General features: G+C 70.0%; 195 protein-coding genes, 4 tRNA genes and 10 pseudogenes (2 of these 209 cut by a window edge). 110 read left to right on the top strand and 99 right to left on the bottom strand.

Annotated elements, in window-relative coordinates:
* Positions 1-667, top strand: the 3' portion of a protein-coding gene (locus G5T42_RS04955) for a LuxR C-terminal-related transcriptional regulator (protein ID WP_165126263.1). The gene continues 1,769 nt to the left of window position 1, outside the view; 667 of the gene's 2,436 nt are visible here — the last part of the coding sequence; its start codon lies beyond the left edge, outside the window; its stop codon occupies positions 665-667.
* A gap of 25 nt (positions 668-692) precedes the next feature.
* Here G5T42_RS04955 and G5T42_RS04950 read toward each other — a convergent pair whose 3' ends face one another.
* Complete coding sequence (locus G5T42_RS04950) at positions 693-1,895, bottom strand: AI-2E family transporter (RefSeq protein ID WP_165126260.1); 1,203 nt, start codon at positions 1,893-1,895, stop codon at positions 693-695.
* Positions 1,896-1,954: 59 nt separating this feature from the next.
* Between G5T42_RS04950 and G5T42_RS04945 the strand changes: the two genes are divergently transcribed.
* From G5T42_RS04945 to G5T42_RS04935, 3 genes are read left to right on the top strand one after another with little or no spacing between them, the layout of a single operon-like run.
* On the top strand, positions 1,955-2,251 hold the full coding sequence (locus G5T42_RS04945) for a chorismate mutase (RefSeq protein ID WP_165126257.1): 297 nt from the start codon (positions 1,955-1,957) through the stop codon (positions 2,249-2,251).
* Between the two features lie 4 nt (positions 2,252-2,255).
* Complete coding sequence (locus G5T42_RS04940) at positions 2,256-3,191, top strand: patatin-like phospholipase family protein (RefSeq protein ID WP_165126254.1); 936 nt, start codon at positions 2,256-2,258, stop codon at positions 3,189-3,191.
* Positions 3,188-4,279, top strand: a complete 1,092-nt coding sequence (locus tag G5T42_RS04935; protein WP_165126251.1) for a 1-acyl-sn-glycerol-3-phosphate acyltransferase — start codon at positions 3,188-3,190, stop codon at positions 4,277-4,279. The genes G5T42_RS04940 and G5T42_RS04935 overlap by 4 nt, the downstream gene beginning before the upstream one ends.
* A gap of 4 nt (positions 4,280-4,283) precedes the next feature.
* Here the strand turns inward: G5T42_RS04935 and G5T42_RS04930 are convergent, their stop codons facing one another.
* From G5T42_RS04930 to purL, 4 genes are all read right to left on the bottom strand, one after another.
* Positions 4,284-5,345, bottom strand: a complete 1,062-nt coding sequence (locus tag G5T42_RS04930; RefSeq protein WP_165126248.1) for a hypothetical protein — start codon at positions 5,343-5,345, stop codon at positions 4,284-4,286.
* 52 nt (positions 5,346-5,397) lie between these two features.
* Positions 5,398-6,381: a hypothetical protein gene (locus tag G5T42_RS04925; protein ID WP_165126245.1), complete on the bottom strand. Its 984-nt coding sequence runs from the start codon at positions 6,379-6,381 to the stop codon at positions 5,398-5,400.
* Between the two features lie 90 nt (positions 6,382-6,471).
* Positions 6,472-6,606: a hypothetical protein gene (locus G5T42_RS17870; protein ID WP_277601768.1), complete on the bottom strand. Its 135-nt coding sequence runs from the start codon at positions 6,604-6,606 to the stop codon at positions 6,472-6,474.
* Between the two features lie 9 nt (positions 6,607-6,615).
* A complete protein-coding gene (gene purL, locus G5T42_RS04920) occupies positions 6,616-8,988 on the bottom strand; it encodes a phosphoribosylformylglycinamidine synthase subunit PurL (protein WP_165126242.1) in 2,373 nt (790 codons plus the stop codon).
* Between the two features lie 91 nt (positions 8,989-9,079).
* Here purL and G5T42_RS04915 point away from each other — a divergent pair, with 91 nt between their 5' ends.
* From G5T42_RS04915 to G5T42_RS04905, 3 genes are all read left to right on the top strand, one after another.
* Positions 9,080-9,460: a helix-turn-helix domain-containing protein gene (locus G5T42_RS04915; protein WP_165126239.1), complete on the top strand. Its 381-nt coding sequence runs from the start codon at positions 9,080-9,082 to the stop codon at positions 9,458-9,460.
* Position 9,461: 1 nt separating this feature from the next.
* Positions 9,462-10,445, top strand: a complete 984-nt coding sequence (locus tag G5T42_RS04910) for an SRPBCC family protein (protein ID WP_165126236.1) — start codon at positions 9,462-9,464, stop codon at positions 10,443-10,445.
* 62 nt (positions 10,446-10,507) lie between these two features.
* Entirely contained in the window at positions 10,508-11,401 is an 894-nt protein-coding gene (locus G5T42_RS04905; protein ID WP_165126233.1) for a TerC family protein, read from the top strand.
* A 124-nt stretch (positions 11,402-11,525) separates the two neighbouring features.
* On the opposite strand, the gene G5T42_RS04900 is transcribed toward G5T42_RS04905, so the two are convergent.
* From G5T42_RS04900 to G5T42_RS04845, 12 genes and pseudogenes are all read right to left on the bottom strand, one after another.
* Positions 11,526-12,218: a response regulator gene (locus G5T42_RS04900; RefSeq protein WP_165126230.1), complete on the bottom strand. Its 693-nt coding sequence runs from the start codon at positions 12,216-12,218 to the stop codon at positions 11,526-11,528.
* A pseudogene (locus G5T42_RS04895) lies at positions 12,215-14,738 on the bottom strand (DUF4118 domain-containing protein). The gene G5T42_RS04900 and the pseudogene G5T42_RS04895 overlap by 4 nt, the downstream one beginning before the upstream one ends.
* A gap of 203 nt (positions 14,739-14,941) precedes the next feature.
* On the bottom strand, positions 14,942-15,547 hold the full coding sequence (gene kdpC, locus G5T42_RS04890) for a potassium-transporting ATPase subunit KdpC (protein ID WP_165126227.1): 606 nt from the start codon (positions 15,545-15,547) through the stop codon (positions 14,942-14,944).
* Positions 15,548-15,569: 22 nt separating this feature from the next.
* Positions 15,570-17,855, bottom strand: coding sequence for an HAD-IC family P-type ATPase (locus tag G5T42_RS04885; RefSeq protein ID WP_165126224.1), 2,286 nt, complete (start codon positions 17,853-17,855; stop codon positions 15,570-15,572).
* Between the two features lies 1 nt (position 17,856).
* Entirely contained in the window at positions 17,857-19,539 is a 1,683-nt protein-coding gene (gene kdpA / locus G5T42_RS04880) for a potassium-transporting ATPase subunit KdpA (protein WP_165126221.1), read from the bottom strand.
* The gene (locus G5T42_RS04875) at positions 19,539-19,628 is read right to left on the bottom strand and encodes a potassium-transporting ATPase subunit F (protein WP_165126218.1); all 90 of its coding nucleotides are present in this window, start codon (positions 19,626-19,628) and stop codon (positions 19,539-19,541) included. The genes kdpA and G5T42_RS04875 overlap by 1 nt, the downstream gene beginning before the upstream one ends.
* A gap of 220 nt (positions 19,629-19,848) precedes the next feature.
* A complete protein-coding gene (sufU, locus tag G5T42_RS04870) occupies positions 19,849-20,295 on the bottom strand; it encodes a Fe-S cluster assembly sulfur transfer protein SufU (RefSeq protein WP_165126215.1) in 447 nt (148 codons plus the stop codon).
* Complete coding sequence (locus G5T42_RS04865; protein ID WP_165126212.1) at positions 20,292-21,581, bottom strand: SufS family cysteine desulfurase; 1,290 nt, start codon at positions 21,579-21,581, stop codon at positions 20,292-20,294. Before G5T42_RS04865 ends, sufU begins: the two co-directional genes overlap by 4 nt.
* Before the next feature lie 58 nt (positions 21,582-21,639).
* Positions 21,640-23,616, bottom strand: coding sequence for an APC family permease (locus tag G5T42_RS04860; protein ID WP_241246045.1), 1,977 nt, complete (start codon positions 23,614-23,616; stop codon positions 21,640-21,642).
* 190 nt (positions 23,617-23,806) lie between these two features.
* A complete protein-coding gene (locus G5T42_RS04855; RefSeq protein ID WP_165126206.1) occupies positions 23,807-25,036 on the bottom strand; it encodes an amidohydrolase in 1,230 nt (409 codons plus the stop codon).
* 85 nt (positions 25,037-25,121) lie between these two features.
* The gene (locus G5T42_RS04850; RefSeq protein WP_165126203.1) at positions 25,122-26,135 is read right to left on the bottom strand and encodes a LacI family DNA-binding transcriptional regulator; all 1,014 of its coding nucleotides are present in this window, start codon (positions 26,133-26,135) and stop codon (positions 25,122-25,124) included.
* Positions 26,136-26,238: 103 nt separating this feature from the next.
* Positions 26,239-27,919 (bottom strand): annotated as a pseudogene (locus tag G5T42_RS04845) (glycoside hydrolase family 13 protein).
* A gap of 74 nt (positions 27,920-27,993) precedes the next feature.
* On the opposite strand from G5T42_RS04845, the gene G5T42_RS04840 reads away from it, so the two are divergent.
* Positions 27,994-28,515: an adenine phosphoribosyltransferase gene (locus G5T42_RS04840; protein ID WP_165126201.1), complete on the top strand. Its 522-nt coding sequence runs from the start codon at positions 27,994-27,996 to the stop codon at positions 28,513-28,515.
* Positions 28,516-28,615: 100 nt separating this feature from the next.
* Here G5T42_RS04840 and G5T42_RS04835 read toward each other — a convergent pair whose 3' ends face one another.
* Entirely contained in the window at positions 28,616-29,545 is a 930-nt protein-coding gene (locus G5T42_RS04835; RefSeq protein WP_241245965.1) for a 2-hydroxyacid dehydrogenase, read from the bottom strand.
* A gap of 97 nt (positions 29,546-29,642) precedes the next feature.
* Here G5T42_RS04835 and G5T42_RS04830 point away from each other — a divergent pair, with 97 nt between their 5' ends.
* Positions 29,643-30,074 (top strand): DUF1761 domain-containing protein, encoded by a 432-nt coding sequence (locus G5T42_RS04830; protein WP_165126199.1) that lies wholly within the window; start codon positions 29,643-29,645, stop codon positions 30,072-30,074.
* A gap of 149 nt (positions 30,075-30,223) precedes the next feature.
* On the opposite strand, the gene purQ is transcribed toward G5T42_RS04830, so the two are convergent.
* Together purQ and purS are read right to left on the bottom strand one after the other, a co-directional pair.
* Complete coding sequence (gene purQ / locus G5T42_RS04825) at positions 30,224-30,931, bottom strand: phosphoribosylformylglycinamidine synthase subunit PurQ (protein WP_165126197.1); 708 nt, start codon at positions 30,929-30,931, stop codon at positions 30,224-30,226.
* Positions 30,928-31,176, bottom strand: coding sequence for a phosphoribosylformylglycinamidine synthase subunit PurS (gene purS, locus G5T42_RS04820; protein ID WP_165126195.1), 249 nt, complete (start codon positions 31,174-31,176; stop codon positions 30,928-30,930). Before purS ends, purQ begins: the two co-directional genes overlap by 4 nt.
* A 227-nt stretch (positions 31,177-31,403) precedes the next feature.
* Here purS and G5T42_RS04815 point away from each other — a divergent pair, with 227 nt between their 5' ends.
* The 5 genes and pseudogenes from G5T42_RS04815 (at position 31,404) to G5T42_RS04795 (ending at position 37,325) form a co-directional block, all read left to right on the top strand.
* Positions 31,404-32,681, top strand: a complete 1,278-nt coding sequence (locus tag G5T42_RS04815) for an ABC transporter substrate-binding protein (RefSeq protein ID WP_165126193.1) — start codon at positions 31,404-31,406, stop codon at positions 32,679-32,681.
* Positions 32,682-32,821: 140 nt separating this feature from the next.
* Positions 32,822-33,874 (top strand): sugar ABC transporter permease, encoded by a 1,053-nt coding sequence (locus tag G5T42_RS04810; RefSeq protein ID WP_241246044.1) that lies wholly within the window; start codon positions 32,822-32,824, stop codon positions 33,872-33,874.
* Positions 33,871-34,791 (top strand): carbohydrate ABC transporter permease, encoded by a 921-nt coding sequence (locus G5T42_RS04805; protein ID WP_165126189.1) that lies wholly within the window; start codon positions 33,871-33,873, stop codon positions 34,789-34,791. Before G5T42_RS04810 ends, G5T42_RS04805 begins: the two co-directional genes overlap by 4 nt.
* 32 nt (positions 34,792-34,823) lie before the next feature.
* Positions 34,824-36,291, top strand: a pseudogene (locus G5T42_RS04800) (GH1 family beta-glucosidase).
* A 20-nt stretch (positions 36,292-36,311) separates the two neighbouring features.
* A complete protein-coding gene (locus G5T42_RS04795; RefSeq protein ID WP_165126187.1) occupies positions 36,312-37,325 on the top strand; it encodes a LacI family DNA-binding transcriptional regulator in 1,014 nt (337 codons plus the stop codon).
* A gap of 291 nt (positions 37,326-37,616) precedes the next feature.
* Here G5T42_RS04795 and G5T42_RS04790 read toward each other — a convergent pair whose 3' ends face one another.
* From G5T42_RS04790 to G5T42_RS04775, 4 genes are all read right to left on the bottom strand, one after another.
* Positions 37,617-38,489: a VOC family protein gene (locus G5T42_RS04790; protein ID WP_165130085.1), complete on the bottom strand. Its 873-nt coding sequence runs from the start codon at positions 38,487-38,489 to the stop codon at positions 37,617-37,619.
* Positions 38,490-38,553: 64 nt separating this feature from the next.
* Positions 38,554-39,888 carry a solute carrier family 23 protein gene (locus G5T42_RS04785; protein WP_165126185.1) on the bottom strand — a complete coding sequence of 445 codons (1,335 nt, stop codon included), beginning with the start codon at positions 39,886-39,888 and terminating at the stop codon, positions 38,554-38,556.
* Between the two features lie 102 nt (positions 39,889-39,990).
* Positions 39,991-40,944 (bottom strand): phosphoribosylaminoimidazolesuccinocarboxamide synthase, encoded by a 954-nt coding sequence (locus G5T42_RS04780; protein WP_165126183.1) that lies wholly within the window; start codon positions 40,942-40,944, stop codon positions 39,991-39,993.
* A gap of 230 nt (positions 40,945-41,174) precedes the next feature.
* On the bottom strand, positions 41,175-41,513 hold the full coding sequence (locus tag G5T42_RS04775) for a TfoX/Sxy family protein (RefSeq protein ID WP_165126181.1): 339 nt from the start codon (positions 41,511-41,513) through the stop codon (positions 41,175-41,177).
* A 92-nt stretch (positions 41,514-41,605) separates the two neighbouring features.
* On the opposite strand from G5T42_RS04775, the gene G5T42_RS04770 reads away from it, so the two are divergent.
* On the top strand, positions 41,606-42,226 hold the full coding sequence (locus tag G5T42_RS04770) for a PadR family transcriptional regulator (RefSeq protein WP_165126178.1): 621 nt from the start codon (positions 41,606-41,608) through the stop codon (positions 42,224-42,226).
* Complete coding sequence (locus G5T42_RS04765; protein WP_165126175.1) at positions 42,223-43,761, top strand: MFS transporter; 1,539 nt, start codon at positions 42,223-42,225, stop codon at positions 43,759-43,761. Before G5T42_RS04770 ends, G5T42_RS04765 begins: the two co-directional genes overlap by 4 nt.
* Positions 43,762-43,878: 117 nt before the next feature.
* On the opposite strand, the gene G5T42_RS04760 is transcribed toward G5T42_RS04765, so the two are convergent.
* Complete coding sequence (locus tag G5T42_RS04760; protein WP_165126171.1) at positions 43,879-44,778, bottom strand: siderophore-interacting protein; 900 nt, start codon at positions 44,776-44,778, stop codon at positions 43,879-43,881.
* A gap of 310 nt (positions 44,779-45,088) precedes the next feature.
* Between G5T42_RS04760 and G5T42_RS04755 the strand changes: the two genes are divergently transcribed.
* The 4 genes from G5T42_RS04755 (at position 45,089) to G5T42_RS04740 (ending at position 51,893) form a co-directional block, all read left to right on the top strand.
* The gene (locus tag G5T42_RS04755; RefSeq protein WP_165126168.1) at positions 45,089-46,807 is read left to right on the top strand and encodes a solute carrier family 23 protein; all 1,719 of its coding nucleotides are present in this window, start codon (positions 45,089-45,091) and stop codon (positions 46,805-46,807) included.
* Between the two features lie 138 nt (positions 46,808-46,945).
* The gene (locus G5T42_RS04750) at positions 46,946-49,285 is read left to right on the top strand and encodes an arylsulfatase (protein ID WP_165126165.1); all 2,340 of its coding nucleotides are present in this window, start codon (positions 46,946-46,948) and stop codon (positions 49,283-49,285) included.
* A 4-nt stretch (positions 49,286-49,289) separates the two neighbouring features.
* Positions 49,290-50,954 (top strand): SulP family inorganic anion transporter, encoded by a 1,665-nt coding sequence (locus G5T42_RS04745; RefSeq protein ID WP_241245964.1) that lies wholly within the window; start codon positions 49,290-49,292, stop codon positions 50,952-50,954.
* Between the two features lie 42 nt (positions 50,955-50,996).
* Entirely contained in the window at positions 50,997-51,893 is an 897-nt protein-coding gene (locus G5T42_RS04740; protein ID WP_165130084.1) for a formylglycine-generating enzyme family protein, read from the top strand.
* Positions 51,894-52,070: 177 nt separating this feature from the next.
* Here G5T42_RS04740 and purD read toward each other — a convergent pair.
* Positions 52,071-53,373 (bottom strand): annotated as a pseudogene (purD, locus tag G5T42_RS04735) (phosphoribosylamine--glycine ligase).
* A gap of 248 nt (positions 53,374-53,621) precedes the next feature.
* On the opposite strand from purD, the gene G5T42_RS04730 reads away from it, so the two are divergent.
* The gene (locus tag G5T42_RS04730; protein ID WP_165126162.1) at positions 53,622-53,771 is read left to right on the top strand and encodes a hypothetical protein; all 150 of its coding nucleotides are present in this window, start codon (positions 53,622-53,624) and stop codon (positions 53,769-53,771) included.
* On the opposite strand, the gene G5T42_RS04725 is transcribed toward G5T42_RS04730, so the two are convergent.
* Entirely contained in the window at positions 53,765-54,349 is a 585-nt protein-coding gene (locus G5T42_RS04725) for a dienelactone hydrolase family protein (RefSeq protein WP_165126159.1), read from the bottom strand. The genes G5T42_RS04730 and G5T42_RS04725 overlap by 7 nt on opposite strands.
* A gap of 203 nt (positions 54,350-54,552) precedes the next feature.
* Positions 54,553-54,954: a DUF6855 family protein gene (locus G5T42_RS04720; RefSeq protein ID WP_165126156.1), complete on the bottom strand. Its 402-nt coding sequence runs from the start codon at positions 54,952-54,954 to the stop codon at positions 54,553-54,555.
* Between the two features lie 181 nt (positions 54,955-55,135).
* Here G5T42_RS04720 and G5T42_RS04715 point away from each other — a divergent pair, with 181 nt between their 5' ends.
* Together G5T42_RS04715 and G5T42_RS04710 are read left to right on the top strand one after the other, a co-directional pair.
* Positions 55,136-55,546: a VOC family protein gene (locus tag G5T42_RS04715; protein ID WP_165126153.1), complete on the top strand. Its 411-nt coding sequence runs from the start codon at positions 55,136-55,138 to the stop codon at positions 55,544-55,546.
* A 630-nt stretch (positions 55,547-56,176) separates the two neighbouring features.
* Positions 56,177-56,377 (top strand): hypothetical protein, encoded by a 201-nt coding sequence (locus G5T42_RS04710; protein ID WP_165126150.1) that lies wholly within the window; start codon positions 56,177-56,179, stop codon positions 56,375-56,377.
* Between the two features lie 179 nt (positions 56,378-56,556).
* Here the strand turns inward: G5T42_RS04710 and G5T42_RS04705 are convergent, their stop codons facing one another.
* Positions 56,557-57,207: a VOC family protein gene (locus tag G5T42_RS04705; RefSeq protein ID WP_165126147.1), complete on the bottom strand. Its 651-nt coding sequence runs from the start codon at positions 57,205-57,207 to the stop codon at positions 56,557-56,559.
* 124 nt (positions 57,208-57,331) lie between these two features.
* Between G5T42_RS04705 and G5T42_RS04700 the strand changes: the two are divergent.
* The 3 genes and pseudogenes from G5T42_RS04700 to G5T42_RS04685 all read left to right on the top strand — a co-directional run.
* Positions 57,332-57,617 (top strand): annotated as a pseudogene (locus G5T42_RS04700) (recombinase family protein); the annotation flags it as partial.
* 663 nt (positions 57,618-58,280) lie between these two features.
* A complete protein-coding gene (locus tag G5T42_RS04695; protein ID WP_241245963.1) occupies positions 58,281-58,640 on the top strand; it encodes a nitroreductase family deazaflavin-dependent oxidoreductase in 360 nt (119 codons plus the stop codon).
* Positions 58,641-59,037: 397 nt separating this feature from the next.
* A complete protein-coding gene (locus G5T42_RS04685; RefSeq protein WP_165126138.1) occupies positions 59,038-59,409 on the top strand; it encodes a VOC family protein in 372 nt (123 codons plus the stop codon).
* 102 nt (positions 59,410-59,511) lie between these two features.
* Here G5T42_RS04685 and G5T42_RS04680 read toward each other — a convergent pair whose 3' ends face one another.
* The 3 genes from G5T42_RS04680 to G5T42_RS04670 all read right to left on the bottom strand — a co-directional run bounded on the left by G5T42_RS04680 (position 59,512) and on the right by G5T42_RS04670 (position 62,052).
* On the bottom strand, positions 59,512-60,876 hold the full coding sequence (locus G5T42_RS04680; RefSeq protein WP_165126135.1) for a prolyl oligopeptidase family serine peptidase: 1,365 nt from the start codon (positions 60,874-60,876) through the stop codon (positions 59,512-59,514).
* Positions 60,877-60,961: 85 nt separating this feature from the next.
* Positions 60,962-61,354: a MarR family transcriptional regulator gene (locus tag G5T42_RS04675; protein ID WP_241245962.1), complete on the bottom strand. Its 393-nt coding sequence runs from the start codon at positions 61,352-61,354 to the stop codon at positions 60,962-60,964.
* Positions 61,355-61,530: 176 nt separating this feature from the next.
* The gene (locus G5T42_RS04670; RefSeq protein WP_165126129.1) at positions 61,531-62,052 is read right to left on the bottom strand and encodes a VOC family protein; all 522 of its coding nucleotides are present in this window, start codon (positions 62,050-62,052) and stop codon (positions 61,531-61,533) included.
* A 174-nt stretch (positions 62,053-62,226) separates the two neighbouring features.
* Here G5T42_RS04670 and G5T42_RS04665 point away from each other — a divergent pair, with 174 nt between their 5' ends.
* On the top strand, positions 62,227-62,931 hold the full coding sequence (locus G5T42_RS04665; RefSeq protein WP_165126126.1) for a hypothetical protein: 705 nt from the start codon (positions 62,227-62,229) through the stop codon (positions 62,929-62,931).
* Between the two features lie 127 nt (positions 62,932-63,058).
* Here G5T42_RS04665 and G5T42_RS04660 read toward each other — a convergent pair whose 3' ends face one another.
* Entirely contained in the window at positions 63,059-63,976 is a 918-nt protein-coding gene (locus G5T42_RS04660; RefSeq protein WP_165126123.1) for an NADP-dependent oxidoreductase, read from the bottom strand.
* A 133-nt stretch (positions 63,977-64,109) separates the two neighbouring features.
* Between G5T42_RS04660 and G5T42_RS04655 the strand changes: the two genes are divergently transcribed.
* The 4 genes from G5T42_RS04655 to G5T42_RS04640 all read left to right on the top strand — a co-directional run bounded on the left by G5T42_RS04655 (position 64,110) and on the right by G5T42_RS04640 (position 66,918).
* Positions 64,110-64,487: a nuclear transport factor 2 family protein gene (locus G5T42_RS04655; RefSeq protein WP_165126120.1), complete on the top strand. Its 378-nt coding sequence runs from the start codon at positions 64,110-64,112 to the stop codon at positions 64,485-64,487.
* Positions 64,488-64,634: 147 nt separating this feature from the next.
* Positions 64,635-65,375 carry a hypothetical protein gene (locus tag G5T42_RS04650; protein WP_165126117.1) on the top strand — a complete coding sequence of 247 codons (741 nt, stop codon included), beginning with the start codon at positions 64,635-64,637 and terminating at the stop codon, positions 65,373-65,375.
* Between the two features lie 386 nt (positions 65,376-65,761).
* Positions 65,762-66,112 carry a nuclear transport factor 2 family protein gene (locus tag G5T42_RS04645; protein ID WP_165126114.1) on the top strand — a complete coding sequence of 117 codons (351 nt, stop codon included), beginning with the start codon at positions 65,762-65,764 and terminating at the stop codon, positions 66,110-66,112.
* Between the two features lie 104 nt (positions 66,113-66,216).
* Positions 66,217-66,918, top strand: a complete 702-nt coding sequence (locus tag G5T42_RS04640) for a DUF664 domain-containing protein (protein WP_165126111.1) — start codon at positions 66,217-66,219, stop codon at positions 66,916-66,918.
* A 40-nt stretch (positions 66,919-66,958) separates the two neighbouring features.
* On the opposite strand, the gene G5T42_RS04635 is transcribed toward G5T42_RS04640, so the two are convergent.
* The 3 genes from G5T42_RS04635 to G5T42_RS04625 form a co-directional block, all read right to left on the bottom strand.
* The gene (locus tag G5T42_RS04635; RefSeq protein WP_165126108.1) at positions 66,959-68,200 is read right to left on the bottom strand and encodes a sigma-70 family RNA polymerase sigma factor; all 1,242 of its coding nucleotides are present in this window, start codon (positions 68,198-68,200) and stop codon (positions 66,959-66,961) included.
* Positions 68,197-68,595, bottom strand: a complete 399-nt coding sequence (locus tag G5T42_RS04630; RefSeq protein WP_165126105.1) for a YciI family protein — start codon at positions 68,593-68,595, stop codon at positions 68,197-68,199. Before G5T42_RS04630 ends, G5T42_RS04635 begins: the two co-directional genes overlap by 4 nt.
* 162 nt (positions 68,596-68,757) lie before the next feature.
* Positions 68,758-69,264: a DUF4188 domain-containing protein gene (locus G5T42_RS04625; RefSeq protein WP_165126102.1), complete on the bottom strand. Its 507-nt coding sequence runs from the start codon at positions 69,262-69,264 to the stop codon at positions 68,758-68,760.
* 68 nt (positions 69,265-69,332) lie between these two features.
* Between G5T42_RS04625 and G5T42_RS04620 the strand changes: the two genes are divergently transcribed.
* The 4 genes from G5T42_RS04620 (at position 69,333) to G5T42_RS04605 (ending at position 71,334) form a co-directional block, all read left to right on the top strand.
* Positions 69,333-69,956 carry a MerR family transcriptional regulator gene (locus tag G5T42_RS04620; RefSeq protein ID WP_165126099.1) on the top strand — a complete coding sequence of 208 codons (624 nt, stop codon included), beginning with the start codon at positions 69,333-69,335 and terminating at the stop codon, positions 69,954-69,956.
* Between the two features lie 36 nt (positions 69,957-69,992).
* Positions 69,993-70,361 carry a sterol carrier family protein gene (locus G5T42_RS04615; RefSeq protein WP_165126096.1) on the top strand — a complete coding sequence of 123 codons (369 nt, stop codon included), beginning with the start codon at positions 69,993-69,995 and terminating at the stop codon, positions 70,359-70,361.
* 153 nt (positions 70,362-70,514) lie between these two features.
* The gene (locus G5T42_RS04610; RefSeq protein WP_165126093.1) at positions 70,515-70,976 is read left to right on the top strand and encodes a hypothetical protein; all 462 of its coding nucleotides are present in this window, start codon (positions 70,515-70,517) and stop codon (positions 70,974-70,976) included.
* A gap of 7 nt (positions 70,977-70,983) precedes the next feature.
* A complete protein-coding gene (locus tag G5T42_RS04605; RefSeq protein WP_241245961.1) occupies positions 70,984-71,334 on the top strand; it encodes a potassium transporter Trk in 351 nt (116 codons plus the stop codon).
* Positions 71,335-71,340: 6 nt separating this feature from the next.
* Here G5T42_RS04605 and G5T42_RS04600 read toward each other — a convergent pair whose 3' ends face one another.
* The gene (locus G5T42_RS04600; RefSeq protein ID WP_165126090.1) at positions 71,341-71,952 is read right to left on the bottom strand and encodes a zinc-binding alcohol dehydrogenase; all 612 of its coding nucleotides are present in this window, start codon (positions 71,950-71,952) and stop codon (positions 71,341-71,343) included.
* Positions 71,953-72,093: 141 nt separating this feature from the next.
* Between G5T42_RS04600 and purM the strand changes: the two genes are divergently transcribed.
* From purM to G5T42_RS04585, 3 genes are read left to right on the top strand one after another with little or no spacing between them, the layout of a single operon-like run.
* Positions 72,094-73,227: a phosphoribosylformylglycinamidine cyclo-ligase gene (gene purM, locus G5T42_RS04595; RefSeq protein WP_165130082.1), complete on the top strand. Its 1,134-nt coding sequence runs from the start codon at positions 72,094-72,096 to the stop codon at positions 73,225-73,227.
* A gap of 5 nt (positions 73,228-73,232) precedes the next feature.
* Positions 73,233-74,693, top strand: coding sequence for an amidophosphoribosyltransferase (gene purF, locus G5T42_RS04590; protein WP_165126087.1), 1,461 nt, complete (start codon positions 73,233-73,235; stop codon positions 74,691-74,693).
* A gap of 52 nt (positions 74,694-74,745) precedes the next feature.
* Positions 74,746-75,981: an MFS transporter gene (locus G5T42_RS04585; RefSeq protein WP_165126084.1), complete on the top strand. Its 1,236-nt coding sequence runs from the start codon at positions 74,746-74,748 to the stop codon at positions 75,979-75,981.
* Between the two features lie 80 nt (positions 75,982-76,061).
* Here the strand turns inward: G5T42_RS04585 and G5T42_RS04580 are convergent, their stop codons facing one another.
* Positions 76,062-76,238: a DUF3073 domain-containing protein gene (locus tag G5T42_RS04580; RefSeq protein WP_165126081.1), complete on the bottom strand. Its 177-nt coding sequence runs from the start codon at positions 76,236-76,238 to the stop codon at positions 76,062-76,064.
* Positions 76,239-76,406: 168 nt separating this feature from the next.
* On the opposite strand from G5T42_RS04580, the gene G5T42_RS04575 reads away from it, so the two are divergent.
* On the top strand, positions 76,407-76,946 hold the full coding sequence (locus tag G5T42_RS04575) for a universal stress protein (RefSeq protein ID WP_165126078.1): 540 nt from the start codon (positions 76,407-76,409) through the stop codon (positions 76,944-76,946).
* A gap of 126 nt (positions 76,947-77,072) precedes the next feature.
* Here the strand turns inward: G5T42_RS04575 and G5T42_RS04570 are convergent, their stop codons facing one another.
* Complete coding sequence (locus tag G5T42_RS04570; RefSeq protein WP_165130081.1) at positions 77,073-77,693, bottom strand: PadR family transcriptional regulator; 621 nt, start codon at positions 77,691-77,693, stop codon at positions 77,073-77,075.
* A gap of 222 nt (positions 77,694-77,915) precedes the next feature.
* Positions 77,916-78,722, bottom strand: a pseudogene (locus G5T42_RS04565) (DUF4097 family beta strand repeat-containing protein); the annotation flags it as partial.
* 159 nt (positions 78,723-78,881) lie between these two features.
* Here G5T42_RS04565 and G5T42_RS04560 point away from each other — a divergent pair.
* On the top strand, positions 78,882-79,640 hold the full coding sequence (locus tag G5T42_RS04560) for a MerR family transcriptional regulator (RefSeq protein WP_165126075.1): 759 nt from the start codon (positions 78,882-78,884) through the stop codon (positions 79,638-79,640).
* A 184-nt stretch (positions 79,641-79,824) separates the two neighbouring features.
* Here G5T42_RS04560 and G5T42_RS04555 read toward each other — a convergent pair whose 3' ends face one another.
* A complete protein-coding gene (locus tag G5T42_RS04555; protein ID WP_165126072.1) occupies positions 79,825-79,992 on the bottom strand; it encodes a hypothetical protein in 168 nt (55 codons plus the stop codon).
* 250 nt (positions 79,993-80,242) lie between these two features.
* Between G5T42_RS04555 and G5T42_RS04550 the strand changes: the two genes are divergently transcribed.
* From G5T42_RS04550 to G5T42_RS04530, 6 genes and pseudogenes are all read left to right on the top strand, one after another.
* A complete protein-coding gene (locus G5T42_RS04550) occupies positions 80,243-80,512 on the top strand; it encodes a Rho termination factor N-terminal domain-containing protein (protein WP_165126068.1) in 270 nt (89 codons plus the stop codon).
* An 11-nt stretch (positions 80,513-80,523) separates the two neighbouring features.
* Positions 80,524-81,168, top strand: coding sequence for a hypothetical protein (locus tag G5T42_RS04545; protein WP_347104243.1), 645 nt, complete (start codon positions 80,524-80,526; stop codon positions 81,166-81,168).
* A gap of 17 nt (positions 81,169-81,185) precedes the next feature.
* On the top strand, positions 81,186-81,488 hold the full coding sequence (locus G5T42_RS17960) for a hypothetical protein (RefSeq protein WP_347104242.1): 303 nt from the start codon (positions 81,186-81,188) through the stop codon (positions 81,486-81,488).
* Between the two features lie 51 nt (positions 81,489-81,539).
* Entirely contained in the window at positions 81,540-81,971 is a 432-nt protein-coding gene (locus tag G5T42_RS04540; protein ID WP_165126065.1) for a CrcB family protein, read from the top strand.
* Positions 81,968-82,360, top strand: coding sequence for a fluoride efflux transporter CrcB (crcB, locus tag G5T42_RS04535; RefSeq protein ID WP_241245960.1), 393 nt, complete (start codon positions 81,968-81,970; stop codon positions 82,358-82,360). The genes G5T42_RS04540 and crcB overlap by 4 nt, the downstream gene beginning before the upstream one ends.
* A 155-nt stretch (positions 82,361-82,515) precedes the next feature.
* A pseudogene (locus tag G5T42_RS04530) lies at positions 82,516-85,594 on the top strand (efflux RND transporter permease subunit); the annotation flags it as partial.
* Here G5T42_RS04530 and G5T42_RS17570 read toward each other — a convergent pair.
* From G5T42_RS17570 to G5T42_RS04515, 4 genes are all read right to left on the bottom strand, one after another.
* Positions 85,485-86,522: a DUF998 domain-containing protein gene (locus G5T42_RS17570; RefSeq protein ID WP_241246041.1), complete on the bottom strand. Its 1,038-nt coding sequence runs from the start codon at positions 86,520-86,522 to the stop codon at positions 85,485-85,487. The pseudogene G5T42_RS04530 and the gene G5T42_RS17570 overlap by 110 nt on opposite strands.
* 257 nt (positions 86,523-86,779) lie before the next feature.
* Complete coding sequence (locus G5T42_RS04525) at positions 86,780-87,886, bottom strand: DUF998 domain-containing protein (protein ID WP_165126062.1); 1,107 nt, start codon at positions 87,884-87,886, stop codon at positions 86,780-86,782.
* 71 nt (positions 87,887-87,957) lie between these two features.
* On the bottom strand, positions 87,958-88,887 hold the full coding sequence (locus G5T42_RS04520) for an aldose 1-epimerase family protein (RefSeq protein ID WP_165126059.1): 930 nt from the start codon (positions 88,885-88,887) through the stop codon (positions 87,958-87,960).
* A 1-nt stretch (position 88,888) separates the two neighbouring features.
* Positions 88,889-89,506 (bottom strand): antibiotic biosynthesis monooxygenase, encoded by a 618-nt coding sequence (locus G5T42_RS04515; protein WP_165126056.1) that lies wholly within the window; start codon positions 89,504-89,506, stop codon positions 88,889-88,891.
* 301 nt (positions 89,507-89,807) lie between these two features.
* Here G5T42_RS04515 and G5T42_RS04510 point away from each other — a divergent pair.
* Positions 89,808-91,965, top strand: a pseudogene (locus tag G5T42_RS04510) (DEAD/DEAH box helicase).
* 125 nt (positions 91,966-92,090) lie between these two features.
* Here the strand turns inward: G5T42_RS04510 and G5T42_RS04505 are convergent.
* Complete coding sequence (locus tag G5T42_RS04505; RefSeq protein ID WP_165126053.1) at positions 92,091-93,170, bottom strand: Rv2578c family radical SAM protein; 1,080 nt, start codon at positions 93,168-93,170, stop codon at positions 92,091-92,093.
* Between the two features lie 121 nt (positions 93,171-93,291).
* Here G5T42_RS04505 and G5T42_RS04500 point away from each other — a divergent pair, with 121 nt between their 5' ends.
* The gene (locus G5T42_RS04500; RefSeq protein WP_165126050.1) at positions 93,292-94,314 is read left to right on the top strand and encodes a M15 family metallopeptidase; all 1,023 of its coding nucleotides are present in this window, start codon (positions 93,292-93,294) and stop codon (positions 94,312-94,314) included.
* A 208-nt stretch (positions 94,315-94,522) separates the two neighbouring features.
* Positions 94,523-95,686: an acyl-CoA dehydrogenase family protein gene (locus tag G5T42_RS04495; RefSeq protein WP_165126047.1), complete on the top strand. Its 1,164-nt coding sequence runs from the start codon at positions 94,523-94,525 to the stop codon at positions 95,684-95,686.
* Between the two features lie 108 nt (positions 95,687-95,794).
* Here the strand turns inward: G5T42_RS04495 and G5T42_RS04490 are convergent, their stop codons facing one another.
* From G5T42_RS04490 to G5T42_RS04475, 4 genes are all read right to left on the bottom strand, one after another.
* On the bottom strand, positions 95,795-97,048 hold the full coding sequence (locus tag G5T42_RS04490; protein WP_165126043.1) for an LCP family protein: 1,254 nt from the start codon (positions 97,046-97,048) through the stop codon (positions 95,795-95,797).
* An 82-nt stretch (positions 97,049-97,130) separates the two neighbouring features.
* Positions 97,131-97,955, bottom strand: a complete 825-nt coding sequence (locus G5T42_RS04485) for an energy-coupling factor transporter transmembrane component T (protein ID WP_165126040.1) — start codon at positions 97,953-97,955, stop codon at positions 97,131-97,133.
* Positions 97,952-99,805: an ABC transporter ATP-binding protein gene (locus G5T42_RS04480; RefSeq protein ID WP_165126037.1), complete on the bottom strand. Its 1,854-nt coding sequence runs from the start codon at positions 99,803-99,805 to the stop codon at positions 97,952-97,954. The genes G5T42_RS04485 and G5T42_RS04480 overlap by 4 nt, the downstream gene beginning before the upstream one ends.
* A 126-nt stretch (positions 99,806-99,931) precedes the next feature.
* Complete coding sequence (locus G5T42_RS04475) at positions 99,932-100,483, bottom strand: ECF transporter S component (RefSeq protein WP_165126034.1); 552 nt, start codon at positions 100,481-100,483, stop codon at positions 99,932-99,934.
* Positions 100,484-100,629: 146 nt separating this feature from the next.
* Between G5T42_RS04475 and G5T42_RS04470 the strand changes: the two genes are divergently transcribed.
* Positions 100,630-103,641, top strand: coding sequence for a S8 family serine peptidase (locus G5T42_RS04470; protein WP_165126031.1), 3,012 nt, complete (start codon positions 100,630-100,632; stop codon positions 103,639-103,641).
* A 72-nt stretch (positions 103,642-103,713) separates the two neighbouring features.
* Here G5T42_RS04470 and G5T42_RS04465 read toward each other — a convergent pair whose 3' ends face one another.
* Both G5T42_RS04465 and G5T42_RS17565 read right to left on the bottom strand, forming a co-directional pair.
* Positions 103,714-104,721: a pirin family protein gene (locus G5T42_RS04465; protein WP_165126028.1), complete on the bottom strand. Its 1,008-nt coding sequence runs from the start codon at positions 104,719-104,721 to the stop codon at positions 103,714-103,716.
* 10 nt (positions 104,722-104,731) lie between these two features.
* Positions 104,732-105,052, bottom strand: coding sequence for a GNAT family N-acetyltransferase (locus G5T42_RS17565; RefSeq protein WP_241245959.1), 321 nt, complete (start codon positions 105,050-105,052; stop codon positions 104,732-104,734).
* A gap of 42 nt (positions 105,053-105,094) precedes the next feature.
* Here G5T42_RS17565 and G5T42_RS17560 point away from each other — a divergent pair, with 42 nt between their 5' ends.
* From G5T42_RS17560 to G5T42_RS04440, 5 genes are all read left to right on the top strand, one after another.
* On the top strand, positions 105,095-105,445 hold the full coding sequence (locus G5T42_RS17560) for a hypothetical protein (protein ID WP_241245958.1): 351 nt from the start codon (positions 105,095-105,097) through the stop codon (positions 105,443-105,445).
* Positions 105,446-105,507: 62 nt separating this feature from the next.
* Positions 105,508-108,066 (top strand): DEAD/DEAH box helicase, encoded by a 2,559-nt coding sequence (locus tag G5T42_RS04455; RefSeq protein WP_165126022.1) that lies wholly within the window; start codon positions 105,508-105,510, stop codon positions 108,064-108,066.
* Between the two features lie 93 nt (positions 108,067-108,159).
* Positions 108,160-110,163: a DNA helicase RecQ gene (gene recQ / locus G5T42_RS04450; protein WP_165126019.1), complete on the top strand. Its 2,004-nt coding sequence runs from the start codon at positions 108,160-108,162 to the stop codon at positions 110,161-110,163.
* Between the two features lie 218 nt (positions 110,164-110,381).
* Positions 110,382-112,055 carry a formate--tetrahydrofolate ligase gene (locus tag G5T42_RS04445; protein ID WP_165126016.1) on the top strand — a complete coding sequence of 558 codons (1,674 nt, stop codon included), beginning with the start codon at positions 110,382-110,384 and terminating at the stop codon, positions 112,053-112,055.
* A 77-nt stretch (positions 112,056-112,132) separates the two neighbouring features.
* Positions 112,133-112,618 (top strand): glutathione peroxidase, encoded by a 486-nt coding sequence (locus G5T42_RS04440; RefSeq protein ID WP_165126013.1) that lies wholly within the window; start codon positions 112,133-112,135, stop codon positions 112,616-112,618.
* Positions 112,619-112,633: 15 nt separating this feature from the next.
* Here the strand turns inward: G5T42_RS04440 and G5T42_RS04435 are convergent, their stop codons facing one another.
* Positions 112,634-113,899 carry a GNAT family N-acetyltransferase gene (locus G5T42_RS04435; RefSeq protein WP_165126010.1) on the bottom strand — a complete coding sequence of 422 codons (1,266 nt, stop codon included), beginning with the start codon at positions 113,897-113,899 and terminating at the stop codon, positions 112,634-112,636.
* A gap of 2 nt (positions 113,900-113,901) precedes the next feature.
* Entirely contained in the window at positions 113,902-114,420 is a 519-nt protein-coding gene (locus G5T42_RS04430) for a GNAT family N-acetyltransferase (RefSeq protein ID WP_165126007.1), read from the bottom strand.
* Between the two features lie 198 nt (positions 114,421-114,618).
* Between G5T42_RS04430 and G5T42_RS04425 the strand changes: the two genes are divergently transcribed.
* From G5T42_RS04425 to G5T42_RS04405, 5 genes are all read left to right on the top strand, one after another.
* Positions 114,619-116,721: an acyl-CoA dehydrogenase gene (locus tag G5T42_RS04425; RefSeq protein WP_165126004.1), complete on the top strand. Its 2,103-nt coding sequence runs from the start codon at positions 114,619-114,621 to the stop codon at positions 116,719-116,721.
* Between the two features lie 152 nt (positions 116,722-116,873).
* On the top strand, positions 116,874-117,449 hold the full coding sequence (locus tag G5T42_RS04420; protein WP_165126001.1) for a DNA-3-methyladenine glycosylase I: 576 nt from the start codon (positions 116,874-116,876) through the stop codon (positions 117,447-117,449).
* A gap of 201 nt (positions 117,450-117,650) precedes the next feature.
* The gene (locus G5T42_RS04415; RefSeq protein WP_165125998.1) at positions 117,651-118,373 is read left to right on the top strand and encodes a hypothetical protein; all 723 of its coding nucleotides are present in this window, start codon (positions 117,651-117,653) and stop codon (positions 118,371-118,373) included.
* The gene (locus tag G5T42_RS04410; protein ID WP_165125995.1) at positions 118,370-119,032 is read left to right on the top strand and encodes a class F sortase; all 663 of its coding nucleotides are present in this window, start codon (positions 118,370-118,372) and stop codon (positions 119,030-119,032) included. Before G5T42_RS04415 ends, G5T42_RS04410 begins: the two co-directional genes overlap by 4 nt.
* 62 nt (positions 119,033-119,094) lie before the next feature.
* Positions 119,095-121,458: an excinuclease ABC subunit UvrA gene (locus tag G5T42_RS04405; protein ID WP_165125992.1), complete on the top strand. Its 2,364-nt coding sequence runs from the start codon at positions 119,095-119,097 to the stop codon at positions 121,456-121,458.
* Between the two features lie 131 nt (positions 121,459-121,589).
* On the opposite strand, the gene G5T42_RS04400 is transcribed toward G5T42_RS04405, so the two are convergent.
* From G5T42_RS04400 to G5T42_RS04390, 3 genes are read right to left on the bottom strand one after another with little or no spacing between them, the layout of a single operon-like run.
* Complete coding sequence (locus G5T42_RS04400; RefSeq protein ID WP_165125988.1) at positions 121,590-122,051, bottom strand: recombinase family protein; 462 nt, start codon at positions 122,049-122,051, stop codon at positions 121,590-121,592.
* 59 nt (positions 122,052-122,110) lie between these two features.
* The gene (locus G5T42_RS04395) at positions 122,111-123,880 is read right to left on the bottom strand and encodes a sodium:proton antiporter (RefSeq protein ID WP_165125985.1); all 1,770 of its coding nucleotides are present in this window, start codon (positions 123,878-123,880) and stop codon (positions 122,111-122,113) included.
* A 3-nt stretch (positions 123,881-123,883) separates the two neighbouring features.
* Positions 123,884-124,888 carry a malate dehydrogenase gene (locus G5T42_RS04390; protein ID WP_165125982.1) on the bottom strand — a complete coding sequence of 335 codons (1,005 nt, stop codon included), beginning with the start codon at positions 124,886-124,888 and terminating at the stop codon, positions 123,884-123,886.
* A gap of 82 nt (positions 124,889-124,970) precedes the next feature.
* Here G5T42_RS04390 and G5T42_RS04385 point away from each other — a divergent pair, with 82 nt between their 5' ends.
* Together G5T42_RS04385 and pip are read left to right on the top strand one after the other, a co-directional pair.
* Entirely contained in the window at positions 124,971-125,843 is an 873-nt protein-coding gene (locus G5T42_RS04385) for a neutral zinc metallopeptidase (RefSeq protein ID WP_165125979.1), read from the top strand.
* Positions 125,840-126,817 (top strand): prolyl aminopeptidase, encoded by a 978-nt coding sequence (pip, locus tag G5T42_RS04380; protein ID WP_165125976.1) that lies wholly within the window; start codon positions 125,840-125,842, stop codon positions 126,815-126,817. Before G5T42_RS04385 ends, pip begins: the two co-directional genes overlap by 4 nt.
* 53 nt (positions 126,818-126,870) lie before the next feature.
* On the opposite strand, the gene G5T42_RS04375 is transcribed toward pip, so the two are convergent.
* Entirely contained in the window at positions 126,871-127,461 is a 591-nt protein-coding gene (locus G5T42_RS04375) for a TetR/AcrR family transcriptional regulator (protein WP_165125973.1), read from the bottom strand.
* Between the two features lie 99 nt (positions 127,462-127,560).
* On the opposite strand from G5T42_RS04375, the gene G5T42_RS04370 reads away from it, so the two are divergent.
* The gene (locus G5T42_RS04370; RefSeq protein WP_165125970.1) at positions 127,561-128,805 is read left to right on the top strand and encodes an FAD-dependent monooxygenase; all 1,245 of its coding nucleotides are present in this window, start codon (positions 127,561-127,563) and stop codon (positions 128,803-128,805) included.
* Between the two features lie 8 nt (positions 128,806-128,813).
* On the opposite strand, the gene G5T42_RS04365 is transcribed toward G5T42_RS04370, so the two are convergent.
* From G5T42_RS04365 to G5T42_RS04335, 7 genes and pseudogenes are all read right to left on the bottom strand, one after another.
* The gene (locus tag G5T42_RS04365; RefSeq protein ID WP_165125967.1) at positions 128,814-130,448 is read right to left on the bottom strand and encodes a GMC family oxidoreductase N-terminal domain-containing protein; all 1,635 of its coding nucleotides are present in this window, start codon (positions 130,446-130,448) and stop codon (positions 128,814-128,816) included.
* Entirely contained in the window at positions 130,445-132,232 is a 1,788-nt protein-coding gene (locus G5T42_RS04360) for an aldehyde dehydrogenase family protein (protein ID WP_165125964.1), read from the bottom strand. The genes G5T42_RS04365 and G5T42_RS04360 overlap by 4 nt, the downstream gene beginning before the upstream one ends.
* 81 nt (positions 132,233-132,313) lie before the next feature.
* Positions 132,314-133,645, bottom strand: a pseudogene (locus G5T42_RS04355) (MFS transporter); the annotation flags it as partial.
* Positions 133,646-133,787: 142 nt separating this feature from the next.
* Positions 133,788-135,055 (bottom strand): annotated as a pseudogene (locus tag G5T42_RS04350) (aminotransferase class V-fold PLP-dependent enzyme).
* Entirely contained in the window at positions 135,045-136,025 is a 981-nt protein-coding gene (locus tag G5T42_RS04345) for a hypothetical protein (protein WP_165125958.1), read from the bottom strand. The pseudogene G5T42_RS04350 and the gene G5T42_RS04345 overlap by 11 nt, the downstream one beginning before the upstream one ends.
* Positions 136,022-136,879: a tryptophan 2,3-dioxygenase gene (gene kynA, locus G5T42_RS04340; RefSeq protein WP_165125955.1), complete on the bottom strand. Its 858-nt coding sequence runs from the start codon at positions 136,877-136,879 to the stop codon at positions 136,022-136,024. The genes G5T42_RS04345 and kynA overlap by 4 nt, the downstream gene beginning before the upstream one ends.
* Before the next feature lie 42 nt (positions 136,880-136,921).
* Complete coding sequence (locus G5T42_RS04335) at positions 136,922-137,179, bottom strand: glutaredoxin domain-containing protein (RefSeq protein WP_165125952.1); 258 nt, start codon at positions 137,177-137,179, stop codon at positions 136,922-136,924.
* A gap of 109 nt (positions 137,180-137,288) precedes the next feature.
* Here G5T42_RS04335 and G5T42_RS04330 point away from each other — a divergent pair, with 109 nt between their 5' ends.
* Entirely contained in the window at positions 137,289-138,434 is a 1,146-nt protein-coding gene (locus G5T42_RS04330) for a glycosyltransferase family 2 protein (RefSeq protein WP_165125949.1), read from the top strand.
* Between the two features lie 95 nt (positions 138,435-138,529).
* Here G5T42_RS04330 and G5T42_RS04325 read toward each other — a convergent pair whose 3' ends face one another.
* On the bottom strand, positions 138,530-139,000 hold the full coding sequence (locus G5T42_RS04325; RefSeq protein WP_165125946.1) for an adenylyltransferase/cytidyltransferase family protein: 471 nt from the start codon (positions 138,998-139,000) through the stop codon (positions 138,530-138,532).
* Between the two features lie 94 nt (positions 139,001-139,094).
* The gene (locus G5T42_RS04320; RefSeq protein WP_165125943.1) at positions 139,095-142,250 is read right to left on the bottom strand and encodes a PKD domain-containing protein; all 3,156 of its coding nucleotides are present in this window, start codon (positions 142,248-142,250) and stop codon (positions 139,095-139,097) included.
* A gap of 125 nt (positions 142,251-142,375) precedes the next feature.
* Between G5T42_RS04320 and G5T42_RS04315 the strand changes: the two genes are divergently transcribed.
* From G5T42_RS04315 to G5T42_RS04290, 6 genes are all read left to right on the top strand, one after another.
* Positions 142,376-143,608: a hypothetical protein gene (locus tag G5T42_RS04315; RefSeq protein WP_165125940.1), complete on the top strand. Its 1,233-nt coding sequence runs from the start codon at positions 142,376-142,378 to the stop codon at positions 143,606-143,608.
* A gap of 43 nt (positions 143,609-143,651) precedes the next feature.
* A complete protein-coding gene (locus G5T42_RS04310; RefSeq protein ID WP_165125937.1) occupies positions 143,652-145,139 on the top strand; it encodes a hypothetical protein in 1,488 nt (495 codons plus the stop codon).
* Positions 145,126-146,394, top strand: a complete 1,269-nt coding sequence (locus tag G5T42_RS04305; protein WP_165125934.1) for an O-antigen ligase family protein — start codon at positions 145,126-145,128, stop codon at positions 146,392-146,394. Before G5T42_RS04310 ends, G5T42_RS04305 begins: the two co-directional genes overlap by 14 nt.
* Positions 146,395-146,453: 59 nt before the next feature.
* Complete coding sequence (locus G5T42_RS04300; protein WP_165125931.1) at positions 146,454-151,907, top strand: PKD domain-containing protein; 5,454 nt, start codon at positions 146,454-146,456, stop codon at positions 151,905-151,907.
* The gene (locus tag G5T42_RS04295; protein ID WP_165130079.1) at positions 151,904-152,620 is read left to right on the top strand and encodes a CDP-alcohol phosphatidyltransferase family protein; all 717 of its coding nucleotides are present in this window, start codon (positions 151,904-151,906) and stop codon (positions 152,618-152,620) included. Before G5T42_RS04300 ends, G5T42_RS04295 begins: the two co-directional genes overlap by 4 nt.
* A gap of 317 nt (positions 152,621-152,937) precedes the next feature.
* Positions 152,938-155,397 (top strand): right-handed parallel beta-helix repeat-containing protein, encoded by a 2,460-nt coding sequence (locus G5T42_RS04290; RefSeq protein WP_165125928.1) that lies wholly within the window; start codon positions 152,938-152,940, stop codon positions 155,395-155,397.
* Between the two features lie 148 nt (positions 155,398-155,545).
* Here G5T42_RS04290 and G5T42_RS04285 read toward each other — a convergent pair whose 3' ends face one another.
* The 12 genes from G5T42_RS04285 to G5T42_RS17550 form a co-directional block, all read right to left on the bottom strand.
* Complete coding sequence (locus G5T42_RS04285) at positions 155,546-160,270, bottom strand: PKD domain-containing protein (RefSeq protein WP_165125925.1); 4,725 nt, start codon at positions 160,268-160,270, stop codon at positions 155,546-155,548.
* A gap of 58 nt (positions 160,271-160,328) precedes the next feature.
* Positions 160,329-160,766 (bottom strand): DUF4352 domain-containing protein, encoded by a 438-nt coding sequence (locus tag G5T42_RS04280; protein WP_165125922.1) that lies wholly within the window; start codon positions 160,764-160,766, stop codon positions 160,329-160,331.
* 384 nt (positions 160,767-161,150) lie between these two features.
* Positions 161,151-162,365, bottom strand: a complete 1,215-nt coding sequence (locus G5T42_RS04275) for a glycosyltransferase (RefSeq protein WP_165125919.1) — start codon at positions 162,363-162,365, stop codon at positions 161,151-161,153.
* A gap of 1 nt (position 162,366) precedes the next feature.
* Positions 162,367-163,257 (bottom strand): hypothetical protein, encoded by an 891-nt coding sequence (locus G5T42_RS04270; protein WP_206535709.1) that lies wholly within the window; start codon positions 163,255-163,257, stop codon positions 162,367-162,369.
* 2 nt (positions 163,258-163,259) lie between these two features.
* On the bottom strand, positions 163,260-164,372 hold the full coding sequence (locus G5T42_RS04265) for a Gfo/Idh/MocA family oxidoreductase (protein ID WP_165125916.1): 1,113 nt from the start codon (positions 164,370-164,372) through the stop codon (positions 163,260-163,262).
* The gene (locus G5T42_RS04260) at positions 164,369-165,517 is read right to left on the bottom strand and encodes a DUF1972 domain-containing protein (RefSeq protein ID WP_241245957.1); all 1,149 of its coding nucleotides are present in this window, start codon (positions 165,515-165,517) and stop codon (positions 164,369-164,371) included. The genes G5T42_RS04265 and G5T42_RS04260 overlap by 4 nt, the downstream gene beginning before the upstream one ends.
* 339 nt (positions 165,518-165,856) lie before the next feature.
* Entirely contained in the window at positions 165,857-167,371 is a 1,515-nt protein-coding gene (locus tag G5T42_RS04255) for a sugar transferase (protein WP_165125910.1), read from the bottom strand.
* Between the two features lie 303 nt (positions 167,372-167,674).
* Positions 167,675-168,835, bottom strand: a complete 1,161-nt coding sequence (locus G5T42_RS04250; RefSeq protein WP_165125907.1) for a polysaccharide deacetylase family protein — start codon at positions 168,833-168,835, stop codon at positions 167,675-167,677.
* 193 nt (positions 168,836-169,028) lie between these two features.
* On the bottom strand, positions 169,029-169,529 hold the full coding sequence (locus tag G5T42_RS04245) for an SDR family oxidoreductase (protein ID WP_165125904.1): 501 nt from the start codon (positions 169,527-169,529) through the stop codon (positions 169,029-169,031).
* Positions 169,530-169,607: 78 nt separating this feature from the next.
* Positions 169,608-170,030: a hypothetical protein gene (locus tag G5T42_RS04240; protein WP_165125901.1), complete on the bottom strand. Its 423-nt coding sequence runs from the start codon at positions 170,028-170,030 to the stop codon at positions 169,608-169,610.
* Positions 170,027-170,305, bottom strand: coding sequence for a hypothetical protein (locus G5T42_RS17555; RefSeq protein ID WP_347104232.1), 279 nt, complete (start codon positions 170,303-170,305; stop codon positions 170,027-170,029). The genes G5T42_RS04240 and G5T42_RS17555 overlap by 4 nt, the downstream gene beginning before the upstream one ends.
* A complete protein-coding gene (locus G5T42_RS17550) occupies positions 170,302-170,667 on the bottom strand; it encodes a sigma factor (RefSeq protein WP_241245955.1) in 366 nt (121 codons plus the stop codon). The genes G5T42_RS17555 and G5T42_RS17550 overlap by 4 nt, the downstream gene beginning before the upstream one ends.
* 198 nt (positions 170,668-170,865) lie before the next feature.
* Here G5T42_RS17550 and G5T42_RS04230 point away from each other — a divergent pair, with 198 nt between their 5' ends.
* From G5T42_RS04230 to G5T42_RS04220, 3 genes are all read left to right on the top strand, one after another.
* Positions 170,866-172,014 (top strand): AAA family ATPase, encoded by a 1,149-nt coding sequence (locus tag G5T42_RS04230; RefSeq protein ID WP_165125898.1) that lies wholly within the window; start codon positions 170,866-170,868, stop codon positions 172,012-172,014.
* A 114-nt stretch (positions 172,015-172,128) separates the two neighbouring features.
* Positions 172,129-172,434 carry a hypothetical protein gene (locus G5T42_RS04225; protein WP_165125895.1) on the top strand — a complete coding sequence of 102 codons (306 nt, stop codon included), beginning with the start codon at positions 172,129-172,131 and terminating at the stop codon, positions 172,432-172,434.
* A 57-nt stretch (positions 172,435-172,491) separates the two neighbouring features.
* Positions 172,492-173,310 carry a helix-turn-helix transcriptional regulator gene (locus tag G5T42_RS04220; RefSeq protein WP_165125892.1) on the top strand — a complete coding sequence of 273 codons (819 nt, stop codon included), beginning with the start codon at positions 172,492-172,494 and terminating at the stop codon, positions 173,308-173,310.
* On the opposite strand, the gene G5T42_RS04215 is transcribed toward G5T42_RS04220, so the two are convergent.
* The 3 genes from G5T42_RS04215 to G5T42_RS04205 are packed head-to-tail and all read right to left on the bottom strand — an operon-like array spanning position 173,300 to position 176,470.
* Complete coding sequence (locus G5T42_RS04215; RefSeq protein WP_165125889.1) at positions 173,300-174,193, bottom strand: carbohydrate ABC transporter permease; 894 nt, start codon at positions 174,191-174,193, stop codon at positions 173,300-173,302. The genes G5T42_RS04220 and G5T42_RS04215 overlap by 11 nt on opposite strands.
* Positions 174,190-175,173 (bottom strand): sugar ABC transporter permease, encoded by a 984-nt coding sequence (locus G5T42_RS04210; protein ID WP_241245954.1) that lies wholly within the window; start codon positions 175,171-175,173, stop codon positions 174,190-174,192. Before G5T42_RS04210 ends, G5T42_RS04215 begins: the two co-directional genes overlap by 4 nt.
* Positions 175,166-176,470: an ABC transporter substrate-binding protein gene (locus G5T42_RS04205; protein WP_165125886.1), complete on the bottom strand. Its 1,305-nt coding sequence runs from the start codon at positions 176,468-176,470 to the stop codon at positions 175,166-175,168. Before G5T42_RS04205 ends, G5T42_RS04210 begins: the two co-directional genes overlap by 8 nt.
* A gap of 160 nt (positions 176,471-176,630) precedes the next feature.
* Between G5T42_RS04205 and G5T42_RS04200 the strand changes: the two genes are divergently transcribed.
* The 4 genes from G5T42_RS04200 to G5T42_RS04185 are packed head-to-tail and all read left to right on the top strand — an operon-like array spanning position 176,631 to position 180,901.
* Entirely contained in the window at positions 176,631-177,641 is a 1,011-nt protein-coding gene (locus G5T42_RS04200) for a LacI family DNA-binding transcriptional regulator (RefSeq protein WP_165125883.1), read from the top strand.
* Positions 177,642-177,668: 27 nt separating this feature from the next.
* Positions 177,669-179,477, top strand: a complete 1,809-nt coding sequence (locus tag G5T42_RS04195; protein ID WP_347104229.1) for a glycoside hydrolase family 2 TIM barrel-domain containing protein — start codon at positions 177,669-177,671, stop codon at positions 179,475-179,477.
* Between the two features lie 28 nt (positions 179,478-179,505).
* Positions 179,506-180,408 carry a phytanoyl-CoA dioxygenase family protein gene (locus G5T42_RS04190; protein WP_165125880.1) on the top strand — a complete coding sequence of 301 codons (903 nt, stop codon included), beginning with the start codon at positions 179,506-179,508 and terminating at the stop codon, positions 180,406-180,408.
* A gap of 22 nt (positions 180,409-180,430) precedes the next feature.
* Positions 180,431-180,901 (top strand): GrpB family protein, encoded by a 471-nt coding sequence (locus tag G5T42_RS04185; protein WP_165125877.1) that lies wholly within the window; start codon positions 180,431-180,433, stop codon positions 180,899-180,901.
* 50 nt (positions 180,902-180,951) lie between these two features.
* Here the strand turns inward: G5T42_RS04185 and G5T42_RS04180 are convergent, their stop codons facing one another.
* The 5 genes from G5T42_RS04180 to G5T42_RS04160 all read right to left on the bottom strand — a co-directional run bounded on the left by G5T42_RS04180 (position 180,952) and on the right by G5T42_RS04160 (position 183,494).
* Complete coding sequence (locus tag G5T42_RS04180) at positions 180,952-181,848, bottom strand: hypothetical protein (RefSeq protein WP_165125875.1); 897 nt, start codon at positions 181,846-181,848, stop codon at positions 180,952-180,954.
* A gap of 160 nt (positions 181,849-182,008) precedes the next feature.
* Positions 182,009-182,974 carry an SDR family oxidoreductase gene (locus G5T42_RS04175; RefSeq protein WP_165125872.1) on the bottom strand — a complete coding sequence of 322 codons (966 nt, stop codon included), beginning with the start codon at positions 182,972-182,974 and terminating at the stop codon, positions 182,009-182,011.
* Positions 182,975-183,172: 198 nt separating this feature from the next.
* Positions 183,173-183,245 (bottom strand) — tRNA-Phe (locus tag G5T42_RS04170).
* A 74-nt stretch (positions 183,246-183,319) separates the two neighbouring features.
* Positions 183,320-183,393, bottom strand: a tRNA-Asp gene (locus tag G5T42_RS04165).
* 28 nt (positions 183,394-183,421) lie between these two features.
* Positions 183,422-183,494, bottom strand: a tRNA-Glu gene (locus G5T42_RS04160).
* A gap of 233 nt (positions 183,495-183,727) precedes the next feature.
* Here G5T42_RS04160 and G5T42_RS04155 point away from each other — a divergent pair.
* Positions 183,728-185,074: a M23 family metallopeptidase gene (locus G5T42_RS04155; RefSeq protein ID WP_347104228.1), complete on the top strand. Its 1,347-nt coding sequence runs from the start codon at positions 183,728-183,730 to the stop codon at positions 185,072-185,074.
* 78 nt (positions 185,075-185,152) lie between these two features.
* Here the strand turns inward: G5T42_RS04155 and ppa are convergent, their stop codons facing one another.
* The gene (gene ppa, locus G5T42_RS04150) at positions 185,153-185,686 is read right to left on the bottom strand and encodes an inorganic diphosphatase (protein WP_165125866.1); all 534 of its coding nucleotides are present in this window, start codon (positions 185,684-185,686) and stop codon (positions 185,153-185,155) included.
* Positions 185,687-185,843: 157 nt separating this feature from the next.
* Between ppa and tilS the strand changes: the two genes are divergently transcribed.
* The 12 genes from tilS to lysS all read left to right on the top strand — a co-directional run bounded on the left by tilS (position 185,844) and on the right by lysS (position 196,945).
* The gene (gene tilS / locus G5T42_RS04145; protein ID WP_241245953.1) at positions 185,844-186,839 is read left to right on the top strand and encodes a tRNA lysidine(34) synthetase TilS; all 996 of its coding nucleotides are present in this window, start codon (positions 185,844-185,846) and stop codon (positions 186,837-186,839) included.
* A gap of 30 nt (positions 186,840-186,869) precedes the next feature.
* Positions 186,870-187,421 carry a hypoxanthine phosphoribosyltransferase gene (gene hpt, locus G5T42_RS04140; RefSeq protein WP_165125860.1) on the top strand — a complete coding sequence of 184 codons (552 nt, stop codon included), beginning with the start codon at positions 186,870-186,872 and terminating at the stop codon, positions 187,419-187,421.
* A gap of 145 nt (positions 187,422-187,566) precedes the next feature.
* Positions 187,567-189,570: an ATP-dependent zinc metalloprotease FtsH gene (ftsH, locus tag G5T42_RS04135; protein ID WP_165130075.1), complete on the top strand. Its 2,004-nt coding sequence runs from the start codon at positions 187,567-187,569 to the stop codon at positions 189,568-189,570.
* 9 nt (positions 189,571-189,579) lie between these two features.
* Positions 189,580-190,170, top strand: coding sequence for a GTP cyclohydrolase I (gene folE, locus G5T42_RS04130; protein WP_165125857.1), 591 nt, complete (start codon positions 189,580-189,582; stop codon positions 190,168-190,170).
* Positions 190,171-190,184: 14 nt separating this feature from the next.
* Positions 190,185-191,006 carry a dihydropteroate synthase gene (folP, locus tag G5T42_RS04125; RefSeq protein ID WP_165125854.1) on the top strand — a complete coding sequence of 274 codons (822 nt, stop codon included), beginning with the start codon at positions 190,185-190,187 and terminating at the stop codon, positions 191,004-191,006.
* Complete coding sequence (gene folB, locus G5T42_RS17445) at positions 190,994-191,368, top strand: dihydroneopterin aldolase (protein ID WP_206535708.1); 375 nt, start codon at positions 190,994-190,996, stop codon at positions 191,366-191,368. Before folP ends, folB begins: the two co-directional genes overlap by 13 nt.
* A 56-nt stretch (positions 191,369-191,424) precedes the next feature.
* A complete protein-coding gene (folK, locus tag G5T42_RS17440) occupies positions 191,425-191,898 on the top strand; it encodes a 2-amino-4-hydroxy-6-hydroxymethyldihydropteridine diphosphokinase (RefSeq protein WP_241246035.1) in 474 nt (157 codons plus the stop codon).
* A complete protein-coding gene (locus G5T42_RS04115) occupies positions 191,895-192,386 on the top strand; it encodes a DUF3180 domain-containing protein (protein ID WP_165125848.1) in 492 nt (163 codons plus the stop codon). The genes folK and G5T42_RS04115 overlap by 4 nt, the downstream gene beginning before the upstream one ends.
* Positions 192,334-192,960 carry a PH domain-containing protein gene (locus G5T42_RS04110; protein WP_165125845.1) on the top strand — a complete coding sequence of 209 codons (627 nt, stop codon included), beginning with the start codon at positions 192,334-192,336 and terminating at the stop codon, positions 192,958-192,960. The genes G5T42_RS04115 and G5T42_RS04110 overlap by 53 nt, the downstream gene beginning before the upstream one ends.
* Positions 192,957-194,606 carry a PH domain-containing protein gene (locus tag G5T42_RS04105; protein WP_241245952.1) on the top strand — a complete coding sequence of 550 codons (1,650 nt, stop codon included), beginning with the start codon at positions 192,957-192,959 and terminating at the stop codon, positions 194,604-194,606. Before G5T42_RS04110 ends, G5T42_RS04105 begins: the two co-directional genes overlap by 4 nt.
* A complete protein-coding gene (locus G5T42_RS04100; RefSeq protein WP_165125824.1) occupies positions 194,603-195,316 on the top strand; it encodes a Rossmann-like and DUF2520 domain-containing protein in 714 nt (237 codons plus the stop codon). The genes G5T42_RS04105 and G5T42_RS04100 overlap by 4 nt, the downstream gene beginning before the upstream one ends.
* Before the next feature lie 90 nt (positions 195,317-195,406).
* Positions 195,407-196,945, top strand: a complete 1,539-nt coding sequence (gene lysS / locus G5T42_RS04095) for a lysine--tRNA ligase (RefSeq protein ID WP_165125821.1) — start codon at positions 195,407-195,409, stop codon at positions 196,943-196,945.
* Positions 196,946-196,965: 20 nt separating this feature from the next.
* Here lysS and G5T42_RS04090 read toward each other — a convergent pair whose 3' ends face one another.
* Positions 196,966-198,090 (bottom strand): DUF4192 family protein, encoded by a 1,125-nt coding sequence (locus G5T42_RS04090; RefSeq protein ID WP_165125818.1) that lies wholly within the window; start codon positions 198,088-198,090, stop codon positions 196,966-196,968.
* Positions 198,091-198,234: 144 nt separating this feature from the next.
* On the opposite strand from G5T42_RS04090, the gene G5T42_RS04085 reads away from it, so the two are divergent.
* From G5T42_RS04085 to G5T42_RS04070, 4 genes are all read left to right on the top strand, one after another.
* A complete protein-coding gene (locus G5T42_RS04085; RefSeq protein ID WP_165125815.1) occupies positions 198,235-198,429 on the top strand; it encodes a hypothetical protein in 195 nt (64 codons plus the stop codon).
* 66 nt (positions 198,430-198,495) lie between these two features.
* Complete coding sequence (gene cls / locus G5T42_RS04080) at positions 198,496-199,962, top strand: cardiolipin synthase (RefSeq protein ID WP_165125812.1); 1,467 nt, start codon at positions 198,496-198,498, stop codon at positions 199,960-199,962.
* Between the two features lie 132 nt (positions 199,963-200,094).
* A complete protein-coding gene (locus G5T42_RS04075) occupies positions 200,095-200,832 on the top strand; it encodes a hypothetical protein (protein ID WP_165125809.1) in 738 nt (245 codons plus the stop codon).
* A 738-nt stretch (positions 200,833-201,570) separates the two neighbouring features.
* Entirely contained in the window at positions 201,571-202,245 is a 675-nt protein-coding gene (locus G5T42_RS04070) for a hypothetical protein (RefSeq protein ID WP_241245951.1), read from the top strand.
* 218 nt (positions 202,246-202,463) lie between these two features.
* Here the strand turns inward: G5T42_RS04070 and G5T42_RS04065 are convergent, their stop codons facing one another.
* Together G5T42_RS04065 and G5T42_RS04060 are read right to left on the bottom strand one after the other, a co-directional pair.
* Positions 202,464-202,694 (bottom strand): helix-turn-helix domain-containing protein, encoded by a 231-nt coding sequence (locus G5T42_RS04065; protein WP_165125806.1) that lies wholly within the window; start codon positions 202,692-202,694, stop codon positions 202,464-202,466.
* A complete protein-coding gene (locus G5T42_RS04060; RefSeq protein ID WP_165125803.1) occupies positions 202,691-203,434 on the bottom strand; it encodes a hypothetical protein in 744 nt (247 codons plus the stop codon). The genes G5T42_RS04065 and G5T42_RS04060 overlap by 4 nt, the downstream gene beginning before the upstream one ends.
* A gap of 183 nt (positions 203,435-203,617) precedes the next feature.
* Here G5T42_RS04060 and G5T42_RS04055 point away from each other — a divergent pair, with 183 nt between their 5' ends.
* From G5T42_RS04055 to G5T42_RS04045, 3 genes are all read left to right on the top strand, one after another.
* The gene (locus tag G5T42_RS04055; RefSeq protein ID WP_165125800.1) at positions 203,618-206,143 is read left to right on the top strand and encodes an ATP-dependent Clp protease ATP-binding subunit; all 2,526 of its coding nucleotides are present in this window, start codon (positions 203,618-203,620) and stop codon (positions 206,141-206,143) included.
* Between the two features lie 94 nt (positions 206,144-206,237).
* Positions 206,238-206,741, top strand: a complete 504-nt coding sequence (locus G5T42_RS04050; protein ID WP_165125797.1) for an amino-acid N-acetyltransferase — start codon at positions 206,238-206,240, stop codon at positions 206,739-206,741.
* A 130-nt stretch (positions 206,742-206,871) separates the two neighbouring features.
* Positions 206,872-207,579, top strand: coding sequence for a hypothetical protein (locus G5T42_RS04045; protein WP_206535706.1), 708 nt, complete (start codon positions 206,872-206,874; stop codon positions 207,577-207,579).
* Between the two features lie 52 nt (positions 207,580-207,631).
* Here G5T42_RS04045 and G5T42_RS04040 read toward each other — a convergent pair whose 3' ends face one another.
* A complete protein-coding gene (locus G5T42_RS04040) occupies positions 207,632-207,979 on the bottom strand; it encodes an ATP-dependent DNA ligase (RefSeq protein ID WP_165125794.1) in 348 nt (115 codons plus the stop codon).
* 241 nt (positions 207,980-208,220) lie between these two features.
* A complete protein-coding gene (locus G5T42_RS04035; RefSeq protein ID WP_165125791.1) occupies positions 208,221-209,765 on the bottom strand; it encodes an amino acid permease in 1,545 nt (514 codons plus the stop codon).
* 152 nt (positions 209,766-209,917) lie between these two features.
* Here G5T42_RS04035 and G5T42_RS04030 point away from each other — a divergent pair, with 152 nt between their 5' ends.
* The 9 genes from G5T42_RS04030 to xdhC all read left to right on the top strand — a co-directional run bounded on the left by G5T42_RS04030 (position 209,918) and on the right by xdhC (position 220,414).
* Positions 209,918-211,273 carry a glutamine synthetase family protein gene (locus G5T42_RS04030; RefSeq protein ID WP_165125788.1) on the top strand — a complete coding sequence of 452 codons (1,356 nt, stop codon included), beginning with the start codon at positions 209,918-209,920 and terminating at the stop codon, positions 211,271-211,273.
* Entirely contained in the window at positions 211,254-212,081 is an 828-nt protein-coding gene (locus G5T42_RS04025; protein ID WP_165125785.1) for a gamma-glutamyl-gamma-aminobutyrate hydrolase family protein, read from the top strand. Before G5T42_RS04030 ends, G5T42_RS04025 begins: the two co-directional genes overlap by 20 nt.
* Positions 212,078-213,439: an aldehyde dehydrogenase family protein gene (locus G5T42_RS04020; RefSeq protein ID WP_165125782.1), complete on the top strand. Its 1,362-nt coding sequence runs from the start codon at positions 212,078-212,080 to the stop codon at positions 213,437-213,439. Before G5T42_RS04025 ends, G5T42_RS04020 begins: the two co-directional genes overlap by 4 nt.
* 111 nt (positions 213,440-213,550) lie before the next feature.
* Positions 213,551-214,324, top strand: a complete 774-nt coding sequence (locus tag G5T42_RS04015) for a 3-oxoacyl-ACP reductase (protein WP_165125779.1) — start codon at positions 213,551-213,553, stop codon at positions 214,322-214,324.
* A 114-nt stretch (positions 214,325-214,438) separates the two neighbouring features.
* Positions 214,439-215,155, top strand: a complete 717-nt coding sequence (locus G5T42_RS04010) for a GntR family transcriptional regulator (RefSeq protein WP_165125776.1) — start codon at positions 214,439-214,441, stop codon at positions 215,153-215,155.
* Between the two features lie 33 nt (positions 215,156-215,188).
* Positions 215,189-215,596: a dehydrogenase gene (locus G5T42_RS04005; protein ID WP_165125773.1), complete on the top strand. Its 408-nt coding sequence runs from the start codon at positions 215,189-215,191 to the stop codon at positions 215,594-215,596.
* A 129-nt stretch (positions 215,597-215,725) separates the two neighbouring features.
* Positions 215,726-217,174, top strand: coding sequence for an FAD binding domain-containing protein (locus G5T42_RS04000; RefSeq protein WP_165125770.1), 1,449 nt, complete (start codon positions 215,726-215,728; stop codon positions 217,172-217,174).
* A complete protein-coding gene (gene xdhB, locus G5T42_RS03995) occupies positions 217,171-219,561 on the top strand; it encodes a xanthine dehydrogenase molybdopterin binding subunit (protein WP_165125767.1) in 2,391 nt (796 codons plus the stop codon). The genes G5T42_RS04000 and xdhB overlap by 4 nt, the downstream gene beginning before the upstream one ends.
* Before the next feature lie 13 nt (positions 219,562-219,574).
* Positions 219,575-220,414, top strand: a complete 840-nt coding sequence (xdhC, locus tag G5T42_RS03990; RefSeq protein WP_165125763.1) for a xanthine dehydrogenase accessory protein XdhC — start codon at positions 219,575-219,577, stop codon at positions 220,412-220,414.
* A 59-nt stretch (positions 220,415-220,473) separates the two neighbouring features.
* On the opposite strand, the gene G5T42_RS03985 is transcribed toward xdhC, so the two are convergent.
* Both G5T42_RS03985 and G5T42_RS03980 read right to left on the bottom strand, forming a co-directional pair.
* Positions 220,474-221,010: a nucleoside deaminase gene (locus tag G5T42_RS03985; protein ID WP_165125759.1), complete on the bottom strand. Its 537-nt coding sequence runs from the start codon at positions 221,008-221,010 to the stop codon at positions 220,474-220,476.
* 85 nt (positions 221,011-221,095) lie between these two features.
* The gene (locus tag G5T42_RS03980) at positions 221,096-222,274 is read right to left on the bottom strand and encodes a polysaccharide pyruvyl transferase family protein (protein WP_165125756.1); all 1,179 of its coding nucleotides are present in this window, start codon (positions 222,272-222,274) and stop codon (positions 221,096-221,098) included.
* Between the two features lie 115 nt (positions 222,275-222,389).
* Here G5T42_RS03980 and G5T42_RS03975 point away from each other — a divergent pair, with 115 nt between their 5' ends.
* Entirely contained in the window at positions 222,390-224,543 is a 2,154-nt protein-coding gene (locus tag G5T42_RS03975) for a glycosyltransferase (RefSeq protein WP_165125753.1), read from the top strand.
* The gene (locus tag G5T42_RS03970; RefSeq protein WP_165125750.1) at positions 224,540-225,847 is read left to right on the top strand and encodes a glycosyltransferase; all 1,308 of its coding nucleotides are present in this window, start codon (positions 224,540-224,542) and stop codon (positions 225,845-225,847) included. The genes G5T42_RS03975 and G5T42_RS03970 overlap by 4 nt, the downstream gene beginning before the upstream one ends.
* Here G5T42_RS03970 and G5T42_RS03965 read toward each other — a convergent pair.
* Positions 225,808-226,440, bottom strand: a complete 633-nt coding sequence (locus tag G5T42_RS03965; protein ID WP_165125747.1) for a hypothetical protein — start codon at positions 226,438-226,440, stop codon at positions 225,808-225,810. The two genes, G5T42_RS03970 and G5T42_RS03965, sit on opposite strands and share 40 nt — an antisense overlap.
* A 113-nt stretch (positions 226,441-226,553) precedes the next feature.
* Positions 226,554-227,918 (bottom strand): DNA repair protein RadA, encoded by a 1,365-nt coding sequence (radA, locus tag G5T42_RS03960; RefSeq protein WP_165125744.1) that lies wholly within the window; start codon positions 227,916-227,918, stop codon positions 226,554-226,556.
* 58 nt (positions 227,919-227,976) lie between these two features.
* On the opposite strand from radA, the gene G5T42_RS03955 reads away from it, so the two are divergent.
* Complete coding sequence (locus G5T42_RS03955; RefSeq protein WP_165125741.1) at positions 227,977-228,426, top strand: SRPBCC domain-containing protein; 450 nt, start codon at positions 227,977-227,979, stop codon at positions 228,424-228,426.
* A 20-nt stretch (positions 228,427-228,446) separates the two neighbouring features.
* Here the strand turns inward: G5T42_RS03955 and G5T42_RS03950 are convergent, their stop codons facing one another.
* Positions 228,447-229,400, bottom strand: coding sequence for an L-lactate dehydrogenase (locus tag G5T42_RS03950; RefSeq protein ID WP_165125738.1), 954 nt, complete (start codon positions 229,398-229,400; stop codon positions 228,447-228,449).
* 182 nt (positions 229,401-229,582) lie between these two features.
* On the opposite strand from G5T42_RS03950, the gene G5T42_RS03945 reads away from it, so the two are divergent.
* A tRNA-Ser gene (locus G5T42_RS03945) sits at positions 229,583-229,673 on the top strand.
* A 67-nt stretch (positions 229,674-229,740) separates the two neighbouring features.
* Here G5T42_RS03945 and G5T42_RS03940 read toward each other — a convergent pair.
* On the bottom strand, positions 229,741-230,686 hold the 3' portion of the coding sequence (locus G5T42_RS03940; RefSeq protein WP_165125735.1) for a LacI family DNA-binding transcriptional regulator. 47 nt of this gene lie beyond the right edge of the window; the window shows 946 of its 993 coding nt (coding positions 48-993); its start codon lies off the right edge, out of view — the gene reads right to left on this strand; it ends in the stop codon at positions 229,741-229,743.

Below are 230,686 nucleotides of genomic sequence, written 5' to 3'. Positions count from 1 at the left end.
GCTGCAGTTCCTGCCCCGCGCCGAGGTGCAGGGGGTCGAGTGGGCGAAGTTCCGCCAGCTCGCCGTGGCGATCCTGGAAGACGCGATCGGCCACCGGGAGCGGGCCCTCGAGCTGGTGCGCGGTCTGGGCGAGAGCCTGCCGATGCCCGTGGTGGCCGTGCACGCGGCCGGGATCCTCCGCCGGGCGGGCTTGTACTCCGAGGCCCTCCAGGTGCTGCGCAACCTCAAGGGATTCGGCGGGGTCTCGTATGTCCGCGTCGCGACCTATGCGACCAACGCGCTCGCACACTGGGCGAACGGGCAGCTCGAAGCCGCCCACGAGCTGTGCGAGCACGCCCTCGATGTCGCCGAGGCCGAGCTCATCCGGTTCCCCTTCTGCGAGGACGACCCCGACATGCGGGAGCTGCTCGGCGCACATGTCGCGTGGGGCACGAACCACGAGGAGTTCCTCCTCTCCTGCCTGCGTCCGACCTCGGCGAGCTCGGCGCTCGCCTTGCTGTCGGAGCGCGAGCGTGATGTCTTCGAGCAGCTGCGGACGACGCTCACGACCGTCGAGATCGCCGAGCGCCTCGGTGTCTCGGTCAACACCGTCAAGACCCACCAGCGCTCGATCTACCGCAAGCTCGGTGTGACGTCGCGCCGGGAGGCGCTGCGCCGCTACACCTGAGCGGCGCGAGGCATCCATCGCCCGATCAGGTCTTGACCTTGCGGTCCTGACGCGGGATGAAGATCTGCTTGATGATGAGCAGGATCGAAGCCGTGACCGGGATCGCGACAAGGGCGCCAAGGAGGCCCAGGAGCGTGCCGCCGACGAGAGCGCCGATCACGACGAGGGCTCCCGGCACCGACACCGTCTTGTTCATGACCCGCGGGGTGAGGACATATGCCTCGACCTGAATGTAGATCAGGTAGACGATCGCGAAGATCAGCGCGGCGACCGGATCCGAGAAGAGGGCGACGACGGTCGCGAACACCCAGTAGCAGACCGACCCGATGAGCGGGATCAGCGTGATGCAGAACGCGGCCACGGCCATGAGGAACGGGAACGGCAGACCGAGCACGAGGTGCAGGATGAGGCCGACGACCGAGTTGAAGAACGCGAGTATCACCATGCCGGTGAGGTAGCCGCCGATGGAGTCCGTGATCTGGTTGGTGAGGCTCGTGACCGTCGGGCGGCTGTGTGCCGGGGTGAGCTGAGCGAACGCGACCTTCATCGCCGGCAGCCCCGCGAGGAAGTACAGGCTCAGCACGAGGATGATGAGCAGCCCCGAGATCGCGAGGCCGATGTTGACGCCGACCTTGACGATCCCGCCGCCGATCGCCGCGAGGTTCGACGGATTGGTGAAGAACGCCTGAACCTGCTTCAGCATCGTCCCGGCCTGGCTGCCGAACGTGTCCTGCAGCCACTTGTAGAAGTCCGACTTCTGGAACTCCGCGACGAGCGACGGGATGTTCTTGATCAGCTCCTGACCCTGCGAGAACAACGCCGGGATGAGGAACCAGAGCACCAGCACGAGAAGGATCCCGAACGTGCCGTAGACGATGACGATGCCCCACGGACGCGACACGTTGCGGCGCTCGAGCCGCTTGACGACAGGGTCGAGCGCGAGGGCGACGAACAGGGCCATCACGATGTAGATCACGATCGTCGAGAGGTTGACGAAGGCGACTCCCAGCGCGATGGCCGCAAGTGCGCCGATCGTGAGGACGAGCCCGGTCGCGAACGGGTGGCCGACGTTCGTCCACACCTCGCGCTGCGGCCTGTCGACGATGACGGCGGGAATGAGCTCGTTCACGCTCGCATCGGCGGCGTCCGTGCCGGCCGCCGGAGCGGCGTCCGTGCCGGCCGCCGGGTCGGCGGAGAGTGGGCGGGCACCCTCGATGGCTTCGGTCATGGCCACACTCTAGGCCTTACCCCCTCGCGATAGGGTCGAGGAACGAGGAGGAACCACCCATGACAGGCGAGGACCCGACGCTGACTCTCCAGCGTCTGCGAGGAAGCATCGACAACATCGACGCGGCGCTCGTCTTCATGCTGGCCGAGCGCTTCCGCTGCACCAAGCAGGTCGGCGAGCTCAAGGCCGAGCACGGGATGCCGGCTTCCGATCCGGCCCGCGAGGAGCAGCAGATCGCGCGCCTCCGCTCGCTCTCGCACGAGGCCGAACTCGATCCCGAGTTCGCCGAGAAGTGGTTCAACTTCGTCGTCGCCGAGGTCATCCGGCACCACACCGCGGCCGCCGACGGCCGCTGACCCGATGGAAGGTCCGATCGCCTTCGTCCTGGGTGGGGGAGGCGTGCGGGGCGCGGTGGAGATCGGGATGATCCGCGGGCTCTTCGAGTCGGGCGTGCACCCGGACCTCGTTGTCGGGACGTCGATCGGCGCGATCAACGGCGCACTCGTGGCGAAGGATCCGACGCTGGGCGTCATCGACACGCTCCTGCACGCGTGGACGTCGCCCGAGGCGAGCGCCGTCTACGGCGACTCGCTCATGAGCCAGCTGGGCCGGCTCGTGAAGACCAAGACGCACCTCAACTCCCCGCTTCCGCTCCGCGTGCTCCTCGAGCACAGCCTCGGCGCCTCGACGCGGTTCGAAGACCTCGCGGTCCCGCTGCAGGTGGTCGCGGCGAGCATCGAGCGGGCCGCCGAGCACGTCTTCGACTCGGGCCCGCTCATCGACGCGATCCTCGCCTCGGCATCCGTCCCGGGCCTGCTCCCACCCACGGCGATCGACGGCGAGCACTACATGGACGGCGGGATCGTCAACTCGATCCCGATCGAGCAGGCCGTAGCGGCCGGTGCGCGGACGATCTTCGTGCTGCAGGTCGGCCGCGTCGAGACGCCGCTCGTCGTGCCGCGTTCGGCGGTCGACACGGCGCGGGTCGCCTTCGAGATCGCGCGCCGTCACCGCTTCGCGCGAGACCTCGCAACGCTTCCCGAGGGCGTCGACCTCTTCGTGCTGCCGAGTGGCGGACCCATCGAGGGCGACGACTCGCTGCGTGCGTACCGCCGTCTCGACACCCTCGAGCAGCGGATCGAGCGCGCGTACGAGGCGACGAGGGACTTTCTCTTCGCACGCGGGATGCCTCCGCTCGGCGCGGACGGCAGCGCCCAGCCACGCGGAGCCGACGAGGCGGGGGAAGCGCAGGGCGGCGGAGCCGAGGCATCCGTCGACGGAAGGGCGCCCGAATGAGGCTGCCTCCCAAGTGGGTGCGCCGCGTGATCCTCGCCCCTCTCGTCATCGTCGTGGCGCTGCTGCTCGTCGTCACGATCCCGCTCTGGCTGCTCGGCGCGATCGGCCTGACGTCGCTCGTCCCCGGCCGCTTCCGGCTGCCGCGCGTGCTCTGGCTCGTGACGGTGTACCTGCTGTGGGACTCGGCGCTCCTCGTTGTGATGTTCGCCCTCTGGATCGCGTCCGGGTTCGGCTGGAAGCTCGACACCCCCGCCTTTCGCGCAGCGCACTACCGCATCGGCGCCCGCGGGCTCGAGATCCTCTTCGACGTGTTCGGGTCGGTGCTGCGGCTCGCGATCGTCACGTCCGGCAGCGATGCGGAAGAGACGGATGCCGCGACCGCCGCCTTCGATGCGCTCTTCGCCCCCGGCACTCCGCTCGTCGTGGCGAGCAGGCATGCGGGGCCGGGCGACTCGTTCATCCTCATCCACACGCTGCTCAACGAGGTCGACCGGCGTCCGCGCATCGTGCTCAAGTACACGATGCAGTGGGACCCCGCGATCGACGTGCTCCTCAACCGCATCCCCACCCGGTTCATCGTCCCGTCAGGCTTCGGAGGGAAGACGCACGGCGGCGGGCACAGTGTAGAAGAGAGTCTCCGCGACCTCGCGACGGACCTCGGGCCGGACGACGCCTTCGTGATCTTCCCGGAGGGTGGCAACATGACGTCGACCCGCCGGCGCAGCCGCATCGACCGGCTCCGCGACGCCGGGCGCACAGCTCTCGCCGACCGCGCCGAGGCCATGACCCACGTCATGCCTCCCCAGCCGGGCGGCATGTACGCGGCGCTCGAGGCATCCGTCGACGCCGACGTCGTGTTCATCGCACACACGGGTCTTGACCGCCTCGTGACGATGGCGGACATCTGGCGCGATCTGCCGATGGACAAGCGCATCACGATGCGCGCCTGGCGCGTGCCCCGGGCCGAGATCCCGGCGGAGCGCGACGCCCAGGCCGAGTGGCTCTTCGCGTGGTTCGAGCGCATCGACGGCTGGATCGCCGCGCAGACACCTATCGACGAGAAGGCCGGACCCCCGCCTCTCGCGTGACCCGTCAGGGACGGGGCTTGGGGCGGACGATCCGCCCCGGCGCGGTGTCGGTCGTGCGCGACGGCACGGGCCATGTCTGACCGGGGCGCGATGCGCCGGGTGCCGGAGCGCGCATGGGCTGAGGAGCTCCGGATGCCTCGGCTCCGCCAGCCCCGGGAGCCGCGGTGGGCTGGGGAGCCGGAGGTGTGGCGGGAGCCGCGCCGGCGGCGGAGCCTGCGCCGGCCGACCCCACGGCGGGCGAGCGAACCGGGACCGGCTCGGCGGGCGGGGACGCGGCATCCGTCGTCCGAGCGGAGGACGATGCGGCCGAGGGGCCGGCCGTCAGCTCGTGGCCGACCTGCTTCTCGAGCACGACGATGGCCTCGTCTGAGAGCGAGATGAGCCCGTCGAGCTCTTCGCGGACGCGCTTGTAGGCGAGTTGCCGCTCTGCCGGCGTCGCCGCCTGGTCGATCGCGACGGTGAGGAGCTGCTTCGCGGTGTCGAGCCGCTTGCGCTCGACGTCGGTGAAACCGGAGTCCTTGATGCGCCGCGCGTCGCGCTCAGCGACGTCGAACGCCACCTCGTAGTCGGTGACGGCGTCCCGGTACTCCGTGAACTGGGCCTTGGTCAGCCGCGTCTTCGCGGTCGGGGGGCGTAGCCCGTCGGCGACCTTCTTGGCGCGGAGGAACGCCGCCGTGAGGGGCTGCCGTCCGTCGCTCATCGCCGGGAAGGCGATGAGCTTCGAGACGTCCAGCTCGTACTCGAGCCAACGGGCGGTCACGGCGTCATGAGCGGCGAACAGGCGCTCGAGCTGGCTCGCCGCCGCCGACGCGTGGCCGTGCGCGGTGGGCGCCGGTTGCGCGTCGGGCAGCTGCTGCGCCACCGAGCCGGTGACGGGGTAGGCGATGCGGCCGCGAGCCGCCGCCTGCGCGGCCTTCAGCTCGGCCTTCGCGTGCAGCACTTCGAGCCGCCGCCGATGCCGGCGGCGCGCACCACGTTCCCAGGCGCTTCCGAGAGAGGCCAACACGCCGAAAAGCGGGAAGATCAGCCACCAGAAGCCGCCGATGAACTGGAAGATCGGCTCCACCCTGTCATGCTAACGGCGCAGCGGCGTCCGCGTCCGGAGAGTCAGACGACGGTCAGGAAGCGGAGCGCTGGGAACCCCGAGCGGGCACCGGCCAGACCGGCTGACGGGAGTCTCGCGCCGGTGGCGGTGGGGTGCGCTGCGGCGGGGGCGGGGCATCCGTCCTCTGCGAGGAGGCAGCCGAAGGCGCCTTGGCCGTTCGCGGGGCAGTCATGTCGTTGAGGCGCTGCGCCATCGCCACGATCGACGGGGCGTTGTCGCTCGCCCACGCGATCGCTGCGCTCGAGCGGTCGATGAACTGCTGGGCGGCCGCCGCCCAGACGACGGCCGGTTCCGGCCGAGGCTCGGGCGCGACCATCCCGGCGGCTCGCGCCTCCTGCCACGCCAGGCGCTCGGCGGCCTCGAAGGTGCGCGCGAGCTCGTCGACGGCATTGCGGTAGGCGACGTACTGCACCGGGGTCATCCGCGTCTGCGATGACGGCGGCCGGAGGCGCTGCGCCTCAGCGCGGGCCGTCAGGTAGGCGGCGGTCGCAGGCACACGGCCGTCGCTCATGCCAGGGAACACGATCCGGCGGGCGGGGTCGGTCTCGTACGCGAGCCAGCGCTGCGTGATGTCGTCGTGCGCCGCCATCACGCGGGCGAGAGGCCGGTGCTCGGGGTCGGTCGTCGCGGCGAGCCCCGCGCGGGCGGCGCTGACGCGCACCCGCCGCATCCGAACTTCGGTCGCGGCCGCCCGCACTTCTCGCTGCGCGACGGCGAGGCGCCGACGCGCGGCTGCGACGTCCGAGCCTGAGGCTCGCGCCGCGGCCCGCTCCGCCTGCACGTGCTCGAGTTCTGCGCGGGCGAGCTTCAGCGCGCCGCGTGTCGACCACGCGTGCGCGCGAGCGTCGTGCAGTTCGAGTCGCGCGGCGTCGTACTCCAGCCGACGCGCGTCGATGGTGCGCTGATGGCGCATTCCGAGCATCGCAATCACCCCCGCCCCGGTCGTGACCGGCACGATCCACCACAGCTCGGCGATCATCGCCCACAGCGGATCCACGCCGCCATGCTAGCCCGGGCACGGCCCCGACGGCTGGGGATCAGCCGAATCCCTTGGGCGGGAGGCATCGCCTCCGCGGGGGGTTCGCGCTCAGCCGAAGAGCAGAGCGAGGACCGTCGCGCCGCCGCCGACGATGATGAGACTCACGATGACGATCCACGCCGTCACCTTGACGCGGCGCTGTCGCGCGCCGTTGAAGTCGGCGTACTCGTCGTCGTGGGACATGCGTTCAGTTTAGGCGTGGGACCCGCGCGTGCCGGCAGGCTCGGCGACCGTCGGCCCGAAGAACGCCGGAAGCGTCGCACTCGACAGGTCGCGCAGCTCGGCGAGCGGCAGCGTGAAGAGGCCCTGCACCTCGAGGACCGCGCCCTCGGCGGCGGGCGCGTCGGTCACGCCGATGCGGAGCACCGGGTAGCCGCGTCCTTCGCAGAGCCCGCGGAACTTCACGTCGTCCTCGCGCGGCACGCTGACGATGACACGGCCGGTCGACTCCGAGAAGAGGGCGGTCGCGGCATCCACCCCGTCGCGCTCCATGATCTCGGTGAGCCACACGCGTGCGCCGACACCGAAGCGCATGACGCCCTCGGCGAGGGCCTGCGCCAGACCGCCGGAGGAGAGGTCGTGCGCGCTCGAGACGAGGGACTGCAGGGATGCCGCGTGCAGCAGCTCTGCGAGCCGCTTCTCGTGACCGAGGTCGACCGCGGGCGGCCGTCCGCCGAGGTGGCCGTGCACCGTGCCGGCCCACGCCGATCCGCTGAGCTCGGTGGCGGTGACGCCGAGGAGGTAGATGTTCTCCCCTTCGTCCTGCCACCCCGAGGGGATGCGACGGGCGACGTCGTCGATGATGCCGAGCACGCCCACGACCGGAGTCGGGAAGATCGGCACGTCGCCGGTCTGGTTGTAGAAGCTGACGTTGCCGCCCGTGACGGGGATGCCGAGCTCGAGGCATCCGTCGGCGAGGCCGTCGACCGCCTGCGAGAACTGCCACATGACCTCGGGGTTCTCGGGCGAGCCGAAGTTGAGGCAGTCGGTGACGGCGGTCGGGATGGCGCCGGTGACGGCGACGTTGCGGTACGCCTCGGCGAGGGCGAGCTTGGCCCCCTGGTAGGGGTCGAGCTGGCAGAAGCGGCCGTTGCAGTCGGTGGCGATCGCGAAGCCGAGGCCGGAGTGCTCGTCGACGCGCACCATGCCGGCGTCGTCCGGGAACGACAGGGCGGTGTTGCCCATGACGTAGCGGTCGTACTGGTTCGTGACCCAGTCGGTGTCGGCGAGGTTCGGGCTCGCCACGAGCTGCGCGAACTGCGAGCGGAGTGTCTCGGGGTCGTTCGACCGGGGCAGGGCGGATGCGGAGTCGTCGCGGAGGGCGTCGATCCACGCCGGATAGGCGACGGGCCGCTCGTACACGGGGCCGTCCACAGCGACCGTCGAGGGGTCGACGTCGACGATCTGCTCGCCGTGCCAGAAGATCTGCAGGCGTCCGTCGCCCGTGACCTCGCCGAGCACGGAGGTCTCGACATCCCACTTCTTCGTCACGGCGAGGAAGGCGTCGAGCTTCTCGGGCGCCACGATCGCCATCATGCGCTCCTGGCTCTCGCTCATGAGGATCTCCTCGGGCGTGAGCGACGGGTCGCGCAGCAGCACCTTCTCGAGGTCGACGCGCATGCCCGAGCCGCCGTTGGCCGCGAGCTCGCTCGTCGCGCACGAGATGCCGGCGGCGCCGAGATCCTGGATCGCCTCGACGAGCTCGCCCTTGTAGAGCTCGAGGCAGCACTCGATGAGCACCTTCTCGGCGAAGGGGTCGCCGACCTGCACGGCCGGCCGCTTGGTCGGACCGCCCTCCGAGAACGTGTCGGACGCGAGGATGGATGCCCCGCCGATGCCGTCGCCGCCGGTGCGGGCTCCGAAGAGCACGACCTGGTTGCCAGCGCCCGACGCGTTGGCGAGCTTGAGGTCTTCGTGGCGAAGGACGCCGACGGCGAGCGCGTTGACGAGAGGGTTGCCCTGGTAGACCGAGTCGAAGACGGTCTCGCCGCCGATGTTGGGCAGGCCGAGACAGTTGCCGTAGAACGAGATGCCGCTGACGACGCCGTGGACGACGCGCGCAGTGTCGGGGTCGTCGATCGCGCCGAAGCGCAGCTGGTCCATGACGGCGACGGGGCGGGCACCCATCGAGATGATGTCGCGCACGATTCCGCCGACGCCGGTCGCGGCGCCCTGGAACGGCTCGATGTAGCTCGGGTGGTTGTGGCTCTCGACCTTGAAGGTGACGGCCCAGCCCTCGCCGATGTCGACGACGCCGGCGTTCTGGCCCATGCCGACCATGAGCCGGGTCTTCATCTCGTCCGAGACCTTCTCGCCGAACTTGCGGAGGTAGATCTTCGACGACTTGTAGGAGCAGTGCTCCGACCACATGACCGAGTACATCGCCAGCTCGCCCGACGTGGGACGGCGGCCGAGGATGCTCTTGATCTGCTGGTACTCGTCGTCCTTCAGCCCCAGAGCGCCGTACGGCTGCTCCTTCTCGGGCGTCGCCTCGGCGTTCGAGACGGTGTCGGCGACAGGACGGACGGATGCCTCGGCCGATGCCGAAGAAGCGGGGGTGGTCACGCGGCTGAACTCCTGGATCGAGGGTGCCGGACGGCATCCATCCTACTTGGGGTCTTGACCCCGCCGATCGGCGGCGCTAACGTACAACCAAATGGTTGTACATATGGAGCTCGAAGACGATGAGATCGACCGGATCTTCCACGCGCTCGCCGCGGCGACGCGCCGCGACATCCTTCGCCGCACGATCGAGCGCGAGCAGTCGGTGTCGATGCTCGCGCGCGACTACGACATGTCGTTCGCCGCGGTGCAGAAGCACGTCGCGGTGCTCGAAGCGGCCGGTCTCATCGTCAAGCGCGCCGAGGGTCGCGAGCGGCTCGTGCGGGCGGACCCGGCCGTGATCGCCCGCGCCCGCCAGCTGCTCGACCGCTTCGAGACCATGTGGCGCGCCCGCGTCGATCGCCTCGACGCCCTGCTGGCCGAAGACGAATCCCCAGAGAACACCTCGAACAACACCTCGAATGAAGGAGAGTGACATGCCCGTCACCGACGTCACCACCGATGCCGAAGCCCTCACCATGACGCTCACGGCCGAGTTCGCCGCTCCGGTCGAGCGGCTCTGGGAGGCCTTCACCGAGCCGCGTCAGCTCGAGCGGTTCTGGGGCCCTCCCGGCTACCCCGCCACCTTCACCGAGTTCGACCTCTCCGCCGGAGGCCGCGCGAGGTATCACATGACGGGCCCGAAGGGCGAGCAGTTCGACGGGGTGTGGGAGTTCCTCGAGATCGACGGGCCTCGCACGTTCACCGCACTCGACTCGTTCGCGAATGAGGACGGCGAGGTCGTGGCCGACATGCCCACCTCGCGCATGGTGTTCACGTTCGCGCCGACCGCCACCGGATCGCGGCTGGTCAACACGACGCACTTCGACTCGGCAGAGGCCCTGGAGAAGGTCGTCGAGATGGGCGCCGTCGAAGGCTCGACGCTGGCGATGAACCAGCTCGACCGCGTGCTCGAGGGCCTGCGCGCCTACGCCGCCGGCAAGGGGACGCAGACCGAGATCCTCGACGACACGCACGTGCGGATCACGCGGCTCGTCGAAGGTCCGCGCGACCTGGTGTGGCGCGCGCACCAGGAGCCGGAGCTCATGAAGCAATGGCTGCTCGGCCCGGACGGCTGGCGCATGTCGGTGTGCGAGATCGACCCCTCGGTCGGCGGCCGGTACCGCTACGCGTGGGAGCCGGTCGACGGTGGGCCCGGCGAGGCGTTCGGGTTCGACGGCGAGACGCTCCTGTCCGAGGCGCCGCGCCGCGCCGTCACGACGGAGCACATGACCGGCACCGACTACCCCTCGACGCTCAACGACCTGAGCCTCGAGGAGGAGGACGGCGCGACGCTCATCACGCTCGTCATCGAGTATCCCGACCGCCAGACGCGCGACATGGTGCTCGCGACCGGCATGACCGAGGGCATGGAGGCGAGCTACGGCCGCCTCGAGGGGGTTCTCGAGCGCGTCGGCTGACGCACCGCGGAGGGGAGGGGATGCCTCGGGGTCGAGGCATCCCCTCCCCTTAGGCTGACCGCATGGACTTCTCGCTCGAGCTCACGCCCGACCTGATCGCCGTCTTCTTCACTCTCTTCGTCCTCGAGATCGTCCTGGGCGTCGACAACGTCATCTTCATCTCGATCCTCGCCTCGAAGCTGCCCAAGGAGCAGCAGGCCCGGGCGCGCAACCTCGGCCTCACGCTCGCGATGCTCATCCGGGTGCTGCTCGTGTTCGCGGCGGGGTGGATCATCACCCTGACCGAGCCCGTCGTCACTCTGTGGGGCATCGACTTCTCGTGGAAGGACTTCATCCTCATCGCGGGCGGTCTCTTCCTCGTCTACAAGGCCGTCACCGAGATCCACCACAAGCTCGAGGGGGCCGCGGAGGAGCACGGAGCCTCAGGCGGCAGAAGCGTCACCTTCGGCGCGGTGATCGCGCAGATCCTCCTCCTCGACATCGTGTTCTCGCTCGACTCCGTCATCACGGCGGTGGGCATGACGTCGAACATGATCGTGATCATCACGGTCGTCGTGCTCTCGTTCGGCATCATGCTCTTCGCGTCGCGCTTCATCTTCGCGTTCGTGAACAAGCATCCGACGGTCAAGATGCTCGCACTGTCGTTCCTGCTGCTGATCGGCGTCTTCCTGATCGCCGAGGGCTTCCACTTAAAGATCGACAAGGCCTTCATCTACGGGCCGATGGTGTTTGCAATCTTCGTCGAGGCCCTCAACCTCACCTACTCCGCGCGCAAGGCCAAGCGCGAGCAGCGCACGCGCACGCCCGTGCAGCTGCGCCCGCAGTACCCCGACGTCGACGAGTCCGTCGCGGTCACCGCGGCCCTGTCCGCCGAGCCGGGCGCGGGCGCGGTCGGCCTCTCGCGCAAGCCCGTCCAGGGCGACGGCTCGACCCTCGAGCGCGGCGGCCTGGGCTGACGCGTCGCCTTCGACCGACCCGTCCCGGCGCGCTCGGCGCCACGAGTCGCCGCTCTCATCGACAGGTCGACCACCTGTCGACCGGGTGCGGGAACGGATGCCCGGCGCCGGGGCCGCCCGGAGGTCAGGCCGGGGCCGGAGCGTGGGTGAGGACGAGGCGGTAGCCCATGCCGGACTCGGTCAGCAGGTGGGCCGGGCGCGCGGGGTCGGGCTCGAGCTTCTTGCGCAGCTGCGACATGTAGAGCCGAAGGTACCCGGTGTCGGCGACCTGGTCGGTGCCCCAGATGTCCTTGAGCAGCGTCTGCCGGGTCACGAGCGAGCCGGCGTTGCGGGCGAGGAACTCGAGCATCCGCCACTCGGTCGGCGTGAGGTGCACGCGCGAGCCGGCGCGGGTGACGGTCTTGGCCGCGAGGTCGATCGTGACGTCGGCGAACGACACGACGGGCTCGCCGCCCGCCGCACCGGCACGACGGGACAGGGCACGCAGGCGCGCGAGGAGCTCGTCGATCTGGAACGGCTTCGTGACGTAGTCGTCGGCTCCGGCATCCAGCGCCTCGACCTTGTCGGCGGAGCCCGTGCGGCCCGAGACCACGATGATCGGCACGCTCGTCCAGCCGCGCAGGCCCTGGATGACGGCGACCCCGTCGAGGCGCGGCATCCCGAGGTCCAGCAGCACGATGTCTGGATGCGCCTGGGCCGCGAGGGCGATCGCGGCGGCCCCGTCGGGCGCCGCGACGACCTCGTAGCCGTGCGCACCGAGCGTGATGCGCAGAGCCCGGACGAGCTGCGGGTCGTCGTCGGCGATGAGGATCTTCACTGCGCGGCCTCTCGAACGGGGACGGATGCCTCGGCAACGGGCAGCTCGACGACCATCGTCAGTCCGCCGCCCGGGGTGTCCTCCGGCGTCAGCGTGCCGCCCATCCCCTCGGCGAACCCGCGCGAGAGAGCGAGGCCGAGCCCCAGGCCGGTCGTGTTGTCGGTGTCGCCGAGGCGTTGGAAGGGAGAGAAGATGTCGTCCTGCCGTTCTGGTGCGACCCCCGCGCCGTGGTCGACGACGCGGATCTGGGCGCGCGAGCCCAGGCGGCTCGTCGCGACCCGCACCCGCGTACCCGGCGCGGTGTACCGCACGGCGTTGGCGAGGACGTTGACGACGACGCGCTGCAGCAGCACAGGATCGGCGCGCAGCGCGGGCAGGTCCGGGTCGAGTGAGAGCTCGACGGCGTCCGGCCCGAGGCCGAGCTCGTCGACGGCGGCGAGGATCGTGCCCGCCGAGTCGACGGCCGAGACCGACACGGCGAGCACCCCGGCCTGCACGCGGCTCACATCGAGCAGATCGGTGACGAGCGCCGAGAGGGTCGCGAGGCTCTCGTCAGCCGTCGCCAGGAGCTCTTGCCGGTCTTCTGCACTGAGGCTCGGTCCCGCGGCGCGCAGGCCGCCGATCGCCGCGACGGCGGCGGCGAGGGGCCGACGGAGATCGTGGCTCACGGCCGACAGGAGCGCCGAGCGCACCTGGTCGGTCTCGGCGAGGAGGCCGACCTCGCGGGCCGTCTCGGTCAGCGCGGAGTGCTCGAGCGCCGCGCCGAGCTGCGCGATGGTGACGTCGAGGAGCCGGCGGGCCGAGGCATCCATCTCCCCCTCCGTGCAGTTCGAGGAACGCACTCGGCTCCGCGGGGTCGCCCACGGGGAGCCGCGTCATGCGCTCGTCGGGTACGGGTTCGCCGTCGGTGGCGAGCACTCGGCCGTCTGCCGCTACGAGCCGCACGCCGGTCATGCCGAACGCCTCCCGCGTACGGCTCACCAGGGCGGGGATCGCGCTCTCGCCGCGCAGGACGCTGCCGGCGACGGTGGCGAGGAGCTCCGACTCGGCGGCCGCTCGCTGCGCCACCCGCGTGCGGCGTGCGGCCTGGTCGACGACCCAGCTGACGAGGATCGCGATGACGACGTAGAGCACGAGCGACAGCGCATGGTCCGGGTCGGCGATCGTGACGGTGAAGAGCGGTGCGATGAAGAGGAAGTCGAGCGTCAATCCCGACAGGACCGCGGCGAACAGGGCCGGCCAGATGCCGCCGACGAGCGCCACGACCACGACGAGCAGCTGGTAGGCCAGCACATCGGCCGTGATGGAGTCGTTGCTCGAGGTGGCGTAGAGCAGCCACGACAGCAGCGGTCCGCCGACGAGCGCGAGGGCGAAGCCGAGGCTGCGGCGCTTGACGCTCAGCGCGCCGCCGGTCACGCGCGGGAGGTGCACGCCGCGCGCGGCAGCGGCATGCGTCACGATGTGCACGTCGATGTCGCCGGATTCCCGAACGACGGTCGCGCCGATGCCGGCGCCGGTGAGGAGCGTCGCGAGGCGCCCGCGTCGGCTCGCGCCGATGACGAGCTGTGTCGCGTTGACCGAGCGGGCGAAGTCGACGAGCGCGCGCGGGACGTCGTCGCCGACCACCTGGTGATAGGTGCCGCCGAGAGACTCGACCAGAGCCCGCTGCTGCGCGAGCGCGCCGGGTGTCGCGGCGCGCAGACCGTCCTGGCTGGACACGTGAACGGCGAGCAGCTCTCCCCCCGCCGATCGCGCGGCGATGCGGGCGCCGCGGCGGATCAGCGTCTCGCCCTCCGACCCGCCCGTCAGTGCGACGACGACGCGCTCGCGCGCCTGCCACGTGCCCTCGATGCCGTGCTCGGCGCGGTAGAGCTTGAGCGCGCTGTCGACCTCATCGGCGAGCCACAGGAGCGCGAGTTCGCGGAGAGCCGTGAGGTTGCCCAGGCGGAAGTAGTTCGACAGGGCGGCGTCGATCCGCTCCGCGGGGTAGACGAGCCCGGCCGAGAGTCGGTCGCGCAGCGACTGGGGGGCGAGGTCGACGACCTCGACCTGATCGGCACCTCGGACCACGGCATCCGGAACCGTCTCGCGCTGTGCGACGCCCGTGATCTGCTCGACGACGTCGCCCAGCGACTCGATGTGCTGCACGTTGACGGTCGTGATGACGTCGATTCCGTCGTCGAGCAGCTCTTGGACGTCCTGCCAGCGCTTCTCGTGGCGCGAGCCGGGCGCGTTGGTGTGCGCGAGCTCGTCGACGAGGGCGATATCCGGATGCCGCTCCTTGACCGCCTCGACATCGAGCTCGCTCAGCTCGACGTCGCGGTGGCGCACGGTGCGACGGGGAACGATCGGCAACCCCTCCGTCAGCGAGGCCGTCGCGGAGCGCCCGTGCGTCTCGACGAGGCCGATCACGACATCCCGTCCGTCGGCACGCAGCCGCCGTCCCTCTTCGAGCATCTCGTACGTCTTGCCCACGCCGGGCGCGGCGCCCAGGAGCACCCGCAGCCGTCCTCGTTTCATCGGCGGAGCCTCCTTCCCGACCTGCTCGTATCGATGGTGTCACTCACCCGCGGCATTGTGTCGGTGCGCTGTGGGGCGACCCGCCGGATGCCGCGGCCGAGCGGGGCGGTGGGCTGCTCGCCCGCGGAGGTTGGCGGCTGGGTGGGCACGGGACCCGCCGGATGCCGCGGGTGAGCGAGGGTGGACGGAGCGGCGCCGTCGGCTCAGCGGTGCGCATCGAGTGCCAGGTTGAGCTCGAGGACGTTGACGCGGGGCTCGCCCAGGTATCCGAGGTCGCGCTGCTGGATGTGCGCCTCGACGAGGGCGCGCACCTCGTCCTCCGCGAGCCCGCGGGCGGAGGCGACCCGCGACACTTGGAGCAGCGCGTATGCCGGGCTGATGTGCGGGTCGAGGCCGGACGCGGAGGCCGTGACGGCGTCGGCCGGGATATCGGCGACGTCGACGCCGTCCAGGGCTGAGATGGAGGCCTGCCGCTCCTCGATCGCGTTCACGAGGTGGTCGTTCTCGGAGCCGTAGTTCGAACCGCTCGACGCCGCGCCGTCGTACCCGTCACCCGCGGCGGAGGGACGGGACTGGAAATACTGCCGCAGCGGTGAGCCATCGGCATCGGTCCATGACTGCCCGATGAGCGCGCTGCCGACGGTCTCACCCCGGGCGTTGTCGACCAGGGAGCCGTTCGCCTGCCACGGCAGGACCAGCTGTCCGACGCCGGTGATGAGCAGCGTGTAGCCGAGGCCGAGCACGACCGTGAAAACGAGCATGGCGCGGACAGCGACGCCCGTCGTGCGGAGGGTGGTTCGCGTGGACATGGGTTTCCTTACGAGAGCCGGGTCAGAATCCGGGGACGAGGCTCACGACGATGTCGATGAGCTTGATGCCGATGAACGGCGCGATGATCCCGCCGAGTCCGTAGACGAGGAGGTTGCGGCTGAGGATCGACGACGCGCTCGCCGGACGATAGGCGACGCCCCGGAGGGCGAGCGGGATGAGCAGCACGATGATGATCGCGTTGAAGATGATCGCGCTGGTCACCGCGGACGCCGGCGAGCTGAGCTGCATGACGTTGAGCGCCGCGAGGCCGGGGAACACCCCCATGAACATCGCCGGGATGATGGCGAAGTACTTCGCGATGTCGTTCGCGAGCGAGAACGTCGTCAGCGCGCCGCGCGTGATGAGCAGCTGCTTGCCGATCCGCACGATGTCGATCAGCTTCGTCGGGTCGCTGTCGAGGTCGACCATGTTGCCGGCCTCCTTGGCCGCCGCCGTGCCGGTGTTCATGGCAACGCCGACGTCGGCCTGTGCGAGCGCGGGCGCGTCGTTGGTGCCGTCGCCCGTCATCGCGACGAGGTTGCCTCCCTGCTGCTCGCGCTTGATGAGGGCCAGCTTGTCCTCGGGCGTCGCCTCGGCGAGATAGTCGTCGACGCCCGCCTCCTTGGCGATCGCGCGGGCCGTGAGCGGGTTGTCGCCCGTGATCATGACGGTGCGGATGCCCATCGAGCGGAGCTCCGCGAAGCGATCGCGCAAGCCGTCCTTCACGACGTCCTTGAGGTGGATCACGCCGAGGACACGCCCTGCTCCCGTCCCGGAGGCCCCCGCGGTCCCTGAGCCCCCAGCGGTCCCGAAGCGCCCAGCGGTCCCGAAGCCCCCCGCGGTCCCCGAGCTCGTCGAGGGGTCGAGAACCGCTACGACGAGCGGCGTCCCGCCCGATGCGGCGATATCGTCGGTCACGCTCCTGAGCCGGTCGCGCACCTCTGACGAGAGAGGCGATCCGGATACCTCGAGCCACGCGGTGACGGCAGACCCGGCGCCCTTGCGCACCTGCGTGCCGTCGGCGAGGTCGACCCCGCTCATCCGCGTCTGCGCCGTGAAGGGAACGATGACGGCATCCGTCGGGAGGGAGACATGGATGCCGCGCACCGCGGCCAGCTCGACGACCGACGTGCCCTCGGGTGTGGGGTCGGCGAGGGATGAGAGAGCGGCGGCGTGGGCGAGTTCGCCGGCGTTCGACCCTTCGACGGGCTCAGGGAGCGCGGCGAGCAGGATGAAGTCCGTCGCACGACGATTGCCGTACGTGATCGTTCCGGTCTTGTCGAGGAGCAGCGTCGTGACGTCGCCCGCTGCCTCCACGGCACGGCCCGACATCGCGAGCACGTTCCGCTGCACGAGCCGGTCCATCCCGGCGATGCCGATCGCCGAGAGGAGCGCCCCGATCGTCGTGGGGATGAGGCACACGAGGAGTGCGACGAGCACCGCGATGCTCACCGGCGACGCCGCATAGGACGCGATGGGGTTGAGCGTCAGCACGACGACGACGAAGACGATCGACAGGCTCGCGAGAAGGATCCCGAGCGCGATCTCGTTCGGCGTCTTCTGCCGGCTCGCACCCTCGACGAGCGCGATCATGCGGTCGACGAACGTCTCGCCGGGCTTCGACGTGATGCGCACGACGATCCGGTCCGACAGCACGCGTGTTCCGCCGGTCACGGCGCTCCGGTCGCCGCCCGACTCCCGGATCACGGGCGCGGACTCGCCCGTGATCGCCGACTCGTCCACGGTCGCGATGCCGGAGACGATGTCGCCGTCGCCCGGGATGAGCTCGCCGGCCGTCACGACGACGACGTCCCCGAGGGTGAGTTCGGACGAGGCCACCTGCACGAGCTCGGCGCCGCGGGCCGTGGCATCCGTCGTCTCGTCGTAGGCGGTGACGCGATGGGCCATCGTCGAGGTGCGGGTCTTTCGGAGCGTCGCCGCCTGAGCCTTGCCGCGACCCTCCGCGACGGCCTCGGCGAGGTTCGCGAAGAGGACGGTGAGCCAGAGCCAGATCGCGATGCTCCACGTGAAGCCGAACGGAACCGGGGTGCCGCCGGACACCTCCGAGCCGAGGAGGGGCTCGGCGATCGCGAGCACTGTCGTGAAGGCGGCTCCGACCCAGACGAGGAACATGACCGGGTTGCGCCACAGCGCGGCGGGGTGGAGCTTGCGAAGTGCGGCCGGAAGCGCGTTGACGAGCTGCGCCCAGGTGAAGGCGCGACCGCGCGGCGGCTTCGGGGTGATCGAACCGCCGATCGGCCCTTCAGAGGGTTCAGGAGCCGACGAGGTGGTGAGAATCGAGGCCATTTCAGACGAGCCCTTCCGCCAGCGGACCCAGCGTGAGAACAGGGAAGTAGGTGAGTGCCGTGATGACGACCGCGACGACGGCGAGGAGGCCGACGAACTGCGGACGGTAGGTGGGCAGCGTTCCGGTCGTCGACGGGATGCGCTCCTGGGCGGCGAGGGAGCCGGCGAGCGCGAGCACGAGCACGATGGGTACGAAACGTCCAAAGAGCATCGCGACGCCGAGCGCTGTGTTGAGCCATGGCGTGTCGGCTGTCAGCCCCGCGAATGCCGAGCCGTTGTTGTTGGCCGCTGAGGTGAATGCGTAGAGCACTTCGCTCAGACCGTGCACGCCCGGGTTCGAGATCGAGACGTTCTCAACCTCTTGCCGCACGAGCGGGATGGCGAAGCTCAGCGCGCTGCCTGTGAGCACGAGGATCGGCGTCACGAGGATGTAGAGGCTTGCGAGCTTGATCTCACGCGGGCCGATCTTCTTGCCGAGGTACTCCGGGGTGCGGCCGACGAGCAGCCCTCCGACGAAGACCGCGATGACGGCGAGGACGAGCATTCCGTAGAGGCCGGAGCCGACACCGCCGGGCGCGACTTCGCCGAGCATCATGTCGACCATCGGCACCATGCCTCCGAGGGCGGTGTACGAGTCGTGCATCGAGTTGACGGCGCCCGTCGATGTGAGGGTCGTCGCGCCGGCGAAGAACGCCGAACCGAGGATGCCGAACCGCTGCTCCTTGCCCTCCATGGCGGCTCCCGCGAGCTGCGGCGCCGTCCCGAGCCCGAGGGACTCGAGCCAGCTGACGGCGGCGATCGACACGACCGCGAGCGAGGCCATGACGGCGACGATGGCGTAGCCCTGGCGGTCATCGCCGACCATCCGGCCGAATGCGCGAGGCATCGCGAACGGGATCGCGAGGATGAGCAGGATCTGCAGGAGGCTGGTCCACGGCGTCGGATTCTCGAACGGGTGCGCCGAGTTCGCGTTGAAGAACCCGCCGCCGTTCGTCCCGAGCTCCTTGATGGCCTCCTGGCTCGCGACGGGGCCGCCGGGCAGCACCTGCGTGCCGCCCGAGAGGGTCCCGACATCGGTGAAGCCGTGGAAGTTCTGGACGACGCCGGCGGCGAGCAGCGCGATCGCCGCGATGATCGCGAGGGGGAGCAGAAGCCTCGTGATCCCGCGCACCAGGTCGACCCAGAAGTTGCCGATCGTCGTGGATCCGCGGCGCGCGAAGCCGCGTACGAGGGCGATCGCGACGGCGATGCCGACGGCCGCCGAGACGAAGTTCTGCACGGCGAGGCCCGCGAGCTGAACGGTGTACCCCATCGTCAGCTCGGGCGAGTAGGACTGCCAGTTCGTGTTGGTGACGAACGAGATCGCCGTGTTGAACGAGAGGCCCTCGGGCACAGGGGGGAGCCCGAGCGAGTACGGCAGTACCGCCTGAAGGCGCTGGAGCCCGTAGACAAGCAGCACGCCGACCAGCGAAAAGGCGAGGACACCGCGCACATAGGCCTGCCAGGTCTGCTCCGAAGCAGGGTCGACGCCGACGAGACGATAGACGCCGCGCTCGACGCGCCAGTCCTTCGCGCTTGTGTAGACGCGGGCGATCCAGTCTCCGAGAGGTCGGTAGAGCAGGACGAGGATCAGGACGACCGTCGCGATCTGGAGGATGCCGCTCCACAGGGTTGCGGCATCCATCAGAAGTCCTCCGGCTTCACGAGGGCGAAGACGAGATAGACGACAGCGGCGACACCGAGCGCGGCGGCGAGAAGCGAGAAGACGATCACAACTTCTCGACCCCGCGCGCGAGAAGAGCGACGACCGCGAAGAGAGCGACGACCGCTAGGACGTAGAGAACATCGAGCACGGGATCCGATGCAACCGGACGACGGATGCCGCGGTGCCGGTCCTCACGGTTCGCATACGGCGCTGGGGCCGACCCTCACGGTTTTCGCCGCGCCGAGTCCGGCCTCCGGTCGTCGGGCGAGCGGAGCGAGGCGAAACGGGTCAGGCGCGGGCGAGGGCGTCCTCGAAGGCGACCCACGCGAGCATCGCGCACTTGACGCGGGCGGTGTACTTCGAGACGCCGCTCAGTGCCGCGGCATCCGAGTACACCTCCTCGTCGAGGTCGACGGTGCCCCGCGAGCGCAGCGCTTCGCGGAATCCGTCGACGAGGGCGGATGCCTCGGCCCGGGGCATCCCTCCGTCCTCCGCGACGAGCGAGGCGAGCATCGACGCCGACGACTGCGAGATCGCGCAGCCGGCGCCCTCCCACGTGACGTCCCGGACGGTGTCGCCGTCGACGCGGACGCGAAGCGTGATGTCGTCACCGCAGATCGGATTGTGCTGGTGGGAGGTCGCTGTCGACCCCTCCTCCTCCGCCAGGCCGAATCCGACGCGACGCTTGGAGTGGTCGAGGATGAGCTCCTGGTACAGGGCGTCGAGGCCGCTCATCGGCCGACTCCGAAGTAGCCGCGGACGCCCGAGACGGCGTCGAGGAACTCGTCGATCTCGGCATCGGTCGTATAGAGCGCCGCCGAGGCCCGCACCGAGGCGGTCAGGCCGAAGCGGCGATGCAGCGGCTGGGCGCAGTGGTGCCCGACGCGCACGGCGATGCCGCGTGCGTCGAGGAACTGCCCGACGTCGTGAGCGTGCACGCCGTCGACGTCGAAGGCGGCGAGGGCGACGCGCTCGGCGTCGGCATCGCCGAGCAGACGGATGCCGGGGATCGAGCGGAGCCCGTCTCGCAGGCGCCTCTCGAGCGCGGTCTCGTGCGCGTGCACGGCGTCCATCCCGACCGCGTCGAGGTAGCGCACGGCGGCCGCGAGGCCGATGGCCTGCGACACGGGCTGTGTGCCCGCTTCGAACCGCTGCGGAGGCGGAAGGTACTCCGCCCCGTCGAGGGTCACCGTCGTGATCATCGAGCCGCCCGTGAGGAAGGGCGGCAGCGCCTCGAGCACGTCGGCCCGGCCGTAGAGTCCGCCGATCGCGTTCGGACCGAGCATCTTGTGGCCCGAGAACACCGCGAGGTCGACGTCGAGCGCCGGGAGGTCGAGGGGAAGGTGCGGCGCCGACTGGCACGCGTCGAGCACCGTGATCGCCCCGGCCGCTCGGGCCAGCGCCACGAGCTCGGCGACAGGGTTCACGATGCCGAGGACGTTCGACACGTGCGGGAACGCGACGACGCGAGTGCGTGCGCCGATGACGGATGCTGCGGCCTCCAGGTCGATCGTCCCGTCGTCGCGGACCGGGATGTGGCGCAGGACAGCGCCCGTGCGGGCGGCGAGCTCCTGCCAGGGGATGAGGTTGGCGTGGTGCTCGGCCTCGGTCACGACCAGTCCGTCGCCCGGTGCGAGCGCGAAACGGCGCGCGGGCTCACCGCCCCGGCCGAGGGTCGCGTTGCCGATCGCGTAGGCGATGAGGTTGATGCCGGCCGTCGCACCGCTCGTCCACACGAGCTGCTCGGGTGCCGCGTGCACGAAGCCTGCGACGGCTGCCCGGGCGTCTTCGAAGAGCTCGGTCGCCTCGGCGGCGAGGGTGTGCGCACCGCGGTGGACGGCGGAGTTTGCACTCGTGAGGAACGAGACCTCGGCGTCGATGACGGCTCGGGGTTTCTGGCTCGTCGCGGCGGAGTCGAGGTAGACGAGCGGGCTGTCGCCGATGCGCGTCTCGAGGATCGCGAAGTCTCCGCGGAGCGCCTCGGGATCGAGCGTCGTGGGGCGAGGGGGTGCCGTTGTCACCCTTCCAGGCTACGCGGGGTGCCGCTCGCGCGGGCGGGGTCCCGGGCCGCGGCATCGGTCACAACCCGTCGGGCCGCTCCAGGCTCGACCGCTCGACGATCGGCACGTTCTCGGGCTCCGGCTCGAACGGCCGGCCGGCGCGCTCCTGACCCGGGACGGGCCGCGAGCGGCGGCCGTAGATGAGCTCAGAGGAGTCGAGCAGCCACGGCACGAGGGTGATCGTCACGCCGTGCACGAGCATGAGCTGCTGCCCGATGCGGCTCGCGCGGCGGTTGTGCAGGAGCGACTCCCACCAGTGCCCCACGATGTACTGCGGGAGGTAGACCGTCATGACGGTCGGGCCGTTCTTCGCCCGGTACTGCTTGATGAACTCCGCGATCGGCCCGGCGTAGGTGCGGAACGGCGACTCGATGATGACGAGCGGGATGGGCATCCGATGCCGCTCCCATTCCTCCTGGAGCGACTTCGCCTCCTCCTTCGTCACGGCGACGTGGATCGCGAGCGTCTTGTCGTGCCGCGCCGCGAGCGCGTAGTCGATCGCCTTCGCGACGGGCTTCTGCAGGCGGTTGACGAGGATGAGGGCCACATCGCCGGACGAGCCGAAGTGGACGTCATCGGTCATCTCGATCTCATGCTCGACATCGCGGTAGTAGCGGTTCACGCCGATCATGAGCGTCGCGAGGATCGGGATGGCGAGGAAGACGAGGTATGCGCCGTGCGTGAACTTCGTGATCGTCACGATGACGAGAACGAAGACGGTCAGCGTGGCCCCGAACGAGTTGATGATGAGGCCCTTGGTGGCACTCGCGCGCTCGGCGGCGGCGCGCGGATCGCGTCTCGCCTCGATGCGGGTCGTCTCGCGCAGCATCCGTCTCCAGTGCCTCACCATGCCGATCTGGCCGAGCGAGAACGAGACGAAGACGCCGATGATGTAGAGCTGGATCAGCGTCGTGAGGTTCGCCTGGTACACCACGATGACGCCGATCGCCGCGATGCCCAGGATGATCATGCCGTTCGAGAAGACGAGCCGATCACCGCGCGTGTTGAGCGCCTTGGGCGCGTAGCCGTCGCGGGCGAGCACCGAGCCGAGCAGCGGGAAGCCGTTGAACGCGGTATTGGCCGCGAGGAGCAGGACGAGCGCCGTCGCCGCCTGGATGACGTAGAAGGGGATCGACCCCATTCCGAACGTCGCCGCCGCGACCTGCGCCATGAGGCTCGGCTGGACGGCGGTCTCGCAGTCGAAGCCGATGAGGCTGCAGGGGTTCTCGGCGTAGTGGACGCCCGAGATGAGCGCGAGCGCCGTGAGGCCCGAGAAGAGGAGGATCGCGATCGTCCCCATGAGGGCGAGCGTCGTCTGAGCGTTGCGGACCTTGGGCTTGCGGAAGGCCGGCACGCCGTTCGCGACGGCCTCGACACCGGTCAGGGCGGAACAGCCGCTCGAGAACGCGCGGAGCACGAGCAGGATGACGGCGGCCTGCGTGAGGTCTTCGGCCTGCACGGCGTAATCGGCGCTCGAGGCGACGGGCGGATTCCCGGTGACGGTCTCGAACAGGCCGACGGCGATCATGACCCCTACCGACCCGATGAACACGTAGGTCGGGATCGCGAAGACGAGCGACGCCTCGCGGACGCCGCGGAGATTCACGATGACGATGAGGATGACGAAAGCGACGGCCAGCTCGACGCGGAGATTCGCGAGGACCGGCAGCGCCGAGATGATGTTGTCGACGCCCGACGAGACCGACACCGCGACCGTCAGGACGTAGTCGACGAGCAGGGCCGACGCCACGACCACGCCGGGCACTTCGCCGAGGTTCTTGCGCGCGACCTCGTAGTCGCCGCCGCCGGACGGGTATGCCTTGATGAGCTGGCGGTAGCTCACGACGACGACGACCAGGAGCACGACGACGGCCAGCGCGATCCACGGGCTGAACGCGAGGAACGCGAGTCCTCCGGTCAGCAGGATCATCAGCAGCTCCTGCGGCGCATAGGCCACCGAAGACAGCGCGTCCGACGCGAAGATCGGCAGGGCCATCTTCTTCGGCAGGAGGTGCTCGTCGGCCGCCTCGGTCGACAGCGGGTCGCCGATCAGGATGCGTTTCGCGATGGGCGACTCTGCCGAGCCGGGCTCGCGACTATCGTTCGTCACGGCGGGCGATGTTACTCGTAAGGAAACCGTGAGGACGCATCGGGAGGGGCATCCTTACGCTTTCCTCACGCCCGGATCAGTCGCTTCCGGGGGCCTCGAGGAACTCCTGCGCCGCCACGACGAGCGCGTCGACGCCGCGCTCGATGGTGGGGTGCAGAACCGGCGCGAAGAAGGGCGAGTGGTTGGTCGGGATGTCGCGCTCGAGCGTGCCGGCAGCGGATGCCTCGGCGTATGCCTGCGGGTCCACTCCGCCCCAGAACCAGTACACGAGGGGCACGCCGGACTCGCGCGCGAACCACGAGACGTCCTCCGAGCCCGTGAACATGCCCGGGTCGACGACGGTGCCCTGGCCGAAGGCTGCGTCGAACGCTTGGGTGAGCCGGTCGGTCGCGGCGACGTCGTTGATCGTGGGCGGGAGCGTGTGGTCCGTCGTGATGACGGGCTCCTCTTCGGCTCCGGATGCCGCGGCCTCGGCGCGCACGATGCGCTCGACCTTCTCGAGCACGCGCTCGCGCGCCTCGTCGTCGGGGTAGCGCAGGCTGAGCTCGAGCTTCGCCTCGGCCGGGATGATGTTGTTCTTGAGGCCCGCGTGGATCGATCCGACCGTCACGACGGCGACGTCGCGCGGGTCGACCTCGCGCGACACGATCGTCTGCAGCCGCATGACGGTCGCGGCGGCCATGACGACGGGGTCGATCGTCGAGTGCGGCCGCGAGCCGTGGCCGCCCCGCCCGTGCAGCACGACCGTGAGGCCGTCCGAGGCCGCCATCTGCGTGCCCGAGCGCACGCCGATCGTGCCGGCCGGGAGCGGCGTGAGGTGCTGGCCGAGCACGATGTCGGGCTTGGGGAAGCGGTCGAGCACACCGTCGGCGATCATCGCCTGGGCGCCCGCGCCGTACTCCTCGGCGGGCTGGAAGACGGCGACGACGGTTCCCGACCACTCGTCCTTCGTCTCGAGGAGGCGCTCGAGGGCTCCCAGCAGGCAGGTCACGTGCATGTCGTGGCCGCACGCGTGCATCACAGGCACGTCCGTGCCGGCCGGGTCGACGCCGCGGGCCGTCGAGGCATATGCGAGGCCCGTGCGCTCCTCGACGGGGAGGCCGTCCATGTCGGCGCGGAGCCACACGACGGGCCCCTCGCCGTTCTCGATGCTCGTCGCGACACCGGTCTTGCCGAGGCCCTCCTCGAACTCGAGGCCGAGCTCGGTGAGGCGCTGCGTGACGATCCCCGCCGTGCGGGTCTCTTGGAACGAGAGCTCGGGATGCCGGTGCAGGTCGATGTACAGGGCCTCGAGGTCGATCGTCATGCGGACGAGCCTATCCCGGGCCGGGGGCACCCTTCCGAGGCCGGGGCGCGGGGCCCACGAGGACCCCCCGGCCCCGACCGGGTCGTCAGGCGGGGAGCCGGCTCGTCGAACCGCGCACGATGAGCTCGAACGGGAGGTCCGAGCGGGCGCCGCGCTCGCCCTGGGGCATCTCGAGCTCGGCGAGGATCGCATCGGCGGCGCGCTCGCCCTGACCGAGGGGGAACTGGTCGACCGTCGTCAGGCGGAAGAACTCGCCCAGCTCGTGACCGTCGATACCGATCACCGAGAGGTCCTCCGGCACGCGGTAGCCCAGCTCGCGGGCCGCCAGCAGCGCGCCGATCGCCATCTCGTCGGATGCCGCGAAGATCGCCGTCGGATTGGCGCCGGGCCGCCCGAGTATCTGCTTCGCGGCGCGGAATCCGCCCTCGATCGTGAAGTCGGCGGGCTCGTAGAGTTCCGGACGCGCCGGGAGACCGGCATCCGCCAGCGCCTGCTCGAAGCCCTGCCGGCGCTGCGTCGGGATGTGGAAGTCGATGTCGAACTCGGGGCTCGCGCCGATGTGCGCGATCGCGTGGTGCCCGAGCGCGATGAGGTGCTCGGTCGCCAGGCGCGCGACCGTCGCATCCTCGACCGTGAGGGTCGTGAGCTTGGCGTTCGGACCGCCGATCGCGATGACCGGGAGATTCAGCTCGAGGAGCAGATCGGTCTCCTCCTCGCCGAGCTCGATCGAGATCGCGATCACGCCGTCGATGCGCTGCCGACGCAGGAACGTGTCGAAGATCTCGCGTCGCTGGGACCGGTCGGCGGTGAGCGTGTAGAGCGTGATGTCGTAGCCGCGGCGCTGGAGCGCTGTTGCGATGCCGCTCAGGACCGTGCTGAAGAACCACCGGTCGAGGAACGGGACGAGCACGCCGATGTTGCGCGTGCGCCCCGAGGCGAGGCTCGATGCCGACGCCGAGACGACGTAGCCGAGGCTCTTCGCGGCGGCTTCCACCCGGGCGCGAGTCGGGTCCGACACGTGGCCGCGCCCGCTGAGCGCGCGTGACACCGTCGCCGTCGAGACGCCCGCTGCGCGAGCCACCTCATCGATGCTGACCACGTCGTCACCTCCTCTCGCCGTGCGATCTTCCGCCGGCCCACGCCGGATGCGTCTTCACCCCGGCTGTCGGCGTGAGGCGGCGGACCGCCTCACGCTCCCGCCATCAGTCGTCGGCGAGCCACACCGCCGTGTCGGCCGGGATCGTGGCCTTTCCGAGCGGGCCGCTCGACGCGATCACGATACCGTCCGGCAGCGCGACCGGCGTGTCGCCCGTGTTCGCGACGACCGTCACATTCCCGTTGCGGAATGCCAGGACCTGCGGGTCGAATCCGTCGAGCCATTCGAGCGCACCCGAGCCGAGGTGACGTGCCCGACGGGCCGCGAGCAGCGAACGGTAGAGCGAGAGTGTGGATGCCTCGTCCTCGAGCTGCGCGTCGCGCGCGAGCGTCGCCCACTCGGCCGGCTGCGGCAGCCACGACTCTCCCGTCGGGCTGAAGCCGTAGGCGGGGGCATGCGACGACCACGGGATGGGCACGCGGCATCCGTCCCGTCCGTAGCGCTCGCCGCCGGTGCGGAACCACGTCGGGTCCTGGCGGGAGTCGTCGTCGAGGTCGATGACCTCGGGCAGGCCGAGCTCCTCGCCCTGGAACAGGTAGGCGGAGCCGGGGAGGCTGAGCATCACCGTCGTGGCGGCGCGGGCGCGGCGGGAGTCCCACATCGGCGATGGGCTTGCCGACGGACTTCGGTCCGATGCCGTGGCCCTGCGGGTTCTCGGCAGTAAGCGCGAGGCGCGACGCGTGGCGCACGACGTCGTGGTTCGAGAGCACCCAGGTGCTCGGGGCGCCGACCCCGCCGTAGGCACGGAGCGAGTCGGTGATGACCTCGCGGAGGGCCGAGGCATCCCATCCCGTCTCGAGGTACGCGAAGTTGAACGCCTGGTGCATCTCGTCGGGGCGCACCCACAGAGCCGTCTGCTCGGGCGTGGGCAGCCAGGCTTCGGCGCAGAGGGCGCGGTCGCCGTCGTAGTCGGCGAGCACCTCGTGCCAGTCGCGGTAGATCTCGTGGACGCCGTCCTGACCCCAGTACGGGACGTCCGCCTCGTCGCCGCCCATCGAGCCACCCTCGGGGTCGGGCGTGTAGTCGGGCAGGCCGGGGGCCTTGATGAGGCCGTGCGCGACGTCGACCCGGAAGCCGTCGACCCCGCGGTCGAGCCAGAACCGCAGGATGCGGCGGAACTCGGCGCGGACCTCCTCGTTCGACCAGTCGAAGTCGGGCTGCGACGAGTCGAAGAGGTGCAGGTACCACTGGCCGAGCGTGCCGTCGGGCTCGATGATGCGGGTCCACGCCGGACCGCCGAACACCGACTCCCAGTTGTTCGGCGGCACGTCTCCGTCGAGGCCCTTCCCGTCCCGGAAGAGGTAGCGCGCGCGCTCAGGGCTGCCGGGCGCCGCGGCCAGTGCTTCCTGGAACCAGGCGTGCTGGTCAGACGAGTGGTTCGGCACCAGGTCGACGATGATGCGGATGCCGCGGGCGTGCGCTGCGGCGAGCATGTCGTCGAAGTCGCCCAGCGTGCCGAAGAGCGGGTCGACATCGCAGTAGTCGGCGACGTCGTAGCCGGCATCCTTCTGCGGCGAACGCTGGAAGGGGCTGAGCCAGAGGGCGTCGACGCCGAGCGACTTCAGGTCATCGAGGCGCGAAGTGATGCCGGGGAGGTCGCCGACGCCGTCGCCGGAGCTGTCGGAGAACGAGCGCGGATAGATCTGGTAGATGACCGCGGTGCGCCACCATTCGGCGCCGGGGACATCCGTGCGCTCGTCGGCGAGGTCGAGTTCGGGCGAAGTCATGCAGACAAGGGTACTGCAAGCGCTTACATTGTTTCCTCGGCGGCCTCTATGAGTGCGCCGAGTAGGGTGGCGCGGTGACCACTTCCCTTCGGCTCGCCCACGCCGAATCGCTCATCCGGACGATTCCCGACTATCCCGAGCCGGGCGTCCTGTTCCGCGACATCACGCCTCTGCTGGCGGATGCCGCGGCCCTCCGCGCGTGCATCGACGCCATGATCGAGCCCTTCGCCGGCGAGTTCGAGGTCGTCGCCGGCATCGAGGCCCGTGGGTTCATCCTCGCGGGCGCCGTCGCGATCGCGGCCGACGTGGGCCTCGTTCCCATCCGCAAGGCGGGCAAGCTGCCCCGGCCCGCGGCATCCGTCTCATACGCGCTCGAATACGGCGAGGCGACCATCGAGGCGCACGACGACATCACCGACGGGATGCGTGTGCTGCTCGTCGACGACGTGCTCGCCACCGGCGGCACGATCGAGGCCGCACACTCGCTGGTCGCGGCCCTCGGCGGCACGGTGGTCGGCACGAGCGTGCTCATGGAGCTCGACGCACTCGGCGGACGCGAGGTCGTCGGCGACGTCCACTCCCTCTTCCACGCCTGACACAGGCCGCCGGCCCGCTCAGCATCCGATCGTTGAGCGGAGGCGCGCAGCGCCGCAGACGAAACGCGCCGACCCTCCACGCGACGGAGCGCCCGCGCTCTCAGCCGATGACGACGTTCTCCGGCTCCTCGCCGCGCAGCAGGTGCTCGACCTGCCGCTTCACGAGACGGGCGATGCGGGGCCGCATGGCGGTCGACGCGCCGCCGACGTGCGGCGAGATCAGCACGCCGGGGAGCCCCCACAGCGGGTGGTCCGCCGGGAGCGGCTCGGGGTCGGTCACGTCCAGCGCCGCCCGGATCCGCCCGCGCTTCACGTGCTCCACGAGCGCGTCGGTGGCGATGAGGGGTCCTCGACCGACGTTGACGACGAGGGCTCCGTCCGGCAGGGCCGCGAGGAACGCGTCGTCGATGAGGTGCCGCGTCGCGTCGCCGCCGGGGAGCGACGCGATGACGATCTCGGCCTGGGGCAGCAAGTCGGGGAGCTCGTCGACGCCGTGCACCGGCATCCCGTCCTCGTCCCTCGCCCGGCTCGCGACCGCCGTCAGCTCGACCTCGAAAGGAAGGAGGCGCGCGGCGACGGCCTTGCCGATGCCGCCGAAGCCGAGCAGGAGCACGCGTCGGTCCGCGAGGCTTTCGGCGAAGACGGGGGCCCACACGCCCTTCGCGGTGTTGACGGCGAAGAGGTCGAGCTGCCGCTGCGACGCGAGGGTCAGGGCGACGGCCAGTTCAGCGGTCGATGTCTCGTGGACGGTCGTCGCATTCGCGAAGCGGAGGTGCGGCGGGAGGACGTCAGCGACGCCCTCGTAGCCGATCGACTGGCCCTGCACGAGACCGACGTCCACGCCCTCCAGGCGGTCGAGGACCTTCGCCATCTTCATGTACGGCGGCACGACGATGTCGAACGCCTCGCGCGGGGCGGGACCGTCCATCGACCACACGACGACCTCGACGCCCTCGGGGAGGGGGCCGAGATCCTGCGCGAGCTCTTCGGTGGGCACGGAGACGACGATCGACCGGATGCTGGTGCTCACCCGCTCCACGCTACCGGCGCGGTGCGCGGGCGGCGCCGCAGGGCGGCGATAACCTCGCGCCAGCGGATGCCGTGCGCGGCGAGACGAGGAGGCGACGATGGTCCCCGAGATCAACTACTGGGCGGTGCTGCTCGCGACGGCCTCGAGCATGGTGGTCGGCACGATCTGGTACACCCCGAAGGTGTTCGGCACGCGATGGGCGCGGCTCGCCAAGGTCGACATGAACCGCCCCGGCGCCACGGCCGTCGTGCCGATCCTCGTGACGGTGCTGGTCAGCTTCGTGACGGCGTGGGTTCTCGCCGGTTCGATCGCGATCGCCTGGCACTTCTACGGCGGCAGCTGGCTGTGGGGCGCAATCGTCACGGCGGTCGCCCTGTGGGCCGGCTTCACGGCGGCGCGGTTCATCACGCACGACGCGTTCGAGGGTCGTCCGACCTCGCTCACGGTGCTCAACATCGCGCACGAGCTCGTGACCGTGCTCGTGATGGCGATCATCCTCGGCGTCTGGCCGCCCGCCGGCACCGTCTGACCCGCCCGCCGTCGGACCCGGCCGACCCGCACCGAATTCGGAGATCCGCGCCGGATTAGGACGAAACCGCGGTATCGGTCCGAGGTTGACGCGAATCTCCGAACTTCAAAGATGGGGAAGGATGCCGCCGCGCCGCAGCGATGCAGGTGCTACGCCGCGGCGCCGACGACCGCCGCGAGGGCCGACGTGAAGAAGGACAGGCCGTCGACGCCCGAGCGCATGGCGGCGGAGGTGTCGGGACCGAAGCCCGGCTCGACGGCGTGCTCGGGGTGGGGCATGAGTCCCACGACGTTGCCGCGCTCGTTGGTGAGGCCGGCGATGTCGTCGACGGAGCCGTTGGGGTTCACCCCGACGTACCGGAAGGCGACGAGGCCTTCGCCCTCGATGCGGGCGCGGGTCTCGGCATCCGCGATGTAGCCGCCGTCACCGTTCTTGAGGGGGATGACGATCTCCTGGCCCTCGGTGAAGTCGCTCGTCCAGGCGGTCGAGGTGTTCTCGACGCGCAGGCGCTGGTCGCGGCAGATGAACTGCTGGTGCGCGTTGCGGATGAGGCCGCCCGGCAGGAGATGGGCCTCGACCAGCATCTGGAAGCCGTTGCAGATGCCCAGGATCGGCATGCCCTTGGCCGCGGCATCCTTCACCTCGGCCATGATCGGCGCGAGCGCCGCGATGGCCCCTGCGCGCAGGTAGTCGCCGTAGCTGAAGCCGCCCGGCAGCACGAGCGCGTCGACGCCCTTGAGGTCGTGGTCGCCGTGCCAGAGGGCGACCGGCTCACCGCCGGCGATCCGGACAGCGCGCTGCGCGTCGCGGTCGTCGAGCGAGCCGGGGAAGGTGATGACGCCGACGCGGGCGGTCATTCGACCACCTCGATGCCGACGACGTCTTCGATCACCGAGTTCGACAGGACGTCGTCGGCGACCTTGCGCACCGTCTCGAGGAGCGCCTCGTCGACCTCGCCTTCAACGGCGAGCTCGAAGCGCTTGCCGATCCGGACACCGGTGAAGCCGGCAACGCCGATCCGGTCGAGGGCGCCGGCGACCGCCTTCCCCTGCGGGTCCAGCAGCTCGGCCTTGGGCATGACGTCGACGACGATGGTGGGCATACGAAAGCTCCGGATGTCGGGAGGATGATCGCGTCCAGTCTACGGCCCGCGGAAAGCCGGCCCTCCCGCCGGCCGTGACCGAACTGTGACCGTTCCGTGGGAGCGCTCCCTTGACATCCGTGGGAGCGATCCCATAGCGTCTCCTCCGTCCGGTGAGAGCGCTCCCACAGCAGAAGTCCCGTGTCGGGGAGCGTCCCTCGAACTTGTCCACCACAAAGGAGTGACACGTGAAATCACGCGCACTGCGTCACGTCGCGATCGCGACGGTCGCCGTATCCACCTCCGCCATCGTCCTCGCGGGTTGCGCGGGCAGCAGCGGTTCCCCCTCGGAGTCCGATGGCCCCGTCACGCTGACGGTCGCGACCTTCAACGACTTCGGCTACACCGATGAGCTGCTCGCCGCCTACCAGGACGAGCACCCCGAGGTGAAGATCGTTCACAACAAGGCGGCCACGTCGAACGACGCCCGCGCAAACTACTTCCAGAAGCTCGGCAAGAAGGGCCTCGCCGACATCGAGGCCATCGAGGTCGACTGGCTGCCCGAGGTCATGAAGTACTCCGACCTCCTCGCGCCGGTCCCGAACGACCTGAAGGACCGCTGGCTCGACTGGAAGACCGAGGCCGCGACCGACGCCGACGGCAACCTCATCGGCTACGGCACCGACATCGGGCCCGAGGCCATCTGCTACCGCTCCGACCTGTTCGAGGCGGCTGGCCTGCCCACCGACCCGGCCGAGGTCGCGACCCTCCTCGAGGGCGACTGGGCCAAGTACTTCGAGGTCGGCGCCCAGTACTCCACGGCGACCGGCAAGGCGTTCTTCGACTCGGCCGGCGGTACGTACCAGGGCATGATCAACCAGGTCAAGGCCGCGTACGAGGACCCCAAGACGGGCGACATCATCGCGACCGAGAACCCCGAGGTCAAGGACATCTACGACCAGGTCACCGCGGCCAGCGCAGCGCAGTCGGCGCACCTCGGCCAGTGGTCGGACGACTGGTTCGCCGGCCTGTCCAACGGCGCCTTCGCCACGATGCTCTGCCCGGGCTGGATGCTCGGCGTCATCTCGGGCAACGCGCAGGACGTCACGACGTGGAACGTCGCCAACGTCTTCCCGAACGGCGGCGGCAACTGGGGCGGCTCGTACCTGACCGTCCCCGCCAACGGCCCGCACGTCAAGGAGGCGCAGGCGCTCGCCGACTGGCTGACCTCGCCCGAGACGCAGATCAAGGCGTTCGAGAACGCCGGCACCTTCCCGAGCCAGGTCAAGGCCCTCGAGGACCAGACGCTGCTCACGAACACGAACGAGTACTTCAACAACGCCCCGGTCGGCCAGATCTTCACCGACCGCGCCAACGCCGTGACGGTCGCGCCGTTCAAGGGCGAGAAGTACTTCCAGATCAATGACGCCATGCAGCAGGCGCTCACCCGCGTCGACGTCGACAAGTCGCAGTCGGCCGCCGAGTCGTGGGACCAGTGGGTGTCTGAAGTCGACGCCCTGAAGTAATCGGAACGAAGGTTGCGGGCCCGGGGCCCTGCCCCGGGCCCGCAACCGCTCTGCCTAGCGAAGGATCTGTCGTGACCAGCACCCTGACGCCGCCCGCGGCGACGACTCCCGAAGAGAAGCCCGAGCGCTCCGCGCGCCGCATCGGCTTCGGGCAGCGCCTGAGCCGCTGGGACCTCAAGCTCTCGCCGTACCTCTACATCTCGCCGTTCTTCCTGCTGTTCTTCGTGGTCGGGCTCTTCCCGATCGCGTACACCGCCGTGATCTCGTTCATGGACTGGGATCTCGTGCGCAACAGCGGCGAGTTCATCGGCCTCGACCAGTACGTCTGGGTTCTCTCCAACCCCAAGTTCTGGATCGCCCTGCGCAACACCTTCAGCATCTTCCTGCTGTCGAGCATCCCCCAGCTGATCGCCGCGATTTTCATCGCCGCGATGCTCGACCAGAACATCCGTGCCAAGACCTTCTGGCGCATGGGGGTCCTCATCCCCTACGTCATGGCCCCCGTCGCGGTCGCGCTCATCTTCAACGCGATGTTCGCCGACCAGTACGGCCTCGTGAACAACGTCCTGCACGCCCTCGGGCTGCCCGGTGTGCCGTGGCACTCGAACGCCTTCGCGAGCCACATCGCGATCGCGACCATGGTCAACTTCCGCTGGACGGGCTACAACACCCTCATCCTCCTCGCCGCGATGCAGGCCATCCCGCGGGACTACTACGAGGCGGCGACGGTCGACGGCGCGGGCAAGGCCCGCCAGTTCTTCTCGATCACCGTTCCGAGCCTGCGTCCGACGCTCATCTTCGTCATCATCACGGCCACGATCGGCGGCCTGCAGATCTTCGACGAGCCGCGCATGTACGACCAGTACGGCACCGGCGGCGCCAACTCGCAGTGGCTCACGATCACGCTCTGGCTCTACAACATCGGCTGGGGCGAGTGGAACTTCGGCCGCGCAGCGGCCCTCGCGTGGATCCTCTTCCTCATCATCCTCGTGATCGGCATCGTGAACCTCCTCGTGACCCGCAGCGTCGTGCGCGACGAGGGCACCCGAAACCCGCTGTCACGGAGCGATCGACGAGCGGCCGCCCGAAGGGCGCGCGAGCGCGTCGCGGCTCAGTCACGGGCGACGGATGCCGCGGCATCCGTCCCCGCTCCCACCGGCCCCTCGGCATCCAGCAAGGAGGACGCGCGATGACCGCCGTCAGCCCCATCCCCCTCGCCCCGCACGAGAAGCAGACACCGGAGGAGGAGGTCGGCCGCCCGCGCCGCCGCCGCCGGCGGGTCATCCGCGGCTCGCGCCCCGGCTGGATCGTCTACGGCGTTCTCGGGGTGTTCCTGCTCGGGTCGGTCTTCCCGTACTACTGGTCGTTCCTCATCGGGTCGGGCGACTCGTCGACGATCCGCGACCCCAACATGTCGTGGCTTCCGGGAGGCAACTTCCTCGCCAACGCCGCCTCGGTCGTCAACGACCCGGCCGTCAACTTCTGGCTCGCGCTCTGGAACTCCATCTGGAGCTCGGCGGTGATCGCCCTCTCGGTCGTCTTCTTCTCGACGCTCGCGGGCTGGGCCTTCGCGAAGCTGCGGTTCCCGGGCAGCCGGTGGCTCCTCGTCTTCGTCATCGCGACGATGGCGGTGCCGACGCAGCTCGGCGTCGTGCCGCTCTACATCCTCTTCGCCGACCTCGGCTGGACGGGCCAGATCGGTGCGATCATCGTGCCCGCCCTCGTGACGGCGTTCGGCGTGTTCTGGATGACCCAGTACCTGCAGCAGGCGGTGCCCGACGAGCTCCTCGAGGCCGCGCGCGTCGACGGCGCGAGCTCGTTCCGCACCTTCTGGACCGTCGGCATGCCCGCCGCGCGGCCCGCGGCGGCGATGCTGGGCCTCTTCACCTTCGTGACGGCGTGGAACAACTTCTTCTGGCCGTTCATCGTGCTGGACCGGCAGAACCCGACGCTCCCCGTCGCGCTGTCGCTCCTGCAGTCGAACTACTTCATCGACTATTCCGTCGTGCTCGCGGGCGTCATCCTCGCGACCATCCCGCTGCTCCTGCTGTTCGTCTTCGCCGGCCGGCAGCTCGTCAGTGGGATCATGGCTGGGGCAGTGAAGGGCTGATCATGACGTTTCTGAGAGAGGACACCTCGCACATGACCGCGACCGGGGCGCGCCCGTTCCCGACCGACTTCCTCTTCGGTGCGGCCACGGCCGCCTTCCAAATCGAGGGCGCCGCGTTCGAGGACGGACGCAAGGCCTCGATCTGGGACGCCTTCTGCCGCGTGCCAGGCGCCGTCATCAACGGCGACAACGGCGATGTCGCCTGCGACCACTACCACCGCTACGGTGACGACGTCGCGCTCATGAAGAGCATGGGCCTGCAGACGTACCGGTTCTCGACGTCGTGGTCGCGCGTGCGTCCGGACGGCGGGCCGCTCAACCCGCAAGGCGTCGACTTCTACAGCCGCCTCGTCGACGAGCTGCTCGGCGCCGGCATCCTGCCCTGGCTCACCCTGTATCACTGGGATCTGCCCCAGGCGCTGCAGGAGAAGGGCGGCTGGGCCGACCGCGACACCGCCGACCGCTTCACCGAGTACGCGCTCGACATGCACGACGCCCTCGGAGATCGCGTGAAGGTCTGGACGACCCTCAACGAGCCCTGGTGCTCGTCGTTCCTCAGCTACACGGCCGGCCTCCATGCGCCCGGCCGCTACAGCGTGACCGAGGGGCTCCTCGCCGCGCACCACCTGCTCCTCGGTCACGGCCAGACGGTGCGGGCGCTGCGCGAGCGCGACGAGTCGCTCGAGCTCGGCATCACCCTGAACCTGACCGTCGCGGATCCCGCCGACCCGTCCAAGCCCGAGGATGTCAACGCCGCGCGGCTCATCGACGGTCAGTTCAACCGCTGGTTCCTCGACCCGGTGTTCCTCGGCTCGTACCCCGCCGACATCGTCGAGGACATCCGGGAAGTGGATGCCGAGGCCATCGACGCGCTGGAAGCCGCCGTGCGTCCGGGAGACCTCGAGACGATCGCGACGCCGATCGACGCGCTCGGGGTGAACTACTACCACGGCGAGCTCGTCGGCGGCACGCCGTCGCCGAACCCGCCCGAGGGTGGGGATGCCCCGACCGATCGCCTCGGGCACTCGCCGTTCCCGGCATCCGCCGACGTGCACTGGTACGATCGCGGGCTTCCGCGCACCTCGATGCACTGGGAGGTGCAGCCCGAGGGCCTGACCCGGCTGCTGCAGCGGGTCTCGGAGGAGTACGCCGCCCCCGCCGGAACCGTCCTCTACGTCACCGAGAACGGTGCCGCCTACGACGACGAGCCGGTGGTCGTCGACGGCGAGGTGCGCGTCCACGACGCCGAGCGCAGCGATTTCCTGCGCGGGCATCTGGGTGCGATCCTCGACGCGATCGAGAGCGGCGTCGACGTGCGCGGCTACTTCTACTGGTCGATGCTCGACAACTTCGAGTGGGCCTGGGGGGTACGAGAAGCGGTTCGGCATCGTGCGCGTGGACTACGACACCCAGGAGCGTTCGGTCAAGGACAGCGGACGGGAATACGCTCGGATCATCGCCGAGCGAGCGCTCGACCCGGAGTCCGGCGCCGGCGCCTAGCCCCGGGGGGAGCTGTCTCCATGAGCACCGACACGTCACGTCTCGCCGTGACGATCGAAGAGGTCGCCGCCGCGGCGGGGGTCTCCCGATCGACAGTCTCGCGGGTCGTCAACGGCTCCACGGCCGTGAGTCCGACGGCCCTCGAAGCCGTGCAGCGAGCGATCGCCGACCTCAACTACGTGCCGAACCGCGCAGCCCGCTCGCTCGCGAGCCGCCAGACGCAGGCCATCGGGCTGATCGTGCCCGAAGACACGACGCGCTTCTTCGGCGACCCGTTCTTCGCCTCGATCGTCTCGGGCATCAACGCGCGGCTCAATCGCTCCGACTACGTCCTCAACCTCTTCATCGCCAGCGACGACCCCGGCGACAAGACGACGAGCTATGTCCGCAGCGGGGCCGTGGACGGGGCGATCATCGTCTCGCACCACACCAGCGACACGTTCATCGATCGCATAGCCGCCGCGGTGCCGGTCGTCTACGGCGGCCGCCCCGTGCGGGAGCGCGAGCGCGACTACTACGTCGACGTCGACAACGTGCGCGGGGGACGGGATGCCACGGCCCACCTGATCGAGCGCGGTCGTCGCCGGATCGGCACGATCACCGGGCCGCTGACGATGCCCGCGGGCGTCGACCGCCTGCAGGGCTTCCGTGAAGCGCTCGCCGCCGCGGGGCTCGAGGCCGGACCGGTCGAGGACGGCGGCTTCACCGCGGACGGCGGAGCCGACGCGATGCGCCGCATCCTCGACCGCGGCGATGCGCCCGACGCGCTGTTCGTCGCGAGCGACCTGATGGCGCGCGGCGCGCTGTCGGTCATCGCGGCGGCAGGGCTTCGGGTGCCCGACGACATCGCGATCATCGGCTTCGACGATTCGCCCGTCGCGACCTCGGTCTCCCCGCAGCTCACGACGATGCGTCAGCCTTCGTTCGACCAGGGCGAGCACATGGCGAGCATCCTCCTCGACCTGCTGGCCGGCAAGGACCCCCGGCACGTGACGATCCTCGACACGGAGCTCGTCGTCCGCGACTCGGTGTAGCCGCGCCCCGCCCCCGGCCCGGTCCCTGAGCTTGTCGAAGGGTCGAACGCCGGCGCGGCGCGTTTCGTCTCCGGCGCTTCGCGCCTCCGCTCAACGACCGGGGCTCCCCGCTCCGCCTCGCCCCGCCCCCGGCCCGGTCCCTGAGCTTGTCGAAGGGTCGAACGCCGGCGCGGCGCGTTTCGTCTCCGGCGCTTCGCGCCTCCGCTCAACGACCGGGCCTCCCCGCTCCGCCTCGCCCCCGGTCGTTGAGCGAGCGGAGCGAGACGAAACGCGCCGAGCCGACGAACGACCTCAGCCCGCCGTCGCGAGGATCGCGTTGTCCCACGGGTCGTCGAACGCCAGGGTCCGGCCGTCGTCGCGCACGGCGAAGCCGTGGTGCCGCAGGCGCTCCTCGAGCGCGCCGAGCGAGTCGGCGTCCGGCAGCGCCAGGTCGACGCGGCCGAGGCCGAGCGCCGGCATCCGCGGTCCTGCTCCGCGCGAGTTCCACACGTTCATCGCCATGTGGTGGTGATAGCCGCCGGCGCTGACGAACAGGGCCGTGCTCCCCAGCGACGCCGTCGTGTCGAAGCCGAGGGCGTCGACGTAGAAGGCGCGGGCTGTCGCGACATCCCCCACCGAGAGATGCACGTGACCGACGGATGCCGCGTCCCGCGCCGTCGAGCCGCTCAGCGCCTGTTCGGTCAGGTGCTCCTGGAGGTAGGCGTTGGGATCGAGGTACAGCGTCGCCATCTCGACCTGCCCGTGCGTCCACGACCACTCGGTGCGGGCGCGGTCCCAATAGAGCTCGACGCCGTTGCCCTCGGGATCGGTGAAGTAGAAGGCCTGGCTCACGAGGTGGTCGGCGCTGCCCGTGAAGGTCCCCGGCGCGTGGGTCGCGACGGAGTACAGCGCGGCGGCGAGGGCCTCCTGCGTCTCGAACAGGATCGCCGTATGGAAAAGGCCGGCCGAGCGCGGGGCCGCGTGCCGCAGCGCCGGTTCGTGCCGCAGCACGACGATGGCCCGGCCGGCGCGGCCGAGCGTCACGGAGTCGCCCTCCGCCGACAGGATCTCGAGGGTGACGGCGTCGCGGTAGTACCGCGTCATGAGGTCGAGGTCGGCCACGAGCAGGGTCACGGCGCCCATGGCCGTGTCGGCTGCGAGCCGATCGCCGGATGCCGCGGACATTTCATTCATATGAATTGAAACGCCGCGGCATCCGCCGTTCTTCCCGCCAGGCGCGGGAAGCGTCTCAGCGCACCTCGATGCCCTGCGGGTCGCCGCCGATGGGGCCGACCGCCGGAATGGGGCCGCCGTCGTCGGCGCCGGTCTTGCGCCAGCGCGCGATCGCGTTGCCGAGATGGTAGATGAGGAGCGCCGCAGCGGCGCCGAGGACGATGGCGCCGAGCTGGAAGTCGCCCCACTGCATCGTGAACCCGGCGATCGCGATGACGAGCGCGACGGCGGCCGTGTACTGGTTCACGGGACGCGAGAAGTCGACGCGGTTGTCGACCCAGATCTTGATGCCGATGATGCCGATGAGGCCGTAGAGGGCCGTCGTCACCCCGCCCAGCACGCCCGGGGGCACCGAGTTGAAGAGCGCGCCGATCTTGGGCGAGAGGCTCAGGAGGATCGCGACGGCGCCGGCGACCCAGTACGCCGCGGTCGAGTAGACGCGCGTCGCGGCCATGACGCCGATGTTCTCGCCGTACGTCGTCGTGCCCGAGCCGCCGAAGAGACCCGCGAGGGTCGTGGCCGCGCCGTCGGCGATGAGCGCGCGGCCGGTGTACTTGTTGACCGAGGCATCCGTCATCGTCGCGACGCCGCGCACGTGACCGACGTTCTCGGCGATCAGCACGAGCACGACGGGGAGGAACATCGCGATGACCGACCACGTGCCGGGCGAGGCGAAGTCGGCGACGTGGAACTCGGGAAGACCCACCCATGCCGCCTTCTCGACGGCGCTGTAGTCGATCTGCCCCGCGATCGCGGCGACGATGTAGCCGACGACGACGCCGAGCACGATCGAGATGCGGCCGAGGAAGCCCCGGAACAGCACGCTGAAGAGCACGACCGCGACCAGCGTGATCGTGCCGATGAGCGGCTGCTGCTGGAAGTTCGTCCACGCGACGGGCGCCAGGTTGAATCCGATGAGCGCCACGATCGCGCCGGCGACGACCGGCGGCATGAGCTTGTCGATCCAGCCGATGCCGGCGAACTGCACGATGAACCCGATCGCCGCGAGCAGGATGCCCACCGCGACGATCCCCGCGAGCGCCGACCCCATGCCCTGCGACGCCGTCGCCGCCGTGACGGGAGCGATGAAGGCGAACGACGAGCCCAGGTAGCTGGGGAGCCGGTTGCGCGTGATGAGGAGGAAGAGGAGCGTGCCGACGCCCGAGAAGAGCAGCGTCGTCGACACCGGGAATCCGGTGAGGACAGGCACCAGGAACGTGGCGCCGAACATCGCGATGACGTGCTGCACGCCGATGGCGACGGTGGCGCCCCAGTTGAGTCGCTCGTCGGGCTTCACCACCCTGCCGGGTTCGACGGTGCGGCCGTTTCCGTGCAGTGACCAGACGGGCATGGGGGCTCCTCAGGAGTTCAGCGGGGTAGTGCTGAGGTCACGATACCTGGGAGTTCGCTGGGAGCGGACACGTCAACGCCCGCCGCGCCGTCAGACGCCGATTCAGGCCGTGGTGAGGCGTTCGAGCAGTTCGCGGTAGCGCGCGGCCGTCTGCGCCACGATGTCGTCCGGGAGCTCGGGGGGAGTCCCGGTCTTGTCCCAGTTCGCGGCAAGCCAGTTGCGGACGATCTGCTTGTCGAAGCTGGCCATGCGCTCGGCGGGGGTGGTGCCGCCGTGCCAGGCCGCGGCATCCCAGTAGCGCGATGAGTCGCTCGTGAGCACCTCGTCGGCGAGCGTCAGCACGCCCGCGGGGTCGACGCCGAACTCGAACTTCGTATCCGCGAGGATGAGGTGGCGCGCCTCGGCCGTGGCGGCCGCGCGCGTGTAGATCTCGAGCGAGAGGTCGCGCAGCTGCGCGGCGCGCTCGGCTCCGACGAGCTCGACGGTCTGCTCGAACGAGATGTTCTCGTCGTGCTCGCCCATCGGTGCCTTGTAAGCCGGGGTGAAGAGCGGTTCCGGCAGCCGGTCGCCATCGTTCAGTCCGTCGGGGAGCGGGATGCCGCACACGGTGCCCTGCGCCTGGTACTCCGCCCAGCCCGAGCCGGTGAGGTAGCCGCGGACGACGCACTCGATCGGGAGCATCTCGAGGTTGCGCACGACCATCGCGCGCCCGGCGACCTCGGCCGGGATCAGCGAGTGCAGATCGTCGGCGGTGTTCGGCTCGCCGTCCGGGCCGTCGGTCAGCACCGCGCTCGCCGCGAGATGGTTCGGGATGCCGCGGCCCCCGTCACCGCCCGCGAGGCGGTCGAACCACCAGAGGCTGAGCGTCGTGAGGAGTACGCCCTTGTCGGGGATGCCGGGCTCGAGCACGTGGTCGAAGGCGCTGACGCGGTCACTCGCGACCACGAGCATTCGGTCAGCGGCGCCGTGGGGCACGGACTCGTCAGGGACATAGAGGTCACGGACCTTGCCCGAGTAGACGTGCCGCCAGCCGGGGAGCTCGAGGGGGGATGTCACCCGCCCATTATCGCGGCCGCTTCGGCCGGCCGTGCCCCTCGGTCGTTGAGCGAGCGGAGCGAGACGAAACGCCCCCGGACCTATGGAGAAGGCAGTTCCCTCCGGTCGTTGAGCGAGCGGAGCGAGACGAAACGCCCCCGGACCTGCGGGGTCGGCCGTGCCCGGAGGGTCGGCGCGTTTCGTCTGCAGCGCTGCGCGCCTCCGCTCAACGACCGGGGGCTCGGCCGCAGCTAGGGGGTGATCTCGTCGACGAAGGCGAACGCCTCGGCCATGAGCGGCGCCCAGGCCTCGGGCGATGAGGTCGGCACGACGACCCACTCCTTCGCGGGGCGCCCCCGCATCTCCATGCGGTGGCCGGTGCCGGCGGCTTCGACCTCGTCGGCGCGGGTGGCCGGGATCTTGACGACGAGCCCGCCCGCGAAGCCGACGAACGCGAACACCTTGCCGCGGATGCGCAGCCCCTCGCTCCCGAACATCGCGCCGATGTCGACACCGTCGCGCGTGAGGTACTCCTCGGCGATGGGGTCGAAGATCGCGTGCGCGCGCTCGCGCTCGGCATCGTCCTTCATGAGCCACACGGTAGTCGCGGGCTGGGACATCCGGTATAGTCCAGGTGGACTAATCAACACGGATCAATCGATCCCGACCAACCTGAGCCGCCATGAAAGACGCCGTAGACCGCCTCACGCCTCTGGGCCTCATGATCCTCGCCCTGCTGGGCGAGGGGGACATGCACCCGTACGAGATGATCCGGCTCATGCGCCAGCGGCGCGACGACCGACTGGTGACGATCACGAACGGCACGCTGTACCACACGGTCGGCCGCCTCCAACGGACGGGACTCGTCGCCGAGGTCGGGATCGACCGCGAGGGCAACCGGCCCGAGCGCACGACCTACGCACAGACCGAGGCCGGCCGGCAGGCGGTCGGCGAATGGGTGCGGCGAGAGCTCTCGCGCATCGACCGCCCCGCCGAGTTCCGCATCGCGCTCGCCGAGGCGCACAACCTCGATCGCGACGAGGTGACCGAACTGCTCGGCATCCGTCGATCGGCGCTCGCCGCCGTGCGGGACGAGCTGTCCGGCGGACTCGCCAAGGCCCGCGAACGCGAAGTGCCCGAGCAGTACCTCCTCGAGCTCGAGCGCGAGATCGTCCTTCTCGGTCACGACATCGACTGGCTCGACGGGCTCATCACGCGCCTCGAGCTCCACGACCTCACCTGGGGCAGTCCCGAAACGCCCTCCGCACGCTATCTCGAAGACCGAAAGGCCGCACGCCGATGACTCAGCCCTCGACAACACAGGGGACCGCGGGGACGGATGCCGCGGCATCCCTCCGTCCCAGAACTCCCGAACGCAGCCCGTGGCCCGCCCTGTGGGCGCTCGTCATCGGGTTCTTCATGATCCTGGTCGACACGACCATCGTCTCGGTGGCGAACCCCGCCATCAAGGCGGCGCTCGACCCCGACACGAACAACCTCGACAACGTCGTGTGGGTCACCTCGGCCTACCTGCTGACCTACGCCGTGCCCCTCCTCATCACGGGCCGCCTCGGCGACCGGTTCGGGCCGAAGAACATCTACCTCATCGGCCTCGCGGTCTTCACCCTCGCATCGCTCGGCTGCGGTCTCTCGCCGACGCTCGGCGCGCTCATCGCGTTCCGCGCCGTGCAGGGCCTCGGCGCCGCGCTCATGACGCCGCAGACGATGGCCGTCATCACGCGCACCTTCCCGCCGAACCGCCGCGGCGCGGCGATGGGCCTCTGGGGCGCCACCGCTGGTGTCGCGACCCTCGTCGGTCCGCTCGTCGGCGGCCTCCTCGTCGACGGCTTCGGGTGGGAGTGGATCTTCTTCATCAACATCCCCGTCGGCATCGTCGGCTTCGTCCTCGCGTGGGTGCTCGTGCCCAAGCTCGAGACGCACCCGCACCGGTTCGACATCGCGGGCGTGTTCCTCAGCGCCCTCGGCCTCTTCCTCATCGTCTTCGGGCTGCAGGAGGGCGAGAAGTTCGACTGGGCGCCGTGGGTGTGGGGCATGATCGTCGCCGGCGTGCTCGTCATGGCGTTCTTCGTCTGGACGCAGGCCCGCACCAAGAGCGAGCCCCTCGTGCCCCTCGAGCTGTTCCGCGACCGCAACTTCTCGGTCGCCAACATCTCGATCGCCGCTGTCGGCTTCACGGTCACGAGCATGTCGCTCCCGCTGATGTTCTTCATCCAGCTCGCGCGCGGGCTCACCCCGACCCAGTCGGCGCTCCTGCTGATCCCGATGGCCGTGCTCTCGGGCGTGCTCGCACCGTTCGCCGGGCGGCTCCTCGACCGCACCGACCCGCGGTTCCTGCTGGTTCCGGGCCTCGCCCTCGTCGGGATCTCGCTGCTCTGGTACTCGTCGCTGATGAACGTCGACACGCCGATCTGGATGTTCCTGCTGCCCTCGGCCCTCATGGGCATCGGCAACGCGGGCATGTGGGGTCCGCTCGCCACGACCGCCACGCGCAACCTGCCGCCGCGTCAGGCCGGCGCCGGCGCGGGCATCTACAACACGACCCGCACGATCGGCTCCGTCATCGGCTCGGCCTCGATCGCGGCCTTCATGCAGGCGAGGCTGGAGGCGAACCTCCCCGGCGCGAGCGACGCCCAGGGCGGGTTCAGCGGAGGTCAGCTGCCCCCGTTCGTCGTCGACGGCTTCTCGACCGCCATGGCTCAGTCGATCCTGCTGCCCGCGGCCGTCATGCTCATCGGCCTCGTCGCCGTGTGCTTCATGCGCCGGCCCGTGCTCACCGTGACCGACGAGTGGCAGGCGGCGCACCGCGCCGACGGCTGAGTCTGGCCTCCTGAGGTTCGGAGGATTGCACGAAGTTCGGAGGAATCCGCGGGATTCCTCCGGACTTCGCGCATTTCTCCGAACTTGGCGCGCGCCGGGCCGGCAGCGAGCCGCCGGTCAGTCCGGGTCGGACGGGTCGATCGGCTCGTGGTGGTCGAATCCCACGACCCCGCGCCGCCAGTAGCCGCTGAGCGCGTACTGCTCACGCGGCAGCGCGAGCTCGTAGCGCAGGTGCCTCCGCAGGGGGATGAGCCGGGATGCCTCGCCCGCGCCGAACACGAAGGTCTCGGCATCCGTCCCGACCATCTCGAGCGAGTCGGCCAGGCTGCCGCTCGCCTGCATCACGTCTACGTCGTCGCGACCCGACTCCTCGCGCAGGTACGTCTCGACCCATTCGATGTCGCCCGGCACGTCGGCGATGACCTCGACGACGGTGGTCGAGGGGAGCTCGGCGAGCCAGCGCGTCGCCGAGGGCAGCGCCGTCGGGTCGACGACGAGCACGACCCTCGCGGCGTTCTGCGGCGCGTTCTTCGAGCCGCGCGGTCCCACGATCACGAGCCGATCGCCGACCTTCGCCTGCTCGCCCCAGGCCGCGGCGGGTCCGGGATCGACGTGGCGCAGGATGTCGAGGGCCAGCGTCCGCTGCCCCGTCGCCTCGTCGAACCGCACAGCGAGCGGAGTGAAGTCGCGGGCGAACATCGGCGCCTCGGGCCGGACGATCCCCTCCTCGCCGGGGCCGACGGCGCGCGGGGCGACGAGCTCGCCCGTGATCGGGTGGGGGAAGAAGACGCGCACGTGGTCGGTGGGGCCCGTGCTCACGAAGTCGTCGAAGTCGGGTCCCGACAGCGTGACCCGGACGAACTGGTCCACCGGCCGGGCGACGGCGGTCACGACAGCCTCGCGGGCCGTGAAGCGGTGGCGACTGTTCGCACGGAAGAAGGGTGCCGAAGGGTCTTCGACCGGGCGGGGGGAACCGGTCGCACCGGTCGTCGGCGGCGGGGTCGCGGCATCCGTCATGGCATTCCTCCTCCGGTCGCGTGCGAAGGCGACCTGCTCCAGCAAAGCACGCGGGACCGGGCGTCGGGCGCGATCAGAGGCTCGCGAGGCCGCAGAAGGGTCGCCAGCACGGCGATGACCGGCACGGGACTCACCGCGATGCCGAGGGCGAGCGAAAGCGTCGCGCCGTTCATCGGCCGAATCACACCCCCCAGAGTGACGTTCTGGGGCACAAGGGCCGAGAACCGAGTCTCGCCCATGAAGGGTGATCGGCGCCTCATTTGTGAACGCGCGTTGCCGTCCTGCCCGACGGCGGCCCTACCGTGACACCGTGACCGACACGACACCGCCTCGCCGCCGACGTCGGACGGGAGGGCTCGGACGGCCCACCGGTCGCGACGTCGTCTCCGGATTCGTCACGGGCCTCTTCTCGATCCCCGAGGGGATGGCCTACGCGAGCATCGGCAACTTCGCCGCCCCTCTCGGCCTCTGGTCGGGCATCGTGCCGACGATCATCGGCTCGATGTTCACCCGCACCGTGCTCATGGTGACGACGCTCACGAGCGCGATCGCCCTCACGTCGCAGAGCGTGCTGACGGCCGCGGGTCTCGACCCGGGCGACCTCGGGGCGATCGCAACGCTCACCGTCATGGTCGGCGTCGTCATGCTCGTCATGGGTGTCCTCAAGCTCGGATCGGTCATGTCGTACGTCTCGACCGCCGTCATGACGGGGTTCACGACGGGCATCGCGCTGCAGATCGTCGCGGGCGTCATCCACGATGCGACGGGCTACTCGCCGGTGAGCTCGAACACCGTCGGCAAGATCCTCAACGCCCTCGCCAACATCGACCAGTGGCAGCTCGCGTCGGTGCTCGTCTCGACCGCCACGGTCGCCGTCTGGGTCGTGGTCCGCTTCATCAAGCCGCTCAGGTCGCTTGCCACCCTCGTCGCGCTCATCGTCGTGACGGTGCCCGTCGCCCTGCTCGGTCTCGACGTCGAATACGTGTCCGACATCGCGACGATCCCGCGCTCGCTGCCGCCACTCAGCCTCCCCGATCTGGCGGCGATCCCCGGCCTCGCGACGGGAGCCGTCGCGGTCGCGCTCGTGGCGCTCGCGCAGGCGGCCGGCATCAGCGCCGCGGTGAGCAACCCCGACGGCTCGCGGTCGGATGCCTCGAAGGACTTCACGGCGCAGGGGCTCGCCAACATCGCGGGCGGGTTCTTCTCGGCGCTCCCCACGGGAGGATCCATGTCGCGCACGGGGGTCGCGATGAGCGCGGGCGCGCAGACGCGCTGGTCGGGGATCTTCGCGGGTCTGTGGCTCGCGCTCATCGTGCTCCTCGTCGGACCGTTCGCCGGCTACATCCCCATGCCGGTCATCGGCGGGCTCATGATCGTGATCGGCGGCGAGCTCGTCGTCGGGCGGTGGCCCGACATCGTCCTCGTGTTCCGCACGTCGGCGCTGTCGGCCGCGGCACTCCTGGTGACCTTCGTCGCCACGACCGCCCTGCCCCTCCAGCAGGCGATCTTCATCGGCGCCGGGCTCTCGATCATCCTCAGCGTCGTCGCGCTCTCGCGGACCGGCCGCATGCTCGAGGTCGTCCGGGACGGCGACGGCTGGGTCGTCGAGAACCCGCCGGAGCACCTGCCGAGCCATCGGACGACGGTGCTGCACTACACCGGCGGCAGCATCTTCGCCGAGGTCAACCGGCTGCAGGAGGACTGGCCGCGGGTGGACGGGACGACGGATGCCGCGATCGTCCTGTCGATGCGCGGGTCACCCATGGTCCCGTCGGCCACCTTCCTCAAGGCGCTCGACCAGATCGTCGTCGACCTGCGCAAGGAGGGCATCTCGCTCGTCCTGTGCGGTGTGCCGCCGAAGTTCGCCGAGCTCCTGACACGCACGGGCCGGCTGACGCACCTCGGACCGGAGAACGTCGTCGTCGAGACACCGCGGCTCGCCGAGTCGCTGGAAACGGCGTACGAACGGGCCGAAACCCTGCGCGCGCAGGCGCGGAACGAGGCATCCCGGAACCCGAAGGGGTCGTGACCGCCCTCTCACTCGCAACGGGTGAGACCGCCGGATCGCCCGGCCCGCAGAGGCGGCGATGTCGGTAGACAGAGAGACAGCTTGAGCACCCGGGGGGGCGTGGCGTCACGCTCTGCCTCCGCGATCCGAGGAGAGATGATGACGGACGAATCAGTGATCGGCGCGCCCCTTCCGCCGGCGAGGACGCTTCCCTTCCCGCCCAAGCCTTCGGGCAGCTACGCGGGGCGAACCCTTGCCGAGTCGACGTACTCGCCGCTGCCGCCGGAGCGTCACCTCGCCGAGGATGCGCCGAACGTGCTGGTCGTGCTCATCGACGACGCGGGCCCGGCCCTTCCCGCTCCCCTGGGCGGCAAGGTCGCGACGCCGACGCTCGAGCGGATCCGTGAGGGCGGCATCGGGTACAACCGCTTCCACACGACGGCGATGTGCTCGCCGACGCGCGCGTCGCTCCTCACGGGCCGCAACCACCACCGCGTGGGCGCCGGGCAGATCGCCGAGCTCGCCGCCGACTGGGACGGCTACTCCGGGCACATCCCCAAGAGCAGCGCGACCATGGCCGAGGTGCTGCGCAACTACGGCTACTCGACGGCCGCCTGGGGCAAGTGGCACAACACCCCGGCCGAGGAGACGACGAAGGCCGGTCCGTACGACAACTGGCCCACCGGCAACGGCTTCGAGTACTTCTACGGCTTCCTCGCCGGCGAGGCGTCGCAGTACGAGCCGAACCTCGTGCGCAACACGACGAGCGTCCTCCCGCCGAAGTCCCCGGAGGAGGGGTACCACCTGAGCGAGGACATCGCCGACGACGCGATCGCGTGGCTGCGCGACCACAAGGCCCTCGCTCCCGACAAGCCCTTCTTCATGTACTGGGCGACCGGAGCGATCCACGGGCCCCACCACATCATGAAGGAGTGGGCCGACAAGTACGCCGGCGTCTTCGACGACGGCTGGGACGCCTACCGGGAGGACGCCCACGCCGGGGCGAAGGCGGCCGGCTGGATCCCGGAGGATGCCGAGCTGACGCCCCGCCCGGAGTCGCTGCAGGGGTGGGACGAGATCCCCGACCACCAGAAGGCGTTCCAGGCGCGGCTCATGGAGGTGTGCGCGGGCTTCGGCGAGCACGCCGACGTGCAGGCGGGCCGTCTCGTCGACGAGCTCGAGCGCCTCGGCTACCTCGACAACACGATCGTCATATACATCTGGGGCGACAACGGCTCGTCGGGCGAAGGCCAGAACGGCACGATCAGCGAGCTGCTCGCGCAGAACATGATCCCCACGACGGTCGACCAGCACATCGCAGCGCTCGAAGAGCTCGGCGGGCTCGACGCGCTCGGCACTCCGGCGACCGACAACCAGTACCACGCCGCATGGGCGTGGGCCGGCTCGACGCCGTACCAGGGCATGAAGCTCATGGCGTCGCACCTCGGCGGCACGCGCAACCCGCTGTTCATCCAGTGGCCCGGGCGCATCGAACCCGACCGGGTGCCGCGCACGCAGTTCCACCATGTCATCGACGTCGCGCCGACGATCTACGAGATCCTCGGCATCTCGCACCCCGAGACCGTCAACGGCGTCCACCAGGACCCGATCGACGGCACGAGCTTCGCGTACTCGATCGACGACAAGGATGCCGAGGGCCGGCACCGCGTGCAGTACTTCGAGATCATGGCGAGCCGATCCATCTACGAGGACGGCTGGATGGCGTCGACGACGGGTCCGCGCCTGCCGTGGGTGCCGGGTGCGCCTCCCGGGATCAGGACGTGGACCCCCGACGAGGACAAGTGGGAGCTCTACAACCTCGACGAGGACTGGAGCCAGGCGCGCGATGTCGCCGACCAGCATCCGGAGAAGCTCGCGGCTCTCAAGGAGCTCTTCGCGATCGAGGCCGCCAAGAACAAAGTGCTCCCCGTCGGCGGCGGGCTGTGGATCGTGCCGTTCCACCCCGAGTTGCGCCTCACTCCGCCGTACACCGAGTGGGACATGGCGGGCGACACGACGCGTGTTCCGGAGTTCTGCGCTCCCGCCCTCGGTAACAAGCCGAACACCGTGACCATCACGGCGGACCTCGGCGAGAAGGCGAACGGCGTGCTCTACAAGCTCGGCGGCGCGGGCGGCGGCCTCACGGCCTTCGTCGTCGACGGCATCCTGACCTATGAGTACAACCTGTTCCTCGTGCAGCGGACGACGATCGCGGCATCCGATCCCCTCCCGGCAGGGGATGTCACGATCGAGATCGAGACGACCTACGTCGAGCAGAAGCCTGGGGGACCGCTCAGCGTGACCCTGCGCGTGAACGGCGACGAGGTCGCGCAGGGCGTCGTGCCGGTGAGCGCCCCGCTCCTCTTCTCAGCGAACGACTGTCTCGACATCGGTCGCGCGTACGGCGGTGCCGTCTCGCGCGCGTACGCCGAGCGGATGCCGTTCGCCTTCGACGGCCGGATCGACCGCGTGCACATCGCCTACGCCGTGCCCGCATGATCCGGTGACCCGGACGACCCCCGCACCGAAGCGCCGAACCCTCGCCCGGGACGTCGGCGCGGGGGTCGTGCTCGGGGTGGAGAGCGTGCCCGACGGGCTCGCCATGGGGCTCCTCGCGGGCGTCAACCCGCTCGCCGGGCTCTACGCCTACCTCTTCGGCATGGTCGGCGCGGCGCTGTTCACGAGCAGCTCGTTCATGGTCGTGCAGGCGACGGGGGCCATCGCGCTCGTCGTCTCGGACGCGGGCCTCGCGACACGGCCCGACCCCGACCGGGCGCTCTTCACCCTGTCGATGCTGACGGGCGCCATCCTCGTCGTTGCGGGTCTCGCACAGGCCGGCCGCCTCGTGCGGTTCGTGCCCACGGCGGTCATGACGGGGTTCCTCACGGCCGTCGGCATCAACATCGTGCTCGGCCAGCTCGCCAACCTCACGGGGTACGCGTCGCCGTACGACAACCGCATCGCGAAGCTCATCGACACGGCGCTGCACCCCGGCGAGTGGAGCATCGGCTCTATCTTCGTCGGCGTCGTGACGATCGCCATCATCGTCGCGTTGCAGCAGACGCGCATCGGCGGCATCGGCCTCGTCATCGCGATCGTCGCCGGCAGCGCGCTCGCCGCAGCCCTCGACGCGTGGGCCGGGGCATCCGTCGCCTTCATCGGCGATCTCGTGACGGTGCCCGACGGCCTGCCGCTGCCGGTGCTGCCGACGTGGGACGACCTTGCCTTCGTGACCATCCCGGCGAGCTCGATCGCCCTCATCTGCATCGTGCAGGGCGCCGGCGTGTCGACCGGCCTCGCGACGCCCGACGGGCGGCGCCCGAACATCTCGCGCGACATCGTGGCGCAGGGCGCGGGCAATCTTCTCGCCGGCGTGTTCCAGGGAATGCCCGTCGGCGGCTCGATGGGCTCGTCGTCGATCGTCGTGGCGGCGGGGGCCAAGACCCGCGCGGCGATCTTCGTCGCGGGCGCGTGCATGGTCGTCGTCATCCTCTTCGCCGCCGACACCGTCGCGTTCGTCGCGATGCCCGCGCTCGCGGGCCTCCTCATCGTGATCGGCGCGGGCGCCGTCAAGCCCGCGCGGGTCGTGTCGGTGCTCAACACCGGTCCGCTGCAGACGGTGATCATGGCGGTGACCTTCGTGCTCACCCTCCTCATTCCGCTGCAGTTCGCGGTGCTCGTCGGCGTGGGGCTCGGCATGGTGCTGTTCGTCGTGCAGCAGTCCAACCGGGTGCGCGTGCGGGAGCTGCGCCTGACGGATGACGGCGGCATGCGCGAGGTCGACCCCGTGGCCGTGATCGCGCCCGGCTCGGTCACCGTGCTCCAGCCGTACGGCAGCCTCTTCTTCGCGAGCGCGCCGACTCTCGAGCGCCAGCTTCCGGCGGTGTCGCGGACGTCGACGGATGCCGTGGTCATCCTGCGCCTGCGCGGAGTCGACCAGATCGGGCTCACGACGATCGACGTGCTGCGGCGGTATGCGGCCGCGCTGGATGCCGCGGGGTCGACGCTCAAGCTCGTGGTGAGCGACAAGGACGTCCTGACGCAGATCCGGTCGAGCGGCCTCGCCGGGACGATCGGCCCGCGCAACCTCTACGAGGGGAGCGAGTGGATCGGCGCGGCCGTGCGCCGCGCGTACGCCGACGCGCGAGAAGAGGTCGCTCATGCGTAGCGCGGCTGAGAGGGTAAGAGGGTGACCTCCGCCCGCGACGACATGGTGCTCCTCCCGGCCGGGGTCTTCACGATGGGGAGTGACGACTTCTACCCCGACGAGCGGCCCGTGCACGAGCGCACGGTCGAGGCGTTCTGGATCGACCGCCACCAGGTGACGAACGCCGAGTTCGCGCGGTTCGTGGCCGAGACGGGGTACGTCACCGTCGCGGAGCGGCCGCTCGAGGCATCCGACTATCCCGACCTGCCCGCTGAAGACCTGGTGCCCGGCTCGCTCGTCTTCACGCCGACGACTGTCGCCGTCGACCTGCGTGACTGGCGGCAGTGGTGGCGCTGGGAGCCCGGTGCCCAGTGGCGGCACCCCGAAGGACTCGGATCATCGATCGACGAGCGGATGTCGCACCCCGTCGTGCAGGTCGCGTTCGAGGATGCCGAGGCCTACGCCCGCTGGGCGGGCAAGCGACTGCCGACGGAGGCCGAGGCGGAGTACGCGGCACGCGGCGGCCGTGAAGGGACCCCGTTCGCGTGGGGAGATGCCGCGTTCCCCGACGACGTGGCGCAGGCCAACACGTGGATCGGCCGCTTCCCCTACGACAATCGCGGCCGGTTCGGCGCGTCGACGGCTCCGGTCGGGTCGTACCCCGCCAACGGCTACGGCCTCTTCGACACGATCGGGAACGTCTGGGAGTGGACGAGCGACTACTACTCGCCGCGCCATGTCGTGCCCGGGTCGGTGCCGGTCGACCGCGGCGCCCGCTCGGACCTGATGGCGTCGGCGAGTGCCGAGGTCGGCTCGAGCGTCCCGCGCCGGGTGCTCAAGGGAGGGTCGTACCTCTGCTCGCCGGACTACTGCCTGCGCTTCCGCCCCGCCGCGCGCTCGCCGCAGGCCGACGACTCCTCGACGACGCACATCGGCTTCCGCTGCGCGCGCGACGCGTGACCTGGGTTTCTTGCGGTTCGGTGACCGGCGGTGGCACCGCCGCGCCGCGCGCTGGCTGCGACCGCTACAGAAACCTGCGACCGCTACGTCTGCCGACGCCTCCCTCGCAGGTTTCTGTGGCGCTCGAGTGAGTGGCGGCTGGCTGGCGCCCTGACCCGCCGGGCGGGTGTGGTGGAGTTAGTTCTCGACGACGCGGGCGGCGATGTCGGTGCGGTACTGGCCGCCCTCCAGGCCGATCTCGGCGATGCCGCGGTAGGCACGGTCCCGCGCTTCGGTGAAGGTCGTGCCGAGGCCGACGACGTTGAGCACGCGGCCACCCGTCGCGACGAGACCCTCGGGCGACGCGGCCGTCGCCGCATGGGCGAGGTGGACGCCCTCGACGGCGGCCGCGGCATCCAGTCCCGAAAGCGGACGCCCTGTGATCGGCGCCTCGGGGTAGCCCTCCGACGCGAGCACGACCGTGACCGCCACGGCGTCCGCGAACGCAGGCCGACGGTGATCCTCGAGGTGGCCCGACGCAGCCGAGAGCAGCAGCTGCGACAGCGGATCGACGAGGCGCGGCAGCACGACCTGGGTCTCGGGGTCGCCGAAGCGCGCGTTGAACTCGATGACCTTCACGCCCTGCTCGGTGAGGATGAGGCCCGCGTAGAGGAGTCCGATGAAGGGTGTGCCCTCGGCATCCAGCTGGTGGATGACCGGCTCGGCGATCTCGCGCGTGACGAGGTCGACGAAGGCCTGTTCGGGATCGGATGCCTCGCCCTCGATGGCCCAGCCGCCGAAGCGCTCGCCCAGCCACGGCAGCGGGGAGTAGGCGCCCATGCCGCCGGTGTTCGGGCCCTCGTCGCCGTCGCGCAGGCGCTTGAAGTCCTGGGCGGGGCTGAGGGGGGAGGACGTGGTCGCCGTCGCTCAGGAAGAAGAGCGAAACCTCGGGTCCGGCGAGGAACTCCTCGACGAGCACGGGTCCGCTCGGCAGGTACGAGTCGGCGTGGGCGAGGGCGGCGTCGCGGTCGTCGGTGACGATGACGCCTTTCCCGGCGGCGAGCCCGTCGGCCTTCACGACGTGCGGGGCGCCGAGTTCATCGAGCGCCGCCTCGACCTCGGCGCGCGTGTGCGCCCGGACCGCGCGACCGGTCGGGACTCCCGCAGCCTCCATGACCCGCTTCGCGAAGGCCTTCGAGCCCTCGAGTTGCGCCGCGGCCTTGCCGGGTCCGAAGACGGGGATGCCGCGCTCGCGCAGCGCATCGGCGACGCCCGCGACGAGCGGCGCCTCGGGACCGATGACGACGAGGTCGATCGAGTGCGTGTTCGCGAAGTCCGTGACGGCGGCTGGGTCGTTCGGGTCGAGGGCGAGGATCGTCGCGTCGCGCGCGATGCCGGCGTTGCCGGGCGCCGCGAAGACCTCGTGTGCGACCTCCTCCGACCGCAGGGCGAGGATGATGGCGTGCTCGCGAGCACCGGAGCCGAGGACCAGGATTCGCACCCGGCAAGCCTACCGAGGGGTGCGGGGACCGCCCTGCCGGATGACGAGGGGCGGGGAATCACCGCGCGCCATTCTCACGCGTAGCTCGAGCCTCTCGGCCGGCCCAAGTTTTCGACAGATGGCAACGGGTCGCGCCGTGAGGAGGTCTGCCGTGCGGGTGCGGTGTTCAGCCGGGGGCCTGCGCGCAGGGCGTGAATACGGCGCCAGCGAGTTCGTCCGGACCGTCGAGGTGCCGCTTCACGAGTTCGATGTACGCCACGCTCGACGGCCACCTCTGGCAACGTCTCATCCTCGAACAGGGATGGACAGACGAACGTCACGCCGCGTGGCTCGCCACCCATTGGCGCCAACAATTCCTCAACGCGACCCCTGCCGACGCCGTGAGCCTGCGTCAGTGATCCACCCGGTCGAGGAACGCGAGCACGCGGCTCACCAGCAGGTCCGTCGCCTCGGCGTCGTAGCTCGGTAGCGAACTGTCCTCGAACAGGTGCTGTTCGCCTGGGTAGGTGAACAACTCGCCGTCGTCGACTGCCGCGACGATCTCGCGCGCTGCGTCGATATCGCCTTCGCCCGCGAAGAACTCGTCGGCGTCCTTACCGTGGATCTGCACGGGCACGTTATCGGGCCACCGCCCGAACGCCCACTCGCCGGACACCGGGATCGCCGACTCGAGCAGCACCGCCCCCGCGGCGCCCGGGCGCTGCTGAGCGAGCCGCTGCGCGCGCATCACCCCCGACGAGACACCGAGGTATACCAGCCGCTCCGGGAGGTCAGCGGCTGCGGCATCCGCCCGCCCATCCACGTCAACCGCTCCACTCTGCACGAAGGCGAACGCATCTTCCATAGAGTCGAAGATGCGCCCGTCGTACAGGTCGGGTGCGTGCACCGTATGACCGCCGGCGCGTAACCGGTCGGCGAAATCACGCATGCCGGCCGTCAATCCGAGGACGTGGTGGAACATCAATACGTCAGCCATGTGCCCTGTCTACCCCGGGCGACCGACATCGTCGCACGGGTCGCGGACCACCGGCCGATGTACCGTGCCCACGGAGAGATTACGGCCGCCACGCTGTGGCCTCTTCTCCGCGCCGTGCCCTCGGGGATCGTGTCCGGATAGCACAGCGATCGCCGCGCCACTGGCGTTGGTGAAATCGCCGGCCGGCTCGCCCTCAGCAGCAGTCAACTGGTGGAGATGCCTCGCATGCGATTGTTGCGCGGGTTGTGCTCGAGCTCAGCGAGCCCGAGCGTCTCGAGCAGCGGGGGCATGTATATCCCAAACCGACCACGGTAGCCCTTCCGCGTGCCGTACCATCCGCCGACCGGGTTCGACTCGGAGCGACCCCAGGCCTCGACGGTGCCTCCGGCCGCCTGCTTCTGTTCGTCTGCCGCCCCCAGCGGGACCCAGTCGCCTCGCTCCAGCAGCCAGGCATGCAGGTCCTCGATCGCCCGCGCCTGATAACTGAGCCTTGTGGACCCGACCTGGCAGACCAGCAGGTCGCCGTCGCGATACATCGTGTACTGCGAGGTGCCCGGAGCCGTTGTGAGGACCCACGGGTCGCTCTCAGTGCCGCTTCCTGTCATCGTCCCTCCGTGTCCCATCAGAGCCGCGGTCAGCGGGCGCTCCTAGTGTCGTGCCCCGCGATGCGCCAGACAAGGGAAGAGCACGCGAGGATCCCGCCTGCGCGCAATCGGATCCCAAGCGATACACACGATCGATGCCGGTTGGCTCCCTCGAGCGGGATGAGCCCTCTAGCATCGGCCCATGACCACTCGACTGAACCCCTACCTCAGTTTCGCGGGTGATGCCTCGGCCGCCCTCGCGTTCTACCGGGACGTTTTCGGCGGCGATCTCACGATCAATCACTTCGGCGACTTCGGCACCGACGACCACGGCATCGGCGACCAGGTCATGCACGGCCAGCTGGAAACAGCGTCTGGCCTCACGCTGATGGCCGCCGACATGCTGCCGGGCGAGACGTTGCGGCCCGGGAACAACCTCGCGGTCAGCCTCGGCGGGGACGACGCCGAGGAACTGCGCGGCTACTGGCAGGCACTGTCGGACGGAGGGACCGTGATGGTCGAGCTGGCCACCCAGCCGTGGGGCGACGAGTTCGGGATGTGCGTCGACCGGTTCGGGACCTCGTGGCTGGTCAACATCGCCGGGGGCGGCTGACCTACCCGATCCGCGCTGCACCCGGTGGGCGATGCCGCGGCCGGCGGCAGTCCCCTTGCGCTCGAACCTCGTCACCGGCCGCTCGGCCCAGCGATCGACCACGCCACCTCGAAGGCCGGGCTCGGCATCGAGCACTCGCACCACCTGCTCGGCGTAATCGGCCCAGTCGGTGGCCAGCCGCCACACGCCCCCGGGCGGAGGCGACTCGCCGCGAGGGCCGCCAAGGGTGGGGTGACCAGCCGGCCCTCCGATCGAGCGGATCGCCGCCGACGTACGTCGGATCCACCACCAGCTGCTCAGCCGCCCCCCGGGGGTGCCGGCGGCCCGGCTGCGGGGCCGGCGCGCGGCCTACGACGACGTGCCCGAGACAGGCGGCTTCAGACCGCACCCACACCCTCGATCGGGATGAGCCCGCAAACGTCCATTCAGCGTTCGCCGGCCGGATATGGATCGCGGATGGCGCCGCGAGTGTGGTCTTCATCGCGCGTGTCACGCTACGCGGGATTTACGATGTCGCGGTGACGTCCGGGCTTGATCCGGCTCGTACCCGGTCGCGACGAAAGGAACGGCAGGACGGTTGCGGGCCGGCCTGTACGGAGTCACCCCAATTGAAGAGAGGGGGTGAGCCACGTGACAGAAACCCTCTTGAGTTCCGGCGACGAGATCGCCGTCACCATCACGGCCGTGAAGCCGTTCGGCATGTTCGTCGAGACGGCCGCTGGAGTCCCGGGCCTCGTCCGCGGATCGGGCGCTGATATCGGCGATGTCGTGCGTGTAGGTGTCGTCGAGTTCGACCCGGCCGCACGCCGATTCAGCGCGACTCTAGCCTGACCGACTCATAACAAGCGAGATACGCTCACTGCCCCTCCTGACCCGCACGGATCGCGAGGGGCACTGACTCATCCCGTTGCGAGCGACCGAGGCATCCGATCGGCCCGCTTATGGGCACAGCCCGCAAGAGGATCGTCACGAACCTTGCGGTGGGAGGCGCCGCTTCAATCGGTGAGCGATCAGGTCCCGTGGTCGACGTCCCCCCATGCGGCGATGTCGACACCGTGATTGTCGGGCGATGCGAGCGTCCACCAGTCGGGTGCGTGCGAGTCATCCGCCAGTCGTCCTCCGGCTTCGATCACTGCCGCGACACGCTCCTCGGCACGATCGTTCGGCAGTGCGATGTCGATATGGGTGCGGCCACGTCCCGGGGCGGCGATCTCGTCGAACCACATCCGCGGTCCCCGGCGTAGCGGGTCAACGACCAGTCCGCCGAGCGACTGGTAACCGAGCGCCGCGACCCAGAAGTCCCGTGTGCTCACTCCCTCTGCCTCCGCGATGGCGATCTGAATCGTGTGCAACTGAGATGGGTCGGGCACGAGCCCGAGTTCGGCGGCGATGGCGGAGACATGCCGCACCAGTTCGACGTCGGCAGTGTCCAGTCTCCCGCGCAGCGTTGAGGCGGTACGAACTACCACGGCCTCCGGCCTGAGGTCGATGTCTGGTTCTCGACCCACCGCTTGCGTCACGAGTGCGATGCGCCGGATGAACTCCACGCCCGCGGCGAATGAGGGCGTCCGAAACACGGTTTGCGCGCCCCCGTACAGCACGTGCCACCCACCTGTTCCCTCCTCCTCATGGAACTGTTTGGCGCTGATCGGTTCGGCCATTGAGGTCTCCTCTTCCCTGAACGGTCGTAACGCGACAGACGCTAGCGAGCCGATGCGACATTCGACCTCAGCCGCTCGCATCGACCCTCATGCTCGCAAATGCCCGCAAGTCGATCCGAACCGGGTGCGGCTCGTGAGCACGGGTGGGACCGCGCGACGCGATGCACTGCTGCGGTTCGGAGTTCTCGATGCGAACATCTACGTCGATCACGGACTGACCGGAACCAACCGCTCCCGCCCCGGGCTGCGGGAGGCGCTGGCCGCCGTGCGGAAAGGCGACACACTCGTCGTCACCAAGCTCGACCGGCTCGCCCGGTCGGTGCGGGATGCCTGCGACATCGCTGACGAAGTCACCGAAGGGCGTCGCGCTCAGTCTCGGCGGAAGCCGCTATGAGCCCACCGACCCTGTTCAAGGTGTCTTCTTTGCGCGACGCCACGAAACTTGCCGTGGCTGTTTCCGAGCTGGAAGGGCTCGGGCAGCGGACGCTGCTGACCGCGATGAGAGCTATGCCGGCTCGGTCGTGCGGATCAATCCGCAGTTGACGCAAGACCAAGCGACCAGGAACTTCTCGTCGTCGAGGATCTCGAATTTCAGAGGGTCGCCGCAGGTCGGGCACACCCACGGCTCTGGCTCACGATCCTTCACACCCTTCAGGCTAGGCATCCCGATGCGCCACCGCGGGATCCGCAGGCGGGCAGCGCGTCGTAGAGTGAGGCCGTGTCGGCAAGGACGGTCGCGAGGACCATCGTGGGGGCTGCGCTCGTGGTCAACGCCGTTCCGCACGGAGTAAACGGTGTGCAGGGGGAGACCGTTCCCCAGTCCGTTCTCCGATCCGCCCGGCGTGGGTATGTCGTCCCCCGTGGTGAATGTCGCGTGGAGTGCGGCGAACGCGACAACAGGCGCGCTGCTTCTGCGCCGCGGCATCCGGACGCGCGGAGAAGCGGTCGGAGCCGCGATCGGTGCGATAGCGATGGCCACGGTGCTTGCGGTTCACTTCGGTAGCGTGCTGTCTGGCGGCCGGGGTCTGCGGGGAGCACGGGGCGGCCGTTCGGGACGCCCGCCGCTCGCCCTGGTGAAGGCGACACAGCCGATCGCGACGGCGCTCGCAGGTCGCCGCGGCTTTCCGCTGTGGGCCGTCGTGCACCATCGCGGACGCAAGAGCGGCACGGACTACGCCACTCCGGTGGCCATCGTGCCCACGATGTCGCCGACTGATGTGCTGATCGGTCTGCCGTGGGGACGGGACACCAATTGGGCGCGCAACGTCGTGGCGGCGACCTCGGCCGACGTCACCTGGAAGGGCGCCACTCATTCGACGGTCTCCCCACGCATCATCGGTCCGACGGAGGCTGCGGCCCTGGCAAGACCGTTCGTCCGCTTCATCGTCAAGCGCATGCCTGCCGCGATCGTTCTACATCTACCCCAGAACTGAGGGTCGGCCGCGGGTGCGCGCAGCCACTCCAAATCCCGTCGAGCGCCCGGACGGATGGCATGCGGGCGGAGTCCGCTTGCGGATCGCGTGAGAGCAGATAGCGTCCGGGCGTTCGGCTCCTTGCCCGGGCACGGAGAGCTGCGGAGGCTCGCGGACCTCAGACATTTCGCTTACTTCTCGAGCAGTTCAGCTCGAGACGACTATTTGCCGCATCCGGCGCATGCACCCGTTGCACACCTGATCTCTCACTTGGCAGAACAGGTGGTCGTCTTCGATGTCGATGCATGATGACCCGCTCAGATGGGAGCGCTCGGCGAGCCATGCATGTGCGCGGTCGATGCGTTCTGTCTGAGGCCGGCCGTACTCTGGGGCGGCAACCCCGACGGAGAGGATGACCATGGATTGGAAGATCGAGCTGATCTTCGTGCCCGTGTCGGATGTGGACCGCGCCAAGGACTTCTATACCGGCATCGGTTTCCATGCGGATCACGACGCGGAACCGTACGAAGGCCTGCGATTCGTGCAACTGACGCCTCCCGGCTCCGCGTGCTCTATCGCGATCGGCACGGGACTGGGCAGCAGGATGGAGCCTGGCGGCCTGGACAATATCCAGGTTGTCGTCTCAGACGCGGACGCCGCTCTCGCTCAGCTGCGCGACGCGGGCGTCGAGGCAAGCGGTGTCGACGAGCAGGATTGGGGGCGCTTCGTGACCTTCAACGATCCAGACGGCAACAGGTGGACGCTTCAGCAGTTGCCGGCTCGAGGCTGATAGGCCACACCTGCGATTGATTCTCGCCGGGCGAGGGTCAACAGCGCGGGGGCGCGGCATCCACCTCGAATGGATGCCGCGCCCCGGGTGAAGCGGATGCCGTCAGTGGCGCCCCTCGCGGTCGCCGAGGAACTCGCCGGGCTGGGTCGATACGAATGCCGAACCACTGTCGTCGAGCGACGCGGCGAGCCGGTTCATGACCGTCGCCGAGCTGGCCGACCAGTGCCCGGATTCCACCCGCTGCTGGAGCACCTCGATCCCTGCCGCGATCTCGGCCGGCGTGAAGTTGCAGTGTCCGACGTGATCGACGAAGAACTGCCGCAGCAGGTTGGTGTCGTGCGCCGCCCGAACGTCCTCGGCGTACTCCTGCTCGACCTGCACGGGTGCCAGCACATCGTCGAGGGTGTGCATGCTGACCACGGGCATCTGCAGGTCGCCGGTGAGAGTGGACGACGCGCGGAGGGTCTCGACGGATCCCGGGTCGGCCGCGATGTCGGCGGTCTGCGTCAGTGTCGCCAGGTCGGCCTTGAGGTCGAGCCCGGCCTCACGGTAGAGCTCGGCGACGAGGGCGCGATCCTCTGAATGCGCGAACAGCTTGCCGTAGTCCACCCCGACGTTCCATGTCGCGTTTCCGCCGGCCGTCGCTTCGATGTCGAAGCGACCGGGGGTGACGAATCCGATGGTTCCGAGCAGCTGGTTGTACAGCGATTCCTGCTGCACAGCGGTGTCCTTCGTCGCCTCCGCGATGGGCACGCCGTCGGAGAGGTGGAACAGCGCCGCGGCGAGCGCTACGCGGGCGCGGCCTTCGGGCGTCTTCTGCCCCTCCTGCACCGCAGCGCTCAGAGCAGCCGACGTTGCGAACGCCTCGTTCAGCGACGCGTAGCCCTCGATCTTCAGATCCTGGCCGGCGAGCAGTTGCTCGATCGCGTGCGACCCGTCGAGCTGGTAGTTGTTCAGGTCGACGGCACCTTCCATCAGCCCGCAGGTGGGCATGGCACCCTCGATGACATCACTGGCCGACTCGGCGATGCGCCCGGTGACCAGACCGCCCATCGACGTGCCGTAGGCCAGGACGTGGTCGGGCTCGAGCCCGGTCTGATCGAGCATCGCGTCGAGCGACTGCAGCTGGTCGTCGACCGCCGTCGGAACCGCCCAGCCGCTCGCCGCGTACGACGAGCCCACGAGGGCGTAGCCGCGTTCGAGCAGCAGCGCCTTCGTGGCATCGTTCGGCGCGACCGACGCCGGGTTGCCCGGTACGAATGACGGGCGGTAGCCGTGGCTGTAGAGCATCACGGTGCCGTTCCAGTCCGAAGGCACTGAGGCAAGCCAGGTCGTGCCGTTGGGGAGGGAGCCGGAGTAGTCGGCGCCGGCGTCGGCCATCGCCGGCGGAGCCACCAGGGCGACCGAGAGGGCGGTGCCCGCAACAGCGGCGACCGCCAGCGAACGGATGCGAACGCGTGGAGACATGGGGATGGTCCTTCCATTGTCATCGTCGACAGATGGCGCCGTCTGCCTCGACAGCACTGGGACCAATTATCAACTTTCCTGATAGTTAGTCAATGGATGCCGGGGCCTCCAGCGCGTGCCGGGCGTCTTGCAGCCAGCGGCCGAGTGTGACGCGCTCGACTGCGGTGAGGCCGGCGAACGCCTCGGCCTCGATTCGGTCGACGTCGGCGCGGCACGCTGCCAGGAGCGCGACCCCGGCCGGTGTCAGGGAGATCGTCATGCGGCGACGGTTGTCGTCGTCGCGAACGCGGTCGATGAGCCCCGCCTCATGAAGGGCGCGCACGATCCCCTCCATCGCCTGCGCCGAGACGAATGAATGCCGCGCGAGCTGGGCACTACTCATGCCCGGATGCTGCTCGAGCACCGTCAGAGCGGTGTACTGGGCGACCGTTATCCCGTGCGGACGGACGACCGCATCCAGCCGCCCCCGGACTGCCATTTCAACCTGCTTCACCTGATAGAGGATGCGCGGCGGGTGCTCGGCGGTCATACGGGCGTCGGGTCCGTCATGCGATGAAGCATACGGCCTCTGTCCTGCGGGCTCCGCGACCATTCCTTGCCCCTGTCGCTGCTCGTCGGAAAGGCCCGCTCGAAGTGGGCCCGCCTGGTCTTCTGTCAGCGCATGGGGGTGCTGCTGCGCCCCTCGGCCCGGCCGCTCAACTCGGCGTCGAGGGTCTCTTGCGCGATCCGCATCTGCTGGGCGTACTCGGGTTGCTGCAGTCGCTGCCACATCACATCCTCCACAACCTGCTCGCTCTGGCTGACCACCCACCAGATGTTGCCGAACGGGTCTTTGATCCGCCCGCCGCGCTGACCGAAGGCGCTGTCTGCGAGCTCAGTCACGACTGTGGCGCCCGCGGCGGTGGCCTTCGCGAAGGTGGTGTCGGGGTCGTCGACCCACACCCTCAGGACGCTCGGCATGACGGGCCAGTCGGGTCGCCGGTCGAAGGCAAGCAGCACCGTGTCGCCGACCCGGATCTCGCCGTGGCCGATCGCGCCGTCTTCGGTGCTGACGCGGGCGAGTTCCTCACCGCCGAGCACGTCCGTGATGAAGTCGAGCAGCGCGCCGGTGTCATCGGTGACGATCCAGGGCGCGACGCTCGTGTAGCCCGCCGGCTTGTAGGTCTCGCTGTCCATGCTTCTCTGCATCCTTTCGAGCGGTGTTGCCGTGCTGTTGGGAACGCTAGACGGCATCTAGGACGCATCTTGTCCTGACTCGAAGAAGCCCCGCACGTTTCCGGGAAGCGAACCCGTTGCCGACATCGTGGACGACGGCCGCGTCCTCGCCTTTCCGCGGACGAGACTGGGCACATGACGCCTGTCGATTCCCGGCTTGCCGCCGCGGTCGCCGCGAGTCGGAGTTGGTACGACGACGTGATGGCGCTGCACGGCGTGCCGGTCACCGTGACCGACGCGCTCTGGGTGGCCGATGGCCCGGTGCCGCCGTTTCACTCGACCGTGCTCGCACTCCGGCCCGACATCGATGCGGATGCCGCGGCAGAGGCAGTCAGAACCCGTCAGCGAGCCGGACTCCCGGGCGGTGGCATCGCGGACTGCTTCGCCGACCTCGACCTCGCGGGACACGGGTTCGACCAGCTCTTCGAGGCGCGGTGGATCCACCGCGCAGCCCCGGAACCGGGTCTCGCCGACGGGTGGAGCGAACTCTCCGATCCACGCGACCTGCACGGCTGGAGCGAACGGCACGACTACGTCGGGGTTCTGCCCGACACCGTGCTGCGGCATCCCCGCTTCCGAGTCCTCGCGAGGCGCGCGGGCGGGGGTCTCATCGGCGGCGCCGTGACGCATGAGCTCGGAAGTGGCGACGTCGTGGGGCTCTCGAACGTGTGGGAGTCTCCTGGCACCGACTCGGACTGGCTCGGATTGCTCGCCGCGGTCGGCCGACTCCACCCGAGGCGCCCAGTCGTGGGATACGAGCGGGGCCCCGACCTGGAGCGTGCGCTCGTCGCCGGCTTCGACGTCGTAGGGACCCACCGCGTGTGGGTGCCCGCCTCTTGAGTGCCGAAACGCGATCCTGCGAGTGGGTTGAATCCTGTACGAAGGTCAGGAAGCTCACACCCTTGCGATCCACCGTCTGTCAGGCGTAGCCGCGCTTGAGGAGCAGGCTCCGGTGAGAACCTCGTCGTCAGTTGCGTACCTGTATGACGGTCTTGCCTGTGCGCCGCGCGGTCGGGTGGAGGGCGGCGACGGCGTCATCAAGAGAAGCGACCGTGCCGATGTGGGGGCGAAGACGTCCATCGCGCACCCGCTGAACGATCTCGGAGAGCTGCGCCGGTACGGACTCGACCACGAAGTCGACGGCGAGACCGTCGACGGGCCGAGCTTCCACGGGTCCGACGACCGACACCAGAGTGCCGCCCGGCCGGATGATGCGAGCGGATCGCCGTTGCACATCGCCGCCGAGGACGTCGAAGACGAGGTCGACGCCGCCGACGTCCTCGATGCTGTCGCTCTCGAGATCGAGGAATTCATTTGCACCGAAGTCGAGTGCGGCTTGCCGCGCGCCCGCCCGGCCCGTGCCGATCACATACCCGCCGAACTCGCGGGCGAGCTGCGTGACGACGGATCCGACCGCGCCCGCCGCGCCGTGGGCGAGCACGGTCTGGCCGGACCGAAGGCGACCGTGCTGCAGCAGACCTTGCCACGCCGTCAAGCCGGAGATGGGCAAGCTCGCACCAACGGTGAAGTCGACATCCCCGGGCAGCGGTGCGAGGTTCCGGGCTTCCACTGCCGTGTACTCGGCGAGGGTTCCATCGCGGTGCCAGTCGGTGATGCCGAACACCCGCTGGCCCAATGTCAGGCCCGTCGTCCCGTAGCCGAGCGCGCTGACCACTCCGGCGAATTCGTGCCCGATCACCGGCTCCGACCGGTGACGACCCGCACGATCGCTCCACGTCGACGGCCATTCCCATTCCGCAGGAACGAACCCGGACGCGTGGACCTCGACGACCACGTCGTTGATCGCCGGGGACGGCTCGGGCAACTCCGACAGCGTCAGTCCACCTACATCGGAGCTTCGATCAGCCGCCACGATCGCCTTCATCGGACACCTCTCCATCCGTGCACCGCAACCGTTGTCGGAACAGCCAACAAATCTACTCACTGGCGCACCGCTCCATTGCGAGCGCCGATACCCACGCAGTCTGCTCCGATGAAGAACCTGCGATAGTGGCCAGATGCGCGGTCGGGGCACACAGTTCTTCGTCGATCTGGAGTCGCGGGTCTGGGACGCGCTGGTGGGCGGTGACGCGGAGGCCGATCGCGCGCTGCTCTCGGATGACTTCGTCGGTGTCTTCCCGACCGGCTTCGCGAACCGGACGGACCACACCGACGAGCTGGCGGATGGCCCCAGCATCGCCTCGTACGCGATCGCGGACGCGAGATTGATCGACATCTCCGCGGATGCCGCATTGCTCTGCTATCGCGCCGAGTACCGTCGACCGGGCAACGCCAACGTGGAGGTGATGTTCATCAGTTCGCTGTGGGTCGAGCGCGAGGGTCGCTGGTGGAACACCTTCAGTCAGGACACCCCAGCGGAGCCCGCCTCGGCGTAGTTGCTCCCATCGGCCGCTATCGCTGGGGTAAGCGAGACCCTGGGCGCGGAGCGAACGTGCACCGCCGCAGACACCCCCTTGTCGACATCCACAAACGGTCTTGAAACAGGGCCACGACAGGCGCACAGTGAGACCCGAGGAGGTCCCATGCGCAACTCAATCGCCTATCCGGACGTCGTGCCGATCCTCTCGCCAGGACGGCACCGTTCCCCACGGCGCGGGGCCTGCTTCATGGAGTTCGCGTCGTATCTAGCTGGGGAGCGGTGGAGCGACCATCCCGCGTGTACGAACGGCACCCTCGCGCACCTCGCGCGGATGGTCAACGATCGCACGAGCGCAGCCGGCCGCGCCCGGCTCACGCCGCTCATCCCGACAGTGGTCGGCCTGACCAGCGACGATCCGATGCTCGACGTCATGCTCGCGCTGCGAGCTGCCAGCGCCGCTCTGCCGATCGCCGCTGAGGGACGCCAGCGGTCTCAGGCCGTGGCGGTGCACGTCGCCCTCCGAGCCCTGGCGGAACGCGACGACGAGCTGGCCGCGGACCTGCGGGAATCGGCGGAGGCCGCCCTGCGGGCAGCGCCCGGCGCGGATGCCTGGGCGATTCAGTTCATCGAGAGGGTCGGTCCGGGCCGGGCGAGGATGACCGCGCGGCAGAGCCGGGATATCGTGACCGGTGCCGTGGATGGCATCGCGGGAGCATGCGGCGGCGACCCGGATGAAGGACTCGTCGCTCTGCTCCACGCCGCCGTGTCGGATGCGGCGCGCTTCGTGAGTGCAACGCGCGTGGGAACGGATTCAGGCGTCGACGTGGCAGACGGCTCGATGGCCGCCCACGGAGCAGAACGGGCAGTGCGATCCGCTGCGGAGGTCACGCCTTCGCCGCGATGACGGTCATGCGCGTCACTGTCCCCTCCTGGTTTGCGAGCGTCCGCGCGCAAGCGACGGGCGGAGAGCTAGTCGGCGTGAGCCGGCTCGGCTGACGGCGCGTCACCCGCCGGGGTCATGAACCACTCGACGAACCGACGCGCACGGCCGTCCGGCGCGAAGTGGACCTCCCACAGGTTGAGGTAGGAGGAGTGCCCGCTGCCGACAAGAGAACCGCCCTCGGTCGCGCTTGGTCGCGACCGAGGGCGCTGCGTGTCGCGGTAAGAAACGTCGCTGCACGCGGGGGCAGAGGAATGAAGCCCCTCAAAGAGACGCGAACTGGCCACATTCATGACGCGGGTTCCGCCGAAATCTGTACCTGGCGGCGGCTTCACGCCCAGACTGGGTGAATGGAGCCCTCGGAGCTTGTCGAGCAGTACCTCGCGAGCGTGTCGAATGAACCGGATGCCGAGGCCAGAGGAGAAGCTATCGAGCGGCTGTTCACCGAGGACATCCGGTATGTGGATCAGGACGGCGTCGTCGAGGGCCGCGAGGACTTCATCCGGAGGATCGATGCGCTCGCGGCGATGATGGGGCCGACATCCCGGTTCTCCCTCACAAAGCCGGTGCAGCAGGCCGATGACGCGGTGCTGTTCCACTGGCAGCTCGGGACTCCCGGCGAGGCGCCCGCGCTGACCGGAGCCGACATCGCCCTGGTGAAAGACGACCGCATCTTTCGGCTCTACGCCGTCGTGGACTGACCGCCACGTTGCGCATTCCCAAGAGTGCAGACCCGTCTTCCGGCAGCCTGACCCCATAACGCCTGGTCTGGTGGAGACGCGCCGCGCGTTCGAGAATGGCGCCCATGACGTCTCCTCCACACGAACGCCCTGGACCGCTCGTGCTGGTCTCCCGCCTCGCGGCCATGCTGCCGACTCTGTCGAAGGACGAACTGGACGAGTTGGCCGATGCGGTCGAAGCCCTCACCGACGCGATCGGTCTGCAGCGCGACTGGCCGGCCGACTCAGCCGACGATGTCGTCGGCGGCGAGGTCGAGGCATCCATTCCCCTTCTCGACGATCTGGACCTGACGCGGTGGAGTGAGCCGGACGACACCGGTGACGAACGCGCGGACCTCGTCGCATGGCTGAACTATCAACGCCACGAGTTCATCCGCAAGCTGCGCGACCTCTCGACGGAGCAGGCGGTGGAATGGTCGGTTCCTCCCGTGGAGCTCTCGGTGATCGGCCTCGTGCGCCACATGCGCCAGATGGAGGCGAGCTACCTCGGCACGGGCCTGAGCGGTGAGGGCGACCGCGACACCTACGGCGACGACGACTTCGCGGGAGGCTCGCCGGACACCGTCGACGACGACCTCCGCGGATGGATGGCGGAGGTGGAGCGTTCGGACGCCGCGATCGCGGCCGTCCCGTCGCTCGACACCCGCGGGCTCGGACACGGCCGGTCGCTGCGCTGGTCGCTCCTCAAGATGGTGCACGAGTACACGCTTCACGCCGGAGAGGCGCACATGATCCGCTTCGCGGCGCTCGGTGCGATGGAGCGCTAGCGGGCGACCAGCCGGGCTTGCCCCTCATGCGGGCGCCGCGTCACACCGCGAGCTGGTCGCGGCGGCGGATGAGATAGGTCCGCTCGGCGGGGTTTCCCGCGAGCTGGATGGCGCGGTCGTACGCATCCCGTGAGTCATCGCTCCGCCCGAGCCGACGCAGGAGGTCGGCACGCGCCGCGTGGTACGCGTGATAGCCCTCGAGGGCCGCGGCGATCCGGTCGATCTCGGCCAGCGCTAGGTCGGGACCGTCCACCTCGGCCACGGCGATCGCGCGATTGAGCCGCACGATCGGCGAGGGATCGAGCCTGACCAGGCGGTCGTAGAGCGCGACGATCTGCGACCAATCGGTGTCGCGCGGGGACGAGGCATCCGTGTGCACCGCATTGATCGCGGCGAGCAGCTGGTACCGCCCCGGGGGCTCGGCGACGGAGGCGACGGCGGCGATGCGCTCGCGGACGAGAGCCTGCCCCTCGCGGATCATGGCCCGGTTCCACGCGCCGCGGTCCTGCTCATCGAGGGTGACGAGCTCTCCTGAGCGGGAGACACGTGCCGCGCGGCGCGCGTCGGCGAGCAGCATCAGCGCAAGGAGACCGGTCACCTCGCCCTCCTCGGGAAGGAGCTCATGCAGGAGGCGGCCGAGGCGGATCGCCTCGTCGGTCAGGTCCACGCGCAGGGGATCATCGCCGGCGGTGGCCAGATAGCCCTCGTTGAAGATCAGGTAGATGACGGCGAGCACCCCGGCGAGCCGTTCCCGGATGTCCGTCGGCGACGGCACCCGGTACGGGATACGGGATGCCTTGATCTTCGCCTTGGCGCGGGTGATGCGCTTTGCCATCGTCGTCTCCGGCACGAAGAACGCGTGGGCGATCTCTGCGACGGTCAGCCCGCCGAGGAGGCGCAAGGTCAGGGCGACCCGTGCCTCCACCGCCAGCGCCGGATGGCAGCAGGTGAAGACCAGCCGGAGCCGGTCGTCCTCGATGGGCCCCGTTGGGTCCGGGGGAGAGTCGTCGCGCAGCATCTGTGCCGCCTGGTGCTTGACGTCGCGATGGGACTCGCGACGAAGTCGATCGATCGCCTTGCGGGTCGCCGTCGTGGTCAGCCACGCTCCAGGATTGGGCGGGACTCCGTCGCGCGGCCACCGCTCCACCGCGGCGACGAAGGCTTCGGATGCCGCGTCCTCGGCGAGGTCGAGATCACCGAACCGGCGGGTGAGAACGGCGACCAGCCGCGCCCACTCGTCTTGGTGAGCGCGGGCGATCGCCTCCTCGACGCCTTGGGTCACGACCCCATTTCACTCGCTTCAGCCGCGTGGTGCTCGATGATCTCGGAGAGCCCGGAGGGGAACCGGTGAACCTCCTGGGGCCAGTCCAGGGCCACGGCCAGTCGCCCGGCCCAGTGCCGCGCAGCCTCGTCATCGGCCACCTCGATGACGGCGAAGCCGCCGAGGTGCTCCTTGGTCTCGACGAACGGCCCGTCGGTGAAGACGGGTTTCCCGTCCTGGCTGACGACGCTGAACACGGCGGTGGAGGCATCCAGTCCGCCGTCTCCGAAGAGGTAGACGCCAGCCGCTTCCATGTCTTCGATCACGGCGCGCGACGCTTCGCTCTTGCTGCGCAGTTCGTCCGCGGTGTGCAGGGGGACCCACTCGTCGTTGAATGCGATCAGATACTTGGGCACTTTCGTCTCCTCTTCTCGGGACAGGGCCATCTCGTGGCTCCTCGGTCGCGGCGACCCGGAAGGAGTCGCACACCTCATCCACGAACGGCGACGCTCGGATAAGACACTAGGCCCGAGGAAAGTCAGGATGCCTCAAACCTGCGGGTCGTCCACCCGGTGGTCTCACACGGTTGCGGGGCTCTCCTCGACCCGGGTCTCTCCGTCGGCGAATCGAGCGCGCGCCCGGTCGTGCTTGCGGGCGATGGGCACGAGCGCGGTCGCCTTCGGCAGACCCATGGGCTTCGTCGAGACGAACACGCTCTCGGCGCGCTCGACGAGGAAGGTCTCGTGCCAGACGCCGACGGCGCCAGGCGCCCGCCGGGCGGCCTGGTTGAACGCGGCCCACGCGGGCCGATGCTGCTGCGCGGGGTCAGAGGCGTACGCGTACAGCTTCTCGATCGACGACCAGTACTGGACGAGATACGGACCGCCCGAACCGAGCAGCAGCTGATAGCCGAGCAGCCCTGAGTCGGGGTCGACACTGAGCTCCTTCAGCATTCGGGGCATCGCGACGAATGCCGGCCACCACAGGTCGGGGCGCCACCACCGGTTGATCTGCATGCCGATATGGAAGACGACGAGCTCGCCGTCGTAGCGGTGGGTCATGCGGCCCTGGATCACTCTGCTCACGGCGTCCTCCACTGGATAGTCCCGCTATCCATAGTGGATAGCACTACTATCGATGTCAAGGGGTGATGATGCGAATCTCGGAGCTCTCCGCGCGCACGGGCGTCCCCGTGGCGACGATCAAGTACTACTTGCGCGAAGGCCTCCTTCCCGGAGGCGAGCGCACAGCGCCGACGCAGTCGACCTATGAGGATCGCCACGTTCGGCGGCTCCAGGTCATCCGCGCACTCATCGCGTCCGGCGTGAGCATCGCAGAGGTGCGGAAGGTGCTCGACGCTCTCGACGATCCCCCGGCCAGCCCGCACGATCTGCTGGGCGCGGCCCACGCGGCGGTGACCCCGACGGCCGAAGGCGACATCGACACCACCGCCGCCGAGTCGCTCGTGGAGCGGCTCGGCTGGCAGCCCGGGTTGTGCGACGACTCCCTGGTGGCCGGGATCGCCCGCGCGCTCAACACCATCAGTCAGGCGGACTTCGAGATTCCGGATGCCGTCATGTCGGCCTACCTGGAATCCTCACGCCGCATCGCGCAGGCCGAGATCGCGAACGTTCCCACCGACTCACCCGAAGCGGCGGTGAGGTACGTCGTCCTCGGCTCGGTGCTCATCGAGCCGCTCCTCCTCGCCCTGCGCAGGGTCGCGGAACAGGTCGCGTCCGCCGAACGATTCGGACCGGGAGCGCCGCCGACCAACTGAGCCGCGGCCGTCGTACGCCGGGCGTAGCGTGGAGGCGTGGCGAAGAAGATCTGCGTCGACGAGGGCCGCGCGGCCCTCGACGCCGTGCGCGCGGCGGCCGCGGCATCCACTCGCCCTTCCCGCACCGATCAGGCGACCGCCGTCCGCTACCTCCTGCAGCTCCTCGTCGAGAAGGCGCCGGGCAACTCGGTCGAGATGCGCGTGCCGCCCTTCGGCGCGGTGCAGGTGATCGAGGGCCCTCGCCACACCCGCGGCACGCCTCCGAACGTCGTCGAGACCGACGCCGAGACGTGGATCGCCCTCGCCACGGGCGCTGAGCACTGGACGGATGCCGCGACCGCCGGCCGCATCCACGCTTCGGGCACCCGCTCCAACCTGTCGGACCTGCTGCCCCTCCGTCCCTGAGCCCGAGCCCCCGGAGAGGCGGTTGAAGCCGAGGTTCGGGGCGTGTTTCGGGCGCGCCGCGCCAGGCCTGCCGGCGTGTCGGTGATGGCATCCGCCCCAAACCCGGGAACGCAAGCCAGGGCCGACGGGTCGGCGCGGTGGGACAATGGACGCATGGGACGTGAGCCCGCCGGCGGTCCCGGCGAGGACGACCGTGCCGACGAGCACGTGGTCGACGAGGAGTGGGAGGCCGGCGCGCTGCGCCGGTCGCCGCGGTACGGCCGCATCCTGCTCTCCAGCGTCTTCGCGGGCCTCGCGGTCGCCGGGATCCACACCGCGCTGTCGAGCGCCGGCGCCGGACCGGGCGATCCGCTCGCGTCCCAGGCATCCGGGATCATGTGGACCTACTGCGTGCTCGCCGTCATCTGGGTGGCGTTCGGGCTGCTCGTCGCGGCGACCGTCGTCATCGCGCTCGACCGCTCCGTCGGCCGGCACTCGCGCCCCGTCATCACGGAGCATTCGACCATCATCACCGACGATCTGCGGTCACCCATGACCGACGAGGCGCCGTGGTGGCTGCGCGAGCCGGGCGACGAGGGCGACGACGAACCGGTACCCCGGCGGCCTGAGAGATGATGGACGTATGCCCGATTCGCCCACCCCTCCGATGACACCCGGCGCTTCACGGCGCTCGGAGACGGTCCGCGTGCGGCGCGCCCCGAAGTTCTCGGTCTTCCTGCTGCTCGGCGCGGGCCTCGGCCTGCTGACGGCGCTCATCCTCACCTACGCGTTCAACGGCACCCTGACCCAGAGCCAGAACACCGGTCTCGTCTACTCGCCGGGGCAGGTCTTCGGGTTCCTCGCCCTCATCTGCGTGACGGTCGGCGTCGCGGTGTTCGCGATCATCGCGCTCATCCTCGACCGCGTGAGCCGCAAGCGCACGCGCGAGGTCACGGTCGACCGCGAGACCGTCCAGGGGTCCGACGCCGGCTGATGCCCGTCAGGCCAGCTCGGCGATGATCGGGTGGATGGCGGCGTCGAAGGCCGCGACATCCCCCCGCAGCCCGTCGGTCACGGCGATCGTGAGCGAGCCGATCCACCACACGCCGCGCTGAGTGAGCGGCAGCACCTGCACGTTGAGCTCGAACGAGTGCGCTCGCCGCCCGACCTGGCGCTCGTGCTCGGCGATCGCGCTCGCATAGGCGCGGTAGGAAACGCCGGGCTTCGCCGCGGCCTCTTTGCGATAGCGCTCCTTGGCGGACTGCGAGTACGCGACGGCCTCGGCCGCACAGGGCGCCATGGCAGCGCGCAGGTCGTCGGAGCCCTCCAGCGGCAGGGCGACGAGCGTGTCGAAGCCGTCGACGAGGTCGAGCGGCACGGGCGACGGATGCGCCTGCGGCTCGACGGTCATCGCCCAGTACTCGCGCCACTGACGCTCGAGCCGGGCCTGCTCGTCGTCGTCGCGGGAGTGGGCGCGGGGCGGGATGCCTCGCAGGTGCGGGAGCTCGTCAGGCGAGCGGATGCCGAGCACCTGGCGCAGGTAGAGGGCGAGCAGCACAGGCTGACTCGCGTCCTCGCGAATCACCCACTCCGGAGCTCCGGCGCTGCCCATGCCGCCCATTCTAAATCGGGCCCCCGACTTCGGCGCGGGACGATGGGCCGACGCAGGGCGGCGCCGGCCCGTCATCGGGCATCCGCGCGTGTGCGCCGCCGGTAGGCTGGAAGCGTGGCATCTCCCACCGACGATGCGCCCGTGACGGGCGCCCCCGCCGACTCCGCATCCCCCTCCTCCAACCCCTACGCCGCCGCGGGGGTCGACACCGCCGCGGGTGATCTCGCGGTCGAGCTCATGAAGTCGGCCGTGCGCCGCACGCAGGGCCCCGAGGTGCTCGGCGGCGTGGGCGGCTTCGCCGGTCTCTACGACGCGTCGTTCCTGCACGACTACCGCCGGCCCCTCCTCGCGACGAGCACCGACGGCGTCGGGACGAAGGTCGCCATCGCGCAGGCGATCGACAAGCACGACACGATCGGCCGCGACCTGGTCGGCATGGTCGTCGACGACATCGTCGTCGTGGGCGCGAAGCCCCTCTTCATGACCGACTACATCGCGACCGGCAAGGTCTTCCCCGAGCGCATCGCCGACATCGTGCGGGGCATCGCCGACGGCTGCTCCGAGACGGGCACGGCCCTCGTCGGCGGCGAGACGGCCGAGCACCCGGGCCTCCTCGGTCCCAACGACTACGACGTCGCGGGAGCGGCGACGGGCGTCGTCGAGGCCGACGGCATCCTCGGCGCCGACCGCGTCCGCGCGGGCGATGTGGTGCTCGCGCTCGCGTCGAGCGGCCTCCACTCCAACGGCTACTCGCTCGTGCGGCACATCGTCGCGGGGGCCGGCATCCAGTACGGCGACAACGCGGCCGACTTCGGCGCCACGTGGGGCGAGACGCTCCTCGAGCCGACGCGCCTCTACACGACCCCGCTCCTGCAGCTCATCGAGGCGACGGGCGACGGCGTGCACGCCCTCAGCCACGTCACCGGCGGGGGGATCGCCGCGAACCTCGCCCGCGTGCTGCCGCAGCAGACGTGGGTCGAGCTCGACCGCTCGACGTGGTCGCCGGACCCGGTGTTCCGCGTCCTCGCGGACCTCGGAGACCTCACCCTCGAGCAGACCGAGGGCACGTGGAACCTCGGCATCGGCTTCCTCGCCGTCGTGTCGCCCGACAAGGCGGAGGCCGCGGCATCCGTCCTCTCGCAGGCGGGCATCGCGACGTGGCAGGCGGGTGTCGTCAAGGACGGACCGCGCCCCGACGGCGCATTCGAGCAGGGCGCCAAGGGCGTCGACGGCGGGGCCGTGCGCCTCGTCGGCACCTACAACGGAGCGAAGTAACACCCATGTGCGGAATCGTCGGGATGGTGGGCCAGGGGTCCGTCAACCAGGAGATCTACGACGCCCTCCTACTGCTGCAGCATCGCGGCCAGGACTCGACGGGCATCGCGACGGCGGAGCGCAACGGCGTCTTCCACATGACCAAGCAGCGCGGCCAGGTGCGCGAGGCCTTCCGCACGCGCGACATGCGGTCGCTCCTCGGCGACATCGGGCTCGGTCACGTCCGCTACGCGACGAAGGGCACCGCTTCGAGCGAGGAGGAGGCGCAGCCCTTCTACGTCAACGCGCCGTACGGCATCGTCCTCGTGCACAACGGCAACCTCACCAACACGCGGGAGCTCACCGACGAGCTGTTCCACAAGGATCGCCGCCACCTCAACACGAGTTCCGACACCGAGCTGCTCGTCAACGTCCTGGCCAACGAGCTGCAGTCGTCGATCTCGGGCCTGCAGCTCGACCCGGCGCAGGTGTTCGACGCCGTCTCGCGCGTCCACGAGCGCGTCGAGGGCTCGTACGCCGCCATCGCGCTGCTCGCCGGCTACGGTCTGCTCGCCTTCCGCGACCCCTTCGGCATACGCCCTCTCATCATCGGCACCCGCCCGGCGGACCAGGGCGGCTACGAGTGGATCGTGGCATCGGAGTCCCTGGTGCTCGAGAACGGCGGCTTCGAGGTCGTGCGCGACGTCGACCCCGGCGAGGCCGTGTTCATCGACCTCGAGGGCCACCTGCACACCAAGCAGTGCGCACCTGCCGCGACGCTTGCGCCGTGCTCGTTCGAGTACGTCTACCTCGCCCGCCCCGACTCGATCATGAACGGCATCTCGGTCTACGAGGCGCGGCTGCGCATGGGCGAGCGCCTCGCCGACACGATCGCGAAGTACACGCCCAAGGGCGCCATCGACGTCGTCATGCCGATCCCCGACTCGTCGCGGCCGGCCGCGATGCAGGTTGCGCGCAAGCTCGGCATCGAGTACCGCGAGGGCTTCTACAAGAACCGCTACATCGGTCGGACGTTCATCATGCCCGGGCAGGCGGTGCGCAAGAAGAGCGTGCGGCAGAAGCTCAACGCGATGTCGACCGAGTTCAAGGGCAAGAACGTCCTTCTCATCGACGACTCGATCGTGCGAGGCACGACGTCGAAGGAGATCATCCAGATGGCTCGGGATGCCGGGGCCAAGAGCGTGACGTTCGCCTCAGCCGCTCCGCCCGTCCGGTACCCGCACGTCTACGGCATCAACATGCCGTCGCGCCACGAGCTCGTGGCACACGGCCGCACGATCCCCGAGATCGCGGAGGAGCTCGGCGCCGACTACATCGTGTACCAGGAGGTCGAAGACCTGAAGGCCGCGATCCTGGAGGGCTCCGACATCGAGGATCTCGACATGAGCTGCTTCGACGGCCGCTACGTCACGGGCACGGTCTCCGAGGAGTACCTCGCCTGGGTCGAGGGCTCTCAGGAGTCGTGACGCCCCCTCCCCGTCGGTCCGGCCGGCGGGCGCAGGCGCCTAGGCTCGTCTGATGAGTTCTTCCCCGCCCGCGCGTCCGCTGTGGCACGGAAGGGCTCTCGCCCTCGTCGGCATCGTCCTCTTCGCCTTCTCGCTGCGCTCCGCCGTGGCATCCCTCTCCCCGCTGCTCGACCACGTCGACCGGGAGTTCCCCGTTCCGGCCGTCGTCGTCGGTCTCATCGGCACGGCGCCTCCGGTCTGCTACGCCATCACCGGCCTGCTGACGCCGGCCCTGGAGCGACGGTTCGGTCTGGAGAGGCTCGTCGTCGCCGCGATGGCCGTCGCGGTCATCGGACTCGTCGCGCGCAGCCTCGCGGTCGACTCGCTCACGCTCCTCGGCTCGACGGCGATCATCTTCGCCGCCGTGGGGACGGGCAATGTGCTGCTGCCGCCCTTGGTGAAGAAGCACTTCCCCGACCGCATCGGCCTCGTGACGACGATCTACTCGACGACCATGGCCATGTCGACGTTCCTTCCGCCCCTCGTCGCCGTTCCGGTGGCGGATGCCGCGGGCTGGCGCGTCTCGCTGGGACTCTGGGCCGTCTTCGCCGCCCTCGCGACGATCCCGTGGATCGCCCTCCTCGCGCGGGAGCGCGGCCGCGCGGGGGACGGCGACCTGGAGGCGGCGAATCCCCGGGTGTTCGGCCGCATGTGGCGCATCCCGCTCGCGTGGGCGCTGACGGTGATCTTCGTGGTCTCGGGAACCCTCGCCTACACGTGCTTCGCGTGGCTGCCCACGCTCCTCGTGCAGACTGCGGGCGTCACGAACGCCGAGGCGGGCACGCTGCTCTCGCTCTTCGCCTTCATGGGCCTGCCGGCCTCGCTCGCGGTGCCCGTGCTGGTCGCGCGCTACAACGCGATCGCGCCGCTCTTCGCGGTCGCCGTCACGAGCGGGCTCGCGGGCATCGCCGGCCTTCTCTTCGCACCCGAGGCCGCGACGTGGCTGTGGATCGCGCTTCTCGGCATCGCGCCCCTTTTCTTCCCGCTGACCCTCGTGCTGCTCGGCCTGCGATCGCGCACGCACGAGGCATCCGTCGCACTCAGCGGATTCGTCCAGAGCATCGGCTATGCGATCGTCGCGGTGTTCCCCGTCAGCATCGGGCTGCTCCACGACGCCACCGGCGGGTGGACGGCGCCCCTCTGGGTGCTCGCCGTCGTCGTTGCGGCGGCGATCCCGGCCGGGTTCGTCATCGCGCGTCCGCACACCGTCGAAGACGAGTGGGACCGCCGGCACGGCGCCTGGTCGTAGGCGGCGGGGTCGCCGGATGCGCGCCGAGCGATCTGCGGCGGCGGCCGCGGCTCAGCGCAGGACGGGCGACCTCGAAGTGGTCAGGCCTTCTCGTCCTCGTATTCGTCGGCGTACTCGTCGGCCCACTTGTCGACGTACTGCTCGTCGTCGGGATGTCCGAGTTCGCGCTCGAGCGCAGCGTAGTTGACGCTCGGGCTGTACGACTTCAGTTCGCGAGCGATCTTGGTGTGCTTCGCCTTCTGACGGCCACGCCCCATGCGAGACCCCCTCATTTCTGAGTTGCGGGCAGTGCGCGGGTGGTCCGCTCGCTCTCGCCCGCTCAATCACGATCCGGCTGGGGAGCCGGTAAGAGTAGCATTCAGAATAACACGGAGGATCGGGGCACCGGCGGCCCCACACCTGCATGCGGAAGGGGCGATGGACCAATGGCGGACGAGGCATCCGAGGTCGCGAATACAGCGGGAGCAGCGGATGCCGTGCGAGGCGCCGTCGTCGTCGGTCTCGTGCCCGGTGAGCCATCGCGTGTGGTCAAAGAGGCGGCGCGCTACGCGAAGGTGCTCGGTGCCCACCTCCTGGTCGTCCACGTCGATGTCACGCGATTCGTGACCTACGAGGACCCGGACGGCTACGTGCACTCGGCGCCGATCGACATGAACATCGGCGGGGGCGAAGCCGACCTGGAGAGGGTCCGGACCGAGGCCGACGCGGTGCTCGCGGCATCCGGCGTGCAATGGTCGATCCGGCAGCTCGTGGGCGATCCGGCCCTCGCCATCAAGCACCTGGCCGAGGACGTGGATGCCCGACTCATCGTCGTCGGCACGCGCAAGCGGGGGATCGGCGAGTCGATCCGCGAGTTCTTCACGGGGTCGGTCGCCGCGCGGCTCGCGCATCGCCAGCACCGGCCGATCCTCGTGGTGCCGCTCGGCGAGCCCGTGCCGGACGACGAGGAGATCTGGCCGGCGTAGCCAGCGCCCGCGGCCCGGCTTTCCCCGCGCGCTGCGTCCCCGCCGCCGCGCGCCCAAGCGTCGAGAATGCACGAACGACGGGTGCGGGGGGACGACACCCGTCGTTCGTGCGATCTCGGCGAGGGGTCAGCCGCGCAGCGCGCGGGTGACGGTGCGGGCGGCGTCGTCGAGGGCCGACTCGAGGTCGTCCACGATCGACGAGGCGAGCATGCCGCCGCGTGCGATGTGCGTGCGCAGGTCGCTGCGCACGCGGGCCCGGAACTCGGCGACGGCGGCCTCGGCCCGGTGGAGCTGCTCGCGGCTCGCGACGCGCGGATCGTCGTCGGGGGACGAGGCATCCGTCATCGTCCGCGTGCCGGCGCGCTCATCCTGAGCGGCGGCCGCGAGGTCGGCGCGGAGGCTCTTCATCGCCTCGCGCACGCTCCCGCGCACCTCGTCGGCGATGAGCCGGACCGAGTCGGCGAGGCCGGCCTCGATGCCCTGCAGGTCGCCCGCGCGCGCCTCGACCTCGGCGTGGCCCGCCGGAGTGATCTGGTAGACCGTCTTGCGACCGTCGACGGTCTTGGTGACCAGGCCCTCCTCCTCGAGCTTCGCGAGGCGCGGGTAGATCGTCCCGGCGCTCGGGGTGTAGGTGCCGCCCGTGCGGTCGGAGAGCGCCTGCATGATGTCGTAGCCGTGCCGCGGTCCCTCGTCGAGGAGGTTCAGCAGGTACAGGCGCAGGTCGCCGTGGGAGAAGACGGGGGGCATCACCAGCCCCCCCTCGCGCGGAGCCTCGAAGCCGCCGTCACCGGCGGCGCTGCTCTCGCTCTCGGGCAGGCGGGCGGGCTCACCCTGAGGTGCGCCGGCGGACTGACCCTGCGGGACGCCCGCGGTCTCGCCCTGGCGCATGCCGGCGGTCTCACCCTGAGGCAGGCCGGCGGTCTCGTGCTGAGGCAGCCGAACGGTCTCGTGGGCCGCTCCGACCGCTGCGCGGCGCAGGACCGTGACGTCGCCCGAGACGGTGTTGGCGCGGACGTCGGCGAACGTTCCGCTCAGCTCGCCCGCGGATCCGGCGTAATTGGTCGTGAATCCGCCCTTGCCGGAGCGCACGACGCCGTCGACCTGGACGCGGCCGCTGACGCTGCGGATCGCGTAGTTGGCGGGGAGGCCGTCGTCGAGGCGCACCGTGACGCCGCCCGCGACCGTGTTGAGGTTGACCGAGTGGACCTCGCCGGTCGAGTCGACCATGACGGCGCCCGACACGGTGTCGATCGTGGCCTTGCGGAGCGAGCCGGTCGCCGCGACGGCGCCCGAGACGCTGTTGGCGCTCAGCGAGCCGGTGAGCTCGCGGATCTGCACGTCGCCCGAGACGGCGTTGACCGAGGCGTCGCCCGTGATGCCGTCGGCGATGATGTCGCCGGACACGGTGTTCAGCCTGACGTCGCTGCGGATGCCCGACACGAGCGCGCTCGCCGTGACCACACCGAGGTTGAGCGCGACGTCGCGCGGGACGGCGACGCTGATCTCGGCCTTCGGGCCGCTCGACCCGAAGTTGCGGAACACCTCGAGGAAGTTGTCCCAGCGCAGCTGCGGGTGGTCGATCTCGACGACGTCGCCCGTCGCCTCGATGCGGAGGTCTTTGATGGTGACGGCGTGCACTTCGATCCGGACGCCGGGCTCATCGTGGGCGACGACGTCGATCTGACCGCCGACGAGGCCGACCTTGAGCTTGCGGACGTCCTCGATGTCGATGACACGCGTCTCGCCGGGGTGGATGATCCACTTCTCGAGAGTCATGGGGATTCTCCTTGCTGGGGGACTTGAGTCGCGATATATCGCGTGAATGGAGAGTAACACGATATATCGCGAGCCCGTCAACCAATTCAGCGAATTCTCTGCTTGACCTTGACGCAACGTCAACCTCTAGCGTCGGAGACGAAAGGAAGGAGGAACGGCATGGAATGGTCCATCCAGCAGATCGCGAAGCTCGCCGGCACGACGAGCCGCACCCTGCGCCACTACGACGACATCGGCCTGCTGCCCCCGTCGAGCATCGGCCACAACGGCTACCGGTACTACGACGAGACGGCGCTCCTGCGCCTGCAGCGGATCCTGCTGCTGCGCGAGCTGGGGCTCGCACTGCCTCAGATCGCCGAGGTGCTCACCCGGCCGACCTCCGAAGAGACCGCCCTGGAGGGCCACCTCGCGTGGCTGCGTCAGGAGCAGGAACGGCTCGCCCGGCAGATCGTGTCGGTCGAGTCCACCATCGATGCATTGAGAGGAGGTGAACGACTGATGGCAGAGAACATGTTCGACGGGTTCGACCACACGCAGTACAAGGACGAGGTCGAGGACCGCTGGGGCAAGGACGCGTACACGCGCTCCGACGCCTGGTGGCGCGGCATGAGCGCAGACGAGAAGTCGGCGTGGCAGGCACGCACCACGTCCCTCGGTCGCGACTGGATCGCGGCCGCAGAGTCCGGTATCGCACCGGACAGCGACGAGGCGCAGACCCTCGCGCGGCGCCACGTCGAGTGGCTGACAGGCATTCCGGGGACGCCCGCCGAGACGCCGGGCGGTGACGTGAAGGGATACGTCATCGGCCTCGGTGAGATGTACGTGGGCGACCCGCGGTTCGCGAAGAACTACGGCGGCACGAAGGGCGCCGAATTCGTCCGTGACGCGCTGCGCGCGTATGCGGAGGCGAACCTCTAGTCGGTCGCAAAGGAGAAGAGCGGATGCCCGAAGCCGGGGCATCCGCTCTTCTGTGCGTCCTGCCGGGGGGCTTGACGCGATCCCATGCGACGCCGACCGGCTGGCGCCCCCCTGGGCCGCCGGCCGGCGTCAGCATGGCAGTGGGCCCCGCGCGCCCGAGCGCGGGGCCCACCAGGGGGATGACTTATACGCGGTTGCGACCGCCGCTGATGAGTCGGAACAGGAAGACGATCAGCGCGATGATGCCGACGATGATCGCCACCCATAGCAGCCAGTTGAGGGCGGAGTTCAGTCCGCCGACGATCGCCAGAATGATTGCGATGACGATGATGATGATCAGGGCGAGGTTCATGCGGGACGCTCCTTCTCCTGTGGGGGGCCGCTCGGTGAAGCGGATGCCTGGGCTGGCATGGAACCAACCGTGGCATCGCCGAGCGTTCGCCGGGAGGCCCTTGACGACACCGGATCGCCGGTGCTAACCGCACAAGCGACCCGGATCCGACCCGTCGAGGGCTAATCGCCGCGGCATCCACTGTCAATCCCCCCGTGCCCGCGCGCGACGGTGCATACCGTTCTAGCCAGGGATCGAGAAGGAGGTCGCCATGCCCCAGGGACGCGGCTCGAACAGTCTGAAGGACCCCGACCTCTACGAGGAGCTCCGCGAGGACGGCGCTTCGAAGGAGAAGGCGGCGCGGATCTCGAACGCCGCCGCCCGAGACGGTCGCAAGCAGGTCGGCAGCAAGGGCGGCAAGTCCGGCGACTACGACGACTGGACCGTGGAACGGCTGCGCAAGCGCGCCAAGGAGCTCGGCATCTCGGGCTACTCCGGCAAGCGCAAGGCCGAGCTCATCGACATGCTGCGGAACCACTGAGCGCCCGGGCCATGGCACGGCTGACACGAGTGCGGCCGGGCCAGGACCCCGGCATCCGGCGGGTCCGCGCGGGATCCGGCTTCCGGTACATCGCGCCCGATGGCACCGCCGCGAGCGACGACGACCGCGAGCGCATCCACGAGCTCGTCATCCCGCCTGCGTGGGAGGACGTGTGGATCTCCGCAGATCCGCTCGGCCACATCCAGGCGGTGGGGACGGATGACGCGGGCCGGCGCCAGTACCTCTACCACCCGCGGTGGCGCGAGCGGCGCGACCGCGGCAAGTACGCGCGGGCTCTCGATCTCGCGCAGGCCCTGCCTTCCGCTCGGCGCCGGGTCACCACGGCCCTCCGCTCGGAAGGCCTCAGCCGCCAGAAGGTGCTCGCCGTCTCGTTCCGCCTGCTGGACGAGGGCGCTCCGCGGATCGGGTCGGCGCGGTATCTCGAGCGCCACGGCAGCCGGGGGGCTCACGACGCTGCTGAGACGGGATGCCTCGGTCGAGGCATCCGTCGTCACCCTGTCGTTCCCCGCCAAGAGCGGGCAGCGTGCCTACATCGAGATCGACGACGCCGAGCTCGCGCCCGTCATCGACGAGCTGCGTGTGGGCAAGCCGGGAGCCCACCTGCTCTGGTACCCCCCGCGGCCGTCGTCGCCTGACGCTCACGCCGAGCGAGGTGAACGACCACATCCGCACGCTCACCGGGGCGCGGTTCACCGCGAAGGACTTCCGGACACTCCGCGGCACGATCCTCGCCGCTGACGCGCTGGCCCGCATCGGGACCGTCGACACGGCGCGTGATCGCAAGCGCGCCGAGCTGCTCGCCGTGCGGGCGACGTCGGAGGCGCTCGGGAACACGCCGTCGGTCGCCCGGGCGAGCTACATCGATCCACGCGTCTTCGCGGCGTACGACAAGGGCCGGCTGCTCGACCTCGACGTGTCGCCGGAGTCGGCGATCCGCAAGCTCCTGAAGCCCTGACCTCCGGCGCGCGTCCCCGTCGGCGCGCGGAGCCGCTCCTACAGTGAGGCCATGGCCCGCACGCGCGCGTTCACGCCGGCCGCGTTCGTCGCGGTGGTGGCGGGCGGTGCGATCGGCGTCGCGCTGCGCGCGCTCTTCGTCGTCCCGCTCGGCAGCGTCGACGACGCCGTGCTCGTCCCCGCGGTGACGCTCGTCATCAATCTCGTCGGGTCGTTCCTCCTCGGGCTCGTCGTGGGGTGGCTGGACGACCGCAGACCCCTCACCCGGGCGTTCTTCGGCACCGGCCTGCTCGGCGGCTTCACCACGTACAGCGCCTTCGCGGTGCAGGTCGTGGAGCTCGGCGGCACGGCGCCCGTCCTCAGCCTCGTGATCGCCGCCGTGTCGCTCTTCGGCGGCGTGCTCTTCGCCGCGCTCGGGCTGCGGGTGGGGCACGCCGTCGTCGGAGCGGGCGACCGGGTCGAGCCTCCGGAGGTGGCGGAGTGACGGGCTGGATGCTCTTCCTCGTCGTCGCGGTGGCGGGCGGCCTCGGCGCCGGCCTGCGCTACGCCGTCGACGCGATCGTGATGCGGGGGCGCCGCGGCGCCTTCCCCCTCGGCATCCTCCTCGTCAACATCACCGGATCCCTCGCGCTCGGCCTCGTGACGGGTCTCGGCTCGGCGATCGACGCCTCCTGGGCCACGGCCATCGGCGTGGGTCTTCTGGGCGGCTACACGACCTTCAGCACGGTGTCGGTCGAGACGGTGCTGCTCGGCCGCGCAGGCCGCCGCGACTGGGCGTGGCTCAACCTGCTCGGCACGCTCGTGGCATCGCTCGCCGCCGCCGCGATCGGCATCGGGCTCGGGCGGCTCATCGCGGGCTGGATCCCCGGCTGAGCGGTCGCCGGGAGCGCACCGCCTCCCGCAGGACCGGGCGTCATCGCATGCGATACTGAGGCTCGATACATCCGCGTATCGGCCGCGTCACTCGGCATCCCGGGTGCCGCGGGGCCGAGTTCCCGGCATTCCCCACAGCACCAGCGAAGGCACCCGTGTCGAACCTCGCCGTCCTGAGCCTCAAGAACCGCGCGCTGATCGCGCTCGTGACGATCGTCGTCGCCATCTTCGGCGGCCTCGCGCTCGTGAACCTCAAGCAGGAGCTCATCCCCTCGATCGAGTTCCCGCAGCTCTCGATCCTCACGACCTACCCGGGCGCCTCCCCCGAGGTGGTCAACAACGACGTCTCCACCCCGATCGAGACGGCGATCCAGGGGATCCCCGGACTCGAGTCCACAACCGCGACGAGCACGACGAACGCGTCCATCATCCAGGCGTCCTTCACCTACGGCACCGACCTCGCCACGGCCGAGCAGAAGATCACGCAGGCGATCAACCGCATCAAGAGCGACCTTCCCGCCGACGTCGAGCCCAACGTCGTGTCGTTCTCGATCGACGACCTCCCCGTCATCCAGCTCGCCGTCACGGGGTACGACGACGAGGCGACCATCCAGTCGCAGCTCGAGGCATCCGTCATCCCGGACCTCGAGGACATCGACGGAGTCAGCTCCGCGCAGATCGTCGGCGGTCGCGGGGAGCGCGTGACGATCACGCCGGATGCCGCGGCCCTCGCCGCTGCCGGGTACTCGCAGCAGGCAATCAGCGACGCGCTCGAGCAGAACGGCGTGCTCTTCCCGGGCGGCACGGTGACCGAGGGCGACCAGACGCTCACCGTGCAGACGGGGGCCAAGCTGTCGTCCGCGGACGAGATCGCGGCCCTGCCCCTCGTGCCGTCGACGCCCGAGCAGGCGCGAGCGGGCGCGGTGACGATCGCGGATGTCGCGACCGTCGCGCAGGAGCAGGACCCGATCACCTCGATCTCGCGCGTGAACGGCGAGCCCGCGCTCACGATCGCGGTCACGAAGCTGCCCTCGGCGAACACCGTCGAGGTGTCGAAGGCCGTCACGGCGGCGATCCCCGACCTGCAGGATGCGATCGGCGACGACGCCGAGTTCACGGTCGTCTTCGACCAGGCGCCCTACATCCAGCAGTCCATCGACTCGCTCGCGCAGGAGGGGCTGCTCGGACTCTTCTTCGCCGTGATCGTCATCCTGATCTTCCTGCTGTCGGTGCGCGCGACCCTCGTGACGGCGATCTCGATCCCGACCAGCGTGCTCATCACCTTCATCGGCATCCAGGCGTTCGGCTACTCGCTCAACATCCTGACCCTCGGCGCCCTCACGATCGCCATCGGACGCGTCGTCGACGACGCGATCGTCGTCATCGAGAACATCAAACGGCACTACGTCGGCGAAGCCGAGAAGCTCCCGTCGATCATCCGCGCCGTTCGGGAGGTCGCGTCGGCCATCACGGCCTCGACGATCACGACGGTCGCCGTGTTCCTCCCCATCGCCTTCGTCGGCGACGTCACGGGCGAGCTCTTCCGGCCCTTCGCACTCACCGTGACGATCGCGATGTCTGCCTCGCTCCTCGTCGCGCTCACGATCGTGCCCGTGCTCGCCTACTGGTTCCTCAAGCCCGGCAAGCCGGTGCTCGACGCGGCGGGCCGCGAGGTCGACCCCGAGGCTCCGGACGCACCCCCGACGCGCCTGCAGAAGTCTTATCTCCCGGTACTCGGCTGGACCCTGCGCCACTCCTGGATCACGCTCGGGCTCGCCGTCCTGGTGCTCGTCGGGACGATCGCCCTCGCGCCGCTGATGAAGACCAACTTCCTCGGCGACTCCGGCCAGAACACGTTCACCGTGACGCAGGAGGTCGGTCCCGCCGCGAGCCTGGATGCCGAGGATGCCGCGGCCAAGAAGGTCGAAGACGCGATCCTCTCGGTCGACGGCGTCGACACCGTGCAGACGTCGATCGGGTCGAGCGGCTCGGCGCTGCGCGACGCCTTCCGGGGCGGCGGCGGGGGGATCACCTACTCGGTGACCACCGATCCCGACGCCGACCAGGTGCAGGTGCGCGAAGACGTGCAGGACGCGATCGCCGATCTCGACGACGTCGGCACCGTGACGGTCGCGTCGGGCGGCGGGGGGATTCGGCTCGAGCGACATCGACATCGACGTGTCGGCCCCCGACCAGGACACGCTGCAGAAGGCGACGGACGCCGTCGTCTCGGGCGTGGAGGGCGCCGACGGCGTGGGTCAGGTAACGAGCAACCTCTCGGCATCCCTCCCGTACGTCGCCGTCACGGTCGACCGCGAAGCCGCCGCCCAGCTCGGCCTCTCGGAGGTCGCCGTCGGGGCGCTCGTCTCGAACACGATGCAGCCCCGCTCGATCGGCTCGGTCGAGATCGACGACACCGCGCTGACGGTGTACCTCTCGGTCCCCGAGCCCCCCGCCACGATCGAAGAGCTGCAGCAGCTGCAGATCCCGAGCGCGACGGGCCCCATCCCCCTCGAGCAGGTCGCGACCGTCGAGCAGTCGCAGGGTCCCACCTCGATCACGACGCAGCGCGCCCAGCGCACCGCGACGGTGACGGTGACGCCGTCGACCGACGACCTGAACACGGCATCCGCCTCGGTGAACCAGGCGCTCGCCGATGTCGATCTGCCGACCGGGGCGAAGGCCGAGATCGGCGGCGTCGTGACGCAGCAGCAGGACGCCTTCTCGCAGCTCGGGCTCGCGCTCCTCGCGGCGATCCTGATCGTCTACATCGTCATGGTGGCGACCTTCAAGTCGCTGCGCCAGCCCCTTCTGCTGCTCGTCTCGGTGCCCTTCGCGGCGACGGGCGCGATCCTGCTGCAGATCATCACCGGCGTGCCCCTCGGCGTCGCTTCGCTCATCGGCGTGCTGATGCTCATCGGCATCGTCGTCACGAACGCGATCGTGCTCGTCGACCTCGTGAACCAGTACCGCGAGAAGGGGCTGTCGGCGCACGACGCGACCATCGCGGGCGGCTCGCGACGCCTCCGCCCGATCCTCATGACGGCGCTCGCGACGATCTTCGCCCTGACGCCGATGGCCCTCGGGATCACCGGCCACGGCGGCTTCATCTCGCAGCCGCTGGCTATCGTCGTGATCGGAGGACTGATCTCGTCGACGATCCTGACGCTGCTCGTCCTCCCGACGCTCTACAACCTCGTGGAAGGGGCCCGCGAGAGGCGAGCGGCACGGAGGACGGGCGGGACGGATGCCTCGGCACCGCGCGGAGGACAGGACGACGCGCCGCCGTCACCGGTGCAGGGCGCTGCAGCAGCAGCTGAGCCTGCGACCGTGGCCGCAGCGCCGGCGCCCGCGTCGGGATCTGCCGGGCTGACCGCTTCGGGGCTGACACCCGCCGCGCCGGTGCAGCAGACGCGCCGGAAGCGCCGCGACCCCGAGCCGGGCTGACCCGCCGGCGAGCGCGAGCAGCCGCGCGCGCAGGCGCCGGACGAGCCTGGGCGCGGGCGGCGGCCTTCGGTGAGGCGGCATTGCGCAGAGCGGTGCTGAACGTCACGAGCCACACGAAGATGAGGCCGAATCCGATGATCTCGAGGGTCGCCAGCGTGACGAGCCCGAGCACGAAGACGACGATCGCGGGCACGAGCACGACGGCGATCGCCGCCGAGATCCACCGCAGCCGACGCGGCGTCCACGGGCTCGCGAGCATGATCAGGAGGATCCCGAGGAACGACAGCATCGTCCCCGACGCCCCGCGCTCGTGCAGTGCCGTGTCGACGTTGAGCGGGACGAGACCCACGAGCGCCAGATGACAGCCGAACGAGGCGATGAGCGCGACCAGCACGCGTGCGAGATGGGTCTGGGCGTGGACCGCGACCTCGAGGCGGCGGAGGATCGTGGCGAGCTCCTGCCGCACGCGGGCGGCGAAGACGACGAGCAGCCCGCCGGCCGACATCGAGCCGATGTTGAAAGCCATGCCGGAGAGGTCGCGGTGCGTTCCGAGCTCGCTGAAGTGCAGCGTCCACCATTGCGAGTCCGAGGTCGTCGCGGCCGCGATCGCGGTGCCGAGCACCAGGATCACGACGGACGTGATCGCCAGCTGCCGCGAATCGACCCGCGATCCGCGGAAGATGTCGGCAGAGTCGAGGAACGCGGGGGCCCACATCGGGCGCCGCGTCACGGCCTGGATGGTCGAAGACATCGGCTCACCACATACAAGTCAGGGCGACCGGCGTGCCGGCAAGTTCCCCGGTCGGGCGTTCACTGCGAGCGCGTCGGGCAGCTCATTTCCCCTGGACGACGGCACACCGTCCGCCAATACCGTATCGTGCCCGCTCCTGTCCACTGAATCCGGGCGTGTCCCGGCAGTCCGTTCAGAGGAATCTCGTCGGCGCGCGAAGACCCGCGCCGACGAGGCATCCATCACACGGACGGCTGCTGTGCGGCGACACCGAGGAAGCGGATGAAGACGGCGATCCATGCGAACACGAGCGAGAACACGATGATTTCGAACGCGGTCAGTCCGAAGTATCCGACGACGAACAGGGCGACGGAGATGACGAGCGCCGCGAGGAAGCCCCATGTCGTGAGGAAGAAGGTGCGGGGCATCCCGCGAAGCACTCGTGGTGCCGCGATGAGAAGGCCGAGGAAGACGACTGCCATGCCGGTCGCAGACAGATTGTGGATGACGAGGTTCACGTCGACGGGCACGATTCCCACGAACGCCAGCATGATGCCCATCACCACGAACACCGTGGACACGATGCGCGGGCTGCGGCGGTTCGTCAGGATGCCTCGGTCGACGAGCGCGTGGAGATCGTTGGCGACGTAGACGGCGAAGGTCGTGACGAGCAGTCCTCCCGCGATGAGCGTGCCGTTGAAGATCCAGCTCGAGATGGTGTGGAAGGTTCCCAGCTGGCTGAAGTGGTAGGTCCACCAGTCCGCTTCCGGCGCCGTGATCGTCGCGGTCAGTGCGCCGATGCCGATGAACGAGACCAGGAGTGTGGACATGCGCTGGGTCGTCATGCGCGACGAGGAGACATAGCTCAAGTGCGCCGCGAGGAAGAGGTTGATGGCCATGAGCACCGCGGCCCAGAAGGGCTCCATCGTGAGCCCGATGAACCCCTGGCTCAGGACGTAGTACAGCGCGACGGTCCCGAGGAGGCCGAGGATCGTGTGGACGACCACGACCGAGACGGCATTGACGGCGAATCTCCACGGCTTGAGAGCGAGACGCCACTCCTGTCCGGGTGAGTGGCGCGACCGCCAGTAGGCCGTGCCGCTCGAGGCGCCGGCGACGACGCCCGCTGCGATGGCCGAGATGTCGCCGAACGATTCGCCGCCCGAGAGCGGGAGGCCGGGCCGGATCGCGCTGACGACGAGACCCAGGACGACGCCGACGACCGCTGCTGCGAGGCCCGCGGCGAGACCCTCGTTGACGACGCGCAGGCTCGGCGCAGGAGCGTCGGCCGCGGTCGAGGAGGTGGTCGCCCCGTCGGGAGCCGAGGCAGGCGCGAGGGGCTCGGGCATGCGCACAGTGTATTGGCGCCCGGGAGCCCCGGCATCATCCCCGGCGGGTGGTTCTCGGCATCACGCGGCGGTCAGGCCCTCCGCGTGGGGTCGAATGCGATGCCCCAGTGCAGCTCCCATGTCTCGCCGGGCGCGAGCCAGCGCAGACTCCGGCCCGAGTTCAGGGCGTCGGCGGGCGCCGTCATGGGCTCGACGGCGAGGGCGAGCGGATGACCCGGATACCGGTCGGTCGTGAAGACCTGGACGTAGTCGAACCCCTCGCCCTGCCAGAGCGTGAGCGATCGCCCGTCGGGGGCGCTGAGGGTCGTGCGGACACGGCCGTCGGCGTCGCGCACGAGGTCCGAGAACGCCGTGTCGAGGCTCAGCTCGCCGACGCGGCGCCCGGAGCGGAGGTCGGTCGCGGCATCCACCGGCTCCTCGCCCGTCGGCACCTTCTTGTCGTCGAGGACGAACCGCACCGACCCGGAGGAGCGCAGCACGAGATCGGCCGTGTCGACATCGCCGATGCAGACGTAGGGGTGCGTGCCGAGCGCGACGGGAGCGTCTTCGGAACCGAGGTTCGTGATGGCGTGCCGCACCACGATGCCGGTGCCCTCGAGCGCGTAGGTCACGCTCGTCCCGAGGTGGAAGGGGTAGCCCGTCTGCGGGACGACGGGCGCCGCGAGGGTGACGGATGCCTCGTCCCGGGCCGCGACCGTGTACGAGGCGAACCGCAGCAGCCCGTGCGAGGCGTTGCCGGTCGCCGGCTCGGTGATCGCGAGCTGCCGCGTCTCGCCGCGCTGGGTCCACTTGCCGTCACGGACGCGGTTGGGCCAGGGGACGAGCACGATGCCGGAGCCCGCGGGCGTGGGGGCATCGAGCGGATACCTCGGCACGAGGTCGACGCCGTCGACCGCGAACGCGCGGAGGGATGCTCCGACCTCTGTGATCTCGGCGGTCGCGCGGCCGTCGGCCGAGCGCAGGAGGTACTGCTCACCGGTGGGGCGATGGATGTCGGTCATGTCAGCCTTTCTGGAGCCACGGGCGCAGCGCGCGGGTGACCCACGGGAGCACGAAGTAGGTCATGACGGGGGTGAGGAGGACAGTCGCGAGCAGCACCCGCGCGTACAGGGGCCACTCGGTGAAGCCGGGCACGAAGCCGAGCAGCCACGAGGCGAGGAGGTTCGTCGGGAAGAAGCCGAGCCAGATCGTGACGGCCTGCTTCCAGCGGGGCGGCGCGGCGGGGATGGGCTGCTGGATCGGTCCGGTCGGCGACGCGGGGCCCTCATCGAACTGCCGCGTCTCGATGTGGGTCGCGAACGGCGCATCGAACCAGCCCTCGATGCCGGTCCGTCGCTCGACGCGCACCTCCTTCGCGAACGCGCGTCCCGAGTCGAGCCACCAGGAGCGCTGCGGCGACTCCTCCCACGCCTCGAGCGTCGCCATGTCGCGGAAGCGGTAGAGCATGTACCAGAGGTCGGACCCCTCGCCGGCGCGCACCCAGCCCGACCCGAGGAAGCCGGCGAAGCCCGTCGCGAGGTCGGTGCCCGCCTGCATCCAGCTCGTCGCCTCCACGGTGCGGTCGGGGTCGATGCGTCGCTCGATCGCGACGGTGATCGGGTGGGAATCGGGCTCGGCCATGCCTCCATTCTCCGGTGGCGCGGGCGGCGCTCGCATCGCGGGGCGGGTTCGGCGCCAGGCATCCTCTCAGGGGCGTCCGATAGTCTGTCTCGGTCGGCTCTGGACCCCGCGCCGTGCGCGCGGATGGGTTTGTGAGTCCAAGGGGCCGATGGTGGGAGCGAATCCGCTCCGACGACCATCACTGTGAATGGCCCCCGGCCGACGCAAGTCCGGGTTACTCCACGCCGCCGCTGAGCGGCCGCGCCTGTGCGCGCACTGAGGAGTGCTGTTCTCGTGCGAGAGAACCCAGAAGGACACACCCATGCCCAAGAACAAGAAGCCTGCCGGCGGCCGACCCGCCAAGAACTTCGAGCCGCGCTACGGCGCCAAGACGAGCTTCCAGGACCGCAAGCGGCGGACGGATGCCCCGGCATCCGAGCGCTCGTACGGTTCGAAGCCCGGCAGCAAGAGCCCGAACCACCGCGGCTACCGCGCCGAGTCGGCTGAGACCGCGCCGGCGAAGCGCCGCTGGACGGCGCAGGAGAAGGCCGGACGCGAGCAGGCGCACGGCATCCGCAACCAGGCGAGCGGCGCTTCGGGCCGCGGCCACGGCGACCGCCCCCGGTACGACCGCGACGACCGCCCCGCGCGCTCGTTCGACGACCGCCCGCGCCGGGAGTACGGCGACCGCCCCGCGCGCTCATTCGACGACCGCCCCCGTCGCGACGACCGTCCCGCGCGTTCGTACGACGACCGTCCGGCTCGTTCGTACGGCGATCGTCCGGCCCGCTCGCACGACGACCGCGGACGCGGCGATCGCGCGCAGCGCCTCGACCGGGTCGACCGCGACGACCGCCGCTCCTTCGGCGACGCACGTCCCTCGTACCGCTCGGACGACCGCCCGCGTCGCGACGACCGCCCGGCCCGTTCGTACGGCGACCGTCCCCCCCCGTTCGGCAGGCGACCGCCCGACGCGTTCGTATGACGACCGCCCGGCGCGCTCCTACGATGACCGTCCCCGTCGGGACGACCGTCCCGCTCGCTCTTACGACGACCGTCCCCGTCGAGACGACCGTCCGGCGCGTTCGAACGACGACCGCCCGCGTCGCGAATACGGCGACCGTCCGGCCCGCTCGTTCGACGACCGCCCGCGTCGGGACGACCGTCCGCGCCGCAACGACGGCCCGGGCCGCTCGGACTGGAGCTCCGCCCCCGCCCGTGACAAGGCCCACGAGGACCGCGTCGACGTCGTCCACGAGCGCCTGCAGGCCGAGGCCGTGCAGGCCGAGGACGTCGCCGGCACCTCGTTCGGCGACCTCGGTCTCGGCGAGAACATCGTCCGAGTGCTCGCCGATCTCGGCGCCGCTGCGCCGTTCCCGATCCAGGCGTCGACGATCCCCGCGATCCTGGAGGGCAAGGACGTGCTCGCGCGCGGCCGCACCGGCTCCGGCAAGACGATCGCCTTCGGCGCTCCTCTCGTCGAGTCGATCCTGCGTTCGCAGGCCGGGCAGCGCCGTGAGTTCGGCCGCTCGCCCAAGGCGCTCATCCTCGCGCCGACGCGTGAGCTCGCCCTGCAGATCGACCGCACGATCCAGCCGATCGCACGCTCGGTGGGCCTCTTCACGACCCAGATCTACGGCGGCGTGCCGCAGGCCCGCCAGGTCGGTGCGCTCAAGAAGGGCGTCGACATCATCATCGGCACGCCCGGTCGCATCGAGGACCTCGTGGAGCAGGGCAAGCTCGACCTCTCCGAGATCCGGATCGCGGTTCTCGACGAGGCCGACCACATGTGCGAGCTCGGGTTCTTCGAGCCCGTGCAGCGGATCCTGCGCCTGACCGCCGAGGGCTCGCAGAAGCTCCTCTTCTCGGCCACGCTCGACCGCGAGGTCGCCGGCCTCGTCGAGGAGTTCCTCGTCGAGCCCGCCGTCTACGAGGTCGCCGGCGAGGACCAGGACTCCGGCACGATCGACCACCGCGTCCTCGTGATCGACCACCGCGACAAGGCGGAGATCCTCGGATCCCTCGTCGACCGCGAGGGCAAGACCCTCGTCTTCGCCCGCACCCGCGCCTACGCCGAGATGCTCGCCGAGCAGTTCGACGACGCCGGCATCAACGCGGTCGCCCTCCACGGCGACCTCAACCAGGCCAAGCGCACGCGCAACCTCGAGCGCCTCACGTCGGGTCGCGTCAGCGTTCTGGTGGCGACGGATGTCGCGGCACGAGGCATCCACGTCGACGACATCGATCTCGTGATCCAGGCGGACGCGCCGGACGAGTACAAGACGTACCTCCACCGCTCGGGCCGCACGGGCCGCGCGGGTCGTTCGGGCACCGTCGTCACGCTCGTGACGCGTCAGCGCCGCCGTCGTATGACCGAGATGCTCGACCGGGCCGAGATCTCGGCGCCGTTCGATGAGGTGCGCCTCGGCGACGACCTCATCGAGGAGCTCGCCGGCCGTCAGGTCGACCCCGTCGCCTGACCCGCTGCGAGCCTGCAGCCGGCCGCACGGCTCGCAGCCGTAGGAATTCGCCCGAGGGTAGGAGAATCTCGCTGAGGTTCTCCTACCCTCGGTCGGTCTCCGACCCTTGTGGCGCCCGCGTCGGATCAGAAGAGCATCGCCGGGCCGGACTGGCGGGCGGCGGCGGCCGCCCGGCCGCGCGAGGTCGTGACGAGCTGGGTGCGGGCGGCGAGCCCCGGCACCGGCCCGCGGCGCGGGGAGTCGTCTTCGGCCTGGCCGCCGAGCCCGTGCACGCGCAGCAGCGGCTGCACGCGTTTCGCGAGCCAGGACCGGTACGGCTTCGGCGCGTAGGTCGAGGCGCCGGGATACAGCCCCAGGTACGACGACACGAGCTCGGGGTGCTCGCGCTGGAGCCACTGCATGAACCACGGCTTGACGCCGGGTCGCAGGTGGAGCGCGCCGTACACGACCCGCGAGGCGCCCGCCTCTCTGATGCGTCGCAGCGCGTCGTCGAGGGCGGCCACCGAATCGGTGAGGTGGGGCATGATCGGCATGAGGAAGACGGTCACGCGGAAGCCGGTGTCCGTCGCCGCTCGCACCGTCTCGAGCCGCGCGGCCGTCGTCGGCGTGCCGGGTTCGACGAGCTTCTGCAGCGTCTCGTCGAAGACCGCGATCGACATGGCGATCGTGACGGGGACGGATGCCGCGGCATCCTGAAGCAGCGGAAGGTCGCGCCGCAGCAGCGAGCCCTTCGTGAGGATCGAGAACGGCGTTCCGGAGTCGGCCAGCGCCGAGACGATGCCCGGCATGAGCCGATAGCGCCCCTCGGCGCGCTGGTAAGGATCGGTGTTGGTGCCGAGCGCGACGGGCTCATGCGCCCACGTCCCGCGCGCGAGCTCTTTGCGAAGGACCTCGGCGACATTGATCTTCACGACGATCTGCGAGTCGAAGTCGTGGCCTGCGTCGAACTCCAGGTACTCGTGCGTGCCACGCGCGAAGCAGTACACGCAGGCATGGGAGCACCCGCGGTAGGGATTGACCGTCCAGTCGAACGGCATCGCCGAAGCGCCCGGAACGTGGTTGAGGGCGCTCTTCGCCATCACCTCGTGGAACGTCACCCCCGAGAACTCGGGGGTGGTCACGGACCGCACCAGGCCGTTCAGATGCTCGAGGCCGGGCAGGGCCGCGGCATCCGGAACACCCAGCTCCTGTCCCTGCCACCGCATGCCTTCAGTCGAACAGATATACGAAGAACTGTCAAGGCGGATAGAACAAAGAAGCGATGCACCGAGATGAGAATCATGCCACGAGGCGGGGCCTCCCAGGTCGACAGGGCACAATGGCGGGGTGACGACACCGGTCACACGCCGCGAAGCCCGCGCGGCCCAGCTGCTCACGGCCGTATCGGCGCCCGTGCGCCATGCCCGCGCGCGCCGGGCCGCCCGGATCCGAGGCGTCTTCGCCGCCGTCGCCGGGATCGCCCTCGTGGTCGGCGGTGCCGCCGCCGTGACGTCGGCGCTGACGGCATCCGGTCTCACGCCCGAGGCCCGGCTGCAGGCCGATCCGACGCCCTCCGCCACTCCCGTGCCGCTGCCCCAGCCGGTCGAGGCGCTTCCCGCTCCCTCGGTGGCGGCTGCTCCCGCGGTCGTCGATGTGTGCGGCATCCCGGCGTTCACCGCCGCCATCGCCGCGGGCGATGATGCAGCCGCGATCGCCGCCGCCGGCGGCGCGGACGCCTTCCGCACGGCCGTCGCCTCGGGGGCGGCGCCGTGCGTCTCGCTCTCCGATCCCGCGCGCGTCTGGGCGGTCGTGAACAAGACGCGTCCGTTCGACCCGGTCGACTACCGGCCCGCGTCGCTCACGGGCCCCGGCGTGCGCGAGATCTCGACGGGTGACCTGCGGGCGGATGCCGCGGCATCCCTGTCCGAGATGTTCGCCGCCGCAGCCGCGGCCGGTGCCGGCGAGCTGGCACTCGACAGCGGCTACCGCTCCTACCGGACGCAGCGCACCACGTATCAGCGCCTCGTCTCGGCGAAGGGGATCGGCGGCGCCGACATGGTGAGCGCGCGTCCCGGTTTCAGCGAGCACCAGTCGGGCCTCGCCGCCGACGTGACGGCGTGCGCGTCCGGATGCGTCGGCCTCGAGTCGTTCGCAGGCACACCGCAGCAGCAGTGGATCGCCGCGCACGCGTGGGAGTACGGATGGATCGTGCGGTACGAGGACGAGTGCACGGCCGTCACGGGCTATTCGCCGGAGCCGTGGCACCTGCGCTACATCGGCCGCGAGCTCGCGAGCGCCTACCACTCCGGCGGCTGGCGCACCCTCGAGGAGTTCCTGGGGCTTCCGCCCGCCCCCGACTACGCCGGCTGAGACGCGACGGACCCTCGCTCGGCGACGCGTGTGAGGCATCCCACAATCGCGGCACCGAGTCCCGCGGAACGTGAGATGCAATGTCACAGAGCGGGCCGCGATGTCGTCGTCGTGAAATAGAATCGGCCCGGCGACGCGGCCGCGTGTTCCCTGCTCGATCGAGCAGCTCGGCCGGCGCCCATCGGTGTGCGAAGGAAGGGGCGGGCTCATGGAGCGCGACATCTACGACGAGGACCACGAGGCGTTCCGCGACGTCGTCAAGGAGTTCTGCAAGCGCTACGTCACGAACGAGGCGCGCGAGCGGTGGGATGCCGAGGGCGAGGTCGACCGCGGAACGATCCGTGCGGCCGGCGAGGCCGGGATCATCGGACTCTCTGTTCCCGAGGAGTTCGGCGGGGCCGGGATGCTGCAGGACTACCGCTTCCGCGCGATCGTCAACGAAGAGGTGATCAAGGCCGGAGCCGGCTCGCTCGCGGGCGCCTTCGGCATCCAGGACGACCTCGCGGTGCCGTACCTCGTGCACATGGGCACGCAGGAGCAGAAGGAGAAGTGGCTCCCCGGCATGGCGACGGGTGAGATCGTCGGCGCGCTCGCGATGACCGAGCCCGGTGCGGGCAGCGACCTGCGCGGCATCAAGACGGCGGCCAAGCGCGCCGAAGGCGGCTACATCGTCAACGGCGCCAAGACCTTCATCTCGAGCGGCAAGACGGCCGACGTCCTCGTGACGTTCGTCAAGACGGGCGAGGGCAACCGTCCCGACGCCTTCAGCCTGCTGCTCATCGAGAACGGCATGGAGGGCTTCGACCACGGTAAGAAGCTCCACAAGATGGGCTTCCAGGGCCACGACACCGCAGAGCTCTCGTTCACCGACGTGTTCGTGCCGGAGGAGAACCTGATCAGCGGCAAAGAGGGGATGGGCTTCGTGCAGCTCATGATGAACCTCCCGCTCGAGCGTCTCTCGATCGCGGTCGCGGCGGCCGCCGCCGCACAGGCCGCCCTCGACTGGACCCTCGACTACACCAAGAGCCGCGAGGCGTTCGGCGAGCGGATCATCGACTTCCAGAACACACGCTTCAAGCTCGCGGATGTCGCCACCACCGTCGACGCCCTGTGGGCATACATCGATCGCGCGCTGCTGGCGTACAAGGACGGCAGACTGTCGGCCGAAGAGGCGGCGAAGATCAAGTTCTGGGCGACTGAGCGCGAGTGGGACGTCCTCGACACGTGCGTTCAGCTGCACGGCGGCTACGGCTACATCACGGAGTACCCGATCGCTCGGGCGTTCCTCGACGCGCGCGTCCACCGCATCTACGGCGGCACGAACGAGATCATGCGCGAGATCGTCGGCCGCCAGCTCGCCGGCAAGCGCTAGGACGGCGCGCCCGCGGGCGCTGGGTCGACCCGCAAGTGCTGGCTCGGCCCAGCCCGCAGGTGCTGAGCCGGCCCGGCGCGCCGGCGCGATGTCGGCGGCCGCGAAGCCTCAGCCCCGGACGTTACCGCCGCTGCAGGTCTGCTGAGCCGCCGTCGATCCGGTGATGGTCGGCGGGAGAGCCACCGCGTCGACGGGCGGCGCCGGCGTCTCGACGGGGGTCGCGCCGGGTGTCGGCTCAGCGGCCGGCGGGGTCGCGGCACCCGTCGGCGTCACGTCGACGACGCCCCCGCGCGCACCGACGTCGCCGGTGATGTCGAGGGGCTGATTGTCGCGCAGCGCGTTCCACAGGACTTCGGCCGACGAGTAGTCCGGACGAAGGCGGTTCTCGTCCGAGGGATCGGTGAAGGTCGGGTACTGCACGAACACGATCTCGTCGAACGGCACGTCCTTCACCGCGAGCGCGATCTGCACGAGGGTCAGCGGGTTGGCGAGCGATCGCGTCGGAGTGACGTTGTCGAGGGCGACCGCCGCGAGCTTGTAGAGCTGTGCGGGGTTGGAGAGCACGTCGTCGCTCACAAGCTTGTTGGCGAGCCGCGACATGTACTGCTGCTGGTTCGAGATGCGACCGAGATCGCTTCCGTCGCCCACGCCGTACCGCGTGCGCAGGAACTGCAGCGCGGTCACGCCCGAGACGGTGTGGGTGCCGGCGCTGAGATCCAGTCCCGTGTTCCGGTCGCGGATGCCGCGGGCCAGGCACACGTCGACGCCTCCCAGCGCGTCGGTCACCTTGATGACTCCGCCGAACGTCACGACGGCGCCGAACGGAATGTTGATGTCGCTCAGGTCGGAGATCGTCTTCATGACGCAGCCGAGGCCGCCGTACTGATACGTCGTGTTCAGCTGGTCGGTGCCGCCGCCGAACGTAGACCCGTCCTCGCGCGTGCATGACGGGATCGGCACGATGAGATCGCGCGGGAACGAGACGACGGTCACTCGGCGCGGGCTGTCGCCGATGTGCACGAGCAGATTGACGTCGTTGAGCCGGGTCGTGCTGTCGGGACCCTTGCAGCGGTCGCCGAACAGATACTTGAACTCCTCTTCGCACTCGTCGATGCCGGTGAGGAGCACGCTGACCCCGCCCTCGATGGCACCGATGTCAGGCGGAACGGCTTCCTGGTCCGGGATGTCGACGACATCGTCGGCGAAGCTCGCGGCCAGGTCGTACGTCGCATAGGCGGCGACGCCGCCGAGGCTCACGACCAGCACGGCGAGGCACACCCCGACGATCGCGAAGAACTGACCGAGCGGGCGCGGGGACGGCAGCCGCGCGTGTCGCGCGACCGTCCGTCGTCGTCTTGCCATCCCGCGCGTCCCCCGTGCCGTCAGGTTGCCGCGATTCTAGTGCGCCGCCGAGCCGGACCGCGGGATGCGGGGACGGCAGAGGTCACAGACCCCAGGGGTAGAGCAGCGCGAAGATCATCGCCGAGACGATGAGGAAGGCCGCGACGAAGACCGTGTCGCGCCGGCGCCACGGCACGAGATACCGCTCCGTGCGGTCCGGGTAGGCGCCGAAGGCGCGCGCATCCATCGCCAAGGCCACGCGCTCGGCGTGCCGTATGGCGCCCGCGAGGAGGGGGACGAGGTAGCCCCACCAGCGCGCGATCGCCGCGAACGGTCCCCGCCCGCCGTGTGCGCCGCGCACCCGGTGCGCCTGGCGGATGACGTCGAGCTCGTAGGCGAACCGCGGCACGAACCGGAACGCCGCGAGCGCCGTGTAGCCGATGCGATAAGGCACGCGCAGCTGCTGCACGAAAGAGCGCACGAGGTCGGGGCCGGTCGTGCTGAGGCCGACGACGAGCGACAGCGCCACGATGGCCCCGAGCCGGAGGGCCGTGGCGAAGCCGACCTCGAGCATGCCCCTGTAGAGGGTCCAGCCGCCGACCTCCAGGACGGGGGCGCTCGCGTCGATGCGGGTCGGGTCGGTCCAGAGCGAGAACCCGACGCCGAGGATCAGGATCGCGGCGGGTATGCCGACGAAGAGCGCGAGCGCGAGGCGTCGGGTGAGCCGGACTCCGATGAGGAGGACCGCGTACGCGAGCGCGAGGAAGGCGGCGGGCGTCGCGGCATCCCGGACGAAGACGAGCAGCAGCATCGCGGGGGCCGGAGCCGCGAGTTTGGCGAGCGGGTTGAGACGGTAGAGGAACCGGACCGGCGACGCCGAGGGGGCTTCGGCGTACGGGTCGACGGATGCCTCGGCCGTGGTGCTCATGCCGCACCGCCGGGAAGATCCGCCAGCCGTGCGATGCGCGCGAGCGCGGGATGCCTCGTGAGCCCCTGCAACGCCCGGCGCAGCGGGGGCTGCCCCAGACCCGCTCTCTCGATGAGCGCCTCGTCGGCGAAGACGTCGGACGTTGCGCCGTGGGCGATGATCCGCCCGTCGGCGAGGACCAGGGTGCGGTCGGCGTGCTCGGTCACGAGCTGCATGTCGTGCGTCACGACGATGATCGTGGTGCCGTCGCGGTGAAGGTCGGTCAGGAGGCGGAGGAGCTCGTCGGCGCGCGCCCGGTCCTGCCCGTAGGTCGGCTCGTCGAGCGCGAGCACGGGCGCACCCGCGACGAGCGCCGTTCCGACCGACAGGCGCCGCTTCTGACCGCCCGAGAGGAGGAACGGGTGGATGCGCGCCTTGTCGGCGAGGCCGAAGCGCTCGAGCACATCCTCCGTGCGCGCACGCACCTCGTCCTCCGGCAGATGCTGCAGGCGCAGGCCGTGGGCGAGCTCGTCGAACACGGTGTGCGCGATGAACTGATGCTCCGGGTTCTGGAAGACGAACCCGATGCGCTTCGCGAGCGTCCGCGCATCGGTGTGCGTGACGTCGAGGCGGTGCCCGGAGCCTGTCGACGGATCGCCCACCAGGACGGTTCCCGGGGGCGGCGGCACGACGCCGGCGATCGCCTGGATGAGACTCGTCTTCCCGGCGCCGTTCGCGCCGACGACGGCGATGAACTCCCCGCGCTGCACCTCGAGATCGATGCCGTGCAGCACTCGCGTCCCGCCGCGCGTCAGTGTCAGGTCGCGGACGCTGATCAGTGGCTCGGAGCGGGCGGCGCCCTCCGTCGGGGTAGTGGCGCTCCCTCGCTCGGCGACCGAACGGGCCGCATCATCGTTCGGTGACAGCGCGTCGCGGGACGAGGCATCCCCCAGCAGCCCGGCACCCGGCGCGTCGGCGGCCTCGAGAGCATCGTGCAGCTCGGCGGGGGTCAGCGGAAGCGGGTCGAGCCGATACCCCGCTTCGCGCAGGCGCAGTGCGGCGAGCGTCGAGGTGGGGAGCCACACGCCGATCTCGTGCAGCTCCCGGGCGCGGTGCCGCAGGACGTCGTCGGTCGGGCCGTCGGCGATCATGCGACCGGCGCGATCCAGCACCACGACGCGGTCGACGACCCCGATCGCCGCGTCGAGGTCGTGCTCGACCAGGACGATCGAGCGATCGCCCTCGGCGACGAGATCGGCCAGCGCCGCGTAGACCTCTTCGATGCCCTTCGGGTCGAGGTTCGCCGTCGGCTCGTCGAGCACGACGAGAGGGGATCCCATCGCGAGCGCGCAGGCGATCGCCAGGCGCTGCCGGCCGCCCCCCGAGAGGCGGTCGGGGTTATCCCGTCGCCGATCCCACAGGCCGACGCGGCGCAGCGCGGCCTCGGACCGGGCGAGCACGTCCGCACGCGGCATCCGCAGATTCTCGGGCCCGAACGCGACCTCGTCGAGGACGCTGCCCGTCACGAGCTGCGCATCGGGGTCCTGGAAGACCATGGCGACACGGGTGCTGAGCTCGGCGACCGTCGCCGTGCCGGCGTCGATGCCGTCCACCAGCACCGTGCCGGCGACGTCGGCCGGCACGGCCTGGGGGATCAGACCGTTGAGGGCGAGCGCCAGGGTCGACTTGCCCGAGCCGCTGGGACCGAGGACGAGCACCACCTCGCCGAGGCGGACGTCGAAGCTCACCGCGGCGGGGGTCGCGGCATCCGCCCCCTCATGAGTGATCGCGAGATCCCGCACCGACAGAAGCGGTGTGGATGCCTCCGCCGCGGCGAATGCGGCCGAGGGCGTGGGTCGCTGAGCGGTCACGGGTCTTCCCAGATGGCGAGATGGATGGCCCCCAACTTAGCCTCCCCTTACCTGGTCGGCGAAGCGGGATGCCTCGAAGGCGAGATGGATCTCCCCGCCGGGCGGAGCGGCAGCCGGCGGCCGTGCTCAGCGGCTCGCGCGGCGCGCGACCCCCGCACGCCGGAGCGCGGAGCCGATGCCGAGTCCGACGGCCGTCCAGGCGACAGGGCCGAGCACGGCGAGGGCGAGGTAGACGATCTGCGCCCACAGCGCGAGCGTCGCGAGGTGCGCCGCGAAGGCGACGACGACGGCGACGAGGACGCCGATGACGATCGCCGAGAGGAAGAAGCGCCACGCGCTCCAGACGCGGTAGCGGGTGAGGGCTGCGACGAGCTCCTGGATGCCTCCGAAGAGGATCGCGGTGCCGAGGAACCGGAACGCCCACTGCGGCGCCATCGCGCTCGCGACCAGCGCCGCCACGACGTGGGAGATGAGCGCCACCCAGGGCAGGCGGATGAGCTCCTGCGCGATGATGCCGGGCAGCACGTGGGCGCCCAGCACGAAGCCGTAGAGGATCGGAAGCGTCGCGAGAACGACAGGTGTGAGCCACCCCGCGAGGCCGCCCACCGCACCTGTTGCGACGCCGATGGCCGCGCAGGTGAGCAGGACGCTCGTTGAGAGTCCTTTTCGCGTGGCCATCTGCTCAGAGTACCGGGACGGGCTCATGCGTTTCTCATATTTCCCCGTTGGCTGGATGAGACCTGTGAGTTACGTTTGCTTTCGTTGCGCGCCAACGACGCCGCGCAACTCCCACTTCACTGCTGAACTCTTGGGGAGTCACATCCATGGGTCTATCCTCCGTGCGCGCGGGGGCGGTCGTCACACTCGCCGTCCTGTTCGCAAGCACCGCAACAGCAAGCTTCGCTGCCGCGCCCGCGGGGGAGGTGAAAGCACCGGTTCCGGCCAATGCGGCCAGCGGGCACTACATCGTCCTCCTGAAGGATGCCCCGCTCGCCACGTACGACGGCGGAGTGTCGGGCATCGCGCCGACCAAGCCGGGCAAGGGCAACCAGCTCGACGCCCACTCCGCCAACTCGCAGAAGTACGTCGCGCACCTCAAGAAGGAGCAGGCGGACTTCGCCGCTGACGCGGGCGTGACTCCGGACACGACGTACCAGGTCACACTCAACGGCTTCAGCGCGACTCTCACGGGCGACCAGGTCGCGTCGCTCAGCGTCGACAAGAACGTGCTCGGCGTCTTCCCCGACGAGATCAAGCACCCCACGGCCGCGGTGCCCTCGACCGAGTTCCTCGGACTCGGCAACCGCGACACGGGACTCGGCGGCGTCTGGGACTCGGTCGGTGGAACGGCTGCGGCCGGCAAGGGCGTCGTGGTGGGCGTGGTCGACACGGGCATCGCGCCCGAGAACCCCGCCTTCGCCGGTACGAAGCTCGGGACGAAGGCGGGCGCCGACCCGTACCTCGTCGGTGACACTGTCGTCTTCAAGAAGTCCGACGGCAACCTCTTCCGGTCGCAGCGCGTCGCCGCCGAGCAGTGGAGCAAGCAGGACTACTCGACGAAGCTGATCGGCGCCCAGTACTTCAACGCGGGCGCCAAGGCATCAGGCTTCTCGTTCAAGTCCGACTATGCCTCGCCCCGTGACTTCGAGGGCCACGGCTCGCACACGTCGAGCACCGCGGCCGGCAACTTCGGTACGAAGGCCACCGTCCACGGCATCGACTTCGGCAAGATCTCGGGAGTCGCCCCCGCGGCCAAGGTCGCCATGTACAAGGCGTGCTACGGCGGCCCGGACCCGCTCGAGACGACGGACGACATCTGCGCGGGCAGCGACCTGCTCGCCGCGATCGATGCCGCCGTCGCCGACGGCGTGGACGTCATCAACTACTCGATCGGCGGCGGCTCGGCCTCGACCGTGCTGCAGGCGGAGGACATCTCGTTCTTCAACGCGGCCGCGGCCGGCGTCTTCGTCGCGGTGAGCGCGGGCAACTCCGGCCCGAGCGCCTCGACCGCCGACCACGCTTCGCCGTGGTACACGACGGTCGCGGCATCCACGATCCCCACCTACGAGGGGACCGTGAAGTTCCCCGGCTTCAACCACGCTGGTGCGTCCGTGTCGGTGCCCTTCGGCAAGGAGGTCACGGGACCCTCGGTGTTCGCCGGTGACATCGGCGTCGCAGGCGCCACGACGCCGCAGCTCTGCGTGCCGGGGTCGATCGATCCCGCCAAGGCGACGGGCCACATCGTCGTCTGCGTCCGCGGCGGGAACGCCCGTGTCGAGAAGTCCGACGTCGTCAAGGCGGCCGGCGGCATCGGCATGGTGCTCGTGAACGACCCGGCCGGGGCGAACTCGCTCGACAACGACTTCCACGCCGTCCCGACGGTGCACATGTCGAACGTCTACTACGCGCAGATCGTCGACTACGTCCGAAGCGGCAAGGACCTGCCGATCACGCTCGTCGGTGACAACGTCTCGGGCGAGGTCACCCCGACGCCCCAGATCGCGGGCTTCTCGAGCCGCGGCCCGATGCTCGCCGACGGCAGCGATGTCATCAAGCCGGACGTCTCGGCTCCGGGTGTCGCGATCATCGCGGCGACCGGCAATGCGGCGGGCAAGGCTCCGACGTTCGACTTCATGTCGGGCACGTCGATGTCGTCGCCCCACGTCGCCGGCCTCGGCGCGCTCTACCTCGGCAAGAGCCCGATGGCGTCGCCGTCGGAGGTCAAGTCGGCGCTCATGACGACGGCGTACAACCTCGTCGATGCAAAGGGTGCTCCCGTCACCGATCCGTTCACGCAGGGCGCAGGCCACGTCGACCCCACGAAGTACTTCGACGCCGGCCTGCTGTACCTCAACGGTCCGGCCGACTGGGCTTCGTACCTGGAGGGCGCCCTCGGAGAGGACATCTTCAACGGCATCGGCCCGAGCGACCCGAGCGACCTGAACATCGCCTCGATGGGCGTCGGCTCGCTCGCGGGAACTCAGACGATCACCCGCACCGTCACCGCCACGAAGGCCGGCACCTACACGGCGTCGGTCGACCTTCCCGGTGTCGACGCGGTCGTCTCACCCTCGACGTTCACCATCGCCGCGGGCGGCACGCAGAAGTTCACGGTCACGTTCACGAACAAGACCGCGAAGGTCGAGGCGTGGACGACGGGCTTCCTCACCTGGAAGAGCGCCGACCGCAGCGTCCGCTCGCCGATCGCGGTGTTCCCCGTCACGGCGGACGCTCCGAAGTCGGTGTCGGGCTCGGGAGCGAATGGCAGCGTCAACGTCTCGGTCACCCCGGGCTTCACGGGTCCGCTGCCGCTGAACGTCTTCGGCCTCGCTCCGCAGAACGTGATCATCGACGGCACGGAGACGACCGGAGCCACCACCGACGGCACGACCAACGTGCTCGTCGAGGTCAAGGCCGGAACCGAGCTCGCTCGATTCGCGATCGACTCGTCGGATGACACCGGGTCGGACCTCGACCTGACGGTCTACCACCTGGTGGGCGACCAGAACTCGACGACGTACGACAAGTCGTGGCAGTCGGCTTCCGGCTCCGCCGACGAGGCCGTCGAGATCGCGGCGCCCCCTGCAGGCTGGTACGTCGTGTCGGCGGACGTGTTCTCGTTCACCTCGCCGTTCACGTGGAAGGCCACGAGCGCCCTCGTCTCGGCGGGCGGGCTCGGCTCCCTCACGGCGACGCCCAATCCGCTGAACGCCCAGCAGTCGGTGCCCACCAGCTACGCGCTGTCGTGGTCGGGTCTGGCGGCGGGCAGCTACCTCGGTGTCGTCCGTTACGGCGACTCGCAGGTGCGCACGACGCTCACGGTGACCGTGCCGTAATCGTCGATTCCGCGAAAGGCGCCCGGGCTTCGGCTCGGGCGCCTTTCCATTTCAAGGGGGTGTGCTGCGGCGTCAGAGCCGTCGGCGCCGCTGCGTGAGCCGCACGGCGGGCATCGGCGGTGCCGGGATGCGCTCGTCGCCGTGGTCGACGACGCGGCCGAAGCGGGGGGCGCCCGCCTCCCACGCCTCGCGGGCCTCCACGATCTCCTCGTGCGAGCGGCCCACGAAGTTCCACCACATCACGATGTCGTCCTCGAACGGCTCGCCGCCGAGGAGGAAGAGCGTTGCGCCCTCGGAGGCCTCGATCTCGACCTGGTCTCTCGCCATGCCGAGGTAGAGCAGGTGCCTCCGGTCCAGGGCGACGGATGCCTCGGCATCCCCGCCCGACGCGGCCGCCGCGTCCGTCACCACGGCCGCTTCGCCCTCCACACCGATGAGCGCGTACTCCCACGCGGTGTCGAGCGGGAGGCGGACGCGCGAGCCGGCGGGGATGGTCAGCTCCGCACCGACGATCGGGGTGTAGGCGGTCGCCGGCGAGACGACGCCGCCCAGCGCCCCCATCACGACGATCGCCTCACCCGGCGCGCCGGCGACCGCCTCGAGCGCGAGGTGGGGCAGTTCCTCGTGCCGCTCGAACGCGGGGCCGCCGTGGCGGCGCGACTCGGGCAGGGCGACCCAGAGCTGAAGGGCGTCGAGCGGAACGGCATCCTCTCCGACCGAGTACTCGGAGTGCGAGATGCCGGCGCCGCTCGTCATGAGGTTCAGGGCGCCGCGCCGCACGACGACATCGCTGCCGACCGAGTCGCGGTGGCGGACGTCGCCGACGAAGGGCCATGTGACGGTCTGCAGGCCGATGTGCGGGTGCGGCTCCACGCGCATCTTCGTCTGCTGAGGGCCGAAGCGGTCGAGGAAGCACCACGCGCCCACCGTCGGCAGGTCGCGCTGCGGCAGGGTGCGGTGCACCTCCATCGCGCGGACTCCGCCGAGCGGCACCTCGCGCGATTCGAGGAGCAGGGCCCGGGGGCCGCACGCACCGGAGGCCTGTGCGAGTTCGGGAGCGTCGGCGTCGAGGCGGGTCATGGCTGCGCGCTCATTCCGGCTGCGGGTGCTCGGGCCACTCGATCGTGAGCCCCGGCACGTCGTGCGACCGCAGATAGCGCGAGACCACCGGGCAGTGCGGCACGACCGTCTCGCCGCGGGCCGCGACATCCGTCATCGCCTCCTCGATCACCTTCTGGGCGAGACCCCGTCCCTGGAAGGAGGGGTCGACCTCGGTGTGCGGGAAGTGCAGGCGCCCCTGGGGGTCGATGCGGAACATCGTGAAGCCGGCGACGACATCGCCGACACGCACCTCGTAGCGGCGGGCGCTGTCGTTGCGCACGACGCTGACGTCGTCTTTCGTATCGGTCACTCGGGTGTCCTTTCGTCGTCTCCCAACGTAGGCGCGCACGCCGTGATTCCGCCACGGACGGCCCTGGTGGATGCCCCGGCACGGGTCTACCGTCGGCCTCGTGTGCCGGTGAAGTTCACGGCGGCGCAGACGGCGCTCGTGAACTCCTTCATCGCGGGCGTGAACGCGGCGATCGCGGCGGGAGTCCAGGGCTACCGCCAGCAGTCCGGTGACACCGGCGTCGAGTTCGTCGACGTCTCGGCCGGCTTCGACGGCCACGGGCTGTGCGACACGGGCGACCGCTGGATCAGCGGCCTGGTGTCGGGCAAGACGACCTCCGACCGCGGCCTTCACCCGAACGCGGCGGGCCAGCAGGCCTGGGCCGCGATCATCGGGGCCGCTCTCATGCCGTAGCCGAGGCATCCATATCGTCTGCCAGGGTCGGGGACGTCGCCCCGCCCTGGCAGACTCGGGTGGTGACGCTTGATCTGCTCGACGCCGTGCCCGGGGGTGCGGACGCCGATGCGGCGTACGAGGGCTTCGTCGAATGGGCCGCCGACCGCGGCTTCACGCTGTACCCCGCGCAGGACGAGGCGGTCATCGAGATCGTCTCGGGCGCCCACGTGATCCTGTCGACGCCGACCGGCACGGGCAAGTCGCTCGTCGCGATCGCGGCGCACGCCCACGCGCTGTCGATGGGCGGCCGCACCTACTACACGGCCCCGATCAAGGCGCTCGTGAGCGAGAAGTTCTTCGCGCTCGCCGACATCTTCGGCGCCGCGAACGTCGGCATGGTCACCGGCGACTCTTCGGTCAACCCCGACGCACCCATCGTCTGCTGCACGGCGGAGATCCTGGCGAACCTCGCGCTCCGTCAGGGATCGGATGCCGCGGTCGACCAGGTCGTGATGGACGAGTTCCACTACTACGGCGACCCGGACCGCGGCTGGGCATGGCAGGTGCCGCTCCTGCTGCTGCCGCGTGCCCAGTTCATCCTCATGTCGGCGACGCTCGGCGACGTCACGACGATCGCGGAGGACCTCGAGCGTCGCACCGGCCGCCCCGTCGCACGCATCACGGGCGTCGAGCGGCCCGTGCCGCTGCACTTCTCCTACTCGCGCACACCCGTGCACGAGACGGTCGAAGACCTGCTCCAGACGGGTCAGGCGCCGGTGTACATCGTGCACTTCTCGCAGGCGGCTGCGATGGAGCGGGCTCAGGCGCTGTCGAGCACGCGGATCGCGAGCCGCGAGCAGCGCGACGCCATCGCCGAGGCGATCGGCGGGTTCCGCTTCACGACGGCCTTCGGCCGCACCCTCTCGCGCTATGTCCGCGCCGGAATCGGCGTGCACCACGCGGGCATGCTCCCGCGCTACCGGCGACTCGTCGAGACGCTCGCGCAGCGCGGGCTGCTGCGGGTCATCTGCGGCACCGACACGCTCGGCGTCGGCATCAACGTTCCCATCCGCACGGTCCTCGTGACGGCTCTTGCCAAGTACGACGGACAGCGGATGCGGCAGCTCACCGCCCGCGAGTTCCACCAGGTGGCGGGGCGTGCGGGCCGCGCCGGCTACGACACCGCCGGAACGGTCGTCGTCATGGCTCCCGAGCACGAGATCGAGAACGCGGCGGCCGTCGCCAAGGCGGGCGACGATCCCAAGAAGCTCAAGAAGGTCGTCCGCAAGAAGGCGCCGCAGGGTTTCGTCAACTGGGGCGAGGCATCCTTCGAGCGACTCGTCGCGGCTGAGCCCGAGCCGCTGGTCCCCCAGTTGCAGCTGACGGCGGCGATGCTCATCAACGTCATCGCGCGAGGGGGAGACGTCTTCGCGAACGTCCGCTCGCTCGTGCGCGACAACCACGAGCCGCGCGCCCGGCAGTTCGAGCTGGCCCGTCGCGCGCTCGCGATCTTCCGCACGCTGCTCGCCGCCGACGTCGTGGAGATCGATCGGTTGACCGGCGGCATCCGTCTCACCGTCGACCTGCAGCCCAACTTCGCCCTCAACCAGCCGCTCTCGCCGTTCGCGCTCGCCGCGATCGGCCTCCTCGATCCCGACGAAGCTCCGCCCGAGGGGGCCGCGCCCCAGACCGCCGGCATGCTGGCGCGCCCCGGAGGCGCCGGGACCGGCCATTACGCCCTCGACGTCGTGAGCGTCATCGAGGCGACGCTCGACGATCCGCGGCCGGTGCTGTCGCAGCAGCAGTTCCTCGCGCGAGGTGAGGCGGTGGCCGCCATGAAGCGCGAAGGACTCGACTACGAAGAGCGCATGGAGGCCCTCGAGGAGGTCACCTACCCGAAGCCGCTCGACGAGCTGCTCGCGCAGGCCTTCGAGGTGTTCGCCACAAGTCAGCCCTGGGTGCGCGACTTCGAGCTCTCGCCCAAATCGGTCGTGCGCGACATGTTCGAGCGGGCGCTGTCGTTCGCCGAGTTCATCTCGACGTATCAGCTCGCCCGCAGCGAGGGCCTCGTGCTCCGCTACCTCAGCGACGCCTACCGGGCGATCCGGCAGACCGTGCCCTCCGAGGCCCAGACGGAGTCGCTGCGCGACCTCGTCGCGTGGCTCGGCGAAGTCGTCCGTCAGGTCGATTCGAGCCTGGTCGACGAGTGGGAAGCGCTCATCAATCCGGTCGCGGCGAGCGATGAGCCGGTCGTTCCGCCCGCCCCGCCCTCGGTGCTGACCAACCGCCGCGCATTCATCGTGCTCGTGCGGAACGAGCTCTTCCGTCGTGTGCAGCTCGCGGCGCTGCAGAAGGACGAGGAGCTCGAGGCGCTCGACCCCGACGTCGACTGGCCGGCGGCGCTGGACTCCTACTACGACGAGCACGACGAGCTGCTGACGGGCGGGGCGGCACGCTCGCCGCGACTCGTCGAGATCGATGAGACGCCGGCCGCGGCATCCCGAATCTGGCGTGTCGAGCAGATCCTCGACGACCCGGCGGGCGACCACGACTGGCGCATCCGCGGAGAGGTCGACCTCGACGCCTCCGAAGAGGCCGGCACGGCCGTCGTGCGGATCACCGAGGTCGTACGGCTGTGACCCCGCTCCTCCCCAGAGTCAGCGGGGGAATCGTCTGTCGGCGACGGATGCCTCGGCTGCCGTGGTGTCCGCACTCGCGGTTATCGTGAACAGGTGACTCCCGAACCCGGCTCCTCCTCGTCGTGGGGCGCCGATCCGTACGCCGATCTGGCGTGGAGCCCCGACGACCTCGTGCCGCCCGACGACTTCGAGGCGCCGCCCGACGAGTCCTGGGGGTCCGGCTCGGGCTCGCCGACTCCCGCCCGCGTCGCGCCGCGGGAGCGCGATCTCACGGGAGCCGACCCGCGCGCGATCCTCCACGAGGTCTACGGGTACGACGAGTTCCGCGGCGATCAGGGCGCGATCGTGCAGCACGTCATCGCGGGCGGCGACGCCGTGGTGCTCATGCCGACCGGCGGCGGCAAGAGCGTCACCTATCAGGTGCCCGCGCTCGCCCGGCCCGGCACGGGACTCGTCATCAGCCCGCTCATCGCGCTCATGCACGACCAGGTCGACGCGCTGGTCGCCAACGGCGTCCGCGCGGCTTTCCTCAACTCGACGCAGGGCCCGGCCGAGCGGCAGGCCGTAGAGCAGGCGTACCTCGCGGGCGAGCTCGATCTGCTCTACGTGGCGCCGGAGCGCCTTTCGGGAGCTGCGACGACGTCGCTCCTCCAGCGCGGACGGCTCAGCGTCATCGCGATCGACGAGGCGCACTGCGTGTCCCAGTGGGGGCACGACTTCCGGCCCGATTACCTCGCGCTGGGCGACCTGGCCGAGCGCTTTCCCGGCGTCCCGCGCATGGCCCTCACCGCCACCGCGACGCGCGAGACCCACCGCGAGCTGACCCAGCGTCTGAATCTCCCCGATGCGAAGCACTTCGTCGCGAGCTTCGACCGGCCCAACATCCAGTACCGCATCGAGCCCAAGAACGAGCCCCGCAAGCAGCTCGTCGCGTTCATCCGCGCGTTGCGCGAGGCGATTCCCGACGAGGGCACGGCGGGCATCGTCTACGCCTTGAGCCGAAAGTCCGTCGAGCAGACGGCCGAATACCTGCAGTCGCAGGGCATTGAGGCGCTGCCGTATCACGCGGGGCTCGACTCGGCGGTGCGCGCGCACCATCAGTCGCGATTCCTGCGCGAAGACGACATCGTCATGGTCGCGACCATTGCCTTCGGCATGGGCATCGACAAGCCCGATGTGCGCTTCGTGGCCCACATCGATCTGCCGAAGTCCGTCGAGGGCTATTACCAGGAGACCGGACGCGCCGGCCGCGACGGTGAGCCGGCCGTCGCCTGGATGGCGTACGGTCTCGGCGACGTCGTGCAGCAGCGGCGGCTCATCGACCAGAGCCCGGGCGACCGCACCTTCAAGATGCGCCTCGGTCAGCACCTCGACGCCATGCTCGCGCTCTGCGAGACGGTCTCCTGTCGCCGCCAGAACCTGCTGGGCTACTTCGGCCAGGAGTCCGAGCCGTGTGGCAACTGCGACACGTGCTTGCAGCCGCCCGAGACGTGGGACGGCACGGTCGCCGCGCAGAAGCTCATGTCGACGATCGTGCGGCTGCAGCGCGAGCGTGGGCAGTCGTTCGGCGCCGGTCAGCACATCGACATCCTGCGCGGCAACACGACCGACCGCGTGCGGCAGCAGCGACACGACGACCTTGCGACGTTCGGCATCGGCGCCGACCTGTCCGAGCAGGACTGGCGCGGCGTCGTGCGGCAGCTCCTCGCGCAGCGACTGCTCGTCTCGCAGGGCGAGTACGGCACGCTCGGGCTCGGCGAGGCCGCCAGCGAGGTGTTGCGGGGTGAGCGGCAGGTGCCGCTGCGCCGCGACGTGCTCGGCCGGCGCGGCGGGTCTTCGGGCGTGCGCCGTTCCACCGTCACCGAGACGATCGAGCCGGAAGACCGGGGTCTGTTCGAGGCGCTGCGCGCGTGGCGGGCCGAGACGGCTCGCGCGCAGGGCGTGCCCGCCTACGTCGTCTTCAACGACGCGACGCTGCGGGCGATCGCGGCGGCCCGCCCCGGCTCGCAGGGCGACCTCGAGGGCATCTCGGGCATCGGCTCGAAGAAGCGCGAGACCTACGGCGAGGCCGTCCTCGCGGTCGTCGCCGCCGCCTGACCGGTCCCTGGACGGGGGCCGGGGTTGCTCGCGGGCTCGGCGCGTTTCGTCTCGTCGCTGCGCTCCTCGCTCAACGACCGGAGGGAACGGCGCGCTCCTCGCTCAACGACCGGCGGCAACGCCGCGCTCCTCGCTCAACGACCGGGCGGCAAGGCCGCGCCGCGGCATCCGTCGCCCGTAGGCTGGCGGCAGCGTCGAGGAAGACGGATGGAGGACCCGTGGGTCTCAGCAACATCGAGATCGCCCAGGCCGCAGAGATGCTGCCGATCGTGCAGGTCGCCGAGAGGCTCGGCATTCCCGAGGAGAGTCTCGAGCCCTACGGCCGGCACAAGGCGAAGGTCTCGCTCAGCTATGTCGACTCGCTGAAGGACCGTCCCCGCGGCAAGCTCGTGCTCGTCACAGCCGTCTCGCCGACACCCGCGGGCGAGGGCAAGACCACGACCACGGTGGGCCTCGGCGATGCGCTCACGCGGATCGGCGAGCGGGCGATGGTGTGCCTGCGCGAGCCCGCGCTCGGGCCGGTGTTCGGCATGAAGGGCGGAGCAGCCGGTGGCGGCTACGCCCAGATCGTGCCGATGGAGGACATCAACCTCCACTTCACAGGCGACTTCTCGGCGATCGCTGTCGCCACCAACCTCCTGGCAGCGCTGATCGACAACCACGTGCACCACGGCAATGCGCTCGGAATCGATGTGCGCCGCATCACGTGGCGTCGCGTCCTCGACGTCAACGACCGCGCGCTCCGGGACGTCGTCGTCGGTCTGGGCGGCCCCGGCAACGGCTATCCCCGCGAGTCCGGATTCGACATCGTCGTCGCGAGCGAGGTCATGGCCGTGTTCTGCCTCGCGACCGGCATCGCCGACCTCAATGAGCGCCTGGGCGACATCGTCATCGGCTACACACACGACCGCAGGCCCGTCACGGCCCGCGATCTCGAGGCCCACGGCGCGATGACGGCGATCCTGCGGGACGCCCTCGCGCCCAACCTCGTGCAGACGCTCGAGCACACGCCGGCGTTCGTGCACGGGGGACCGTTCGCCAACATCGCGCACGGCTGCAATTCGGCGATCGCGACGCAGGCCGCGCTCCACCTCGCCGACTACGTCGTGACCGAGGCCGGATTCGGGGCCGACCTCGGGGCCGAGAAGTTCGTCGACATCCTGTGCCGCTCGACCGGGCTCCGTCCCGCGGTGGCCGTCATCGTCGCCACCGTGCGGGCGATGAAATACCACGGCGGCGTCGACGTCGCCGACCTGCCGATCGAGGATGTCGAGGCGCTCGAGCGCGGCACGGTCAATATCGTCCGGCACCTCACGACGGTGCGCGAGACGTGGGGCCTCCCCGCCGTCGTTGCGATCAACCATCGGGCGGAGGACACGGATGCCGAGGTCTCGGCCCTCGTCGCCGCAGTCGAGCGGGCTGGGGCCAGGGCTGTCGTCGCGCGCCACTTCGCCGAGGGTGGGGCAGGCGCCGAGGAGCTCGCCCGCGAGGTCGTCCGTCTCTGCGCCGAGCCCGGCGAGCTGTGCTTCACGTACCGCGACGAGGCGACCCTTTGGGAGAAAATGCGCTCGATCGCGGTGCGCGTGTACGGGGCATCCGACATCACGGCGTCGACCGCCGTCCGCGCTCAGATTCGGCGGCTGCAGGAAGAGGGCTACGGCGGCTATCCGGTGTGCGTCGCAAAGACCCAGTACTCCTTCTCGACCGATCCGAAGCTTCGCGGTGCCCCATCGGGCCACGTCGTCGACATCCGCGAAGTCCGACTGGCGGCCGGCGCGAGGTTCGTCGTCATGATCTGCGGGGACATCATGACGATGCCCGGCCTGCCGGCCGCTCCGGCCGCGAACACGATCGACGTGGACGACGGGGGCCGCATCGTCGGCCTCTTCTGACGCTCCCGGCGAGCGGTTCACGACGACCGCGTGCCGACAATGGAACACCGGACACGGTTCTCCGGTTGAATCGTCGTATGACCCTCTCCGACATCCCGTTCCAGACGATGGAGGGCGAGACGCAGACGCTCGCCGACGACTACGACGGCAAGCTCGTCATGATCGTCAACGTCGCATCGCGCTGCGGGCTCGCGCCGCAGTACGAGACCCTCGAGCGCTTGCAGCGCGAGTACGGCGACCGCGGCTTCCAGGTTCTCGGTTTTCCGAGCAACCAGTTCCTGCAGGAGCTCGGCAGCAACGACGCCATCAAGGAGTACTGCTCGACGACGTACGGCATCTCGTTCCCCGTGCTCGATCGCGTGCGCGTCAACGGACGCCGTGAGCATCCTCTCTATACAGAGCTCAAGAAGGCTCCGGATGCCTCGGGCAAGGCCGGCCGCGTCACGTGGAACTTCGAGAAGTTCCTCGTCACCCCCGACGGCGAGGTGCTGCGGTTCCGTCCGCACACCGAGCCCGACGACCCGGCCGTGATCGAGGCGCTCGAGGCGCATCTGCCGGGCTGAGCGCGAGCTGCCGAGTCAGCCGGGGACGGGCGGATAGGTCCGCACGGACGTGACGCGGAAGCGGTGCGGCAAGGCCGCGGCATCCCGGGTCCCGTCCTGAGGTGGGAACTCGTAGACGTCGAGCATGAGCTGCACGGGATAGTCGAGCGTCTGGTTCACCGTCTTGACCCAGCGGTGGTCGATGAAGAAGCGCAGGCGCTCGGGCGTCCACTCCACGGCGTAGTCGTGCGGCTCGGTGAGGTCGCCCTCGACGCGGATCTTCTCGAAGTCCTCGCGCAGACGCGGGTCGTTCTGCGGCTTCACACCGACCCCCACCCAGCCTCCCGTGTCGTCGAGCTCCGACCCGAAGATCTCGGCGATGCAGATCTCACCGCAGTCGTCCGGATCCTCCTCGAAGCCGATCGGCCACAGGGCGACCATCGCCGCCGGGTGGCGGATCGCGGCGAACCGCGCCTCGATCACCCCGAACTGCGGGAGCCACAGCCGGCGCTCGGGCTGCGCCTCACGAACGGTGAGCCCGCCGCGGAACCGGTGCTGCCCCACGCCGGACCCGGCCGGTCCCGCGAACTGGCCCGTCTGCACGTGCGAGACACGCAGCTCGCCGTCCAGCTCGGGCGCCCACGGCGGCGTGTCGGCGTCGATCCTCAGCTCGAGCCCTGGAGCGCCCACGGTGTAGCGCGCCGCGGCGCGCTCCCGCGACGACCAGTGCGGAGTGTAGAACGGCCACCAGAGCGTCTCGTCGAGCACCCCCTCATCGAAGTGCTCCTCGATGTCGGGGGCGCGGCCGGTGAGGTCGAGCGGCGACATGTCGAGCACCCAGACGTTGAAGGTCAGCTCGCCGTCGCGCCACGGCTGCGTCGCCGATCCGCGGTGCTCGAAGCCCGCTCGCCGGCACAGCGCGTTCGACGGCGCGTTGTCCACGCCCGGATAGGCGACGAGCAGCATCCGGTCGCGGGCATCTCGGACTCCCCGGATGACGAGGCGCAGCGCCGCGCCGGCGACGCCTCTGCCCTGGAACTCGGGCAGGACGCTCCATCCGGTCTCGTAAGCGGGCGCTCGGTCGTGCTCGACCGGCCACCAGCCGATCCCGCCGGCAGGCTCCCCGTCGACCTCGATGCGGAACATGCGCGCAGTTCCCGCCTGCCAGGAGAGCAGGTAGCGCTCGTGCCGGGCGGCGAGCTCGTCGGGGGTCTCGGGCCGGCCGAGGTGGACGGTCATCTCGGGGGCGTTGAGGTGCTCGAGGAGCGGCAGGTCGCCCGCGGCCCACGGCTCGATGGTCACTGTCATCCGCGACCGCCCGGCTCGATGATCCAGACGTCGACTTCGATATCGCCGTCGTCGGAGGGGAACACGCCGCGTCCTCGGAGCTCGAAACCGACACGACGGCACAGGGCGCTCGAGGCCGCGTTGCCGATGTCGGAGTAGCCGACGACCGGACGCCCCATTGCCGCGAGCGCCAGATCCACTACGCGCCCGAGCGCTTCGGTCGCGACCCCTCGCCCCTGCCACGCCGGCTCGACGGCGCAGCCGATCTCGCACACCGGCGCACCCTCATGCTCCTCGGTCCACCACCCGGCGTAGCCGACTGCGTCGCCCCCGACCTCGACGCGGAACATCCCGCCCTCCCCGGATTCCGCGAACGCCAGGTACTCGGCGTGCCGCTGGGCGAGCTCGTCGGCGGATTCCGGGCCGCCGAGGAAGAGCGTCATGGCCGGGGTGTTCGCGCGTTCGAGCACCGCGAGGTCGGCATCGGTCCACGGCACGAGCGTCACGGTTCGGGATGCCTCGACCTCGGCTGTCACGCGGCGAGTCTAGGCGCGGCATCCGTCGCCCGTCACTCCCCGGCCGCCGTTGCGAACCGGCGGCTGTCGGGACCGCACAACGCGGAGGGAACACGTCCCGCGACCGTTTTGTGAGGTTTCCTCAAGCGAGTTGGGTGGGTGTTGTGGGAGTCCTACGGTCGGAGGTGACTTTCCCGTTCGTCCATCGAGAGGTGAAACATGGCCGACGCCGCCGTCCGTCCCAAGAAGCCCGCCACGAACAAGCGCACCCCCGCCGGGGGCGCACCGACCGCGCCGCACTCTGCCGCCGAGGCATCCGAGCCCCGGATCGACGTCGCGCACGTCACCGACATGCTCCTCGGAACCTGGGCCGACACGCGCCGCGAAGCGCGCGAGATGATCAAGGACCCGGCCTTCTGGCGCGTCGAGGGGCAGCCCATGCCCGAGCACCGCGAGCGGGTGCTCGCGCAGCTGCACGCGCTGGTGGATGCCGGGGGCTCGCGCCGCGCGTTCCCCGAGGAGTACGGGGGCAAGAACGACAACGGCGCCAACCTCGCGGGCTTCCAAGAGCTCGTGCTCGCGGACCCGAGCCTGCAGATCAAGTCGGGCGTGCAGTGGGGACTCTTCGGCTCGGCGATCTACCAGCTCGGCACGAAGGAGCACCACGACAAGTGGCTCGCGGGCGTGATGAACCTCGACATCCCCGGCGCGTTCGCGATGACCGAGACGGGTCACGGCTCCGACGTCGCCGCGATCGGCACGACGGCGACGTACGACCCCGAGACCGAGGAGTTCGTCATCCACACGCCGTTCCGCGGCGCCTGGAAGGACTACCTCGGCAACGCCGCGCTGCACGGCAAGGCGGCGACGGTCTTCGCGCAGCTCATCACGGGCGGCGTCAACTACGGCGTGCACTGCTTCTTCGTGCCGCTGCGCGACGACGAGGGCGAGTTCCTGCCGGGCATCGGCGGGGAGGACGACGGCGTCAAGGGCGGCCTGAACGGCATCGACAACGGCCGCCTGCACTTCGACCACGTGCGCGTCCCGCGGACCAACCTGCTGAACCGCTACGGCGACGTCGCTCCCGACGGCACCTACAGCTCCGACATCCCCACGCCCGGCCGCCGCTTCTTCACGATGCTCGGCGCGCTCGTGCAGGGACGCGTCTCGCTCGACGGCGCGGCCACGACGGGCACCGCGCTCGCCGAGTACATCGCCGTCACGTACGCCAACCAGCGCCGCCAGTTCGACTCGGGCTCCGGCACGCCCGAGGTCGTGCTGCTCGACTACGGCAAGCACCAGCGCCGCCTGCTCCCGCGCGTCGCGCAGACGTACGCGCAGTTCTTCGCGCACGACGAGCTGCTCAAGAAGTTCGACGGGGTCTTCAGCGGTGAGCACGACACGTCGGAGGAGCGCGAAGACCTCGAGACGCTCGCGGCGGCCCTCAAGCCGCTGTCGACCTGGAACGCGCTCGACACCATCCAGGAGTGCCGCGAGGCGTGCGGCGGCTCGGGCTTCCTCGCCGAGAACCGCCTCGTCGGGCTGCATCAGGACCTCGACGTCTACGTCACGTTCGAGGGCGACAACAACGTGCTGCTGCAGCTCGTGGGCAAGCGGCTCCTGTCGGACTACGCCAAGCAGTTCAAGGGGAAGGATGCCGCGGCCCTCGCCCGCATCGCGGTAGGCCACACGGCGGGCAAGGTGTTCCACGGCGCGGGTCTGCGTCAGCTCGGCCAGTCGGTGGCGGACTTCGGCTCGACCGCGCGCTCGGTCGAGCTCGGCCTCCGCGCCGACCAGCAGAACGAGCTGCTCTCGGGCCGCGTCCAGCAGATGATCGCCGACATCGCCGGTCGGCTGCGCTCGGCATCCAAGCTCCCGCGCGAGGAGGCGGCGGCGCTCTTCAACGCGAACCAGACCGAGCTCATCGAGGCGGCGCGCGCGCACGCCGAGCTGCTGCAGTGGGAGGCCTTCACGGATGCCGTGAACGCCGTCTCGGACCCCGGCACCAAGCAGGTGCTCACGTGGCTTCGGGACCTCTTCGGCCTGAGCCTCATCGAGAAGCACCTCGCGTGGTACCTCATCCACGGCCGGCTCTCCGCGCAGCGCGCGGGCGCCGTCTCGCTGTACTTCGACCGGCTGTGCACGCGGCTCCGGCCGCACGCGCAGGACCTCGTCGATGCGTTCGGGTTCGCGCCCGAGCACGTCCGCGCGCCCATCGCGTCGGGCGCCGAGCTCGAGCGGCAGAAGGAGGCGGCCGCGTACTATGCCGGGCTCGCGGCATCCGGCACCGCGCCCGTCTCCGAGAAGTCGCTGAAGAAGTAGGGTCGTCGCTCTCGGGAGCGCCCCGAGCCGGCCGAGCGCCGGTTCGGGGCGTTCTTCGTCCGCGACTCGCCGCGGGCCTCGGCGTGTCGTCGGTCGAATCCGCCCCGAAGTGCGGGCGTCGGGATGTCGCGCGCCCGCTCTAGGCTGAGCGCGTGAACCCCGCGCTGCGCACCGGCCCCGACGGCGTCGTGCGGTGTGCGTGGGTCGGCGACGATCCCGAGTACCGCCGGTACCACGACGAGGAGTGGGGCAGGCCGCTGCACGGCGACCGCGCGCTCTTCGAGAAGCTGAGCCTCGAGGGCTTCCAAGCCGGGCTCTCGTGGATCACGATCCTGCGCAAGCGACCACGGTTCCGCGAAGTCTTCGCCGGCTTCGATCCCGAGGTCGTCGCGCAGTTCGACGACGCCGACGTGGAGCGGCTCATGGCCGACGCGGGCATCATCCGCAATCGCGCGAAGATCCTCGCCACGATCGCGAACGCCCGGCTCGTGACCGAGATGCGCGACGGCGAGCTCGATGAGCTGCTGTGGTCGTTCGCTGCCTCAGGCGGGCGGCCGCGACCGCAGAGCTTCGCCGACGTGCCCGCGACGACGGCCGAGTCGGATGCTGCATCCAAGGCCCTGCGCAAGCGCGGCTTCCGGTTCGTCGGTTCGACGACGATGTACGCGCTCATGCAGTCGGCGGGCATGGTCGACGATCACGTCGAGGGGTGCTGGCGCGCCGAGTGACGAAGCGGTGCGCGGTCGCGGCACCCGGATCGCGAACCTCAACGGTCACCCGTTCGTAACAGAACGGTGCATCGCGACTGATAGCTTCGGCGCAGCGAGCATCACAGCTATCGGGCGGGGCTGCCTTTCGGACCGCCTGGGGTTGTTCCGGAGAGCCCCTCGCCGCGTTCCATTCACCCGAGTTCAATGAGGGGGCAACTCGTGAAACACAACCATGCGCGTGCGACGGGCCTTGCGTCGGCTGCGGTCGTCGTCGGGCTCGTCACGGCTCTAGGAGCAGGATCGGCGGCGTACGCCGCCGACGAGCCCATCGTCGGCCAGGGGCACGTGACGCTGGACTTCAGCGTCACGCCGGGATCGGTCACGGTCCAGGTGTGGACCAAGAACCTGTCGGAGGTGGAAGCCTGGGGAAGGGCCGTCGTAGTCGACGTCGACGGCACCCCTTATCCGTTCGGCGCGCGGCACTTCGCGCCCGGCGAGGAGTACGTGTACAGCAAGACGCTCGCGGACTACACGTGCGCCGACCTGGGCAACGCGTCGGCCGTCGCGTTCGGGTTCGGCACCGAGAGCGGGACGGCGCCGGACTGGACGTCGGGCATCGTGAGGTATCCCGACGCACGGATCACCGTGATCGGGTGCGACACCGTCTCCCCCGCTCCCACCGACCGCGGCGACCCGGGGACGACCCCCACGCCGACGGACGGCACGACGCCGACGACGCCGGCCGCGTCGACACCTTCGACGTCGGCTGCGGCGGTGACCACGCCCACGGGGCGGAACAGCCTCCCCGCGGCCAAGACCGACGGCGCGCTCCACGCGGAGCGGCCGGGCCCCTCACCGCTGTTCGGGCTGCTCGTGACGGCCGGTGTCATCGCGGCTGCCGCGGTGGGCCGGACGGTCGCAGGAGCGTTCCGGCGCCGATGAGTCCCATCGCGGCGCGCGCCCGCACGGCGGGCCTCGTCGCGGCGATCGCGCTCTGCCTCGTCCTGCCCGGGTGTGCGACACCCGGGCGGGACGAGGCATCCTGGATCGTCCACACCCCGATCGCAACGCCGGCGGCGCCCGCGAGCGCCACCCCGGCTGCGGCGAACGGCGTGATCGAGGATGTGCCCGTGGCCGCGCCGATGCACCTGTCGTTCCCGGCCGCAGGCATCGACGGCGACATCGAGGAGTACACGGCAGCGGATGCCGCGGCCGCCGGCGGCATCGATCCCGCGACGCTCGACACCATCTCGTGGTACTCCGGCGTGCCCGACCCGATGCCCGGGTCGGACGCCCGGAACACCGTGTACATCTTCGGTCACTCGTGGGTCGAGCCCGCCGTCTTCAACGGCCTGAAGGACGTGCAGCGCGGTGATGAGGCGACGGTCACGACCGCGGCCGGCGAGCTCGTCTACAAGGTGGTCGACACGCTCACCCTGGCGAAGGGCGACTTCAGCGACGACCCGGCAGTGGCCGCCGTCGTCCCGGGGCGACTCGCGCTCGTGACGTGCTCGCGGCCGGACGGGTGGGACCCGAATGCCCATGCGCCCGACAACACGGTCGTCTTCCTGCACCTCGTCGCTGCGCGCGCGGCGGACTGAGGACACGCCCTGTCCTCGGCGTGCGGCAGACTGGCGGAGGTTCAGCCGGCCGAGGAGGGCACATGGCACAGGGGCAGCAGCCGCAGGCGACGCACATCGCCGACTCGCACGAGGTGATCCGGGTCGTGGGGGCCCGTGAGAACAACCTCAAGAACGTCAGCGTCGAGATCCCGAAGAGGCGGCTCACGGTCTTCACCGGCGTGAGCGGCTCGGGCAAGTCCTCGCTCGTCTTCGCGACGATCGCGAACGAGTCGCAGCGGCTCATCAACGAGACCTACCCGACGTTCGTGCAGCAGTTCATGGGACAGCTCAACCGCCCCGAGGTGGACGCGCTCGAGAACGTGAGCCCAGCGATCATCGTCGACCAAGAGCGCATGGGCGCCAACGCCCGCTCGACGGTCGGCACCGCGACCGACGCGCACGCGATGCTCCGCCTGCTCTTCAGCCGCATCGGGCAGCCCCATGTCGGCTCGCCGCAGGCGTTCTCGTTCAACATCCCGTCCGTGTCCGGCGCCGGCGCCGTCACGTTCGAGAAGGGCGGAAAGAAGGTCAAGGAGCGCCGCTCGTTCGAGATCACGGGCGGCATGTGCCCGCGATGCGAGGGCCTCGGCGAGGTGAGCGACATCGACCTCGACGAGCTGTACGACAGCGAGAAGTCCATCGCCGAGGGCGCGCTCACGATCCCCGGGTACAGCGTCGACGGCTGGATGGTGCGGCAGTTCGCCGAGTCGGGGTTCATCGATCCCGACAAGAAGATCAAGGACTTCACCGAGCAGGAGCTCGCCGACTTCCTCTACAAGGAGCCGACGAAGGTGAAGATCCAGGGGATCAACATGACCTACGAGGGGCTCGTGCCCAAGCTCACGAAGTCGATGCTGCAGAAGGACCGCGACTCCTTGCAGGCCCACGTCCGCACCTTCGTCGACCGCGCCGTCAAGTTCACCGCGTGCCCCGATTGCGGGGGCACGCGACTCAACGAAGGCGCGCGGTCGTCGAAGATCCGGGGGATCAGCATCGCGGATGCCGCGGCCATGCAGATCACCGATCTCGCGGCGTGGCTCGACACGGTCGACGATCCCGCGGTCGCACCCCTCATGGCGGGCCTGCGCGAGACCATCGCCTCGTTCATCGACATCGGTCTCGGCTACCTGTCGCTCGACCGCGCCTCCGGCACCCTGTCGGGCGGCGAATCCCAGCGCACCAAGATGATCCGGCACCTGGGGTCGGCCCTCACCGACATCAGCTACGTCTTCGACGAGCCGACCGCGGGTCTTCACCCGCACGACATCGAGCGGATGAACCGGCTACTGCAGCAGCTGCGCGACAAGGGGAACACGGTGCTGGTCGTGGAGCACAAGCCCGAGGTCATCGAGATCGCCGACCACATCGTCGACCTCGGGCCGGGTGCGGGTCGCGCCGGTGGCGAGGTCCAGTACGAGGGGGATGTCGCGGGCCTCCGCTCGTCGGGAACGATCACCGGACGGCACCTCGACGATCGCGCCCGCCTGAAGGATTCCACGCGCTCGGCCAAGGGGTCGCTCGAGATCCGCGGTGCAAAGCAGCACAACCTGCAGAACGTGGACGTCGACATCCCGCTCGGCATCCTGACCGTCGTCACCGGCGTCGCAGGGTCGGGCAAGTCGTCGCTCATCCACGGCAACGTGCCCAAGTTCGACGACGTCGTCGTGGTCGACCAGTCGCCGATCAAGGGCAACCGCCGGTCGAGCCCGGCTACCTACACGGGGATCCTCGACACCGTGCGGTCCGCCTTCGCGAAGGCGAACGGCGTCAAGCCGGCGCTCTTCAGCGCGAACTCCGAGGGCGCCTGTCCCGCGTGCCGAGGACTCGGCGTCATCATCACGAACCTCGGCTTCACCCAGACGGTCGAGACGCTGTGCGAGCTGTGCGAGGGATCGGGGTTCAGCGACGAGGTGCTCGAATATCGCCTCGACGGCAAGAACATCGCCGAGGTGCTCGCGATGTCGGCGGCTGAGGCGGCCGAGTTCTTCGGCAAGGGCCCCGCGCACACGATCCTGTTGCGGATGATCGACGTCGGTCTCGGGTACATCACCCTCGGACAGGCGCTCAACACCCTGTCAGGCGGAGAGCGCCAGCGCCTCAAGCTCGCGATCTCGATGGCGAAGAAGGGTGCGATCTACGTTCTCGACGAGCCGACGACGGGCCTGCACCTCGCCGACGTCGACAACATGCTCGCGATGCTCGACCGCCTGGTCGATGCGGGCAACAGCGTCATCGTGATCGAGCACCACCAGGCCGTCATGGCCCATGCCGACTGGATCATCGATCTGGGTCCGGGGGCGGGGCACGACGGCGGGAGGATCGTCTTCGAGGGCACGCCGGCCGAGCTGGTCGCGCGGGGCGAGACGCTGACGGCGACCCACCTCAAGGCCTACGTCGCCGGCTGAGGGTTTCGCGGGGTTGCGTTCGACCCTTCGACAAGCTCAGGGACCGGGGGCGTGGGCCGGGCGGGCGCTGCGACCGGGCCGGGCGGGCGCTGCGACCGGCCGGGCGGGCGCTGCGACCGGGCCGGCTGGGGTCAGGGGAGGGCGTCGTAGAGGTGGGGGGCGCCGTGGCGCAGCACCTTCACGACGACGCCGCGGCGGGCGAGCTCGGCGATCGTGCGGGTCTCTTCGTCGGTGTCGCGGCCGAGCGCGTGGACGTCGGTCACGACGAGCACATCGCCGCGGGTCAGCCGGCCGAAGAGCCGGACGAGCCGCTCCTCCCACGACTCGAGCGTCTCGGGCGCGGGGTGGCGGAAGCCCTCGATCGGCACGCCGAAGCGCGTCAGCTCGTCGCGCTGCTCGACCACCGAGGGCATGTCGTCGCGGGCGACGACCAGGCCGACGAGCCGGGAGCCGGCGGGCCGGGCGAGCCACCAGTCGCGATCGCGCTGCAGCTCGGTGAAGCACTCGGGGCACTCCGCCGCGTGGTGGATGTGCAGCGGCGCCGTCTCGGCGCGCGGGGCTGAGGCATCCGTCGTCTCGAAAAGCTCCGTCATGGCGCACCTCCGCCTCCATTGTGCCCTGCGGCGGCGTCCTTCAGGTACGCAGAAGCTGATCAGTCCACGTCGTCGAGGCGCAGCTCGAGGCTCAGCTGGTCGGCGTCGAGCTCGGCCAGCGCGTGCCGCAGCACCGCCGTGCTGTAGAGACCGCCCGACGACAGCTCGGTGAGCCTCCGGCGCATGACCTCGATCATCGCGAGCCGCAGCTCGAGCACCTCCTGCATCGCGGCGGACTCGTCGTCGTCGGGAGGCTCGATGAGCCGCGAGCCGACCCGATCGACGAGCTCGGCGGGGAACTCCGAGCCGTCGCGCTTCGCCAGCTCGGGATCGGAGAGAGCGGACGCCGCCGCCTGCCGCAGCTCGTCGTCGAGGCGCACCTGCTCGGCCCGGCTGACGGTGTCGGCCGCCGAGTCGTCGATGCGCAGCATCCGCACAACCCACGGAAGCGTGAGCCCCTGGAACATGAGGCTCCCGACCGCGACGAGGAAGGCCACGAACACGAGGAGCGGGCGGTCCGCCGTCTCGCGCGGGAGGGTCTGCGCCGCGGCGAGGGTCACCACTCCTCGCATGCCGGCCCACACGATGACCGTGCCGTGCTTCCACCCCAGCGGCGACGCCTGGTAGTAGTCGAGGTCGGCCAGCAGGCGTCCGACGCGAGCCCGTCCGGCCGCGACCCGTCGGTCGCGCTGCTCCGGGGCGGCGCGCAGCCACCATCCGCGCGCGGCCTCGCCCGGCCGACCCTCCGGGACGGGCGGGTCTTCCGGATGAGCGGCGAGCGCGTCGAGGCGATCGTTGAAGGCCTCCACTCGATCCCGGTTCGCCAGCTTGCGCCGGGCGCGGCGACTCTGCAGCCAGACGAGAAGCGACACGTAGCCGGCGCGCACGACCATGATGATCGCGAAGGCCGAGAGAGCGAGCCACGCCGCGTGCCCGATGCCCTGGTCGTCGGCGAGGTTCTGCTCGAGCAGCTCCTTGAGCTCGAGACCCATGATCAGGAACACGCCGCCCTCGAGCACGAGCTCGATCGTGCGCCAATTGAGGGCGTCCGACATGCGCTGCTCGGGCGTGAACCAGCGTGCCGAGCCCTGTCCCGTCACGATTCCCGCGACGACCGCCGCCACAAGACCTGAGCCCTCGAGCTGCTCGGTCGGGAGGTAGGCGATGAAGGGCACGACGATCCCGATCGCCGTGTTGGCCGCCGAGTTGTGGATGAGGTGGCGCACGCGCAGGTTGATCCAGCCGACGATCGCGCCGATCACGACCGCGATGACGACGCCCCAGACGAAAGCCCCGAGGATGCCGCCCTCGGGGACGCTTCCGGTGACGGCGATCGCGACGGCGACGCGCAGGATCACGAGCGATGTCGCGTCGTTGAGGAGGCTCTCGCCCTCGAGCAGCGTCACGACGCGCCGCGAGATGCCGAGCCTGCGCACGATGGCCGTCGCGACGGCATCCGTGGGGCTCAGGATCGCGCCGAGCGCGAGCGCGAGGAAGAGGCCGAGGCCCGGGACCACGGCGTTGAAGAAGAGGGCGAGCGCGATCGAGCTCACGAGCACGAGGAGCACCGAGAGGCCGGCGACGGCGCCGAAGTCCCGCCGGAACTCGATCGCGGGCAGCTGGACGGCGGCGGAGTAGAGGAGCGGCGGCAGGATCCCCACGAGGATGATGTCGGGGTTGATGTCGACGCCCGGCACGAACGGCAGGAGGCTCACGCCGATCCCGATCGCGACGAGCAGGAGGGGACCGGCGACCTTCACCCGGGGAGCCACGGCGGTCGTCACCGCGATGGCGAGGACCGCGACGATCGCCAGGACGAGGGCTTCCATCGCCTAGAGGATGCCCAGCTCGCGGACGGCGTCGCGCTCCGCGACGAGCTCGGACACGGATGCCTCGAACCGCGCGCGCGACCGATCGTCGAGGTCGAGGCCCTCGACGACCCGGTAGCCCGAGCCGTCGGAGCTGACGGGGAAGGAGCAGACGAGACCCTCGGGCACGCCGTACTCGCCCTGCGAGACGACCGCGGCCGACGTCCAGGCGGTGCCGGCCTGTTCGTCGCGGACGTGCTCGATCGCCGCGTTCGCGGCCGAGGCGACCGACGATGAGCCGCGGACGTCGATGATCTCGGCCCCGCGCTTGGCGACCCGCGGGATGAAGCTGTCGTCGAGCCACGCCATCGCCCGTTCCTTGTCGCCGAGCCGCTCCGTGAGCGCGTCGACGACGGGCACACCCCGGACTGTCGCGTGCGACACGTCGGGGAACTGGGTGGCCGAGTGGTTGCCCCAGATCGCGACGCCGTCGATCTCGTCGGGGCGGACGTCGAGCGCCTCGGTCAGCTGGCCGACGGCGCGGTTGTGGTCGAGCCGCGTGAGCGCCGTGAAGCGATCGGCCGGCACGTCGCCCGCCGCCGTGGCGGCGAGAAGCGCATTGGTGTTGGCGGGGTTGCCCACGACGACGATCCGTACATCGGATGCCGCGCCCGCGCCGATCGCCTCGCCCTGAGGCCCGAAGATGCCGGCGTTGGCGGCGAGCAGGTCGGCCCGCTCCATGCCGGGCCCGCGAGGGCGTGCGCCCACGAGCATCCCGATGCTGCAGCCCTCGAAGGCCGTGCGGGCGTTGTCGGTGACCTCGACGTCGTGAAGAAGAGGGAAGGCGCAGTCCTGCAGCTCGAGCGCCGCACCCTCGGCGGCGCGCATGCCCTGCGGGATCTCGAGGAGTCGCAGGCGCACGGGTCGATCGGGGCCGAGCATGTCGCCTGCGGCGATCCGGAACAGCAGCGCGTAGCCGATCTGACCGCCAGCACCCGTGATCGTCACGGTCGTGGAAGAGGTCGCCATGACCCTGAGCCTATTCCCGGGTCCGAGCGCAAGGGGGGCGGGATTTCGCGTGCTCCGCGACGGGTCGGGGTACCGTGAGGCCATGACGTTCAACGACAACGCCCGGGTCGGAGGCAATACGGCGAGGCGCCGCGGCGCGGGCGTGGCCGTTGCCGGCGGCGGCGTCGCCGGTCTCGGTGCGCTCGCCGTTCTCCTCTTCAGCCTCTTCACCGGCACCGACGTCTCGGGGATCGTCGGACCCCTGACCGGAGGCGGCGGCAGCGGGCAGGAGAGCGAGGTCGCCAACTGCCAGACCGGCGCCGACGCGAACGCGCGCGACGACTGCAGGCTGGCCGCGGCATCCCTCAATCTCGATCAGTACTGGTCGGAGAACATCCAGGGCTACCGCCAGCCGCAGCTCATCATCGTCGACCAGCAGACCTCGACGGCCTGCGGCACGGCATCGAACGCCACGGGGCCGTTCTACTGCCCGCCCGAAGAGACGGTGTACGTCGACCCCACGTTCTTCGCCATCCTCCGCGAGCAGTTCGACGCGACGGCCGGACCCCTCGCCCAGCTCTACGTTCTCGCGCACGAGTACGGGCACCACGTCCAGAACATCGGCGGGATCATGGAGCAGCATCCCGACAACGGCACGGGACCCGACAGCAACGGCGTGCGGACCGAGCTGCAGGCCGACTGCCTCGCGGGCGCGTGGATCGCGCATGCCGGCGATCAGGTCGACGAGAACGGCACGCCCTTCCTTCAGAAGCCGACGCCCGACCAGGTGCGCGATGCCATCAACGCTGCACAGGCCGTGGGCGACGATCACATCCAGAAGGAGTCCGGCGCTCCGGTGAACCCCGAGTCGTGGACGCACGGGTCGAGCGAGCAGCGCGAACGCTGGTTCGAGACCGGCTTCCAGAACGGCTACCAGGCCTGCGACACGTTCTCCGTGTCGGGAAGCCAGCTATGAGCCCACCCCCGCAGCTCGACGACATCCTCTACCCCCGCATCAAGCCGTACGAGCGGGGGCAGTTGATCGTGGGCGACGGGCAGCGCGTCTACTGGGAGCAGAGCGGCAACCCCGAGGGCAAGCCCGTCGTCTTCCTCCACGGCGGTCCGGGGGGCGGCACCTCGCCCTGGCACCGGCGCTTCTTCGATCCGGAGAGATACCGCATCGTGCTGCTCGATCAGCGCGGCTGCGGCCGCAGCACGCCCCATGCGAGCGACCCCCGGGCCGACCTCCGCTTCAACACGACGTGGCACCTTGTCGCCGACATCGAGCTGCTCCGCCGCAACCTCGGCATCGACCGGTGGCAGGTCTTCGGCGGCTCGTGGGGGAGCGCGCTGGCCCTCGCCTACGCACAGGCCCACCCGTCGTCGGTGACCGAGATCGTCCTGCGGGGGATCTTCACGCTCCGCCGCATGGAGCTCGAGTGGTTCTACGAGGGCGGGGCCTCGGTCGTCTTCCCCGACCTCTGGGAGGACTTCATCGCGCCGATCCCCGTGCTGGAGCGGTCGCGGATGATCGAGGCGTACGCGCGCCGGCTCGCCGACCCCGATCCCGCGGTGCATCAGCCGGCAGGCCTCGCCTGGACGCGCTGGGAGGCCGCTACGTTGACGCTCCTCCCCGACCCGGACCTCGTCTCGACGATGACCGACCCCGCGAAGGCCGTCGCCTTCGCCCGCATCGAGAACCACTACTTCCTGCACGGCGGCTGGTTCGAAGAGGGCCAGCTCATCGCGGGGGTAGACGCCATTCGCGACATCCCGGCGGTCATCGTGCAGGGCCGCTACGACGTGTGCACGCCGCCCATGACGGCGTGGGACCTGCACCGCGCCTGGCCGGAGGCCCAGTTCGTGATGGTTCCTGATGCCGGTCACGCGGCGTCGGAGCCTGGTATCGCGCGGGCGCTGCGCGCCGCGACCGACCGCTTCGCCGCCTGAGCCGGGCGACTCCGTCGGTTCGGGGCGTCACCGTCTCGGCCGTGCCCGGACCCTCAGCGGCCGGGATCCGATGAGGAGCTGTTGCCCGCGATGATCGCCACGGCGCGCGCCAGCTCGTCGCCACTCGGCAGCGCGTCGGGGTTCATGAGCCAGAGCATTCCGAGACTCTGCACGAGCACGAAGTCCAGCTTCGCGACGGCCGCGATCTCGTCCTCGGTCAGCTCGGGACGGGCAGCGCGGAGCTCCTCGGCGATCCCGAGGTAGCCCTGGTCCGCGGCATCCGCCATGGCCGGACTGGCCTCCGGCGCGCGCAGCATCCGGACGGTGTTCTCCATGCTCGCGAGCAGCGCTTCGCGATTCGCCGCGAACACCTCGGGCATGCAGTTCCACAGGGCGGCGAACCCGTCGCGGAGGGGGAGGGATGCCGTGTCGCGCACGATGGCCTCCATCGCATCGCCGATGTCGGTGCCCAGCGATTCCATGAGCGCCGCAGTGATGAGCTCGTCCTTGGATCCGAAGTGGTAGCCGATCGCGGCGAGGCTCACGCCTGCGGCAGTCGCGATCTCGCGCGCGGTCGCTTTGGCCACTCCGCGCTCGAGGATCACCTGGCGTGCGCCGGCGAGAAGATCTTCGCGATTGCCCATGACCGCATCTTATCTCGCCGTCTCAGACATACGTCCTAGACAAACGTCTCAGGCCCTGTTAGACATATGTCTTACACAAACGTCTGACAGGAGATGACGATGACCACGATCGACCGCGCACCACACGTCTTGATCTCGGGCGCCGGGATCGCGGGACTCGCGCTTGCCCTGCAGCTCGTCCGTTCCGGCATCCGCACGACCGTCGTGGAGCGCGCGGAGTCTTCGCGACCCGGCGGACAGGCCGTCGATCTGCGAGGTGCGAGCCGCGAGGTCGCCGAGCGCATGGGGCTCATGCCCGGCATCGAGCTGCACCGCGTCCACGAGGAGGGACTGGCGTACGTCGACGGCAAGGGCCGGATTTTCGGCCGGATGTCGATGGCCGACTTCGACGGCGAGGGCGCCGTCGCCGAGATCGAGATCGCGCGCGGAGACCTCGCCCGCGTGCTGCTCGACGAGCTCCTCGCCGTGAGCGGCGAGCAGCCCGGGATTCTCGACCTGCGGTTCGGCGACCGCATCACCCGGATCGTGCAGGCTCCCGGCGGCGCCGAGGTGGCGTTCGAGCACGGGGCGCCGGCGAGCTTCGACCTCGTGGTCGGCGCTGACGGCGTCCATTCGGCGACGCGGCGCCTCGCATTCGGGCCGGAGGAGCGGTATGCGACGCCGCTCGGCGGGTACATGGCCTTCTTCACCCTTCGCACGCCCGAAGACATCGAGCCCGACTGGTTCGCCATGCGATTCACTCCGGGTGCGACCTTCGGCATCCGTCCCGACCGCGATCCGTCGACGTCGAAGGCGATCCTGACGTTCCGCATGGACTCCGACCCCGCGCTGCGGGGCGACCGGCGCGCCCAGGAGGCGCTGATCCGGGAGCGCCTGGCGGGGGCGGGATGGCACGCCCCGACCATCGTCGACGCGGTGGGCGGGGCATCCGATCTGTACTTCGACGAGCTCGTGCGGATCGACATGCCCGAAGTCGTCAACGGACGGGTCGTGCTCATCGGCGATGCCGCTTCGTGCGGGTCGCCGCTCACGGGGCAGGGGACGGCCGTCGCGCTCATCGGGGCGTACCTGCTCGCAGCGTGCCTGACGGCACAGCCGGACGACGTCGACCGTGCCCTGGAGCGCTACTCCCGCCAGATCGCACCCTTCTCCGAGCAGGGCAAGCAGATTCCGGGCGGAGGCATCGCGCGGATGGTGCCGGGCAGCCGCGTCGAGGCTCTCCTGCTCCGGTCGGTGACCGGCATCATGCTGTCGCGCCCGCTGCGCCCGCTCGTGCGCCGGATGTTCGCGGCGGGGAGCGCACCGCTCCCGCTGCCGGAGGCGCAGACCGAACCGGTCGGCTGAGCCCGCGTTCAGCGCTCCCGCAGGATGTCTGCCGCGCGCTCGCCGATGACGATCGCGGGGGCGTTCGTGTGGCCCCGGATGATGGTCGGGATGACGGATGCGTCGGCCACCCGCAGGCCGTCGACACCGCGCACGCGCAGCTCGGGATCGACGACCGAGTCGACATCCGTACCCATCCGGGCGGTGCCGACCGGGTGGTAGAGCGTGTGCGAGTAGCGGCGCAGCGAGAGCTCGGCCCGCTCCTCGGGCGTCATCCGCTCGCCGCCCTCCGGCTGCACCCAGGCGCCGGTCGTCACTGACCGGAGGGCATCGGTCGCGATGAGCCGCTCGCACTCGGCGAGGCCGGCGAGCATCGTCGCGCGGTCGATGCCGTCGGGGTCGGTGAGGTAGCCCGGGTCGATGAGGGGCTTCGCCGTGGGGTCGGCCGACCTGAGGCGGATCGTCCCCCGGCTCTGCGGCCGCAGCAGGATCGCCCCGACCGTGATGCCTTCGGCAGGGAGCGGCACGAGCCCTTCGCCGACGTATGGGGCAGGCGCGAAGATGATCTCGATATCGGGCAGGCCGGGGGCCATGCCCGCGCGGTCCGCGACCTCGGTGCGGACGAACCCGTACGCCTCGCCGACGTTGGAGGTCAGCATCCCCTTGCGCGTCGCAAGATAGCGCCCGAGCTCGGCGACCCGCTCGGCGGTGAACAGCGTTCCGCCCTGGGCGGCGGGTGCGAGCCCGGCCACGAGGTGGTCCTGCAGATTCGCCCCGACGCCGGGGCTGTGCACGACGACCGGGATGCCGTGGTCTGCGAGGTGGTCCGCGGGTCCGATGCCGCTCAGCATGAGGAGCTGCGGCGTGTTCACGGCGCCGCCCGCGAGGACGACCTCGCGCGCGGCCGTCGCCCTGCGCGGGATCCCGTCGATCTCGACGTAGACGCCGGTTGCACGCGGAGTGGCGGTCGTGCGGTCGAAGATCACCGAGCGCACGAGCGCGTTCGTCACGATCCGGAGGTTGGGACGCTTCGCCGAGGGGCGCAGATACCCGTCCGCCGTCGACGCGCGAGCCCCGCGGCGCTGCGACACCATCGTCTGCGCGAATCCCTGGCCCGCCGGCAGGTTCGGAGGAGTGATGGGATGCCCCAGCTCGGCCGCAGCATCGAGGAAGACCTGCGTCTGCGGCCGCGGGTCGCGCTGATGCTCGACCGATTGCGGGCCGTCGACCCCCTGGGACTCGTCGGCGGGGTCGCTCGTGCGCTCGACACGCCGGAAGTAGGGCACGAGCGCGTCCCACGACCAGGACAGGCCCGCGGCATCCGCCCACTCGTCGTAGTCCGCCGCGAAACCCCGGATCCACATCATCGCGTTGAGCGACGACGACCCGCCCAGGGTCTTCCCCCGAGGCCAGTAGATCGTGCGGTTCTCGAGCTCGGCCTGCGGGACGGTGTCGTACGACCAGTCGTACTCGCCGCGGAAGAGCGCCTTGAAGGCCGCGGGGATGTGCAGCTTCGGCGCCTTGTCGGGGCCGCCCGCTTCGAGGAGCAGCACCGACACCGCCGGGTCCTCGGTCAATCGGGCGGCGAGCGCGGCGCCGGCCGAGCCGGCGCCGACCACGATGTAGTCGGCGGTCAGGTCGGCGCTTCGCGGTGCCGGGCTCATGCCCGGAACGCCTGGAGAAGCGTCTTGCCCATGCCGATCCAGTCGTGGGTCATCTGGAACCGCGTGAAGCCCTCGCTGACGGCCGCGCCGGTGCGCGACGAGACGAACCACGGCGGCTTGGGCAGCACCGAGAACGTGCCGGGGCGGCCGATCGCACTCGCCGAGCGCGGGAAGGGCCGGAACGGCCCGCGGACGACCGTGCGCTCGACGCGGTCGAGCAGGAGGGCGTTGTGCACGATGCCGATTCCGCTGCCGACGTCGTCGATCGTCGCGCCGGGGAACCCGCCCCACGTGAGCGTGGGCTGAAGGAACGCGAAGGCCGTCCACGCATTGATCGCGATCGCGCCGTAACGCAGCTCAGCCATGGCGTTCTCGAACCCGGAGCCGAGGGCGGCCTGCGTCGCGGGGTCGATCAGCACGTTCGCGCCGAGAGTTCCCGCCAGGCGCTCGTTCGCGTGGGCGACGGCGCGGTCGACGAACTCCTGCCCGAGACCCGGCAGCTCGACGACACCAAGGACGGGCGCGAAGTACTCTGTGCGCTCGAGGGCCGAGGCATCCTGACCCTGCTCGATCTCGACGAGCGACCGGGTGCCGTCGGCGAACCACCGGCCGGACGGGTAGTCGGATGCCGCGGCCTGCAGCTTCTCGCCGCTGCGGGGATACCAGACCGATCGCATCGGGGCCGCCGCGTACGCCTTCTCGAGCGCCGCGAGGAACGCCTCGCGCTGCGGCCAGTCGGCGCTCAGGATCACGACCTGTCCCGCGATGCAGTTGTGGCCCGCGTTCTGCAGGCGCATCGTCGTGACATGCTCCGCCTGGAAGGCGAGGTCGGCTTCGCTCCACGCGCCCGGCACGACGATGATCGGCGAGACGCCGCCGAGCTCCGCGGTGATCGGCTTCTCGAGGAGCGGGCGGTTCTCGGCGCGCCGGCGCTTCGTCTCGGCCGAGCCCTGGCCGGTCGCGGGGCCCCACACGATCGTGTCGAAGGTCGGCGCCGCGCCCGTGATGTGGACGTGGGCCACTCGGGGATGCTGCGTCAGATAGGCGCCGACGTCGCCGCCGCCCGTGACGATGCGCAGGAAGCCGAGGTCGATCAGCGGAGCGAGCGCCCGCTCGAAGACCGGCACGAGCGCGTCGTGCGTCGGGTTCACCTTGAGGATCGCGACGCGGTTGTTCGCGAGCAGCTCGTAGAAGACGTCGAGCACGGGGATCGACGACTGGTTGCCCGCGCCCAGCACGAGGCCGATGCCACCGGGCTTCGTCGGCGCGAGCTGCCCGAGTCCCGCCGTGCGGGCGGCGTCCCCCTCGGTGACACCGGGCTGGAACCACACCTCGCCCGTGTAGCCCGAGAGGAGCAGACCGTCGACGGGGTGGAGGGGGAAGGCGTGCACGCGCACGCGGCCGCCGGGCGCGGCATCCATCTTCAGCCCGTCCAGCGGGCTCCCGCCCTTGGCGATCGCCGCCAGCGTGCGACGGTACGCGTCGAGGGCGATGAGTGCGGCATACGGTCCGCCGAGCCATTCCTCACCCCGCAGGGGATGACCCTGCTCGAGGCCCTTGGAGGTCGCGGCGACATCGGCCCACGCCTCGGCGTTGGCGGCGACGGTCGCACGGACACGGTCGAGCAGGCGCGCCCGCTGGCCGATCGTGAGGTGCGACCACGTCGCCGAGCCGGTGGCCAGATCGGCGAGCGCGGCATCGAGCGCGGGCGCGGACTCGGGCTCTGCGGGGGCCTTCCGGCCCTTGGCGGGGGTCTTCGCGGTGGTGTTCGCGGTGGACGGCACAGCGCTCTCCTTCGGGCGGGGTGTGCTCAAGCTTACGTCCGCGGTCTGACCGGCGGATGAGACCCAGTGTCAGGTGCAGCGCTACGCAGTGCCGAGCTCGATGTCATCGCGGCGGAGGCGGTAGCGGCGGAGCGTCGCGAGGCTCACGGCGATCAGGATGGCGGGGACGATGCTGAAGCTCACGACGATCGCCGCGACCGCGGCATCCGGCTGCTCGACCGTCTCTCCGGCCGTCGACGAGACGTAGCCGGTGATCGCCAGGATGACCGTGAGCACAGCGGCGCCGAGGGCGAAGCCGACCGTCTCGCCCGCGGTCCACATGCCGCTGAACGATCCGGCCCGGCCCGGCCCGTTCACGCGCTCGTCGTGCGAGATGACATCGGGGAGCATGGCCATCGGGAGCGACTGCATGCCGGCGTACGCGATGCCCGCGAGGCCGACCGAGGCGTAGATCCAGTCGCCGGGAGCCCACAGGACGGCGGTGATCGACAGCGCCGCGAGCAGGAACAGCGTGCTCGCGATCGCGAACGTGCGCTCCTTGCCGATGCGCCGGGCGACGATCCCCCACACGGGTGCGGCGAAGATCGCCGGCGCGATGAGGGCGACGAACAGCAGCTCGACGGCGGCCTCGGAGTGCAGCACCCACTTCGCGACATACTGCGCGTCCGCCAGCATGAGCGCCGTGCCGAGGGCCTGGATCACGAAGGTCGCGAGCAGGGCCCGGAAGGGCGCGCTGCGGCGCAGCGCCCTGATGCCGGCGGCGAAGTGATCGCGCACCGTCGAGCGCGCCGCGACACCGGCGCCGGTGGCCGAGCCGTCGACGGCGGCCGAGGCATCCGCCCGCCCGGCCCGCCCCGCGACGCTCGTCGCGATCAGCATGCCGAGCGCGATGACGACACCTCCGACGACGCCCATGACCAGGTAGCCCGTGACGGGGTCGCCCGTCGTGCCGCGCAGTGCCGGTCCGCCGGCGCCGAAGAGAAGGATGGCGATCGTCAGCGCGACGACGCGCCACGTGAGGAGCCGCGTGCGCTCGTCGTAGCTCGAAGTCAGCTCGGCAGGCAGGGCGATGTACGGCACCTGGAAGAGCGTGAACGCCGTCGCCGCGAGGGTGAACGCGACGAGTACCCACAGCGCCCCGACGAGAGGCCCCGCCGCCGGTGGAGCGGCGAAGGTCAGGGCGAAGAAGAACGGGATGCTGAAGGCGCCGATCAGCATGAGCCGCCGGCGCGTGCCGTGCTTCGCGCGGTCGTCGTCGCTCAGCGCGCCGATGAAGGGGCCGATGATGACGTCCCAGATCTTGGGCAGCGTCACGACGACCCCGGCGGCGAGCGCCGCGACGCCCAGCGAGTCGGTCAGGTAGTACGTCAGCACGAGCCCGGGCAGCGTCGCGAAGCCGCCCGTTCCGAGCGAGCCGATGGCGTAGCGGAGGATGACGCCGGCGGAGAGCCGGGTGGATCGGGACGAGGGTGCGGGCGCTTCGGGTGCGCCGGGAGCGTCGATGCTCATCGCGCCAGTGTAGAGGCGACGGATGCCCCGACCGCGGCGGGCGGGGTCAGCGGGGGATGGCCGCGGCGACCGCCTGAAGGCCGGCGAGGGTCTCGGCGAAGCTCGTCGACAGGGGGAGAGTCCGATCCGGAGTCCGCCCGGGTCCCGGTAGTCGGGGATGACGTCCTGCTTCCACAGGGTGGCCGTGACAGCGCGCATCTCGGGGTGCGAGAGCGTGACATGCCCGCCCCGGGCCGCGGCATCCCGGGGCGACGCGACCTCCACTCCGAGCGGGCTGAGCAGCTCGTCGGCGACGCGGATCGCGAACTCCGTGAGCGCGACCGACTTGGCGCGAATCGCCGCGATGCCGGCCTCGTCGAGCATCTCGAGGGTGTCCTGCATCGCGAGCATGCCCACGATCGGCGGCGTGCCCGAGAGGAAGCGCCGCATCCCCGACGCCGGGCGATACTCCGGCCCCATCGCGAAGACGTCCGCCGCGCCCATCCATCCCTGGATCGGCTGGGCGAGCGCCTCCTGGTGCCGCGCGGCGACGTAGGCGAACGCCGGCGAGCCGGGTCCGCCGTTGAGGTACTTGTAGGTGCAGCCGACCGCGAGGTCGAAGTCCCACGCGTCCGACTCGACGGGCACCGAGCCGGCCGAGTGGCACAGGTCCCAGAGGATGAGCGCGCCGGCGTCGTGCGCGATGCGCGTGAGGGACGCGGCATCCGTCAGATATCCCGATCGGTAGGCGACGTGACTCAGCACGACCACCGCCGTCTCGGGCCCGACGGACGCGGCGAGCGCTGCCGCATCGACCCCGGAGCGCTGATCCACGTCGATCCAGCGCACGCGTCCGCCGCGTTCGGCGGCGATGCCCTCGACGAGGTAGCGGTCGGTCGGGAAGTTGTCGCGGTCCACGACGATCTCGACGCGCGCGGGGTCCGCCGCCCGCTGCGCGTCGAAGGCCGCACGGATGAGCTTGTACAGCAGGACCGTCGTCGAGTCGCCGATGATCGTCTGATCCGGCGCCGCACCGATGGCGACGCGTCCGATCGTGTCGCCGATCGCGAAGGGCAGCTCCATCCACGACTCGTCCCAGCCGCGGATGAGGCGCCCGCCCCACTCCTCGCGCACGAATCGGCCGAGGCGCTCCGCGGTCGCCTTCGGCGGGCGCCCGAGCGAATTGCCGTCGAAGTAGACGAGCGACGTCTCGGCGCCGACGAAGCGCTCTCGGAAGTCGCGCAGCGGATCGGATGCGTCGAGCCGGAATGCCTCGGCCTCGAGCGCCGCGCCGCGCGCGGCCGCCCCGATGATCGACGGGGTGTCAGTGCTCATCGCGGACGATCTCCTCTTCGGGAACCACGGTCGCTCGGCCGAGCCACGACGGGACATCTTCGAGGGCCGTCGGCGGATCGCCGGGCACGAACGTCGCCACGCCGTGCGTCGCCTCGGTGTGCGGCCAGGGATCGGCGAGCGCGGCGATGAGGTCCGCTCCTCGCGCGCCCGCGCGATCGAGAGCCGCGAGCTCGCCGGGCTGCACGCCGACCGGCCGTTCGCCGTTGCCGAGGTCTGTGCCGTAGAGGACGCGCCCACCTGCCTCCCTGAAGGCCGCGAGGTTCGCGACCGCGTTCTCAGCCGCTTCGGCGTCGGACCCGTGGATGTCGAGCGTCGTGATCCACACCTGGCCCGCCGCGGCGCGGGCCGAGAGCCGGAGCCCGATCCGCTCGGTGAAGGGCGTGTGCGCGAGCGCGTCCACGCCCGCGTCGAGGGCGAGCCTCGTCATCCCCTGTCCCTCGACGTGCGCGACGACGGGCAGCCCGCGCTCGTGCGCGCACGCGACGACCGCGCCGAGGGTGTCGGCGTCGAAGACCGGTCCGGCGGCGGCGTTGAGGGCGACTTTGATGACGGATGCCCCGAACCCCGCCTGCTCGTCGACCCACGTGCCCGCGCCGCCCGGGACGCCGGGTGCGGTCGAGGCATCCGTCACCTCGCGCGCGATGGCCGCGGGCGCCCACGACCGCCCGACGGGATAGCCGCCCGGCGCCGTGAGGAACGCCCCCGCGTACGAGACGCGCGGGAACCCCTCCTTCGGGCGCCGCGCCAGCTCGACGGGATCGCCCCCGAGGTCGACGGCCGCCGCGATCCCGTGCGGCGCGAGCTCCCGCTCGTCGATGAGGTGCAGATGCACGTGGTGGTCGGTGAAGGGGGGCAGCACGATGCCGTGCTCGCTCGTGAGCGCGCGGCGGCCGGGCGCCGCGTCGGGGCCGAGCAGCTCGCGGATCGCGAAGGGGTCAGCGTGCGTCATCCGATCTCCGTCCTCACCGCGAAGAGCTCAGGGAAGAAGGTGAGCTCGAGGGCCCGGCGCAGGAACGAGGCCCCGCTCGACCCGCCGGTGCCCGACTTCAGGCCGATGATGCGCTCGACGGTCTTGAGGTGCCGGAACCGCCAGAGCTGGAAGTTGTCCTCGAGGTCGACGAGCTCCTCGCACGTCTCGTACGCGGCCCAGTGCTTCTGCGGATCGGCGTAGATCCCGGCGAAGACCGGCACGAGTTCCGGAGTGAAGGTCCACGCCTTCGTCACGTCGCGCTCGAGCACCGACGCCGGGATCGCGTATCCGGTGCGCGCGAGGAGCCGCAGGAACTCGTCGTACAGGCTCGGCGCCTCGAGGGCGGTGCTCACGAGCGCGTGGGCCTGCGGATCGGATTCGAAGACCCGCAGCATGCCCGGGTGCTTGTTGCCGAGCGTGAACTCGACGGCGCGGTACTGGGCCGACTGGAAGCCGCTCGCCTGGCCGAGCACGCCCCGGAACTCCGCATACTCGGCGGGGGTGAGGGTCGCCAGCACCGACCACTGCTCGGTGAGTGTGCGCTGGATGTGCTTGACGCGGGCGATGCACTTGAGCGCCGGTGCGAGCTGGTCCTCACGGAGCAGCCGGCACGCGGCTGCCAGCTCATGCAGCACGAGCTTGAGCCACAGCTCCGTCGTCTGATGCTGGATGATGAACAGCAGCTCATCGTGATGCTCGGGGTCGCTCAGCGGTCGCTGCGCCGACAGGAGCGTAATCAGATCGAGGTACCCGCCGTAGGTCATGCGGTCCGAGAAGTCGGTGACGACCGATCCCTCGATCGCTCTCGTGTTGCCTTCGACGCCCTCGTCCACCCAGTCACTGTAACCAGGATGGATGCCGCGGCGTCAGCGCGATCAGATGATCGAGAGCTCGCGCAGCTTCGACTCGACGTCGGCGTTCGACGGCTCGACGTGGTGCGTCGCGTCGGGGTAGACGACGACGGGGATGCTCGTGCGGCCCGAGATGTCGCGCGCGATGTCGGCGGCGTTCGGATCCGCCATGAGGTCGACGTACTGGTACTTCACGCCGAGCTCATCGAGCTGCTTCTTCGTGCGACGGCAGTCGCCGCACCACTCGGCGCCGAACATCGTGATGGTCGAGGAGGAAGTCATCCTTCCATCCTCCCGCATGCATGCTGGACGATCGCCGATGCTGGGGAATTCCCATGCGTCTCCGCAACCCCTTCATGGCGGGGATTTGGGCATGCGACGATGGTCGCCTGTGCAACTCTCGATCATCGTCCCCACGTACAACGAGGCCCCGAATGTCGCGGAACTCGTTCAGAGGGTTGCCTCGGCGACGGCCGGCATCGAGACCGAGCTGATCTTCGTCGACGACAGCACGGATGCCACGCCCGACGAGGTGCGCCGGGTCGCGGCATCCGCTCCCCTTCCCGTGCGGCTGATCCACCGCGAGAAGCGCACGGGCGGCCTGGGCGGAGCGGTGCTCGAGGGCTTCCTCACCGCGGAGGCCGATGCATGTCTCGTCATGGACGGCGACCTGCAGCATCCGCCCGAGGACATCCCCGCCCTCTGGGCGCGGTTCCGCCGCGGCGACGTCGACGTCGTCGTGGCGTCCAGGTATTCCGGGGGCGGCACGTCCGGCGGGCTCTCGGACCGCACGCGCATCGCGGTGTCGAAGGCCTCGACGGCCCTCACCCGCGCGATGTTCCCGATCCGCCTGAAGGACGTCACCGACCCCATGACGGGGTTCTTCCTCGTCGACCGCCACGCCATCGAGCTCGACACGCTCAAGCCGCGGGGCTTCAAGATCCTGCTCGAGATGCTCGCGCGCAAGAACCTGCGGGTGGCCGAAGTGCCGTTCGACTTCGCGGGCCGGCACGCGGGGGAGTCGAAGGCCTCGATGCGCCAGGGCTTCCACTTCCTGACCCAGCTGACGCTCCTGCGCTTCGGCAAGATGTCGCTTTTCGCCCTCATCGGAGCCTTCGGGGCGGTGGCCAACCTCGCGATCATGTGGGGTCTCACGCACGCGGGCGTCGACTACATCGTCGCCGCGATCATCGCGGCCGAGACGACGATCATCGGCAACTTCCTCCTGCAGGAGCGCTATGTCTTCCAGGACATGACCGGTGCCGCGTCGGGCGTGTGGTCGAGATTCGGCAAGTCGTTCGCGTTCAACAACGCGGAGGCGCTCATCCGCATCCCCGTGCTCGCCTTCATGGTTCAGACGTGGCACATCTCCGCCGTCTTCGCCGCGGCGATCACGCTCATCGTCGCGTTCTTCGTGCGCTTCATGTTCCACTCGCTCGTCGTCTACGCGCCGCAGCGGGCGGGCGCCGAGCCGAGCCGAGTACGGCGGTTCGTCGAAGACCTCGACTCGCAGGCGATGTCTCCGGGCGAGCTCTAGGCCTCCGGCGAGGTCCAGCTGTTCGGTGAGCTTCAGATTCGGCCGGCCGGCTCCGTTGACGGCCGGCCGAAGTCCTCGGCCGGGGCGATCCGCGGTTACCAGTAGGAGGCCACGACGTCGTCGGTCGTGCCGTCCCGCTGCTGCGCCGCCGACATGAGGTCGAGTGCCTGCCGCAGGGCGGTGCTCGACGTGTGCACCGTATAGGGGAAGTACACGACCTCGACCCCGACCGCGGCGAACTCCTGCTCGAGCTTCGCGCCTCGCTCGGTGCCGCGCCAGTCGTCGCCCTTGAAGAAGTGGGTGAAGCCGAGCTCTCGCCAGGTGTCGAGCTTGTCAGGCACGGTCTCGATGTGGACCTGGTCCACGTAGGTGATGCTGCGGACGATCTCCACGCGCTCGGCGGTCGGGATGACGGGCTCGATGTTCTTCACGAGCCGCAGCATCTCGTCGCTCACGACGCCGGCGATCAGGAAATCGCAGTTCTCTTTGGCATGCCGAAGGAGGTTGAGGTGTCCGACGTGGAACAGGTCGAACGCCCCGGCCGCATAGCCGATGCGCACAGTCATGATTCCCCCAAGCGAATCCCGCGGCGTCCCAAGCGCCGCGGCTGTGGCGGCAACCCTACTCCCTATCCCCGCCGAGAAACAGGGTCGGTTGCCGTCATGGTCCGACGGCCGTGAAGCGGATGTCGTCGAACGAGGTCTTGACGGGCGCCGTCGCGCTGCTCGACATATAGGTCCACAGCAGCATCGATCCGGATGCCTGGAGCGCGGCGGTCGCATCCGTCGCGGTCGCCTGCCAGGCCGCCGGCTCGGTCGTGCCCTGCGGCCAGAGCTTCGCCGACAGGGTCGTCGCGCCGTTGGCCGTTGTCGCCCTCACCGCCACGCTGTACCAGGCGCCGGGGGTCGTCATGCGGATGCCGAGGGCCGTCCTGCTGATGAGGGTCTCCACCCCGCCGCTCCGGCGGATGAGGTCGAGGTACGGGATCGTCCCGCTGACGTAGACCTTGAGCCGGTAGTCCGCGCTGGAGCTCACCGCGCGGGGCGAGATGACGGTGTAGAGCGACCCGGCCGCCGATGTGCGGTCCCACGACACGCTGAGTCTCACCTCGGACGACGTGGCGCGGGCCGCTGCGGCCTCGACCTGTGCCGAGGTGCCGGCCGTGGTCAGCGTCATCGCCCCGACGCCGTTCGCCACGGCGAAGCGAGACGCCGTGCCGGTGAGCGTCCAGGCGCCGCCGACGTCCGCCGTTCCCCAGCCGTTCGCGACCGTGCGGCCGAAGTCGTCGGCCACGAGCGCCGAGGGCGGCTGCGGGGGTGCGGCGACGGTGACGCTGCGGGTCGTGGTGTGGGTGGCGCCCTTGTCATCCGTGACCGTGAGGCTGATCGTGTACGTGCCGTCCGCGGCGTAGGTGCGGGTCGCGGTCGCGCCGGTGGCCGTCGTGCCGTCGCCGAAGGTCCACGCCCACGAGGCGATCGTGCCGTCGGGGTCGGTCGATCCCCCGCCGCTGACCGAGACGGTGCGTCCGCTGATCGTGGGCGTCGCGATGACGGCGGTGGGCGGCTGGTTCACCGGTGCGGCGACGGTGACGCTGCGGGTCGTGGTGTGGGTGGCGCCCTTGTCGTCGGTGACGGTGAGGCTGATCGTGTACGTGCCGTCGGCGGCGTAGGTGCGGGTCGCCGTCGCGCCGGTCGCGGTCGTGCCGTCGCCGAAGGTCCACGCCCACGAGGCGATCGTGCCGTCGGGGTCGGTCGACCCCGCGCCGCTGACCGAGACGGTGCGTCCGCTGATCGTGGGCGTCGCGATGACGGCGGTGGGCGGCTGGTTCACCGGTGGGGGTGGTGCCCCGATCTGGCCGACCGCGGAATAGTCCGGGAAGAGCGTCGTGACGCTCGCCCCGGCGGAGCCGGAGAGGTACACGTACGCCCCGACGCCGCCCGACGTCTGAAGGGCTGCCGAGGCATCCGTCGACGTCAGCGACCACGCGGACGGCTCGGTTCCGCCCGTCCACGCCTTCGCGCGAAGCGTCGTGGGCGAGGTCCCGCTCAACTCGAAGCGCACCTTGACGGATGCCCCGGCCGCGACGCCGTTGCCGATCCGCTGTGTGCCGAGGATCGTCTCGGCGCCGTTCAGCACGCGCCGGAGGGTGACGACGGTCGCCGTCGAGGACAGCTGCACGGTCGCGCGGTAGTCGCTCGCGCCGATGTCGCGGCCGAGAAGCGACACGTAGGCGCCCGATCCCCCGGGCGCGACCGACGGCGAGAGCTCCGTCGCGACCGCGAGATCGGTCGACCGGAACACCGTCGCGTCGACCGAGCGGCCCTGGCCGGGTGCGACGGTGATGCGCCCGTTGGCGCCGTCGACCGAGAACGACGACGCGCTCGAGGTCGGCACCCACGCCTGCCCAGTCTCGGCGGTGCCCCAGCCGGAGGCGGCCGTGCGGGTGAAGGAGTCGGTGAGGCGTGGCGCCGACGCGCCCGCGCGCAGCGTGAACGTCGGCGACGTCACCGTGTCGGTCCCGGCGTGCACGACCGCCCGCCACTCGTACGCCGTGTCGGCGGCGAGTCCCGCCCAGGTCGCGGACGCCGTTCCGCCCACGACCGAGGACGTCCCGATGGTCTCGAACGGCGCGGGCGCGGGCGGCGTCAGCTCGAACGGCAGCACGAACGAGGAATTCGCATCGGTCTCGTAGCGATCGAGCGTGGGGGAGTACGTCGTCGCGGTCATGGTGTTCGCGGCCGGGTCGAACGTGTAGTACCGGAGCCAGCCGTCACCGCCGTTGGCGCGGTCCTGGTAGTCGGTCATGAGCTGGTGCACGGGCTTGCCGCACGTGTTCGGGTCGGTTCGGGATGCCTCGCCCTCGTCGCCGTTGTGCTCGTGGCCCGAGATCACGATGCGGATCTGGCAGTGCGTCGAGACGAAGTCGTTCCACAGCGACGCCTGCGACGTCCCGCCCGGCCGCTGCGTCCCCGTCCAGCGGCTTCCCGACACGGTCAGAAAGCTGTGCGTGACCATGACCACGGTGCGATCCGGGTAGGCGTCCAGCACGCGGTCGGCCCAGTCGAGGGCGTAGCCCGGCGCTTCCCACTCGAGATTGAGCACGAGGAAGTCGGTGCCGCCCGCCGTGAAGAGCGAGTAGCTGTCGAAGTTCTTGCGGTCGACGGGGTCGGGCCCGAACTGGTTCTGGCCGAGGTATCCGCCGTACTTCGTGGTCGCGGTGTTCCAGCCCGCCTGGGCGTACCGCGAGACCGGGAAGTAGGTGTCATAGGGCCCGACCGCGCCGGTCGCGTTGTCGAAGTCGTGATTGCCCGGCACGACCGAGTTCGGCTGGTTCGCGGCATCCAGGATCCCGAGCGCCGCAGAGGTCAGCGACCACTGCGTGGGATTGGTGTACTCGCTCACGAGGTCGCCGACCTGCATGGTGAAGGCGACGCCGAGCCGCGCGCTGTTGTCGACGATCCACTGCGCCTGGCGGTTCATCGTCGACTGCCGGTTGTTGTACGTGTAGTTCTGGGTGTCGGGCAGGACGACGAGCGTGAACGGGTCCTCGTCGGTCGGGCCGGGCACCGTCAGACCCTGGCGGCGGCCCTCGAAGGTCACCGTCGCGGGATCCCCGTCCGGGTCCGAGACCGACACCTTCAGCTCGGCGCTCGTGCCGACCGTCGAGCCGTCCGACGGCGAGACGAGCGCCACGACGGGCGGCGCGGCGTTGGCCGGCGGCGCGAAGGCGATCGAGAGGGATCCGGCGATCAGTCCCCAAGTGACGGCGATCGCCAGTTCTCTTCTGCGATGGGTTCTTCGGGTAGGTGTGCTCACGGCAACTCCCCAGTCGCAAGATGGGCGTGATTATGGCACCGTTCGGGGCCAGGGGCAATGACTCACCGCATCCGAGCGCGCGCGCCTGGCAGGATGAACCCGCGGATGCCTGGGGGGAGGGCGCGATGAGAAGCAAGGCGATCGGCGGCATCGCCGCCCAGTCGATGCAGGCCCTGATCAGCCTCGTCCTGCAGATCATGGTGTCGCGGATCCTCGGGATCGACGACTTCGGGCAGTTCGCGATCCTCTACGGCATCATCGTGCTCGCGACGGCCGTCATCACCGGTCTCGTGGGCGACACCCTCGTCGTGCTCGACCGGAGCCGGCACGGCATCCGCGCGGGCCTCGAGGGAACGCTCGCCCTCGTCACGGCGTCGGCGGCGGTCATCGCGGGAGTCCTCGCCTGGGCGACCGGGTTCGTGTCGGGCGTCGATGCGGTGCTCTTCGGCGCGGCGCTCGCGGCATTCGCGGTCGAGGAGATCGTGCGGCGGCTGCTGATGGCCCGGCTGGCGTTCCCCCGCGTGATCGCGACCGACCTCGCCGGCTTCGTCATCGCGCTCCTCGTGCTCGGCGCCGTCTGGCTCGCGCAGCCTCTGACGCTCGGCGCGTTCCTCGGCGCCATCGCAGCCGGGCAGGCGGTCGCGGCGTGCGTGGGCTGGTTCCTCGTCCCCCGGGACGACCGGTTCCTCGTCCGGCTCGGCGGCGCCGATTACGCGGCGGTGTGGAAGTACGGCTCCTGGCGCGGCCTGCAGCAGACCCTCCGCCCCGCGATGTTCACCGCGACGCGGCTGCTCGTCCTCGGCTTCGCCGGACTCACCGCGGTCGGCGAGCTCGAGGCTGCCCGTACCTACACGTCCCCGCTCATCCTCGTCGTCGGCGGCTTCTCGTCGTACCTCTTCGTGCGGTTCGCCGGCAAGCACCGCGACGGCGAGGGAGCCGACTCCCTGCGCGAGGCGGATCGCGTCGTGCTCGTGCTGCTCGGGCTGACGATCGTGATGGGGGCCATCGCGGTCGCCCTCGCACCGTTGGTCGGACCCCTAGCCTTCGGCGTGGAGCTCAACACCGTCGCGGTCGTCGCGTGGGTCGCCTATGGGGCCTCGGTCGCGATGGTGACGCCGTACGGCGCCCTCGGCGCGGTGTCCGGACGGCAGACCGCCGTCTTCCTCATCCGCCTCGGTGACACCGTCCTCGGCCTGGCGGCGGCGACGGTGATCCTCGCCTCGGGTCTGTCGCCGGCGACGGTTCCGTTCGCTCTCGCGGTGGCTTCTCTGCTCGGCGGAATCGGCCTGCGCTGGCTCGCAGCCTCGTCCAAGGACACACCTCGATCACATCCTGACGGGACTCCATCTTTCGGGTGATAGCATTCCCGCCACATCCCGGCTGTCGAAAGAGGGGAAGGCAGTGGAGGACGTTCCTTATGGGCGCATTCTGCGGGAGGGCTGGCTGATCATCCTGATCGCGGTCCTGCTCGGCGGTGCGTCCGCCTATGGGGTGGCGAAGATGCTGCCCGAGACCTATACCGCGACATCCACGATGCTCCTGCAGGTGGAATCGACGCAGGCGTCGCTGTTCGAACGCAACGAGTTCAGCCTCGATCGCATCAAGACCTATCCGGCGCTGGTCGACAGTCCGACGGTGATCGACGGCGTCCGCGACGACCTCGGCCTCAGCAAGGACGAGTACAGCGATCGCGAGATCCGCCAGATGCTCGCGGCCGACAACGCGACCGACACCGTGCTGCTCACCGTCCGTGCGGAGGGGCCGACGGCCGCGATGGCCTCCGACATGGCGAACTCGGCGGCGAAGAACCTGTCCAAGCTCATCCGCACCACAGAGAACTCCAAGACGGACCTGCGGTACGACGTGAACCTCGATCAGGTCATCCCCGCCGTCGCGCCGGCCTCTCCGTCGTCGCCGCAGGTGCTGGCGATCACGGGGCTCGGGCTCATCGCGGGCTTCGCGATCGGGGCGATCGTCGCCGTCTACCGCACCACGACCAACCGGCGCCTGCGCACCATCTCGGACGTCCGCCGCGCATCGGGGCTTCCCGTCGTCGGGCGGCTCCCGCGCCGGTCCCGTCTGCCCGGCACGCAGTCCGACGTGGCGGAAGAGGCCGCCTACGAGGACGCCATCAACAACCTCTTCGCCCTTGCCGGTACCGACGTGTCGCGCTTCATGCTCGTCCCGGTCACCCCCGGCAGCGTCGACGAGCCGATCCTGAGGGCGTTCCTGATCGCGTGCGAGGCCGCCGGCCGCCGCGCCTGCATCCTCGACCTGAGGTCCGACGTCAAGCCGGGGGCCGCGGTGCGCTCCCTCGCGGAGGTCCTCGATCACGTGCCGTCCGGGCCGCGCCCGGGCACCCGTCGGCCGCCGCTCGTCTCGACGATCTACGGCATGACGACGCGCATCCCGATCTCGACGCTCGAGAGCGAGATCCCTGCGGCCGTCACACGCCTCGGGCTCGACTTCGACATCGTCGTCGTCGTCTCGGGACCCGCCGAGTCGAAGCTCATCGAAGCGACGGTGGCAACGGGCGCGGGCGTGATTCTCTCGATCCGCCACAACGCCACGACGGCCACCGACCTCGTCTCGATCGCCACGCGCCTGCGCGTGATGGGAGTCCACCCGCTCGGCGTGCTGATGACCCACGCCGGGCCGCGCGACATCGGGGCGGCCGCCGAGAGCTGGCGCGAGTCCGACCGCGTCGAGATCCACTCCGTGCCGGCGCCGGGAGTCGTAGTGGTCGAGCTTCCCCCGCAGCCCCAGCTGCCGGGCGAGGCCGCAGCCCCGGAGGCTCCGATCGACGAGCCGGCCGCCGTCGGCGCCGAGGCGACTCCCGCCGCCGACGCCGCTCCCGTCCGGGACGGCGAACGTCATGGGAAGCGCTGAGCGACCGCCGGTCCTCCACGGCGACGCATCGCGCCCGAGCCGGCAGCGCATCGTCGCGGTCGCGATCCTCTTCGTGCTGCTCATCCTGAGCGTGATCCCGTGGCGGAGCGACACGATCTATCAGGGCGGTGTCGACTCTGTCGTGGTCGCCAAGGCGATCATCGCGGTCTTCACGCTCGCCTTCGCCATGGTCCTCTACGCCCGGACGAGGGTGAAGATCCCGGTCGGTCTGGGCCCGGCTGTGGTCCTCGGCATCGTGCTCCTCCTCTCGCTGCTCGGCTCCCTCGTCTCGGGCTACTCCGCTTCGACATCGGTCATCGTCGTCCGCATCGGGATCGCGATGACGACCGTCCTGCTCGTGCTCTCGTCGGTGCGCTGGCAGTACGCGCTGGGCGGGCTCATGGCCGCCATGGCGCTCTGGGCCGTCATCGCCGCGGCGACGGGCATCGGCACACTCTTCTCGGAGGGGCGCCTTGGCGGGCGCGTGCCCGAGATCCATCCCAACGAGGTGGCGGGACTCGCGGGCGCTCCGCTGGTGGCGATGGTGGTGTGGATGCTGCGCACCCGCGTGCGACCGTGGCGCGTCCTCGTCGCGCTGCTCCTCCTGGCGATCGTCCTGGCGAGCGGGTCGCGCACCGCGCTTCTCGGAGTGTTCATCGCGATCGGCATCGCCTTCCTCACCAACGGGATGCCGAGCCGCGGCATCGTCTATCTGCTCCTCGTGACCCTTCCGGTGGCCTACGCCGTCGTCGTCTTCACGGGCATCGTCGAGGCTCTCCTCACGCGGGCGGGCTCGACCGATGCGACGTCGGCCCTGGACGCCCGCTTCGAGGCGTGGCGGGTCGTGCTGTCCTGGGACTGGCAGTCGTGGCAGAAGTGGGTCGGGATGGGGCTGTCGGTCAAGAAGGTGGCCGTCAACCTCCAGTACCGCCAGGACCAGGTGCTCGACAGCAGCTGGGCCTCGCTGCTCGCGCAGACGGGGGTGCTCGGGACGGTCCTGGTGGCCGGGCTCGTGGCGTGGTGCCTCGTAGGAGCGCTCGTCTCGTCGTCACGCCGCGGCGCCCTGCTCCCGCTGCTGGTGCTCCTCGTCCTGCGGTCGCTCACCGAGAGCGGGCTCGTCGACAGCGCGATCCCGTTCATCCTGTTCCTCGTGATCGCGACGCTGCTGACGCATCGATCGCGGCATCCCCAGGGATCCCCGCCCCTCTCCGCCATCGGAGCGGGCGACGAGCGAGTCTTCGCCGGGCGGGCTTAGGATGACGATGATCGCGCTACTTGGGGATGCGCGGCGACTTCGGTGCAAGGGGTGCACTCATGTCTGAATCAGGCGATTCGCCCGCTCGGACCAACGGCTGGACGCGGTGGCTCGCCATCGGACTGGCCGCCGTGGTCGTCATCGGGCTGGCGATCTGGGCGTTCACGAGCTTCCGGCCGGCATCGGACGCGGGCGCTTCGCCGCCGACGAGCACGAGCTCGAGCACGGCCCTCGATCCCGCGGTCGCCTCCCCGACACCGCAGCCGACGGAGTTCTCGACGCCGACGCCCGGAGCGACCGACCCGGTGACCAAGCCCGATGGATCCACCGAGGTGCCGCTCGACCAGCCCGCCACGACAGCCGACGACGTCGTCATCGAGGTGACCTCGATCGAGAAGCGCAGCGCCGATCGTGCCGTGCCGGGCGAGGCGGGCGGTCCTGCCCTCGCCGTGACGGTGCGCATCTCGAACAACGGCGCCGAGGCCGTGGACACGTCGGGGTCGAACGTGAACCTGACGTACGGCGGCGACGAGCAGATTCCGGCGGTCGCTCTGACCGCCGAAGGCACGACTGTCTGGCCGGCATCCGTCGCGCCAGGAGACGCTTCATCAGCGGTTTTTCTTTTTCGGTCCCCGAGGGTGCGTCCGGAGACATACGTGTTATCGTCGACCTGCTGGCGACGGCGCCAGACGTCGTCTTCGTGGGGCCCGAACCCTGAGAACCCGGCGAACTTGGGGAATGTAGTCGAGCACTACAGAGGTGTAGTCCTCGGCGACACACGACATCTGGGGAGATGTATCGTGGGCGCTTTCGCATTGACGGGCTTCGGCCGTACCCGTTCGGTGGTCGCGGCTGTCGCGACCTCGATCGCAGTCATCGTCGGATCCTTCGTCGCGCTGGCTCCGGCTCGCGCCGACGTCAGTCCACCACCGGGTGAGGCATCCACCGTCACTGCGGACGCCCTGCCCACGGTGCAGATCAACGGCATCGTGTGGGACCAGGCGGTCGTCGGCAACGTGGTCTACGCCGCCGGGCAGTTCACCCGCGCGCGTCCGGCGGGCGCCGCGGCCGGCACGAACGAGACTCCGCGGTCCAACCTGCTGGCCTACGACATCACCACGGGCAACCTGATCGCGTCCTTCGCGCCGACGATCAACGGCCAGGTGCGTCAGGTCGAGGCATCCCCCGACGGCACTCGGCTGTACATCGTCGGCGACTTCACGCTGGTGAACAACCAGACGCGCAACCGCGTCGCCGCCTTCGACCTCCCGAGCGGCACCCTCGCGGCGTTCAACCCGAACTCCAATGGAGCGACGCTCGGCATCGACGCGACGAACTCCACCGTGTACATCACGGGCACCTTCGGCCGCATGAGCAACGTCGACCGCTTCGGCGCGGCCGCGGTCACGCGCGACGGCGCGCTGCTCCCCTGGGCCCCCGTGCTCGAGGGTCGCCAGGGCCGGGTCGTGGTCGTCTCGCCCGACGGGAGCAAGGTGGTGCTGGGAGGCAACTTCCAGACGCTCAACGGCAGCAGCAACCCCGGCTATGGCCTGGCGATGGTCGACGCGACGAGCGGCGCGCTGCTGCCGTTCTCGACGAACAACGTCGTGCGGGACGCGGGGACGGATGCCTCGATCCTCTCGCTGAAGTCCGACGGCGACGACATCTACGGCACGGGCTACGTCTTCGGCAACGGCGGCAACCTCGAGGGCAGCTTCCGCGCCTCGTGGACGACCGGCGACCTGATCTGGGTCAACGACTGCCACGGCGACCAGTACGACGTGCAGCCTTCCGGCGACGCCGTCTACACCGCGGGGCACGCGCACTACTGCGGCAGCCTCGTCGACGGCTTCCCGCAGAGCGACCCGTGGACGTTCTACCGCGGCATCGCCACCTCGAAGACGGCCGCGCGCATCACGCCCTACGGTCTCAACAACGGCTACTACGACTTCGGCGGAAACCCCGCTCCCAAGCTGCTCCACTGGTACCCGACCTTCAACGCCGCCAACGTGAGCGGTGCATCGCAGGGTCCGTGGACCGTCAACGCGAGCGCCAACGGCGACTACGTCGTGTACGGCGGCGAGTTCACCCGCGTCAACAACGCCGGTCAGCAGGGCCTCGTGCGCTTCGCCGTGCCGGGCAAGGCGACGAACGCCCAGGGCCCGATCCTCTGGAACACCGACTGGCCCGCCACGGCCATCGCCCTGAGCGGAAACTCCGTCCGGGTCAGCTGGCCGCTCAACTACGACCGCGACAGCGAATACCTGAAGTACGAGGTGCTGCGCAACAACGTCGTCGTCAAGACGTTCGACAACGTGCGCTCGAAGCCCAAGGACTGGGGTCTCCCGCCGATGTCGTACGTCGACACGAACGTCGTGAACGGCACGACGTACACCTACCGCATCCGTGCGACGGACGCACAGAACCACTCGATCCTCGGCGGCATCGCGACGATCACGGCCTCCGGCACGGCCACGGCGAGCGCCTACCGTGACGCCGTCCTCGCGGACACCCCGCTGGATTACTGGCCGCTGGACGACTCCTCGCCGACCCTCTCGTACGACTGGGCCGGGGCATCCGACCTCACGGTCAACACGGGCGTGACGCGGGGCACCGCGGGAGCCATGCTCAACGACCCCCGCCCGGCCTCGAGGTTCAACGGCAACTCCGACGGCTTCGCGTCGACCACCAACGCGATCGCCGGACCGGACACCTTCGGCATCGAGGCGTGGTTCAAGACCACCACGACCTCCGGCGGCAAGATCGTCGGATTCGGCAACAGCTCCACGGGCACGTCGTCGAACTACGACCGCCACATCTACATGGAGCCGAACGGTCAGGTGACCTTTGGCGTGTGGATCGGATCCGCGGCGACCGTGACCTCGCCGAGCGCGTACAACGACGGCCAGTGGCACCACGTCACGGCGGGCGAGAGCGCGAACGGCCTCATCATGTACGTCGACGGCGTCCGCGTCGGCCAGCGCACAGATGTGACGACGGCGCAGCCGTACAACGGCTTCTGGCGCATCGGCGGCGACAGCCCGTGGTCCGGCAACGCGTTCTTCGCGGGCGACATCGACGACGTCGCGATCTACGCGGCGCCGCTGACGAAGCAGCAGACGCAGGCGCACTACACCGCCTCCGGCCGCACGATCGTCGGGTCGACGCCTCCGGCGGACGCATACGGCCAGGCGGTCTACGGCCTCGAGCCGGCGCTGTACTGGCGCCTGAACGAGACGACGGGAACCGTGGCCGCGGACGCCTCGGGCTCGAACCAGAAGGGCACCTACTTCGGTGCGGTCGACCAGGGCGCGAACGGCGCACTGGCGGGCGTCTCCAACAAGGCAGCGACCTTCAACGGCGGCCAGGTCATCAGCCAGGGCTCGTACAGCAACCCGCGCTCGTACTCGCTCGAGGCCTGGTTCAAGACGGACACCACGACCGGTGGCAAGATCATCGGCTTCGGGAACAGCCCGGACGGCAACTCGTCGGGATACGACCGGCATATATATATGACGCCGGACGGCAAGCTCATCTACGGCGTGTGGGTCGGATTCACCGACACGCTCCAGACCTCGAACTCGTACAACGACGGCCAGTGGCACCACGTGGTGGCCACCCAGGGCGCCCCGGGTATGCGGCTTTACGTAGACGGCACGCTGCAGGGTTCGAACGACCACACCGACGCGCAGGACTACACGGGCTACTGGCACGTGGGCGGCGACGTCACGTGGGGTCCGGGTGACTGGGAGTTCGACGGCACGATCGACGAGGTCGCCGTCTACATGCAGCCGATCACGGCGGCGCAGGTGGCGCAGCACTACACGCTCGGCAGCAACGCCCAGCCGGCGAATGCCACCCCGACGGCGAACTTCACGCAGACGACGACGAAGCTGAAGGTGGATGTGGATGCCTCGACATCCATCGACACCGACGGCACGATCGCGAGCTACAGCTGGAACTGGGGCGACGGCACCCCCGTCACCTCGGGACCCGCCGCCACGGCGAGCCACACCTACGGCGCGGCAGGCAGCTACACCGTCACCCTGACGGTGACCGACGACAAGGGCGCGACGGGGACGAAGAGCGTGACCGTCGACCCTGTCGCCAACCAGGCGCCGGCCCCGTCGTTCACCGCACCGGTCACCGGTCGGACGGTCAACGTGGATGCCTCGGCGTCGACCGACGCCGACGGCACGATCGCCGGATACAGCTGGAACTGGGGTGATGGGACCGCAGCGGGCACCGGCGTGACGGCGAGCCACACGTACGCGGCGAACGGCACGTACACGGTGACTCTCACGGTGACCGACAACGACGGCGCGACGAGCACCGCCACCAAGTCGGTCGCGGCAGCTGCCGCCAATCAGGCTCCCGTCGCCTCGTTCACGACCACCCAGACGAACCTGAGCGTTGCCGTGAACGGCTCCGGCTCCAGCGATCCCGACGGCACGATCGCCGGCTACAGCTGGAACTGGGGTGACGGCACGGCAGCGGGCACGGGAGTCACGGCGAACCACACGTATGCCGCTGCGGGCACCTACACGGTGACCCTCACGGTGACCGACAACGGCGGTGCGACCAACAGCACCTCCAAGTCGGTCACGGTCGCCGCCGCCAACCAGGCTCCGGTCGCCTCGTTCACAGCCACCCCGACGAACCTGAGCGTTGCCGTGAACGGCTCCGGCTCCAGCGACCCCGACGGCACGGTCGCCGGCTACAGCTGGAACTGGGGCGATGGCACCGCGGCGGGCACCGGGGCGACGGCGAACCACACGTATGCCGCCGCAGGCACCTACACGGTGACCCTCACGGTGACCGACAACGGCGGGGCCACGAACACGACCTCGAAGCCGGTCACAGTCACGGCGCCGCCGGCAGGCGCACCGTTCGCCCTCGACGACTTCAACCGTGCCAACGGCACGCTGGGGACGGCGCAGACGGGCGGCGCGTGGACGCAGACCGCGGGTGCGACCAACGTCGGGATCGAGAACAACGCGGCACGGTTCACGACCACGGCGGCGGGCCAGACGCGCAGCGCGACGCTCAACTCCACCACGTCGACGAGTACCGACCTGACGTTCTCGTTCACCACCTCGGCGACGCCGGCCGGCGCGCGGATGTACATCTCCGCGCTCGGACGCGTCGTGGGTTCGGACGACTACCGCGCACGGTGGGTGATCGCCACGAACGGTGCGGTCCAGGCGCAGTTGTCGCGCGGAGGCACGGTGATGGTGTGGCAGGACCTTCCTGCCGCCAACAACATCGTTCCCAACACGAAGTACAACGTGCGGCTGCAGGTCTTCGGCACGGGTCCGACGACCCTCCGCAGCAAGATCTGGGCGAACGGCACGGCGGAGCCGGCGGCGTGGCAGCTGAACACGACCGACGCGACGGCCGCTCTCCAGGTCGCCGGCTACACCGGGATGACGACGTACGCCGGTGGCGGGTTCTCGAGCCTTCCGTACAACGTGTTCTTCGACGACTTCCGTGCCGTGGCGGTGACCCCCTGACGTTCACCGACTCGTACCAGCGCCTCGCCGCGGCCCAGAAGGGCCGCGGCCGAGGCGCGCCGGCCTACTCGATCTACGTCAACCGGCCTGCGGGGCGCATCTTCGCCGCGGCGGCGTATTCGGCAGGACTGACCCCGAACCAGGTCTCGCTCATCAGCGCGGCGTTCACGTTCACCGGGATAGCCCTGCTCGCGACCGTGCCGCCGTCGCTCCTCCTCGGGGTGGTGGTGTGGCTGCTGTTGGCGGTCGGATACGCGTGGGACAGCGCCGACGGCCAGGTCGCGCGGCTGCGCGGCGGAGGGTCGCTGGCCGGCGAATGGCTCGACCACATCCTGGACTCGGCCAAGCTCGTCTCGCTGCACATCGCCGTGGCGATCGGCGCCTACCGCTTCTTCGACCTGCCCAACGCGGGATGGGTGCTGGTCCCGCTCGCGTTCGCGATCGTCTCGACCGTCACGTTCTTCGGGATGATCCTCAATGATCTGCTCCGCGGGAAACGCGGTGTGCCGCAGGCGGCCGAGGCGGGCGGCTCGTCGCCGCTGCGCGCCGTGCTCGGTCTCCCGACCGACTACGGGGTCTGGTGCCTGGCGTTCCTGCTGTGGGGAGCGACGACCTGGTTCATGGTCGTGTACACCCTTCTTCTGGTGGCCGCAGTGGCATATCTCGGTGCCGCACTCTTCGTGTGGTTCCGCAGGATGAAGGCGATCGGGTAGCACGCGCTGCAAGCTCATACACGAGGAGCAATCGAGGGCGGCCTGTGAGAATCATCTCATTCTCGCAGGGCTATGACACGCCGGCTGTTATCGTTCTGAGACATTGCTTCCCGCGTATGCCAGGTGTGCCTCTTGCGCGCCTCCAATACTGCAACCGGGATACCCGATCCCCCGGAGTTCTTCTTTTGCGTTCCACCCTGCCCTCGCTCGCTGCTGCCCTGACCGTCTCCCTACTTCTTCCCGGTGCCGCCGTCCTCGGCGCACAACAGGCCACCGCTCTCGATGGAGCGACCTCTTCGGCCGTCTTCGCCGACGACATGAACCGGACCGTCTCGGCGGGCCTCGGCACGTCGACGAGCGGCGGGGCCTACACCCTGTCCGACCCCTCCGCCTTCTCGGTGACCGGCGGCACCGCCCGCGCCGTCGTCAGGACCTCGGGCACCTCGGTGTCTGCGCGTCCGGCCGACGTCTCGCTCGCTGACGCCACGTCCTCGGTCGAGTTCACCCTCGACCAGCTCCCCCAGGCGGGCGGCGGCATCTACCTGAGTCTCCAGTCCCGCCGCACCGCGGCGGGCTTCTACCAGGTGCAGGCCCGCGTCGATCCTCAGGGCCGCCTCCTCCTCGAGGCGCTGCGCGTCAACGGCTCGCAGCAGCAGTCCCTCGGACGGATCGAGGTGGCGGGCTTCGCGATCACGCCCGGCGTCCCGTTCCGCCTCGACACCCGGATCGCCGGCGATCAGGCGGCGATCGACGCCCGTGTCGCGCGCGTCGACGCGACTCGCTCGGATTGGGACCTGTCGGTGAAGGACACGGCGTCCAACCGCCTCGTCGCCGCCGGCGGCGTGGCGGTGCGGGCCTACGTCTCGGCGAGCACGCCGGCCCAGGCCGTCCGCTTCGACGACCTCACCGTCGCCGCGGTCTCGGATGCCTCCGCCGAGCCGGCCCCGGAACCGACCCCCGCCCCGGAACCGACTCCCGCCCCGGAGCCGACTCCCGCCCCGGAGCCGACCCCCGCCCCGGCGCCTGAGCCGACACCGGCCCCCGCCCCCGCGCCCCCGACGGTTCCGGCCACGCCCGTGGCGTCGTCGTGGGACCAGACCGGCGCGCGCGCCGAGTCCGGTGCGGCGGCCGTCGGCTCGACGCGCTACGCGGTGCCGGCCGGCGCTGTGTACGTCGACGCCGCTGCGGCGGCCGGCGGAACCGGAACGGTGACCGCCCCCTACAACTCGATCCAGACCGCGATCGACCGCTCCGCGAGCGGATCCGTGATCGTCCTTCGCGCCGGCAGCTACCACCAGAGCGCGACCGTTCCCTCGGGCAAGGCGCTCACGATCCAGTCGTACCCCGGCGAAGCCGTGTGGCTCGACGGATCCGAGAAGATCTCGGGCTGGACGGCCTCGGGCGCGTCGTTCTACAGCCCCGGCTGGACGTACGACTTCGACTCGACCCCCTCCTTCACGAAGGGCGAGGCCGATGGCACCGCGCCGGGATGGCAGTGGCTGAACCCCTCGTACCCCATGGCCGCCCACCCGGAGCAGGTCTGGATCGACGGCGTGCAGCAGCGCGAGGTCTCGTCGCTGTCGCAGCTCACCGCGGGCACCTTCTTCACCGACACGGCGGGCGACCGCCTGTACCTCGGCACGAACCCGCAGGGCCACGACGTCCGCGCCAGCACGCTCACGAAGGCGCTGTCGCTCCGCGGTGCGGGCACGGTCGTGCGCGGCATCGGCATCCGCGGCTACGCCACATCCGTCTGGATGATGGGCGCGGTCACGGTCGAGGCTCCCAAGACGACGCTCGAGAACGTCGAGATCCACGACACGGCGACGACCGGCCTGTTCGTCGGCGCGGCGGACGCCGTCGTGCGCGACGTCACCCTGGCCCGCAACGGCCTCATGGGCCTCGGCGCCAACTTCGCCGACCGGCTGCTGGTCGATGGCCTGCTCGCGGTCGAGAACAACAGCGAGCACTTCAACCAGGCACCCGTCTCGGGCGGCCTGAAGATCGCGAAGTCGCGCGGGTTCACCGTGAAGTCCTCGGCCTTCCTGCGCAACGACGGCCCGGGCCTGTGGACCGATCAGTCGGTGTACGACATGGACATCTCGGGCTCCGACTTCGTCCAGAACAAGGGCACGGGCGTCTTCCTCGAGATCTCGCAGAAGGTCGACTTCGTCGACAACCTGGTGCTGGGCAACGTGGGCAACGCCATCAAGATCAACAACACCGGTGGCGTGAACCTGTGGAACAACACGATCGTCGGCGGTGACCGCGTGCTCAACATCGTGCAGGACGAGCGCTCCGCGTACGACGCGTCGGTGCCCGGGCACGACCCGCGCTACCCGTTCCCCGACCCGACGATGCCGTGGGTGATCCGCGACATCACCATCGGCAACAACGTCATCGCCCAGAGCAGCGGCAACTGCACGCTGTGCGTCGAGGACTACTCGCACAAGTACGCCGCGAGCGACCTCAACATCCGCTCGAACGGCAACATCATCCAGCGGGATGCCGCGAACAGGCCGTCGTGGTTCGTCGTCTGGTCGCGCGGCGCGGCCAACGTCAACCCGTACGTGTTCTCTACGTTCGCGGACTACCGGTCGACGACCGGCCAGGACGCTCGTTCGCTCGGCCTCGAGGGACGCGCCGTGACCGATGCGAGCGGACACCTGCTCGCCGACATCGCCGCCCAGTCGCCCGCCGTGGCCCTCGCGCCTCCGTCGGCACTGGTGGGTCTCATCGGGAGCAGCACGCCGACCATCGGGGCGCGCTTCCCGTAAGCCGCATCCCCCGACGGCAGCGCCCGGGAGGCGACCGAGTGATCGGTCCGCTTCCCGGGCGCTGTCGTATGCGGCCGAGTCTCCCGACGGCGGCGCCGGATGAAGTCGCCGCCGGAAGGCGACCCCACCCGGCCCGCGCGTCAGGTCGTCACTGCGCCGGCCCCGCGAAGAAGCCGTCGTAGCTGTAGACGACGGGAACCGTCGTCGCACTCGAGGACAGGTAGCTGTTGATTCCGACGTACCCCGGCGCCTGCAGGACCGCTGTGCTGTCGGTCGCCGTGAGCGTCCAGGCGGCGGGCTCCGCCGTCGCGGTCCGCCACACCTTGGCCTTGAGCGTCGTGGCGTTCACCCCGGACACCTGCAGGCGGATGCTCAGCGAGTCCGGCGTCGTGACCGAGACCCCAGGGAGGGTGAGGCTCGTGAGAACCGTCTCGGCGCCGCCGACCGTCCGCGTCAGCCACAGCGCGACCGCCCCGTTCGAGGCGACCCGCACCTTCGCGCGGTAGTCGTTTAGGTTGTCGATCTGCCGTCCGATCGCCGAGAAGTAGTAGCCGCCACCCGTGGAGACCTGGTTCACGGCCACCGTGAACCGCTCCTCCGTGCTCGTCGACGGCGCAGCGCCCGCGAGGGACGCGGTGTAGCTGTTGCCCGCCGAGAGCGTGACCTTGCCGACGCCGTCCGCCACCGAGAACTTGCTCAGCGCCGTCGCCGTGCCCGGGTTCATCGTCCAGGCGCCGCCGACCTCCGCCGTGCCCCAGCCGTTCGTCGCGGTGCGCTCGAACGAGTCTTTCGCCCAGACGAGCGGCGCCGTCACCGTAACGGGCTTCGACGTGGAGTTGGTCGCTCCCCGGTTGTCGGTGACGGTGAGCGTCACGGTGTACGTGCCGGCCGCGGCGTACGGGTGGGATGCCGTCGCACCGGACCCCGTCGACCCGTCGCCGAAGTCCCAGGCGTACGAGGCGACCGAGCCATCGGCATCCGTCGATCCCGACCCGTCGACCGATGCCGTCAGATCCGTCGAGGTCGAGGTGAACGACGCCGTCGGCGCCTGGTTCGCCACGACCGACACCGGATGGGTCACGGTGTTCGTCGCGCCGCGGTCATCGGTCACGGTGAGCGTCACGGTGTAGGTGCCCGCGGCGGCGTACATGTGCTGCGCGGTGCTCCCGGTCCCCGTCGAGGCGTCTCCGAAGTCCCACGCGTAGCTCGCGACAGTGCCGTCGGTATCGCTCGAGCTCGAGCCGTCCAGCGAGGCGGTGAGCAGGTCCGTCGTGGCGGTGAAGGCCGCGACGGGCGGCGTGTTCGGCGCCTGCGAGGTCGTCACGCTCTTCGTGATCGTGCCGACGGCTCCGTCGTCGTCCGTCACCGTCAGCTTGACGGCGAACGTGCCGGCGCCGGCGTAGACATGGGTCGCGGTCGCGCCCGTGCCGGTCTGCCCGTCTCCGAAGTCCCACGCATAGCCCGCGATCGTTCCGTCGGAATCGGCGGAGGCCGATGCGTCGAACGCCACGCTGAGGTTGGTCACCGTCGACGTGAAGGCGGCCGTCGGTGCCTTGTTGGGCGCGACCGTCACGGACTTCGTCGTGGAGCTGACGAGCGACGTGGCGTCGGTCACCTTGAGCGTCACCGTGTACGTGCCGGCTTGGGCGTACGTGTGCGCGGCCGTCACGCCGGCCGCGGTCGAGCCGTCGCCGAACGTCCAGTCGTAGCTGACGATGTTCCCGTCGGCGTCGGTGGATGCCGAGGCATCCACGTTCACCGCCAGCTCGTTCGTCGTCGCGGTGAACGACGCGACGGGCGCGCGCTCACCCGGGGTGCGGCCCGCCGCGGCGAAGTGCGACCGGATGCGGTCCTCGCTCAGCACGCCGGGGTACACCGCGACCTCGTCGAGCGTCCCGGTGATGTAGTTGCTCGACGTGCTGCCGAACGTCCGGTCTCCGCCGATCCGCCAGTAGCCGCGGTAGTTCTGCGCCGTCGTGACGCCGTTGCTCCCGACCAGCTTCGTGTCGACCCAGAGCTTCATGCCGTCCGGCCCCTGCGAAGCGACGGCGTAGTGCCACAGCCCGTCGTTGTACGCGGCCGGGCTCACGACGCTCGTCTGCGAGCCGTTGTTCACGCCGAAGCTCACGCGGCCGTTGCTCTGCATGACGATGTGCCGGTCGTAGTTCGTGCTGAGGCCGCTCGCCGCATTGCCGAAGCCGACGAGCTTGCCGCCGGTCGTGCTGGTGGTCTTGAACCACACTTCGGCGGTGAACGCCGTCGGCGCGTTCGTCGCCTCTTGCGCGACCACGAGGCCCGACAGCAATCCGTTGAAGGTCGTCGCGGTGTCGCCCGAGATGGCGCCGGGCTGGCTGCGCGTCACGCTCCCGCTCTGGTTGCCGGTCGACCCGCCGACGGCGAAGTCGCGCACGGGGCCCGATGCCGTCTCGTTCAGCCGCCAGTACAGGTCGGGCGCATCGGTCGAGACCGCCGCGCCGTACGCGTCGGCGGGCGCCGCGGTCCAGCTTCCCGTCCGGCCGCTCGCCGCGTAGTGGGCCTGGACATCGCCCTTGGTCAGCGCCTTGGCGTAGACGGCGACGTCGTCGATGCTGCCGGAGAGCGCTGCGTCGCTCGGCCGGTTGGTGAAGCTGCCGGTCTGGTCGGCGCCGATCCGCCAGTATCCGATGTAGGACTTCGGCGTCGTGGCGCTCTGATCGCGGCCGACGCGGATCCCGTCGACGTAGAGCTCCATCCCGCCGGTTCCGACGGTGCCCACGATGTGGTGCCACTGGCCGTCGTTGACGCTCCCGCGGCTGTACACCGTGCGGTACGAGCCGTCGTTGATGGCGAAGTTCGCCCGGCCGGAGGTGTCGAGATACAGCACCCTGTCGGTGAGGCCGGACGCCGAGGTCCCCGTCGAGGAGTTGCCGTACCCGACGATGCGGCCGCCGCGGGTGCTCGTCGTCTTGACCCACGCCTCGACCGAGGTGGCGGCGGTGGTCGACTCGCTGTCGGTCGTCGTCATGCGCGGGTTGCTGCCGCCCGCCGAGGTGACGGCGGCGTCGACGTCGTTCGTGAGCGCGCCGCTCGCGCCGAGCGTGAGGCTCAGGAGCGTGCCGGGTGCATCCCCGACGTCGTCGTACAGCTTCGTGCCCAAGGTCTCGCCGAGGCGCCAGTAGTGCGTGGGCGCGCTTGCGCGCACCGCCGTCCGGTAGGTGGATGCCGCGGCCCCCGACACCGTGATGTACGGCGACCAGGCGCTCCACTGCACGTTGCCGTCGGCATCCTTCGCCCTCACCTGGTAGCGCACCTGCGCACCCGGCGTCTGGCCGGTGTCGGTGATGCTGAGGCTCGGGAGCCGCCAGAACTCGCTGTCATTGCGGGTGAAGGTCGCGATCTTCGTCGCGGGGCTGCGGAAGACGTCGTACGTGATCGCCGTGTTGTCGCGGTCCCACACGCTGCTGAACGGGACGCGGACGGTGCCGGCCTCGTTCGAGTACGGAGCGGGTGTGAACGCCGTGCTGTTGATCGGCGCGACGGCGTGCGGCGAGATCGGGCGACGCGCGAAGCGGACCAGGCCCTGCTGCGCCGTCGTGTTGACCTTCGGGAATTCGCCGCCGAGCACGATGTAGTCGGAGTTGCCGGTCACCGACCATGCGGCCTGCCGGGCGTCGGTGTAGCTGCCGAACTCCAGATCGGGGTACCAGTGCAGGAGCCCCGCGTAGGCGTTGCCGGTGAAGTCCCAGCCGTACGCGTCCTTCGTCGTGATGGTCCCGACCGGGAACGTCGGCTCGGCCGTCGCCTTCTGCCAGCGCGACCGCGGGCTCGTGTCGGGGAAGCCGCCCACGACCGTGCAGTCGTGGCGGTGGCCGACCGAGTACAGGACCTGGCCCTGGGGGAAGCTCGAGTACGTGTCGCCGAGGCAGTCGTTGATCCAGTTGATCTTCCCGGTGTACGGATCGGCGGCGAAGGTGCCCTCGAAGGATGCCCCGGCGCCGAAGGCGTATCCGGTGCCGAAGACCTGCGTGCCGTCGGTGCTGAGGCTCGAGATCGCCCCGTTGAGGCCGGCCGTTTTGATGGTGCTGACGGCTGCCCACGGCATCGCGTTGCCCGTCGCGGCATCCAGCGATCCCATGCCGTACGCCGTCTGGCCGTTCAGCTGCGTGAACGACCCGGCGATGATCACGCGGGAGCGGTCGGGACTGGAGACCATGTCCCAGACGAAGCCGTCGCCCGCCGCGACCGGTGCCCAGGCCGTCAGTGTGCCGGTGGTCGTGTCCCAGGCGGCGAGCTCCGTGCGCGGCTGACCGCCGCTCGAGCGGAAGTTGCCGCCGACGTAGACGGTGCTGCCCGAGAAGGCGAAGCCGCGCACCTGGCCGTCGGTGCGGGGCGCCCACGAGACGAGCGCACCCGTCGCGACGTCGAACGCCGCGACGTGGGAGCGCGCCTGTCCGTCGACCGTGGTGAAGTCGCCGCCGAAGTAGACCGTCTTGCCGTCCGGCGCGGCGCGAACGACGAGGCCCTGGGCGTCGAGGGAGTGCGTGAAGTTCGGGATCGGGTTGCCCGTCGTGATGTCGAAGGCGAAGATGTTCTGCGCATCGATCTCGCCGGCACCTCCCACAGCGACCCCCGGCGGCCGCGCCTTGGTGAAGCTGCCGGTGACGTACACCGTGTTGCCGACGACCGCCTGGCTCCACACGACGCCGTTGATCTGCCACGTCGGCAGCACGTCGGTCGTGACCGTGTCGGGCAGCGCCGGGGGATCGGCCGCAGCGGCCCGGCCCGAGGGGACGACCACGAGGGCCAGCGTGGCGACGATCATCGCCACGGCGACGAGCGAAGCGGTGATGCGACGGGAGGAGACCCCCATCCGGTCGCGGATGATTCCGGGCATGAGGAGTCCTCTTGTCGTCGGTGCGCTGTGCGTGGGAAGGACGGTCACGGGAGGCATGTCACTCGAGGCCTCCGCGGAAGACGGCTGATGTGTGGGCCGCGTCGAAGTCGACCACCAGCGTGATCTGCGACTTCGAGTCGTCGGGGACCGCGAAGGCGTACACGGCGGTCGCCTTGCCGCCGGGGCTCAGCGTCCCGGCGAAGTCGTGCACGTCCGCCTCGTCCGCGTAGACGGGCTGGACGGGGGTGCCGCTCTTGTCGAGCAGCGTCAGGACGGACGTCCCGAGGTCGATGGGGTCGGACGACCCGTTCGTCAGCTCCAGGCTGAGGCGGGCGAAGGCGCGGCCGGGGAAGCTTCCCGGGCCCTTCGCCGTCTCCTCGGCGAACGACACGTCGGTGATCCGCACCGACACGCCGTCCGGATAGGCGACGGGATCCGAGGGCGCCGCCGGCTCGGCCTTCTGGGCCGGGGCCGTGGTGACTCCGGCGCGGCCCACCTTCGGGACGGGCTGGTCCGGATCGGCGGTCGTGGGAGGCGCGGACGCCGACGCGGTCGGCTCGGGGGCCGGGGAAGCGGTGGAGTGGGGGGGATGCCGGTGCCGACGCCGATGCCGACGGATGCGCCGGCGCGCCGGCCTGGGACGCGGGCTCGGCGGAGCAGGCTGCCAGGCCGATGCAGAGCACCGTGGCAGCGAACAGAGCGCACGCGCGAACAATCATGACGATTGTCCAATCCCCATACTTCGAGTGCGGGGAGGACCCTGCGCTCCGCGCGACGGTGCGCATTCGCCGTGCCAATTCCCAAGTGACACGATCCCCAGTGGGCAAAGCATAGATCCTCGCGCGCCGATCCGCACCTGTCGGTTTCGGATGCGCCTTCTTCAGTCGAGTGCCGGCGTCCATTGCCGATCCCTTGTCGTCGCGCGGCGCGGGGGAGCGACGTGCTGCTGGAGCGCATCCGCCAGTCGGTCGTGGAACCGGGTGGTGCTGAATTCGCGGCCCGCGCGCAGCGCGTCGGCGTGCGCTCGCCGCCGGTACTCGTCCCAGTCGTCGTGGATGCGACGGAGGCCGGACGCGAGGGCCTCGGCATCGTCGGGAGTGACGCGGACGGCCGCGGAGAATCCGGCCGCCGCCTCCGTCAGTCCGGTGTGATCGGCGACCACGACGGGGCGTTCGCTGAGGAGGGCCTCGATCACGACGTTCCCGAAGGATTCGTCCAGCCGGGAGGGGACGACGGCCACGTCCGCCGCCGCGTACGCGGGCCACACCGTCTCGCGGAAGCCGGAGAAGCGCACGTGCGACTCCAGGCCGAGCTCCGCGACGAGCGCGCGCAGCTCCGCCTCGTACCACTCGTAGCCGGGGAAGACCGAGCCGACGATCTCGACCTGGGGGTCGATGCCCGCATCGCGCAGCAGAGCCGCGGCCCGGACGACGAGGTCGGTGCCCTTGCGCGGCGACAGCCGGCCCACGTAGACGATGCGGAATGCGCCGGTCACCCGCTCCCGTGGCGGTCGGCGGTCCGCGGGGCCCGCGACGCCGTTCGGCACGACGATCGTCCGACCTCCCCGATCCGGTCCGGCGGAGCCCGAGACCCGTCGGCTGGTCTCGGAGTTGAAGATCACGCCGTTCGCGAGGGCGAGGGGCGCGGTGAGCATGACGCGTGCCGGACGGGAGAGCCCGGCCTCCGCCTCGTGGACGTAGACGATCGCCGGCTGCCGGAAGGCGCGGGCGACGAGGGTCCAGAACGGCACGGTCACGGTGTTGACGAGCACCACATCGGGTGCGACATCGCGCAGGAGTCGCCGCATGCGAGGCACCTGCACGACGATGTCTCGCAGGAGCGACAGCATCCCTCCGACGCTCAGGATGCTCTTGCGGATGACGGGGGCGGGGAGCACCACGACCTCTGCGCCGGCGGAGCGCAGGAGCGGCACGAGGGGGCCGTCGACCGAGCACGTCACGACGGTGCGCCAGCCGCGCGGGGCGAGGCCCCGCACGGCCTCGAGCATCATGCGGTCGGAGCCGTAGAGGTCGGCCGAGGGATTGGCGATCACCACCGTCCGCGGTCGCGCGGATGCTTCCGTCCCGGCGGGCATGTCACCGCTCCGGCCAGTACTCGTCGACGAGGGCCACGGTCGAGGCGATGTTCGCCCGGCTCGAGGCCCCGAACACGATGGACTCGAGGTTCGGCAGACCGCAGACCCACTCCACGGCCTCGCGGGGCGGGAGCGCTCCGCTCGCGAAGACCGACATGGCCACGGCGCGGAAGGGCCGCTTCTCCATCGCCTCGCGGTACGCATCGACCCCGCCCGACATGCGGAAGCCCAGCTTGTTGATGTTGGAGCAGACGAGGGGGTTCTCGACGCCGGCGCGATCGAGATCGTCGAGCACGCGCGGAAGGTTCATCGTGATGAACCCCGGCTCCGCGTTGTAGCGGGCCCGCACGTGATCAGCGAAGATGCGCAGCGCGTCGGTGAAGCCGAGCCCGGAGAGGAGATCCACCACGACGTTCTGCATCCAGATGACGGGGGTCTGGAGGCCCGAGAACATCTTGAGCTCCGCGTCGACGAGCAGGGTCGACACGCCCTCGATGTCTTTGCGCGCGAGCGAGGACGCTCCGCGCGCGATGCTGTCGAGGAGGCCCTCGTCGGGAAGGAATCGACGGATGGCGCCGAGGAATCCGTCATCCGTCACCGCATTGGCGTACTTGTGCGCGTACGGCATGCACGGGAAGAACGACATGCCGGCGTACCGCTGCGGGTTCGAGCGGACGCGATCGCAGACCTCGGCGATGCGGTCGTGCGTCGTGCACATGAACGTGCGAACGCCCTCGTCGTAGGCGGCGTCGATCACCTGCATGATGGCGTCGACGTCCTGGAACCGGATCTGCTGCGCGCGCGCCTTCTCTTCCGACATGTGGTTGACGCCGAAGAACTGGTTGTCGCCGAACAGGAGCCGGTCCATGGTCCGCGTGGCGGTGGTGGTCATCGTCAGGCCCCCGCCCTCAGTGCGCGGAACGCGGCGCTGATCCCGCGTCTCGGAGCCGGCGCCTGCCGCGCCGCGGCGCCCTCGCGCGTGAGCCGCGCGCCGACGCGCGAGGCATCCTCGCTGATCATGGCGATGACCCGGTCGGTCACGGCCGCCGAGGCGAAGTCGTTCTCGCCCTCGATCGCGCCGTCGATCACGCGGCGGATGAAGGAGTCGAGCTGCGTGCTGTACTCCTCGCCGCGCAGATAGAACCACGGCGCCTCGGTGAGCTCCGTCGTGTAGCGGACGTTCCATCCCGCCCGGTACCCCTCGGGGATCGGGGCGGTGTCGCGCAGATACACCTGGATCTCCTGCCGGTCGGCGTAGATCCGGCCGTGCGTGCCCCACAGAGTGATCTTGGTCGTCATCTTCCGCTGCGACTCGTCCGCCCAGTTCGCGACGATCTGCGCCGTTCCGCCGGGGTAGTGCAGCGTGCTCGCGACGGCGTCGTCGATGTTCGCCGAGAAGATGCTGGTCAGCTGACTCCCGCTCACGGACTCCGGCGCGCCGAGGTACCACGTGAGGAGGTTCAGCGGGTGGGCGGCGTAGTCGTAGAGGCATCCGCCGCCGGTCGCGCGCTGGCTCCGCCATGTGTGACCAGCCGGCTTGAGCACGACGGGCCCGTAGGCCTCGGCGAGGGTCGTGTTGACGGCCCCGATCGCCCCCGCCTCGAGAAGTCGCTGCACCTCGCGGAACGCGCCGACGAAGCGGTTGTGATACCCGACCTGGGTGACGAGGCCCCGGGCTGCCGCGGCATCCGTCAGAACCGCGCTCTGGGCCGGGTCGATCACGAGCGGCTTCTCGCAGAACACGTGGATGCCTCGCTCGAGCGCGGACTGGATCATGCCGGAGTGCAGGTGCGTCGGCGTCGCGACGATGAGCGCCTGCGGCTTGGCCTCGTCCAGCATCCGGTCGAGGTCCTTGAAGGTCCGCACACCCGTGTACTTGGAGAGGATGTCGAGTAGATACCCCGTCGCATCGCAGACCCCCACGACCCGGACCTCGGGGTGCGCCCGCACCATCGCCAGATGCGACAGCCCCATCTTCCCGAGACCCACCACTGCGACATCGATCATGCGTTCGCCCCTATCCTCTGCGGCACGTGTCCTCGGCGCTCGAGCGCGCCGAGCAGCGCCTGCTCGTACTGCCCGCCGATCCGCGACCACGTGAACTCATCGCGGAACCGCCGACGGCTGGCCGCCCCCATGCGGCGCCGCCGGTCCTCGTCCGAGAGCACGCCGCGCAGTACGCGGCGGAGGCTCTCGGTGTCGGTGAAGTATGCGTTCTCGCCGCCCGCCACCCAGCGGTTGTAGCGGTTGTCGTGGGCGATGACGGGGTTTCCGGCCGCCATCGCCTCGACGAGCGAAGGGTTGGTGCCGCCCACCGTGTGGCCGTGCACGTAGACGGCCGCGTGGAAGCGCAGCGACCGCAGGCGTTCCTGGTCGAAGATCGCTCCCGGGAACACCACCTCCGCGGAGGCCGCAGCCATCACCTGGGCCTGGTAGGCGTCGTCCGGTCCGTACGGCCCGACGACGACGATCGGCATGCCGCGCACCTCGGCCGACCAGGCGCGGACGATCTCGAGCACCGAGTTCTCGGGGATGGGCCGGCACACCACGATCCCGTACCGGCCGGGCGTGAGACCGAGCTCGGTCGCGGCATCCGTCGCCGCCCGCGTGACCTCATGGGCGCCGTAGGTGATCGTCTGCACCCGCCGGCGGCCGAAGTGCCGCTGCAGATACTCGGCGATGACGGGGTGATCGGCGATCAGCACATCGCCGACCCAGCCCGCGCACCGCTCGTTGCCCAGCAGGATCCCCTGCTTGAGAGGACCCCAGCGCTTGCGGGTCCACTCCATCCCGTCCATGTTGATGACGTTCGGGATGCCGCGCAGCCGTGGCAGCACGTCGTACACGCCGGTGTTGTAGCCGAAGGTGAGCCACACGTCGCCGGGTCGATGCATCGCCATCGCGTGCCGGATGGAGGTGAGGTCGAACGCGGCGGTTCCGCGCCATCCCTCCTTCGGCTCGTGGATCAGCGTGCGGGCGATGCCGTTCCATTCGTCGTTCTTCGTGCGCCCGACCCCCGGGAGCTGGCAGTACACGTCGACGGACCAGCCCCGGTCCCGCAGGTGCAGGGCGATGTTCTCGGCGGCGGTCTCGAACCCGCCGTAGTTCGCCGGCACCCCATGGGTGCCGAGGATGCGGACTGTCGAGGCCACCGTGCGATGTCCTTTCAGGATCGAGAGCGCGCCGCCGCGGACGGCGTCACGTTCCGCGGAGCGTCCGGCATCGCGAGGGTGCGCCCCAGGGCACCCCTCCGCCGTGGGAAAGGCTGCGCCACCCGCCCGCTGTTGGGGGCGAAACACATGCGGTGCCATGTCCGGACTGGGGCTGACCAGATGGGCACCGCGGTTAGGTGCGGGCGGGCGGCGCAGGATCGTGAAGCATTCGGGCCGGCGCGGTGACCGCCGGAGGTGTGGATGGAAACGGAGAGCGAACGCGTGCGGACGCCGACGCACACGGCGTCCGCACGTGTCGCTCCGGTCTTGGTCGTCATGTCAGTACGCCCCCTTCGGAGCGACCATGACCCGGGCGGTGCGCCACATGATCATGAGGTCCGACGTGAGGGACCAGTTCTCGACGTAGCGCAGGTCGAGGCGCACACTCTCCTCCCAGGAGAGATCGCTGCGGCCGCTGACCTGCCAGAGCCCCGTGATGCCGGGCCGGATGTACAGCCGGCGGCTCACCGTGCCGTCGTAGTCGAGGACCTCCCGCGGAAGCGGAGGACGCGGCCCGACGACGCTCATCTCGCCGCGCAGCACGTTGAAGAACTGGGGCAGCTCGTCGAGCGAGTACTTGCGCAGGAGGGCCCCTACGCGTGTGACGCGCGGGTCGTGCCGCAGCTTGAAGAGCGGACCGGCACCCTCGTTGCCCGCGCGCAGCAGCTCGAGCTGCGACTCGGCGTCGGCGCGCATCGTGCGGAACTTGAAGATCTGGAAGTACCCGCCGTCACGACCCACGCGGGTCTGCCGGAAGAACACCGGTCCTGGCGAGTCGAGCCGGATCGCGAGGGCGATGAAGGGCAGGACGATCAGGATCGGGAGGAGCGCGAGGCTTGCGAAGACGAGGTCGAAGGCCCTCTTGAAGGCGTGGACCCCACCCTCGAACTCGGGGATCTTGACCTGGATGAGCGGCAGGCCGTCGAGCGGCGTGAGGGAGATGCGGGGCCCGGCGACCTCTGTCAGCCTGCTGCAGACGACCATCTCTGCGGCGGCTCCCTCCAGCTGCCAGCTGAGCCGCCGAAGGAAGTCGCGGTCGCCCTCCGGGATGCTCGCCACGATGATGGCGTCAGCCCCCGAGAGCCGGGTCTGGTCGGCGGTCGATTGGATCGGTCCGACGACGGGGTACGACCGCCCGTCGACCACGATCGGCGCGCTGCCGTCCGTCGTCACGGCGATGACGCGGTAGCAGTGGTGCGGGTCGCGCACGAGGTTGCCGATGACGTACTCGACGTCCTGCCTCGTGCCGGCGACGATCGCGCGCGAGACGCAGTCACCGTGCTTGCGTTCGCTGATGAGGCGCTTGCGCCACAGCCAGCGGTCGACGAGCAGAGCGACGAGCCCGGCGGGCAGCGCGATCGCCAGCTGCAGACGCAGTCCGTCGAGCTGGAAGAAGACGAAGAGGATCGCGACGATGCCGAAGGCGAAGCCCGTCGCGTGGGCGACGCGCTTGTACTCGGCGGCACCCGACCCGAGGATGCCGGGCTCGCGGGTGCGGCCGAGCCACAGGAGCACGAGCCACGCGACCATGACCGGCACCGCGACGCGGGCCGCGCCCGCGACGGACGTGAGCGAGAAGCTCGGCATGTCGAGGCTCGCCGTCGTGACGGTGGCCGCGATCACGGCGAAGGCGTCGGTGATGACGAGACGACGCCGATACCGGCGCTCCCAAAGATGCCTTCGCTCGAGCGAAGGCTGACTACGCGGCGCGATGGCCGCGGGCAGATTGGCTGGCCGCGGGGCGGTCGTCGCCGAGCGCCGAAGCGGAATTCGGGTCTCCGCTTCGGCGCCCATTGGCGACGCCGCACCCTTTACGGCCAGCTTCAGGCCGCGGTCCACCGTGCGCACGGCTGTGCGTCCCCGATAGACATTCCTCTACCCCAAGTCAGACGTGCACGTCGACGACATCGACGACGTCCAGCGTCCCCAGATGCGCTGATCCGACCGGGTGTGCCGGACACTAAAGGGTTCCCAAGCCCCTTGCGCAACGCCACTGTACCTCCGGTGCACGCGGAAGGGAAGAGATTGTTCGCCCCCGATTTGACTTGCGTTAATCGGTTCCGGTATGGGCCCCGCGAATTCGCCCGCGGGGCGCAGTCAGCCGATCAGCCTGGCGACGGCGTCGACTCCCATCCCGTAGTTGATCCGCTGGACCGGCAGCGCGAGCTTGTCCGTGCCGATCGTGACGTAGCCGGGCTCGATCGTCCGAGCCATCTCGAAGCCGGCCAGACGCAGGCCTTCCTTCGAGGTCTCGTTGTAATGCCCGTAGGGGTACGCCATGACCTCCTTGACGCCGAGCACCTGCGCCGAGGTCTCCATGTCCGCGGCGATCTGCTCGGCGGTGAGATTGACCATCTCGCCCTCGCCGTTGGCCCCCGCCTTGTGCATGTCGTGGGTGTGCGAGCGGCGGAGCACGTAGGGGTTAGGCGGCGGATCCTGCCGGTACGCCGTGATCATGAATGAGGTGGCGAGCAGCTTGTACCTGTCGACGACCGGGGCCGCGAGATCGAACCACGACTGGTCCGCATCGTCGTCGGTGATGATGACGGAGTGGTTAGGCAGCCACAGCCGCGCGTCGATGAAGGCGCTCAGCTCGTCCCACGTCGGCAGGTAGAAGCCGCCCGTCGCGATGTGATTCATGTGGGCGTCGAAGTCGCCGATGTACGCGTAGTTGCCCCGCAGCCATCCGCTCTCGCCGGCCGGGTTCGCGGTGAACTGGTGGTACATCATGATCGGGATGCGGGCGTTCTCCGCCGCGTTCTCCTCAGGCGTCTTCCACGACCCGTACAGGGTGATCTGCTGCTGGGTGCACGCGACGAGCTCCGACCCGTTGATGCGAGCCGGGATGTTGAAGGATGCCGCGTCCGCCGGAGTCGCGTACCACCCGGCGAACACCGACCCGTCGCGCGAAGGGATCGGCAGGGCGCTGTAGAGGGCGCCCTGCGTCTGGAGCTGCGGCGCATCCGAGATCCCGTCCCCCTCGAAGCTCACCGCGCAGGCGTTCGGATCCTGGGTCGAGGCCAGCAGCTGCTCCGACGGCGTGAGAGGCGTCGGAGTCGGCGTGGGGACGGGTGTCGCCGTAGGCGTCGGCGAGGGGGCGGCCGAGGCATCCGTCGTCCTCGTCAACGCGATCGCGGTGATGGCCGCAGCAGTCCCGCCGATCACGACGAGTATGGCGATCAGCACCGCGAGGAAGCGGCGACGCCGCACGCGCTTCGAGGGGCGTCGAGGTGCGCCCGCGGAACCGTCGGAACTCATGGCCGCGTGAACCCCCTGTCGACTGCGGCTCGTTCAGCCCCATGAACGATCCGCCTGTGCGAAATGATAGGCGAAGGCGGGCGCCGGATTGCGAAGGCGCAGGCGGGTGGTGGATGCCGCGCCGACCGCCCCAGCTCCCTGCGAGCGCCCCGCCGATCGACGCGGCGCTCGCAGGAACCTGTGGCGCTCGCGACTACCCGCGAGGCGGGTTCGCCGGCAGCCACTCGGCGAGGGTCGTCTCGAAGACCGAGGCCCCCTCGACGGGTACGAGCGTGAGGTCGTCGAACTCGAAGAACTGCGTCGCGTGCACGAGCGAGAAGGGGATGCCCGACTCGCGGATGAGCTTCTCCTGCGCGACCTTGGCGCGGAAGTAGGGGATGCTCTGCGGACGGTTCGTGCCGACGATGGTCAGCGCGACGTGGTGTCCGACTCCTGCGGCCCTCTCCGCCGCGATGAGGTTGTTCGTCGAGGTGGTGAAGAAGTCCAGCACGGCGCTCTCTTCGAAGGACGGCGAGTTGGAGACGTCGACGAGGACCTGCGCCCCGTCGAGCGCCTGGGCGAGGCCCTCGCCGGTGATCGAGTCCACCCCCGTGTTCGGCGAGGCCGCGACGGCCTCGTGGCCCTGCTCCGTCAGCTTGGCGACCACCTTCGATCCGATGAGTCCCGTTCCGCCGATGACGACGATCTTTGCCATGTCTCTTCCCTTTCGCATCGGTCGCCGCGGAAGCGGCGCCTCGAAGGGATGACCGGATGGCGAGCGCATCTGTGACGGTCAGTGCGCGTTCCAGGCGCGCAGCTTGTCGGGATTGACCACGAGCCACACGCGCGAGATCCGCTCCGCGCGGAGGCCGACCGTCACGACGCCGACGATGTCGTGGCCGGTGTGCAGCGCGATGCCGGGTTCGCCGTTGACGGGGCACTCGACGGCGACAGCTTCGGGGTGCGCGTCGAGGAACCGCACGAGCATGTCGACGATCCGCGCTCGGCCGCCGACGGGCTCGAGGGGTGCGCGCACCCGGCCGCCGCTGTCGACATAGAGCGTCGCATCGGGATGCAGCACGCGCACGAGCCGCGAGAAGTCGCGCTCGTCGCACGCGTACGCGAGTGCGCGGACGGCGAGGCGCTGGCGCCGCATGAGCGACCGGGGGTCGGTTCGTGCGCGCAGGGGCCAGGTCGCGCGGGGGCGTCGTCTCATGCTCCTCCGCCGGTCACATGCCGCAGCTTCTCGGGAGCCATGATCCACAGGAGCTGGAGGATGCCGTCGCGAGAGGCCGTGAGGGTGACCGCCGTGGTGACGCGCCCGTTCTCGGTGAGCGCGGCGGCGGGCTGCCCGTTGACCTCGACGCGGTCGATCGTCTTGCCATTCCAGAAGTGGTGCGCGAAGGCCGCGATGAACTTCGCGACGCGCTCGCGCCCGGCGACCGGGATGCGCGCCGCGAGCTTCACGCCGTTGCCGTCGGTGTAGCTCACCACATCGTCGGCGAAGAGCGCTTCGAGAGCCTCGACATCCCCCGCTGCGCGGCGAGCAGGAACGCGTCGAGCAGCCGCCGCTGCTCGGATGCCGCGACCTCCGCTCGCCGACCGGTCGCGAGATGCTTGCGTGCACGGCTCACGAGCTGGCGCGCGAGAAAAGCCGCCGGCTCGACGACCCCCCGGCGATCGACCCCCTGCCACCGGATCCACGCCTCCTGGACGACGTCCTCGGCATCCGCGACGCTCCCGAGCATGCGGTAGGCGATACCGAAGAGCCGCCGCCGGGAGTCGGCGAACACCGCGGCAGCGGACGCCAGGTCGTCGTCCGTGCGCGGCGATTCGGGTTCGTCGTGCATCATGCGGCGGTGGTCATCGGAACGGGGGCGGCTCCGATCATCCTCTGTTTCGCGCCCGTGGCAACACTTTCCACAGAAATCCCTTCCGCCGGTCGCGCATGCGCGAGCCCTTCGCAAGGGTTGACCGGGCGGCATCCCGATCTGTGACGACGGATGCCTCGTCCCCCGCCCGTGTCGACGCCTCTGCCTAGACTGGCGCCCGTGCTGACTGCGCTGGCGATCGACGGGTACCGCTCGATCCGGCGGCTGCGGCTCGGACTCGACCGGGTGACGGTCGTCACCGGTCCCAACGGCAGCGGCAAGTCGAGTCTGTACCGCGCGCTGAGACTCCTCGCCGCGGCCGGCCGCGACGGTGCGGTCACCGCGCTCGCCCGGGAGGGCGGGCTCCCGTCGACCTTGTGGGCGGGGCCCGAGGTGCTCGGGCGGGAGGTCGCGGCAGGCCGCGCGCCGGCGCAGGGTCTCGTGAGAAGCGGCCCCGTCGCACTCCGGATGGGGTTCGCGAGCGACGACTTCGGATATGCGGTCGACCTGGGACTCCCGCTGCCCGACAAGACCTCGATGTTCGGACGCGACCCCGAGATCAAGGCCGAGGCGGTGTGGCACGGCGCGACGCTCCGGCCGGCGACGGCGCTCGCCGAAAGACGGGGGCCTCAGGTGAGGCTCCGCGAGAGCGGTGCGTGGGAGCCGCTCGATCGCCGGCTCGCCTCGTGGGAGAGCATGCTCGACGAGGTCGACTCGCCGGAGGTGCGGGCCGTGCGCGCCGTGCTGCGCGGCTGGCGCTTCTACGACCACGTGCGCACCGATTCCGCCGCCCCGGCCCGGTCGGCCGAGATCGGCACGCGGACGCCCGTGCTGTCGGCCGATGCCCGCGACCTCGCCTCCGCGATCCAGACGATCCGTGAACTCGGCGTCGCCGAGCGGCTGGACGCCGCGATCGACGAGGCGTTTCCCGGGAGCCGCGTCACCGTCACGGAGAGCGAGGGCCGCTTCGAGCTCGCGATCTCGCAGCCCGATCTCCTCCGGCCTCTCCGTGCCGCCGAGCTCTCCGACGGCACACTGCGCTACCTGGTGTGGGTCGCCGCGCTCCTGTCGCCTCGCCCCGCGGGTCTCGTCGTGCTCAACGAGCCCGAGACGAGCCTCCATCCCGACCTGCTGCCCCCGCTCGCGCGCCTCGTCGTCGATGCCTCCGAGCACTCGCAGGTCATCGTCGTGTCCCACGCCGAGCCGATCGTCGGCGCGCTCCGCCGGGCCGGCGCGGCCGTCGCCGAACTCGAGAAGACGACCGGCGAGACGAAGGTCGTCGGTCAGGGGAGCCTCGACGAGCCGCCGTGGCAGTGGCCGTCCCGCTGACCGCCGGGCCGCGGCATCCTGCGTAGTTCCACGTATTTGCCGTCGGCGGCACCCGCGCCATCCTGGAGGCGATTCACCGCCCACAGGGAGGGCGGATGCCGGGGAGATGATGGCATGGACGGATCAGGTTCGCGGGATGCGCTGCACGCTCGGGGGCGCGCAGTGCGAGGGACGTCCCGCGCCGCCATCCTCTCCCTGGCCCTTCTTCCGGCGCTCATGGGCTCCGCGGTCGGCGCCGATGCCGAGCCTCGCGCCGGCGACGGGCCGACGCAGGGCGGCGTCGTGTGCGGGCTGGCGCATGCCGGCGGGTACGCCGTGGTCTGCGCCCGGCGGCAGCTGCCCGAGAGGGAACCCCGGCCGGGGCAGCTGCTCGGGTCGCTGCTCCTCCCCCAGAGCCCGCCTGGTGCCATCGCGCGCTGACCTGGTCGAACGCGGAGCCCCGTAGTCACGGTGCATGAGGCGGACTACCGTGTTGCCATGTCTTCGCTCGACAGAAGACTTGCGGATTGGTTCCTCATCACCGCGGAAGTGCTGCAGCGGCCGATCGTCGAAGTGCCCCTCGACGACCTGCGCGACAGCGTCCTGTCGAGCTTCGATGCGCGGATGGCGACGTCGAACCTCCGTGACAAGGAGGGCCGCGTGACGGTACGTGGCTACGGGTGGTCTGCGACGGATCCCGACTCGCACGAGGCGAATCGAGCCATCGCAGAGCTCTTCCGGGTGCTCGACTTCGAGCTGTTCGACTACCACCCGCTGCTCCAGTGGTACGCGCGCACGGGTGACACCGCCCCGCAGTCCGTCGGACGCGTACCGCCGCGCTTCCTGGACGCCTGGCAGACACACGAGGTCTACGACCTGCTGCGGGGACTCCGGGCGGAGCAGCAGCTGTCGATCCCGATGCTGGTGCGCGGCATCGAGCACCAGGCGGTCGTCGTCTGCCGGCCCGGCCTGGATTTCACCGACGACGATCTCGAGCTCGCCCGCTTCCTGCAGCGGATGTTCACGTCACTGCAGAGGCAGGCGGAGATCCTCGCGGCGCGGGCGGTGCCGGAGGAACTGGCGAGCTCCCTCTCGGGGAGGGAGCTCGCCGTCCTTCGTCTCATCGCGGGCGGGAGCAGCGCTCAGGCTGCAGCCCGCGAGCTGGGTGTGTCGCCGCGGACGGTCGAGAAGCATCTCGAGCACGTCTACCGCAAGATCGGGGTGCGCGACCGCGTCTCGGCCGCGCTCATCGCCTACGAGCTCGGACTGGTCGACTCCGATCGCCCGGCGCGCCCGCACACTCAGATCAGCCCTTGACGGCCGCTCCCGCGACGGACTCGACGATCTGCTTCTGCGCGATGCCGAAGAGGATCAGCACCGGCACCGAGGCGATCACCGCGCCGGCCATCACGATCGCGAAGTGCGTGCGGTACGCGCCCTGCAGCATCGCGAGGCCTGGCTGGAGCGTCATGTTCTCGGGCGAGAGCAGCACGTAGACCGGCCAGAGGAAGTCGTTCCAGTTGTTGAGGAACGACAGCACGGCGAGCGTCGCGAGCGCCGGGCGGGCCAGGGGCAGCACGACCTGCAGGAAGATGCGGAACTCGCCCGCGCCGTCCATGCGGGCGGCCTCCTCGATCTCGACCGGGAGCGCCACGAAGAACTGCCTCAGGAAGAAGATCCCGAATGCTCCGGCCGCCCCCGGCACCGTGATCGCGAGCAGCGTGTCGAGCCATCCGAGGTTCTGCACGATCAGGTAGTTCGGGATGAGGAACACGACCGGCGGCACGAGCAGCGTCGAGATGATGACGCCGAAGACGATCTTCTTCCCCGCGAACTCCATGCGCGCCAGGGCGTAGGCGCCCATCGAGGCCGTGACGAGGATCAGGATCGTCTGGATGGTCGCGGCGGCGAAGCTGTTCCACAGCCACAGGAAGATCGGCTGCTCGCCGCTTGTGAGCAGCGTCGTGTACGCCTCCGTCGAGAACGGATTCGGCCAGCCGTACGGGTTGCGCACGGCGTCGGCATCCGTCTTGAACGACGTGATGAGCATCCAGATGAGCGGCAGGATGATGATGAGCGCCAGGATGCCGAGCACGATGTACAGCACGGTCGTGCCCGCGATGCGGCGGCCTGAGGGCTTGCGCTTCTCGGGCACCGTCGTCGTCTGCTGCCGGGTCTCGGGGATCGCCGTGGTGGTCATGCGACGGTCCTCTCGACGCGCTCGCGCTGGAAGCGGAAGTTGACGAAGCTGATCACCGCGAGGAAGGCGAACAGGATGTAGCTCATGGCCGCGGCGGGCGCCATGTTGTTCTGCGACAGACCCTGGTCGGCGATGTACATGATCGCCGTCCGCGTCGTGTTGCCGGGGCCGCCGGCCGTCAGCAGATACGACTGACCGAACATGTTCGCGCTCGCGAGCACCGTCGTCGTCGTGATGAACAGCATCACCGGCCGGAGTCCGGGGATCGTGACCGACGTGAAGCTCCGCCACGGGCCGGCGCCGTCGAGGGCGGCGGCCTCGTAGAGATCGCCGTTGATCCCCTTCAGTCCCGCCAAGAAGATGACGGTGTTCAGGCCCATCGTCCACCACACCGTGACACCGACGAGCGTGACCCACACCCACGGCACGTTGACCGTCCACGGGATCTCATCGGGGAGGCCGATGAGGCCGAGCAGGTGGTTCAGGATGCCCGACTGCGTGTCGAGGATGTAGCCCCAGATGACGCCGATGACGGCGACGCCCAGAACGTAGGGCGCGAAGAAGACGGTGCGGAAGGTCGCCGCGGCCCGGATCTTGCGGTTGAGCAGCAGCGCGATCCCGAGCGGGATGAGCACGAGGCAGGGCACGGAGAGGATCACGAAGATCGCCGTGGCGCCCATCGACTGCCAGAAGTCGCCCGAGAAGGTGCTGTTCGGGTCGAACAGCGCGATGTAGTTCTGCAGCCCGACGAAGTTCTGGACGTCGCTGAAGGGGCTGTAGTCCGTGACGCTGATCCAGAGGCCGAAGACCGCCGGTGCGACGACGAAGGTCAGGAAGAGGATCAGGAAGGGCGCGAGGAACAGGTAGGCGATCAGCGTGCGACGCCGGCCTCCACGCGCCCTGTTGGCGGGAGTCCCGCCGGACTCCCCAGCGTTCTCACGCTGGGGAGCCACGGCGGGGGTGGTGACGATCTCAGCCACCGTACTTCGCCTGGTTCTGCTTCAGGATCTGGTCGGCCTTCTTCGCGGCGTCGTCGAGCGCTTCCTGGGGCGTCTTCTTGCCGTTGAGGGCCTCGTTGATCGCGGTGGTGATGAGGGCGTTCGCCTCGGCGATGCCGGGGGAGACGGTCTCGTAGTGGGCGTACTCGAGCTCGTCCATGAAGGGCTGCAGGTTGGGGTAGTTCTGCACGAGCGTCGGGTCGTTGCGCACGTCGTTCGCGGCGGGCAGCTCACCGGTCTCGGCCCACCCGGCCGAGTTGTCGTTCATCCACTTGACGAACGTCGCGGCCGCGGCCGTCTTGTTCTTGTCCTGGCCCTTGTTCGCGGGGAAGACCCAGTGCGTGGAGCTCGACCAGACGGCCTTCTCGGTGCCGATCTGGGGCACGGGAGCCGCAGCCCAGTCGAGGTCGGCGAACGCGCTGTTCGTCGTCTGCCAGACGCCGTTCCAGTTGAATGCGGTCTGACCGGCGAGGAGGGCCTTGATGTTGCCGTCCTGCGCGACGTTGGCGGGGCTGTAGCCGTCCTTGATGAGGTCGGTCATCCACGTCAGCGCCTGGACGCCGGCGTCGGAGTTGAAGGTCGCCTCGGTGACGTCCTCGTTGTAGAGGTCGCCGCCGAACTGCCACAGCAGGCTCTCGAACTCGAAAGTGCCGGTGAAGACGTAGCCGTCCACCCACTCACCCTGGATGCCCACGCCCTTGAGGGCCTCGAGAGCCGCAGTGTACGACTCCTGATCCGTCGGGATGTCGGTGATGCCGGCCTGGCTCAGGACCTCCTTGTTGACGAACAGGCCGAGCGGGGTGACGCTCCACGGGATCGCGTACTGCGTCCCCTTGTAGTCGCCCGCCTCGTAGACACCCGGAGGGAAGTCGTCGGCGCTGTAGCCGAGTCCCTTGACGATGTCGTCGGCATTGAGCAGGAGCTTCTGCGCCGCATAGGTCGCGAGGTCGTCGCCGTGCAGCACCGCGACGTCGGGTCCCTTGCCCGCCTTGATGGCGAGGGGCATCTTGGCCGCGATGTCACCCCATTCCTGGGGCACGTTCTTGACCACGATGTTGTCGTGCTCCGAGTTGAACTTCTCGATCAGCTTCGGCACGAGGGTGGGCGCTGCGCCACCCGTCCAGCCGTGCCAGAACGTGATATCGACCTTGGGGCCGTCGTACTCGCCGTCGCCAGAGACGGTGCCGGTGGTGCCCGACGAACCGCCGCAACCGGTGAGCGCTACTCCGAGCCCCACCGCCGCTGCGATGCCGAGTGCCCGAACGAACGCCTTCTTCATGTGATCGCTCTCCTTTGAGTGTGGGCCCATCACGTCTGGGTCAGACGCGACCTCTTGACCCATCGCCTTGTCCGCGAGAATCTACAGCGCTAGAAATTCTACTGTCAAGCCCCTTGGCGTGACTAGGGTGGTCTCGTCCGACTTGGATACGGGAGGTGCGATGGCTGGAGTCACTCTCCAAGATGTCGCTGATCACGCGGGCGTCTCGATGAAGACGGTCTCCAACGTGGTGCGCAATTACGCGCATGTCAGCGCCAAGACCCGCACCGCCGTGCAGAACGCGATCGACGAGCTCGGCTACCGTCCGAACGTCATGGGGCGACGTCTCGCCACCGGTCGCAGTGGACTCATCGCGCTGGCCTTCGCCGATGTGGGAGTGCCCTACTTCGCTGAACTGGCACGGAAGAGCTCGCGCAGCACGCAGCGCTTCGGCTACCGGCTGATCCTCGAGGAGACCGATGGAACGCTCGAGGGGGAGCGGGAGGTCGTCGCGAGCTCCGAGGCCGGACTGGTGGACGGGTTCCTCTTCCAGCCGAGCGTCATGTCGTCGACGGAGGTCGCCCGCCACCGCGGCGACGTGCCGATCGTCCTCCTGGGCGAGGCGGCCGCGCCGCTCACGATGGACCGGGTCATGATCGACAACGGCGCCGCCGCCGCCGAGGCGACGACGCACCTGATCGCTATGGGGCGCCGGCGCGTGGGCTTCGTCGGGCATGAGGCCGGCGGCCTCTCGAACACGTCGCGGCTGCGCATCGCCGGCTACCAGCACGCGATCGAGGAGGCGGGTCTGGCGCCCGAGCCCTCGCTCCTCATCCCCGCTCGTGAGGTCTCAGCGCTCGAGAACGCCCGTGCGGTCGGCGCGGCGCTCGACGAGGGGATCCGCGTCGACGCGCTCTTCTGCCGCGACGACCTCGCCGCCATCGGCGCGCTGCGTGCCGTGCAGGAGCGCGGCCTGCGGGTGCCCGACGACATCGCGATCATCGGCTGGGACAACATCGGCATCACCGCCGTGACGTATCCGAGCATCACGACGGTCGCACCGGACCTCCCGGCGCTCGTCGAACGCGCGCTCGAGATGCTCGTCGAGCGCATCGAGGGGTACGACGGGATGGGACGTCATGAGCTCGCCCCGCACCGCATCGTGTTCCGCGAGAGCGCTCCCGAGATCTGAGAGTTTACAGCGCTGTAGATTTCCGTCATGCTGGTCGGTATGTTCGACGACGACCTGAACCGGTCCGGCCCGCGCGAAGTGCCGGCCGGATACCCCCGCCCGCAGCTCGTGCGCGAGCACTGGTCCGATCTCTGCGGCCAGTGGTCCTTCCAGCACGATGATTCCGACATCGGGCTCGAGGAGCGGTGGTTCGAGCGCGAGTCGCTGGCCGGCACGATCGTCGTCCCGTTCCCCCCGGAATCGGCGGCTTCAGGGGTCGGTGAGACGGCGCATCACCGCGTCGTCTGGTACCAGCGCGGCTTCGGCGCAGCCGAGCTCGAGGCGGCGGGCCGTCGCGAGGGATCGCGCATCCTCCTCCACTTCGGCGCCGTCGACTACCGCAGCCGGATCTGGATCGACGGGTCGTTCGTCGGCGCGCACGAGGGCGGGCACACCCCCTTCGCCATCGACATCACCGAGGCCCTTCACGAGCGGGAGACGCACTCGATCGTCGTCCGCGTCGAGGACGACCCCGAGGACGTCGAGCAGCCTCGCGGCAAGCAGGACTGGCTCGAGCACCCGCACGTCATCTGGTACCACCGCACGAGCGGCATCTGGCAGCCGGTCTGGCTCGAGGCCGTCGAGCCGGTCTCGGTCCGTTCGGTCCACTGGGTGACGGACGTCCACGCCGCGACGGTCTCGGCGCGACTCGACCTCTCGCGCGTGCCCGCCGAGCCGGTGGCCGTGAGCATCCGGCTCGCGTTCGGAGGAAAGGTTCTGGGCGAGGTGACGACCTCGACGGACCGGGCCTCGGTCACGGTCTCACTCCCCGTGCCCCTGCTGGGCAACGGCCAGGGCTACGAGCAGCTGCTGTGGTCGCCCGAGCATCCGCGGCTCGTCGACGCCGACGTGCGGGTGGGCGACGACGCCGTCCAGTCCTACCTCGGACTGCGCACGGTGCACGTCGGGCAGAACGCCTTCTGGCTGAACGACCGGCCCTACTACCTTCGCTCGGTGCTCAATCAGGGGTACTGGCCCGAGTCCCACCTCGCCGCGCCGTCGGCCGACGCCCTGCGCGCCGAGGCGCAGCTCATCAAGGACCTCGGGTTCAACGCGACCCGCGTCCACCAGAAGTTCGAGGACCCGCGCTTCCTGTACTGGGCGGATCGTCTCGGCATCCTCGTCTGGGGCGAGGCTCCGGCCGCCTTCGAGTACTCCACCACCGCCGTCGAGCGCATGGTCCGCGAGTGGCTCGACATCGTGCGCAGGGACTTCTCGCACCCGTCGATCGTGGCCTGGGTTCCTCTCAACGAGAGCTGGGGGGTCCAGCACATCGCCTCCGACGCGCGGATGCAGCACTACGCACGGTCGCTCGTCGACCTCACGAAGGCGCTCGACCCGACGCGCCCCGTCGTGTCGAACGACGGCTGGGAGCAGGTCGACACCGACATCGTCGCGATCCACGACTACGAGGCCGATCCCGACATCATGCGCGAGCGGTATGCGGACCGCGCCGCCGTCGACCGGATGATCCGCACCGCCGGCCCGGCCGGCCGGCGCCTGATCCTCTCGGGCGATGTCGACGACAAGCCCGTCATGCTGACCGAGTTCGGCGGCATCTCGTACGACGTCGACGCCCACGACCATGCCTGGGGCTACTCCACCGCCTCGAGCGGCGACGACTTCGCCGAGCGCCTGGAGGGGCTTATGGGCGCCGTCCACGACAGCCGTGCCCTGCAGGGCTTCTGCTACACCCAGCTCACCGACACCCTCCAGGAGACCAACGGCCTCCTGACCGAGGCGCGCGAGCCGAAGATCCCGATCGAGCGCATCCGGCGCGCCATCACGGGCCGCTGATCCACCAGAGACACCGAGGAGACGACACATGCACGACGAAGTGCCCGGGACGATCCCGGCGACCACCCAGACCGACGATGTGCCCCGGGCCACCCCGGCACCCATCGAGACGGACGGACTCGACCCCGACATCGCGAAGACGGTGACGGCGCTCTACGGCGACGGCATCGACGGCCGCAAGGGCGCATTCACGCCCGAGTGGGCCGACGCGCTGCGCGAGGACATCGAGGTCGCGTACCAGGACGCCCTCGGCCGTGAAGGCGGGGCCGTGGGCCGGGGCCCGAAGCGGCATTACGTCGAGATCCACCCCGAGCAGATGCGGGGCTGGCTCGACCTCGTCGACCACCCCTGGGTTCGCGGCGTCTGCGAGGCCGTCCTCGGCCCGGACTACCAGATCATCGAGCTCGGGTTCGATGTGCCCAACCCGGGCGCGAAGGATCAGCCGTTCCACCGCGACTTCCCGATGCCCGACGAGACGCGCGAGACGGGGCGCCTCACGTCTCTCGCCTTCAACGTCACCGCCGTCGACACGACCGAGGACATGGGCCCGTTCGAGATCGCGCCGACGACGCAGTGGGACCTCCCCGAGAACTTCGAGCACGAAATGTTCCCCGACAAGTCGCTCTATCCCCGCTTCCATGAGCTCGCGGTCCGCAAGTACCCGCAGCGCGGCGACATCTCGGTGCGCTCGGCGCTGACGATCCACCGCGGCACGGCGAACACGTCCGATCGTGCGCGCCCCGTCCTCGTCCTCGGCGTGGATGCGCCCGGCGCCGGCAATGCGGAGCACCACGACATGGCGGTCACCCGCGGCTTCTACGAGCAGCTGCCCGAGCGCGTGCGACGCCACCTCGTGTGCCCCGTCGTCGACGAGCTCGAGCCGATCGTCCAGAAGCACTCGATCGAGGGCCTCATGATGGGCGAGGCCTGACCTCGCCCCGGGGAGGGGAGCAGTGCCCGACTGGCGGCTGACGACGGCGGACTCGGTCGCCCAGGCACGAGGCATCCTGGCGCGGGAACAGGAGGCGCTCGCGAAGGCGGGCGTTCCGGGCGTTCTGGGTCTCACCGGCGGCAGCAGCCTGGAGGGACTTGTGACGAAGGGCGACATCGATCTGCACCTCCGAGTGCAACCGGCCGAGTTCGAGCTCGCGAAGCAGGCGCTCGTCCCGCGCTACCGTCCGGTGCACCTCGACATCTGGACGGGATCGTTCGCAACCTTCGAGCGCGACGCGCAACCGCCGATCGGCATCGCGCTGACGGTGGTGGGCTCCGAGCACGATCACCGGTTCACGACGTCCTGGGATCGCATGCGGACGGATGCCGCCGCCCGCGCCGCTTACAACGCGCTCAAGCGCGCCGGGGGAGACGTCGAACACGCGAAGTCCCGCTTCTTCGACGGTCTCACCGGATCGTCAGCCGGCTAGCCCGCAGGAACCCCCCGCCGGCTCGCCGCGGTTCGGCGGCGCCTCAGCCCTCATTCTCCGCGTATGCCGAAGTCTACGTTGCGGGCACCGCAGACCTCGCTGACGTCCGTTCCATCCCAGCCGTCGTCCGCTTTATAGAAGGCATTGCACATGCCCGTGCCCACATAGATCGCACCGTAGCTCCCATACGCCGCGTGGGGCTCGACATCCATGACGCTGAACGATCCGGGGACCGGTTCCTCGACCTCGGTGTCTCCGTTCATGATCTTCAGCCCGAGCCGGACGTCGCAGACCCGGGTGCTCGCCGGGTCTTCCCAGTCCATGCCGTCGCGGCCGGGCTCGATGTCGATGACGACCACCACCTGTTCGCCCTGCTCGAGCGAGATCGTGCGGGCCGGGAAGTAGTGGGTCGGAGCGCCGGCGGTGAAGAGGAAGGGGCCATGATCGTCTTCCTCGGGATACACGATCATGTGCTCGGAGTCCGATCCTCCGCCGCGACCCTCCACGTTCACCACGAGCGTGCCCCGATCCGGGGGATGGCAGGCGCTCTGCACCTTCATATCCATGACCCGCACGGGATCCGGCCGATTGCCGGTCAGGGTCAGCGCGACGCTCCGTTCGGAGCTCGGCACACCGCTCCGGTACTCCTCAAGCCAGGCGTCAGCGTCCTCGACATCCATGACCGAGAGCCGATCGAGGTCGGCCCGAGAGAGCGACTCGTCGTGAGGGATGCTGACGTCATCCATGCTCGGCGCTTCGTCGACACGCACCTTGACGAGTGGGCCCCCGGCAGTGAGACCGGCGATCCAATCGCCCGCACCCTGCCAGAGTGCTGTCGCAGCCAGGCCGACGAAGGCGGCTCCCAAAGTCGCCAGGCCCCAGATGCCGACGCGACGCCAGACGGGCGCACCGCCACCTCGAGACTTGGATGTTGTGTCTCGATCCATGGCGCCCCCGGCTTCGGCCATATGACGTCGCCGCGTCGAGCACGAGCGCGGAGACGACGCTCCCCGATTCCCCGACTACCAGAGTGCGCCGAGCACACAGCCCGCACAAGGGTGAGAGGCGGGAAGGGGCCGGCTCCTTCACATCACCGCGCGCCGAGCCTCAGCTGCTCGCGCCGGCGCGCGGCCCTTCGAATCGCACGCCCGCGAGCTGCTGCGAGACGTCCCAGACGCGCGCAGCCTCCCCGGCGTCGACGATGCTCCGGTAGGGGCGCTGCCGGCGCGGCGGCCCCTGCAGGCCGAGGAAGCCGCCGGGTCCGTAGAACGCTCCGCGAACGGCATCCGCCGACGCGGCGGCGAAGAGGGCGGGGAGGGATGCCTCGGCCGGCGTTCCGCCCACCCCGGCCTCCATGACGCGGCGGCCGATGCGCGCGCCGCGGCTACGGCTCTCGAGCAGCACGGCGGGGGCGATGTTGGTGATCGCGATGCCGGGATGCGAGACGTTGGTCGTGATGCCCCAGTCGCCCGCGACGCTGCGTCGACCGAGCTCGAAGGCGAACAGGCTCAGCGCGACCTTCGACGACCCGTAGGCCCGGAGCGCCGAGTAGCCGCGCTCCAGCTGTAGATCGTCCCACCGCACCCGGTGGTAGCGCGCCGCGAGGCTGCTCTGCACCGTCACTCGGGCCGCACCCGCGCGCAGGAGCGGGAGGATCTGGGCGACGAGGGCGACATGGCCCAGATGGTTGGTTTGGAAGTGCAGCTCGAACCCGTCGACACTCGTGCGGCGCACCGGGTCGCTCAGCGCGATCATGCCCGCGTTGAGGACGAGGACCCGGATCGGAATCGCCGCCGCGAGCAGCGCGTCCCCAGCCGCGGCCACCGAGGCCAGGTCCGACAGGTCGAGGTCGACCAGGCTGAGCGAGGCACCGGGCGTATCGGCTCGGATGCCCGCGACCGCCCGCTCGCCCTTGGCGCGGTTGCGCACCGGCAAGACGACATCGGCGCCGGCGGCAGCGAGCCCGCGTGCGATCTCGACGCCGACCCCGTCGCTCGCGCCGGTGACGACGGCGCGCTGCCCGGTGAGGTCGGGAAGCGGGATGCTCCAGCGCGGCGCCCGAGGGCTCGACATGGAATGGTCCTCTCGCCGACGTGCCTGCGGGACCGGGTTGCGCTGGTGGTGTCACGGTAGCGCTGCGGGCGGCCGGAGGAAAGCCCGAAGCGGGGGAGCCGAGGCAGGGGAGGAAAGGCCGAAGCGGGGGAAAGACGAAACCCCCGCGATGTAGAAGCTACGCGAGGGTTTCTGGGGTGATTGTAACGATCACCCTTGTGGCTCCGACCGGCATCGATCCGGTGACCTTTCGATTTTCAGTCGAACGCTCTACCAACTGAGCTACAGAGCCGCGCGGGGATGCCGAGGCATCCGTCGCGTCCTAGACGAAAGGCCCTCTGAAACCAAAGGGCCCGTCGCACGGAGCGACCCTGACGGGACTTGAACCCGCGACCTCCGCCGTGACAGGGCGGCACGCTAACCAACTGCGCTACAGGGCCATGCTTATTAAATTGTGTTCGGCTTGGGTGACCCCAACGGGATTCGAACCCGTGCTACCGCCGTGAAAGGGCGGCGTCCTAGGCCGCTAAACGATGGGGCCGGATGAACCCCCGGCTCACCGCCCGGCGCTCACGCTTACCGACGCTCAAGCATACGAGATCGAGATCGAAACCGCCAATCGAGGGCGCGTCGGTGTGGATGACGGCGCCGGCGGCGCGCAGGATAAAGAGTGCGGATCCGACGGATCGGATGCACCATGGAACGAGACGACCTCTTGCGCCTGTGACCCATGTTGCTAGTGTGAAAAGAGTTGTCCGACCTGGGAGGATCAGCGTGGAGCAGGATCACGCCCTTGTGGATTGCGGCTGTGCGCCGACTCCACGAGAGCGTCGCGCCCTCTGGCCCTCGGTCGACCGGCGCACGGCGCTCGGTCTCGGAGTCATCGGGCTCGTCGGCATCGCCGCGGTCGCGGGGCCGCTCCTGCCCCCCGCCTTCGCCGCCGACTACCCCTCGTGGGACGACGTCCAGGCCGCACGCGCGAACGAGGCGGCCAAGGCGCAAGAGGTCCAGAAGATCCAGGGCCTCATCGACAGCCTCACCAGCGAGGTCGCCCGCACTCAGGCCGAGGCCGAGGCGCGCGCCGCCGAGTTCTATCAGGCGCAGCAGGACTACTTCGATGCGGCGCAGCGCGCCGATCAGCTGCAGTCCCAGGCCGACGACCAGGCTACGAAGGCATTGGATGCCGCGAACAAGGCCGGCCGCGTCGCCGCGCAGCTCTATCGCAACGGCGGCGAAGACACGTCGCTGCAGCTCTTCTTCGCCGGCTCCGCCGCCAGCGCCGACGACCTTCTCGCCCGCCTCGGGACGATGGACCAGCTCATCGGCCGCAACCAGGCCGTCTACGCCGACGCCATCACCGCCCGGGATGCCGCGCAGAGCCTCAGCGATCAGGCGGTCGTCGCCCGGGATGAGCGTGACCGGCTGCAGCAGCTCGCCGAGCAGAAGATGAACGAGGCGCAGGCGGCCGCCGACGCGGCGCAGGCTGCTCTCGAGGCGCAGCAGACGCACCTCGGTGAGCTCCAGGCTCAGCTCGCCGCTCTTCAGGACACCACCGCCAAGACCCTCGCCGACTACCAGGCGGGTGTCGAGGCCGCGCGCAAGGCGGCCGCGGAGGCCGCGGCGAGGGCGGCTGCCGAGGCCGCAGCCAAGGCGGCGGCTGCCGCGCAGAGCGGCGGGGGAGGCAGCGGCGGATCCGTCGTCGCGTCCGGATGGTCCCGCCCGTCGTCGGGCTGGCAGACGTCGGGCTACGGCCCGCGATCCGTCCAGTGCGGCAACGGCTACTGCTCGACCGGCTTCCACTACGGCGTGGATCTCGCATCCGGCTGCGGATCGGCCATCTACGCCGCCAACAGCGGCACCGTCCGCTATGCCGGCCCGAACGGCGGCTACGGCAACTACATCAAGCTCGACCACGGCGGCGGGGTCGGCACGGGGTACGGCCACATCCAGAACGGCGGCATCCTCGTCCGCAGCGGGCAGTGGGTGAACTCCGGCCAGGTCATCGCCTACGAGGGCAACACCGGCAACTCCTTCGGCTGCCACGTGCACTTCGAGGTCTACATCAACGGCAACCCGACCAACCCGATCCCGTTCATGGCCGATCGGGGCATCTCGGTCTGACGCCGACGCGGGTCGCGGCATCCCCCGAACGACGAAGGGGGCGGATGCCGCGGCATCCGCCCCCTCGAAAGCTCCGTCTCAGAGCGTGTTGGGCGCTTCGCCCTCACCCTGCGTGGCGGTCTGGCCCTCGTGCTCCTTGAAGCGGTCGAAGGCCTCGCCGACCAGGCGCTCCGCCTCGGCGGCGCCCGCCCACTCGTCGACCTTGACCCACTTGCCGGGCTCGAGGTCCTTATAGTGCTCGAAGAAGTGCGTGATCTCCTTCTGGGTGTACTCGGGGATGTCGTCGACGTCCTGGATGTGCGACCAGCGCGGATCCTTGGCGAGCACCGCGACGACCTTGTCGTCGCCTCCAGCCTCGTCGCTCATCTTCAGCACGCCGACCGGGCGCACCGACGCGAGGATCCCCGGCTGCAGGTCGTGGTCGAGCAGCACGAGCACGTCGAGCGGGTCGCCGTCCTCGCCGAGGGTGTTCTCGAAGAAGCCGTAGTTGGTGGGGTAGCCCATCGGCGTGTAGAGGATGCGGTCGAGGAACACGCGCCCGGTGCCGTGGTCGACCTCGTACTTGATCTTGCTGTTGCGCGGGATCTCGATGACGGCGTCGTACGCGCCCATGGGGGACTCCTTAAGAAGACGTGGGAATGCCGCGACAAGCCTAGTCGGGCGAGGTCAGCGCGTTTCGTCTGCGTCGCTCGCTCGACGACCGGCCCCTGAGCGAGGAAGCGAAGCGACCGGGACGAAACGCGCCGAACCCGCGCAGTACCGTGGTGCCGTGACCCATCGACCAGGCCTCGACCCCGCCGTCGCGCAGACGCGTCGCGCCGTGCGCGCGGCCCTCGCCGGCATGCCCGCCGGTGCGACGGTCGTCGTCGCGCTGTCGGGCGGCGCCGATTCGCTCGCGCTCGCTGCGGCGACGGCGTTCGAGGCGCCCAAGGCCGGGTTGACCGCCGTGTCGGTCACGATCGACCACGGACTGCAGGCGGGATCGACGGATGCCGCGGCCGCCGCGGCCGCGCAGGCACGGGCTCTCGGGATCGAGCCGCGGATCGTCCGGGTCCGCGTCGGCTCGGACGGCGGGCCGGAGGCCGCCGCGCGCGCCGCACGGTATGCGGCGCTGAGGGACGAGGCATCCGTCCTTCGGGCGACGGCAGTCCTGACCGGCCACACGCTCGACGACCAGGCCGAGACGGTCCTGCTGGGACTCGCGCGGGGGTCGGGGGCGGCGAGCTTGCAGGGCATGGCACCCGTCTCGCAGCTCGCCGACGGCATCGCGCTCCTGCGACCGCTTCTCGGGCTGCATCGCGCGACCACGCGGGCCGCGTGTGCGGCGGAGGAGCTCGTCCCGTGGGACGACCCGCAGAACGAGGACGCCTCGTTCGCGCGCGTCCGTGTGCGCAGCCGGGTCCTGCCCGTGCTCGAAGCCGAGCTGGGCCCGGGGATCGCGGAGGCGCTGGCGCGTACGGCCGAGCAGCTGCGCGAGGATGCCGAGGCCTTCGACGAGATGATCGACGAGACGATCGAGGACATCGTCGAGCATGCCGAGGCGGGGATCTCCGTGTCGGTGCCCGCGCTCGCGGCGAACCCGCCGGCGCTGCGGCACCGGATCATCCGGCACGTGGTCGCCGCGGAGTTCGGCGCGAGCCTCACCCGGGTGCAGACGCTCGAGGTCGCGCGGCTCGTGACCGACTGGAACGGGCAGGGGCCCATCGATCTGCCCGCATGCCGGGCCCGCCGCACCGGCGCACGGCTGGAGTTCACCGCGCACTGATCCGGAGCCGAGCCGCCCTAGACTCGTGCCATGCGCGCGGCCGACATCCAGAGCGATATCAGCGACGTCCTCGTCACCGAGGAGCAGATCCAGGAGAAGCTCATCGAGATCGCGGCGCAGGTCGCCGCCGATTACGAGGGGAAAGAGCTCATCCTCGTCGGAGTCCTGAAGGGCGCCGTCATGGTGATGGCCGACTTCTCGCGGGCGCTGCCCGTCGCCGTCCCGATGGACTGGATGGCCGTCTCGTCCTACGGCGCCGGCACGAAGTCCAGCGGCGTCGTGCAGATCCGCAAAGACCTCGACACCGACATCCACGACAAGCACGTCCTGATCGTCGAAGACATCATCGATTCGGGTCTGACCCTGAGCTGGCTCCTCGAGAACTTCGCGTCGCGGGGTGCGGCATCCGTCGAGGTGTTCGCCCTCCTCCGCAAGCCCGAGGCCGCGAAGGTCCACGTCCCCTGCCGCTATGTCGGGTTCGAGATCCCGAACGAGTTCGTCATCGGGTACGGCCTCGACTACGCCGAGAAGTACCGCAACCTCCGCGACGTCGCGGTGCTCGCTCCGCACGTCTACGCCTGACGCGCCGGCCACCCCCTCCGTGTACGCCGTGGGCGAATGCACAGGAGAGGCATAGTCCGCCCGCGATACCCTGAATCCACCGTCGCCGCAAGTGCGCTTGCGTGGCGTCGGCTCGCCGACGAAGGGAACGGGCGCCGCCCGCACCATGGACCTCAAGAAGATCACCCGCAATCCGCTCTTCTACGTCTTGATGATCGGATTCCTCCTCATCGTGGGGTTCTCGCTCATCTCGAGCCTCGGCGGGGCGAAGCAGATCTCGACGCAGGAGGGCCTCAAGCTCCTCGACGGGACGACGGTGACCGAGGTCACGAACACCGACGGCGATCAGCGCGTCGACATGACGCTGGCGGAGCCCTACGAGGGCGCGACCGACGTGCAGTTCTACTACGTCACGGCGCGCGCCGAAGAGGTCGTCGACGCCATCAACTCGGCCGACCCCAAGGACGGCTTCAACGACGCCGTGCCGCGTGCGACCTGGTTCGACGGGTTCATCTCGCTCTTCCTCCCGATCCTCCTGCTCGGCCTCCTGTTCTGGTTCCTGCTGTCGAGCGCCCAGGGCGGCGGCAGCAAGGTCATGCAGTTCGGCAAGTCCCGGGCGAAGCTCGTGACGAAGGAGACCCCGACCGTCACGTTCGGCGACGTCGCCGGCGCCGACGAGGCGATCGAGGAGCTGCAGGAGATCAAGGACTTCCTGAAGGACCCGGCGAAGTTCCAGGCCGTCGGCGCCCGCATCCCGAAGGGCGTGCTCCTGTACGGCCCTCCCGGAACCGGCAAGACGCTCCTCGCCCGCGCGGTCGCGGGTGAGGCCGGCGTGCCGTTCTACTCGATCTCGGGTTCCGACTTCGTCGAGATGTTCGTCGGCGTCGGCGCCTCGCGCGTGCGCGACCTCTTCAACCAGGCCAAGGAGTCCGCTCCGGCGATCATCTTCATCGACGAGATCGACGCCGTCGGCCGCCACCGCGGTGCCGGCCTCGGCGGCGGGCACGACGAGCGCGAGCAGACGCTCAACCAGATGCTCGTCGAGATGGACGGCTTCGACCCCAAGGCGAACGTCATCGTCATCGCCGCGACGAACCGTCCCGACATCCTCGACCCCGCTCTCCTGCGCCCCGGGCGCTTCGACCGTCAGATCGGCGTGGACGCCCCCGACCTCAAGGGACGCCAGAAGATCCTCGAGGTGCACGGCCGCGGCAAGCCCCTCGCGGACGGCGTCGACCTCGAGGTCGTCGCCCGCAAGACGCCGGGCTTCACCGGTGCCGACCTCGCGAACGTCCTCAACGAGGCCGCGCTGCTGACGGCCCGCTCGAACGCGCAGCTCATCGACAACCGTGCGCTCGACGAGGCCATCGACCGCGTTCTCGCCGGTCCGCAGCGCCGCACGCGCGTCATGAAGGACAAGGAGAAGCTCATCACGGCCTACCACGAGGGCGGTCACGCGCTCGCGGCGGCGGCGATGAACCACACCGACCCCGTCACGAAGGTCACGATCCTCCCGCGCGGCCGCGCCCTCGGCTACACGATGGTGCTGCCCCTCGACGACAAGTATTCCGTCACGCGCAACGAGCTTCAGGATCAGCTCGCCTACGCGATGGGCGGCCGCGTCGCCGAGGAGATCGTGTTCCACGACCCGACGACCGGTGCGTCGAACGACATCGAGAAGGCCACCGGCATCGCCCGCAAGATGGTCACCGAGTACGGCATGACGACCGACGTCGGTCCGGTCAAGCTCGGCCAGGCCTCCGGCGAGATGTTCCTCGGTCGCGACATGGGCCACGGCCGCGACTTCTCGGAGCGCATCGCCGAGCGGGTCGACCAGCAGGTTCGCGGGCTCATCGAGCAGGCGCACAACGAGGCCTACGAGGTCATCAATGCCAACCGCGACGTTCTCGACAAGCTCGCGCTCGCCCTCCTCGAGAAGGAGACGCTCGACCACCTCGAGCTGGCCGAGATCTTCAAGGACATCAAGAAGCTCCCGCCGCGCCCGCAGTGGCTCTCGAGCAGCGATCGCCCGGTCTCGGCACTGCCCCCCGTCGAGGTCCCGCGTCGCCCCGAGCCCGCGGGCGTGGCGGCCTCGGTCGAGTCCCAGACCAACGCCGAGAAGGCTCCGCGCCGCCGCCCGAGCGGACAGGCGCGTCCCGCGACCGCCTAGGCTCGGCCCATGGCCGTCGACCGTGAGCGCGTCGCTGCGCTCGTCCGCGAGCTCCTCGAGGCGATCGGGGAGGACCCCGATCGCCCGGGGCTGAAGGCGACCCCGCAGCGGGTCGCCGACGCCTACGCGGAGTTCTTCGCGGGTGTGGGGGAGGATGCCTCGGCCCCCCTGCAGCACACCATCTCGATCTCGCACGGGCCGGCGCCCGAGACCTCGGCCTCCGGTGCCGTCATGCTCCGCGACATCCACTTCCGGTCCGTCTGCGAGCACCACCTCTTGCTGTTCCGGGGTAAGGCGCACATCGCCTACCTCCCCGGCGACAAGGTTGTCGGGCTCGGGGCGCTGCCCAAGGTCGTCGACGTGCTCGCGGCGCGGCCGCAGGTGCAGGAGCGCCTCGGCGAGCAGATCGCCGACGCGATCGCCGACGCCCTCGACACGCGGGGGGTGCTCGTCGTGCTCGAGGCGACCCACGGATGCGTCACGATGCGCGGGGAGCGTCAGCGCGAGGCATCCACCGTCACGATCGCCGCGCGCGGAGAACTGGCCGAGCCCGCCGCCCGCGCCGAGCTCATCGCACTCATCGGCGCTGGCCGGGACTGAGGGCCGAGCGCGACATGAGCTGCCTCGTCATGGGCATCGTGAACGTCACGCCCGACTCGTTCAGCGACGGCGGGCGCTTCCTCGCCGCCGACGCTGCCATCGCCCACGGCCTGATGCTGCGAAGTCACGGCGCCGCGATCCTCGACGTCGGCGGAGAGTCGACGCGCCCCGGTGCCGAGCGGGTCGACCCCGCCGTCGAGCAGGAGCGTGTGCTCCCCGTCGTGCGAGCTCTCGTCGAGGCCGGCGTCCCGGTCAGCATCGACACGATGAACTCCTCGACCGCGCTCGCCGCCGTCGGCGCCGGTGCGCGGATCGTCAACGACGTGTCGGGCGGGCTCTCGGACCCCGACATGCTCTCCGCGATCGCGGGCACGGACGCCGACATCGTGCTGCAGCACTGGCGCGGCTACTCCTCCGACATGTACGCGCGGGCCGACTACGGCGACATCGTCACCGAGGTGGTGACCGAGCTCTCGACGCGGGTCGAAGCCGCCGCGGCGGCGGGGATCGCGCCGTCCCGCGTGATCGTCGATCCGGGCATCGGCTTCGGCAAGAAGGGCCGGCAGAACTGGGCCGTACTCCACGGCCTTCCCCGGATCTCGGGGATGGGGCCGCGCGTGCTCGTCGGAACGAGCCGCAAGCGGTTCCTGGCCGAGACCCTCGAGCCGGATGAGGAAGAGGCATCCGTCGGGCGCCGTGACCTCGCGACGGCGGTGACGAGCGTGCTCGCCGCCCGGTCCGGTGCGTGGGGCGTGCGCGTCCACGACGTGGCCGCGACCGTCGATGCGCTCAAGGTCGCCGACGCCTGGGAGAGTGGAGCCCGATGGACTTCCTAGACGAGATCACCCTCACCGGCATCCGGGCGTTCGGCCACCACGGCGTGTACGCCGAGGAGAAGCGCGACGGCCAGGAGTTCGTCGTCGACGTCACGCTGCACCTGCCACTGCGCAAGGCCGCCGAGACCGACGACGTCGCCGACACCGTCCACTACGGCGAGCTGGCCGAGCAGATCGCGGCGATCGTCTCGGGCGAGCCGGTCGACCTCCTCGAGGCCCTCGCGGGCCGCATCGCGGACGCGATCCTCGCCAACGAGCTCGTGCAGGTCGCCAAAGTGACGGTGCACAAGCCGTCCGCCCCGATCGCCGTGCCGTTCGGCGACGTCGCGGTGACCGTGCACCGCGGGCGGGTGGGCGTGTGAACCGCCGCCTCGCCCAGGGCTTCCAGGGCGACACCTCGCCCACGGGCCGGGAGCCGGTGCGCGCCGTCGTCGCCCTGGGCGCCAACTTGGGCGATCGCGTCGCGACCCTCCGCCGCGCGGTCGCGGAGCTCGGGGCCCTGCCGCTCGTCGACGAGGTGCGCGCGGCCGACATCATCGAGTCGGTCGCGCTCAAGCTCGACGGACCGGATGCCTCGGCTCCCGCCTACCTCAACACCGTGGCCATCGTCACGACGCGGCTCGCCCCTTCCGTGCTGCTCTCCTACCTGCACGCGATCGAGGCGAAGCACGGCCGCGAGCGCCGCGAGCGATGGGGTGATCGCACTCTCGACCTCGATCTCATCTCCTACGGAGACGTCGTGAGCGACGACCCGAGGCTGCTCCTGCCGCATCCGCGTGCGGCTGAGCGCGACTTCGTCCTCGCGCCGTGGCTGGCGATCGATCCCCACGCCGAGCTGCCCGGGCGCGGCCGGGTCGCCGACCTCCTGGCGCGACTGCGGGAGGTCTCGTGAAGCGCACCGGACCGGCCGCCCTCGTCCTCTCGGTCGCGATCGGCGTCGCCACGGGGTTCATCGTCGACCAGGTGCTGACGGCCGCGGGCCGCCCGACGTTCATCCCGAGCATCTCGCTTCCGATCCTCCTCGTGCTGCTCGGAGTCTTCGTCGTGCTGCTCGCCCTGCCGATCCGGCGTGCGACGCGCGGCTCGGCGGGCACGCCCGTCAATCCGTTCCGGGCGCTGCGCATCGCGATGCTCGCCAAGGCCTCGAGCATCGTCGGCGCGGTCTTCGCGGGGTTGGGCGGCGGCCTCTCGCTCTTCCTGCTGACCCGCCCCGTGACCCCCTCGCTAGGCTCGTGGGGAGCGGTGATCGTGACCATCGTGAGCGGCGCGCTGCTCGTCGCCGCGGGCCTGATCGCCGAGCATCTCTGCACCATCCGGAAGGACGACGATGACGAACAACCCGGCGACCCCGGTCCCGGATTCGACGCCCACTCGCACTGACGCCGTCGCTGACGCTGACGCAGTCGCATCGGACGGCGCCCCGGCATCCCTCGACCAGGGCACCTACACGCGGCTCGTGGAGCCTCGCTCGGCCAATCGCCTCGACCTCGCGCAGGGCGTCTGGCACCAGATCTCGCGCAAGTACCTGTGGGTCCAGCTCATCTCGTCGGGCACGGTGCTGCTGCTCGTCGCCGTCGTGGTCGCCGTGCTCAGCCTCGTGCTTCATCAGCCCTGGGCACTCATCCCCGGCGGCATCGTCGCGGTCATCCTGATCTGGACGATGGCGATCCTCCCCCGTCAACTGAGGGCGATCGGCTATCAGCTGCGCGACGACGACCTCGTGTTCCGCCGCGGCATCCTCTGGCAGCGCATGGTGGCCGTCCCCTACGGCCGCATGCAGCTCGTCGACATCACTCACGGACCCCTCGACCGCGGCTTCGGCATCGCACAGCTCAAGTTCGTCACGGCCGCCGCCACGACCGGCGTCACGATCCCGGGCCTGGAGCAGACGACGGCCGAGACGCTGCGCGACCACCTCGTCGCGGTGGCCGAGAGCCGCCGGACCGGACTGTGACCGACAGCCCCGTTCCCATCGGCGCGACGCCCGGCCCGCCGGCGGTGTCGTCGACGGATGCCGCGTCCCCCGCGCCGCCGCAGGCGCTTGTGCGCTCGCCGCTGAGCGACGGCGAGTGGCACCGGCTGCACCCCCTGACCCCGCTCCTGCGCGGCGGGCTGTTCCTCGTCGTCGTGATCGGCATCGTCATCGCGAACCTCCGCGACCGGCTGATCTTCCTCTTCCTGGAGATCTTCGCGCCCGGCATCCCCGCGGACGAGCTGGAGGAGTTCGAGGGGTCGGGCGACCCCATCGACTTCATCGTCGCGAACAACCTGTATCTGGCGGCGGGGCTCGTCGTCCTCGGCGTGCTCATCGCGCTCATCGTGATCTTCTACCTCTCGTGGCGGTTCCACACGTTCCGCATCACGGGGGACGACGTCGAGGTGCGCAGCGGGATCCTCTTCCGGACGCAGCGGCGCGCGCCCCTCGACCGCGTCCAGGGCGTCAACCTCACGCGGCCCATGCTCGCTCGCCTGCTCGGGATGGCGAAGCTCGAAGTCGTGGGCGCCGGCACCGATGCCAATGTCAAGCTCGAGTACCTCTCCACGACCAATGCCGAGGCCGTCCGGGCGGACATCCTGCGACTGGCCTCCGGTCGCCGGCTCGCCGAAGCGGCCGCGCAGGCGGGAGGCGACGTCGCCCTCTCCCGCGTCGGCGCGATCAGCCAGACCGTGTCGCGGGGCATCACGGGGCTCATCGAGGGCGACGAGGCACCCGTTCCGGTGCCCGAGTCGGTCGTCGACATCCCGGTCCTCCGGCTCCTCGTGTCGCATGTCATCAGTCCGGCGACGGTGTTCCTCGTCCTCGGCATCGCGGCGATCGCGGTCGGGTCGTCGGTCGGATCGCCGTGGATCCTCTTCGCGATGGTGCCGACCATCATCGGCTTCGTGGCGTACTGGATCCGCTCGATCCTCCGCTCCCTGAGGTACTCGATCGCGCCGACGCCGGACGGCGTGCGCATCACGTTCGGACTCCTCACTACCATCACCGAGATCGTCCCGCCGGGACGAGTGCACGCCGTCGAGATCGCGCAGTCGATCCTGTGGCGGGGCTTCGGGTGGTGGACGATCCGCATCAACCGGCTGACGGGCCGCAGCCTGAGCGACAACTCGAACGACCAGTTCACGACGGTCCTCCCTGTCGGCACGACGGACGACGTCGAGCGGGTGCTGCGCCTCCTGCTTCCGGGGGTGCCTCCCAACGAGTGGCCGCTCGTCGTCCGGCAGGGCATGCTCGGTCCCGAAGAGGACGACTCGTTCATGAACACGCCCCGCCGCGCGTGGTTCCTGCGTCCGCTCTCGTGGCGCCGGAACGGCTTCCGGCTGACGCCCGACGCCCTTCTCCTCCGCCGCGGCTTCATCTGGCGCAAGCTGGCGCTCGTGCCCCTCGCGCGCATGCAGAGCATTGCGCTCCACCAGGGCCCTCTCGACCGGCTCACCCGTGTCGTGAGCGCGCGCGCCCACACTGTGCTCGGTCCCGTGTACGCGGGCGTGGGAGCGATCGATCGCGACGCCGCGCTCGATCTGTTCGCGGATGCCGAGGCCGGCGCCGTGCACGCGGCATCCGTCGACCGTTCCCACCGCTGGGCGGAGGAGATCGCATGACCAAGGCCGGACGTCTCGGCGTGGGCATCGTTGGTGCGGGGAAGGTGGGCCCGGTCATCGGCGCCGCCCTCGCGGGAGCCGGCCACGCCCTCACCGGGATCACGGCCGGAGCGGATGCGGAGCGGGTGGAGGCCATCCTTCCCGGCCTGCCGGTGCTCGACGTGCTCGAGATCCTCCGGCGCAGCGAGCTGGTGATCGTCGCCGTGCCCCGCGAGGAGCTGCCCGGGCTCGTCTCGGGCCTCGCCGAAGTCGGCGCGTGGCAGGCGGGTCAGCTCGTGCTGCACACGGATGCCTCGTACGGCACCGGGGTGCTCGCCCCCGCTGTCGCGCGCGGCGTGATCCCGCTCGCGGTGCACCCGGCCATCGCCTTCACCGGCACGTCCGTCGACCTCCGCCAGCTGGCGAACGCCTATGCCGCCGTCACGGCACCTCCTGCCGTCCTGCCGATCGCGCAGGCCCTGGCGGTCGAACTGGGCTGCGAGCCGGTGGTGATCGGAGAGGACGATCGCGCCGCCTACGCGGAGGCGATAGCCATCTCGACCGAGTTCTCGCGCTCGATCGTGAGGCAGGCGGCCGACCTTCTGCGTGGGGCGGGAGTGCCGCATCCGGGCTCATACCTGTCGGCCCTCGTGCACTCCACGATCGATCACGCCCTCACGGAGGCCGGCTCTGCGGGCGCAGGCCCTGTGGTGGAGCCGCTGGACGGCTGAGCCCGCTCGCGGATCGTCCCGGTCCGCTCTCCGAGGGCGCTCAGGAGGCCGCCGATAGACTGGACGGCGACTTCCAAGGAGCCCCCCGCGATGACCGATACCACCGCACCCGCCGTGCCCGCGGCAGCCGCAGACGACGCGATCCCCGACGAGGACGTCTTCGAGCAGAAGGCCGTCCGGATGGCCAAGCGCGAGCGCCTCATCGCCGAGCGGACGGATGCCTCGGGCGGTGCGTACCCCGTCTCGGTCCCCGTCACCGACACGATCCCCGACCTCCGCGAGCGCTTCGGCGACCTCGAAGCCGGTGCCGAGACGGGCGTGACGGCCGCCGTCGCGGGCCGCATCGTTTTCAGCCGCAACACCGGCAAGCTGTGCTTCGCGACTCTCCAGGCCGGTGACGGCAGCCGCATCCAGGCGATGGTGTCGCTGGCGGGTGTCGGCGAGGAGTCGCTTCAGGAGTGGAAGGACCTCGTCGACCTCGGCGACCACGTGTATGTGCGGGGCGAGGTCATCTCGAGCCGTCGTGGCGAGCTGTCGATCATGGTCGCCGATTGGGCGATCGCCTCGAAGGCGATCCTGCCGCTGCCGAACATGTACTCGGAGCTCAGCGAGGAGAGCCGCGTCCGCAGCCGCTTCCTCGACCTGATCGTGCGGGACCGTGCCCGCGAGACGGTGGTCGCCCGCGCCAAGACCAACGCGAGCCTGCGCGAGACGTTCACGAGCCACGGCTTCCTCGAGGTCGAGACGCCCATGCTGCAGGTGCAGCACGGTGGAGCGAGCGCACGGCCGTTCATCACGAAGTCCAACGCGTTCGACACCGACCTGTACCTGCGCATCGCCCCGGAGCTCTTCCTCAAGCGCGCCGTCGTCGGCGGGCTGGAGCGGGTGTTCGAGATCAACCGCAACTTCCGCAACGAGGGCGCGGACTCGACTCACAGCCCCGAGTTCGCGATGCTCGAGGCCTACCAGGCGTACTCCGACTACAACGGCATCGCCGACCTCACGCAGGAGCTCATCCAGAACGCGGCTGTCGCCGTCGCCGGGTCGACGACCGTGACCTGGGCCGACGGCACCGTGTACGACCTCGGGGGCGAGTGGGACCGGATCTCGATGTACGGCTCGCTGTCCGAGGCATCCGGTCGCCACGTCACGCCCGAGACGTCGCTCGACGAGCTGCTCGCCTTCGCGGAGTCGGAGGGCGTCGAGGTGCCGCCCCACGCGACGCACGGCAAGCTCGTGGAGGAGCTCTGGGAGCACTTCGTCAAGCCGAGCCTGACACGTCCGACGTTCGTCATGGACTTCCCGGTCGACACCAGCCCCCTCGTGCGCGAGCACCGCTCGATCGCGGGTGTCGTCGAGAAGTGGGACCTCTATGTTCGCGGCTTCGAGCTCGCGACGGGGTACTCCGAGCTCATCGACCCGGTGATCCAGCGGGAGCGGTTCGAGGAGCAGGCGAAGCTCGCCGCTCGCGGCGACCTCGAGGCGATGCGCATCGACAACGAGTTCCTCCGGGCGATGGAGCACGGCATGCCGCCGATGGGCGGCATGGGCATGGGCATCGACCGACTGCTGATGGCGCTTACGGGCCTCGGCATCCGCGAGACCATCCTCTTCCCGCTCGTCAAGTAGCGGCATCCACCTCCGTCCGTTCATCGCGGCCGGAAGGCCCAGTCCGGCAGATGTCCCGCGTGCACGAACGAGCGGACGATCTCGGCGAGCCCGTGCTCGGGCTCGATCTCGCACGCCTGGACGGCATACCGCTCGGCGTGCGTCGAGCGGCCCAGCGCCCACGACAGCCACGCGCAGGTCGCGAGCGGCCCCGGCCGGAGCGGCTCCGGCGCTGACGCGGCGACGCGGCGAGCCAGCGCGAGCGCCTGCTCGAGCCGTCGAGGCTCTGGACGCTCGCCCTCGCCCCACATGTGCATCGCGAGGTGGGCCGGATACTCCTCACCGGCTTCCCACCGCAACTGCGCGTCGAATGCCTCGTCGCCGGCGTCGAGCCCGCCGCACCACTCGACGAGCGCGATGTCGCGGAGCGCGGGACGCGCGAGGCACCAGACCATCACGGCGATGTCGTACGGCGGGAGGTCGGCGGCGTCCCATGTGAGCGCCTCCTCGAAGAGGGTCGGAAGGTCGTCGAGCGCGCACACCGCCGACAGCGCGTGCGGATCCACCCGCGCGCCGTCATCGGCTGCTGCGGCTCCGGCATCCGTCCCGCACAGGAGGTCGACGGCGTCGGCGAGATTGCGCAGCGCGGCGTCCACAGCCTCGCATTCGGCGGGGTCGGATGCGTCGAGCTCCGCGCCGGAGCTCTGATCGCCGTCGGCGACCGCGAGGTGCTCGGCCCCCGGCGGCTCATCGCCCAGGTCGGCGATCGGCCGGCCACCCGGCGGAAGGTCGACGTCGAGGTACGACCCCCACGCATCCGCGCCGACGCACAGGGCGTCGACGAGGCGCAGGCCGCACTCGTCGGCGCGATACCCGAGCGCCGTCGCGAGGGCGGCGCGAGGCATCCGATCTCCGAAGGCTTCGTCGGTGTACACGACGGCGGTGAGCGCATCGGCGTCGGGGAGACGGCACACCATGCCGACGAAGGTCGCCGCCAACGCGTCGACGTCGGCGTCGTGGTCGGGGAGGTCGAGCCGCATGGCACCGAGGCTGCGGGAACCGGCGAAGGGGATGAGGACGAGGCTGCGCGTCGGGCGATAGCCGAGCATGCGCGGCACGAGAGCGAGGAACTGGGCCGCACCGGCGGCTCTCACGATGGTGGTCATGCGTCCGAGCGTCGCGTGCAGGCGGTCGCGAGAACGGCCCAGGCGTCGGCTGAGGAGAGATGCCCGCCGAATGCCGGGATGGGGAGGAGAGGCCGCAGCGAAGCGGGCCCGGGAGACCGCATCCCGCCCGGGTATCCTGGTCGTGTGGAGAACTACTGGGTCGCCGTCTTCTGGTCGCTGATTCCGACCGTCGTCGTCAGCGCCCTCTTCTTCTTCATCCTGCGCAGCATCCTCCGCGCGGACCGCACCGAGCGTCGCGTTTACGCGCGCATCGAAGCCGAGCAGCGTGCCAAGCGGGGCCTGCCGGCGACGGATGCCGCGAGCGACGCACCCCGTTGACGTCCGGGCCGGGCACTACGCTGGGCACACCGCCGCCGGTCGGCGGGCGATGAGGGGGCTTCCGGGGTGATCACCGTCACGTTCGACGCGTCCTGGTGGCTGATCCTCGTCTTCCTCTTCGATCTCACGGTCCGCGTGCTGGCGATCATCTTCGTCCCGCGCAACCGTCGTCCGACCTCCGCGACGGCCTGGCTGCTCGCGATCTACTTCATCCCGCTGATCGGCGTGCTGCTGTTCCTGCTCATCGGCAACCCCCGTCTGCCGCGCAAGCGCCGGCGCAAGCAGGAGCGGATCAACGACTACATCCACGACACGAGCGCGCACCTCGACTTCGGCACCTACCGGCCGAATGCGCCCGAGTGGTTCACCTCGCTGGTCACCCTCAACCGCAACCTCGGCGCCATGCCGCTCGCCGGCGACAACGGCGCGCACCTCATCTCGGACTACCAGGTGAGCCTCGACAACATGGCCGACGCCATCCGCCAGGCCCAGCGGTACGTGCACGTCGAGTTCTACATCCTGCAGACGGATGCCTCGACCGACAACTTCTTCCGGGCGCTGGAAGAGGTCGCGGCCCGAGGCGTCACGGTGCGCGTTCTCCTCGACCATTGGGCGAACCGCGGCAAGCCGTACTACCGCAAGACGCTGCGCCGCCTCGACGCGATGGGCGCGCAGTGGTACTTGATGCTTCCGGTGCAGCCGTTCAAGGGCAAGTACCAGCGGCCCGACCTGCGCAACCACCGCAAGCTGCTCGTCGTCGACGGGCTGGTCGCCTTCATGGGATCGCAGAACGTCACGGATTCCACCTACAACCTGCGCCGGAACATCAAGCGGGGGCTGCACTGGGTCGACCTCATGGTCCGCGTCGAGGGGCCGGTCGTGGCATCCATCAATGCCGTCTTCTTGTCGGACTGGTACAGCGAGACCGACGAGGTGCTCACCGATGAGATCGACCTCTTCGACGTGACGACGGGGCCCGGCGACCTCGACTGCCAGATCATCCCGTCAGGTCCGGGATTCGAGTTCGAGAACAATCTGCGCCTGTTCCTCGGCCTCATGTACTACGCGCAGCGCAAGGTCATCGTTGTGAGCCCGTACTTCGTGCCCGACGAGGCCCTCCTCAACGCCATCACGACGGCATGCCACCGGGGACTGCAGGTGGAGCTGTTCGTCTCGGAGGAGGGCGACCAGGCGGTCGTATATCACGCCCAGCGCAGCTATTACGAGGTGCTCCTGCGCGCGGGAGTGAAGATCTGGATGTACCGGAAGCCGTTCATCCTGCACTCGAAGTCGATGACGATCGACGACGAGGTCGCCATCATCGGGTCGAGCAACATGGACATGCGCTCGTTCGGCCTCAACATGGAGATCTCGATGCTCGTGCGCGGCGAGGAGTTCATCCGCGAGATGCGCCAGGTCGAGCAGCACTACCGCGATCTGAGCCGCGAGCTCACCCTCGAAGAATGGGAGAAGCAGCCGCTTCGCTCCACGGTGCTCGACAATCTTGCCAGGCTCACTTCCGCGCTCCAGTGAGGCGGCTTCGAAGTTTCGTGACCAGCGTGTTATCGATCCTTCCGGGTTCCCTCAGGGTCGCTGGGCCATGATTGACCTGCCGACCGCCGGGGCACGTGCGACGCGAGGCATTCCTCGTCGAAAGGCACGCTCATGTCACCTCGTTCCGTTCTCGCCGGGGTAGGGGCACTCGCCCTGGCCGGCCTGCTGCTCACCGGCTGTGCGACCACCTCCGGGGGCGCCGCGACGCCCGCGCCGACGAAGTCCTCGTCGCCGACGGTTGAGGCCGATCCCGACCTCGGAGCCGCCTGGCTCGACAACGGCCGCATGATCGGACTCGTCACCCTCGGCAGCTCGACGTGCGTGCCCGTCGCGGACGAGCCGAAGCTCGACGACGACGGCGTGCTCCAGGTGACGCTGGTCGCTCCCGAGGCCGCGAAGCCCTGCACGACCGACCTGGTTCCGCGCGTGACGCTCGTCGGGGTGCCGTCAGACGTCGACCCCGCCGACGACCTGCAGATCCAGGTCTCGGGCGACGACTACTACGGCGAGGTGGAGCTCGTCGGCGTCAAGGGCCTCAAGCCCGGCGGCGAGACCGACTACAACCCGAGCGCGGGCTGGGCGACCACTGCCGGCCAGTTCGTGATCCTCACGTGGGGCTCGTCGGGCTGCGTGCCGGTGATCCAGGATGTCGCCGCGACCGGACCCGCGCAGGTCACGGTGACGTACCAGACGCCTCCCGCCAACCAGATGTGCACGATGGACATGGCGCCGCGCGCCCAGGTCGCGTCGGTCAACGACCTGAAGGAGAGCTCGAACGTCGAGCTCGTCCTGACGGGCGACCAGTACGACAACGTCAAGGTCCCGATCTACGGCACCAACGCCTCCTGACCCTCGGTCTTCGAGATCCGGGATGCCTCGCCCCGAGGCATCCCGGGTCCCTTCCCGCGCCTCGCTTCGAGGCATCCCGGATCCCTTCCCGCGCCTCGCTTCGAGGCATCCCGGATCCCTTCGCGCGCCTCGCTTCGAGGCATCCCGGATCCCTTCCCGCGCCTCGCTTCGAGGCATCCCGGATCCCTTCCCGCGCCTCGCTTCCTGGGTTGCCCCGCGCCTCGCCCCCGCGGCGACCCTGTGGCCTGCCTCGCCTCGCCCCCGGGAGGCCCCGCGGAGTTGCCCCGCGGCAATTGGCTGGCTCCCGCCGCCGGCACCCGCAATTCGCCGCGGTTGAGCAGATCCGAGCAACGCTCGCCCGCGGCGACGCGCGTGTTGCGCGGAGGAGGACACGCAGGATGCCGCGGGGCAGGCGCGCGGCGCGGGGGCTCCTGCACAGCAGGCGTGGCGGGTGGGAGAGTCCACAGAGCCGGCTTCGGGCGCGGGCGTGGCTGAAGGCGGTGCCAGGCTCGGCGCGTGACGCGGCGTGGCATCCTTCCTTCGACACTGGGTCCGGTCTTCTCGACGTCCGAGGCGATCGGTTCGGGAGTCTCGAGATCCCGCCTTCGGGCCCGCGACCTCGATCGGCCCTTCCACGGAGTCCGGGTGCTGCGCCGACACGCAGGGGAAAGCGACACCGGGGGTTCGGATGCTGCTGAGCAGCGCATCCTGGAACTCGCAGCGCAGTTCGCCCACTGCATGACGCCCCACCAGTTCTTCAGCCACACGACGGCCGCGGTCATCTGGGGACTGCCGCTTCCGAGGAGGGTGCTCACGCCGGCTGTCCTCGACGTCGCGGTCTTCGCTCCCCGGCGCGGCCCCGGAAGCCCGCGGGTGCGCGGCCATGAGGTCGCCGAGCGGCTCGCGCATGCGCAGATCCACGAAGGGAGCGGCCTGCGCGTCGCCAGCCCGGCATCGACCTGGGCGATGCTCGGGGCCGTGCTGACCGACCCGTACGACCTCATCGCGGTCGGGGACGCGATCGTGCGTGTGCCGAGGCATACCGATGATCCGCCGGCGCTCGGGACCATCGCTCAACTCGGCCTGGCCGTCTCGGCGGGGCGGCGGGTGGGCATCGGAGCGCTCCGGCGAGCGCTGCCTCGCATATGCACGGGATCCTCCTCGAGGCCGGAGACCTGGATGCGACTAGCGCTGATCGATGACGGGCTTCCCGCGCCCGCGCCGAACTTCGACGTCCTCCACGACGGCCACTGGATCGCGCGGGTCGATCTCGCCTACCCGGCGTTCAAGATCGCCATCGAGTACGAGGGGGGAGCACCACCTCCTGGAGCCGGAGCAGTGGGCGCGCGATCTCGCACGGTACGACCGGTTGGCCGAAGCGGGGTGGAGAGTCATCCGGGTCACGAAGCGTGAAGTCTTCCAAGACCGACCGGCCCTCTGCGGGCGGGTGCGTCGCGCACTGGCGCAAGCCTCCTCGCGCTGAGCCGGATCCTCTGCCTTCACCCGCGGCAATGTGCGCGCACCCACCCGCGGCACCCACCGTTCTCCGCGGGCGAAACTCCACAGCACGCCGCTCGGCCGCGGCAAGGGGGGAGGGGATGTCTCGGGGGAGGCGTGCGCGCGGCGCGGGGTCAGTCGGCGCGGACGAGGAGGTCGCCGATCTCGCAGTCGAGTGCGCGGCAGATCGCCGACAGCGTCGAATATCGGATGGCTCGTGCCCGGTCGTTCTTGAGGACCGACAGGTTCACGACCGAGACGCCGACGAGCTGCGACAGGGAGGTGAGGGTCATGCCGCGCTCCTCGAGGAGCTCGTCGAGGCGGCAGTGGACTCCCGAGGGGCCCTCGTCTTCGGCGGGAGTCACACCAGCGCCTCGGTGTCGCGCTGCATGCGCGTGCCGATCTGGAACGCCGCCGCCACGAGCATGAGCGCGAGCGCGGCGCCGACCGGTGCCAGGTCGAGCTGAAGACTGAACCACGCGAACGACTCTGTTGCCGGGGTCGTCGTGTCGTCCGCGACGAGGGCGTCGGCACCCAGGTACTCCACGACGGACGATCGCGCCATGGCAGCGGCGAGCTGCGAGCCGAGACCGCCCACCATGACGGCGATCGCCGTGATGCCGATCCCGATGGGGAAGGCGCGCACGAACGGCCGGTCCCGCACGAGGGTGAACGAGAGCCAGGCGACGACGACGCTGACCGCGAGCACGCTGATGAGAGGGAGCGCGATCTCGAGGTAGAAGAGCCATCGCGACGCATCGGGGAGGCCCATGACCTCGGCCCACGCCGACTCGTAGCCGCTCGCCGCGACGTGGTCGACGCCCGCCAGTCGCTCAGGAGCCGTCGCCCCTGAATACTTCAATCCGGACACGCGGAAGGGCTCGACGTCGAAGATCCAGGCCGCGTTGCTGAAGAGGCCGATGGCGCAGGACAGGGCGTTGAGGATCGCCAGGCCCCCGATGATCGAGACGACCCACGACTCGGCTCGGCTGAGTCCGGTCGTGCCACCGCCGTCGCCGCGGCGCCAGAGGATCACGAACGCGAAGGCGGCGGTGATGGCGGCGGCCGGCACGAGGATGACCAGGTTGGCGGTCAGCGGATCCATCGCGATACCCCATATCGATAAACATTGTTATCGAGAAACGATATGGGTTGAGCGAGTGTGACGCAAGGTGGCGGGGCGCTATGCCCACGGCGAACAGCGGCTTGCGGCATCCGGTCGATCGTTACCCTCGTTTGTAAGACGCCCGGAGTACATCCGTACGCAGTGCGTCCCGGAGGAAAAGCGATGTTCGAGAGATTCACCGACCGTGCCCGTCGTGTGGTCGTCCTCGCCCAAGAAGAGGCGAAGATGCTGAACCACAACTACATCGGCACCGAGCACATCCTGCTCGGGCTCATCCACGAGGGCGAGGGCGTCGCCGCGAAGGCGCTCGAGTCGCTCGGCATCTCGCTCGACGCCGTGCGCGAGCAGGTGCAGGACATCATCGGTCAGGGTCAGCAGCAGCCGACCGGCCACATCCCCTTCACGCCGCGCGCCAAGAAGGTGCTCGAGCTGTCTCTGCGCGAGGCGCTGCAGCTCGGTCACAACTACATCGGCACGGAGCACATCCTGCTCGGCCTCATCCGCGAGGGCGAGGGCGTCGCCGCTCAGGTGCTCGTGAAGCTCGGCGCCGACCTCAACAAGGTGCGCCAGCAGGTGATCCAGCTGCTCTCGGGCTACCAGGGCAAGGAGCCGGCCGCCGTCTCGGGCGCCGCGCACGACAACCCGCAGGCTGCCCAGGGCGGCTCGCAGGTGCTCGACCAGTTCGGCCGCAACCTCACGCAGGCCGCGCGCGAGAACAAGCTCGACCCCGTCATCGGGCGCGAGAAGGAGATCGAGCGCGTGATGCAGATCCTGTCGCGCCGCTCGAAGAACAACCCCGTCCTGATCGGCGAGCCGGGCGTCGGCAAGACCGCCGTCGTCGAGGGCCTCGCGCAGGCGATCGTCAAGGGCGACGTGCCCGAGACGCTGAAGGACAAGCAGCTCTATTCGCTCGACCTCGGCTCGCTCATCGCCGGCTCCCGCTACCGCGGTGACTTCGAGGAGCGCCTGAAGAAGGTCACCAAGGAGATCCGCACGCGCGGCGACATCATCGTCTTCATCGACGAGATCCACACGCTCGTCGGCGCCGGTGCGGCCGAGGGCGCGATCGACGCCGCCTCGATCCTCAAGCCGCTCCTCGCTCGCGGCGAGCTGCAGACGATCGGTGCGACCACTCTCGACGAGTACCGCAAGCACTTCGAGAAGGATGCCGCGCTCGAGCGCCGCTTCCAGCCGATCCAGGTCGCCGAGCCGTCGCTGCCCCACGCGATCAACATCCTCAAGGGTCTGCGCGATCGCTACGAGGCGCACCACAAGGTGCAGATCACGGATGGCGCGATCGTCGCGGCGGCGAACCTCGCCGACCGCTACATCAGCGACCGCTTCCTCCCCGACAAGGCCATCGACCTGATCGACGAGGCGGGTGCCCGCCTGCGGCTGTCGATCCTGTCGTCCCCGCCCGAGCTGCGCGAGTTCGACGAGCGCATCTCGAAGGTCCGCACCGACAAGGAACAGGCCTCCGAGGACCAGGACTTCGAGAAGGCCGCGTCGCTCCGCGACGAGGAGAAGTCCCTCCTCGCCGAGCGCCTGCGGCTCGAGAAGCAGTGGCGCTCGGGTGACGTCGCGTCGCACGCGGTGGTCGACGAGGGCCTGATCGCCGAGGTTCTGGCGCAGGCCACCGGCATCCCGGTCTTCAAGCTGACCGAGGAGGAGTCGAGCCGCCTCGTCTTCATGGAGAAGGCGCTCCACCAGCGCGTCATCGGCCAGGAGGAGGCGATCGCCGCCCTCTCCAAGACGATCCGCCGTCAGCGTGCCGGCCTCAAGGACCCGAAGCGCCCGAACGGCTCGTTCATCTTCGCCGGCCCCACCGGCGTCGGAAAGACCGAGCTGGCGAAGGCCCTCGCGGAATTCCTCTTCGACGACGAGGCCGCGCTGATCTCGCTCGACATGAGCGAGTTCGGCGAGAAGCACACCGTCTCGCGCCTCTTCGGCGCCCCTCCCGGATTCGTCGGATTCGAAGAGGGCGGCCAGCTCACCGAGAAGGTGCGCCGCAAGCCGTTCTCGGTCGTGCTCTTCGACGAGATCGAGAAGGCGCACCCCGACATCTTCAACTCGCTCCTGCAGATCCTCGAAGAGGGTCGCCTGACCGACGGTCAGGGCCGCGTGGTCGACTTCAAGAACACCGTCATCATCATGACGACCAACCTCGGCGCACGTGACATCGCGGGCGGCCCGGTCGGGTTCCAGGTCGAGGGCGACAACGAGACGTCGTACAGCCGGATGAAGGGCAAGGTGCAGGAGGAGCTCAAGCGGCACTTCAAGCCCGAGTTCCTCAACCGCGTCGACGACATCATCGTCTTCCCGCAGCTGTCCAAGCCCGAGCTCATCCAGATCGTCGACCTCTTCACGAAGCGGCTCGGCGAGCGTCTGCTCGACCGCGACATGACGATCGAGCTCACGCTGGCCGCCAAGGAGCGGCTCATCGAGATCGGCTTCGATCCCGCGCTCGGTGCTCGGCCGCTGCGCCGCGCGATGCAGCACGAGGTCGAGGACCGTCTGAGCGAGCGCATCCTGCACGGTCAGCTCGAGTCCGGCGACCACATCACGGTCGACGCGAAGGACGGCGAGTTCGTCTTCGAGAACGGGCCCCGCGGCGAGAAAGTCGCGGTCGGCGTCTCGTCGACGCCCGAGATCGCGGCCACGCCGGATCTCGCGATCACCTCGGACTGAGACCCTGCGCCCTCGGGCGCTGAACGAACGAAGAGCGGATGCTGCGGCATCCGCTCTTCGTCGTCCGACGGTGTGTTGCGCCTAGGCTTGATCCGTGACCTCCTTCCGTGTGCGCCCGGCCCGGACGGCCGATGTGCGGGGGATCCAGGAGATCCTGGAGCCGTTCGTGCAGCGGCGGATCCTGCTCGGCAAAGACATCGTCGTGCTCTACGAGTCGGTGCAGCAGTTCCTGGTCGCCGAGGATGACGGCGGCCGGCTCATCGGCTGCGGCGCACTCCACGTGATGTGGGAGGACCTCGGCGAGATCCGCACGCTCATCGTCGTCGACGAGTGGCTGCAGCACGGAGTCGGCCGGGCGATCGTCGAAGGGCTGGAAGAGCAGGCGCGCACGCTCGGGCTCACCCGCCTGTTCTGCCTCACCTTCGAGGTCGACTTCTTCACGCGGCGCGGGTTCGCGCCCATCGGGGAGCAGGTCGTCGACCCCGACGTGTACTCGCAGCTCGTGCGGTCGCCCGATGAGGGCGTTGCGGAGTTCCTCGACCTCGCGCACGTCAAGCCGAACACCCTGGGCAACACCCGGATGCTCAAGCAGCTCTGACCCCCGATGCCCCGGGGTTCGCGGACCGCGGCCGGACGGCGCCGGGCGGGCGCGTGGGCCCGGCGCTCTGCAACCTTCAGCCGGGCGGTTCGCGACGGTGACTCTCAGGGGACGCGCTTAGCCTGGAGTCATGACCCGAACGAGCACGACGACGCGTCGGCGCGCCCACTCGGCGGCCGTCTACCGACGCCGTCGGCTCGCGGTCATCATCGCCGTGCTCCTCGTGGCCGGAATCACCGCCTGGCTGCTGGTCGCGCAGCCGTGGCGCGGGCTCGCCCTCGCCGCCGCTCCGTCCCCGACGGCGTCGCACTCCGCTTCGTCCACCCCCACGCCGAGTCCCACCCCGACGCCGACTCCCACCCCGACGCCGACTCCGAGCTCCGAGACGACTCCGACCGAGACGCCGACGCCCGCCGCGACGGGAACGGCCAAGCCGTGCCTTTCGAGCGCCGTCCTCGTGGAGGCGGTGACGGATGCCGACACCTACCAGGCCGGTCAGAACCCGCAGCTCTCGATCAAGCTCACGAATGCAGGCGCCGCGGACTGCACGCTCAACGTCGGAACGACGACGCAGGTCTTCACCATCACGAGCGGCGACGACGTATGGTGGCGATCGACCGACTGCCAGACCGAGCCGAGCGACATGATCGTCACGCTCGCAGCGGGTCAGAGCGTGTCGAGCGCCGCACCCCTGACATGGGACCGCACGCGTTCGTCGGTCTCGACGTGCGATACGGGCAATCGTCCGGTCGCGCCGGCGGGCGGCGCGTCGTACCACGTGACCGTCGAGATCGGCGGCATCCCGGCCACGGGCTCGAAGCAGATCATCCTCTACTGACCGGCCGCGGGGTCGGGTCGGCGAGCGTGGACGAAGCACCGCCGGTCACGGATCATCCGAACGCGGCTGTCATCTCCTCGTGATGGGTCGTGGCGGCGTCGCCCGCGGTGGGCTCGGGAACGACGTAGAGACCGGTCTGCTGGTTGGCGGTGTACGCGAGAGCCTCGAGCCACTGCCGGTTCAACTGCGGCTGCCGACTGCCGTAGTACTTGAACGCCATCGCGCAGTTCGAATGCAGCCAGACGCTCGTGCGGCCGTCACCGAGACTGGGGTCGTCGCGCCAGCTGAAGAAGAACGACTCGCTCCGCCGGAGCTTCGTTCCGATGACCATCTGCAGGTGATACAGCAATCGGTCTTCGAACTCGATCCGCACCGAGTTCTCATACGTGAATCTGCCCATGATGGGCTCCTCTTGCGCTCCCGCCGAGTCGAGCGCCGGACGCGGTCCGAAGGCGGGGGCACTGCCCGGGCCGCTGCCGTCCGTTTCCTCCCCCGCGGCCGCGACGGCCGCTCTTCTCTTCACGGTCCTCTCTTTCCGGCGGGAGAGCGAGGAATTCACGGATCTCTCATCCGCATCGCTGCGCGCGTAGATCAAGGGCCGGGCGCCCCCAGCACCCGGCCCCATCCCCCCTGCCAGGTTGTCACGGCTTGCCGTCGAAGACCTCACCCTCCATCGCGTCGTAGCCCTCGGTCTGCGGGTCGCCATGGTGGCCGCCCGAGAGGGCGTACTCCTCCTCCGGGGAGAGCACGAGACGATGGCGGAAGTAGAGCGCGAAGCCGACGAGGATGACCAGGTACACGATGCCGATCGCGATGATCGCGGGAAGGAACGTCGGGTTGAGCAGGAACCCGACGAAGATGAGCGCGGCGATGACCGCGGCGACGACGGCGCCGGGCACGCCCCACGGGCTCAGGTAGGGGCGTTCGGCGTTCGGGTACTTCCGGCGCAGGATGATGAACGACACCATCTGCAGGAGGTACGCGAGCACCGCGCCCCACACCGCGATGTTGAGGACGATGGCTCCCGCCACCGCTCCCGCTCCCTCGTTGAGCGCGGCGATCGTGTCGAGAGCTACGAGCGCGATGAAGCCGATGACCGCTCCCACGACGAGCGCGACCCACGGGGTCTTGCGCTTGCCGGTGAGCGAAAGGAAGCGCGGGTAGTAGCCCGCTCGCGAGAGCGAGTACATGTTGCGGCCGTAGGCGAACATGATGCCCTGCAGCGAGGCGAGTAGCCCGACCAGTGCGAAGAGCGCCAGCACCGCCGCCGCGCCGTCGCCGACGATCGCGCGGAAGCCGTCGAGGAGCGGCTCGGCCGCCACCCCCGTCGCCTCTGCGCCGAGCACGCCGGTGTTGAGGAACAGCACCAGGAGGCCCGTCACGATCAGCGTGCCGCGTGCCCAGAAACCCGCTCGAGGGATGTCCCGGACCGGATCGTGCGACTCCTCTGCGGCGAGCGGCAGCTCCTCGATGCCGAGGAAGAACCACATCGCGAACGGCAGGGCGAAGAGGATCGGGAGGACGCCGTGCGGGAGGAACGCCGACTGGCCGGCATCCGGGACGATGTCCCACAGGGCGTCCCACGAGAAGGCTCCCGAGAAGATCGCCATCGCCGAGAAGACGAGGATGATGCCGATCGAGATGATCGAGACGACGATCGCGAACTTGAACGAGATGTTGGCGCCCGCCGCGTTGAGCGCGATGAAGGCGACGTAGAGGATGATCCACCACACCCATCCCGGAAGCGAGATCCCGAGGAGCTCACTGGTGATGGCATCGGCGTACGACGCCGAGAAGTAGACGATGACGGCCGTGGTCGCGACGTACTCGATCGTCTCGGCCGCCCCGGTGACGAGACCGCCCCACGGCCCCATGGCCGATCGTGCGAACGAGTACGCCCCGCCCGTGTGCGGCATCGCAGCCGCCATCTCGCCGATCGAGAAGATCATGCCGTAGTACATGAGCACGAGGATCGCGAAGGCGATGAGCATGCCGCCGAATCCCGCGAAGTCGATGCCGAAGTTCCACCCGGAGAAGTCGCCCGAGATCACCGCGGCGACCGCGAGACCCCAGAGGCCCCACACGCCGGCGGACCGCTGAAGCGTCCGTTTCTCGAAATAGCCCTGGCCGGCGCGGTTATATGTCGCCCCGGCGACCTTCCGGGCCTCGCTCCTCGACTCTGCCATGCTTCCTCCGTGCGCTCGGGTGCGGCGCGGGGGATGCGCCTTGCGCAAGATTGTGGCCTTATTGGTTGGCTGTGTCTACCTTTGGACGCAACTTGCTGGTTAGGGTGGACGAGCGCGCCACCACCGGCGAGCACTCCAGGGGAGGGTGACGGATGCCGGGAAACCTCAGCGTGTCGGAACTCGAAGCGGCGATCGCGGCGGGTGACATCGACACCGTCGTCGTGGCCTTCGCCGACGCGCAGGGCCGTCTCGTCGGCAAGCGCGTGTCGGCCCGACTCTTCCAGGAGGAGGTGCTCCCACACGGCGCCGAGGCGTGCAACTACCTCCTTTCGGTGGATGTCGACATGAACACCGTCGACGGCTACGCCATGTCGAGCTGGGAGACCGGATACGGCGACATGATGCTGCTCTCCGACCCCGCCACCCTCCGGCGCATCCCCTGGCTTCCCGGTTCGGCTCTCGTCATCGCAGACCTCGGTTGGGAGAGCGGTGCGCCCGTGGTCCAGTCGCCTCGCGACATCCTGAAGACCCAGCGCGCACTCCTCGCCGACCGGGGTCTCGTCGCCTACTCGGGCACAGAACTCGAGTTCATCGTCTTCGATGAGACGTATCGGGATGCCTGGACCAAGGGCTACCGCGACCTCAAGCCGTCCACCGACTACAACGTCGACTACGACATCCTCGCCTCGGGGCGGCTCGAGCCGCTCCTGCGCGACATCCGTCTCTCGATGGACGGCGCCGGCCTCTACACGGAGGGCGTGAAGGGCGAGTGCAACCTCGGCCAGCAGGAGATCGCCTTCCGCTACGCCGAGGTGCTCGAGACCGCGGACCAGCACACGATCTACAAGAACGGTGCGAAGGCCATCGCCGACAAGCACGGCAAGGCCATCACGTTCATGGCGAAGTTCAACGAGCGCGAGGGCAACAGCTGCCACATCCACCTCTCACTGCGCGATGAGGGCGGCACGCCCGTCATGGCAGGCGACGGCGGACACGGATTCAGCCCCCTCATGGAGCACTGGATCGCGGGCATCCTCGCGACGCTCCGCGAGTTCACCCTGCTCTACGCGCCCACGATCAACTCCTACAAGCGCTACGCCCGGGGATCCTTCGCGCCGACCGGCGTCGCCTGGGGCCTCGACAACCGCACCTGCGCCCTGCGGGTCATCGGGCACGGATCGTCCCTGCGCGTCGAGAACCGAGTGCCCGGAGGCGACGTCAACCCGTACCTCGGCATCGCCGCGATCATCGCCGGCGGGCTCCACGGCGTCGAGCACGAGCTCCCGCTGCCCGAGCCGCTCGCCGGAAACGCGTACACCTCCGGCGTGGACCACCTGCCGACCACGCTGCGCGACGCGGCGCGCCTGTTCGACGAGTCGGCGATCGCGCGCGCCGCCTTCGGCGACGAAGTGGTCGAGCACTATCTCAATCAAGCGCGCATCGAGGTCGAGGCCTTCGATGCGGCGGTGACGGACTGGGAGCGGGTGCGTGGTTTCGAACGACTCTGACGCGGGCCGGACGCCCGTCATCGGCCTCACGACCTATCTCGAGCAGGCGAAGCAGGGCGTCTGGGACGTCCGTGCCGCATTCCTGCCCCAGCAGTACTTCACGTCGGTGACCGACGCCGGCGGCATCGCGGTGCTCCTCCCGCCCCAGCGCGGCACCGCGACGGGGATCGACACGGATGCCGCGGCCGCCGCCGTGCTCGACGGCCTGGACGGCCTCATCCTGACCGGCGGACTGGACGTCGATCCCGCGCTCTACGGCGCGGAGCGGCATCCGCTCACCGATCCGTCACGCGCGGACCGCGACGAGTGGGAGCTCGCGCTCTTCCGAGGAGCGGAGGAGCGACGGATGCCGGTGCTCGCCATCTGCCGCGGGCTTCAGCTCGTGAACGTCGCCCGGGGCGGGACGCTGCACCAGCACCTTCCGGAGGCGCTCGGCACCGAGCGGTACCGCATCGGCGGAGGCGTGTTCGCGACGAACACCGTCGAGGTCGCCCCGAATTCGCGCCTGGCCGGGATGCTGGGAGCCGGCGCCTTCGACGTGCACAGCTACCACCACCAGGGTATCGACCGGCTCGGGGAGGGCCTCGTTCCGGTCGCTGCGACGGACGACGGCCTCGTGCAGGCGTTCGAGTCGGAGGGCGAGGGGTACGTCGTCGGGGTGCAGTGGCATCCCGAGGAGAATGCCGAGGACAAGCGGCTCTTCGAGGGGCTCGTGGCCGAGGCATCCGTCTTCGCGGCGGCGAAGTCTCGGTCGTTGAGCGAGCGGAGCGAGACGAAACGCCCCGGACCGACGGGGGCGGTCGCATGACCGACACCTTCACCCTCATCAACCCCGCGACGGGGCAGGCCTTCCAGGAGGTGCCGCGGGCGTCGGTCGAGGAGGTCGACGACGCCATCGCGCGCGCGGTCGTCGCGCAGCGCGCGTGGGCGTCTCTCGCTCCCGTGGCCCGAGCCGATGCTCTGCGCGCGTTCGCGCGGGTCGTCGAGGACCATGTCGAAGAGCTCGCCGCTCTCGAGGTGCAGAATTCGGGGCATCCGATCAGCTCCGCGCGGTGGGAGGCATCCCATGTCGCGCAGGTGCTCAACTTCTACGCCGGTGCGCCCGAGCGCCTGAGCGGACAGCAGATCCCCGTCGCCGGCGGGCTCGATGTCACCTTCCACGAGCCCTACGGCGTGGTCGGGATCATCGTGCCGTGGAACTTCCCCATGACGATCGCATCGTGGGGCTTCGCGCCGGCGCTCGCCGCGGGCAATGCCGTCGTGCTGAAGCCCGCGGAGCTCACCCCGCTCACCGCCGTGCGCATCGGCGAGCTCGCCCTACGGGCCGGCCTTCCTGAGGGTCTCCTCACGGTCATCACCGGTTCGGGGTCGGTCGTCGGCCAGCGGTTCGTGTCGCACCCCGACGTGCGCAAGGTTGTGTTCACGGGCTCGACCGAGGTCGGAGTCTCGGTCGCCGCGGGATGCGCGCAAGGCCTCAAGCCTGTGACGCTCGAGCTCGGCGGGAAGAGCGCGAACATCGTCTTCGCCGATGCCGACCTCGAGAAGGCGGCCGCTGCGGCACCCGGCGCCGTGTTCGACAACGCCGGACAGGACTGCTGCGCGCGCAGCCGCATCCTCGTCGAGCGGTCCGTGCACGACCGATTCCTCGAGCTGCTCGAGCCCGCCGTGCGGGATTGGCGCGTCGGAGATCCGTCGCTCGAGACGACCGAGATGGGGCCCCTCATCTCGGCGGGGCACCGGTCGACGGTGGCCGGGTTCCTCGACGGCGCGGAGGTCGCGTTCCAGGGCGAGGCGCCCGGCGGCGACGGCTTCTGGTTCCCGCCGACCGTCGTGCTCGCCGGGCGCGAGGACCGCATCGCCCGGGAAGAGGTGTTCGGCCCTGTCCTGGCCGTGCTGCCGTTCGACGACGAGGCCGATGCCATCCGCCTCGCGAACGACACGATCTACGGCCTCGCGGGTTCGCTCTGGACCGAGAACCTCGGCCGCGCCGTCCGCGTCGCGCGCGGGGTCAAGAGCGGCGTGCTGTCGGTCAACTCGCACTCGTCGGTGCGCTACTGGACGCCGTTCGGCGGGATGAAGGCGTCGGGGCTCGGCCGCGAACTCGGCCCGGACGCCGCCGAGCACTTCACCGAGACCAAGAACGTCTTCTTCGCGACGGATGCCTAGGCCCATGGCATCCCCGGTCCCAGCCCCCGTTTCCGTGTCCCGAAGTTGGCCGCTTGAGCGCCGCTCAAGCGGCCGATTTCGGGACATGCACCAGGAAGGAATGAACAGCCGATGGATCTGACGCAGCGACTGAAGGATCGGGTGGCGATCATCACCGGCGGTGCCTCGGGCATCGGGCTCGCGACCGCGCGCCGCTTCGCGGCGGAGGGCGCCGCGGTCGTCATCGCGGACCTCGACCCGACGACGGGCGAGAAGGCGGCCGGCGACGTGGGTGGCCTGTACCGCCGCGTCGACGTGGCGGACGAGGCATCCGTCGACGAACTCTTCGACGGCGTCTTCGACCAGTTCGGACGCCTCGACATCGCGTTCAACAACGCCGGCATCTCCCCCGCCGACGACGACTCCATCGAGACGACGGAGCTGCCCGCGTGGGATCGCGTGCAGGACGTGAATCTCAAGAGCGTCTACCTATGCTCCCGTGCGGCGCTCAGACACATGGTGCCGCAGGGGCGCGGCTCGATCGTCAACACCGCGTCGTTCGTCGCGCTGCTCGGTTCGGCCACGTCGCAGATCTCGTACACGGCGTCGAAGGGCGGCGTACTCGCCATGACCCGCGAGCTCGGCGTGCAGTTCGCGCGGCATGGCATCCGCGTCAATGCGCTGTGCCCTGGCCCCGTCAACACTCCGCTGCTGCAGGAGCTCTTCGCCAAGGACCCGGAGCGCGCGCAGCGCCGGCTCGTCCACGTGCCGATGGGACGCTTCGCCGAGCCGGACGAGATGGCGGCCGCCGTCGCCTTCCTCGCTTCGGACGACGCGTCGTTCATCACGGCGACCGCGTTCGTGGTCGACGGCGGCATCACGAACGCCTACGTCACGCCCCTTTGAGCTTCCCCATGTGTACCGACCCGTCGAGACCTGCCACTGCGTCGGTCGGATGCCTCGTTCCGCGCCGGTCGCGCGCCGGTCTCAGTGTGCTCGTACCCGGTGCCGGAGGCGGCGATGAGTGAGGCGCCCCTGGAGGAGGTGCGGAGGGCCGTCTACCGGCCCGTGCGCGAGAGCAATGCACTCGAGGACACCGTCGCTCGGATAGCGCAGACGATCCGGCTGGGCGTCGTCGCGCCGGGGGAGTCGCTGCCGCCCGAGCGCGAGCTCGCGGCGCTCTACGCCGTGAGCCGCGACACGGTGCGCGAAGCGATCCGCGAGCTCGCCGACACCGGCTTCCTGGTGCGACGTCGCGGTCGCTACGGCGGGACGTTCGTCGCCGATCCTCTCCCGCGCCCGTCGGAGCCCGTGGTCGTGCCGGCCGCCGAGCTCGAGGACGTCCTGGGTCTTCGGCGGGTGCTCGAGGCGGGGGCGGCCCGGGCCGCTGCTGAGCGCACCCTCACTCCCGAGGCGCGGGCCGAGCTCTGGGCCCGGCATGAAGAGGCATCGGCGGCAGAGGAGGAGGAGTACCGGCGGCTCGACACGCTCCTGCACCTGACGATTGCCGAGGTCGCAGGCATCCCATCGGTGGTCGCCCTCGTCGCTGAGAACCGCGCGCGCGTCAACGCGTGGCTCGACACCTTCCCGCTCCTGCCGCGCAACATCGAGCACTCGAACGAGCAGCACGAGCGCATCGTGACCGCGATCCTCGCGGGGCGACCGGATGCCGCGGAGGCGGCGATCCTCGAGCACCTGGCCGGCTCGGAGGCGCTGTTGCGGGGCTTCCTCGCCTGAGGCCGGCCGTCCGCTCGCGGTTAGGGTGGAGGGATGGCCGGGAAGAAGCGCGCGAAGAAGCCGGGGGCCGAGGAGTTCCGAAACACGGCGCTCTCCGATGCTCTCCAGACGCAGGACATGGCCGCCGTCGCCTTCGCCCTGCGCCACGGCCCGACCGTCGTGCCCCTCATGAAGCCGGGCGACCGCGACAACCCGCTCGACGTCGGAGAGGTCTGGACCTACCGCGACCCCGACACGGGCGACGTCGCGCTCCTCCTGTTCAGCGACGCGCAGCACAAGCCGGCAGCCCTCCCCCCGGCCGTCGCGCTGCAGTCGCCGGGCGCTCTGCGCGCCTTCCTCGGCGCGCACGGCGACGCGATCAAAGCCGTGTTCTTCGACATCGCCGGGCCCCATCCCATGCAGGCCACGCCGGACGAGGTCATCAAGGCGCTCGACGCCTGACGAACCCTCGTCCCCGACACCTGGATCGTCGCTGCACGCCGCACATCCCTGCGCCCCCTAGTGATCTCATTCCGCCCGGGACCGTCGATCGCAAGAACAATTAGGCTTCTCAGAACAAGGAGCCGGACCATGGACGACATCGCGCTGACCGTCAACGGGCGGCGACGCCTGTTGGAGGGCATCACCGCCCATACGACAGCGCTCGAGTGGCTCCGCCTGAGCGGACTCACCGGAAGCAAAGAGGGATGCGCCGAAGGCGAGTGCGGCGCGTGCGCCGTGATGGTGGCAGCCCCCGACGAGCGGGGCCGTACCGCATGGACCGCGGTCAACGCATGCCTGGTTCCCGTCGGTGCGATGAGCGGCCAGGAGATCGTGACGGCGGAGGGGCTGGGGTCTCCCGACCAGCTCCACCCCGTCCAGGAGAAGCTCGCCGCTGCCGGCGGCTCCCAGTGCGGCTACTGTTCGCCCGGCTTCGCCTGCAGCATGGCCGCGGAGTATTACCGCGAAGATCGCGCTCCCCTCGAGCATCCCGAGGTGAGCGCCGCCCACGGGCCGAACGGGTTCGACCTCCACGCACTGGGGGGCAACCTGTGCCGGTGCACGGGCTACCGACCGATCCGCGACGCCGCCTATGCGCTCGGCAGCCCGGAACCCAGTGACGAGCTCGCCGCCCGACGGCAGTCGCCGGCCCCCGCGCCGCTCCCCACCGACTTCGAAGCCGCCGGCGGGCGCTTCGTGCGCCCGGCGACCCTTCCCGATGCGCTCGTCCTCCTGCGTGAGAACCCCAGCGCCCGTCCCGTCGCCGGTTCGACCGACGTCGGGGTCGAAATGAACCTCCACGGACGACGCGACCCGCTCCTCGTGGCGATCGAGCAGCTCGAGGAGCTCCGCGCACTGACCATTTCAGACTCGACGATCGAGATCGGCGCCGCGCTGGCCCTCTCCGACGTGGAGCGCCGGCTCGACGGTCGGGTACCCCTGCTGGCCGAGCTCCTCCCGCAGTTCGCCTCTCGACTCATCCGCAACCGCGCCACCCTCGGCGGCAACCTCGGCACCGGGTCTCCGATCGGCGATGCGGCACCCGCGCTGCTCGCACTCGGCGCCCGCGTCGTGCTCGTCTCGGTGGACACAGAGCGCGAGGTCGATCTCGCGGAGTACTTCACCGGGTACCGGCAGACGGTGCGACGCTCCGACGAGCTCATCCTCGGCATCCGGATCCCGCTTCCCCTCGCCCGGGTGTCGGCGTTCCACAAGATCTCGAAGCGCCGGTTCGATGACATCTCGAGCGTCGCGGTCGGCTTCGCGGTCGACATCGAGGACGGGATCATCACCGCGGCCCGGATCGGGCTGGGCGGAGTCGCGGCGACGCCGATCCGAGCCTTCGCAACGGAGGACGCACTCATCGATCGACCGTGGAATGTCGCGACGGTGCGCTCGGCCGCCGAGGTGCTCGGGAATGAGGGCGCGCCGCTCTCCGACCAGCGTGCGAGCGCCGCATACCGCGCCCTGATGCTCAACCGGGCGCTGCTCAAACTGCACAGCGCCACACTTCTCGAGTCCAGGGACGTCTCGGCGTGAGCTCGCTCGCCGAGCGCCCGCCGAACCCGGTAGTCGGCCGCAGCTCAGCCCACGAGAGCGCTGCTCTGCACGTCACCGGTGCGGCGATGTACACCGACGACGTGGCGGCGAGCACCGCGCGAGCGCTCACGGCGTGGCCGGTGCAATCCACCCGGGCGCACGCCAGAGTCAGGATCGACGTATCGCCCGCACTGGAGGTGCCGGGCGTGGTGCGAGTGCTGACCGCGGCCGACGTGCCCGGGAAGAACGACGCCGGCATCAAGGACGACGAGCCGCTCTTTCCGAGCGAGGCCATGTTCCATGGTCACGCCCTCGCGTGGGTGCTCGGTGAGACTCCGGAGGCCGCGCGCCTCGGCGCCGCCGCGGTCGACGTCGCGTACGAGTCGCTCCCCTCGATCATCACGCTTCCCGAGGCGATCGCCGCGGACTCGTTCCAGGGCATCCCCCGCACTCTGCGTCGGGGCGACGCCGCCGCCGCGATGGCGGCCGCGCGACACGTCTTCGAGGGCGTGACCGAGATCGGCGGCCAGGAGCACTTCTACCTCGAAACGCAGGCCACGCTCGCCCTCCGCGACACCGAGGGACAGTACTTCATCCAGTGCTCGACGCAGCACCCGTCCGAGACGCAGGAGATCGTCGCCCACGTGCTCGGCATTTCGAGCAGCGAGGTCACCGTGCAGTCGCTGCGCATGGGTGGCGGTTTCGGCGGGAAGGAGATGCAGCCGCACGGCTTCGCCGCGATCGCCGCGCTCGGCGCCAAGCTCACCGGCCGCCCGGTGCGTCTGCGCCTGAACCGCACGCAGGATCTCACGATGACCGGCAAGCGGCATCCGTTCCATATCGTCTGGAAAGCGGGATTCGATGCCGACGGCATGATCCAGGCGCTCGAGGCGACGCTGACGTCCGACGGCGGCTGGAGCCTCGACCTCTCGGAGCCCGTCCTCAGCCGCGCGCTCTGCCATGTGGACAACGCCTACTGGATCCCGAACGTGCTCGCCCGCGGTCGTGTCGCGAAGACGCATAAGACCTCCCAGACCGCCTTCCGGGGATTCGGCGGGCCGCAGGGCATGTTCCTCATCGAGGACATCCTCGGGCGCGTCGCTCCCGTGCTCGGCATCGATCCGCTGACACTGCGCCGGCAGAATTTCTACCGACCGGGCCAGTCGACGCCGTACGGCCAGCCGGTGCGCCACGCGGAACGGCTCGAAGCGATCTGGGAGCAGCTCCGCCAGGAGAGCGACCTGGATGCACGTCGGACCGAGTGCGCGTCGTTCAACGCGACGCACGTCCATGTGAAGCGCGCGATCGCGATGACGCCGGTGAAGTTCGGCATCTCGTTCAACTTCACCGCGTTCAACCAGGCTGGCGCGCTCGTCCACGTCTACAAGGACGGCTCCGTGCTCATCAACCACGGCGGAACCGAGATGGGCCAGGGTCTGCACACCAAGATGCTGCAGGTCGCCGCCACCGCCCTTGGCCTCGAACTGCGTCAGGTGCGGCTTGCTCCGACGCGCACCGACAAGGTGCCCAATACGTCCGCCACCGCTGCGTCCTCGAGCGCCGACCTCAACGGCGGCGCGGTGAAAGACGCGTGCGAGCAGATCCGCGGGCGCATGGCGAACGTCGCCGGGCGTCTGCTGCGGGTCGACGAGCGTGACGTCCGCTTCGAGGGAGGGTACGTCACCGGGCCGAGCGAACGCGACGACCGCCTGGCTTTCGCCGAAGTCGCGAACGCGGCCTACCTCGAGCGTGTGCAGCTCTGGGCGGCGGGCTTCTACCGCACCGAGGGTCTGCACTGGGACCCCGAAGCGATGCAGGGCGAGCCGTTCAAATACTTCGCGTACGGCGCGGCCGCGACCGAGGTCGAGGTCGACGGCTTCACAGGCGCCTACCGGCTCCGCCGGGTCGACATCGTCCACGACGTGGGCGACTCCCTCTCTCCCATGATCGACATCGGCCAGATCGAAGGGGGCTACCTGCAAGGCGTCGGATGGCTCACCCTCGAGGACCTCCGATGGGACACCATCGACGGTCCTGGTCGCGGGCGGCTCCTCACCCCGTCCGCGAGCACCTACAAGCTGCCGAGCTTCTCAGAGATGCCCGACGAGTTCCGGGTGCGCCTGTTCGAGCGGGCGACGGAGGACGGTGCGGTCTACGGCTCGAAGGCAGTGGGTGAGCCCCCCGTCATGCTCGCGTTCAGCGCGCGAGAAGCGCTTCGCGAGGCGGTCGCCGCATTCGGTCCGGGCGGCCGCACCGTCGAGCTCGGCTCACCCGCGACTCCAGAGGCCGTGTTCTGGGCGATCGAGAGCGCCCGGGCCGCCGTCCACGCCGCCGGGGGCGGCACGGTGCCCGAGCCCGAACGGGCCCCTGTGGCGACCGGCGGCTGACTCGGGAGCCCGTATGGACTGGTTGAAGGCCACGCAGGAGCTTCGCGCTGGGCGGACCCCCGCAGTGATCGTCACGATGGCGATCGTGCGCGGTCACGCGCCGCGCAACGGCGGAGCGAAGATGGTCGTCTCCCCGGACGCGGTCTTCGGCACGGTCGGTGGCGGCAATCTGGAGGCGACCGCGATCGATCGGGCGCGTCGGATGCTCGCGACCTCAGCGGGCGAACCCGAACTGCTCACCTTGACGCTGAGCGACAAGTCGATGACCGCGTACGGAGTGCAGTGCTGCGGAGGAGAGGTCACCATGCTGCTCGAGCCGGTCCCCGTGGTGCCGAGTGTCGCCGTCTTCGGCATCGGGCATGTCGGCATCGAGCTCGTGCGCATTCTCAGCAGGCACCCCATCGAGCTCCACCTGATCGATTCCCGCATGGCGATGCTGGCTCCCGAGCGCGTCGGCGTGCCGGGGGAGAGCGGGCTGTTGTCCGACGCCGTAGCGACCGTAGTCCTGCACACACTTCCCGTGCCCGAGGTCGGTCTCGCAGGGCTCCCGACCGGAACGCACGTGCTCGTCATGACCCACGACCACGCCGAAGACCTCGCGATCTGCGAGACGGCGCTGCGCACCGCGCGACTCGGCTCGATCGGACTCATCGGCTCGACATCCAAGTGGGCGCGCTTCCGGAAGGAGCTTCGCGAGGTGGGGCACGCCGACGACGACGTCGCTCGCATCATCACGCCGATCGGCATCCCAGGCATCGCGTCGAAGGACCCCGCGGCGATCGCGGTCAGCGTCGCGGCGCGCATCCTTCAGCTCATCGAGGTGCAGGCGCCCGCGGCATCCGCTCGTCCCTGATCACCGAAGCGGATGCCTGCGCTCGACGAGCATGGTCGGCGAGCAGGCGCAGCGTCCGCTCAGTAGTCGATGCGCGAGAGCGACCTGTTCCACGCCGTGAAGGGTTCGACCGGACGACCCTCGCCGAGGTCTACTCCGACCACAGGCATGATCGCGCCCGCATCGGATCCCTCCTCGAAGTAGCGGTGGAAGAGCGCGTCGTCGAAGCCCGCGTTGGCGGCGTCGCTGCGGGTCGCCGCGAAGTAGACCCTCTCGATGCGGGCCCACAGGGATGAGGACAGGCACATCGGGCAGGGCTCGCAGCTGGAATAGAGCGTCGCGCCCGTGAGGTCGAAGGTCGCCAGTCCTCGACACGCCGCACGGATCGCCGAGACCTCGGCGTGCGCTGTCGGGTCGAGGTCGGCGGTGACCCGATTGACCCCCTCGAACACCCGACCGTCGGCCGACACGATGATGGCGCCGAAGGGTCCGCCCTGCGCGCTCACATTCCGCGTGGCGAGGTCGACTGCGCGGGCGAGGTAGTCCGCCGGTGACCGATCGACGGCCTCCGCGCTGCCGGCGACGGGCTCCGTGCTGTCGGGACGGAACGAATCCATGGGCGACGCATCCTTGTGTGTGGTGTTGCAGGAGCGGAGTATTCTCGATGGCTCCGTGAATCCTCGTCGATCCTATGCAGGATTCTCAGCTCAGGGCTTCGGCGACAGCATCCCACCACTCTCGCGACTCGGCGCGGTGCCGGGTTGCACGCGCACGGGCCTCGGCGGCGATGCGCTCGCGATCCCGCCACTGGTCCTGCATCCGCGGGATGCCGTCCGTGTGGGCGGCCGTGATCGGCACGGTCGCATCCTGTCCCCAGTGCCCGAGCGCTCCCCGCTGCTTCACGGCGGTGTACTCATTGGTGACGAGCCCGACGACGGGGACCCCCGCCGCCGCGGCGAACACGGCCGGGTGGTAGCGGCCCGTGATGAGCAGCGCGGACGAGCGGGCGAGGGATGCCGCGCCCAGCACGTGTCCTGTCGGCACGACGCTCGACGGAGTGCGCATGCGTGCGCGCACCTCCTCGTGGAGGACGGCGTCGCCGCGGGGCTCGCCACCCCTGAGCGCACCGAAATGGGCGTGGAAGCGCACCGGTCCGGAGGCGACGTCGGCGGCGGCATCCACGAGAGCAGCGATCCGCTCGACCGTCTCGGCTCGCGGGGCGTCGCCCAGCGAGAGCGACAGGCTCACCAGCACGCCGTCGTGGACGGCGTCGTCGCGCTCGGCCGGTCCGACGAACGACGCATCGTCCACTCCGAGCCTGACCGCCGGCGCTCCGAGCGTTCGGGCGAGCCGCTGCGACGCGGACTCGCGTACCCCGACCAGGCGTGCCGAACGCACCAGTTCCGCAACGAGTTCGACGTCTCGCCCCTGAAGATCGGGTCCGAGCGTCTGACCCGTGACGACGACCGGCCGACCCAGCCGTGCGGCCACGCCGGCGAGCGCCGCCCGCTCGTAGATGTGCAGCGGCCAGGTCGAAGCGAGGTTCCCGCCGCCCGCGATGAGGACGCCGTCCGCGCGGGCCACGGCATCCACGACCGCCCTTGCCGTGTCGTCGGTCGCGAGCGCGTCACGACCTTCCGCGAACCCGGTCACCGCGGCGAGCCGAGCCTCGGCCGCGTCGCGATCGAGTCCATCGAAGCGGATGCGGGGCACGGCCTCGATGTCGTACCGCGAGGCCGTCTCTGCCGGCGCGGACGAGACCGCCGTGAGCGTCGCGCCGCGGGCGTCGAGTTCATCGCGCGCGGCGTGGAACATCGCCTCATCGCCGATGTGCATCATGTCGTCGACGACTCCGACATCCCCCAGAGCGACAACCCGCATCAAATCTCTCTTCCCGCACCGCGAACCTGTTCACGCTAGCCCACCCCCTCCGCTCACCCGGGCGGGCTACGATCGGAGACCTCCGGTGCGGTGCAAGCGGAAGACGGGGTCCGACATGGGTGTGCAGACGGCGTTGGATGCGGTCCGCGGCGCCCCCGGGATCGTTGAGGCCATGCGCTTGGCCGACGACCTCGCGTTCGAGGCCGGACGGGACCCGGGCGTCCGCACCCTCCGCGTGCTGGCGTCGGCGCTGACCGGCGACGATCAGATCGCCGCGATCGCTGCGGTGCACGCGCTCGCCGAGATGTTCGACGAGCAGGCCGCGCGCCTGCTCGTGTCGCTGCTCTCGGACGAGCGCGCCACGATCCGCGAGCACGCGGCGTGGTCCCTGGGTTCGGGGCTTCCCCGCTTCGACGCGATGGGCCGCCTCATCGGCCAGGTCGCCGCCGGCGGATTCACGGGGATGCTCGCGCAGCAGACTCTGGAGAAGTGGTCGGAGGCCGCGCCCGACGCCCTCGCCGTGAGCCTCGAGACGGCGCTCCACTCGACGCGAGAGTGCGGTGCGCGTTCCCGCCTGGTCGAGACGCTGGGCCTGGTGCGACCCGCGATCGCCACCCGGGTGCTCGTCGAGACCGCGCGCGACGAGCGCGAGCATGTGGATGTGCGGGTCGCCGCGATCGCCGCGCTCGGGCAGCGTCCAGGCGCCACAGCGGTGCGAGACGTGCTCGAGCAGCTCGCCGGCGAACAAGGGCGCCCGGCCGACACCGCCCGGCTCGCCTTGATCGACCTGGATGGGGCGCGTGACGAGCGCCGGGGCGACGCGGGGGGTCTCACGATCGCCCAGCTGTTCCTGCACGCCGACATCGACCCATCGCTCGCTTCGGTCGGGGCCGGCGACAACGGAGGGATCGCAACGCTGCTCGTGCGTCTCGGTGACGCGCTCGTCGCTGACCCGAGCACCGGCGTCGAGCGTGTGATCACTCTGTCGCGCGGTCCGGTCGCCCAGGCCGCGGAGGACCTCCTCGAGATCGGATCGACGACGTCAGGGCACGTGTACGGCCGAGTGCCCCTGCTCCCGGAGCCGGTGCCGTCGGCCGCGGCCTGGCCGTTGCGCGTCGCGGCGCGCCGAGGCATCCGTCGTATCCTGCGCGCCGCCGGCCCCGTGGATCTGCTGCACCTGCGCATGGCGGATGTCGGCAGCCTCGCGGCCGCCGACGTGGCGCGCGAGCTCGGCATCCCGATCGTGTTCACCGTCGCCCCCGACCCTCACGCCGTGATCCGCTCGCTCGACCGCGCCGGCTCCCTGACGCGCGAGGACTTCGGCGAGGTCGACCTGCGGGAGCATTTCTGGTTCCGCACCCGCCTGGTGCAGAGCCTCGCCTCGAACGCGGCCCACACGGTGCTGTTCCCGCGACCCGAACTGCAACGCGACATGAGCCAGCTCGTCGGCATCGACATCACCTCGCACCCCGAGCGTCACACGATCGTGGCCGAAGGCGTCGACCTCGAGGTCGTGGAAAATGCGATCGTGGCCGCGCGCGCCCACGCCGCCGGCGCCCCACCGGCACCGGCGATCGCCGAACTGCGCGAGCTGGTCTCGCAGCTGGAGGTCGAACGACGCGACCTGCCGCTCGTGGTGACCCTCGGGCGAATGCACCGCGTGAAGGGCATGGCGACTCTCGCCGAGGCGTGGGCCTCGGGGCCGCTGCGGGACCGTGCGAACCTGGTCATCGTCGGCGGCGATCTCGACTGCCCGTCGCTTGATGAGCGGGAGCAGCTCGACCGGATCGCCGTCGCGGTTCCGGCCGCCGACCGCGCTCGCGCGGGGTTGATCCTGCCCGGCCACCGGCCGAACGATGTGGCCGCTCTGTGGCTCGCGGCGGCGCGCTTCGGGCTGCCGGGTCTGAGCCGCGCAGGCGGGGTCTACGTCTGCGCGAGCGTCAAGGAGGAATTCGGGATCGCGCTGCTCGAGGCGATCGCGACCGGACTCATGGTGGTCGCGCCTGACGGCGGCGGCCCCGCGACGTACGTGAAGGACGGGGTCACGGGGGTGCTCGCCGAGACCTGGGACCCGAGTCGGCTCGAGGCCGGAGTAGCCGCGGCTCTCGATGCGGCGGCGGTGTCGGACGAGGCGCGCGCCGAGGCGGGGCACGAGATGGTCCGGACGCGCTTCACGATCCAGGCGATGGCCGCCGCCCTCGGTCCCGTGTACGGCGCGGTGGCCAGCGACGAGCGAGAACTGGTGCGCGCAGCTGGGGCGGTGCTGTGACCCTCCTCGTCATCAGCCCTGATTACGCGTCGCACCTCCTCCCCCTGGTGACGCTCGCAACCGCGTGGCGGGACAGGGGCGAGAGGGTCGTGGTCGCCACGGGACCAGCGACCGATCCCATCGTTCGCGAGTTCGGCCTGGAGCGCTACGACCTCCCGCTCGGGCGGGGGAGCAACCCACGTCTCAGCCGCGCGGAGGATCAGCCCCGGGACGAGTCCGACTCGCTGCGTGGATTCTTCGCCGCCACCCGCCGCGGGATGGTGCCGACACTCAGCTATCAGGCGACGGAGCGCCTCACCGATCTCATGTGGGAGCCGGTGGATGCGGGCCGCCGCACGCTCGCCGCGGTCGAGGCCGTCCGGCCCGATGCGATCATCGTCGATCACCTGGCATTCAGTGCGCGGCTGGCCTTGCGGACGGCCGGCGTGCCGTACGCGGATGTCGTACTGGGTCACCCGAGCGCCCTGCCGGTCTCCGGCGAGGTGTATGGCTTTCCGCCGTTCTGGCCCCGGGCATTTTCGCCCGCACCCGAGGAGCTCGCAGCCCTTCGCGTCCTGTGCGACGAGGTGTCGGCGCGGTTCACGTCCGAGTGGAATCGCGCTGCGCAGGCGCTCGATCCATCGGCCCCCGTGACCGATCATGCGTTCGGCGAGCACGGCGACCTCGTCATGTTCAACTACCCTTCAGCTCTCGCAGAAGGAGACGGACGGATGCTGCCGCCGCCCCACGTCTTCCTCGGTTCGACGCGCCGCGTGGAACCGATCGACGACGAGGTGGAGCAGTGGCTCGCGACCGCGGGGGACTTCGCTTACGTCAGCTTCGGCACCTTCTTGTCGGTGCGCGGCGACGTGCTTCGTCGCGTGGCGGACGCCCTCAGGCAGTTGGGCATGACGGCGGCGATCGCGACCGGTGCGAGCCCGGCTGAAGAGCTCGGACCCATCCCGGACGACTGGCTTGTGCGCGAGTATCTGCCCCAGGTGCGGCTGCTCGGGGAAGCGCAGGTCGCGGTCACCCACGGCGGCAACAACTCGGTCACCGAGGCCGTCGGCCAGGGCGTGCCGCTCCTGGTGCTGCCGTTCTCCACGGATCAGTTCGCCGCAGCCGCCGCGATCGAGCGCTGCGGTGTCGGGCGCGCTCTCGATCCGAATGCGGCCGGCGTCACCGAGCTCGTCGAGGCTCTCCGCCAGGTGAGGGGACGGGCCGGCATGCCGCTGCTGCGGTCGATCGCGAGTGAGCAGACCAACCGGCCGGGTCCGGCGATCGCCTACGAACTGCTGACGACCGCTGCGCCCGCGACCAGCTGAGACATCGCGAGCACGTCGCCCCCGGCGGAGCGGTAGCGCTCCATGAGCGCCGCGTTGGCGTCGTACTGCGTGCCGGCACGCACCTCGCCCTGGTGGTGAAGCGCGTACACGCGACCCTCGTGACGCACCGGGGGAGCGCCCAGCAGCGTCTCGTGCGCGATGTACCACGCGGCGTCCTCGAACCCCCAGCCGCGGAATCGCTCATCCTGGCCGCCGTGGCGCGCCCATGTGCGCGGGGTGGTCACGTACACGCCCGAGCAGGCACCGACCACGAGCTCGTGGTCGCACTCTTCGGCGGCCAGGCCGGAGCGCAGCTGCGCGTCGCCGGTCCTTCCGAGCCAGCGGTACTCGGTGTAGGGCAGATGTACGCGGCCGCTGGTGCGCGCCGCGCTGACCGCTTCGCGCAGCGCGGTCGGCTCGGGAACGGTGTCGGCATCGGCGACCACCACCACCTGGTCGGGATCGGCTGAGGCGATTCCCCGGTTACGGCACGCGGCCAGGGAGAAGATGTCGTCGTCGGTGTCGATCGTGCGGAGGGCGAAGTCAGGAAGGAACCGGGAGTACCATTCCTGCACGAACTCGAATGCAGGCACACGCGACGGTGCGGGCCGCCAGGGAATGACAACGGTGACGGGGCGCATCACCCCAGCGTAGGGGGCGAGCATCAGCGTGGAATGCCACGTCGCCGTCCTCGGGCAGCGCCGTGTCAGAACGCCGGGACGTCCGCGGCCGGACCAGCCGTGACGCGGACGCGTACGTCGTCGAGAGCGCCACGGAGAGTGTTCGAGCGGTTGTCGATCACGACGGTGTAGCCCATGCGCGCAGCCTCACTGAGCCGCTGCGGAGCCTGCGTGACCGGCCGCACCTCGCCCGCGAGGCTCAGCTCGCCGATCGCTGCGAGCGTGCGAGGCGTCGACCGGTTGCTGACGGAGGAGGCGATCGCGATCGCGATCGCGAGGTCGGCCGCGGGCTCGGTGAACCGCACCCCGCCGACCGTCGAGACGTAGACGTCCTGGTCGCTCGTGACGATGCCCGCTTTCTTCTCGAGCACCGCGAGCACCATCGCCACGCGCGCACCGTCGACCCCGTTGACGATCCGCCGCGGGTTCGGCGCCGATGTGCGGATCGTGAGCGCCTGCACCTCCACCGGCAGCGCCCGCCGACCCTCCAGGGCGATCGCGACGCACGTGCCGGGCTCCGGGCTGCCGCGGCCGAGGAAGAGCGCGCTGGGGTCGGGCACCTCGGCGATGCCCTCGCCGGTCATGTCGAAGCATCCGACCTCATCCGTCGGCCCGAAGCGGTTCTTGAGCGCGCGCACGAAGCGCAGCGACGTCTGCCGATCGCCTTCGAAATGGCACACGACGTCGACGAGGTGCTCGAGGATGCGCGGACCGGCGATCGAGCCGTCCTTCGTCACGTGGCCGACGATGACGACGGGAAGTCCGCGATCCTTCGCGATGCGGATGAGGGTGGATGCCACCTCCCGCACCTGCGACGGGTGACCGGCCGTGCCATCGGACATCGCCGACGACACCGTCTGCACGGAGTCGACGATGAGAAGGTCGGGGCGCACCTCGTCGACGTGGCCGAGGATCGTCGCGAGATCGATCTCGCTCGCGAGATACAGCTCGTCGTGCAGCGCACCGGTCCGCTCGGCGCGGAGGCGCACCTGCGCCGTGGACTCCTCGGCCGACGCGTAGAGCACGCGGCGGCCCGCACGCGCGGACTGCGCCGCGACCTCGAGGAGGAGAGTCGACTTGCCGACACCCGGCTCGCCGGAGAGCAGGATGGCGGCGCCCGGCACGAGCCCGCCGCCCAGCACGCGGTCGAACTCGCCGACCCCCGTCGTGCGTCGCGGCGCCTCGCTCGTCGTGAGCTGCGTGATGGGGCGCGCCGCGCGGTCGGCCGACGGCGAGACCGGCGTGATCGACCGGACGATGCCGGTCTGCTCGGCGGCCTCGACGACCGTGCCCCACTGCTGGCACTCGCCGCAGCGGCCCACCCACTTGACCGTCGTCCATCCGCACTCGGTGCACCGGTAGGGCGCGGTCGTGGGCCTTCGGGTCGCCATCCCCTCAGGCTAATCGCGGGTCGCGACATCCGTCCGCGGCTCGGCGTAGGGTGACGCCATGCGCGTGGATTCCGCCTCTCGGCTCGTCGCCGCGGCACCTGACGAGGTCTTCGTCGCCTTCACAGAACCGGAGAGGATGCTCGCGTGGCTGCCGCCCGAGGGCATGACCGGCCGCTTCGATCGATTCGACGCCGAGGCCGGATACCGGCTCGTGCTCACGTACGACGAGCCGCCCGAAGGCGGCGGGAAGGCATCCGAGGGATCCGACATCGCGGAGGTGCGTCGCGTCGAAGTCAGCCGCCCCCACCGGATCGTCGAGGAGATCGATTTTCCGTCCGACGATCCCGCCTTCGCCGGCACGATGACGATGACGTGGACGTTCGAGCGGCACAGCGAGGGAACCCTCGTCACCGTCGAGGCCACGGACGTGCCGACGGGCATCGATCCGCAGGACCATGCCCACGGCATGGCGTCGTCGCTCGCGAACCTCGCCCGCGAGCTGAGCTGACGGAGCGGGTCGGGCGGCGCTCAGGCGCGCAGCGACGTGGCGACGTCCCGCAGGGCGTCCGCCGAGCGTCGCAGCAGCCCGAGCTCGCTCGGCGAGAACCGCGTCTCGCGGATCGGCATGGCACCCGACGCGCTGACGATCGACGGCACCGACAGCGCCACGCCGTCGACGCCGTGGAAGTCGTTCAGCACCGTCGACACCGGCATGACCGCGTGCTCGTCGTTGAGGATCGCTTCGATGATCCGCGCCGTCGACAGGCCGATCGCGTAGTTGGTCGCGCCCTTGCCCTGGATGACCTTGTACGCGGCGTCCCGTACGTCGACGGCGATCGCGTCGAGCTCGTCGACCGTCATCGGCGGGTGTCCGTGGTTCTTCCATTCGAGGATCGGCACCGTGCCGATCGTCGCGGCCGACCACATGGGGAACTCGGTGTCACCGTGCTCGCCGACGATGTAGGCGTGTACGCTGCTCGTCGAGACGCCCGCGCGCTTCCCGAGCAGCCAGCGGAGGCGAGAGGTGTCGAGCACGGTGCCCGACGCGAAGATCCGCTCGGGCGGAAGCCCCGTCGCCTCCTGCGCGAGCACCGTGAGCACGTCGCACGGGTTCGTCACGATGACGTAGACGGCGTTGGGCGCAGCCTCGAGGAGCTGCGGCATCATCGAGCGGATGATGCCGGCATTGACACCGGCGAGTTCGATGCGCGTCTGACCCGGCTTCTGCTTGGCGCCGGCCGTGATGACGACGACGTGCGAGCCTTCGACGACCGAGAGGTCGCTGCCCCCGATGATGTCGCTCGACCCCGTGAACTGCGTGCCGTGCGCGAGGTCGAGCACTTCGGCCTCGACCTTCTCGGTCGCGATGTCGTAGAGGGCGACGTGGCGTGCCGACCCGCGGATAAGCGCGGCGTACGCGGCGCTCGAGCCGACGCTTCCCGCTCCGACGACGGTCACCTTCGAGTTCTCGATCACGCTCATGCCGTCAGTCTGGCAGTGGGCCCGCGCGGCATGCCAGGGCCGGTGAGCGCACCGTCTCCACGTCGAGAGAGCGGAGGGATGCCGCAGCCCGCGGGCGGCGGCATCCGTCTCCGTTCTTGATGACGGAGACCGCCTGCGGCGCCGATTCGCGATGCCGCGCGGCGTGACGTAAACTCTTCGGCGGTGACGTGTCCGAGCGGCCGAAGGTGCAACTCTCGAAAAGTTGTGTAGGGTAACCCCCTACCGTGGGTTCAAATCCCACCGTCACCGCCATGAGAACCCCTGCATAGCAGGGGTTTTCTTTTGCCCGCAGCACTGGTGCCCAGCGCCATCGGGACCTCTAGGTCGTCTCGCGGACCACGAGGTAGGCGTCGGTCTCGGGGCCGGCGAGCGGCGGAGCGGAGCCGGTCGCTGCGCTGAGAGCGAGCTCGGCCAGGAACCGACCGAGCCCCGCGTTGTCGACTCGCACCGTAGAGAGCGACGGTACGAGAAGAGCGGCGAGCGGGGTGTCGTCGTGGCCGACGATCGCGAGGCGTTCGGGGACGGGGATGGCCGACCGCAACGCGGCGCTCAGCACGATCGCCGCGATGTCGTCGTTGTAGGCCACAACCCCATCGACGCCTCGGTCCATCCAGGCGTGCAGAGTCTGGGCGGCGTTCTCCTCGGTGATGGTGGCCTCGGCGACGAACTCAGCGCCGGTCTGCGTCGACAGGGTCCGACGGGCGAGCTCGCATCGTTGCGTGACGAGGTCCGTGATCCGCGGGTCGGCGGACCCTGCGAACGCCAGTCTTCTGCGTCCGCTTCCGAGAAGATGCTCGACCTGCAGTCGCGGACCTTCGGCGAATCCGAGGTCGCCGACAGCGCCCTCCTCGCCCGCGGCGACCGGCGGGATGATCTGCTGCACTCCACTGCCGCGGATCTCGTCGAGCTGCTCGCGCGTGAACGGGGCCATGCCGATGACGACGTCCGGACGCAGGGTCTCCCACAGCGGCCGCGCCTGCCCGCCGGGGTGAGGGGTCATCGTGACCAGCGAATAGCCCGCCTCGTCGAGCGCGAGCGATGCCTCGTCGAGGTGCGTGCGCATGCTGTAGTCCAGCGGCCAGTCGGGCAGCACGAGAAGGATGATCCGGCTCTTCCCGCTCGCGAGGGCCTGCGCAGCGCTGTTCGCGCGGTAGCCGAGCCGCTTGGCCTCCGCCAGCACGCGGTTCCGGGTGGCAGCGGGGATGGTCTGGCCGGGAGTGTCATTGAGCACGAACCCGACGGTGGCGCGAGACAGGCCCAGCGAC

It is taken from the genome of Microbacterium sp. 4R-513, assembly GCF_011046485.1.
Lineage (GTDB): Bacteria > Actinomycetota > Actinomycetes > Actinomycetales > Microbacteriaceae > Microbacterium.
The sequence above is the reverse complement of the archived record's forward strand: the minus strand, read 5'-3'. Positions and strand labels throughout refer to the sequence as shown.

What these genes read in the sequence shown, in the direction of transcription:
- G5T42_RS04610 (WP_165126093.1), top strand. Translation starts at nt 70,515, where the DNA reads ATGGGACGTGAGCCCGCCGGCGGTCCCGGCGAGGACGACCGTGCCGAC.
- hpt (WP_165125860.1), top strand. Translation starts at nt 186,870, where the DNA reads ATGCGCGCGGCCGACATCCAGAGCGATATCAGCGACGTCCTCGTCACC.
- G5T42_RS04950 (WP_165126260.1), bottom strand. Translation starts at nt 1,895, where the DNA reads ATGACCGAAGCCATCGAGGGTGCCCGCCCACTCTCCGCCGACCCGGCG.
- G5T42_RS04335 (WP_165125952.1), bottom strand. Translation starts at nt 137,179, where the DNA reads ATGACTTCCTCCTCGACCATCACGATGTTCGGCGCCGAGTGGTGCGGC.
- G5T42_RS04345 (WP_165125958.1), bottom strand. Translation starts at nt 136,025, where the DNA reads ATGACGCACGCTGACCCCTTCGCGATCCGCGAGCTGCTCGGCCCCGAC.
- G5T42_RS04550 (WP_165126068.1), top strand. Translation starts at nt 80,243, where the DNA reads ATGCCCCAGGGACGCGGCTCGAACAGTCTGAAGGACCCCGACCTCTAC.
- G5T42_RS04100 (WP_165125824.1), top strand. Translation starts at nt 194,603, where the DNA reads ATGACCAAGGCCGGACGTCTCGGCGTGGGCATCGTTGGTGCGGGGAAG.
- G5T42_RS04640 (WP_165126111.1), top strand. Translation starts at nt 66,217, where the DNA reads ATGACGTCTCCTCCACACGAACGCCCTGGACCGCTCGTGCTGGTCTCC.
- G5T42_RS04390 (WP_165125982.1), bottom strand. Translation starts at nt 124,888, where the DNA reads ATGGCGACCTCTTCCACGACCGTGACGATCACGGGTGCTGGCGGTCAG.
- G5T42_RS04805 (WP_165126189.1), top strand. Translation starts at nt 33,871, where the DNA reads ATGACCGCCGTCAGCCCCATCCCCCTCGCCCCGCACGAGAAGCAGACA.
- G5T42_RS04290 (WP_165125928.1), top strand. Translation starts at nt 152,938, where the DNA reads ATGAACCGGACCGTCTCGGCGGGCCTCGGCACGTCGACGAGCGGCGGG.
- G5T42_RS04575 (WP_165126078.1), top strand. Translation starts at nt 76,407, where the DNA reads ATGGCGGACGAGGCATCCGAGGTCGCGAATACAGCGGGAGCAGCGGAT.
- G5T42_RS04010 (WP_165125776.1), top strand. Translation starts at nt 214,439, where the DNA reads ATGAGTGAGGCGCCCCTGGAGGAGGTGCGGAGGGCCGTCTACCGGCCC.
- G5T42_RS04685 (WP_165126138.1), top strand. Translation starts at nt 59,038, where the DNA reads ATGGATTGGAAGATCGAGCTGATCTTCGTGCCCGTGTCGGATGTGGAC.
- sufU (WP_165126215.1), bottom strand. Translation starts at nt 20,295, where the DNA reads ATGAGCGGCCTCGACGCCCTGTACCAGGAGCTCATCCTCGACCACTCC.
- G5T42_RS04410 (WP_165125995.1), top strand. Translation starts at nt 118,370, where the DNA reads ATGAGTCCCATCGCGGCGCGCGCCCGCACGGCGGGCCTCGTCGCGGCG.
- G5T42_RS04070 (WP_241245951.1), top strand. Translation starts at nt 201,571, where the DNA reads ATGACGCCCCACCAGTTCTTCAGCCACACGACGGCCGCGGTCATCTGG.
- G5T42_RS04515 (WP_165126056.1), bottom strand. Translation starts at nt 89,506, where the DNA reads ATGGCCGAGCCCGATTCCCACCCGATCACCGTCGCGATCGAGCGACGC.
- G5T42_RS04525 (WP_165126062.1), bottom strand. Translation starts at nt 87,886, where the DNA reads ATGCCCGAGCCCCTCGCGCCTGCCTCGGCTCCCGACGGGGCGACCACC.
- G5T42_RS04045 (WP_206535706.1), top strand. Translation starts at nt 206,872, where the DNA reads ATGACCCGAACGAGCACGACGACGCGTCGGCGCGCCCACTCGGCGGCC.
- G5T42_RS04265 (WP_165125916.1), bottom strand. Translation starts at nt 164,372, where the DNA reads ATGATCGATGTCGCAGTGGTGGGTCTCGGGAAGATGGGGCTGTCGCAT.
- G5T42_RS04000 (WP_165125770.1), top strand. Translation starts at nt 215,726, where the DNA reads ATGGACGACATCGCGCTGACCGTCAACGGGCGGCGACGCCTGTTGGAG.
- G5T42_RS04660 (WP_165126123.1), bottom strand. Translation starts at nt 63,976, where the DNA reads ATGAAGGCGATCGTGGCGGCTGATCGAAGCTCCGATGTAGGTGGACTG.
- G5T42_RS04405 (WP_165125992.1), top strand. Translation starts at nt 119,095, where the DNA reads ATGGCACAGGGGCAGCAGCCGCAGGCGACGCACATCGCCGACTCGCAC.
- G5T42_RS04675 (WP_241245962.1), bottom strand. Translation starts at nt 61,354, where the DNA reads ATGGCAGTCCGGGGGCGGCTGGATGCGGTCGTCCGTCCGCACGGGATA.
- G5T42_RS04020 (WP_165125782.1), top strand. Translation starts at nt 212,078, where the DNA reads ATGACCGACACCTTCACCCTCATCAACCCCGCGACGGGGCAGGCCTTC.
- G5T42_RS04830 (WP_165126199.1), top strand. Translation starts at nt 29,643, where the DNA reads ATGGTCCCCGAGATCAACTACTGGGCGGTGCTGCTCGCGACGGCCTCG.
- G5T42_RS04495 (WP_165126047.1), top strand. Translation starts at nt 94,523, where the DNA reads ATGGAGCGCGACATCTACGACGAGGACCACGAGGCGTTCCGCGACGTC.
- G5T42_RS04005 (WP_165125773.1), top strand. Translation starts at nt 215,189, where the DNA reads ATGGCCGGGAAGAAGCGCGCGAAGAAGCCGGGGGCCGAGGAGTTCCGA.
- G5T42_RS04740 (WP_165130084.1), top strand. Translation starts at nt 50,997, where the DNA reads ATGGTGCTCCTCCCGGCCGGGGTCTTCACGATGGGGAGTGACGACTTC.
- G5T42_RS04670 (WP_165126129.1), bottom strand. Translation starts at nt 62,052, where the DNA reads ATGGACAGCGAGACCTACAAGCCGGCGGGCTACACGAGCGTCGCGCCC.
- G5T42_RS04035 (WP_165125791.1), bottom strand. Translation starts at nt 209,765, where the DNA reads ATGGCAGAGTCGAGGAGCGAGGCCCGGAAGGTCGCCGGGGCGACATAT.
- G5T42_RS04375 (WP_165125973.1), bottom strand. Translation starts at nt 127,461, where the DNA reads ATGGGCAATCGCGAAGATCTTCTCGCCGGCGCACGCCAGGTGATCCTC.
- G5T42_RS04015 (WP_165125779.1), top strand. Translation starts at nt 213,551, where the DNA reads ATGGATCTGACGCAGCGACTGAAGGATCGGGTGGCGATCATCACCGGC.
- kdpA (WP_165126221.1), bottom strand. Translation starts at nt 19,539, where the DNA reads ATGGATGCCGCAACCCTGTGGAGCGGCATCCTCCAGATCGCGACGGTC.
- G5T42_RS04195 (WP_347104229.1), top strand. Translation starts at nt 177,669, where the DNA reads ATGCTGGTCGGTATGTTCGACGACGACCTGAACCGGTCCGGCCCGCGC.
- G5T42_RS04255 (WP_165125910.1), bottom strand. Translation starts at nt 167,371, where the DNA reads ATGGGCGCCGAAGCGGAGACCCGAATTCCGCTTCGGCGCTCGGCGACG.
- G5T42_RS04220 (WP_165125892.1), top strand. Translation starts at nt 172,492, where the DNA reads ATGTCTTCGCTCGACAGAAGACTTGCGGATTGGTTCCTCATCACCGCG.
- ftsH (WP_165130075.1), top strand. Translation starts at nt 187,567, where the DNA reads ATGGACCTCAAGAAGATCACCCGCAATCCGCTCTTCTACGTCTTGATG.
- folP (WP_165125854.1), top strand. Translation starts at nt 190,185, where the DNA reads ATGAGCTGCCTCGTCATGGGCATCGTGAACGTCACGCCCGACTCGTTC.
- G5T42_RS04725 (WP_165126159.1), bottom strand. Translation starts at nt 54,349, where the DNA reads ATGGCTGACGTATTGATGTTCCACCACGTCCTCGGATTGACGGCCGGC.
- G5T42_RS04175 (WP_165125872.1), bottom strand. Translation starts at nt 182,974, where the DNA reads ATGTCGAGCCCTCGGGCGCCGCGCTGGAGCATCCCGCTTCCCGACCTC.
- G5T42_RS04190 (WP_165125880.1), top strand. Translation starts at nt 179,506, where the DNA reads ATGCACGACGAAGTGCCCGGGACGATCCCGGCGACCACCCAGACCGAC.
- purS (WP_165126195.1), bottom strand. Translation starts at nt 31,176, where the DNA reads ATGCCCACCATCGTCGTCGACGTCATGCCCAAGGCCGAGCTGCTGGAC.
- G5T42_RS04370 (WP_165125970.1), top strand. Translation starts at nt 127,561, where the DNA reads ATGACCACGATCGACCGCGCACCACACGTCTTGATCTCGGGCGCCGGG.
- G5T42_RS04465 (WP_165126028.1), bottom strand. Translation starts at nt 104,721, where the DNA reads ATGACCCGCCTCGACGCCGACGCTCCCGAACTCGCACAGGCCTCCGGT.
- G5T42_RS17870 (WP_277601768.1), bottom strand. Translation starts at nt 6,606, where the DNA reads ATGTCCCACGACGACGAGTACGCCGACTTCAACGGCGCGCGACAGCGC.
- G5T42_RS04180 (WP_165125875.1), bottom strand. Translation starts at nt 181,848, where the DNA reads ATGGATCGAGACACAACATCCAAGTCTCGAGGTGGCGGTGCGCCCGTC.
- folE (WP_165125857.1), top strand. Translation starts at nt 189,580, where the DNA reads ATGGCCGTCGACCGTGAGCGCGTCGCTGCGCTCGTCCGCGAGCTCCTC.
- G5T42_RS04315 (WP_165125940.1), top strand. Translation starts at nt 142,376, where the DNA reads ATGAGAAGCAAGGCGATCGGCGGCATCGCCGCCCAGTCGATGCAGGCC.
- G5T42_RS03985 (WP_165125759.1), bottom strand. Translation starts at nt 221,010, where the DNA reads ATGGATTCGTTCCGTCCCGACAGCACGGAGCCCGTCGCCGGCAGCGCG.
- G5T42_RS04075 (WP_165125809.1), top strand. Translation starts at nt 200,095, where the DNA reads ATGTCACCTCGTTCCGTTCTCGCCGGGGTAGGGGCACTCGCCCTGGCC.
- G5T42_RS04775 (WP_165126181.1), bottom strand. Translation starts at nt 41,513, where the DNA reads ATGAAGGACGATGCCGAGCGCGAGCGCGCGCACGCGATCTTCGACCCC.
- kdpC (WP_165126227.1), bottom strand. Translation starts at nt 15,547, where the DNA reads ATGTCCACGCGAACCACCCTCCGCACGACGGGCGTCGCTGTCCGCGCC.
- G5T42_RS04720 (WP_165126156.1), bottom strand. Translation starts at nt 54,954, where the DNA reads ATGACAGGAAGCGGCACTGAGAGCGACCCGTGGGTCCTCACAACGGCT.
- G5T42_RS04040 (WP_165125794.1), bottom strand. Translation starts at nt 207,979, where the DNA reads ATGGGCAGATTCACGTATGAGAACTCGGTGCGGATCGAGTTCGAAGAC.
- G5T42_RS04945 (WP_165126257.1), top strand. Translation starts at nt 1,955, where the DNA reads ATGACAGGCGAGGACCCGACGCTGACTCTCCAGCGTCTGCGAGGAAGC.
- G5T42_RS04645 (WP_165126114.1), top strand. Translation starts at nt 65,762, where the DNA reads ATGGAGCCCTCGGAGCTTGTCGAGCAGTACCTCGCGAGCGTGTCGAAT.
- G5T42_RS04705 (WP_165126147.1), bottom strand. Translation starts at nt 57,207, where the DNA reads ATGGCCGAACCGATCAGCGCCAAACAGTTCCATGAGGAGGAGGGAACA.
- G5T42_RS03980 (WP_165125756.1), bottom strand. Translation starts at nt 222,274, where the DNA reads ATGCGGGTTGTCGCTCTGGGGGATGTCGGAGTCGTCGACGACATGATG.
- G5T42_RS04765 (WP_165126175.1), top strand. Translation starts at nt 42,223, where the DNA reads ATGACTCAGCCCTCGACAACACAGGGGACCGCGGGGACGGATGCCGCG.
- lysS (WP_165125821.1), top strand. Translation starts at nt 195,407, where the DNA reads ATGACCGATACCACCGCACCCGCCGTGCCCGCGGCAGCCGCAGACGAC.
- G5T42_RS04385 (WP_165125979.1), top strand. Translation starts at nt 124,971, where the DNA reads ATGACGTTCAACGACAACGCCCGGGTCGGAGGCAATACGGCGAGGCGC.
- G5T42_RS17550 (WP_241245955.1), bottom strand. Translation starts at nt 170,667, where the DNA reads ATGATGCACGACGAACCCGAATCGCCGCGCACGGACGACGACCTGGCG.
- G5T42_RS04905 (WP_165126233.1), top strand. Translation starts at nt 10,508, where the DNA reads ATGGACTTCTCGCTCGAGCTCACGCCCGACCTGATCGCCGTCTTCTTC.
- G5T42_RS04620 (WP_165126099.1), top strand. Translation starts at nt 69,333, where the DNA reads ATGCGAATCTCGGAGCTCTCCGCGCGCACGGGCGTCCCCGTGGCGACG.
- G5T42_RS04860 (WP_241246045.1), bottom strand. Translation starts at nt 23,616, where the DNA reads ATGGCCCTGCCGATCTTCGCGTCGGACGCGCTGTCTTCGGTGGCCTAT.
- G5T42_RS04760 (WP_165126171.1), bottom strand. Translation starts at nt 44,778, where the DNA reads ATGACGGATGCCGCGACCCCGCCGCCGACGACCGGTGCGACCGGTTCC.
- radA (WP_165125744.1), bottom strand. Translation starts at nt 227,918, where the DNA reads ATGGCGACCCGAAGGCCCACGACCGCGCCCTACCGGTGCACCGAGTGC.
- G5T42_RS04770 (WP_165126178.1), top strand. Translation starts at nt 41,606, where the DNA reads ATGAAAGACGCCGTAGACCGCCTCACGCCTCTGGGCCTCATGATCCTC.
- purF (WP_165126087.1), top strand. Translation starts at nt 73,233, where the DNA reads ATGTGCGGAATCGTCGGGATGGTGGGCCAGGGGTCCGTCAACCAGGAG.
- G5T42_RS04555 (WP_165126072.1), bottom strand. Translation starts at nt 79,992, where the DNA reads ATGAACCTCGCCCTGATCATCATCATCGTCATCGCAATCATTCTGGCG.
- G5T42_RS04940 (WP_165126254.1), top strand. Translation starts at nt 2,256, where the DNA reads ATGGAAGGTCCGATCGCCTTCGTCCTGGGTGGGGGAGGCGTGCGGGGC.
- G5T42_RS04055 (WP_165125800.1), top strand. Translation starts at nt 203,618, where the DNA reads ATGTTCGAGAGATTCACCGACCGTGCCCGTCGTGTGGTCGTCCTCGCC.
- G5T42_RS04910 (WP_165126236.1), top strand. Translation starts at nt 9,462, where the DNA reads ATGCCCGTCACCGACGTCACCACCGATGCCGAAGCCCTCACCATGACG.
- G5T42_RS04325 (WP_165125946.1), bottom strand. Translation starts at nt 139,000, where the DNA reads ATGACTGTGCGCATCGGCTATGCGGCCGGGGCGTTCGACCTGTTCCAC.
- G5T42_RS03975 (WP_165125753.1), top strand. Translation starts at nt 222,390, where the DNA reads ATGGGTGTGCAGACGGCGTTGGATGCGGTCCGCGGCGCCCCCGGGATC.
- G5T42_RS04580 (WP_165126081.1), bottom strand. Translation starts at nt 76,238, where the DNA reads ATGGGGCGTGGCCGTCAGAAGGCGAAGCACACCAAGATCGCTCGCGAA.
- G5T42_RS04225 (WP_165125895.1), top strand. Translation starts at nt 172,129, where the DNA reads ATGGACGGATCAGGTTCGCGGGATGCGCTGCACGCTCGGGGGCGCGCA.
- G5T42_RS04540 (WP_165126065.1), top strand. Translation starts at nt 81,540, where the DNA reads ATGGCCCGCACGCGCGCGTTCACGCCGGCCGCGTTCGTCGCGGTGGTG.
- G5T42_RS04205 (WP_165125886.1), bottom strand. Translation starts at nt 176,470, where the DNA reads ATGAAGAAGGCGTTCGTTCGGGCACTCGGCATCGCAGCGGCGGTGGGG.
- G5T42_RS04795 (WP_165126187.1), top strand. Translation starts at nt 36,312, where the DNA reads ATGAGCACCGACACGTCACGTCTCGCCGTGACGATCGAAGAGGTCGCC.
- G5T42_RS04570 (WP_165130081.1), bottom strand. Translation starts at nt 77,693, where the DNA reads ATGCCCCCCGTCTTCTCCCACGGCGACCTGCGCCTGTACCTGCTGAAC.
- G5T42_RS04505 (WP_165126053.1), bottom strand. Translation starts at nt 93,170, where the DNA reads ATGCGGTGGCAGGGACAGGAGCTGGGTGTTCCGGATGCCGCGGCCCTG.
- G5T42_RS04915 (WP_165126239.1), top strand. Translation starts at nt 9,080, where the DNA reads ATGGTTGTACATATGGAGCTCGAAGACGATGAGATCGACCGGATCTTC.
- G5T42_RS04400 (WP_165125988.1), bottom strand. Translation starts at nt 122,051, where the DNA reads ATGACGGAGCTTTTCGAGACGACGGATGCCTCAGCCCCGCGCGCCGAG.
- G5T42_RS17570 (WP_241246041.1), bottom strand. Translation starts at nt 86,522, where the DNA reads ATGTGGGCCCCCGCGTTCCTCGACTCTGCCGACATCTTCCGCGGATCG.
- G5T42_RS04300 (WP_165125931.1), top strand. Translation starts at nt 146,454, where the DNA reads ATGTCTGAATCAGGCGATTCGCCCGCTCGGACCAACGGCTGGACGCGG.
- folB (WP_206535708.1), top strand. Translation starts at nt 190,994, where the DNA reads ATGGACTTCCTAGACGAGATCACCCTCACCGGCATCCGGGCGTTCGGC.
- G5T42_RS04250 (WP_165125907.1), bottom strand. Translation starts at nt 168,835, where the DNA reads ATGAGTTCCGACGGTTCCGCGGGCGCACCTCGACGCCCCTCGAAGCGC.
- G5T42_RS04365 (WP_165125967.1), bottom strand. Translation starts at nt 130,448, where the DNA reads ATGAGCCCGGCACCGCGAAGCGCCGACCTGACCGCCGACTACATCGTG.
- G5T42_RS03950 (WP_165125738.1), bottom strand. Translation starts at nt 229,400, where the DNA reads ATGAGCGTGATCGAGAACTCGAAGGTGACCGTCGTCGGAGCGGGAAGC.
- pip (WP_165125976.1), top strand. Translation starts at nt 125,840, where the DNA reads ATGAGCCCACCCCCGCAGCTCGACGACATCCTCTACCCCCGCATCAAG.
- G5T42_RS04680 (WP_165126135.1), bottom strand. Translation starts at nt 60,876, where the DNA reads ATGTCTCCACGCGTTCGCATCCGTTCGCTGGCGGTCGCCGCTGTTGCG.
- G5T42_RS04200 (WP_165125883.1), top strand. Translation starts at nt 176,631, where the DNA reads ATGGCTGGAGTCACTCTCCAAGATGTCGCTGATCACGCGGGCGTCTCG.
- G5T42_RS04485 (WP_165126040.1), bottom strand. Translation starts at nt 97,955, where the DNA reads ATGAGCACCACGGCCGAGGCATCCGTCGACCCGTACGCCGAAGCCCCC.
- G5T42_RS03955 (WP_165125741.1), top strand. Translation starts at nt 227,977, where the DNA reads ATGCGCGTGGATTCCGCCTCTCGGCTCGTCGCCGCGGCACCTGACGAG.
- G5T42_RS04425 (WP_165126004.1), top strand. Translation starts at nt 114,619, where the DNA reads ATGGCCGACGCCGCCGTCCGTCCCAAGAAGCCCGCCACGAACAAGCGC.
- G5T42_RS04715 (WP_165126153.1), top strand. Translation starts at nt 55,136, where the DNA reads ATGACCACTCGACTGAACCCCTACCTCAGTTTCGCGGGTGATGCCTCG.
- G5T42_RS04785 (WP_165126185.1), bottom strand. Translation starts at nt 39,888, where the DNA reads ATGCCCGTCTGGTCACTGCACGGAAACGGCCGCACCGTCGAACCCGGC.
- G5T42_RS04395 (WP_165125985.1), bottom strand. Translation starts at nt 123,880, where the DNA reads ATGGAAGCCCTCGTCCTGGCGATCGTCGCGGTCCTCGCCATCGCGGTG.
- G5T42_RS04650 (WP_165126117.1), top strand. Translation starts at nt 64,635, where the DNA reads ATGCGCAACTCAATCGCCTATCCGGACGTCGTGCCGATCCTCTCGCCA.
- G5T42_RS04090 (WP_165125818.1), bottom strand. Translation starts at nt 198,090, where the DNA reads ATGACCACCATCGTGAGAGCCGCCGGTGCGGCCCAGTTCCTCGCTCTC.
- G5T42_RS04600 (WP_165126090.1), bottom strand. Translation starts at nt 71,952, where the DNA reads ATGGGCAGCGCCGGAGCTCCGGAGTGGGTGATTCGCGAGGACGCGAGT.
- G5T42_RS04665 (WP_165126126.1), top strand. Translation starts at nt 62,227, where the DNA reads ATGACGCCTGTCGATTCCCGGCTTGCCGCCGCGGTCGCCGCGAGTCGG.
- G5T42_RS04560 (WP_165126075.1), top strand. Translation starts at nt 78,882, where the DNA reads ATGGAATGGTCCATCCAGCAGATCGCGAAGCTCGCCGGCACGACGAGC.
- G5T42_RS04605 (WP_241245961.1), top strand. Translation starts at nt 70,984, where the DNA reads ATGCCCGATTCGCCCACCCCTCCGATGACACCCGGCGCTTCACGGCGC.
- G5T42_RS04935 (WP_165126251.1), top strand. Translation starts at nt 3,188, where the DNA reads ATGAGGCTGCCTCCCAAGTGGGTGCGCCGCGTGATCCTCGCCCCTCTC.
- G5T42_RS04240 (WP_165125901.1), bottom strand. Translation starts at nt 170,030, where the DNA reads ATGAGACGACGCCCCCGCGCGACCTGGCCCCTGCGCGCACGAACCGAC.
- G5T42_RS04750 (WP_165126165.1), top strand. Translation starts at nt 46,946, where the DNA reads ATGACGGACGAATCAGTGATCGGCGCGCCCCTTCCGCCGGCGAGGACG.
- G5T42_RS04440 (WP_165126013.1), top strand. Translation starts at nt 112,133, where the DNA reads ATGACCCTCTCCGACATCCCGTTCCAGACGATGGAGGGCGAGACGCAG.
- G5T42_RS04030 (WP_165125788.1), top strand. Translation starts at nt 209,918, where the DNA reads ATGCCGGGAAACCTCAGCGTGTCGGAACTCGAAGCGGCGATCGCGGCG.
- G5T42_RS04585 (WP_165126084.1), top strand. Translation starts at nt 74,746, where the DNA reads ATGAGTTCTTCCCCGCCCGCGCGTCCGCTGTGGCACGGAAGGGCTCTC.
- G5T42_RS04545 (WP_347104243.1), top strand. Translation starts at nt 80,524, where the DNA reads ATGGCACGGCTGACACGAGTGCGGCCGGGCCAGGACCCCGGCATCCGG.
- G5T42_RS04245 (WP_165125904.1), bottom strand. Translation starts at nt 169,529, where the DNA reads ATGGCAAAGATCGTCGTCATCGGCGGAACGGGACTCATCGGATCGAAG.
- G5T42_RS04470 (WP_165126031.1), top strand. Translation starts at nt 100,630, where the DNA reads ATGGGTCTATCCTCCGTGCGCGCGGGGGCGGTCGTCACACTCGCCGTC.
- G5T42_RS04490 (WP_165126043.1), bottom strand. Translation starts at nt 97,048, where the DNA reads ATGGCAAGACGACGACGGACGGTCGCGCGACACGCGCGGCTGCCGTCC.
- G5T42_RS04475 (WP_165126034.1), bottom strand. Translation starts at nt 100,483, where the DNA reads ATGGCCACGCGAAAAGGACTCTCAACGAGCGTCCTGCTCACCTGCGCG.
- purQ (WP_165126197.1), bottom strand. Translation starts at nt 30,931, where the DNA reads ATGACCGCCCGCGTCGGCGTCATCACCTTCCCCGGCTCGCTCGACGAC.
- G5T42_RS04885 (WP_165126224.1), bottom strand. Translation starts at nt 17,855, where the DNA reads ATGGCCTCGATTCTCACCACCTCGTCGGCTCCTGAACCCTCTGAAGGG.
- G5T42_RS04520 (WP_165126059.1), bottom strand. Translation starts at nt 88,887, where the DNA reads ATGACCGACATCCATCGCCCCACCGGTGAGCAGTACCTCCTGCGCTCG.
- xdhC (WP_165125763.1), top strand. Translation starts at nt 219,575, where the DNA reads ATGGACTGGTTGAAGGCCACGCAGGAGCTTCGCGCTGGGCGGACCCCC.
- G5T42_RS04655 (WP_165126120.1), top strand. Translation starts at nt 64,110, where the DNA reads ATGCGCGGTCGGGGCACACAGTTCTTCGTCGATCTGGAGTCGCGGGTC.
- G5T42_RS04790 (WP_165130085.1), bottom strand. Translation starts at nt 38,489, where the DNA reads ATGTCCGCGGCATCCGGCGATCGGCTCGCAGCCGACACGGCCATGGGC.
- G5T42_RS04215 (WP_165125889.1), bottom strand. Translation starts at nt 174,193, where the DNA reads ATGACCACCACGGCGATCCCCGAGACCCGGCAGCAGACGACGACGGTG.
- G5T42_RS04270 (WP_206535709.1), bottom strand. Translation starts at nt 163,257, where the DNA reads ATGACCACCACCGCCACGCGGACCATGGACCGGCTCCTGTTCGGCGAC.
- G5T42_RS04855 (WP_165126206.1), bottom strand. Translation starts at nt 25,036, where the DNA reads ATGACGATCGACCTCGAGGCCCTGTACATCGACCTGCACCGGCATCCC.
- G5T42_RS04305 (WP_165125934.1), top strand. Translation starts at nt 145,126, where the DNA reads ATGGGAAGCGCTGAGCGACCGCCGGTCCTCCACGGCGACGCATCGCGC.
- G5T42_RS04060 (WP_165125803.1), bottom strand. Translation starts at nt 203,434, where the DNA reads ATGGATCCGCTGACCGCCAACCTGGTCATCCTCGTGCCGGCCGCCGCC.
- G5T42_RS04275 (WP_165125919.1), bottom strand. Translation starts at nt 162,365, where the DNA reads ATGCCCGCCGGGACGGAAGCATCCGCGCGACCGCGGACGGTGGTGATC.
- G5T42_RS04285 (WP_165125925.1), bottom strand. Translation starts at nt 160,270, where the DNA reads ATGCCCGGAATCATCCGCGACCGGATGGGGGTCTCCTCCCGTCGCATC.
- G5T42_RS04730 (WP_165126162.1), top strand. Translation starts at nt 53,622, where the DNA reads ATGTACGCCACGCTCGACGGCCACCTCTGGCAACGTCTCATCCTCGAA.
- ppa (WP_165125866.1), bottom strand. Translation starts at nt 185,686, where the DNA reads ATGGGCGCGTACGACGCCGTCATCGAGATCCCGCGCAACAGCAAGATC.
- G5T42_RS04110 (WP_165125845.1), top strand. Translation starts at nt 192,334, where the DNA reads ATGACGAACAACCCGGCGACCCCGGTCCCGGATTCGACGCCCACTCGC.